Origin of the sequence: Enterobacter sp. NFIX58, assembly GCF_900110475.1 — a bacterium.
In the GTDB taxonomy this organism is placed as follows: Bacteria; Pseudomonadota; Gammaproteobacteria; order Enterobacterales; family Enterobacteriaceae; genus Enterobacter; species Enterobacter quasiroggenkampii.
Genome location: NZ_FODW01000002.1, coordinates 379,202 through 606,275, shown reverse-complemented (window position 1 = coordinate 606,275; position 227,074 = coordinate 379,202). Strand labels below are relative to the sequence as shown.

The window sequence follows — 227,074 nt, the reverse complement described above, 5'->3', positions numbered from 1 at the left end:
AAAGCGAGTGGCGAGAGGCGATTAAATTCGATAGCACCGACACGGGTTGGGTCATCATGAGTATTGGGATGGCTATCGGCGCGGGGATTGTTTTTCTCCCCGTGCAGGTCGGATTAATGGGGCTGTGGGTATTTTTGCTCTCCTCCATTATTGGTTATCCCGCCATGTATTTATTCCAGCGGTTGTTTATTAACACGCTGGCGGAATCCCCGGAATGCAAAGACTACCCGAGCGTAATTAGCGGGTATTTGGGTAAGAACTGGGGGATTTTATTAGGTGCGCTCTATTTCGTCATGCTGGTGATCTGGATGTTTGTCTATTCCACGGCCATTACCAACGACAGCGCCTCGTATTTGCACACCTTCGGCGTGACCGACGGTTTGCTCTCGGAAAATCCGTTCTACGGTTTATTTTTGATTTGCATTCTGGTCGCGATTTCTTCACGCGGTGAAAAGCTGCTGTTTAAAGTTTCAAGCCTGATGGTGCTTACCAAGCTGTTTGTCGTTGCGGCGCTGGGGCTGTCAATGATTGGCCTCTGGCATTTAGCCAACGTGGGCATGCTGCCGCCGCTGGGGCTGCTGATTAAAAACGCCATCATTACGCTGCCCTTTACCTTAACCTCCATTCTCTTTATTCAGACCCTGAGCCCGATGGTGATCTCGTATCGTTCACGTGAAAAATCGGTGGAGGTGGCGCGTCATAAGGCACTGCGGGCGATGAACATTGCCTTTGGCATCCTGTTTGTGACGGTCTTCTTCTACGCCGTCTCCTTCACCCTGGCGATGGGGCACGATGAGGCGGTCAAAGCCTACGAGCAGAATATCTCTGCCCTGGCGATTGCGGCGCAGTTCATCAGCGGCGACGGCGCGGGCTGGGTCAAAATCGTCAGCGTGATCCTCAATATCTTCGCTGTGATGACCGCGTTCTTCGGCGTTTACCTCGGCTTCCGCGAGGCTACGCAGGGTATCGTCATGAACATCCTGCGCCGCAAAATGCCGGCAGAAAGAATCAATGAAAACGCTGTCCAGCGCGGGATTATGCTGTTCGCCATTCTGCTGGCCTGGAGCGCGATAGTCCTGAACGCGCCGGTGTTGAGCTTCACCTCCATTTGCAGCCCCATCTTCGGCATGGTGGGTTGCCTGATCCCGGCATGGCTGGTCTACAAGGTACCGGCGCTGCATAAATATAAAGGCGTATCGCTGGTGATAATCATCATCACCGGACTGCTGCTTTGTGTTTCTCCTTTCCTCGCATTCTCCTGAGGGTCATTAAGGTCGTAACGATGTCTGAGCATACTCATCCTTTATGGAATCAATTTATTCGCGCGGTGCAGGAAGAAGTGAAGCCTGCCCTTGGGTGTACCGAACCCGTCTCTCTGGCACTGGCCTGTGCGATTGCCGCAGACTTTCTGCCGGGGGAGGTCACACGGATTGAGGCGTGGGTCTCGCCGAACCTGATGAAAAACGGACTGGGCGTGACGGTGCCGGGTACCGGCATGGTCGGGTTACCGATTGCGGCAGCGCTGGGCGCGATTGGCGGTAATGCGCACGCCGGACTGGAGGTATTGAAAGATGCCACCGCCGATGCACTGGTCCGCGCCAAAGCCCTGCTTGAGGCAGGGCAAGTGCAGGTAAAACTGCAGCAGCCCTGTGATGAGATCCTCTATTCCCGCGCCTGCGTTTATGCCGGGGATATCTCGGCGATGGTGACCATCGCGGGCGGGCATACCCGGGTGGTGGAAGTGGTTTGCCAGGGGGAAACGCGCTTTACGCTGGATAAGCCAGTAGCCGAGACAGGTGACGATCCGCTGGCGGTACTGTCGCACGCTACGCTGTCGCAGATCCTGGAGTTTGTCGAGCAGGTGCCATTTGAGGCCATCCGCTTCATCCTGGAAGCAGGACAACTGAACGATGCGCTCTCTCGCGAAGGGCTCAGTGGGAAGTGGGGGCTGCATATTGGCGCAACGCTTGATAAGCAGCGCTCGCGCGGATGGCTGGCGCAGGATCTGGGTTCAGACATTGTTATTCGCACCAGCGCCGCCTCGGATGCCCGGATGGGCGGCGCGACGCTGCCGGCGATGAGCAATTCGGGCTCTGGTAACCAGGGGATCACCGCCACCATGCCCGTCGTTGTTGTGGCTGAGCATCTTCAGGCCGGTGACGAACGGCTGGCGCGGGCGCTGATGCTGTCGCATCTGTCGGCGATCTATATCCATTATCAGCTTCCACGCCTGTCCGCACTGTGTGCGGCGACAACGGCGGCGATGGGCGCTGCGGCGGGAATGGCGTGGCTGATGGGTGGCCGTTACCAGACCATCGCGATGGCGATCGGCAGTATGATCGGCGACGTCAGCGGGATGATTTGCGACGGCGCGTCAAACAGCTGCGCCATGAAGGTCTCTACCAGCGTCAGTAGCGCCTGGAAAGCGGTGATGATGGCGCTGGATGAGTCGGGCGTAACGGGCAACGAGGGGATTGTCGCGCACGATGTGGAGCAGTCGATCGCGAACCTGTGCGCGCTGGCGTGCCGCTCGATGCAGGCAACGGACCGGCAGATTATTGAAATTATGGCGAGTAAGGTGTTGTGATTTAATCCAACCCGTTATCCCTCACCCTAACCCTCTCCCACTGGGAGAGGGAACCGATCGAGCGAGGGATCGTGTTTATCTTAAACCGGCAAATCAATCAGCAGCGCGCGCAGTGGCGTATCCGCCACCAGGGTGATATTCGCTTCATCACGAATAAACGCCCCGTCGCCGCAGGTGAGGGCTTCTTTCTCTTCCGTGTGCGTCACCGCATGCACCGTACCGTGAATGGACTGCAGATAGGCGCGCGGACCATGAAGCTGGAAGCTTGCCTGTTCACCTTTTTTCAGCTCGATATGATGCAGCCACACCTGCTGACGCAGCTGCAGGCTCCCTTTGCTGCCATCCGGCGATGCAATCAGCTGCTGCTTATCGCCCGTTAAATCTAACTTCTGTACCAGCGGATTTTCCCGCTCAGGGCAGGCGTCGAGCCACAGCTGCATGCGGGTCAGCGTTTTGTCTTTGCTGAGGTTATGCTCGCTGTAGCTGATGCCCGGCTGCGTGGAAATTAACAACGCTTCGCCAGCCTTTGCCTGGACATGATTGCCCTCGCTATCGCGGTATTCTGCCTCGCCTTCCAGGATCAGGTTCAGGATATCGACTTTCGGGTACGTACGCGGCTGGAAGGAGGCACCCGGGGCGAGCACTTCCTGGTTCAACACGCGCAGTGAAGCGTAACCGAGGAGTTTAGGGTCAAAGTAGTGTCCAAAGGAAAAGGTGTAGCGGGCCTGCAGCCAACCGAAATCGGCTTGTCCGCACTGTTTAGCTGTTCTTGTCGTAATCATAAACTTGACCTCTCTTTACACTAAAACAATGGTAAAGGTATGGACGCTTCATTGTTAGCCAGATATTCTGCCTGGTATGTTCAAATTTCCTGAATGAGAACGAGATGGCTAAAGAGAGAGCATTGACGCTTGAGGCGCTTCGCGTCATGGACGCGATTGACCGGCGCGGCAGTTTTGCGGCGGCGGCCAATGAACTGGGGCGCGTTCCGTCTGCGCTGAGCTACACCATGCAGAAGCTGGAAGAAGAGCTGGACGTGGTGCTGTTTGACCGCTCCGGTCATCGAACAAAATTCACCAACGTGGGCCGAATGCTGCTGGAGCGCGGCCGCGTGCTGCTGGAAGCGGCGGATAAGCTGACGACAGACGCCGAAGCGCTCGCGCGCGGCTGGGAAACGCATCTGACGTTAGTTACCGAAGCGCTGGTCCCGACCGAAGCGCTGTTCCCGCTGGTGGACCGCCTGGCGGCGAAGGCCAATACGCAGCTGTCCATCATCACCGAGGTGCTGGCAGGGGCGTGGGAGCGTCTGGAGACGGGCAGGGCGGATATCGTTATTGCACCGGACATGCACTTCCGCTCATCGTCAGAAATCAACTCGCGCAAGCTCTACAGCGTCATGAACGTCTACGTTGCCGCCCCCAACCACCCGATTCACCAGGAGCCGGAGCCGCTCTCTGAAGTCACACGCGTGAAGTATCGCGGCGTGGCGGTCGCGGATACCGCGCGCGAGCGTCCGGTGCTGACGGTGCAGCTGCTGGATAAACAGCCTCGTCTGACGGTGACCTCGCTGGAAGACAAACGGCAGGCGCTGCTGGCCGGTCTGGGCGTGGCGACGATGCCGTACCCGTTTGTGGAAAAAGATATTGCGGAAGGGCGACTGCGGGTCGTGAGCCCGGAGTACACCAGCGAAGTGGATATCATTATGGCGTGGCGTCGCGACAGCATGGGCGAAGCCAAATCGTGGTGCCTGCGTGAAATTCCAAAGCTGTTTGCGCACCACAACAAATAAGCGAGTAGGCCCGGTAAGCGAAGCGCCACCGGGCTTTTTTTATGCGCCGATCTTAGGATCCGGACCAAAGCGGTTTTCGCCCGGCGTCCCACTCTGACAGTTGAAGATCAAAATCACGATCCAGCCCACGATCGGAATCAGCAGCAGCAGTAACCACCACGCCGAACGATCGGTATCGTGCAGCCGACGGAACAGTACCGCCCATGATGGCAGCAGGACTAACAGGCCATAGATGGTGGTCAGTACGCCTTCACCACCAGCCCGCTCCCAGCCGAGAATTTTATCCACGATGCCCAGCACCATAATCAGGACGAAGTTCACCAGAACGAACATCCAGTACTCTTTGCGGCGGGCGCGGCCACCAAATCCAATGTAGTTGCGCAGTACTTTTAAATACCAGTCCATTTTCCTTGCCTCAATAATCGGTCAATCACTTGTTTTCTAAGCAATCAAAGTAAGGATAGATGGAGATTGTGAATTAAAAAAGGGCATCTGGTGATGCCCTTACTTTTTATCCAAAACGCACGTCGCGCCCGTGCGGTTCATCCAGGTCCTGCCAAGGGCCGATGGAGATAATACCCGTCGGGTTGATGGTCTTGTGGCTGCGGAAATAGTGGGTGCGAATATGGTCGAAGTCGACCGTATCCGCGATGCCCGGCATCTGGTAGATGTCGCGCAGGAAACCATACAGGTTCAGGTAGTCGCTGATGCGGTGTTTATCGCACTTAAAATGGGTGACATAGACCGGATCAAAGCGAACCAGCGTGGTCCACAGGCGAATGTCCGCTTCCGTCAGGCGATCGCCCGTCAGGTAGCGATGCTGGCCCAGAATCTGTTCCAGGCGTTCCAGTGATTCAAACACCTTCCCGACCGCTTCGTCATACGCTTCCTGGCTGGTGGCGAAACCGGCCTTATAGACACCGTTGTTGACGTTGTCGTAAATCCAGCTGTTCAGCTCATCAATCTTATCGCGCAGTTCAACCGGGTAGTAATCCCCGGCACGGGCGCCGTGGGCATCAAATGCGGTATTGAACATGCGGATGATTTCCGCAGACTCATTGCTGACAATCGTCTGGTTTTTCTTGTCCCATAGCACCGGCACGGTCACGCGACCAGTGTAATGCGGATCGGCGCGCAGATAGAGCTGGTATAGGAAATCGTGGTGATACAGTTCGTCGCCAGTTGCCGCAGGGAAATCACTGTCAAACGTCCAGCCGTTTTCCAGCATCAGCGGGTTGACGACGGAAACCGGAATGAAGGATTCGAGACCTTTCAGCTTGCGCACGATCAGCGTGCGGTGGGCCCACGGGCAGGCGAGGGAAACATAAAGATGATAACGATCTTTCTCAGCCGCGAAGCCGCCTTCGCCGCTTGGGCCCGGCGCACCGTCGGCGGTCAGCCAGTTACGGAAGGCCGAAACAGAGCGCTTAAAGCGACCTCCGGTGGATTTGGTGTCATACCAGACATCCTGCCAGACGCCGTCTACGAGTTGTCCCATTTTTTCTCCTCCGTCAGATAGCAAAAGCGAGGAGATGTCTCCTCGCTTTGTGTTTATTCAGTATAGCGTGCTTACCATTTCTTATTCAGAACGCGGTCGATGCTGTATGCGCCCGGGCCAGTAACGGCCAGCAGCAGGAAGCCACCCGCGATGGTCAGGTTTTTCATGAACATCAGAGAGTTCACGCCTTCCGCAAAGTTGCTGTGGAAGATGAACGCCGTCAGCACGGTGAAGCCTGCAGTAAACAGCGCGGTGGTGCGGGTCAGGAAGCCGAACAGGACTGCCAGGCCGCCGCCGAACTCAAGAAGAATGGTCAGTGGCAACAGGAACCCCGGAACGCCCATGGCTTCCATATATTGCTGGGTGCCTGCATAACCGGTGATTTTTCCCCAACCTGCCACGATGAACAGAATTGGCATCAGAATACGCGCTACCAGTACACCAACATCTTCTAATTTTTTCATTTTACTCTCCAGGAAACCACATCAGCGGCTGAACGTTATTTGTCTGCAATTCCGGGTAGATACCGCGTCGTTGCTGTCGATGGAGAGCATCATAAACGTGACGGTGGGCGATTGTTAGCAAGGAAAACTGTCAATCTTCTTCAAAGATATTGAGTAAGGGAGGGGAGAGGATTTTGCCGGGAGGCGCTGCGCTTACCCGGCCTACGCGTGCAAGTAGGCCGGGTAAGGCGTAGCCGCCACCCGGCGAGAAGGCTACCGCAACTGCTGCTGACGAATCGTGGCTTTCACCAGACGCCAGGCGCTCCAGGCACCAAATCCACGGCGCGCCCAGCGGATCAGCATATTTGGATGACGAACCGTCCAGATAGCCATCACGCTGCTGCCGACCAGCGCCCATGAACGCAGGCTCAGGAAGGTGTTCCAGCCCCGGTCAAACCGTCGCGTCGCGTCAATCCAGTCGCGGCGGCTCGCCGACAGATCCAGCCGTTGCTGCTGGATCTGGCTTAGCAGGTACGCTTTTCGCTTTTGACGTTCGGCTTTACCGCTCACGGCTTGTCATCCTCCAGCAGGGCGCGATCGTTAGCCAGCTCCTGACGCGTATGGCGCAGGAACGTGGATTTACGCGCTTTACGCAGCGTCCAGATACCGCCAATCAACGCGGCGACCAGCAGAACGACGGTGGTGGCAATCATCGCGTTAAGACGATACTGCGGGTCAATGGCCCAGATGATTAACACCATCAGGCTCATCAGACCAAACGCGGCGAAGAGCATGGTAAGTCCGAGCATCAGCAGCATCTGGAAGAGGTTGGCTTTCTCCTCTTCCAGCTCCACCACTGCCAGTCGGACGCGCGTTTCGGCAATCCCGACCAGCGTCGTTAAAATACGCTGGCCGATGCCGAGGACGTTGTTAGCAGGCCCTTGTGCGTGACGAGGATCTTCCATATCAACGACGCGTCAGCAGGACACCCAGTACCACACCGACTGCGGCACCAATCCCTACGCCTGTCCATGGATTATCACGCACGTATTCGTCCGCACGCGCGGCCGCTTCGCGGGTCTGTTTTGCCAGTGCATCACCGGTTTCACCCAGGCGATAGCGGCTCTCTTTCAGCGCCTGCTCCGCCTTGCTGCGTAGCTTGCTGACCTCTTCTTTTGACTTGTCAGCAGAGGAGTTCAGCACCTCTTCAAGGGTATCGGCCAGGGATTTCAGTTCAGCGCGCAGATGTTCAGACGTCGTATCTTTTGACATGATTCTCTCCTGTTGAGATTTCCGTTAACTCAATAATCGCGAGCTTCCAGCGCTTTCAGGTCGTCCTGCGCTTCTTTCAACTTCTTCTCGCGCTTAGCAATTTTTTCCGCATCCCCTTTCTCTTTCGCTTCCTGCAGGTCGCGACGGCGCTCGGCTATCTCGTCCTTCTGTTCAGCGATTTTCTTCTGGTGGTCGGCACGAAGCTTGCTGTCTGAACAGTTCGCTTTCACTTCGCTCAGCGCTTTTTTGAGACCATCAACACGGTGCTGATTGTTATGCTTTTCGGCATAACCGATCTCACGCTGAATATCCTGTTCTTTCTCCTGACAGAGAGAATTGGCGAAGGATGCTGTGCTTAAAGAAAAAAGGGCCAGAGCCAGAGTCATGCGGAATTTCATTATCGAAACCTTCCATTGTGTTGCGGCGTAAGCCGCTATCCAAAGTTATGCGGAGTACAGTCGAGGGGTGCTCCGCGTACTTAAGCATAGTAAGTAAACGGGGGATTCACCAAAGTGAGTGAAAAGATTCGGAATCCTGGTAATTATCCAAATCGATGCGACGTATCGCGAATCAGCGACAGCCAGGCTGCTGGCTGGCTGTCATCTTCCTGCTGAGCAATGATATACCCCTGCGGCAGCGTACGGTCGAGAACCACTTTTGCGGCGGCACTTTGCGCACGGGAATCAAACTTGATCAGTAAAACATCGTCCTGCGGGGTGATGCTCTTAAAACGTATCCCGTTCGCATCCAGATGATGCCAGACAGAAAAACCGTCAGGCACGCTGGCACCCTGGTTGACCGGGCGAATGGCCAGCGTGGATTCCTGGTGCGAAAGCGCGCTCCATACCAGCAGCATGGCGCTGAGCACCACCAACGTCATCACGGCACAGGCAAAACGGCGCAGGGCGAGCGGTGAGATAGCCATCGTTAGCCTCTGGCTCCGTATTTCTTTTTCCACAGCACGACCAGAGAGCCGATCAGGCCGAAGACCAGCAGCACAACGGGCAGCAGCATCAGGCAGGACATCAGTTGGTCTTCATATTTCATAAAGACCGGCGTTTTACCCAGGGCATAACCGAGCGTTGTCAGAATAAGCACCCATAACAGACCGCTCATCCAGTTAAAGAACTGGAAGCGCGCGCTGCTCAGCCCCGACAGACCGGCAATGGTCGGCAACAGGGTACGTACAAACGCGATAAAGCGACCAATCAGCAGCGCGGAAAGCCCGTGCTTATGGAAAAGGTGGTGCGCCCGCTGATGATAATGTGCAGGCAGGTGCGAGAGCCAGTTCTGGACGATCCGGGTATTACCCAGCCATCTTCCCTGTATGTAGCTCACCCAGCAGCCGAGGCTGGCCGCGACGGTCAGTAATAAAATGGTGTGCGGAAACGCCATCGCCCCTTTGGCACACAGCACGCCGACGAGCACCAGCAAACTGTCACCGGGCAGGAAGGCTGCAGGCAGCAAACCGTTCTCAAGGAACAGGATCATAAACAAGACGAAATAGAGCATGCCAATCATGGAAGGGTTGGCCAGCGTTTCAAAGTCCTGCGCCCAGAGGGCATGCAGTAGTTGGGTCAAAAGTTCCATTCAGTGTTCCTGGAAATCGGTTAACGTCACGCCTGTTATCCGGGGCAAACAGCACGGCGACATTGTTGTGATTTCATTATGGTCGCTCGCGGACACATTGCGGTGTGGCCAACACGGTTCCCTGTTAATTGGCTGGTTAGCAAGCACTAACTTACAAAATAACGAAGTGAATCCAATTGTAACAAAGCCCAACGTTCTGCGTCACAGAATTTGCAGGCGTGAGTTGATTTTGGCGTAAGCCCAGGAAGTGAGCGAGGGGATTTACAAAGGCTGACACTATATATGTTTTGCTTACCCACTGAAGCCAGAAGGCGCAGCGAGGCGCCTGCCAGCGGGAAGGTCATCTATTTTGCGGCACTGGGGGCCGTATCGAGATGAACAACGGGATTATCAGCGAAAAGATAGCGGTCAGCGTTAAATTCGAAGTCGTCACTGGTTTCATTGAACAGCATCTGCTTGGTGTTTTCCAGGTGCTGCCACATCGCCAGCTTAGCGGCATGCGGATCTTTACGAATCAGCGCCTTAAGGATTTGATCGTGATCGTCACACCAGTTGTCGACGGTTCGGGAATCGATATGGTCGTGCAGTTTTTTCCAGTACGGGTTGTGAACGCGCTGAGTCCACATTTTCTCAACGATTGCCGCCAGCGCCGTATTCTGGGTTGCCAGGGCGACCTGGACGTGGAACTGCAGATCCCACTCTGAATCGCGGAAACATTTTTCCTTACGGGCATTCTCCTGGATTTCCATCAGCTTCATGATGTCCTGCTTGGTCACCTGCGTCGCCGCAAATTCGGCAATGTTGCTTTCAATCAACTGGCGAGCCTGGAGCAGCTCAAACGGACCATAGCTGGCAAATTCCAGACTTTCGTCCGCGACGGGCGAGTGTTTCGGCAGATTGGAAATGACGTGAATGCCGGAGCCTTTGCGTACCTCAACGTAGCCTTCCACTTCCAGCATGATGATCGCTTCGCGCACCACGGTGCGGCTGACGCTTTTTTCATCCGCGATGAAGCGCTCGGCGGGCAGTTTATCACCGACAAGATAGACCCCTTGCTCGATGCGATCTTTCAGCTCCGCAGCAAGTTGTTGATATAAACGACGTGGTTCGGTGATTTCCATATGCGCTCCAGGCAGGGTACGGCAGATGATTTGTTATACCACTTTTGCGTGCCACTCTCCAGATTTGCCATTAAAAAAGCCGCTACTGAGCAGCCTTTAAATGCCCGGTGGCGCTTCGCTTGCACGGGCCTGCGGGTTTTGTAGGCCGGGTAAGCGTAGCGCCACCCGGCGGGAAAATGGTTGCTAACTCTGCGTCGCCGGTTTCCCGAGCGACTCTTTCGCCAGCTCCTCTGCCGATTTGCTCTTCAGCACCGTCCAGATCACCAGCGCGCCCAGCAGGTCGAAGATAGCCAGCACGGCGAACAGCGGGCTGAAGCCGATGGTATCTGCCAGCGCGCCGACGACCAGCGCAAACATCGTACTCGCGGTCCAGGCGGCCATCCCGGTCAGGCCGTTGGCGGTGGCCACTTCGTTACGACCAAAGACGTCAGACGAGAGCGTAATCAGCGCGCCGGACAGGGACTGGTGCGCAAAGCCACCGATACACAGCAGGGCAATCGCGACGTATGGGCTGGTGAACAGGCCGATCATGCCCGGGCCAATCATCAGCAGGGCGCCCATGGTGACTACCATCTTACGGGAAACAATCAGGTTCACCCCAAACCAGCGCTGGAACAGCGGTGGCAGGTAGCCGCCCACGATACAGCCCAGGTCAGCGAACAGCATGGGCATCCAGGCGAACATCGCGATCTCTTTCAGGTTAAAGCCGTAGACTTTAAACATGAACAGCGGGATCCACGCGTTAAAGGTCCCCCAGGCCGGTTCTGCCAGGAAGCGCGGCAGGGCGATACCCCAGAACTGACGGGTGCCCAGGATCTGCCAGACGGTCATTTTCTTGCCGTTGTTGGTCTGATGCTGTGCTTCCTGACCACCAATGATGTACTCGCGTTCTTCTTCGGAGAGTTTTTTCTGATCGCGCGGGTGCTTATAGAAAACCAGCCACGCGATTGCCCAGGCGAAGCTCAGCACGCCGGAGATGATGAAGGCCATCTGCCAGCTGTGCATCACAATAGCCCACACCACCAGCGGTGGCGCAATCATTGCCCCGATGGACGAGCCCACGTTGAAGTAGCCAACAGCGATAGAGCGCTCTTTTGCCGGGAACCACTCGGAGCTGGCTTTCAGGCCCGCCGGGATCATCGCAGCTTCTGCCGCACCGACCGCACCGCGAGCCAGCGCCAGGCCGCCCCAGCTTCCCGCCAGCGCGGTGGCTCCGCAGAACACCGCCCAGGCGATGGCGAAGAAGGCATAACCAATTTTGGTACCGAGGATATCCAGCACATAGCCTGCAACAGGCTGCATGATGGTATACGCCGCGGAATAGGCGGCAATGATGTAGGAGTATTGCTGTGTGGAGATATGCAGCTCTTCCATCAACGTCGGCGCTGCGGCTGCCACGGTGTTACGTGTCAGGTAGCCCAGCACGGTGCCTAACGTCACCAGTGCGATCATATACCAACGTAACCCTTTAATTTTACGCATCTAAAACCTCATCGTTATGTTATGTCCGCGCCAGAGCACGGCAACTTCTCAACCGTTTCCGGGAGCAGTTGTGTAACGGGAGGGGCGTAGCCGGAAGCATGTCCCGGAACGGCCCGAACCTTGCCATAAGTAAGCGTGCATAAGTCGGTATCCGTACCGTTAAACCCGATGCCTCTCACACCGGTAATGCATTCCGTCGGCTTAGCGTTTGCGACGGCGAAAAGATAACTTGTCATACAACTTTAAAAGGTGAGTGACATCACAAATGTATGATTCTTTGTAGGGACATTAATCGCTGCGCGCAAAGCCAGTAATGGCGCGGCCTGTAGAAGGGTTTACGCCTTAGAGGGTAATTTATTTGTTAGCGTTTATTGATCTCACTCACGAAAAAAGCTTCGGTGGCTGGAAATTGGTGTGATAACTTTGCAGCATATGAACATACGCTTTCTGACGCTCCCGTAATGAGGAAGACGATAATGACGCCGTTTATGACCGACGATTTTCTGTTAGATACCGAATTTGCTCGCCGCCTGTACCACGACTACGCAAAAGACCAGCCAATTTTCGACTACCACTGCCATCTGCCGCCGCAGCAGGTTGCCGAAAATTATCGTTTCAAAAACCTGTATGATATCTGGCTGAAGGGTGACCACTACAAATGGCGCGCCATGCGCACCAACGGCGTGGCGGAACGCCTGTGTACCGGTGACGCCACCGACCGCGAGAAGTTTGATGCCTGGGCGGCGACCGTCCCGCACACCATCGGTAACCCGCTCTACCACTGGACGCACCTTGAGCTGCGTCGCCCGTTTGGCATCACCGGCAAACTGCTCTCCCCAACGACCGCCGATGAAATCTGGGAGCGGTGCAATGCGCTGCTGGCTGAGGAGAACTTCTCCGCGCGCGGCATCATGAAGCAGATGAACGTGAAGATGGTAGGCACCACCGACGACCCGATCGACTCCCTGGAGCATCATGCCGTTGTCGCCAAAGACACTTCTTTTGATATCAAAGTGCTGCCAAGCTGGCGCCCGGACAAAGCCTTCAATATTGAGCAGGCTACGTTTAACGACTATGTGGCGAAGCTGGCGGAAGTGTCCGATACCGACATCCGTCGTTTCACCGATCTCCAGGCCGCGCTGACCAAACGTCTGGATCACTTCGCGGCGCACGGCTGTAAAGTCTCTGACCACGCGCTGGACGTCGTGCTGTTCGCGGAATCAAACGAGGCCGAGCTGGACAGCATTCTGGCGCGTCGCCTGTCCGGTGAATCGCTTAGCGAGCACGAAGTGGCGCAGTTCAAAACGGCGGTGCTGGTGTTCCTCGGCGCGGAATACGCGCGTCGCGGCTGGGTACAGCAGTACCACATCGGTGCGCTGCGCAATAACAACCAGCGCCAGTTCAAACTGATTGGTGCGGACGTGGGCTTTGACTCCATCAACGACCGTCCGCTGGCGGAAGAGCTGTCAAAACTGCTGAGCAAACAGAATGAGCAAAACCTGCTGCCGAAAACCATTCTCTACTGCCTGAACCCGCGCGATAACGAAGTGCTGGGCACGATGGTGGGCAACTTCCAGGGCGAAGGGATGCCGGGCAAGATGCAGTTCGGTTCCGGCTGGTGGTTCAACGATCAGAAAGACGGCATGGAGCGTCAGATGACGCAGCTGGCGCAGCTTGGTCTGTTGAGCCGCTTTGTCGGCATGCTGACCGACAGCCGCAGCTTCCTGTCCTATACCCGTCATGAATATTTCCGCCGCATTCTGTGCCAGATGATTGGCCGCTGGGTGCACGCAGGCGAAGCGCCGGCGGATATCCAGCTGCTGGGCGACATGGTGAGAAACATCTGCTTTAACAATGCGCGTGACTACTTCGGCATTGAACTGAACTAAGGCCGTTTGAGGTTGATATGCAATACATCAAAATCCATTCGCTGGATAACGTGGCCGTCGCGCTGACGGATCTCGCTGAAGGCGACGTGGTGACCGTTGATAACCAGAGCGTCACCCTGCGTCAGGCGATTGCTCGCGGTCACAAGTTTGCCGTGAAGCCTCTCGCGAAAGGGGACAACGTCATTAAGTACGGTCTTCCGATTGGGCATGCGCTGGCGGATATCGTGCCGGGTGAACATCTTCATTCCCATAATACCCGCACCAATCTGAGCGATCTGGACGAGTACAGCTATCAACCTGATTTACCTGGGGCACATGAGCAGGCGGCGGATCGTGACGTGCAGATCTACCGCCGCGCCAGCGGCGACGTGGGGATCCGCAACGAGCTGTGGATCCTCCCGACCGTCGGCTGTGTGAACGGGATTGCGCGTCAGATCCAGACGCGCTTCCTGAAAGAGACCAACAATGCCGAAGGCACCGACGGCGTGCATCTGTTCAGCCACACCTACGGCTGCTCCCAGCTGGGGGATGACCACATTAACACCCGCACCATGCTGCAAAACATGGTGCGTCACCCGAACGCGGGCGCGGTGCTGGTGATTGGCCTGGGCTGCGAGAACAACCAGGTTGATGCCTTCCGCGACACGCTGGGCGAGTTTGACCCTGAGCGTGTGCATTTTATGGTGTGTCAGCACCAGGATGACGAAGTGGAGGCGGGCGTTGAACAGCTTCACCAGCTGTATAACGTGATGCGCCATGACAAGCGCGAGCCGGGCAAGCTGAGCGAGCTGAAGTTTGGGCTGGAGTGCGGCGGGTCTGACGGCCTTTCCGGTATCACCGCCAACCCGATGCTGGGTCGCTTCTCGGACTATGTGATCGCTAACAACGGCACGACGGTGTTGACCGAGGTACCGGAGATGTTCGGCGCGGAACGTATTCTGATGAGCCACTGCCGCGACGAGGAGACGTTTGAAAAAACCGTCACCATGGTGAACGACTTCAAACAGTACTTCATTGCCCACAATCAGCCCATTTATGAGAACCCGTCTCCGGGTAACAAAGCGGGTGGGATCACCACGCTGGAAGAGAAATCCCTCGGCTGCACCCAGAAAGCGGGCGCGAGCCAGGTGGTTGACGTTCTGCGCTACGGCGAGCGCCTGAAAACGCACGGTCTGAACCTGCTGAGCGCGCCGGGTAACGATGCGGTCGCCACCAGCGCGCTGGCGGGAGCCGGCTGCCATATGGTGCTGTTCAGCACCGGTCGCGGCACGCCGTACGGCGGTTTTGTGCCGACGGTGAAAATCGCCACCAACAGCGAGCTGGCGGCGAAGAAAAAACACTGGATTGACTTTGATGCCGGGCAGCTTATCCACGGCAAGGCGATGCCGCAGCTGCTGACGGAATTCGTGGACGCGATTGTGGAATTTGCCAACGGCAGGCAGACCTGCAACGAGAAGAACGATTTCCGCGAGCTGGCGATCTTTAAGAGCGGTGTGACGCTTTAAGTACTTTGTCGGGTGGCGCTGGCGCTTACCCGACCTACTGAACCCTGTAGGCCCGGTAAGGCGTAGCCGCCACCGGGCTTTTCTTTTTAACTGCGCAGGGCGTTCTTCGCTAAACGCGCGTCTTCCGCCTGGCACACGGCGGCGGTAAACATCACGTCGGTGGAGGAGTTGATCGCGGTTTCGCAGGAATCCTGCAGCACGCCGATGATAAAGCCTACCGCAACCACCTGCATGGCGATCTCGTTCGGGATGCCGAACATATTGCATGCCAGCGGGATCAGCAGCAGGGAACCGCCCGCCACGCCGGATGCGCCGCAGGCACACAGCGAGGCTACCACGCTCAGCAGCAGCGCGGTTGGCAGATCCACCGGAATACCCAGCGTATGCACCGCGGCCAGCGTCAGCACCGTGATGGTGATGGCCGCTCCCGCCATATTGACGGTCGCACCCAGCGGAATGGATACGGAGTAGGTATCGCGGTCCAGATTCAGCTTCTCACACAGGGACATGTTGACCGGAATGTTTGCCGCCGAGCTGCGGGTGAAGAAGGCGGTCACGCCGCTTTCGCGCAGGCACATCAGCACCAGGGGGTACGGGTTACGACGTGTCTGCAGAAACACCAGCAGCGGATTAATCACCAGTGCCACGACAGCCATACAGCCAATCAGCACCAGCAGCAGCTGCGCATAGCTCCAGAGTGCGCCGAAACCGGTGGTTGCCAGCGTGGATGCCACGAGGCCAAAAATACCAATCGGCGCAAAGCGGATGACCACCGTCACGATGAAGGTCACGGCGTGAGAAAGGTCGTTAACCAGGTTTTTAGTCGTGTCGTTGCTGTGGCGCAGAGCGAAGCCCAGACCGACGGCCCATACCAGAATCCCGATGTAGTTCGCGTTAATCAGCGCATGGATCGGGTTGGCGACAATGCTCATCAGCAGGCCGTGCATCACCTCAACAATACCCGCGGGCGGCGTAATGTCGGTCGCGCCGGTGGTCAGTTGCAGCGTGGACGGGAAGATAAAGCTCACGACAACCGCCGTCAGCGCAGCCGAGAACGTCCCCAGTAGATACATCCACAGAATCGGGCGAATATTGGTTTTCTGCCCCTGCTGGTGGTTGGCGATTGAGGCCATCACCAGCGTCAAAACCAGAACCGGCGCGACCGCTTTTAGTGCGCCGACGAACAGTGTGCCGAGCAGGCCAGTGGCCTCGGCGGCAGGTTTTGAGATCAGTGCCAGCGCCACGCCGAGCACCAGTCCAACCAGTATTTGCTTAACAAGGCTGCCGCGCGACAGGCGCGCAAGCAGGCCCGATGAGGTTGTCGTCATGAGTGTTCCTTAAGTGAAATTGCGTTCCATCCCGGATGTGCTCTTAGTCACATTTATGTCCGGATGTAAGTAAATGTTTGCCTGGTCGAGTATAGGGAAAGCGTCTGCGGAGGGAAGCGTAAAATGCTGGATTTTACGTGTTGCGTCATGTTTTTTAACTATTGATTAACGAAAGTGCCGGGTGGCGTTGCGCTTACCCGGCCCACGAGGTGTCGTTGTAGGCCCGGTAAGCGCAGCGCCACCGGGCAAAACGCACTAAGCCTGCTGCTTCTTATCGTGCTGGCGGTTAACCCAGGTATTGATAATCAGCGTCACGATCAGAATGCCAAACACCACGCCGAGCGAAATGGCGATCGGGATATGGTAGAAATCGACGATCAGCATTTTGATACCGATAAACACCAGGATCACCGACAGGCCGTACTTCAGCATTGAGAAGCGCTCCGCCGCGCCTGCCAGCAGGAAGTACATGGCGCGCAGGCCGAGGATGGCGAACAGGTTAGAGGTCAGGACGATGAACGGGTCGGTGGTCACCGCAAAAATGGCCGGAATGCTGTCCACGGCGAAAATCACGTCGCTCAGCTCAACCAGGATCAGCACCAGCAGCAGCGGGGTGGCAAACAGCAGGCCGTTCTTGCGTACGAAGAAGTGCTCGCTCTCGATCTTGTCTGTCATGCGCAGATGGCCGCGGATCCACTTCACCAGCGGGCGATCGCCAATCGCAGAGCCGTCCTCTTTCGCCAGCGCCATTTTGACCCCGGTGAACAGCAGGAACGCGCCGAAGACGTACAGCAGCCATTCGAACTGGGTTATCAGCCAGCTGCCAGCGAAGATCATGATGGTACGCAGGATAATCGCGCCCAGCACGCCGTAGACCAGCACGCGGCGCTGCAGGGCCGCAGGTACGGCGAAGTAGCTGAACAGCATCAGCCAGACGAAGACGTTATCGACCGCCAGGGCTTTTTCAATCAGATAGCCTGTGAGGAAGGCGAGGGCCTGAGGATCGGCCACCGCGCGGCCTTCGGTCGAGGCCAGATACCACCAGAAGGCGGCACAGAAGAGCAGGGAGAGGGTGACCCACACCAGCGACCAGGCCGCAGCCTGTTTCATGGTCATGCCGTGCGCGCCGCGACGCCCCTGTAAAAAGAGGTCGATCGCCAGCATGATGAGCACGACAACCGCGAATCCGCCCCACAACATGGGAGTGCCGACAGAATGCATACTATTTTCCTTACACATAAAAAACAAAAACGGCCATGGTCAGAAGACGATAGCCGTTAGCTTTTTATGCATAGACCTCGCCTTCCGGCAAGGTCTCACTTACAACCACGAGGGTTGCCCGGCGACCGGATGCGGTATTGCACGCATCGTAATGACGATCCACCGACGAAGAAGTTACTCCCCTTTGCAGGTAACAAAATATGTCAGACCATTGGTTTCGTCAATGGTCTGCGCCGTTTCATTACACAGCTTTACGCGATAACTTCCGCGCTCACGCCGTCTGCCGGGAACACCACGCCGGTCTGACGGCGGATCTCCGTTTGCAGCTTCGCCGTGGTGCGGCTCACCGCAAGGCCTGGGTGATTCACTTCGTTGTCTTCCACCAGACGGGCGAAGACCTCTGCCTCATAGAGCATAGTGTTAATATGCTGAGGCTGCGTCAGCTCCTGGGCTTTGCCGCCGCGCGGCACAAAGCTCACCTTCTGGCACTCGGAGATCTTCTCGATAACCAGCGAGCCCGCTTCGCCCTGAATTTCGCTCGGCAGGACAGAGTCGCTCACCTTGGAGTGCTGCAGCGTCACGCTGAAATCACCGTAATCCAGCACCGCGACACCGTGCGCATCCACGCCGCTCTCCAGCAGGCTGGCGGTGGCCGTGACGCCGTGCGGCTCGCCCCACAGGGCCACGGCAGAGGCCAGGCAATAGAAACCGATATCCATAATCGAGCCGTTAGAGAAGGCCGGATTAAAGGTGTTCGGGTTCTCGCCGTCGAGATAGCGCTGGTAGCGCGACGAGTACTGGCAGTAGTTGATAAACGCTTTGCGCACTTTGCCCACCTTCGGCAGGGACTGCTGCAGCAGCAGGAAGTTCGGCAGGCTGGCGGTTTTGAAGGCTTCGAACAGCACCACCTGGTTTTCGCGGGCAAGCGCAATGGCGGCTTCGACTTCATCGATGTTCGACGCCAGCGGCTTCTCGCAAATCACATGCTTTTTATGGCTGAGGAACAGCTTCGTTTGCGGGAAGTGCAGGGAGTTCGGGCTGGCAATATAGACCGCGTCAATGGCGTCGCTTTGCGCCATCTCATCAAGCGAGGTGAAGAGATGCTCGACGAGGTAGTCGTTGGCAAAACTCTGCGCCTGCTCAAGGCTGCGGGAATAGACTGCGGTAAGTTTCAGTTTGCCGGTTTCGTGGGCGGCGTCGACGAACTGGCGCGTGATCCAGTTCGTTCCAATGACTGCGAAACGTATCATAAACGTTTACGTACTCCGTAGCGGGGAACCTTTAGCCACTGTAGCACGTCATCATGACAATTCGCGTGCGCTATTCCGCATTACCTTTTAACGATAAATGCGTAAGCCACAGACGGGTATCAAACTCCAGCTGGTGGTACTGCGGCTCCATGTGGCAGCACAGGGAATAGAACGCTTTGTCGTGCTCTTTCTCTTTCAGGTGTGCCAGCTCATGGACGACGATCATCCGCAGAAAGGCTTCCGGTGCATTGCGGAAAACCGTCGCGACGCGGATTTCGGCCTTCGCCTTCAGCTTACCGCCCTGCACGCGAGAGACGGCGGTGTGCAGGCCGAGCGCGTTTTTCAGCACGTGGATCTTATTGTCGTACATCACCTTGTTGATCGGCGGGGCGCTCTTCAGATACCGGTTTTTCAGATCCTGCGTATACTGCCAGAGGGCCTTATCGGTCGCGAAATCGTGGGTGCCGGGGTAGCGTTTTTCCAGCACCGCGCCCAGCTTCTGCTCGGCAATCAGGCTGCGAACCTGAGTCAGTAAATGCTCCGGATAGCCCTGGAGATAAGTAAGTTGGTTCATCAACGCCCCAAATCGACAATAAAACGGGTATACTCACGCACCCTTTTCAGGGATACGCCAAATTTTACCATTCAGGAGGGCCGATGAGCCACTTAGACAACGGTTTCCGTTCACTCAACCTTAAACGTTTCCCGGAGACGGACGACGTTAACCCGCTTCAGGCGTGGGAAGCGGCGGATGAATATCTGCTGCAGCAGTTGGATGACACTGAAATCCGCGGCCCGGTTTTGATCCTGAATGACGCGTTTGGCGCCCTGGGCTGTGCGCTGGCGGAACACACGCCGTACAGTATCGGCGACTCCTACCTGAGCGAGCTGGCGACGCGTGAAAACCTTCGCCATAACGACATCGAAGAGTCCAGCGTGAAGTTCCTCGACAGCACTGCGGACTACCCGCAGGCGCCGGGCGTGGTGCTGATCAAAGTGCCAAAAACCATGGCGCTGCTGGAGCAGCAGCTGCGCGCGCTGCGTAAGGTCGTCACGCCAGAAACCCGCATCATCGCGGGTGCCAAAGCGCGCGATATTCATACTTCGACGCTGGATCTGTTCGAGAAAGTCCTCGGGCCGACCACCACCACGCTGGCCTGGAAAAAAGCGCGCCTGATCAACTGTACGTTCGCCGCCCCTGAGCTGGCCGACGCGCCAGAAACGCTGAGCTGGACGCTGGAAGGGACCGACTGGACCATCCATAACCACGCGAACGTCTTCTCCCGCACCGGTCTGGATATCGGCGCGCGCTTCTTTATGGAACATCTGCCGGAAAATCTGGAAGGTGAGATTGTCGATCTTGGCTGCGGCAACGGCGTGATTGGCCTGACGCTGCTGGCGAAGAACCCGGAAGCCAGCGTGGTGTTCAGCGACGAATCGCCGATGGCGGTGGCCTCCAGCCGTCTGAACGTAGAAACCAACCTGCCGGACGCGCTGGACCGCTGCGAGTTTATGATCAACAACGCGCTGTCGGGGGTAGAGCCGTTCCGCTTCAACGCCGTGTTCTGTAACCCGCCGTTCCACCAGAAGCACGCCCTGACGGATAACGTCGCCTGGGAGATGTTCCACCACGCGCGCCGCTGCCTGAAAATTAACGGCGAGCTGTACATCGTGGCGAACCGCCACCTGGACTACTTCCACAAGCTGAAGAAGATTTTCGGTAACTGCGTCACCATTGCGACGAATAACAAGTTTGTGGTGCTGAAGTCGGTGAAGCTGGGACGTCGTCGTTAAGATTGTTTTGCCCGGTGGCGCTTCGCTTACCGGGCCTACAATGGCCTCGGACCCGTAAGCCGGGCAAGCGCAGCGCCGCCCGGCAATGTTCTAGATCATCAGAGCTAATTTCGTCCCCTGCGCAATCGCGCGCCGCGCATCCAGCTCCATTGCCACGTCACACCCGCCAATCAGATGCACCGTTTTACCGGCCTCGCGCAGCGGATCCGCCAGATCGCGCTTTGGCTCCTGCCCGGCACATAAAATCACATGATCCACGCGCAGCAGCTGCGGCTCGCCGCCGATCGTGACGTGCAGCCCCTCGTCGTCGATCTTCTGGTAGCTGACCGCCGGGATCATCTTCACCCCGCGTGAGAGCAGGGTAGCGCGGTGGATCCAGCCGGTGGTTTTGCCCAGCCCTTCGCCCGGCTTGCTGGCCTTACGCTGCAGCATCACGATCTGGCGCGGGCTTTTCGGCAGCTGCGGCCCTTCGGGGCGCAGGCCGCCGGACTGGCTGAGGCTGGTATCAATGCCCCATTCGACGCAAAACTCGGCAATGTTCTGGCTGGTCGCCTCGTCCGGCTGGCTCAAATACATAGCGGTATCAAAGCCGATCCCGCCGCAGCCGATAATCGCCACCTTCTCGCCAACCGGTACTTTGTCACGCAGCACGTCGAGATAGCTCAGCACTTTTGGATGATCGATACCCTCGATCGCAGGCGTGCGCGGTACGATCCCGCTCGCCAGGATCACCTCATCGAAATCAGTCAGATCCGCCGCGCCGACAAACTGGTTAAGCCGCAGCTCGACGCCCGTCAGCTCGATCATCCGGCGGTAGTAGCGCAGCGTTTCGTAGAACTCCTCTTTGCCGGGGATCTGTTTGGCGATATTAAACTGCCCGCCAATCTCCCCCAGCGCATCAAACAGCGTCACGCTGTGGCCGCGCGAGGCGGCATTGACCGCAAACGCCAGGCCCGCAGGCCCTGCGCCGACAACCGCCAGGCGTTTTTTCGCTGTCGCCGGGATCACCGGCATTTTGGTTTCGTGGCAGGCGCGCGGGTTGACGAGGCAGGAGGTCACTTTCCCGACGAAGATCTGATCCAGGCACGCCTGATTACAGCCGATGCAGGTGTTGATCTCATCCGCACGGCCGCTTTGCGCTTTGGACAGCAGCTCGGCATCGGCCAGGAACGGGCGCGCCATCGAGACCATGTCGGCATCGCCGCGTGAAATCACATCGTCCGCCACCTGCGGATCGTTAATGCGGTTGGTGGTGACCAGCGGAACAGACACTTTCCCTTTCAGCCTGCGCGTCACCCAGCTGAACGCCGCGCGCGGCACCGGCGTGGCGATGGTCGGAATGCGCGCCTCGTGCCAGCCGATGCCGGTGTTGATAATGGTGGCCCCCGCGGCTTCTATCGCCTGCGCCAGTTGCACGGTTTCGTCAAACGTGCCGCCGCCCTCCACCAGGTCGAGCATCGACAGGCGGAAGATGATAATAAAATCCGCGCCCGCGCGTTCGCGCACGGCGCGCACGACTTCTACAGCAAAGCGCATCCGGCGGGCATAGTCGCCGCCCCATTCGTCGTCGCGCTGGTTGGTGCGGGCGGCCAGAAACTCGTTAATCAGATAGCCTTCAGACCCCATCACCTCAACGCCGTCGTAGCCCGCTTCACGCGCCAGCGCCGCGCAGCGGGCGAAGTCGTCAATCAGCGCCAGGATCTCGTCGTGGCTCAGGGCATGCGGAGTGAAGCGGTTAATCGGCGCCTGAATGGCCGATGGCGCGACCAGATTCGGCTGATAGCTGTAGCGTCCGGTGTGCAGAATTTGCAGGGCGATTTTACCGCCCTCGTTGTGTACCGCGTCGGTCACAATGCGGTGGTGCGGCAGCTGTGACGCATCGTTCAGCACCGCGCCGCCCTCCATGCCGACGCCGGAAGGGGCAGGGGCCACGCCGCCGGTGACGATCAGTGCTACCCCATGGCGGGCGCGTTCGGCATAGAAGGCTGCCAGACGCTCGGCCCCGTCCGGATGCTCCTCCAGCCCGGTGTGCATCGAGCCCATCAACACGCGGTTTTTGAGTGTGGTGAACCCCAGATCGAGGGGAGCGAATAACGACGGGTAGCGGCTCATAGTCTCTTCCAGTGTAAAATTATTGTTATGTGGTCGGATGAGTTACTAATTTAGCCAGCGGCAGCGGAAAGGTAAAAGCGGGATCGAATGATTGTGATAGATCTCAAAGAACTTCCCCTCACCCTAACCCTCTCCCCGGAGGGGAGAGGGGACTGGCCGGTGCGGCCTTAAAGAATCAGCTCGATCTGGTTTTTTCCCTCTCCCCTATGGGGAGAGGGGAATGGGTTTTTACTAACCCCGGCGCCTGCCACATCGACGTCGTCAGCCCGCTGTCCACCAGCCCGAGCTGGTCTGCATATACCGCCTGCCATTTCTGTATCATGCCGTCGTACAGTTCGCGATGTACCGGGTTTGGCGTGAACTCGCGGCTCCATTTCACCAGCCGCTCGCCCGTCGAGGCCATATCGGCAAACAGCCCCGCGCCAGCACCTGCCGCGATGGCGCAGCCGAGCGCCGTCGCCTCTTTCACTTCCGGCACGCGCACCGGCAGGCCGGTGACGTCGCTTAAAATCTGACTCCACAGCGCACCTTTCGAGCCCCCGCCCGCAAAGACCAGGCTTTCAAACGTCACGCCGGAGAAGTGGGAAATCTGCGCCAGGTTACAGGCCGAGACGATCGCCGCGTTCTCCTCCAGGGCGCGGAACAGCGTCGCTTTATTGCATTTTTCCGGGTCGATGGAGAGATTAATAAACGACGGCGCGGCGTGGTACCACTGCTTAAAATGCATGGCGTCGGAGAAGATTGGCATCACCCCGTGGGAGCCCGCCGGCACCCGGCTGGCCATCTCTTCCAGCAGAGAATAGGTATCCATCCCCATCCGCTCGGCAATCAGCTTTTCCTCGGCGCAGAAGGCATCACGGAACCAGCGCATGGTCAGCCCGGTAAAGAAGCTGATCGACTCCGCCTGCGCCATGCCGGGAATCACGTGCGGGTTCACCCGAATGTTCATGCCAGGGTCGGTGCGCACCTGCGGCAGGTTCACGACCTGCTGCCAGAAGGTCCCACCCAGCACCGCCGTTTGTCCGGCGCGGACTACCCCCAGACCCAGACAGCCCAGCTGCACGTCGCCGCCGCCCATGACGACCGGCGTGCCTTCGCGCAGACCGCTTTGCTGTGCGGCCTCTCGGGTGATAGCGCCCAGCACGGTGCCGGTCTCTTTTACCGGGGAGAGAATATCGGCGCGCAGCCCGGCCATGTCCAGCAGCGCCGGACGCCAGTCGCGGGAGAAGAGATCCAGCATGCCGGTGGTGCCCGCGTTAGACGGGTCGACCGCCAGCTCGCCGGAGAGCTTCGCTGCCAGCCAGTCGCTGATCATGGTGATAGTGGCGGCGCTGCGGTAAATATCCGGACGATGGTGTGCCAGCCACAGCAGGCGCGGCATCGCGCTCAGCGCCAGCGTCTGGCCGGAGACGTCATACACTTCGGATTCAAAATGGTTGTCGTGGATCTCTTTGAGTTCCGCCACCTCGCGGCTGGCGCGGGCGTCAACGTTGGCGCAGGCCCAGATGGCCTCGCCGTTGCGGTCGTAAAGCACTATCCCTTCGCGCATGGAGCAGCAGGCGACGGACTGAATATCCGCCGCGCCCAGATTCGCGCGCGTCAGCGCCTGATGAATGCACTGGCAGGCCAGCCGCCAGTTGGTGTCGAGGTCGAACTCCATCGAGCCCGGCACGTTCTCCACGCTCAGGTGCTTCCACTCGGCCTGGCCGACGGCAATCTGGTTGCCCTGCAAATCGAAAATCACGGCGCGAACGCTGCCGGTCCCTGCATCTAACGCTAAAAGGTAACTCATGAGCTTGCCTCGCTGTTAGCGCAGGGCGGGCTCTCACTTGGCCAGAGCCAGCACCGCGCGGGCTGTCGTCTCCTCCGTCACCAGGCCATTGATACGGCGACCCTTCAGTGCGGCATAAATCGCATCGGCTTTCTCTTCCCCTCCGGCCACGCCAACGATGGTGGGCAGTTGCGCCAGCTCATCAAGCGAGACGCCGAGTAATTCTTTATGGATCTCCAGCTCCTCGACGCACTCCCCTTCGGCATTGAGGAAATAACCGAGAATATCGCCGACCGCGCCTTTGCGGGCGTACATCAGCTGTTCACCTTCGCTGATGTAGCCGGAGCGCAGGATCGTGGCATCACGGCGCTGGTTCACTGAACCAATACCCACCACCGCGACGTCGGCGGCGGTGGCCGCGAGGATCACGTCCCGCACGCTGGTTTCGCGTTTTAAGATCCCGGCCACCTCTGCGGATGACACGCGAAGCGGGGCGGGGATCATGCTGACGCTGCAGGCCGCATCCAGCTGGCCGATACCGGTCATGTACGGCCCGACGCCGCCGGACAGCGTCACGAGGCGGATCTGCTGTGAGCTGATAAATCCGCTCAGGTGCTGCAGGCTGCTCATGGTGGTTTCACCGAATCCCACCGCCAGCAGCTGGCCGGGTTCCAGTACGCCCATCAGCGACTGCGCTGCGCCAATGCCCAGCCGCACGTTCATCGGCGGCGTATTTAAGGCAGGCATCACGCGCACCAGCTTCAGGCCAAAGCGCTGCTGCAGCTCGGTTTCCAGCGCCAGACAGCCCTCGTAGCGGGAGTTGATCTGCACGCGGATCACTCCGGACTGACGGCCTTTCTCCAGCAGACGGGAGATTTTTAATCGCGGCAGCCCGAGGCGTTCGCCGATATCGTTCTGGGTCAGCCCGTCGTGGTAGTAACACCAGGCCACGCGCGCCACCAGCTCCTCTTCCGCCAGCGCCAGCCCGGCAAACCGTCCTTCTTCCGCAGTGCGTTTATCGCTCATAGTTGAACTCTTATAAAAATTTAGATCATATGTTCGTGATGGCGCGAAAGGAAAGTGTGAGCCACGCGACAAAACGGATCATTTCGATCGTTTCTGGTTTATCTGAATCTCAATCGATAAAACTGTGATCCCTGCACGGTTGTAAATATAGTTCACCGTCTACGCTTTTGAACATTATTAAATCTAAAAATCATTTGTTCAATAGCGGAGCGATGATGACCTCACTTCTCGACGCGCGGAATATCAGCAAGCAGTTCTCAGGCGTGCCGGTTCTAAAAGGCATTGATTTCACGCTGCTTGCGGGCCAGGTGCACGCGCTGATGGGCGGAAACGGCGCGGGAAAATCGACGCTGATGAAGATCATCGCCGGGGTCGAGACGCCGGACGGCGGTGAACTTTCCGTCGAGGGGCAGTCATATGCGCGGCTGACGCCCGCACAGGCGCACAGGCTCGGCATTTACCTCGTGCCGCAGGAGCCGCTGCTGTTCCCCAACCTGACGGTGCGGGAAAATATCCTGTTCCGCCTGCCGCGCGAGCGCGATCGGGAAAAGCAGCTGGCGGAGAAACTTGAGCAGCAGCAGTGCCAGCTCAACCTCGACGCCGCCGCCAGCACCCTGGAAGTGGCGGATCAGCAGATGGTGGAGATCCTGCGCGGATTAATGCGCAACGCCCGGATCCTGATCCTCGACGAACCTACGGCCTCCCTCACGCCGGGCGAAACCGAACGGCTGTTCCGCCAGATCCGCGCGCTGCAGGCACTCGGGGTCGGGATTGTGTTTATCTCGCATAAGCTGCCGGAAATTCGCGTGCTGTCGAGCCACGTCTCGGTGATGCGCGACGGCACGGTGGTGCTGAGCGGTGAAACCGCGCAGTTCGACGATAACGCCCTGATTGCCGCCATGACGCCGGTGAGCCGGGAGAAATCCCTGAGCGATACGCAAAAGCTGTGGCTGGCGCTGCCGGGCAACCGTCGCACCCAGCCGCAGGACTTTCCGGTGCTGCGGGTGGAGGATCTCACCGGAGAAGGCTTTATCGATCTGAGCCTTGAGATCTACGCCGGAGAGATCGTCGGCCTTGCAGGGCTGGTGGGATCCGGACGTACCGAGTTTGCCGAAACCCTCTACGGCCTGCGGCCGGTACGCGGGGGACGCATCTGGCTGGAGAACCAGGAGATCGCCAACGAGCCGGTGCGCTCGCGACTAAACAGAGGCCTGGTCTACCTGCCGGAAGACAGGCAGGTGTCCGGCCTGTTCCTCGACGCGCCGATCCGCTGGAACACCGTGGCGCTGAACGAGCCGTCGCTCTGGCAGCAGCGCAAGCGGGAGTCTGCGGTGGTGGAGCGCTATCACCGGGCGCTGGGGATCAAGCTCAACCATGCGGATCAAACCGTGCGCACGCTCTCCGGTGGCAACCAGCAGAAGGTGCTGCTGGCGCGCTGTCTGGAGGCCAACCCTTTACTGCTGATCGTCGATGAACCGACGCGCGGCGTGGACGTCTCGGCGCGCGCCGATATCTACCAGCTCATCAAAAGCGTGGCGGCGCAGAACGTGGCGGTACTGATGATCTCAAGCGATCTTGATGAGTTTCCGGGCCTCGCGGACCGCGTGTTGGTGATGCACCAGGGCGTGCTCAGCGGCGAGCTGCCACGCCATGCCGTCAGCCTCGATCGCATGATGGCGCTGGCGTTTGGAGGGCAAGCATGAAGATCTTACTGAAAAACCGCGAGCTAAGCGCGTTTCTCGCCATTCTGGCGCTGTTCGCCGTGCTGGTGGCGCTTAATCCCTCTTACTTCAGCCTGCAGACGCTGGGGATGATTTTCGCCAGCTCGCAGATCCTGATCCTGCTGGCCATCGGTGCGGCGCTGGTGATGCTGACCCGCAATATCGATGTCTCCGTCGGCTCCACGGTCGGGCTCTCCGCCATTGCCGTCGGCGTGGCTCTCAACAGCGGCTACAGCCTGCCCGTTTCCATTCTCTTCGCGCTCATGGTTGGCGCGCTGGCCGGGGCGTTCAACGGGTTGCTGGTGGTGGGGCTGCGCATCCCGGCGATCGTCGCCACCCTCGGCACGCTGGGGCTGTACCGTGGAGCGATGCTGCTCTGGACCGGCGGAAAGTGGATTGAGGGGTTGCCGCCGGGGTTGAAATCCCTCTCTGAGCCTGCGGCCATCGGCGTGTCGCCCCTTGGCATGGTGGTGTTGATTATCGTGGTCACCGGCGCGTGGACGCTGTCGCGCACCGCGTTCGGGCGTGATTTCTACGCGGTGGGGGATAACCTCGCCGCCGCGCGGCAGCTGGGCGTAGCGGTGAACCGCACCCGCATGATCGCCTTTACCCTCAACGGCATGCTGGCGGCCTGCGCCGGGATTGTCTTTGCCGCACAGATTGGTTTTGTGCCCAACCAGACCGGCAGCGGGCTGGAAATGAAGGCCATCGCCGCCTGCGTCCTCGGCGGCATTTCGCTGTTGGGCGGCACGGGCACGCTGATCGGCGCGTTGCTCGGTGCGTTCTTCCTCACCCAAATCGACACAGTGCTGGTGCTGTTCAGGCTTCCTGCCTGGTGGAATGACTTTATCGCCGGGCTGGTGCTGCTGGGCGTGCTGGTGCTCGACGGGCGTCTGCGCCAGGCGCTGGCGCGGCATCAGCGGGCGCTGAAGTATGGTCGCTTCCAGCCGGGTAACAGAGGGGGAAAGCACGTCACCCCCTTTCCCAAACGCAAAAAAGAGGTGGCGTAAATGAGGCTTAACTGGGAAAGCGCGCTGCTCATTTTGCTGGTGCTGGAGATCCTGCTTTTCGGCGCCATCAACCCGCGCATGCTCGACATCAACATGCTGTTGTTCAGCACCAGCGATTTTATCTGCATTGGCATCGTGGCGCTGCCGCTGACGCTGGTGATTATCAGCGGCGGGATCGACATCTCCCTCGGCTCGACCATCGGTCTGTGCGCGATTGCGCTGGGGGTGATGATGCAGGCCGGGTGGCCGATGGCGGTCGCCGTTCCACTGACGCTGCTGCTGGGACTGCTGTGCGGGCTGGTAAACGCGGCGCTGATCCACTACACCGGCATCAGCCCGCTGGTGATTACCCTCGGCACGCTCTACCTCTACGGCGGTGGGGCGCTGCTGCTCTCCGGCATGGCGGGGGCCACGGGCTACGAGGGCATCGGCGGCTTCCCGGACAGCTTTACCGCCTTCGCTAACCTCACGGTATTTGGCCTGCCGATCCCATTGGTCTTGTTCGCGGCTATCACCTTCTTCTTCTGGCTCATTACCCACCGCGGGCGCTTTGGGCGCCATCTGTTCCTGATTGGGCAGAACCCGCGCGCGGCGCGCTATGCGGCGCTGTCGGTGAACGGCATGCCCTACGTGCTGTACGGCCTGGTAGGCGTAGCCTCGGCGATTGCCGCGCTGGTAATGGTCTCCTATTTCGGCTCCGCGCGTTCGGATCTGGGGCGCGATTTACTGATGCCTGCGCTCACCGCCGCCGTGCTCGGCGGGGCCAATATCTACGGCGGGTCAGGTTCGGTTGTCGGTACGGCGCTGGCGGCGCTGCTGGTGGGGTATCTGCAGCAGGGTTTACAGATGGTCGGCATCCCCAACCAGGTGTCGAGCGCGCTGTCAGGGGCGCTGCTGGTTGTGGTGGTGATGGGGCGTTCGCTGAGTTTGCACTTGCACCGCGAATGGGTGCGATCTCTCTTTAGAAAACTATCCGGAGCGTAAGATGAAAACAAAACTGCTCGTCCTGGCAATGGCTCTCAGCTTCGCTTCGGCGCAGGCGGCGGACCGCATTGCCTTTATCCCGAAGCTGGTGGGCGTCGGCTTCTTCACCAGCGGCGGCAACGGCGCGAAAGAGGCGGGGAAAGATCTTGGCGTGGACGTCACCTACGACGGTCCGACCGAGCCGAGCGTTTCCGGCCAGGTGCAGCTCATCAATAACTTCGTCAACCAGGGCTATAACGCCATTATCGTCTCCGCCGTGTCGCCGGACGGATTGTGTCCGGCGCTGAAGCGCGCGATGCAGCGCGGCGTTAAGGTTCTGACCTGGGACTCCGACACCAAACCGGAGTGCCGCAGCATCTACATCAACCAGGGGACGCCGGAACAGCTGGGCGGCCTGCTGGTGGAAATGGCGGGCAAGCAGGTCACCAAACCGAATGCCAAAGTGGCGTTCTTCTACTCCAGCCCGACCGTCACCGACCAGAACCAGTGGGTGAAAGAGGCGAAGGCCAAAATCGAGAAAGATCATCCGCAGTGGCAGGTCGTCACCACCCAGTTTGGCTATAACGACGCCACCAAATCGTTGCAGACCGCCGAGGGGATCTTAAAAGCGTATCCGGATCTGGATGCGATCATCGCCCCGGACGCCAACGCCCTTCCTGCCGCGGCGCAGGCGGCGGAAAACCTGAAGCGGGAAGGGGTGGCGATTGTCGGCTTCAGCACGCCAAACGTGATGCGCCCGTACGTTGAGCGCGGCACGGTGAAGGCCTTTGGCCTCTGGGACGTGGTGCAACAGGGCAAAATTGCGGTCAATGTCGCCGATCGTTTGCTGAAAAAAGGCGATCTTAACGTCGGCGACAGCGTGGACGTAAAAAACATCGGGGCGCTGAAGGTCGAGCCGAACAGCGTGCAGGGCTACCAGTATGAGGCGAAGGGCAACGGCATCGTGCTGCTGCCGGAGCGGGTGGTGTTCACCAAAGAGAACATCAGCAAATACGATTTCTGACGGGGGAGCAAATGGCTGATTTAGACGATATCAAAGACGGTAAGGATTTTGGCATCGGCACGCCGCAGCAGAATGTGCCGTTCACGCTGAAGGGCTGTGGCTCGCTGGACTGGGGCATGCAGTCCCGCCTGGCACGCATCTTCAACCCGCAGAGCAACCGTACGGTGATGCTGGCCTTTGACCATGGCTACTTTCAGGGGCCGACCACCGGCCTTGAGCGTATCGATCTCTCCATTGCGCCGCTGTTTGGTGAAACCGACGTGCTGATGTGTACCCGCGGCATCCTCAGGAGCCAGGTGCCTGCTGCGACCAATAAACCGGTCGTGCTGCGCGCCTCCGGTGGTAACTCGATTCTGGGCGAGCTGTCCAATGAATGCGTGGCGGTGGCGATGGAAGATGCCCTGCGCCTGAACGTCTGCGCGGTGGCGGCGCAGGTCTATATCGGCAGCGAGTTTGAGCATCAGTCGATTAATAACATCATCAAGCTGGTGGACGCGGGGGCGCGCTACGGCATGCCGACGCTGGCGGTGACGGGCGTGGGGAAAGAGATGGCGCGGGACGCGCGCTATTTCTCGCTGGCCAGCCGCATCGCCGCCGAAATGGGGGCGCAGTTCGTCAAAACCTACTACGTGGATGAAGGCTTTGAAAAGGTGACCGCCAGCTGTCCGGTGCCGATTGTCATCGCCGGGGGCAAAAAGCTGCCGGAGCACGAGGCGCTGGAGATGTGCTGGCGGGCGATTGACCAGGGCGCGTCGGGCGTGGACATGGGGCGCAACATCTTCCAGTCCAGCGCGCCGCTCGCCATGCTGAAGGCGGTGAAAAAAGTGGTTCACGAGAACTGGAATGCCCGCGATGCGTTCCAGTTCTGGCAGGAAGAGAAACAGGGAGAAGCAAAATGAATGTGACGCTGGTGGAGATCAACATTAAGCCCGAGCGGGTAGACGAGTTTCTGGAGGTGTTTCGCGCCAACCATGAGGGAGCGATCAAGGAGCCGGGGAACCTGCGCTTTGACGTGCTGCAGGACCCACGCGTGAAAACCCGGTTCTTTATCTACGAGGCCTACAAAGACGAAGAGGCGGTGCTGGCGCATAAGCAAACGCCACACTATCTGGCGTGCGTGGATAAACTTGAGGAGCTGATGTCGGAGCCGCGCAAAAAGCGCAGCTTCGTCGGGCTGTTGCCGGAGTAACCTCGTGTCCGATGACGTGCTTTTGCGCGTCATCGGAAAGAAAAGCGTTCGGGCTATCCTTTGGCTTTCTGAATCGCCATGATTAAGGCATCAGCAGAAAGATTGCCGGACATAACGCTAATGCGCTGAATGACAGGATCTTTTTCCTGAGGTAAAACGACAAACGCTGGCATGTTGGTAAAACCGATCTGCTTCACTAGCGTCACGTTTTCCTGTAATGCTTTGTTTGCCGACCCGGCTGAAGGCAATTTTTTAAAGATAAAACGCACATCCGGATTGGCATGGATAAGCTCTTGTGTGATGTTGCAGTTCACACAGTTTTCCTCCACGAAAGCCACCACGGCGGCTTTTGCGTCAACGGGGCCGACGACGGGATCGCCGGCGGCAAGTAACCGATCGCGATGGAGCACGGCATTTTGCACCATGGCTTGCTGCTGGGCTATCTGTTGACGCTGGCGAAGGCTTTCGCCCGCCGCAACCAAAAACTCAGGATGCTCGGCAAGATAGGTCGAGACAATTTCCCCTATTTTTTCAGGGTGTGCAGCGAAATAGGCTTCTGCCGCTTTTCCTGTTTGCTCGATCTGCTGGGGCGTGGCGGGCTCTGCCTGCGTTGCGGTGGAGAAAACAAGTGCCGCAGCAAGGGGGACAGAAAGGCGACAAAGGACGGTAGGGACTTTCATACTATTATTCCGTAAAAAAGTAAGAACTGGACTACGACAAAAGTGTTTGCATTCGAACAGGCATAATGCGGCCATAGTCATTAATCGTTTGCCAGCGTACCTGGCACAGCGCGGCGTCTTTACAGCCTTCGAGCTCGCGCTTGCTAAAAGGGGCGACAACGCCGCCGTCGGGTATGTTCTTCCCCCCGAGGCTGAGCTGATAAAGCGTGATGTAATAAGGCGTTGGGTTATACACGACGACCTTACTTTTGCTTCGCGACCAGCGTAGAGCCTGATAAGCATCATCAGGATTACCGGTGAGCCCGGCGGGGCGATAAAAAAGTTTAAAGCGTGAACGCACTGCAGTCTGAACGCCTGCGGAGTGCTTGTTCGCAGAAGGAATGGCCGAAACGCTTAACGTGAACAGCGTTTCGCGATCTTCAGGTATGACGCCTCCCGTAAATATCAGGCGAACCGTGTTTTCACGTTCAGGATGCAATGAAAACAGCTGTGGCGTGGCGACAAATGCCGATTGCAACCCGGGCGGGGTATCAGAACCTGCCCAGAGGCCGCCTGGCTCGACTTTGGTGTAGATCAGGTAAGAAGCGTCAGAAGGGTTACGGACAGAAAAACTGATTGATTTCTCTCGTTCCGGATAGACAAAACGTGTTCCACCGATCGTGACCCCAGCCCTTGCCTGGGGCACGGCCATCGAGAATAAAAAGAGAAGCAGCATCGTCGCCGGGAATAAACGTTCACGCATAATTAAGAATAAATGTCGTCGTCGCATTTGCCGTCCCCGTGGTAACGGTACTGGCAGTGGCAATGTAGCGGGCGTAAAAATGCAGAATGGCGTCGCTTTGATGAGGGATAATCAAGACGTCCTGGCTTTTACTTCCGATGGAAATCAGCGATTTGTCCTGATTGTAAATACCTACACCGATGCCCGTCGCATAGCCTTCACCGCCGATGAGCGTGAGCAAATCGGGGTTTACCGTGTCGGGTGTGCCATCAAAGGTAATACTGACGGAGCCTTCTGTTCCGGCACAGTTTTCCACATTAATGGCAAACGGGTGATAATCGGCCCCCATACCCGGTTGGGTGAAGTAGAGGCTTTGAACGCTGTCCATTGGGACCGTCAGCGTCTGTGAGTCAGGCGCGATAGTGCACGTCTTTTTATGGATAACGCCAGTGATATAAATTGTACCGTCGTGCGCCAGTGTACATTCAGAAAACAATGCCACCAGAAAAAGCGCGGTGAATATCATTGTTAATTTTTTTTTCATTTCCGCATCCTACTGATAGAGCAAATCAAAATACATAATGGCCGTTGCATTCCCAGGCGTAACCGCTGGCAGAGTGGATTTATACCGTAAATTAAACGTCAGGCTATTATCGCCTTGCTTTAACGGATAGATTGCTGATTCCACATTATTTATCTTGATTGGATTCAGTTCGGCATTGAGAAGCTCTACGCCAACGCCGGTCGCCATTTCGGTGGCCGTGCCTTTACCCGTGTCGCTCAGGGCTAACAGATCGGGATTATTACTATCGGGCGTACCGCTGAACCAGACTTTTGTTCCCTGGATGGCACGTGAACAATTATTCAGGTCGATGGTAAACGCTTTTTCTGGCGACGTTGTTCCCGGTACTGGAAATTCCGATGCGTCAAAGTCGCCCAGATCAACCGTTTGTTCTTTACTGTTCACATCAACATCACAGGACTCACCAATAATGGTGCCGAATATCTGGAGGTTAATTGACGCGCCATCATCCGCATAGGTGACCGGCATTCCGGAAAACAGCATCACCAGCGGGAAAAAATAAACGATTTTCATTATTCACCCCTTACGCAAAATCGATACGTAAACATGCCAGAGCTGTGAAAACACCTTCTGCTGGAGCATTGCCTGTGGTGCTGATAGGGTAGGTTTTTAACGTTACATCGGCATGGCCCGTATCATCAGTAATAAAATCAGCGACACTGGACGTGTCGTTAGGGATCATGACGGTGCCATTTTCGTTGGTTACCACGACGCCAACATCTTTATTATCGGTTGCAAGCGCCTGACTAACGTGCGTGTCTGCTGTTGCCACCAGTCGAAGTGTGAGATGCGCGGGTGATATCACGTCCGCATTACATTCCACAGGAACGTTAAAGGTTTTTACCGGCGCGTTATACGGCTTCTCACCGACGGTCGTGAATGAAGAACTGTTTAGTTTTCCCAGATCAACAGTGATCACCTGTCCCGCATTAATGACGCAGTTTTGCGGCACGGTTACGGCGCCGTTGTACGTAATTTGATAAACAATAGTATTCAGCGGGTCAGTGTTCGTTGTTGTAACATAAACATTGAACATCACTTTATTGGGGATAATCACCGTGCCAATAAACGGTTTGACAATTTTTATTCTGAACACCAGATTGGAATCATATACTGAAAAGGGTTCGTTAAGATCTTCTTTATCGACCCTCCAGTCTTTCCCCATATGGATGTAATCCGCAGGGGGATAATAATCACCAATATCAGAGTCGGTAATGCGCATCGCGCCCGCGATATAGGTTGGATCGAGGCTCATATATTTCCACTGATCTTCTGTGAAGATAACCGGAAAGGGGCTTCGGTATGAACGATAGGTTCGAGAATCCCCGTCAGGGTGTTGCGCGCATATGGCTTCGACGCCCACATCCTGTGACTTAATCAGTTCAACAGCCTTTCCTAGCTGGTTTTCTTCTTTGGTCAACGTCGTTGACAGATCGTAATTTACAATCGTAATGCTATTTGAAAAATTATGGCAGATCACCGCCAGGCTTTTCGCTGACGTGACAAGACTCAGTAATAAAATAAAAATACGTAATTTCACCTATCGGCACTCCGCTTTTAAACGCACGAGGGACTGCTTTGTTTCAGTTAGCTTATAGATCGCAATACATTTTTTATCGCGGGTGTCGCCCCATTGCGCCGTCAGGGTGCCTGTTGAGCCCAGCCCTGACAGATAAGCTTCGCCGTTCTCGCCTACAATCGTGTCTCCCCCTTCATCACCGCGCGTGACAATGGCACCAAAGGGCACCGGTTGACCGTTATGAATTAATGAGATCATGGCACGATTGCCGGAGCGGGCTTTGAAGGTCGCGCGTACAAGGGCACCCTGGGTGGGAACAACCTGGGTAACGGCCTCGTCAATGTCCAGGTCGTCGCTCAGGGAGTTGGTATTCAGCGCCATACGGTTACGGTGGTATGCGCTGGCGTACGGCACAACGGCATAGCCTCGCCAGTCAGTGTGGATCCCGGGTCCGTCTTCAACCTTAACGTTGCTTGCGCCTGGCGCTGCGATCAGGACATTGGTATCGCCTAACGGCTGGCTCAAGGTAATGCCATTGCGGTGGGCGACAATACCGCCGCTGAGGCCATAGTTTATCTGTTGGTAATCGCCGTTATTACTGTAGTTGTACCCCAGGTTCGCATTACCGTAGGCGCTATCATATTCCGTACTGACGCTACCGCTGGCACCGGCATGCTGATTTTGATAACCCTGCTGAACGCTGTAGCTCAGGTTATTATCCTCAAGCAGCGTTCCGTTAATGCCCGCTGTGTTGGTAACCCTACCATTATCATCGGCGCTCATGCCGTAAGTGGTATAAATGCTGTTTAAACGTTTGGTCACGTCTCCACCCGGGTGGAGCCAGAGATTAAGCGGGAATGAGAGCGTTAACGAATAAATGCGATCGCTGTTGCTCATGCCTGGCGCTTTATTGTAGTTATACGTCAGGTTATAGCTCACGCCTGCTGCCGTTCCGCTATAGCCTAGCTGCAGAAGCGTGTTTTTTTCATCGGTATGCCAGTATGTTTGCTGACTGCCGTTGAGGAAAATCGACCCGGCCTGACCCAATTGCTGGGAAATATTGGCCTGTAACTTACCGCGTTTGGTGTAGTAGAGATTGTAATAATCAGTCCACACGGGCTCATGGTCTTCGGTGCCGTTATTCGGATCGTCCTGGCCGATATACCCTTTCATCTGCTTATAGGTGGTTTCATCCAGCGTATAAAAACCGGATGTTGAGTAGCGATAACCTAACAGCTGAAAGTTGGTTCCAACGTTGTTCAGCGATTTTGCATATAAAAAACGTATTGATTGCCCGCTGTGTGAGCTACCGTCGCTCAGTTCGCTTTGGGCATGGGTGAAATCGGCCGAGACAGCACCAAAGTTACCCAGGTTTACGCCGGAACCGGCGGCAAAGGCGGCGTATTTTTCCGTCAGCTGAGAACCGCCATAAACCGTAAACCCTTTGGGTAAACCCCAGATGAGCGTTCCCTGGACAAAGTTCACGTCCTCTTGCTGATCGCTGCTACTGCGATAACGGGCAGCGGTAGCGGAATATTTTACGCTACCTTCACGCTGTAAAACCGGAACCGCAGAATAGGGTACGGAGTAACTGTTGATCGTACCGTCAGATTCTTTTACCTCGACATTCAAATCGCCGCTGGATGAGGTGGGGTAAAGATCGGTAATCGCAAATGCGCCTGGCGGGACATAGCTTTGATAGATGGTGTAACCGTTTTGTTTAACCGTCACCTGCGCATTGGATTTCGCGATCCCGCGAATGGTGGGGGCAAAACCCTTCATGCTATCCGGCAGCATGTTTTCATCCGAATTGATCTGCACTCCCCGAAACGGCAGGCTATCGAAAATATCCGACGTTGTGTAATTTTCACCTATTGTGAGCTTGCTCTTCAGTGGGATAACGGCACGTTCAACGTAGGTTTTAATGTGCTGCCAGTCTGTGTAAGTCTCTGAACCGCTGCTGCTGTAGTTCCATGTGGAAAAATCCCGCAGTCGCCAGGGACCCAGGTTAAACCCGCTGTTCATTCCTAAAAAGTAGTTGTCGGTTGTCGAACCATGATCGCCGCTATTACGGCTGTGTGAACCCGTGAAGTCGTAATTCAGCAACAGGGCATTGATCCCTTCATCCCATTGTTCTGGAGGAATATAACCACGTGCGTTATTACGCAGCGCAGCTTGCGGGATGCTGATATCCAGGCGTTGCCGTTCAAAATCAAAAAGGGTGCTGGCCGCAGGGATGGCAGAAGGTAAGTCCGCACACTGGCTCTCTTTTTCGTCTTTCAAGCCTGGAAATGCATCGACATTAACGCCCATTGCATCCAGTGATTTGAGCGATAAACAGGGCGCGAGCCCCGTATCATCATCTGTGGGTTTTGACACCTTACGAATATTAAAGGTGATGTCGCGCGTGGCGATAAAATTGTCATTCAGCCAGACGTCTACGCGGTAAACTCCGGGCGCCTGACCTGAAGTACTAAAACGGGATAAATCCGCAACCGCAGCAGGATCGCTTGAGAGGAAGGCAGGGTTGAAATAATAGTTTGCATCCGCGCTAACGGATGATAAGGCACCGAGCATGGCCAGTGTGAGAGGGGCCAAACGATGAATGACAATCCTTGTCTGATACTTACGACACTTCATTTTTCCTGCCTGCTTCAACGCGCTATGTTCGTGTTTTTTCGGGAACGTTATGCTCCAGGGCATGACTGAACAGGTGTGGTAGCACCAAAATCATTAACCGTCTGGAAACTCACCTGGCTCCCGCTTCCTGCCGGGAGATCAATGACCAGACTGTTCATGGGCGAAACCATTGTGTTTGTTAATTTCGCGCTTCCGACTTTGAGTTGAACCAGAGAAACGTAATAAGGCGATGGGTTTTTGATGGTCAGTTTGCCGTTAGCCAGCGCGCAACGCAGCGACTTTGGCGCATCAATGGACGGCGTCGGTAACTTTTTAGGACGAATAAAAAGCTTAATAACGCTTTGGGTCGCAATCTGCAGCGTATTTCCCTGCAACTTGCTTTTATCGACCGCCGGGATGGCTTTACTGTTGAAAAAAAAGACGCTTTCTCTGTCCGTAGGCAGATCCGGTCCAGCGTACATTATTCGCACAGTGTTTTCTTTTTTTGGATGCATCACAAAAAGTGGGGGAGTAACAATAAAATCCTGAGATTTTGACTGGTCAGCATTTGCTACCCAGGATTGCACTAAAAAGGCATTGTTCTCGGAAGTATTCGTAACAGGCAACGAAACCTGCTTATCACCCTGCGGATAAATGATTCGCGTTGCGCCAAGGCCGATACCACCAGCGTGAGCCATAGTCAGCATTGAAGCGGCTAATAAGAAAGAATGAGTAATCAGCTGGCTGATAAAAGTTGCTGGAGTAATTCGTGTCATTTATATTTCACTTTCTTAAATATATAACTGAATACACAGGACACCGTATTTCGTTTAATCCTCTGTATTCAATACATATAAAAATGCGTGTTTACATTGAAAAAACCTCCTTCACACCGGGGCGTGAAGGAGGTTCAACAACCTTCCGTCCAGATCAGGAATAAACCATCTGGAAGGTTGCCGTAGACGCTACGTTACCCGGTGTTGCCGCGCCAGTTGCGATATAGTCAACGCTCAGTGGAATGATATTTTCACCGTTAATCAGACCGATCGCTGAAGACGTGGTTCCCAGGTCAAGTTTTTTACCGTCAGGGCCAAACAGTTGCAGAGCAACGTTCAGCGCAGACCCTGCACCCGCTGTATTCGCCATCGCACCCGGCTGAGTGGCATCCTGCTGGGCGTTGAAAATGACGGCTGCATTTTGGCTCACGGTCGTGTCGCAGTCTTCCAGCTTGATGTGGAAATCTTCTTTCTGATTGGCCAGCATTCCGCTTTCAGTCAGTTTTACGGTACGAACCTGGCTAAGAATTACGGTCTGGTCGACGGAGTCTGCAGCGACTGAACACGCTGCATTCACAACCTGACCTACGAAGTTAACGGTACCGCCACTTACCGTTACCGTTGTGCTTTCCGCTTGTGCATTCATGGTTACAGCGCTTGCCATTGTGGCCGCAACAACCATTGCTAAGACATGCTTTTTCATACAAATCCTTTTAAATAAACAGTTCTCTGTCAAGTTGAAACAAAATTGTAAATACCTGAATCAAATAATGCTGGTTTAAAAAGCCTTGATATACAGCATTATACAATAAATATGTTTCGCACATTCTCATGATGTTCCGGGGAATTATTTTATGCGCTGATAAATATTATATCAATCTGTTGATTTCTCATTTTAAATTAGAAATTCTAAATGTATTTTTAACTTTATCTTTATTAATTTTTAGTATGAATTAGTACAGTAAATACTCGCCGCGGTGAAATTTTGCGGGTTTGTATCGCTGAGATTGATAATTGGAGTGTATTATTAAGCGTTGTCTTACAGTAAAGATTAAAGATTAAATATTTAATTTCGGGCTGAAATTACACGTCAAGGGAAGAGGCTATTCATTTTCATTATGGAATACTTGATTACAAATTGAAATGATTCGCGTCGGCGCTAACGTCACCTCTTCTTGCGAAAGCTGTACGGTCCGGGAATGAAGTCAATATCTGTCAACTCTGTTCCCGGACCGTACAAAAGAAAAGAGGAATAATTATATTTCTTCCACTTTTACCCGCAGCGCCACCAGCGCTTTACGCGCCGCTTTCAGCACCTGCTCACACTGCTCAATCGTCAACGTCAGCGGGGGTTCCACGCGGATGGTTTTTGAGTTGTTGAGCGTGCCGGCCACCAGCACCCGCTGGCGGAACATCTCGCTCGCGAAGCTGTAGCCGATTTCGTTGTCAACAAACTCAATGGCCATCAGCAACCCTTTGCCGCGCGCATCCTGGATCAAATCCGGGAATTCACGGCCCAACTGGCGGAAGCCATCCAGCAGCATGTCGCCTTTTTGCTCCGCCTGCGCAGGCAGGTTTTGCTCCAGCAGCACGTTGATGGTCGCCAGCGCCGCCGCACAGGCCAGCGGGTTACCGCCAAAGGTGGTGGTATGCAGGAACGGATTGTCGAACAGCACCGAGAACACCTCTTCGGTAGCCACCGTTGCGCCAATCGGCATGACGCCGCCGCCCAACGCTTTCGCCAGGCACAGAATGTCCGGTTGAACGTTCTCGTGCTCGCAGGCAAACATCTTGCCGGTGCGCCCCATTCCGGTCTGGACTTCGTCGAGGATCAGCAGCGCGCCAAACTCATCGCACAGCTGACGCACGGCAGGCAGATAGCCCTGCGGAGGGAGGATGACGCCGCCTTCACCCTGAATCGGCTCCAGGATCATCGCCGCCACGTCATCGCCGGTTTTACGGCATTCGCTCAGTGCGGTGCGCATGGCGTGAATGTCACCGAACGGCACGTGGCGGAAGCCCGGCAGCAGTGGCATAAACGGTTTGCGGAACGTGGATTTCGCGGTCGCCGACAGTGCGCCCAGGGATTTACCGTGGAACGCGCCGCTGGTGGCGATGAAGGTGAATTTCCCGCGCGGCGACTGGTACGCTTTGGCGAGCTTAATCGCCGCTTCGACCGATTCCGTGCCGCTGTTGCTAAAGAAGCTGTATTTCAGTTTGCCGGGCGTTAAGGCCGCCAGCGTTTTCGCGAGCATGGCGCGAAGCGGGTCGAGCAGTTCCTGGCTATGGAGAGGTTGTTTCGCAAGTTGATTCTGTACGGCGGAAACCACAACTGGATTACGGTGCCCCACGTTGAAAATTCCAAAACCTCCCAGGCAATCGATAAACTCCTGTCCCTGGGTGTCGACAAGCGTGTTCAGACTTCCCGCTTGCCACTCTACGGCTCCGTAATCCCCGCCGGCGGTAACAGATTTGCGATACTCCAGAAACCCTGGATTGACATGCTCTTTAAAGTAATCGATGACCTCTCGGTTAAGTTGTTTCATCTCCTCATGATCAAGCGTTCGCTTCTCAATGAGATTCAGTGCGTGCGCGGTACAGGCAAGAGCCGAGGCGCTGGAAGGTAACCTGTTCAAAATGTGCTCCCGGGGATCGCGTATCACATGATACTGGTTTAAGTATTGCAGGGATTACGCCACTTCAGATGCCTTAACGAAAATCGGGATAAACGCCAGGTTAAAATAATGTTGCACAATATTTAATCATGCCGATAGAAGCCAAACGAGATTTAGCGGTACGGGGCAGAGAGTATAAAGAAGGGGGTAAAAGCGCCGCTGCACTAAAGAAGTGCATATGATGCGACTTAAGCGGGCATTAACGGGTCATGCTTTGTGGGTAATTTCTCTGCGAAAGTATTTGAAATCAATGGATTAAAAAAATCGTACAAAAAGTATGGTTTAAGTCAAATCTGCGATCTCCATCAAGTTTAACAACTAAAGATAAATTGTTTACCGCCGAAAAAACAATGACCCACAAAATTAACATTCAAATAACCTGCAAGGGATGCACGCCATGTCCTCTCCAACCTATGTCACCCAGAATGAATATCCTCTGGACGATGACACCACCTTAATGTCTACCACAGACATCCACAGCTACATTACCCACGCCAACGACACCTTTGTGCAGGTGAGCGGTTACCAGCTCGATGAGCTGACGGGCCAGCCGCACAATATGGTGCGCCATCCCGATATGCCAAAAGCCGCGTTTGCCGATATGTGGTACACGCTGCAGCAGGGCGAGCCGTGGAGCGGGATTGTCAAAAACCGGCGCAAAAACGGTGACCACTACTGGGTGCGTGCTAACGCGGTGCCGATGGTGCGCCGCGGGCAGGTGACGGGCTATATGTCGATTCGCACCAGAGCCACAGCGGAAGAGATCGCCGCCGTGGAGCCGCTCTACCGGGCGCTGAACGACGGGCGCTGCAAAAAACGTATTCACAAAGGGCTGGTGGTGGGAAAGGGCTGGCTGGGCAAACTGCCGGCCATGCCGCTGCGCTGGCGCGTGCGCAGCGTGATGGCGGTGCTCTTTGCCGTACTCGCCGCCACGCTGGCCGCGACCTCCGCAGGCTGGACGCCGCTCGCCGCGGCCGCGGTGGCGATGCTGCTGGGAACGCTGCTGTTTGAGCAACAGATTGTCCGCCCGATCGAGAATGTGGCGCGACAGGCGCTGAAGGTCGCCACCGGCGAGCGCAATAGCGTGCAGCACCTGAACCGCAGCGACGAGCTGGGCCTGACGCTGCGCGCGGTAGGGCAGCTTGGCCTGATGTGCCGCTGGTTGATCAATGACGTGTCGAGCCAGGTGGTGAGCGTCCGTGACGGCAGCGACAGGCTGGCGCAGGGAAATGAAGATCTGAACGATCGTACGCGTCAGACCGTCGCGAACGTGCAGCAGACCGTCGCGACAATGAACCAGATGGCCGCGTCCGTTCAGAGTAACTCCGAAACCGCCGCCGAGGTGGACAAACTCTCCGTGGCCGCGAGCAGCGCGGCCACGAAAGGGGGCAATGCGATGCAGACCGTCGTTAAAACGATGGATGACATTGCCGACAGCACGCAGCGAATTGGCTCGATTACCTCTCTGATTAACGATATCGCTTTCCAGACCAATATTCTGGCGCTGAACGCGGCGGTTGAAGCGGCAAGGGCAGGCGAGCAGGGTAAAGGGTTTGCTGTGGTCGCGGGCGAAGTCCGCCATCTTGCCAGCCGCAGCGCCAGTGCGGCTAATGATATTCGTAAACTCATTGATGCCAGCGCCAGCAAGGTGCAGTCCGGCTCTGAGCAGGTACACGCTGCGGGCCGTACGATGGATGATATCGTTGTGCAGGTGAAAAACGTGACGCAGCTTATCGCCCAGATCAGCCACGCGACCTCCGAGCAGGCAACCGGGTTATCAGAGTTAACCCGTGCGGTGGCTGAACTTGACAGCATCACGCAGAAAAACGCCGACCTGGTGGAGGAGAGCGCGCACATTTCTGCCATGGTGAAGCATCGCGCCGGACGTCTTAAGGATGCGGTGACCGTGCTCCATTGAGTCAGTCATGTTCCAAAAAAGCCGTTTATACCATAAGGAATAAACGGCTTTTTATTTTTCCCATTGTGACTATTAATGTGGTTTATTGTTAATTTAATATTAAATAACTAAAGAAAGTGCCTCAGTTATTTATTCCTGCCTAAGTCAGTTCTTCAGAATCCTGTTTCAAAAATACCCCGTTTGACGGTCTGGTAACGATCGATGAAGCAATATTAATAGCCTACACCTATGCATTGTGAGGGTTATGAAATAAAAAAACGATCAAAGTCATAAAGTTAGCCAATCCGTTACCGATAACAGCGATCGTCTGAGAAATAATCACATCGATGGAGTAAATATGTTCTTACATGACGTAAAGATCGGCACGAAATTATTTCTGGCGTTTGGGTTCTTTATTGTCCTGATGGCGATCAGCGCAAGTGTGTCTTTGCTGAGCCTGAACCGGGCAAATAATGGGATGCAATCCATTATTACCCATGACTATCCGACCACGGTAAAAGCGAACCAGTTAATCGATAACTTCCAGGAATTTATTAGCACTCAACAGCTGATGCTGCTGGACGAGCAGGGTACTTACACGGGGCAATCTCAGCAGCGCCTGAAAGAGATCAGCGAGCATATTACGGTGATTCTGGGCGAGCTGAACAACGCCTTGCAGGATCAAAAGTCTCAGCAGGTGCTGGCGGATATCCGCAGCGTGCGCCAGCAGTATCTGGATTCGCGCTATCGTATTTTGCAGGCAGTGCAGAACAACAACCGTGCGGGCGCCATTCAGGAGATGATGACCACCACCCTTGCCGTGCAGCAGGCTTATAAAGCGAAGGTGAAGGAGTTGATTGCCATTCAGAACAGCGAGATGCAGCGTGCGGGTACGCAGGTGGAAGGGGATTTCAGGTCTAACCGTCTGCTGCTGATCCTGCTCACGCTCTTTAGCGTTGCGGCAGGCAGCCTGATTGGCTGGTTTATCGTGCGCGCTATCACCCGCCCGCTCGGTGAGGCGGTGAATTTCGCAAAAGCGATTTCAGAGGGCGATCTGACGGGCAGCATCACGCCGCACGGCAAAGACGAAACGGGCTTGTTGCTGCATGCGCTGATGGAGATGAAGACGCGACTGCTGGACATTGTGCAGCAGGTGCAGACCGGCTCGGAGAATATCTCCAGCGCAGCCGCGCAGATTGTCGCCGGGAACCAGGATTTGGCCGCGCGCACGGAAGAGCAGGCAAGTTCTGTCGAACAGACCGCCGCCTCGATGGAGCAGATCACCGCGACGGTGAAAAATACCGCCTCGCATACCGGTGAAGCGACCAATCTTTCTGCCGATGCCGCCACGGTGGTCAAAAACAACGGTGAGATGATGAAGCAGGTGACCAGCAAAATGCGCCTGATTAATGAGACTTCCAACAGGATGTCCGACATTATCGACCTGATCGACGCCATTGCATTCCAGACCAACATTCTGGCGCTGAACGCGGCGGTGGAAGCGGCGCGCGCCGGTGAGCATGGCCGTGGCTTTGCGGTGGTCGCCGGTGAGGTGCGCCAGCTTGCCCAGAAGAGCGCGTCGTCTGCCAGCGAAATCCGGGAGCTGATTGAGAGCTCCACCAGCCAGACCCAGGACGGGATGAACCTGGTCGAAAAAGCGAGTGGGCTGATTAACGGCATGGTCGGCAACGTGGAGGAGATGGATGCGATCCTGCGTGAGATCCGTCAGGCCAGCCATGAGCAGACGGAGGGGATCTCGCAGATCAACAGCGCGATTGGCCTGATTGACGCCACCACCCAGCAAAACTCCGCGCTGGTGGAGGAGTCCGTCGCGGCGGCGGCATCGCTTAATGAACAGGCGATGCACCTGAAAGAGCTGGTACGCGTCTTCCGCGTGAGCGAGCACGCACCGGCTTAATCCAGCTGGGAGATCTCCAGCGCCGCGCGGTCAATCACGCCGATAATCTGCTTAAGCTGCGCGTCGCTGAGCTCTCCCTGATTTACCTTCAGGTCCAGTACCGCCTTGAAGTTATCCAGCGCCCGCTTCATCTGCGGGTTTTTGCGTAGCTGAAAGCCGACGCTGCGCGCTTTGATACGCACCTGGATCTGTTCCAGCTGTTCCTGGTTTTCATCCAGCCAGCGTTGTCCTTCAGCGGTAATCGCAATGCGCTTACGCCCGTTTTCTTCTTCCGTAATGGTGATAAATGTCTGATCCTGCAGATAATCCAGGGTGGGATAGATGACGCCCGGGCTCGGGGTGTAGTTTCCCTGCGTCAGGTTCTCGATCTCTTTGATCAGCTCGTAGCCGTGGCTTGCGCTACGGGTCAGGATATCCAGAATCACCAGCCGTAGATCGCCGTGGCCAAAAAAGCGCGGCCGACGCCCGCCGCCATCGTGTTCGTGTCGCATAATATGCCCTTCATTTTGATATATCTAAACTATATCTAAGATATATTCAGATGCAATCTAAAAGATCTTGCATTTTTCCTTATTAGTAATCATTATCATTTGAAAATTGATTTAGATATATCGTATTCACCAGAAAAGGGTCTAAAAATGGCATCTACCCGTTATCCACAGCGTGTTCGTAATGACCTGCGTTTTCGCGAACTGACGGTGCTCCGCGTTGAGCGCGTCAGCGCGGGGTTCCAGCGCATTGTGCTAGGCGGCGAGGCGCTGGAGGGCTTTAGCTCCCGCGGTTTCGACGACCATACCAAAGTCTTTTTCCCGGCACCCGGGACGACGTTTACGCCGCCGGCGGTCACCGATGAAGGCATCGACTGGGGTGACGGCGTGCGTCCGCAGGCGCGCGACTATACGCCGCTCTACGATGAGGCCCGTCATGAGCTGGCGTTGGATTTCTTCATTCATGACGGCGGCATTGCCAGCGGATGGGCGCTACAGGCGAAGGTAGGCGATAAGCTGACCATCGGCGGCCCGCGCGGTTCGCTGGTGGTGCCGGAGGATTACGCCTGGCAGCTGTACGTGTGCGACGAGTCCGGCATGCCCGCGCTGCGTCGACGCTTAGAGAGTATTGCGCAACTGCCGGTTCGCCCGGATGTGCAGGCGGTCGTGACGGTTGGGGATGAATCGTATAAGGACTATCTGGCGCACCTGAGCGCATTCAACATCACCTGGGTGGTGGGCCACAGCGAGCAGGCCGTCGCGGACCATCTGGCGACGCTGACCGTTCCGGGGGACGATTACTTTATCTGGCTGACCGGGGAAGGGAAGGTGGTGAAAAGCCTGAGCCGTCAGTTTGAAGCCGACGCCATTGACCCGCAGCTGGTGCGTGCCAGCGCATACTGGCACGCCAAATAATCAGGCTGCCGAATCCAGCTGCGCTTCGCTCACCTGATGTTCGAGCGAGGCGCGGACCTCGTGCAGCGCTTTCTCCTGCTGAGCAAAGTACGCTTCCATATTGCTCAGCGAGGAGACCAGCAGCCAGGACTCCTCTTTCTCCAGCTCCGCCAGCTCGTTCACTAAGGTGTCGATCTGCTCGCGGACCTGCGCCATTTTTTTGCGGATACGTTCCAGATCGTTCAGCCTGTCGCTGGCCATCAATGGCTCGAAGCCCTGCTGCAGGCGGGCCACCAGCGAGCGAATGGCTTTCACATCGCCGCGCTGCTTCGCCTGGTTAAGCTGCACCATCATGTTGTTGGCTTCTTCTTTCAGATCGTCCGCCACCAGATCCGGGTGGCAAAGCTTGCTCGCCTGCCGCCAGAGACGCTTGAGTTCGTTCTGGTCCTCTTGCGAAAGATGCTTACCTTTGCGCAGCCGCACTTCGGCATCGTGATGCTGTTCGCGATACTTCTCGTACTCTTCGTTGGCCTCGTCGCGAGCCTGACGCGCAGGCTCCTCTTCGCGCGTTAAGCCGCTCTCCAGCTCCTGCGCTTCGGCCAGCAGGTTGGCAATCAGATTGCTTTGCTGCTCCAGATGCTTACGTGCCTCGGCGGCCTGGACGGAGTCAGCCGGGAGATCGCGCCAGCGCTGGGTGAGCGTCGCCAGCACCTCTACCGCCTGCGCCATATAGTGCTGGCAGCGACGGTAATCCTCCTCGCGACGACGCGCTTCCGCCTGCTGACGACGCAGGTTCAGCTCCGCCAGCGTTTTACGCAGGGCGAGGATCTGCTGCATCAGCGGCCCGAGGCGGGAGAAATAGAGATCGTTGAACTCATCAAGCTGCTGCACTCGCGCGTTGCGGCGGTCAATCAGATCGCGCAGACGCTCTTCCAGCGCCTTCAGCTCCAGCTTGCTGGCCGCCACCTGCGGATCGCGCCACGGGGTCACGGCGCGCTGGCCCTGCAGCCAGGCGGTAATGGCCGCCATGGCCGCAGTGTAGTTCTTCTCCTCAAGCGCCACGACGATTGCCTGTAGCTCATCGTCAAACGCTTCATTTTTCAGGCGTGTCAGCTGGCTCTGGATGATGTCGTCATCTTCCAGTTCAATGGCATTTTTAATGATTTCTAGCCGTTTGATCGGTGTGCTCATGATGCCTTTCGCTTTGGCGCTTAAGTATTTGAGTTAAGGTTAGTTGTTGTAAAAGCTACAGGAAATAATACACACGGATGATGATCGGCGCGATGGGGGATTTCTTTAGTTTTGCAGTTTGTGAGTAAAGGAACAGGAGGGTTTGAGTTTACGGTTCCCGCTCTGCCAGTGTTACCACGCTTGAAGAGTGAGCCAACATTGGCGATTCGTTGTACAGAAAGTATTAATAAACTCTTCAAAATCCAACGGCACGCGCATTTTTATTACACTAAACCTAAATTTATTTTTTTTAGTTGACCTTTATATCTATGAGTGATTTGTTAATAGCATTCAGGGATGTTAATGCCTCGGGGTGTCTCTCTGAAAAATAAGCAAGGATATATATAAAGGTAACGGTATGCGATTTTTAAAATATATAATTATTCCAGCAATAGTGAGTCTTTCTGGCTGCAGTACTTTCTTTCCTGAGCCGAAAATGTACACGCCACCGCCGAGTAGCGAGGATGTCGCTAAGCTTCGTCTCATTGGGCCGCCGATGAGTTATGGCATCTATCAGTATGATAAATCTGGTAAAGAAACAGGTGGGTGGGTACTTAAGCACAATCGTTATTTGAACCCTTTCCTTGGGTCGACGAAAGATATTGGTCTCCCTAAAGTCACGGGGAAGAAATACGATAAAGATTATTTCGAAACGTTGATTGTGCCAGATGAAAAAACCACTATCCAGCACGCTTTATATCAGGGATGTAATGTATCGCTGACTTTCACGCCAGAAAAGAAAAAGATCTACGAAGGGCATATTAGCTATAGCGATAAAACGGGATATTGCGTGCTTTATATGAAAGAAGTCGCGCTTGATACCGTCAATGGCATTTATGTTGAAAAGGATTTTGTACAGTGAAAGCCATTAACTTTTTAGGTGTGGCGTTAGCCTGTCTCCTGAGCGCCTCATGTGCATCGAACTACGACGGAACCAAGGCGACAAGCCTGGCTCAGTATTCGGAAAAAGAGATAAAGCAGAAGCTGGTCCCAGAGGTCACGACCCGCAAAGATGTGCTGATTGCTTTTGGCGTACCAGCAAATACGGCTGACTACAATAATACGCGCCACTGGGAGTATACGTCGCAGATCATCGATCGTCGTATCTATCTCATCATTCCTCTTAATCTGGATCGCAAGCAGCACCTGTCCGTCGATTTTTCTGACAAAGGAATTCTGACTTCTTACAACTACATCGAAAAATAGCGTTTAAAATCAACCAAAAGGCTGGCGAATCTCGTCAGCCTTGGATTCAGTATCCTCAGCTTACTTCGCTATAGATCCCCACCACGCGCCCTACCGTTTTTATCTCGTCGATACCGCATTCAAAGGGAACCTTGCCGCCCGCCACGTGAAGTTTTTTCCCCGGCAGCAGCGTCAGATCGCGGATGCTGGCGGTGCCTTCAATCTCAACCAGCCACAGTCCGTCGGTTAACGACGCCTCTTTTTCGATAAAGTGCAGTTTCCCCTCCGCGCGGACGGCGATGCCGCGCGTCAGCGGTTTGCTAAAGAAAGCAGCGTCGATACTCAAAATGGAATTTTCTTCCAGCCTTCCGTCACTGAGTGTGAATGTCGCAACCGAAACGGGATCGCCCGGGGCGGGGTTTCCTGCAAACTGCGCACCCTGGCCGGTCATCAGCCAGCGGAGGCTGGCGCCAGTGTCCAGCGCACACTGAACCGCAAAGTCGTAAGAGATGGTACCGCGCGCGTAGCGGTTCTGAAGCGAGCTGGCGGCGATATTAAAGTGTCGGGCCAGCTGGATTTTCTGCGTGAAACCATATACCTGACAGATTCTATCGAGCAATTCTTCATTATTCACTTGAGAATCTAGTATCAAAATATATTCCTTTGGGTGTTTACTAATACTCATTTGGGTATTAGTATCATTACAAATTCGGGCAATCAGCGGCAGACGTTGGCAAACTGAGGCTAATGATTGCAGGCATTATCAAAATGGGAATCATGCAGCATGGCTTCCGAAATCGCAATCCTCAAACGGCGGAAAAAGCCGTGCTCTGCCCGTTTTGAACGCATTAGCGTGCATACATTTACGCGAGGGGAGATATGGCGATAGAAGCTGCCCGTGCAAGGGTTCCACTAAGCGTTGGGGCGCGTCTTAGCGGGCTTAACCACATCGCTGAACTGCGCGCCCGCTACGGGAGCGATAGCGGGAAAGAGCTGGCGCGGTTTATGGCCGACATGCGCGATAAGCGCGATCCCTTTTTTGAGGAGAACAGCAGGGCGCTGGCCGCTCTCTTTTTCCTGGCGAGATTACCCGTCGCCCGTCATGAGTGCGATATCAGCGAGCTGACCACAGAGGAGAAAAGAGCGCTAATTACCGCGATGAATCATTTTCGTGCTGTTGTGAGTTTATTTCCTGAACGGCTGACCATGCCGTTGTAACCCAACCCAAAAACGAATGGCGTCAACCCGCCGGGCACCCTGTTGCCTGAATTTAAGGAGAACGCGTAATGCGACACAGTGAAAACCGCCCTTATCCGATCGGAAGTGAAGAACTGCAACGTCTGCTGATGGAGGCAAAAAAAGAGGAACGATGCGCGCGCGCCCTTGCGGTCTCCCTGCGTCTGGAGGCGCTGGCAAGCCAGATCTACAAAACCGGCATGAGCGGAGAAGACGTTGCCGAACTGCTGTGCCACGAGGCGGCCCGCTACGAGCGTGAATCCCAGGAGCTGCACTGATGGCCGATTTTATCGATCTTGCCCAGGCGCGCGAGCAGGAAGACAGAGAGCGCCACATTAATAGCGCCCGCAGACGACCCGCATCGCCTTCACGTTTCTTCTGCGAGGAGTGCGAGGCTCCAATACCGCAGGCGCGCCGTATGGCGGTGCCCGGCGTGGCCCTGTGCGTCGCCTGTCAGGAGATCGCGGAGATGAAAAATAAACACGTCCGGGGAGGGTGAGTTGGCTACGTCATTCGCTTATCCGTGGAATGCGCCGCGGACGGCCATTGCCAGCCCTTATCTTACCCATGCCCAGCAGCAGCGTCGCGATCGCTTCTTCGCGGCGCTGCAGCAGGCAAGAATGGCCCTCTCACAGCAGCCTGACTGCGTGCGTTTTGAGGTCTGGCGCGCCGTTGACGCCCTCGAACAGCATCGGGGCAATCCCCAGGCTAACGCCTTTTTGATCCGCTTCTGCAACAGGATATTGCCCCGCCTGCGGCGGGTCTCTGAACGCTATGCCTGCGCAGGTTTGCATGACGCAGTCTCCCGAGCCGTGTTTAAAGGCCATTTCGATACCCAGCTTCTGCAGTACCTTGCCTCGCGAATGGTTGAACTGGTTGCCCGCTATAACCGTCTGCCGGATATGTCCCGCGCGGATATCGACCTGCTGGCCGCCGATATTGCCAGCTTTATTCGCGGCGAGCTGGCGAATATTAACGATGCTGATATGGGCGAATACCAGACGCTCTTCATCTGGTATCAGCGCGCCGGACTGATCGCCCGGCAGTTCAACGTGTCGCCTCCGCACTGGGAGCGGGTGTCGAAGACATTTTTCAACAAAGACGATGTTGCCGCCGCGGTGATGCGGATGTTTTCCGAGGCGTGGTGGCGCGGGCGTTTACGTCGGATCGCGGCTGCCTGGCGCGAGCATTTGCAGATTGCCCTCGGCAACGTCAGCAAAAAGAGAATGGCGTACGCGAGCAAACGCTGCGTGACCGAGTGGCGCGAGCAGAAGCGCCGCACCCGTGAATTTCTCAAGGGCATGGAGCTGGAAGATGAAGAGGGCAACCGCATTAGCCTGATTGAAAAATACGATAGTTCGGTGGCCAACCCGGCGATACGTCGCTGTGAACTCATGACCCGCATTCGCGGGTTTGAAAATATCTGCCAGGCGCTGGGCTATGTGGGCGAATTCTATACCTTAACCGCCCCCGCGCAGTATCACGCTACCGTGAAATCGGGCTACCCCAACGCGAAGTGGAACGGGGCCAGCCCGGCGGATACGCAAGGCTACCTCACCCGGGTGTGGGCGCGCATCCGCGCAAAGCTGCACCGGGAAGGTCGCCGTATCTTTGGTATCCGCGTCGCGGAACCCCATCACGACGGTACGCCCCACTGGCACATGCTGGTGTTTATGCGGCCGGAAGACGTCGAATGCGTTCGCCGGATTATAGGGGACTACGCCCGGGAGGAGGATGCCGCTGAGCTGCAGAGCGAAAGCGCCAGACAGGCTCGCTTTCACGCGGACGCGATCGATCCGCAGAAAGGCAGCGCTACCGGATATATCGCCAAATACATCTCAAAGAATATCGACGGCTATGCGCTCGATGGTGAGACCGATAACGAAAGCGGCGGCCTGCTGAAGGAGACGGCGTCCGCCGTATCGGCCTGGGCAGGGCGCTGGCACATTCGCCAGTTTCAGTTCATCGGCGGCGCGCCGGTAACGGTCTACCGCGAGCTGCGCCGACTGGCTGACGCAGAGACCGCGCGTGGTCTGAGCGTCGAGTTTGCTGCCGTCCATGAAGCTGCCGACGCTGGTGACTGGGCGGGTTACGTCACTGCACAGGGCGGCCCGTTTGTGCGTCGCGATGATTTACAGGTGCGTACGCTGTATGAGCCGGGTACCGGGTTTAACCAGTACGGCGAAGAAACGGTCCGCATCCGCGGCGTGTACGATGCCGCCGTCGGCGCGGGCAGCCCGGTTTTAACCCGGCTCACGCAGTGGAAAATTGTGCCGAAGCGGGCCCAGGAGCCTGAGGATGTATCTGCGCCTTCTCGGAGTTCTGTCAATAACTGTACGCTGAGCGATCTCTCTCAACCCCTTAACCGGCGTGCGAGACGGGCATTAACCGAGCGTATCAGGCACATCCGGCCCGGCGCAGCGGCGCCCTTTGTCTACGAGCGGGATCCGCAGAACGGGGTCCCGGAGAAGGTGATTGATGAAGTTCGGCTCGCCACCGGAATCGCCATCAGTCGCGCAGAGGCCCTGCATCTTATGGCGGGCGGCGTAAGCCGCTTTAACGACAAATGGTGCAGAGGCGCAGCTGACGGAACGCTCTTTCCGGCAGCGCGTTCTTATCAGCATAAGGCGCGGAAAATGCTTGAACGTATTGGGCATTTATCGGATCTGTTCGCTCTGAGAGCACGCTAATCTCCATCGATATCATGCACATACCGTGAAGAGTTCTGATTTTTCGCTTCACTCTTTTTATGAATACGTGCTACTGTATGTTTATACAGTATCTCGTGGTGGAGGTTGTGTGGACAGAGAGTTGAACGAGCAGGTCATGATTGAACGCGTCGAGATGATTGCTCGACTGACGACAGAAGGAACATGTCAGGAAAGAGATCGTGAGATTGCCCTGAATTTGATTGCTGAGATTGCGCGGGGAAATTTAATCAAAAACAACGCGTTTACCGTTGTTTTCTCAGCATCGCCTGTTCCGGAACGCATCAAAAAAGAGGGTAACGTTCGGGTGAACATTACGCTTGATAAAGACCAGCAGATTGGCCATGGCGTCGTCGAGGCCTTCCAGAACGAACTGACCCGCCGAATAAGGTCCCTGTTCCCGTCATCGCGGGTGACCGTGAAAATAGGATCGATGACGGGAGTAGAGCTCCAGGGGCTTGAAGGAGAAGCCGATCGCGAGATGCTGGATAATATTCTCCGGGAAGTCTGGGAAGACGAGAGCTGGCGCTAGCCCAGCGTCATTACCCGAACGCACGCCCTCATTCAGATTTTGCGCTTTCGTTGACCCACGCTTCGCTGCTTGTGGACGGTCTGTTGTGTCCGCGATTGTCCATCCGTCAGCGATAGCGAAAAGGCCGCCAGCCAGGGAAACTCTTCAGTACCTGGTAACCGGATGTTGGGAGCGTCTGATGAAGATCTATGCAATGCAGGGGGACACGCTTGATGCCGTTTGCGCCCGCTATTATGGGCGCACGGCTGGCGTCGTAGAAGCCGTTCTGAAGGCCAATCCTGGCCTCGCGGAGTCAGGCGTTATCTTGCCTCACGGCACGCCGGTAGAGATGCCGGAGGTAAATAGCGCCCCCACCAGAGAATCCGTAAATCTATGGGACTGAGCCTGGAGAAAATCACCACGTTTATCGCCTACTGGCTGGCCGTGGCGCTGGCCTGGTTCGGGGCGATGTCGCCTGAAAAGGTCGCGCTGTACGTGGGGAGTGTTTGCGCCATTTTTACCGCGCTGACGAACTACTGGTTTAAGCGAAAAACCTGGCGCTATCTCCAGTCGCTGGGCCTCGATAAGAAGAGCATTCGTGAACTCAATCATTAAGCGTTGCAGCGTCGCCGGCGTGCTGGCTCTGGCGGTGCTGATGCCCGATTTTCGTTTACTGAAAACGTCCCCTGAGGGGCTGGCGCTGATTGCCGATCTCGAAGGTTGTCGCCTCTCGCCCTATCGGTGCAGCGCTGGGGTATGGACGTCAGGCATTGGCCACACGGCAAACGTTGTGCCGACGCGGAACATTACCGAGCGTGAGGCCGCGGTAAATCTGGTTGCTGATGTGCTCAACGTTGAGCGACGGCTGACGGCGTGCGCGCCGGTGGAGATGCCGCCGCGTGTCTACGACGCGCTGGTGAGTTTTACCTTTAATGTTGGCGCAGGCGCCGCCTGCCGTTCGACTCTGGTGTCTTTTATTAAGCGTAAACAGTGGTCGCAGGCATGCGGCGAGCTTACCCGCTGGGTGTACGTCAACGGCGTCAAAAACACCGGTCTGGAAAACCGCCGTGTCCGCGAAAAGGCCTGGTGCATGAAGGGGCTGCCATGAGAGTCCTCATGCTGCTGCTGGCCGGGCTGCTGGCGATCGCGCTGTGGCTTCGTCATGACAACCAGACCCTGTCCCGTTCCTTAGCCACGGCTAACCGGGTCGCCAGCGAACAAAAAAATGCCCTCGCCACGCTCAACCATCAGCTGTCCCAGTCGCAACGGATGGCCAGAGCAAACGAAAACGCCCAGGTCAGGCTCCGTGAAGAGCTTGTTACTGCGGGCGAGGAGAGGGCAAGACGGGAAGCGACTATCGGGAGATTACTCAATGAAAATGAAGCGTTACGCCGCTGGTATACCGCTCAGCTGCCTGATGCTGTCCGCAGGCTGCACACCCGCACCGCCTGCTCCTCCGCAGCCCATTGTTTACAACGCCTGCCCGAAGGTGAGCCGCTGCCCGATGCCGGGAAGCGAACCCGCCACTAACGGCGATCTCAGCGCCGATATTCGCAGGCTTGAGTACGCCCTTATCGCCTGCGCGCTGCAGGTTGAAACCATTAAAGACTGTCAGGATAAACTCGATGCACAAACTCAAGAGCCTGCGTCAGGCATTAATTGACGCGATCCCCCAACTGAATGCCAACCCGGAGCGCCTGCAGATGTCGGTCGGCAGCGGCAATATAGACGCCCGCCTTGCCTCCTCACTCTCCTTTGAAAAACGGTATGTGCTGAACGCGAAGGTTAGCGGTTTCACGGGCGACAGCGAGGGATTTTTTGTTCCGGTACTGGCCTGGCTGCGGGAAAACCAGCCGGACATTTTTACCCTCGATGACGGACGCAAAAACGGATATACCTTCGCGATCGTCTTAAACGATGACGCTACGATGGATATCAGCATCAGCATGCAATTAACCGAGCGCATTCTTGTTTCCGAGGAACAGGGTGTTCTGCACGCGACCTATTCCCCGGAGCCGCCGCTACCGGAGCCCGTCACGCGTCCGAAGGCGTTGTACATCAACGGTGAGCTGGTCAGCCAGTGGGAGGACTAAGCTCCCCACGCTGAAGGCCGCCAGCCGCCTGCTATCTGGACCGCTTGTTGTATCATCCCGCAGAAAACCCCGTCTCGTTGCTGCCGTTCCTCCTGAACGGCATTCTCTTCTCATGAATACATTAACTTCCATGCACGGTATCGCTCGCGCGATCCGTAATCTGATTCGTATCGGTGTTGTGACCGACGTTGACCTCAACAGAGGGCTTTGTCGTGTCCAGACCGGCGGGATGAAAACCACCTGGCTGAACTGGCTAACCTGCCGTGCGGGACGTTCGCGCGTGTGGTGGGCCCCTTCCGAGGGAGAGCAGGTGCTGCTGCTGGCCATCGGCGGTGAGCTGGATACCGCCTTTGTGCTGCCCGGCATTTTCTCTGACGACCATCCGGCGCCGTCCGGGTCGCCTGACGCATTCCACGTCGCGTTCCCTGACGGCGCGGTGATCGAGTACGAACCCGGACGCGGGGCGCTGACGGTTTCAGGCATTAAAACGGCCGACATTTCCGCTTCTGAATCGCTGACCGCCACCGTGCCGGAAGTGCGGGTGATCTCAACGTCCCGCATCACGCTGGATACGCCTGAAGTGGTGTGTACCAACAAGTTAATTACCGCCTCGCTGGAAGTGCAGAAGGGCGGGGTGATGACCGGAAATATTGAGCACTCCGGCGGTAAATTGACCTCCAACGGAGTGCAGGTGGACAACCACGCGCACGGCAGTGTGCAAAGCGGCGGAAGCTGGACTAAGGGGACACAATGACGGTGCGTTACAGGGGAATGAACAGGCAGACCGGGCTAAGCCTTTCAGAGGCTGACCACATCCGGCAGAGCGTGCGCGACATTCTGGTTACGCCGATTGGCTCGCGGGTCATGCGCCGGGATTACGGCTCGCTGCTGGCGGCGATGATCGACAGGCCGCAGAGCCCGGCGCTGCGCCTGCAGATCATGGCCGCCTGTTATTCCGCCATCCAGAAATGGGAGCCGCGGATAAGCCTGACGGCCATCACTTTCGAACGTTCGGAGAACGACGGGACGTTGTATGTCGATATCACCGGCTCGCGCCCGACCTCCGGACAATCTTTTTCTATCACCATTTCACTGAGTTAAACGCTATGGCTATTGTTGATCTGAGCCAGCTCGCCGCGCCTGATGTCGTGGAGGAGGTGGATTATGAAACGCTGTTGGCAGAACGAAAGGCCACCTTTGTGTCGCTCTATCCGGAAGAGGAGCGAGAGGCGATTGCACGGACGCTGACGCTGGAATCCGAGCCGATTGTGAAGCTGCTGCAGGAGAACGCCTACCGGGAAGTTATCTGGCGCCAGCGTGTAAACGAGGCTGCACGGGCGGTCATGTTGGCCTATGCGGCAGGCCGCGACCTGGACCAGATCGGGGCAAACGCGAACCTTGCGCGTCTGACGATTACCCCTGCTGACGACACCACGTTACCGCCCACTCCGGCTGTGATGGAGTCCGATACCGACTTTCGTCTGCGCATCCAGCAGGCACCGGAAGGGCTGAGCGTGGCCGGTTCGACGGGCGCGTATCAGTTCCATGGCCGCAGTGCAGATGGTCGGGTGGCTGACATTTCCGTCATTAGCCCACAGCCCGCAAACGTCACGGTTTCCGTGCTCTCCCGGGAGAATAACGGCGTAGCGTCTGAGGAACTGCTCGCCGTTGTTCGCAATGCGCTGAACGATGAGGACGTCAGGCCCGTCGCCGACCGCGTGACCGTCCAGTCGGCCAACATTGTCGACTACAGCATTGAAGCATCGCTTTTCCTTTTTCCCGGCCCCGAAAGTGAACCAGTACTCAATGCGGCAAGAGCCCGATTACAGACCTACATCACGGCTCAGCATCGGCTGGGACGCGATATCCGCAAGTCAGCCATTTACGCTGCCCTTCACGTGGAAGGGGTGCAGCGGGTGGAACTGACCGCACCCGCGGCTGACATCGTGCTTGATGAAACTCAGGCCTCCTGGTGCAGCCACTACAGCGTAACCGTGGGGGGAAACGATGAGTAATGCCCGCCTTTTACCGGTCGGCTCATCGGCGCTTGAGGTCGCCGCGGCGCGCGCCTGTGCGGACATCGAAAATACACCGGTTCCGCTGCGCCATCTCTGGAATGCGGACACCTGTCCGGCGAATTTGCTGCCATGGCTGGCGTGGGCGTTTTCGGTTGACCGCTGGGATGAGAACTGGCCGGAGGCCACCAAACGGGAGGTGATCCGCGCCGCGTGGTTTATTCATGCCCACAAGGGAACGATAGGCGCTGTACGTCGCGTGGTGGAGCCGCTTGGCTATCTGATTAATGTTACCGAGTGGTGGCAAACCAACGATCCGCCCGGCACCTTCCGCCTTGATATCGGCGTACTGGACACGGGCATCACCGAGGAAATGTATTACGAAATGGAGAGGCTTATTGCTGATGCAAAGCCTGCCAGCCGCCACCTTATTGGCCTGAATATCATCCAGGACATACCGGGTTATCTCTATACCGGCGCCCTGAGCTATGACGGCGACATCATCACGGTTTATCCCGGATAAGTGAGAGCACAATGACAGTGAAATATAAAACGGTTATCACCAAAGCCGGTGCCGAAAAACTGGCTGCCGCGACCGTCCCGAACGGCAAGAAAGTCAATTTTACGGCGATGGCCGTGGGTGACGGTGGCGGCACATTGCCGGTTCCTGATGCCGGGCAGACGAAGCTGGTTAATGAAGTCTGGCGCCATGGGCTGAATAAAATCAGCCAGGACAAAAAGAATAAAAACTACGTCGTGGCGGAGCTGCTAATTCCTCCTGAGGTTGGCGGTTTCTGGATGCGCGAGATGGGGCTGATTGACGATACTGGGACGCTGATTGCGGTCGGAAATATGGCTGAAAGCTATAAACCCACGCTGGTGGAGGGCTCGGGTCGCGCGCAGACATTGCGAATGGTCATCATGGTAAGCGATATCGCATCCATCGAGCTGACGATTGACACCTCAACGGTGATGGCGACGCAGGATTACGTCGACGGTAAGCTCGCGGAGCACGAGCTTTCGCGGCGCCATCCGGATGCGACCCTTGCTGCGAAGGGCTTTACGCAGCTCAGCAGCGCCATTGACAGTGCTTCCGAGGTGCTCGCAGCAACGCCTAAAGCGGTAAAGGCAGCGTACGATCTGGCTAACGGGAAATACACGGCAGCGGACGCAACGACGGCGCGAAAGGGTATTGTTCAGCTCAGTAGTGCTACCGATAGTGTGTCTGAAGTGCTGGCAGCGACGCCGAAGGCAGTGAAAGTCGCTAACGACAACGCAGCTGTGGCCAATAAAAATGCCAGTGAGCGAGTCAGCAAATTCGGCGACAGTATGACCGGAACGTTGAATCAGGACGCTATAACGCAATCAACCTATAACTTAACGGCACTCTCTAACGCTACGACAGGTAATAAAAATTATCTGCGTAAAATGCGCGGCGGAGCGATGGATACTATCTGGCACGAAACCGTTCAGGGTGGCGAATATCGCCTGGCGACAGGCAGTACAGATTCGCAGGAGGAACTGGCGATTAGCACAAGTACCGGCCTGAGAGTAAGGGGTAATTTCACCTCGCAACTTGGCGGATTTTATTCGGGGGATACTAAAAAACTCTCTTTTTATTCTTCTAATACCTCTGACAAGAATGCAGCTTTGCGCCTTTGGGGTAATGTAGACCGGCCATCTGTAGTCGAACTGGGGGATGACACCGGCTACCATTTTTACTCACAGCGAAATAAAGACGGCTCGCTGTTGTTTCAGACAAACGGTGCGGGACAATTCAGCGGTTATTTACGTTCAAACGGGGAAGTGCAATCTATTTCATCCAATAGTTATCGGATTGCATATGGGGACTACGGCTGCTTCTGGCGTAATGATGGTAATAATCTTTATCTTATGCTGACCAATAAGGGCGATGCTTATGGAAATTACAATGCGCTGCGTCCTTTACGGGTGAGTTTTGAAACCGGGGCGTTGCAATCCGAAACACCTTTTACTGTGGGCAACACCATCTACGCCACAAAGGAAATTACAGCGGGTTATAGCAATTCTTTTGCATGGGCTGAGCAGTACAAAACAAAGGCACCATTTTATAATACCTATTCAACAACTGGAGCGAGTGAATACCACCCCGCGTTAAAACAGCAGGCAAGTATTACCGGGATCAATTCATGGGCTTTTTCCATGGGGTCTCTTGTCGCTGATACCGCTCTTTCATGGCATCTGCACATGAAAGGCAGTGGTGGCCAGGACGTTAACTATAAATGGGATACCAGCGGTAATTTTTCCGCGCCAGGACAAATTATACCGGGCAGCTTCGCTAATTTTGATGGCCGCTATTACACTAAAGCACAATCTGATGCAGGCTATATGGCTAAAACTAGCGCATATACAAAAGCCGAAAGCGATGCGCGTTATAATCTCAAAAATGCAGCCAGTAAGGCAGCGAGCGGTTGGGAGAAAGATAACTCTACGGGCATGATGAAGCAGTGGGGTGTGGCAACGCGTAGTGCTGATTCGACGCGTATTACCTTCCCAACGGCGTTTCCTAACGCCTGTCTCAGCGTGCAGTTAACCTTGCTATTCACCAATGGGTTCCACGACCAAAATATTTACGTGCAAAACCCTGACAGATCAGGTTTCACCTACATAGCGGGCAGTGGCGAAGTTAAAGCTTATTTTGAAGCGCGAGGCTATTAATATGAGTTATATATACTCTCCTGAGAACGGGGCTTTTTATAATGATGAGCTGGAGGCTGATTATCGTTCCGCCGAAACGTGGCCGGATAATTATGTCAGCGTGCTTGATGAAGACTATGTGTCGCTGATGGAGGGACAAGCAGACGGGAAAATAATTATTCCAGATAAAAATGGCTATCCCATATTAGCGGAACCTCCCGCACCAACCTATGAAGAGCGCGTGAGCCAGGCAACGATGCAAAAAAACGCCTTAATGAAAACGGCAAGTGACATTATCACTCCGCTTGAAGATGCAGCCGAACTCGGTATTGCTACCGACGAAGAAGCCGCCGTGCTTTTAGGCTGGAAGCGATACCGGGTCATGCTTAACCGGGTAGATGTAAGCGCCGCCCCGGACATTCAATGGCCCGAACGCCCCGCCTGACTCCCAAACCCTCCATCCGGAGGGTTTTTCGTTTGTTGTGTAATCCTTTCCCCAACCCCAATACGTCGCATCAATCACGCACTCCACAGACAATAGCCTCACCACTAAACGAAGGAGTTAACCGGATGGGCGACTATCACCACGGCGTGGAAGTTATCGAAATCAACGATGGCACCCGCACCATTTCCACCGTCTCGACGGCAATCATCGGTATGGTCTGTACGGCCAGCGATGCTGACGACAAGACATTTCCTTTAAACGAGCCCGTGCTCATTACCAACGTGCAAACTGCGATTGCGAAAGCCGGCAAGGCGGGGACGTTGTCCGCTTCTCTGCAGGCGATTGCTGACCAGTGTAAACCGGTTGTCGTTGTTGTTCGTGTGGCTGAAGGCACCGCTGAAACACCGGAAGAGGCGCGTAAACAGACCGTTTCCAACATCATCGGTACCACCGATGAAAACGGTAAATATACCGGCCTGAAGGCGCTTCTCACGGCGAAAACGGTAACCGGCGTTAAGCCACGTATTCTCGGCGTGCCGGGGCTGGATTCTCAGGAAGTGGCAACCGCGCTGGCCGCGATGTGCCAGAGCCTGCGCGCGTTCGGCTATGTCAGCGCATGGGAATGTAAAACCATTTCTGAGGCGATCGACTACCGCAAAAACTTCAGCCAGCGCGAGCTGATGGTTATCCACCCTGATTTTCTGGCATGGGATACCACCACGAACGCAACGACGACGGCCTGGGCAACCGCTCGCGCGCTTGGCCTGCGCGCCAAAATCGACCAGACCATCGGCTGGCATAAAACCCTGTCAAACGTTGGCGTCAACGGCGTCACGGGCGTAAGCGCTTCTGTCTCCTGGGATCTGCAGGAACAGGCTACCGATGCGAACCTGCTAAACCAGGCGGGCGTCACCACGCTGATTCGCAACGACGGCTTCAAATTCTGGGGTAACCGTACCTGCTCAGACGATCCGTTATTCGTCTTTGAAAACTACACCCGTACCGCGCAGGTGCTGGCCGATACCATGGCGGAAGCGCACGCGTGGGCGATGGATAAACCCATCACCCCAACGCTTATCCGCGACATCGTTTCCGGTATTAATGCCAAGTTCCGCGAGCTGAAAACCAACGGCTATATCGTCGACGGCTCCTGCTGGTATGACCCTGAGTCGAACGACGCAACCACCCTGAAAGCGGGGAAACTGTATATCGATTACGACTACACCCCTGTCCCGCCGCTGGAAAATCTGACCCTGCGCCAGCGCATCACCGATACCTATCTGGCAGACCTGTCAGATTCGGTTAATAGCTAAGGAGCTGAAGCATGGCGTTACCACGCAAACTTAAATACCTGAATATGTTCAACGATGGCCTGAGCTATATGGGCGTTGTTGAGTCAGTGACCCTACCGAAGCTTACCCGCAAGCTGGAGAAGTATCGCGGTGGCGGTATGCCGGGCTCGGTCTCTGTCGATCTCGGTCTGGACGATGATGCCCTGGCGCTGGAGTGGACCGTTGGCGGTCTGCCGGACGCCGCGCTGTGGGCGCAGTACGCCTCTCCAGGCGCGGACAGCGTGCCGCTGCGCTTTACCGGCTCTTTCCAGCGTGATGATACCGGCGAAATCTCCGCCGTCGAAATCGTCATGCGCGGCCGTCATAAAGAGTTTGATGGCGGCGAGAACAAGCAGGGCGAAAGCGGCACCACCAAGATGTCCACCGAGTGCGCGTACTACCAGCTGACCATTGATGGCAAAGAGATCATCGAGATCGACATCATCAACATGGTGCTGAAAGTCGACGGCGTCGATCGTCTGGCTGAACACCGTAAGGCCATCGGCCTGTAACCCTTTAACCGGCCGGGATAGCCGGCCGGTAAGCTAACTTTCAGAAGAGTAATGAAATGGAAAATAGCAACGAGAACGCCATGAACAACAGCTCATACATCGTCACGCTTGATAGCCCCGTTCAGCGCGGCGAGCAAAAAATTGAACAGGTGACGGTCTCCAAACCGAATGCCGGGACTCTGCGTGGGATCTCGCTGGCCTCGCTGGCGCAATCCGACGTTGATGCGCTGATCAAGGTGCTGCCGCGAATGACCTCGCCGGCTCTGACCGAGCATGAAGTTGCGCGTCTGGATGCCTGCGATCTGCTCTCTTTTGCCGGTAAGGTGATCGGTTTTTTGTCACCGGCTTCGGCTCGCTGAGATTTCCCGAAAACCTGTCGGTCGACGATCTGATGGCGGATATCGCGGTGATTTTTCACTGGCCGCCGTCAGAACTGTACTCCCTTAGCGTGACCGAACTCCTCTTATGGCGCGAAAAAGCGCTGCAGCGAAGCGGAAACCACCATGAGTAATAATGTCAGTCTTCAGGAGCTGCTTAAGGCAGTTGATCGTGCAAGCCGACCGCTTAACGCTCTTCACAACGCCAGCCAGACTCTCGCGAGCGATATCCATGATTCGCAGACGGCGCTGGGGGCGCTCGACGAGCAGGCGGGGCGCATTAACGGCTTCAGAAAAGCAAATGCCCAGCTCGCCACGACGGAGCAGTCGCTTGCTCAGGCGAAACAGCAGGCGGCGGCGCTGGCGTTGCAGTTTAAAAACACACAAAACCCTACTCAGGCACAGGCTGATGCGCTGTCCGCAGCCCGAAAATCGGCAGCCAACCTCAAGCTTGAGTACAACAGCTTACGTTACTCGGTACAGCGTCAGCGGACTGAACTCGCTCAGGCGGGAATCAACACGCGAACGCTTTCGTCGGATGAGCGTCGTTTAAAAAGTCAGATCGGCGAAAAAACGCAGCAGCTTAACCGACAGCGGGATGCGCTGGCCCGCGTCAATCAGCAGCAGGCGCAGCTGAGTACCGTTCAGAATCGCTACGAGTCAGGCAAACGCGCTGCCGCGCGGGTGCATCAGCTGGCTAATGCGGGCGTGGGCATGGCCAAAGCGGGCTTTGATCAGACGTCCCGGTTTATGGCGCCTGGCATCAGTTTTGAAAAACAGATGTCGACTATTCAGGCAAGCCTTGGTCTGGAGAAGGGCGACGCCCGGCTTGAGGCCATTCGCCAGCAGGCGCGGGAGGTCAGTGCCAGGACCGGAGTACCCGCAGATACGGTCGTCCGAGCACAAACCGAACTGGCTCGTTCAGGCTACGACGCCGATGGGGTTATTGCTGCCACTGTACCCACGGTTAACCTCAGCCTGGCGGGGAATGTCGACGCGGCTAAAGCGGCCGATATTCTCAGCAGCACGCAGGCCGCCTATAACCTGGCCGATACGGATGCGGGACGCATCGCAGATTTACTTACCCGCGGGTTTACCTCTTCGAACACCAGTCTCGTTGAGATGGCGGCGGCCGTCACCTCCGCTGCGCCCGCTGCGGATGCGACCGATATGGGTCTTGAAGAGACAATCGCGCAGCTTGGCGTTCTGACGGAAAAGGGAATGAACGGTGCCGCCGCCGGGGACGCGCTCAGCGCGATGCTGCGACAGCCACAGGCTCCGGATGCACTGCGTTCAGCCGCGGGTAACGGCGCGCTTGATAAAAAACGCCAGCAGCTGCAGGGGGCAACGGGCAGTGCCGCGCTCGTGGCTACCGTGCAGACCGACAATCTTGACGGCGATATCAGCAAATTCCAGGCCGCGTGGAGCGGGTTGAAGATTGACGTATTTGATAAAGCAGATGGCGCTTTGCGCAACCTGATAACAACCGCAACCGGCTGGCTTGGCACGGCCTCCCTGTGGGTAAATGCCAACCCTGAGCTGACGCAGACCCTTGCCAGCATTGTTGTCGGCGCGCAGGCGTTTGTTGGGGTACTGGGTGGCGTAGGCACGGTTATTGGTCCGGTTTTGACGGGCATCAATATGGTTATTACCGCGGCCGGGATGTTAGGAACGGTATTCAGCGTGGTGGGCGGTGCCGTCATGACGGTGCTGGGCGCCCTTAGCTGGCCGGTGATAGCCCTTGGCGCGGCGATTGCCGCCGGTGCTTTGCTGATTTTCAAATACTGGGAGCCCATCAGCGCCTTCTTTGGTGGGGTGATGGAAGGGCTTTCAACGGCTTTCGCACCGCTGGGTGCGCTGTTCTCACCGGTGATGGCGGTATTTGACGCTATCTCGGAGAAGCTGGGCGGTATCTGGCAATGGTTCACCGACTTGATTACGCCGATCAAGGCGACGCAGGAAACGCTGGATGGCTGTAAAAACGCTGGCGTGATTTTTGGACAGGCGCTGGGTGATGCGTTAATGGCACCGCTTAATCTCTTTAACAGCCTGAGCGGCAAGGCCAGCTGGCTGCTGGAGAAACTCGGTCTTATCAAAAACGAGTCGGGTAATCTCGATGCCGCGGCGGCAAAAGCAGACGCGACATCCTCTCCTGCGGGCAGTTCGTCCATTCCGGTGGCGGGGATCTCTGGCGTCGGCCAGGGGTATCAGCCAACCCTCGTGCCGGGAGGACGCTCTTACGTCGATCAGAGTAAAAGCGAATATCACATCACGCTGCAGGGGGGCACGGCCTCCGCAACGGATCTGACGCGTCAAATCCGGGAGACAATAGATAGCATTGAACAGGATAAAGCGAGACGGCAGCAATCCAGCTTAATGTATGGTTGAGGAGAGATAAAATGTTAATGGTGCTGGGTCTGTTTGTCTTTGAACGACGAACCTTACCCTATCAGACAATGCAGTTTACAAAGGATTACCGCTGGGCGTCCAACGATCGGATCGGGAAACCTAAAGCCTGGCAGTACCTTGGCGAAGGCGAGACATCTTTTACCCTCTCCGGACTGCTTTACCCTGAGCTCACGGGAGGGCGGCTTTCCCTCAAGGCGGTTGAGCTGATGGCGAATGAGGGGCGGGCATGGCCGTTGATAGACGGTACCGGCATCATTCACGGCATGTTTATCATTGAAAAAGTCACGCATACGCATTCGGATTTTTACAGTGACGGTACCGCCCGAAAAATTAATTTTACGCTGGAACTGAAACGCGTGGACGAATCGCTGGTGACGATGTTTGGCGATCTGAGAACCCAGGCCGAAGAGCTGGTGACGAGCGCACGTAATAGCATTGGAGGGCTGGTGGGATGATCACCGAAATGAATATCCGGGCGGGTGGGAAAATCGCCCCTGATTTTATGCTTAAGCTTGACGATCGCGATGTCACACAGAATTTCAGCCACCGTCTTATCAGTCTGAGCATGATCGACAAACGTGGGCTGGAAGCCGATCAGCTGGATATTCAACTGGATGATTCCGACGGGCTACTAGACTTGCCGGCCCGGGGGGCAAGGCTCTCCTTATGGCTGGGATGGGAGGGAACCCCGCTCGAGGAGAAAGGGGACTTTACGATTGATGCGATTCAATTCCGGGGCGCGCCGGACACGCTGACCATCCGGGGATTCAGCGCAGATTTTCGTGGAAAGCTAAACGTGCGGCGCGAACAGTCGTGGCATGACACGACGATCGGCGCGATAGTCAACACTATTGCTCAGCGTAACCAGTTAACTGCCAGCGTTTCGGCAGGTCTTTCATCGATTGCCATTTCTCATATCGATCAGTCTCAGGAGACCGACGCTGCGTTTCTCTCCCGACTGGCCGAACGTAATGGCGCCTTTGTTTCAATCAAAGCCGGGAAGGTTATTTTTATGAAGGCGGGCCATGCCGTGACGGCCAGCGGCACGCCGATTCCCTTAATGATGATTGAGCGTGGGGATGGCGATAAGCACCTTTTTTCCGTCGCTGACCGTGAAAATTATTCCGGCGTGACGGCCAAATGGCTGCAAACGCGCGACCCCAAACAACAAAATACTCAATTGAGTATTTTGCGTCAATCAGGGGGACAGCCTACAGAAGCACTGCAGCACCCGGATGCCGTCGCACCAGTAGCGGAAACAGGAGGCAAGGAGCAGAAGCCGCAAGAGAGGCTGGTGGGATCGGCGGAAAACGTATTTGAGCTCACCACGGTCTATGCCTCTGAAGAGCAGGCGCTCAGGGCCGCAGAGGCTAAGTGGCGCGCGCTTCAGCGGGGAACCGTAGAGTTTTCCATCCAGCTTGCCCTGGGACGCGCCGATCTGTACCCCGAAACGCCGGTGCTGGTAAACGGTTTTAAACGCGTCATCGACGAGCAGGCGTGGATCATCAGCGAAGTGGTGCATACCCTCAACGATAGCGGATTTACCACGCAGCTTAAGCTTGAGCTGAACGTCAGCGACGAAAAATTTACTGTTGATAGTGAGTAATGTAGTTGCTATTGGTTTTATTTTGGGTATTATTGATTCACAAAATGTGAATTAAGTGGAGGGGTACATGTTTCATTGTCCTAAGTGCAAGCATTCAGCGCATGCGCGTACCAGTCGCTATTTAAGTGAAAATACCAAAGAGCGCTATCACCAGTGCACCAATGTTGACTGCAGCTGTACGTTCGTGACGATGGAGTCCGTAGAGCGTCTGATTGCGACCCCTGGTGCCTCTGGAGGTGTCCAGGCGGCTTCGTTGAGCCAGGGTTAGCGGACTTTAAAAAACAACAAAAAAAGCCACTCAATCGAGTGGCTTAATTATTTGATTCTAAAGCTAAAATTTGGTGGCCCCTGCTGGACTTGGACCATCGACCTGGCGATTATGAATTCCAGTTTAAAAGTTTTAAAAATAATAAGTTACTGAGACTTCAATACTTTTTAACGTTGAATAGTGAAGGATATAAAGCATAGTGGATAGTTTTGCTGCCTACTTCTAACGCTTACATAAGTTGAAAAACATCCTGCTGTTGCTATGCTCATAGTTGGCTTGACATTAAGATTTTAATAAACTTTGCCGATAAACCATACAAACATTTGTATGATATGATGGGATTTTATAAAGGAAAAATGCGGAGTTAATATGTCAAGTTTGAGGGACATGGAAGAGCTTATAAGTGATATTGTTGATGTAGAGCTTAAGGAGTATATGCGCGAAGCATTAACTTGCTATATGACAGGGGCCCATCGCGCATGTGTTGTTTTATCTTTTATCGCTATATTTGAAGATCTATTAAGAAAACTAGATGGAATGGCATCCACAAACATAGCAGCAAGAGCCATTTTTACAGAGATAAATAAAAAAAGAGAAGAGCAAAAGGTTTTTGAGAATGATTTACTGAATCGCTTAAAAGCTGAGAAAATAATTACTGAGATAGATGCTGACTTCCTGACAGTACTGAAAACCCTTAGAAACAAAGCAGCGCATCCTTCCGGTCACAAACCAACAGCCGAAGAAGCAAGATATGTCTTTTCTGAAACAATTGGTAGATTCCTTTCTAAACCAATTCTTTCTACAACACAAGTTGCAGATGAAATTATATCAAAGTTAACAAATGCATATTTATTTCCTACAACAAACATACAAGATCATGTCACGGTAGTAAATGAAGGTGTAAAGAATCTTCATCACGATGGTTATTCCTATCTATTAAAAAAACTACTCCAATCACTTGATAATCCGAACGAACAGATCCAAATTAATGCTAAGAGATATCTTCTTGGATTGTCGAGTAATCCTTTGAATGATTATGTTCTCCAACAAATAAAAAAGCAGGTTTTAGAGGCGTGCAGTTCAGATGAAAATAAAACTCAATTATTAATGGAGTCAATTTCGACAAATGCAAGCTTGATAAAGGGTTTAGATGATATCTTCTATTTAAGAATAAATAAAATGTTTGAAAGTATAATTTCAACTACAAGTACAGCAGATCAACATACATATTTAAGACATCCAGTCCAAATAGTAAGAAGTATTCTGGCATTAGACAAAGTTGTATTAGATAAGTTTTTTAGGAATAGTGTTGATGATGTATTGAATAAATATAAATTCAGCCCTGTATTGATGAATGTTGTGAAGCATAAAGAATGGGCTAGAGCTAAATTAATTAGTAATATATTCGCAAAAGCTGGATCTTCAACGTTTGATGAGGCGAACTCTTTCGCTAGAAGTGCTAGTGTTTATGATAAAGATATTGCTTCATTAATGAATGAGATTGAATGTTTTGAATTGATAGTTAATGTCTGCGTTGCAGGTATTTGGGGGGCGTATGGAGCAGAAGGAATGATGAAAGGTAGGTTTAATAACATTCCAAAAATAAAGGAAAAAGCGTCCAAGGCACTTGAGGAGCAACCTGCGGATTGTGACGATGTTATTGATAGTATAAGGCCTGGATTATCTAGCAGTAGCGATTTCAAAAAGGATTTTTTTTGATTAATTGATAAAATTTAGCGATCCAGTGGGTCTCTGATTTGAATGATGGGTAAATGATGAAAATGCATGCTTATGAGTGAAACTGACTGATGTAGGTCAAAATATATTACACATTAATAATCTATTAATTTTTATGATGTTACTGTGCTTATCACATTTTTTCGAAAAGCAAATATGTAATTTTGTTACAAAGGCAACTGACTTTTTTCGCAGCATGTTTTTCATGGTTTCTTTCATTATCAACTTACTCAAGGTGCTCTAGAAATGGCATTACAAAAAAGTGATTGGAAACATGAGGACAATAAACATTATCGGGGATATCTCGATCGTATATATGTGTCAACTACAGAAGAATGGGAGGTTGGCTATTTTGTGGACGAATATCTTAAAGACCACAACAGCACAACCAGTGATAAAAACAGAGATGTAATTATGGAAAATATAGCAGCGTATCCTGGTAAGAAGCCAATTCAACGGACCGAGCTTACGAAATTCTTAGATGGAAAGATTACCTTCACTGCTGCAAAGTAACAGTAAGAAGGGGGCATGCTATTCTGTATCAATCCGCATGATCGTTTAAGGATCTCAATTGACCCAGCCCACCAGTATTGGTGGGCCTTTTCTTATGGCATGCAGGCACATGAAAACTGTTACATAAAGCGGCTAGGCGTGACGGGGCTATGAGCGCACGCTGATATGTATAATTGCCTAATCAAATGTTTTTTCAGTTGCTACATACAAATCACTGGGTATAAAATCAGCAAAATTTCGTTAACTTCTATTATCCCAAAAGTAAGAGTGATTCGATGGCTAATTTGTTAGATTGGAATACACTTCATCACAAAGTACAAGCATACTTGGATCCTGAGAATGGAATCGATAAACCTCAAAAAGCTTTTCCAATTTTGATGGTGGCAACGTTACTAAATGTATCTGATGAAGAGGCTGAAGATGCCATCACTGATGGTTCAATGGATAGAGGTGTTGATGCTGTTTATGTCGATGACCGTGATGGCAGGAATTCTATCCATATCTTTCAGTTTAAATATGCTGATACCTTTGAAAATACTAAAAAAAATTTCCCCAGCAATGAAATCGATAAATTAGTATCATTTTTTGAAGACTTATTGGATTTAAATAAATCTCTCGAGAAAACTTGCAATCCAATATTGTGGAATAAAGTTAAAGAAATTTGGGCTGCTCTTGAGAAAAGTAATCCTTCCATTGAAGTTCATTTTTGTGGTAACACAATGGAAATGCAGATTGGAGAAAAAGAAAGAGCCAATGCATCATTAAGTAAATATAAATATTTTAATGTTCACCATCATAGCTTGGACACTATTGTTAATTATTTTGTTGAAAGAAAGAATAGCGTTATTGATGAGCAGTTACAGATAGTGGATAAGGACTATTTTGACCGTACTGATGGTAGTATTCGGGGGTTAATATGCACTGTTGAAGCCTCTGAAATTGTAAGGGTTATTACAAACCCTGAAAATCCAAAGGAAGTAAGGAAAGAAATTTTTAATGATAATGTAAGAGTTTATTTAAGTCGAACAAATAAAATAAACAGACGCATAATTGAAACTGCATTATCAGATCGCAGTCCGTTATTTTGGTATTTAAATAATGGGATTACTGTAACTTGTGACTCTTTTTCTTATATAAAAGGAAAAAGGGCTCCATTGGTAGAGTTAAAAAATATACAAATCGTGAATGGTGGTCAGACATCTAATGCATTATTTGAAGCTAGTTTAAATTCCGAAGAAGGACTTGAAGATGTTTTGATATTAGTAAGGATAATTGAAACTAAATCTCAACCAGTTAGTCTGGCTATTGCTGAGTCAACGAACAGTCAAACTCCAATTAAGAGTCGAGACCTTCGTTCAAATGATGATATTCAGAAAAAATTAGAGGAAGCCTTTGAAGGCATGGGGCTTTTTTATGATAGAAAGGACGGACAGCATTCGAACCAGCCAAGAAGTGTCAGAGTTGATGCTTTGAGTGCCGGGCAGGCTCATTTAGCGTATTCGCTAGATTTACCTGAAGTAGCTAAAAAGGATAGGGGAAGAATTTTTTCAGATCTTTATGAGACTGTATTTACAGATGAGTTAATGGCTGATGATCTTCTGGCATCTATCAAAGTACTTTCAGTTATTGAAAATAAGAAAAAAATATTGCAATCATCTATCAGAAAAGAAGAGAAGTTCAATCCAACGCATATGTTTTTAATTGATGGCGCTTATCACGTTTTATTTGCTGTTGGACAAATTTGTGATGCTAAAGGCGTTGATAGATTGAATTATCAAAAAGCAATTACGTTTGTTCCTGCTGCGATAAAATACATAAGTGAAATGGTCGAAAAAGCACAGTGTGATGATGCTTCATTTTCATTTAATCGGTATTTTAAAGACGCTAAGACTAAAACTAAGATTGCTGCTTATATTCAGGGTATGGAAAAAAGTTTGTAAGTTACAGGGGCGCTAAGCCTGAGTTTTCAGGCTTAGCAAGAAATGTAAGTAGTATTTTTTTATATCAATAAGATGGTATTTATATCCAGCCTTTATATTGACTAATTTATATTATATGAATGTGCTTAAAAATTGATCGCTTTGTCACTTAGCCAAGAAATAAATTCAGTTAGACGTTTCTGTAAAGGCAATAGTTCGTAGCACACAAATACTTGTGCGGCTTTCTTCACATCCCAAAATCCTCCAGCATTGCTTGGAATAAACCCCATCATCTGTGGCGGTACATGGTGCGCTGCCATCTTGTCATTGCGGCTTACGTTCTTTATATTCAAAATCTCATCCTTTACCGCCACTTCTGACAGCGGGATGATCTGGATGCCGTCCTTTTTACCGTTTGGCGAGTACATAAATAGATTTCGGAAGTTGCATGGCCCTTTGGTACTTTTCATCGCATGACCGTCTTACAATTCGCGCGTAGTGAAGATTTCCGTGAAATCCTGAACACGCGACATGAAAAGTCCTGGCACAAGACAACGGTGGGCGAAGTAGTGAAGGATATCGCCGACAGGCTTAAATTAAAGATGGGCAGGGGCAGGGCCTGATGGGCAAGCCTGTGGATCATCTTGACCAGACGAATGAAAGTGATGCCAGCTTTTCGATTAAGCTGGCGCGGCAGTACCGGATGATAGCCTCAGTTAAGGACGGCAATCTGTTGTTTATCCGCTAGGGGCAGGGCAGAACGGCAAGCGATAAGCCGCTACCGGTTATCACCATAACCCGCTAGGCCGGTGACGGTCATCGTTTTACCCTAGCCAATCACGATGCCTGTACAGGGGGAATTGGCAGCTGGCTTCATACCCGTAAGCCAAAGAAAAAAGAGACTTCAAAGGTTAAGCGGCGTCGAAAGAAAACCACCGAGGCAAAAGAGCCGGAAGCAAAAAAGGGAGATTACCTGGTTGGAACGGTTGAAAATGTGCTGGTATTCAACCGGACCTATGCTAACCGCAGCAGTGCGGAGCGTGCAGCTAAGACGCAGTGGGAGCGCCTGTAGCGCGGGGTAGCAATCTTTTCCCTGCAGTTCGCAGAGCTAGGGCTGATCTATATACTGAAGTGCCGGTGAAGGTGAGCGGCTTTAAACAGTCAATTGGTGATGCCGAATGGACCATTACCTCGCTGACGCACAATGTCAGCGTGGATAGCGGTTCCATGACAAATTTAGAACTTGAGGTGAGAATTGATGATTTAGAAATGGAATGATTACTTCACAAAATGGAGTTATGTTGTTTCATTATTGCGATTACAGCAAAAGTGGGGGGAAGATTAAAATGATGAATTGTCCGTTGTGTGGTCAAGCCGCATATACACGCAGCAGCTTTGAAGTTTCCCGCTAAACCAAAGAGCGTTATAACCAGTGCACAAATATTGAATGTGGGCACACTTTTGTTACTCATGAAGCGTTCGTTAAGTCTGTTTATCGGCCTCAAACAATCAGTTCTGCGCCTCCGCATCCGAAGGGGTTGCATCAACAACTTTCGTACTGGTCCGCTGCTGGCGGGTTTTTTATGGAATTCCTGCTGCCATTTCGCTGCCAATAGGATTTGAATAAACAAAAAGGCCACTCGCGTGAGTGGCCTAAGTGTATGTACTGCTTAAATTTGGTGGCCCCTGCTGGACTTGAACCAGCGACCAAGCGATTATGAGTCGCCTGCTCTAACCACTGAGCTAAGGGGCCGTGGCGGTGAATTATAAAGTAACTCCCCGCAGCAATCCAGCCATTCACACCTGCCTGCTGTTTTTATAAACAACGCATAATCAATCCTTTATACTTCCATAACGATGTATCAGCGGGAGTAAAGATGATCAACGATATTCTGGCCCCTGGCCTGCGGGTGGTGTTCTGCGGAATTAACCCGGGCAAGTCCTCGGCGCACACCGGTTTTCACTTTGCCCATCCGGGCAATCGCTTCTGGAAGGTGATCTATCAGGCCGGGTTTACCGACAGGTTACTCAAGCCTGAAGAGGAGCAGCACCTGCTGGACACGCGCTGCGGCATAACCATGCTGGTCGAGCGGCCGACGGTGCAGGCAAGCGAGGTCAACCTGCATGAACTGCGCAGCGGCGGGCGGGAGCTGGTGAAGAAGATTGAAGACTACCAGCCTGCCGCGCTGGCAATCCTCGGCAAGCAGGCCTACGAGCAGGCATTTAGCCAGCGCGGGGCTAAGTGGGGTAAGCAGAGCATTATGATTGGCGTGACGCAGGTGTGGGTGTTGCCGAACCCGAGTGGGCTCAACAGGGCGACGCTGGACAAGCTGGTAGAGGCGTATCGGGAGCTGGATGAGGCGCTGATGGTGCGGGGGCTTTAAGCCTCTGCGGCCTGATGCCCTCACCCTCTCCCCACATGACTGAGGGATCCCCACAACGTTATGGCAGCACGGAACAGTCCCCTCGCCCCTCCGGGGAGAGGGTTAGGGTGAGGGGAATATACGGCCGTGGTGGTCATTCCGTTCACTTTATGTTCCTTGCTACTCTGTCACGACATGACCTGTGAACGTGCCAGGGTGGCTCAGTCGCCACCACCCTGGCGACCCGGGCTCCCGGCGGTAAATCGCCGCTTCGCGGTGCCCTCGGCTTATTCCTTCCGGCTTATCGGGTACGGGCGGAGGTAACGTACCTGTAAAGCCCGCCCTCTCGGCGCATCCATGCGCCTCGCCCCGGCCTGCAGGAAACGCCTCAGCGATTTACAGCCGGACCAGAGCATCGCTGAAAGTCTTCACTCGTTCTGAAACAAGGTTATTGCTTCTGCTTATAAATTACTGGGGAGCCCACAGTCCAAAGGGAGAGGGAATAAACAAAAAAAAAGCTCCCGATTGGGAGCTTTTTCACGGTCAGGACAGGTTAGTCGTCCAGGAAGCTACGCAGTACTTCAGAGCGGCTTGGATGACGCAGCTTACGCAGCGCCTTCGCTTCGATCTGACGGATACGTTCGCGGGTAACGTCGAACTGTTTACCCACTTCTTCCAGCGTGTGGTCGGTGTTCATATCGATACCGAAACGCATACGCAGGACTTTCGCTTCACGGGCGGTCAGGCCAGCCAGAACGTCGTGTGTTGCGGCACGCAGGCTCTCGGTGGTGGCAGAGTCCAGCGGCAGCTCGAGGGTGGTATCCTCGATGAAATCACCCAGATGCGAATCTTCATCATCACCGATTGGTGTTTCCATGGAGATTGGTTCTTTGGCGATCTTCAGCACTTTACGGATCTTGTCTTCCGGCATCAGCATGCGCTCGGCCAGCTCTTCTGGCGTCGGCTCGCGGCCCATCTCCTGCAGCATCTGGCGGGAAATACGGTTGAGCTTGTTGATGGTCTCAATCATATGCACCGGAATACGGATGGTGCGCGCCTGATCCGCGATAGAGCGGGTGATAGCCTGACGGATCCACCAGGTTGCGTAGGTGGAGAACTTGTAACCACGACGGTATTCAAACTTATCTACCGCTTTCATCAGACCGATGTTGCCTTCCTGAATCAGATCCAGGAACTGCAGACCACGGTTGGTGTATTTCTTAGCGATAGAGATAACCAGACGCAAGTTCGCTTCAACCATCTCTTTCTTCGCACGGCGGGCTTTCGCTTCACCGATGGACATGCGACGGTTGATATCTTTGACCTGCTCGATGGTCAGGCCGGTCTCTTCTTCAATCTGCTGCAGCTTCTGCAGACCACGATAGACATCGTCCTTCACGTCGTGCAGTTTTTCAGACCATGGCTTGTTCATCGCGATAGCCGCGTTGAACCAGGTTTCGCTGGTTTCGTTGCCGGTGAAGAGGGTGATGAAGTTCTTCTTCGGCATTTTGCACTGCTCAACGCACAGCTTCATGATGATACGTTCCTGGGTGCGTACGCGATCCATCATCACGCGCATGCTGTTCACCAGGTAGTCGAACTGTTTTGGCACCAGGCGGAACTGTTTAAACACTTCAGACAGCTTCAGGATCTCTTCCTGAGCGGCAGCGTGGCTGCGGCCTTTCGCTTTGATGGTGTCACGCGTCACTTCGTACTGGGTACGCAGCTCGGCAAACTTCTCGCGCGCCAGTTCCGGGTCGATGCTGTTGTCATCGTCCGCGGTGTCGTCGTCGCTCTCTTCCTCATCTTCGTCTTCGTCGTCATCCATCTCTTCCTGAGACAGCTCAGAACCGACGTGAGTGGCGGTAGGCGCCATATCTTCTTCAGCGTTCGGGTCGACAAAACCGGTGATCAGGTCAGACAGGCGCGCTTCTTCCGCTTCAACGCGATCGTACTGCTCCAGCAGATAGGTGATCGCTTCCGGGTACTCTGCAACAGAGCACTGAACCTGGTTGATCCCGTCTTCGATGCGTTTTGCGATGTCAATTTCGCCTTCGCGGGTCAACAGTTCAACGGTACCCATTTCGCGCATGTACATGCGGACCGGGTCAGTGGTACGCCCGATTTCAGATTCCACGCTGGACAGTACCTGTGCAGCAGCTTCTTCCGCATCTTCGTCAGTGTTGTTGGAGGTTTCAGCCAGCAACAGATCATCGGCATCCGGTGCTTCTTCCATCACCTGAATGCCCATGTCATTGATCATTTGGATGATGTCTTCGATTTGATCTGAATCGACGATATCTTCCGGCAGATGGTCATTGACCTCGGCATAGGTCAGATAGCCTTGCTCCTTACCACGTTGGACAAGAAGTTTCAGCTGTGACTGCGGGTTTTGCTCCATAAGACGGTATCCACACTTAATTCGTTTGATTGGTGTCGGCGATGGGGCTGCCAACCTTTAAAGCGAGGGCGTACTTATATTTTTGCCGCTGCCTCTCAGTGCGGCTGCCGGGGGCTTCCCGATCGATATTCGGCACTTAAGCCGTTAAATACTTTTGTCTTTGACTTATTTCTTCGCCAGTTCCTGGTTAATCATCCAGAGCTCCCGGCGTTCTTCGCTGCTTAAACCGTGTGTGCGCTCGCGAGCTATCAACTCTTCCTGGCGCAGCTCAAGCATCGAATCAAACATATGGTTGAGTGAGTCGGTGAACGTTTTTTCTGCAATGTCCTTATCTGCTATATCGTCCCACATCGACAATTTTTCAAGGGTAGCGGCCTCTTTTGTGCCGCGATAATGCTCTAAAAGTTGTCCGGTGGTCAGACCTGGCTGAGACAAACACGTGTTGACCAGTTCTGAAAATAAGCCAAGTCCGGGCAATTTTTCGTGGTTCAAACCCGCCAGCGACGGCACCTGTGGCGCCAGCTCGGGGTTTTGGACCAGTAACCCTATCAGTATACGCATGGTTGTGCGTTTTAGCTGAGGCGCGGGGCGAACCGTGCCGTTTTCAGCCTGTTTAGGCATTAAACGTTCAAGCTGGCTGTCATCCAGAATGCCGAGCTTGTTGCCTAGCTCCTGACGCAGGTAGATGCGCAGCGTTTCGCCGGGCACCTGACTGATTAACGGCAGCGCCAGCGTGCTGAGCTGCGCGCGCCCGTCAGGGGTACTCAAATCGACCTGCGGCATCAGGCTGTTAAACAAAAACGTGGAGAGCGGCTGAGCCTGCTCCATCCGCGCTTCAAACGCCGCTTTACCCTCTTTACGCACCAGCGTATCCGGGTCTTCACCGTCGGGCAGGAACATAAAGCGCAGCTGACGCCCGTCGGTCATATAGGGTAGCGCGGTTTCCAGCGCGCGCCAGGCGGCATCGCGTCCGGCGCGGTCTCCGTCGTAACAACAAATCACGTTGTTGGTCACGCGGAACAGCAGCTGAATGTGATCCGCTGTCGTGGACGTTCCTAACGACGCCACCGCGTAGTTGATGTCGTACTGCGCCAGCGCAACGACGTCCATATAGCCTTCGACGACCAGAAGACGCGGAGGTTCCGCGTTATCCTGCTGCGCCTCATAAAGACCGTAAAGCTGGCGGCCCTTATGGAAAATATCGGTTTCCGGGGAGTTGAGGTACTTCGGCAGGGCATCACCCAGCACGCGACCACCAAAACCAATTACCCGGCCTCGCTTGTCGCGAATTGGGAACATCACCCGTTCGCGGAAGCGGTCGTAGCTTCGTCCCTGGTCGTTGGTGACCAGCATGCCTGCATCGATGAGAGATTTACGATCTTCGCTATTGCCGCCAAAACGCTTTAACACGTTGTCCCAGCCGGGCGGGGCGTAGCCAATAGCGAAACGCGCAATGACATCGTCGCTCAGTCCGCGCTTGTTCAGATACTGACGCGCAGGCTCAGCCGCAGAGTGCTTAAGAGACTGTTGGTAAAACGAATTCAGGCCATCCATCAGTTGATACAGCGTTTGCCGTTGATGGCGCTCGATCTGACTTGGCCCACTGCCTGCTTCATACGGCACTTCAAGGTTATGCATTGCCGCCAGCTCTTCGACGGTTTCAACGAACTCGAGCTTGTCGTAGTTCATTAAAAAATCAACGGCATTACCGTGAGCACCACAGCCGAAGCAATGGTAAAACTGCTTTTCACCGTTTACGGTGAAGGAGGGGGTTTTTTCGTTATGGAACGGACAGCACGCATGGTAATTCTTGCCCTGCTTTTTCAGCTTTACCCGCGCGTCGATGAGATCGACGATGTCGGTTCTGGCGAGCAGGTCATTGATGAAAACGCGTGGGATTCTTCCGGCCATATGCCCCAAAATTTAAGCGACTTATAAACGAAAACAAGCCGCGCATTCCTTCCGGAAGCACGGCCTTACGACTATTACTCTGTCTGTCAATTGAGGGCTGAGGCCCTCAACCAATTAGTACAGACGAGTACGGCGTGCGTTTTCGCGAGCCAGTTTCTTCGCGTGACGTTTCACAGCGGAAGCTTTAGCGCGCTTACGTTCGGTCGTTGGTTTTTCATAAAACTCACGACGACGAACTTCAGCCAGAACACCTGCTTTCTCGCATGAACGTTTGAAGCGACGCAGTGCTACGTCGAACGGCTCGTTTTCACGTACTTTAATTACCGGCATGTAACTCTCACCTTTAATAAATTCGGTTTGCCGCTGGCATCAACGCCAGCTTATTTCAAAATGGTGCGGAATTTTACTGCAAATGCTGCTGCTTTGTAAAGCACCGATGCGATTTTGAAAGGGACTTTAATAAGGGTGAGGAGTATACACGAGCCTTCTTCCTGGGGCGAACAAAGTTTTACATCAACCCGCCCAGGCTCTACACTGCGCGGTATTGAAACGAGGTAAAACAAGTCATGCGTGTACTGGGTATTGAAACATCCTGCGATGAAACCGGCATCGCCATTTACGACGACGAAAAAGGGCTTCTGGCCAACCAACTGTATAGTCAGGTGAAATTGCACGCTGACTACGGCGGCGTCGTGCCTGAACTGGCCTCTCGTGACCACGTGCGTAAAACGGTTCCCCTGATTCAGGCGGCGCTGAAAGAGGCCGGGTTAAGTTCAACCGATATTGATGCCGTGGCCTATACCGCCGGTCCGGGCCTGGTCGGTGCTCTGCTGGTCGGCGCGACCGTTGGCCGTTCGCTGGCCTTCGCGTGGGACGTGCCGGCCATCCCGGTTCACCATATGGAAGGGCACCTTCTGGCGCCGATGCTGGAAGAGAATCCGCCTGAATTCCCGTTTGTGGCACTGTTGGTCTCCGGTGGACATACCCAGCTGATCAGCGTAACGGGGATTGGCAAGTACGAGCTGCTGGGCGAGTCGATCGACGACGCCGCCGGTGAAGCGTTCGATAAAACCGCCAAGCTGCTGGGACTCGATTACCCAGGCGGCCCGATGCTGTCCAAAATGGCGGCGCAGGGAACGGAAGGGCGCTTTGTCTTCCCGCGTCCGATGACCGACCGTCCGGGGCTGGACTTCAGCTTCTCCGGGTTGAAAACCTTCGCAGCCAACACGATCCGCAATAACGACGACAGCGATCAGACCCGCGCCGATATCGCCCGCGCGTTTGAAGATGCAGTGGTGGATACGCTGATGATCAAGTGCAAGCGCGCGCTGGATCAGACCGGCTTCAAGCGTCTGGTGATGGCGGGTGGCGTCAGCGCCAATCGCACGCTGCGCGCGAAGCTCGCCGAGATGATGCAAAAGCGTCGCGGAGAAGTGTTCTACGCGCGTCCGGAATTCTGCACCGATAACGGGGCGATGATCGCCTACGCCGGGATGGTGCGCCTGAACGCTGGCGCAACGTCTGACCTGAGCGTGTCCGTGCGTCCGCGCTGGCCGCTGGCGGAACTGCCTGAGGCGTGAGTTTTTTTGCCGGGCGGCACTTCGTTTGCCCGGCCTACGGTTTTGTAGGCCCGGTAAGCGCAGCGCCACCGGGCAACAAACCGCACTACACCCGCAGCATCCCTTTCTCTTCCAGAAACGCAATAATCGTCCCCAGGCCGTCCCCCGCCTTCAGGTTGGTAAAGGTCCATGGACGCTCGCCGCGCATGCGGTTGGTATCGCGCTCCATCACCTCCAGCGAGGCGCCGACGTACGGCGCGAGATCGGTTTTGTTGATCACCAGAAAATCGGATTTGGTGATCCCCGGTCCGCCCTTGCGCGGAATTTTTTCCCCTTCGGCCACGTCGATCACGTAGATGGTCAGATCCGCCAGCTCCGGGCTGAACGTCGCGCTCAGGTTGTCCCCGCCGCTTTCCACGAAGATCAGGTCCAGATTACCGAATTTCTCGCTGAGCGCTTCCACCGCCGCCAGGTTCATTGAGGCATCTTCGCGGATGGCGGTATGCGGGCAGCCGCCGGTCTCCACGCCCACAATGCGCTCCGGCGCCAGCGCGCCCGCTTCGGTCAGGATGCGTTGATCCTCTTTGGTGTAGATATCGTTGGTTACCACCGCCAGGTGATACGTGTCGCGCATCGCCTTGCAGAGCGCTTCCAGCAGCGCGGTTTTACCCGACCCTACCGGGCCACCCACGCCCACGCGCAGGGGATGTTTGTAATCAGCCATGTTGACTCCTCAGGAACGGAATAGTCGTGAATATTGGGTTTCGTGGCGCGCGGAGGCGATGGCGGACAGCGGCGTTGCTGCGCCCAGCGCGTCGTCGCGACGTAAAAAGGCCTGTTCAAGCCCGGCGGCAAAATGGTCGCTCAGTTCGATAATCAGCTGCTGCGCGGCCTGCTGCCCAAACGGCACCAGCTTGACGCCCGCCATGACCGCGCTCTCAATCCAGCTGTATCCCAGGCTCAGCGCCAGCTCGCGCACGTCAATGCCCCATCGCACGCCGAGCCACGCCATGCCGCAAAGCTGGCTTTGCCTGCACAGCGCCAGCCATTCTGCCGGGCAGTCCGGATCCCAGCTTTTAATCAGGCGCGTAAAGGCCGCCCCGCGGTTGCGTTCTTCTTCACGCAGCTCTCGCGTTTCCCGGCAGGCGAGCAGGTATGCCGTCCAGCGTTTGGCCGTTGCCAGATCGTGCCGATCGCAGGCCTGACAGAGACGGTGAAACAGCGGCAGATCGACGCAGAAAAAACTCTGCTCCATCTGCTGGATCTGCCAGCGTTTAAAGGCGTCGGCGTCCGTGACCCAGCCCGCCTCAACGGCCCACTCCAGCCCCTGCGACCAGGTAAACGACCCGACCGGCAGGCTGCTGCTGGAGAGCTGCATCAGGCGCAGCCTCTGGCGGGCGTGCTCCATCAGCTCATCAGCGCCAGCAGGGCGGACACAATCAGCCCGCCGCCAAAGGTTTTACGCAGCCCGTCGTGACGGCGCAGCAGCAATCCTGCGGCGAAACTGGCGCACAGCACCGTGGCGCTGGCGAACATAAACCCACTGGTGAAGAGCCAGAAGTTATGGCCGGACATCTCCACGCCGTGCGCCCAGCCGTGGAACATCGCCAGGGCAGGCACCGCCAGCAGCAGGCGATTTTCGGTTTTAAACATCATCACGCCGCTGACCGCCAGCGAGGCGATAATCAGCATCTCCATGCCGCTAAAGCCGCCGAGCAGGCTGCCCGCAACGGCGCCGACAAGCATCATCCCGAGGGTGGCAAACGGCAGCAGGAGCTTGCGGCCGCTCAGCGCTGAAAGCACGCCTGCACCGGTCAGCATCAGGAGATGATCGAGCCCGGTCAGCGGATGGAAAAAACCGGCCTGAAAGCTGTCGGCGCCGTGGCCGGGATGCGCGAGCGCGGGAACGGAAAAGGCCAGCAGTAACAGGGGGAGTAACTTGCGCATGATGGATCCTTAATGTGAATGGGTATGAGCGTGGCTATGGCTGTGGGCATCGCTGGCATACGCGCCCGCTTCCGGTTCAAACGGCAGGCTGGCGTAGGTTACCTCCAGCCCAAACTGGCGCAGCATGTCGTCGAGAACGTGATCGTGGTGATAGCGCAGCTCGCCGGGCATGACCTGCAGCGGCACGTGGCGGTTGCCCAGGTGGTAGCAGGCGCGGGCGAGCAGGAACGGATCGGCGCAGCGCACCACGGAGACCGACTCCGGGGCGGCGATCACTTCGATCACTTCGCTGCCGTCGTCGGTGGTCAGCAGGTCGCCCCCGCGCAGTAGCAGGCCGCGCGGCAGCATCAGCCCGGCTTCGCGGCCGTCGTTAAGCGCCACGCGGGCGCGGCTTTTCACCCGCACGTCAATCGGCAGCGTGACGCTGGCGGTAGTCTGATGCGCATGGTCCAGGCGTTGGGTCAGATAAATCATCATCACTCCTCAAAACAGGAAATAGCGTTGCGCCATCGGCAGAACGTCAGCCGGTTCGCTGGTAATCAGTTCGCCGTCGACGCGCACCTCGTAGGTTTGCGAATCAACGGTGATGTTCGGCTGCAGAGCGTTGTGGATCATGTCGGCCTTTTTCACCGTCCGGCAGCCTTTTACCACCGCCGTGGCGCTCTGCAGGTTGAGCTGCTGGGGGATACCGTTCGCGTGAGCCGCCTGCGAGACAAACGTCAGCCGCGTGGCGTGGCGCGCGGCACCCAGCGCGCCAAACATCGGGCGGTAATGGACCGGCTGCGGCGTGGGGATTGAAGCGTTGATGTCACCCATCGGCGCACAGGCGATCATCCCGCCTTTGACGATGGTGGCGGGTTTTACGCCGAAGAACGCCGGGGACCAGACCACCAGATCTGCCAGCTTGCCCGCCTCAATCGAGCCCACTTCATGGGCGATACCGTGGGTCAGCGCCGGGTTAATGGTGTATTTGGCGACGTAGCGCTTCACGCGGAAATTGTCGTTCTCGCCGGTCTCTTCCGGCAGCGCGCCGCGCTGGACCTTCATGCGGTGCGCCACCTGCCAGGTACGGATAATCACTTCCCCGACGCGGCCCATAGCCTGCGAGTCTGACGACGTGAGCGAGAACGCGCCGATGTCGTGCAGCACGTCTTCGGCGGCGATGGTCTCCCGACGAATGCGGGATTCGGCAAACGCCACGTCCTCGGCGATATCCGGGTCGAGGTGATGACAAACCATCAGCATGTCGAGATGCTCGTCGATGGTATTGACCGTGTAGGGCAGCGTCGGGTTGGTGGAGGAGGGCAGAATATTCGGGTGTGCGCAGGCGGTGATGATATCCGGCGCGTGGCCACCGCCCGCCCCTTCGGTGTGGAAGGTGTGGATGGTGCGCCCGCCAATGGCGGCCAGCGTATCTTCGACAAACCCGGACTCGTTCAGCGTGTCGCTGTGCAGCGCCACCTGAATGTCCATCTCTTCGGCCACCTCCAGCGAGCAGTTGATCGCCGCAGGCGTCGCGCCCCAGTCTTCGTGGATTTTAAGCCCGATGGCGCCCGCGGCAATCTGCTCGCGCAGGGCGTCCGGATTGGATCCGTTACCTTTGCCGAGCAGGCCGATATTCACCGGCAGCGTATCGGCGGCCTGCAGCATGCGGGCGATATACCACGGCCCTGGCGTGCAGGTGGTGGCGTTGGTGCCCGCCGCGGGTCCGGTGCCGCCGCCGATCATGGTGGTGACGCCGGAGACCAGCGCCTCCTCCGCCTGCTGCGGGCAGATCCAGTGGATGTGGGTGTCGATCCCGCCTGCGGTGACGATCTTCCCTTCGGCGGCGATGACTTCGGTTGCGGCACCAATTGGGATCGTCACGCCGGGCTGAATGTCCGGGTTTCCGGCTTTGCCGACGGCAAAAATCCGCCCGTTCTTGACGCCGATATCGGCTTTCACGATCCCCCAGTGATCGACGATCAGCGCGTTGGTCAGCACCAGATCCACGCAGTCGTCTGCGGTCATCTGCCCCTGGCCCATGCCGTCGCGGATCACCTTCCCGCCGCCGAACTTGACCTCTTCGCCGTAGATCGTGAGATCGTCTTCCACTTCAATCCACAGCTCGCTGTCGGCCAGCCGCACTTTATCGCCGGTGGTGGGGCCGAACATATCGGCATAGGCCTGGCGCGAAATCTCAGCCATGTTTCACCTCACCCATTACCTCGCCGCGAAAGCCGACAATGCGTTGCGCACCCGTGACCTGAACCAGCGTCACTTCGCGCTTCTGGCCGGGCTCAAAGCGCACGGCGGTGCCTGCCGGGATGTTCAGCCGGTAGCCCCGGGTGACCTCACGGTCAAACTTCAGCGCCGGGTTGACCTCGTAAAAGTGATAGTGCGATCCGACCTGGATCGGCCTGTCGCCGTGATTTTCGACAATCACGGTTTGGGTTTCGCGCCCGACATTGATCGCAATCGCGCCGGGCTGGATCTGGTATTCGCCTGGGATCATCACGCGCTCCTTAGACGATCGGGTTGTGGACGGTGACGAGCTTGGACCCGTCCGGGAAGGTGGCTTCCACCTGAATGTCCGGGATCATCTCCGGTACGCCCTCCATCACCTGGTCGCGGGTCAGGACGTGGCGGCCCGCCTCCATCAGCGAGGCGACGGTTTCACCATCGCGCGCGCCTTCCATGATGAAGGCGCTGATCAGCGCGACCGATTCCGGGTAATTGAGCTTTACCCCGCGCGCAAGGCGGCGTTCGGCAACCAGCGCGGCGGTGAACAGCAACAGCTTGTCTTTTTCTCTGGGGGTCAGTTCCATAACGTTTCTCTTATGTCTGCCAGATACGCGGCGAACAGGCGGTTTTGGTGGTGAGAAGCGGGCGAAGCGACTGCCAGACGTCGCGCATCACCCGCTGACAAATCAGGTTATCGTGGGAGAGAAAGCGCACCGACATGAGATCGTCTGCGAGCGTGGCGCCCGCAAACGTATCCAGCGGGGCGAGCAGCGCACGCGCCGCGTCGAGATGTTCTTCTCTGGCCGGGTAGAACAGCAGCGTGCCAATCCACGGATGCCCGGCGACGGGCGTGAGATCGCCGTCGGCAAGGTGCTGACGTTCAATCAGGCGTGGCTCGTCCTCAACCCAGACTTCAAGGCGGCTCTCCAGCGTGCCGTGGCTGAAGGCCTCATTGATTACCGGTCGTCCCAGGCAGTACAGCTCCCACGCCAGCAGCGTGCTGGAGGCCTTCAGGTGGAAGACGGAGCGCAGCGCGGCATTCGCACCGGGGAAGATAATGGTGTCCTGCGGCAGCCACTCCAGCGTGGATCCCTCATCGAGATAAAAGTGCTGATGCAGGCGAGCCTGCGGGCCGCTGCTGCGATAGAACTTGCTGGCGCCGGGCATGGTGATAAGCGCATGGCTTTTGGCGTCCAGACGCACGGTGATATCCAGCGTATCCCCGCCCACAACCCCGCCCGGCGGGTGCAGAAGATAGAGGTGGCAGGTCTCGCCTTCGGGATAAAATGGACGCTGAACGGTAAGCGGCCCGACGTGATGAGCGGAGTGCAGGAGGGTTTTCTCAGGGGTGTGACAAAACTGCAGGGCAAGCGACGCCTGCCAGCCTTTGTACGAATTATCAGTGACCTGAGCTGCTAACATGCTGCATCCATCTGCTCATCATCGGGTCGTTTCAGTATGCCCTGGCAGAAATGAAGGCTGTCATATGAGTCGCTTATGGATAGCGGTTAAGACGAAACAAAAAAGCACGCCCGGAGGACGTGCTGTCTGACAAACATCGCGATGCCGTTATTTCAGGTGCTCATGCAGCGCTGCGCCAGCCTGCTCCAGGGCAACCTTGACCGTAGGCTCTTCGCTCAGTGGATTGAGCAGGCCGTAATCGTGGATCATGCCGTTATAGCGCGTGACGGTCACCGGGACGCCAGCCGCATCCAGCTTACGTCCGAATGCTTCACCTTCATCCCGCAGAACGTCCAGCTCAGCTGTCTGAATCAGCGTCTCCGGGAAGCCTTTCAACTGCGCGGCGCTGGCGCGAAGCGGAGAGGCAAGGATATTGTTGCGATCGGCCGCGTTGGTGGTGTAGTTATCCCAGAACCATTTCATCATGTTTTTCGACAGGAAATAGCCGTTCTCGAACTGGTTATACGAGGCAGTATCAAAATTCGCATCGGTCACAGGCCAGAGCATGACGTTGTAGCGAATTTTTGGCCCATTAAATTGTTTTGCCTGCAGCGCCACGGAAGCCACCATATTGCCGCCCACGCTGTTACCGACCAGACCCAGACGGCTACCGTCCACGCCAATTTCCTGACCGTGCTCGGCTACCCATTTTGTCGCTTCAAAGGCCTGATGAATGGCCACCGGGAAATGGGCCTCAGGTGACGGCGTGTAATCAACGTAAACCGCTGCGGCACCTGACGCGCGAACCAGATCTCGGATTAAGCGTTCGTGGGTTGGGAAATCACCCAGCACCCAGCCGCCGCCGTGGAAGAACATAAATGCCGGGAGCGTGCCGGTCGCGTTTTCAGGTTTCACTATTTTCAGTTTGATCGCCTGACCATTTACCTGGATCGTTTTTTCTGAAACCTGAGCGGGCGGCAGTTTTGCGCCTTGCTGCGCGCCGATCAGTACCTGACGGGCCTCCTGCGGGGTCATTTGTTCCATTGGCTTACCCTTGCCCGAATTCAGAACATTAAGAAATGCCTGTACGCCTGCGGTCGGGGTAGGGGTATTGGTGGTGTGAGCGGACGCTGCAGCAGACGCGAACACGGAAGAAACCAGGATGGCGGCTAATGTTTTCATGGTAGTACCTCTTTAAGCGAGTGTTAGACAGTAACGTTCTTTAAGTAGTGCGCTATTAAGTTGTTGCTGCAATACTTGCGCGCAAGATACTTTTAGTCAAACTTTATTTATAATTTTTTTATAAAAATGACTAAGGGTTGAAAGAGAAATGAAAGAAAACAAGACGTTAGATGATTTACTTTGCTTCTCACTGTACTCGGTCACCAACGCGTTCGTTCGGCAATATCGTCCCTTATTGCAGGAAATGGATCTTACCTATCCGCAATTTGTTGTTTTGATGGCGCTTTATGAGAAAGACAACATTCCACTTCGCGACCTCAGCGATAAGACGTTTTTTGATTCGGGCACATTGACCCCGCTGGTGCAAAAGCTTGAGGTAAAAGGGTTTCTCAACCGTATCGCGGTTGTGGGTGACGAAAGAATGAAAAATGTCGTTCTGACGGAGAAGGCTAACGCACTGAAAAAGCAGGTGATGGCGCTGCCGGACCAGATACGCTGCAGCATGCGGATGAATGATGAAGAGCTTGAGATGCTGAAAAAACTTTCCCGAACGCTGCTGGATGATTTGTAAGAATCCTTCGGTGGGGTTAACCCACCGAAGCGAGGTCATTATCGGTAATCCTCCGCATCCACATCATACCCCGACGGCTCCCAGCGGATCGCCAGCAGCGAGGCCAGGCCGATAAACGGCGCCAGCGCAATTACCCAGAACACGGCGGTATCCAGCGAGGCGACCAGCAGCGGGAACAGGAACAGCGACAGCGTCGAGCTGCTGCGCATCAGCGTCTGGTTAAGGCCCACGCCAACGCCGCGCAGCGAGGTCGGGTAGCTCAGCGAGGCAAACGTCATGGTATGTGCGCCCGGGCCGAAGCCCTGGCCGAACAGGAAGAGCGCCAGCATCGCCACGGCAAGCACGCCTTCGGTGGCGCCTTCCGGACGACCAATCAGCCCCAGGCCCAGCAGCGCGACCAACTGGCAGGCGTAACCCGCCAGCGACATTCGCCATGCGCCGAAGCGTGGCACGTATCGTACCGCCAGCAGTCCGCCAACGAAGGCAAACAGCAGGTTAAGCGCCAGAGATATCAGGATGGTGGTCAGCATCGACTGGACAAAGAAGCTGGAGATGATCACTGGCAGACCAAACGCCACCGCGTTATAGGCGAACGAGGAGACGACGGACAGCAGCGTGGCGAGCGTGGTGCGCCGCAAGTAGATCCCGCGGAACAGGTTCAGGTAGTTTGACCATTTCGCTTTATTCACGACGGGGGCTGGCTGGCTCAGCGCATCCTGCGGCACGTGGGCATTGATGTTGTATGAGTGGCGTAAAATGGACGCTGCCTCCTTCAGGTTGCCCTGATTTGCCGCCCAGACCGGCGATTCGCTCATATAGCGGCTGCGGATGGCAATAATCACCAGCGCCGGCACGGCACCAAAGCCGAGAATCAAACGCCACAGCCAGTCGCTGTGGCTTTCCGGCAGCACGGCGTAGAAGAAAAGCACCAGCAGGTAGGAGATACTGATGGCGGCATACCAGGTGGGGCACCACATGGCGACGCTGGAGGCCTTATTGCCGGGGCCTTTCAGCCTGGCGAACTCGCTTAGAAACGCCATCGCCACGGGCAGGTCGATCCCAACGCCAAGCCCCATGACAAAGCGGGCACCCGCCAGCACATATTCGTTCGGAGCCAGCGCACAGGCAATAGCCGCTACGACGAAGAACACCATATCAGCCATAAAGACGCGATAGCGCCCGATTTTATCCGTGAGATAACCGCCGAGCAGCGCCCCGACAATGGCGCCAAAGGTAATGGCCGAGGCCACCATGCCGGTACCGGCGGGCGTCAGGTTAAATTCGCGGGTGATGTCTTTAATGCCGAAGGCCAGCGCGCCCAGATCGTAGGCATCGAGGAAAATCCCGCCCAGCGCGATACCGACCACGATACGGGCGTTGGCCCGACCCTGAGAACCGTCATTAACGAGGCGTGAGACATCCGAGGCGCTGCGCACCCACTGGATGTCGCCATCGGGGTGTTTTCCTGCCGTTGAAAGGGGAGTGGTTTCTGTGATTTCTGCCATTTTCTTCTGATGTGGTTGTGTTGTGTCATTAACAGTTACCACAGGCAGAAGGTGACCAAAATCACATTTGGCTATAAGGCATAACTAACCTTACGGGGCGTCTTTTTTCTTCCTCTTGAGCTTCGTCCAGATTTTTGTCTCCTGACGACGCCACAGCCGCTGAATATTATCGTGATGACGCAGCAGGATAAGGCAGGAGAGCATCGACACCGGGAAGGTAAACTGGGGCTTGAACCACCAGACGTAGAACGGCGCGATCAGCGCGCTGACGATGGCGCCCAACGACGAATAGCCGCTCAGCAGAATGGTCAGTAGCCAGGTCCCGGCCATCACGCCGGTTAGGTCCCAGCCGATAGGCGCAATGGCACCAAAGGCGGTCGCCACACCTTTGCCGCCTTTAAAACCGAAGAATACGGGCCAGATGTGGCCGACACAGGCAGCAATCGCAATAAGCCCCAGCCAGAACGGCGTGACGCCCAGCGCATACGCGCCCCAGACGGGCAACATCCCTTTCAGAACATCAAAAATCAAAACCGCTACGGCTGCTCCCTTGCCGCCAATTCGTAGTACGTTGGTCGCTCCCGGATTCCCGGAACCACTTTCACGCGGGTCAGGTAACCCGGCGATGCGGCAGACCAGAATGGCGCTGGAGATTGAGCCGCAAAGATAGGCGAGGAGGATCATTCCAGGCGCGATTGCACTCATAACGCTGTTCCGTTTTGAAAATGTATCTGTATTCTCAGCATCTGTGGATAATACGCATAATTCGCCGGAAGTGGTATCCGGTTTAGCCAAAAAGCAGGCAGGTCGTGATGGATATTGTATTTATAGAGCAACTTTCGGTAATCACCACTATTGGTGTTTACGACTGGGAACAGACCATCGAGCAGAAGCTGGTGTTCGATATCGAAATGGGCTGGGATAACCGCAAGTCGGCAAAAAGTGATGACGTGAATGACTGTCTGAGCTACGCCGATATCAGTGAAACGGTCATCGCCCACGTTGAAGGGCAACGTTTTGCGCTGGTCGAACGGGTGGCGGAAGAAGTCGCAGAACTGCTGCTGAAAAAATTCAACTCACCGTGGGTGCGCATCAAGCTGAGCAAACCGGGCGCGGTGGCGCGCGCCGCCAACGTTGGCGTCATCATCGAGCGTGGCACAAATCTGAAAGGCAAGATTTAACGTCATAATAGCTAAACCCTTTTAGGTTATATCTGTCTTATAGCTGTATCTTTCACGGTAGCCGTTGGGGCGACCGTTTTTTTATATTTTTTTAGGGGTTTATAGATGAGCGATATGCACTCGCTGCTGGTGGCGGCAATACTGGGTGTGGTCGAAGGATTGACGGAGTTTTTACCGGTTTCCAGTACCGGCCATATGATTATCGTTGGCCATCTGCTGGGTTTTGAAGGCGATACCGCCAAAACGTTCGAAGTGGTTATCCAGCTGGGTTCGATTCTGGCGGTGGTGGTGATGTTCTGGCGCCGTCTGTTTGGCCTGATCGGTATCCATTTTGGCCGTCCGCCGCAGCACGAAGGGATGAGTAAAGGCCGCCTGTCGCTGATCCATATTCTGCTCGGGATGGTCCCGGCAGTGGTGCTGGGGCTGGTTTTCCACGACGCCATCAAATCGCTGTTTAACCCGATTAACGTGATGTACGCGCTGGTGGTGGGCGGCTTCCTGCTGATCGCCGCGGAAGTGCTGAAGCCAAAAACGCCGCGCGCGGAAGGGCTGGACGATATGACGTATCGTCAGGCGTTTATCATTGGCTGCTTCCAGTGTCTGGCGCTGTGGCCGGGCTTCTCGCGTTCAGGCGCAACCATCTCCGGCGGGATGCTGATGGGCGTAAGCCGTTACGCCGCGTCAGAGTTCTCTTTCCTGCTGGCGGTGCCGATGATGATGGGTGCCACCGCGCTTGACCTCTATAAAAGCATCGGTTTCCTCACCACGGGCGACATTCCCATGTTCGCCGTTGGCTTCATCACCGCGTTTATCGTGGCGCTGATTGCCATCAAAACCTTCCTGCAGCTGATTAAGCGTATCTCGTTCATTCCGTTCGCGATCTATCGCTTCATCGTTGCCGCTGCGGTATACGTGGTCTTCTTCTGACCGATGGCCCTCAGTCTTTTGGCTGAGGGCAATGCTTTTCCTTCCAGTCAGAGACCGCCTGAATTCGCCGTTTCGTGAGTTCTTCGCGAATTTCCGGTCCTTTGAATCCCGCCTCGACGACGTCCTTCGTCGGCACCGCTTTCGCTACCTCCCAGGCTTTACGCAGTAAACGTCCCTGCGGGTAGTCGCACGCTTCAAACCCGGTACGCCCGCGCACGTCAGCTTCGCTGGTCAGCGCGATTTGCTCCACGCGCTGGGGTTTGCGCCAGGCGTCGATGTTATCGAAAAGCTTAACGATGGTGGCCGGTTTCAGGATGGGGAAGGTGTGGATCAGATCGTGGAATTCGGCCACCAGTTTCGCCAGATCGCGGATTTCGTTCGGCACGCGCAGACGCTGGCACAGCCCCTCGACCAGCTTCACCCCGGCCGGACCGTGCCCGTGGTGCCGTGGCCAGAGCTCTTTTGGCGTCAAGCCTTTGCCCAGGTCGTGGCACAGGGTGGAAAAACGCACGTCCACGTCAGGGCTGAGCATGGCCGCCATGCTCAGGGTCATCAGCGTGTGCACGCCGGTATCAATTTCCGGGTGCCATTTCGCCGGAGCCGGGACGCCAAACAGCGCGTCTATTTCCGGGAACAGCACCTTCAGCGCGCCACAGTCGCGCAGGACCTGGAAAAAGACCTGCGGGTTACGCGTGGTGAGGGCATTCTCCGTCTCTTTCCAGACGCGCTCTGGCGTCAGGTGTTCAAGCTCGCCCGCCTCGGTCATGGCGGTCATCAGCGCCATTGTCTCATCGGCAATACGGAAGCTGAGATGGGCGTAACGCGCGGCAAAACGCGCCACGCGCAGCACGCGGAGCGGATCTTCAGAAAACGCCGGGGAGACGTGGCGTAAAAGACGGTTGCGCAGATCGTCCTGGCCGCCATAAGCGTCAACAATCTGGCCGTGCTCGTCCTGCGCCAGCGCGTTAATGGTCAGATCGCGACGCAGGAGATCTTCCTCCAGCGTGACGTCAGGCGCGGCATAGCAGGTGAAGCCCGTATAGCCCGAACCTGATTTCCGCTCGGTACGCGCCAGGGCATACTCTTCGCGGCTTTTCGGGTGCAGGAACACGGGAAAATCGCGGCCTACCTGCTGGTAGCCCGCGTCGAGCATCTCTTCCGGGGTGGCGCCCACCACCACCCAGTCTTTATCTTTGACCGGCAGACCTAACAACGCATCGCGAACCGCACCACCGACCAAATAACTCTTCACGCCTGACACTCCCGTTTTCTCTTTTCCAGAATGATACGTAAGTCTGGCAGAGAAGACGAATTAGTTCATCCAGCGATCTTTACGCTTACGGCTTGGGATCAGGTGCGGCAGAACCAGACCCAGCACCAGACCGACGCCCAGCACGCCGCCGCCATACATAAACCACTGCATGATGATGGTGCGCTGTTTGTCATCGAGCTGCAGGTTGGCGGCATTCACTTTCTTCTGCGCGACAATCAGCTCGTTTTTCAGCTTCTGGTTCTCTTCTTTCAGCCCGTTAATCACACCGTCGCTCTGCGCCACTTTCTGCTGCATTTCGGCGGTACGCTGGTTCCAGGTTCCGTCGATGTTGTTCAGCTTGTCGGTCAGGGTTTTCACCTGATTTTCCAGATCCGGCACGCGGGTGCGCAGGCTTGGCACGGTGCTCAGCTCTTTCAGCGGGATCCAGGACGTACGGCCAGAACTGTCGCGAACCTGACCGTAGTTAGTGTCCGCGTTGGTCTGTAACAGGGTGACTTCCTCGCCGGCATTGACCGTGCCCACGAGGCGATAATTATCTCCGGGGCCACTGCGTACCCAGGTGTTCAGTTCGTCAGAAACGTAACGCTTCTCTTCAGCGTGCACGGCTGTTGCGGCGCTAAAAGCGAGTAAAGTAAGTCCAATCAGGCGTAATTTAAGCATCATTAGTCGTTATTTTCATAAATAGTGGAACGATAGTAGTGGCAACAGTGTCTCTACGCAAAGCATTCGTCAGTAATCAGAATCATCTGTGTCACGACTCTGGACATTTACGCCCGACAAATTGCTCATTGCATGGCAATTTGGCACAAAATACTATGTACTGACAAACAAATGGCGAGGAAGTTCGCCCTCATTGACGCGTCTGTGACGCCCGCAAAAGTACAAGGCTATGGCTCAGGAAATCGAATTAAAATTTATCGTCGAAAAAGACAGCGTTGACGCACTCCGCCAGCATCTGCATACGCTTTCCGGCGAACACCATGCACCGGTACAACTGCTTAATATCTATTACGAAACGCCGGACAACTGGCTGCGCCGCCACGATATGGGGCTGCGCATCCGTGGCGCGAGCGGGCGCTACGAGATGACGATGAAAATTGCCGGCCGCGTGGTCGGCGGGTTACATCAGCGTCCGGAATACAATATCGACATCAGTCAGCCAGAACTTGAGCTCGAACGCTTCCCGACGGACGTCTGGCCGGAAGGCGAGCTGCCTGCCACGCTGGCAGAACAGGTGCAGCCGCTGTTCAGCACCGATTTCTGGCGCGAGAAATGGCTGGTGACGGAAGGTAAAAGCCGCATCGAAATCGCTCTCGATCTCGGTGAGGTGAAGGCGGGGGAGTTCCAGGAACCCATTTGTGAACTGGAGCTTGAACTGCTGGAAGGGGACGCGAATGACGTGCTGAAGCTGGCGCGCAGGCTGGTCAACCAGTCCGGATTGCGTCAGGGAAGCCTGAGTAAAGCCGCGCGGGGTTACCATCTGGCGGCCGGAAATGCGCCGCGCGTCCTGAAAGAGACGACCATTTTGCGCGTTGCGCCGAAAGCCAGCGTTGAGCAGGGGCTGGAAGCCGCGCTGGAGCTGGCGCTTTCGCAGTGGCAGTACCACGAAGAGCTGTGGGTGCGAAATGTGAAAAACGCCAAATCCCACGTGCTCGCGGCGATTGCCCTGGTGCGCCATACCCTAGCGCTGTTCGGCGGTATCGTTCCTCGCAAAGCGAGCGCTCACTTACGTGATCTGCTGACGCAAACCGAAACGCTGATGCTCTCGGACGTCTCGGCGCAAACGGCGATTTACAGCCCGCAAGCCGCTTCGGCAAAACTGGCGCTGACCGAGTTCCTGGTCACGCGAGGCTGGCGCGCCTTCCTGGATGCGAAAGCTGAGGCCAAAATCGCGGAAAACTTTAAGCGTTTCGCGGACATTCATCTTTCCCGCCATGCCGCTGAACTGAAGAGCACCTTTGCGTATCCGCTCGGCGATAAGTATGGCGATCAGCTTCCCCGTCTTTCGCGCAACATCGACAGCATGCTGCTCCTTTCCGGTGCCTACGACGGGCCACAGGCGCAGGCGTGGCTGGAAAACTGGCAGGGGCTGAAGCATGCCATCGAAACCCGTCAGCATATTGAAATTGAGCATTTCCGTAATGAGGCCATTTCGCAGGAGCCGTACTGGCTGCACAGCGGAAAACGTTAACTCTGGCAAGGAACCCCTAGAATGCCGCTTTCTTCACCGTTACAGCAGCAGTGGCAGACCGTTTGCGAACGTCTGCCTGAGTCATTACCGGCGTCATCGTTAAGCGAGCAGGCAAAAAGCGTGCTCGCCTTCAGTGATTTTGTGCAGGAAAGCATCGCCGTCTACCCGGACTGGCTGGCGGAGCTTGAGAACGCACCGCCGCAGGCGGACGAGTGGCGGTACTATGCCGGCTGGCTGCAGGCCGCGCTTGAAGACGTCGCGGATGAGGCGACGCTGATGCGCGTCCTGCGTCAGTTCCGCCGTCGTGTGATGGTGCGCATTGCCTGGGCGCAGGCGCTAGAGCTGGTGAGTGAAGAGAGTACGCTGCAGCAGTTAAGCGAGCTGGCGCAGACGTTGATTGTCGCCGCGCGCGACTGGCTCTACGCCGCCTGCTGTAAAGAGTGGGGCACGCCGTGCAGCGAGGAAGGGGTTCCTCAGCCGCTGTTGATTCTGGGGATGGGCAAGCTGGGCGGTTGCGAGCTGAACTTTTCCTCCGATATCGACCTGATTTTCGCCTGGCCTGAGAACGGCTCCACGCGCGGCGGCCGTCGCGAGCTGGACAACGCCCAGTTCTTTACCCGTCTCGGTCAGCGCCTGATTAAGGCGCTGGATCAGCCGACGCAGGATGGTTTTGTCTACCGCGTGGACATGCGCCTGCGTCCGTTCGGCGATAGCGGACCGCTGGTGTTGAGCTTTGCCGCGCTGGAGGACTACTACCAGGAGCAGGGGCGCGACTGGGAGCGTTATGCGATGGTCAAAGCGCGGATCATGGGCGACAGCGATGACGCCTACGCCAACGAGCTGCGTGCCATGCTGCGCCCGTTCGTGTTCCGTCGCTATATCGACTTCAGCGTCATCCAGTCCCTGCGCAATATGAAAGGGATGATTGCCCGTGAGGTTCGCCGTCGTGGGCTGAAGGACAACATCAAGCTTGGCGCGGGTGGTATTCGCGAAATCGAATTTATCGTCCAGGTCTTCCAGCTGATTCGCGGCGGGCGCGAGCCGTCGCTACAATCCCGCTCGCTGCTCCCGACGCTGAGCGCCATCGAGCAGCTTCACCTGCTGCCGGACGGCGACGCGCAAACCCTGCGCGAGGCCTATCTGTTCCTGCGTCGTCTGGAAAACCTGCTGCAAAGCATCAACGACGAACAGACCCAGACCCTGCCGGGGGATGACCTTAACCGGGCGCGTCTGGCCTGGGGCATGCGCGTGGATGACTGGTCAACGCTGACCGAACGGCTCGATGCCCACATGGCAGGCGTGCGCCGCATCTTTAACGAACTGATTGGTGATGATGAAAGTGAATCGCAGGACGATGCGCTTTCCGAGCACTGGCGCGAGCTGTGGCAGGACGCGCTCCAGGAAGATGACACCACGCCGGTGCTGACGCATTTAACCGACGACGCGCGCCATCGCGTGGTGGCACTGATTGCCGATTTCCGTCTTGAGCTGAACAAGCGCGCCATCGGCCCGCGCGGTCGACAGGTGCTGGATCACCTGATGCCGCACCTGCTGAGCGAGGTCTGCTCGCGGGCGGATGCGCCGGTGCCGCTGTCGCGCATGATGCCGCTGCTGAGCGGAATTATCACGCGCACCACGTACCTTGAGCTCCTGAGCGAGTTTCCGGGAGCACTCAAGCACCTGATTACGCTCTGCGCCGCCTCCCCGATGGTGGCCAACAAGCTGGCGCGCTATCCGCTGCTGCTGGATGAACTGCTCGACCCGAATACCCTGTATCAACCCACGGCGACGGATGCCTACCGGGACGAGCTGCGTCAGTATCTGCTGCGCGTGCCGGAAGAGGACGAAGAGCAGCAGCTGGAGGCGCTGCGCCAGTTTAAGCAGGCCCAGATGCTGCGCGTGGCGGCGGCGGACATCGCCGGAACGCTGCCGGTAATGAAAGTGAGCGATCACTTAACCTGGCTCGCGGAGGCGATCATCGACGCGGTCGTGCAGCAGGCGTGGGTGCAGATGGTGGCCCGCTACGGCCAGCCGAAGCACCTTGCTGACCGTGAGGGGCGAGGGTTTGCTGTGGTGGGTTACGGCAAGCTCGGCGGCTGGGAGCTGGGATACAGCTCCGATCTGGATTTAATCTTCCTGCACGACTGCCCGGTTGACGTGATGACCGACGGCGAGCGCGAGATTGACGGGCGTCAGTTCTACCTGCGCCTGGCCCAGCGCATTATGCACCTGTTCAGCACCCGTACCTCGTCGGGCATTTTGTATGAAGTCGATGCGCGCCTGCGTCCGTCCGGCGCGGCGGGCATGCTGGTCACCTCAACGGAATCCTTCGCCGATTACCAGAAGAATGAAGCCTGGACGTGGGAGCATCAGGCGCTGGTGCGCGCCCGCGTAGTGTATGGCGATCCGCAGCTCAAAACGCAGTTCGATGCCATTCGTAAGGACGTCATGACCACCCCGCGCGAGGGCAGTACGCTGCAGACCGAAGTGCGCGAGATGCGCGAGAAAATGCGCGCGCACCTGGGTAATAAACACCGCGATCGCTTTGACATCAAAGCCGACGAGGGCGGGATTACCGATATTGAGTTCATTACTCAGTATCTGGTGCTGCTCCACGCGCACGACAAGCCGAAGCTGACCCGCTGGTCCGATAACGTGCGCATTCTGGAACTGCTGGCGCAAAACGACATCATGGACGAGCAGGAGGCGCAGGCCTTAACCCGCGCCTACACGACGCTGCGCGACGAGCTTCACCACCTGGCGCTGCAGGAGCAGCCGGGCCACGTGGCGCTGGACTGTTTTGTCGCAGAACGCGCTCAGGTAACGGCCAGCTGGCAGAAGTGGCTGGTGGAACCGTGCGTAACAAATCAAGTGTGATATTATCGCGCGCAAATTGTGAATCTTTCTGGAGTCAGGAATGAAAGTAACACTGCCAGAGTTTGAACGTGCTGGAGTAATGGTTGTTGGGGATGTGATGCTGGATCGCTACTGGTATGGACCGACCAGCCGCATCTCTCCGGAAGCACCGGTACCGGTGGTTAAGGTAGACACCATTGAAGAGCGTCCAGGCGGCGCGGCAAACGTGGCGATGAACATAGCCTCTCTGGGCGCGCACTCGCGTCTGGTTGGCCTGACCGGTATCGACGATGCGGCGCGCGCGCTGAGCAAGTCGCTGGCGGACGTGAACGTGAAGTGCGACTTCGTTTCGGTTCCGACCCACCCAACCATCACCAAGCTGCGCGTGCTGTCACGCAACCAGCAGCTGATCCGCCTCGACTTTGAAGAAGGGTTCGAAGGCGTTGATCCCGAACCGCTGCACGAGCGCATTAACCAGGCGCTGGGCAATATCGGCGCGCTGGTGCTGTCCGACTACGCGAAAGGCGCGCTGGCCAGCGTGCAGACGATGATCCAGCTGGCGCGTAAGGCCAGCGTACCGGTGCTGATCGACCCGAAAGGCACCGACTTTGAGCGCTATCGCGGCGCAACCTTGCTGACGCCAAACCTCTCCGAGTTTGAAGCGGTGGCGGGCAAATGCAAAACCGAGGAAGAGCTGGTTGAGCGCGGCATGAAGATCATTGCTGACTTCGAGCTCTCTGCGCTGCTGGTGACCCGCTCCGAGCAGGGGATGACGCTGCTACAACCGGGCAAGGCGCCGCTGCATATGCCAACCCAGGCGCAGGAAGTGTACGACGTGACCGGTGCCGGTGATACGGTGATCGGCGTGCTGGCGGCGACGCTGGCCGCGGGTAACTCCCTGGAAGAGGCGTGCTACTTCGCTAACGCCGCGGCGGGTGTGGTCGTCGGTAAACTCGGTACCTCAACCGTGTCCCCAATCGAGCTGGAAAACGCGGTGCGCGGCCGTGCGGACACCGGTTTCGGTGTGATGACCGAAGACGAGCTTAAAGTGGCCGTCGCCGCCGCGCGCAAGCGCGGTGAGAAAGTGGTAATGACCAACGGTGTGTTCGACATTCTGCACGCGGGCCATGTCTCCTATCTGGCGAATGCGCGCAAGCTGGGCGATCGTCTGATTGTGGCAGTGAACAGCGATGCGTCGACCAAACGTCTGAAGGGGGAAACGCGTCCGGTGAACCCGCTGGAGCAGCGTATGATCGTGCTCGGCGCGCTGGAAGCCGTGGACTGGGTGGTGTCGTTTGAAGAAGACACGCCGCAGCGCCTGATTGCCGGTATTCTGCCGGACCTGCTGGTGAAAGGCGGGGATTACAAGCCGGAGCAAATCGCAGGCAGCGAAGAAGTCTGGGCCAACGGCGGCGAGGTGATGGTGCTCAACTTTGAGGACGGGTGTTCCACCACCAACATCATCAAGAAGATCCAAAAGGATAGTCAGTAAAAAAAACGGGCCAGTTGGCCCGTTTTTTATGTCGGGTGGCGGCTGCGCCTTACCCGACCTACGCGTTCATGTAGGCCCGGTAAGGCGTAGCCGCCACCGGGCACAACAGGCCGCACTTACTCCTGGTTATCCACCGGCGGAATGGCTGGCGCAGGCTTCACTTCTTCCGGCGCATTGCGGTTTTCCAGCTCGGTCAGACGCTGTTCCAGCAGTGCCAGCTTCTCGCGGGTGCGCAGCAGAACCTGGGTCTGCACGTCAAACTCTTCGCGGCTGACTAGATCAAGGCGAACCAACTGCGCCTGCAGCGTCTGGCGGATTTTCTTCTCAACGTCATCACCAAATTCACGAATGCCTTTCGGCATGGATTCATGAACCTGACGCGCAATTTGCTCAATTTTCTTCGGGTCAATCATTGTCGTTTCCCTTGATGGAAAGGTGTCAGTGTCCATTGTAGCGCGTCATCCCCGGGGTAAACAAAATTGTTTGATGCTTATGCATTGCCCAGGATAATCAATAGCGTTATAGTTATCTCGCTTATTCTCAGGGCGGGGCGAAATTCCCCACCGGCGGTAAATCAGCTTAACGCTGAAAGCCCGCGAGCGCTTTGGGTGAATTCTCAAAGGTCAGCAGATCCGGTGTAATTCCGGGGCCGACGGTTAGAGTCCGGATGGGAGAGAGTAACGATCCAGTCGGGCATGGGCCCGCTCACGTTATCTTTTTGCCGCTTATACGGCGCTCCTAAGACTGCCCTGATTCTGGTAACCATAATGTTAATGAGGTTTTTTTACCATGAATCAGACGCTACTTTCCTCTTTTGGCACTTCAACTCAACGTGTTGAACATGCACTGGATGCACTGCGCGAAGGCCGCGGTGTGATGGTGCTTGACGATGAAAACCGTGAAAACGAAGGCGACATGATTTTCGCCGCCGAAAACATGACCGTTGAACAGATGGCGCTGACCATCCGTCACGGCAGCGGCATCGTATGCCTGTGTATTACTGAAGATCGTCGTAAGCTGCTCGAGCTGCCGATGATGGTCGAAAACAACACCAGCGCCTTTGGTACCGGATTTACCGTGACCATTGAAGCGGCGCATGGCGTGACCACCGGTGTGTCTGCGGCTGACCGTCTGACCACCGTACGTGCCGCCATTGCTGATGATGCGAAGCCCTCCGATCTGCATCGTCCAGGCCACGTCTTCCCACTGCGCGCGCAGGCGGGCGGCGTCCTGACCCGCGGCGGCCACACCGAAGCGACCATCGATCTGGTGACGCTGGCGGGCTTCAAACCTGCGGGCGTGCTGTGTGAACTGACCAACGATGACGGCACCATGGCGCGCGCGCCGGAGTGCATCACCTTTGCGCGTCTGCACAACATGCCGGTGGTCACGATTGAAGATCTGGTCGAGTACCGCCAGGCGCACGAGCGCAAAGCCAGCTGAAACTGCTGATGTGAAAAAGCCGGGGAAACCCGGCTTTTTCACATTTAGTGGTAGTTAATTTTGAACAGCACCACGGTTTCAAACGGTCCGGACTGGATCGCCGTTCCCGGCACCGGCGTCAGCTCAGCGGTATAGGTCTGTTCGTACTGCAACGTACTGCCGGTAAAATCGGCATACTCTTCGTATCGGTTAAAGGTGTAGGGCTGCGTTCCGTTAAGGATGCGTAATTTCAGGCCGTTACCGATGAGCAGGGCGGTATCTTCTTCGCTCAGCGTCTCGTTCGTATAGAACGACGAATCCATTTTAAACCCATCGGAACACTCGGCGTCCTGTATCTTGGTCGTTCTGACCGAGAACGTGCGCGTTCGCTTTCCCTGATTCATTATGTCGCGAGCGCTGAACGTACCAAAATCAATCTCCTGATTTTCCGGATAGATGCTGAAGGTCGCCCCGCAGTCGAGTACGGTGATATTGTTCAGGCCATTAATATGATACTTCAGGTTTTTCGCGTCGGACATCTGGTTGACGCCGCCCTTGCCGTCGAACTGCACCACGATATAATCCCCGAGCGTGCTGACGTAGCCGTGCGGCGGCATGACCTTGATTCTGACGTACAGACGAAAGCGCACGATGAACGTGCGTGAGGTGTGAATGTCGTTCGCATTGCCGGAACAGATGCGGTTCTCCCAGCCCATTTGCTGGATTTGGGCGGGGGTATAGATAGTGATCTGTTTGTTATCAAGGCACTGGGAGGTATCAACCCCGTTGGGTTGCCCCGTCGCATCGTAGTCAATCCCTTCATAGGTTACGCCGAGCTCGTAGTAGGGATCGGACGCCGACGGGTAGGGGTTAACCCAGGCGTAGATGTCCTCTTTTTCAAAATTACTGGTGGTGTTGTGGTCGCAGGTCACAGGGACTTTGATATCGTCAGATTCCCATATCTTTTCCCCCACCTGCGCGTTGCTGGGAATGGCAAAAGGGGAGATCGTTTTTGTCTCCTCGACGGGCCCGCCGGAAACGCCGAGATAGCAGTCAAGCGCCAGCGCCTCTCTGACGGGCAGAAGGGCGAACAGCAGCAAAAACAGACAATTAACGAGCTTGCGCATTGTTTTGACCCTTCCGCTCGCTGAGCTGACATGGCGCCTTACCCGCACAGGTAACGTCCACTTTTTTCAGCGCGCCGTAATCATCAATGTAACCCACGCTGTAGTAGCTCCCGTGGTAGTCGCCGGTAGAGGTGGACGCTGTGGCAAACGGAGCAATCATCAGGCTGTCGAAGCCCGGCAGCTGGGTTTTCGCATTTTTACTCAGCCACGCGAGGGTGATGTAATAGGGCGTGGGGTTATGCACGCTGAGCCCCGTTGCGGTGGCGGTAATTTCCATGCGCATTTCGCTTTGATCACCCGGCTTTTTGGTGATGGCTTTTGGCCGCCAGAACAGCTTAATGCGGCTCTGCATGGCCACTTGCATAACGCTGCGCGCCTCGCTGGCGCCGCTTTTGGGCGGAACTTCGCGCAGGTTGAAGTAAAACAGCGACTCTCTGTCCTTCGGCAACTGCCCAGCCGCCGCCTGCTTCACAATCCTGACCTGCGATGACGCGCCCGCTTCAATACGCTGAATGGGCGGCAGCGCCATGAAGTGGCTGTCCTCTTTGCGCCCGTTTTCGTCTTCAATCCAGGAAAGCGCCAGGTAGGGTAAGGTTTTGCTCTGGTTATCGACTTTCAGGCTGCTTGCCTTGTCCACTTCGGGAAAAACGATCCGCGTGCGGTCCAGGTTAATGGCGGCATGCGCGTTCAGTGCGGTGCCGAGCAATATCAGGCTCAGGGCCTTGAGTGGGGTGAGTTTCATCATGGTTTCTTACTGGCAAGGCAGCATGAGCTGCATACTGTTTTCAAGGTGAGAAGGTAACGAGAAGCGACACTGTTGGTTGTCTCCCCACGTGACCAGGAACTGTTGCTCAGGCTGGACGGCGCCCAGCCAGACGCGGCCCTCCTCGGCGACCATGCCGACCTGCAGGCCGTTATCCTGCAGGCGGACCAGGGCGCCGAGCGGCGGTGTCCCGGAAGGCGTTCGCAAAATGCCGGCAATATCGTTACCGGCTCGGGTCGCGATTTGTCGATAGCCGATGGCGCCTTCTGTCCAGGTGGAAGTGACCACCCGCGTATCGACGTCAACGCCGTCAGGCAAATTGTTCATGTTGACCCGCACGCTGGCCGGGGTATAGCTGGAAAACGACGGCAGAACGCCAATACCCGACGCGTTGGTTTCGTCATGCGATACGTTCAGCGGGATATGGCCCACGCCGTCAGTGCTGACCATGACGCGTGGCTCATTGCCGTAGCTGCGACGGTGCAGGGCAAACCCTTTCGCCGTCCCGGTAAACGATCCGTTCCAGCTGGCGCTCATTGAGTTGTACTCATTCGCCTTATAGCTGCCCGAGACGTTGAGATCCCCCAGCGAAGAATAGTGCTGATAGTTTCCGCTGAACTGTGCGCCCGCATCGGCTTTTTCGCTCTCGGTGCCAGCAGAAACGCCCCAGGTATTGTTCCGGTCAGAGGTATCGTACCAGGAGACGCTCTGGCTCAGGCTGTCGCCGTTGCGCAGGTCGTAGTTCAGGCGATGGTCAGGATCGAGCGGCACGCTCAGCGAGAGATAAAACTGGTTATCGTCCTCTTCATCATCTTCGTAATGGGTTCTGCTCAGCGACAGGGTCAGGCCAAGGTTTTTCCAGCGGCCAACGTCGAAGTTATAGCCTGCGGTGACGCTGCCGGTCGTGGAAGGCGAGTCGTCCCACCAGGTTTGGCGCAGCATGCTCAGATAAAGGTTTAGCGAGAGGGCCGATATGTACTGACTGGCGGTGACACTGAGGGTCTGTTTTTCCGTCTGGCTGTCGCTGTTGTCGTCATCCAGATAGCGCGCATAGCTCAGGAACTGACGGTCCGAGTAGCGGTAGCTCGCCAGCGTAAGCTGGCTACCGGTGGTGTCGAACCGTTTACTGTAGTTAAAACGGTAGCTATAGCCCGTCTGCGGATCCTCGCCCGGCAGCTGGCTGGTGGCCCGGGTGATATCAAACGAGAGCGCGCCCAGATACGCCATGTTTTGTCCCAGCCCGGCGGCCAGGGCGCGGTAGTGGTCACCATCGGCCAGCGTTCCGCCATAGAGCGAAGTTTGCGACAGCATACCCCAGGAAAACTCGCCGCTCATGAAGGTGCTGTCCTCAACGTCATGCGATGCGTCCTTTCGCGGCTTGCCTGCCGCCAGCTTGTAGCGAACCTGGCCCTGACGCGTCAGGAAGGGAACGGATTCGGCGGAGACCTGGAACGTACTCACCCGGCCATCTTCTTCCGTCACCTTCACGTCGAGCGTGCCCTGCACCGACTGGTTGAGATCCTGAATGATGAACGGGCCCGGCGGGACTTTTGTTTGATAGATGACCCTGTCGGCGAGGCTTACGGTGACCGTCGCGTTGGTTTGGGCAATACCGGAGATTTGTGGCGCATAGCCGCGCAGTGACCACGGCAGCATGCGCTCATCGCTGATAAGCGACGCGCCGGTGTAGGTGAAGGCATCGAAAATCGACGACTGGAAATCCGTCTCGCCGAGCGTCAGCTTTGCGCCCATGGTGGGGAGGGGGCGGAACATATAAACGCGCGAGAAGCGCCCGTTATGCTCTGAACCGCCGTCCGCGTGCGTCTGGTTGTATTGATAATCGCTGCGCAGCCGCCAGGCGCCGACGTTCGCGCCCGCCGTGCCGTAAGTGTTGGCATTATCTGAACTGCTACCGCTGTTGGGCTGGTAGTGGCTGGCAAAAAGATTGTAGTCCAGCAGGACGCCCGCCACGCCGTTATCCCAGGTTGACGGGGGCATCCACTCGGCAGAACGGTACTGCAGCCACGCCTGGGGAATGGACACGTTTAGCGTCTGGCTTGCTTGTTCAAAGGTAAAATGAATGTCCGGCAGCGGGGCGAAGTCTATACAGCCCTCTTTTTCAGTGAGCGATTCCCGTATTTTATCCTGCAGGCCGAACGTGTCGGCCAGTTCGGCGGGAATACAGACCTGAACTGCATCATTCACTTTTTTCCACGTTAACTGCCAGCCGTTTGCTAAGGGGGTGTCATTAATTGAAACCGTAACAAAATAACGTCCGGGGACGACGGAGGCGCGATCTTTAAACTGTGTTAAATCGACGCTGTTGCGCTGATCTTTATCGATGGCATTAATATTAAATTCGGTACCAGAGGCGACTTTCGTCATTAACAGGGCGGTAATGATGATTATGCATGTTGATTTATGTTTCATCATCCTGTTGCTCAAGGTAAATATAAAATGCCGACTGGCATAACGAGCCAGTCGGTAGATAACGAGGTAAATTCGAATTATTTATACGCCAGCACATAGTTTGCGGTGGCTTCAACCTGACCCGGCGTTGCCGTTTTGCCGCTCAGCACTTCCATCTGCGCCTTAAAGTGCAGCGTCTGGGTGGCGGAGCCTGCCAGCAGGGTAACTTCACTGGCGCTACCCAGGGTAATGTTCGCTTCCGCATTATCCAGCAGACGGACGCCCACGTTCTGCGCACCGCTGGCATACGTGTTGGTCATCAGGCTGGTATCCGTTGTATCTGTGGCGGAGCTGGTGAACGTGACGTCAACCTTGGTGATTGGGGTATCGGTTTCATCGCCTGGATCGTCCAGCTGGCAGTTTTCCAGGTTGATATCTACCGCAACGGGAGACGATTTTTTATTGGCATTAATAACGGCAGTCGTAATTTCACCCAGATCGACTTCTTTATCAACGCTATCAGGAGCAATGCTGCACGGCGCATCAATCACCACCCCTTTGAATTTGATCTTGCCTGAGCCTTGTTCTGCAGCCAATGCCGATCCAGAAATAAGCGTGGCCATTGCCACGGCTAAAAGCGCTTTTTTTCCTGTAAACATGAAAATATCCTTTTTCAGTTGAATTCATATCCTGAATATTAATCAGAATATTGCCAGGAAAGTATATCGATCTTCGGCGGGGCAATGCGATTAACCACGCTTAAAAATCATTGTAGATATAGTTAAAATATAAATACGGGTTATTGTAAGTGGATGAATTTCAAGAAGTGTAAATTATAATGCCGGATGCATTGTTTAGTGTTATTACGCACAGTAATGTTCAATAAAAAACTTGATTTTTTTATATGGAAGGAGGCGGGGCGTATATTCCGTAAAAAGTTATTCCTTTAACAAATAATAGGCGCCTCCGTTTCAGGAGGCGCCCGTCACGTCAGCCAATGCCTGCGGCCTGAAGTAAGACCAGACTTAGCCCCATCACCGACATCCCGCACAGGACGCCATAGCTTGGGTTGTTGTTTGGATCGATCTCTTTCGCCAGCGGCATCAGCTCGTCTACCGACAGCGCAACCATAATCCCCGCAACCGCGGCCATAATGGCAGCCATGACGACCGGCGAAACCAGGCTACCGAGGATGAGCCAGGCCAGCACGCCGCCGAGAATTTCCGCCATGCCGGAGATCCCGGCCCAGAAGATTGCTGTGCGCTTTGAGCCCGTAGCGGCATAGACCGGACCGGCCACCGCGAGTCCTTCAGGAATATTGTGCAACGCCACCGCCAGGGCGATGCCGAGGCCCATTTCCAGGTTGCTGCTGGCGGTGACATACGTCGCCACGCCTTCCGGAAAGTTGTGCAGGCTTATGCCGAGCGTCAGCAAAATGGCGGTGCGCTTAATGTTGCGCGGCGCGGGCGCTACGTTTTTTTGCATTAAGTCCTGAGGGTGCGCGTGGGGCAACATGCGGTCGAGCGCGAAGTATCCCAGCAGGCCAACGACAAACATGCCGTAGCCCAGCAGCGGAGACATGCCTTCCGTGCCCAGCGCTGCAGGGAGCATCTCCATCAGGGAGATGAGCAGCATGATCCCGGCAGCAAAGCCCAGCGAGAAGGCCAGCACGCGGTTTGATGGCTTTTGACCAAGCACGCCGAGGATCGCGCCGATGAACGTCGCGGCGCCCGCCAGTATGGTCAGGATCAGAGGGACTGACATGCATTGCTCCTTATGATAATGATTCTCATTAATATAAATGATTCATTTCTGGCAAAGCGAGGGGCCAACCCCGGCTTTACACATTCCTTACATTCAAATTTCCTGATGATGATCTTCACGCTTATCTGCGTTCATCTTTGCCGGATTGCGCGTAATGTAGCACCATTAAATTGACACCTTCTGTAAGGATATCATCATGACTTCTTCCCGTATGCCAGCCCTGTTTTTAGGCCACGGCAGCCCAATGAACGTTCTGGAAGACAACGTCTATACCCGCGCATGGCGTAGCCTGGGCGAGACGCTGCCGCGTCCAAAAGCGATTGTGGTGGTATCCGCGCACTGGTTCACCCGCGGCACAGGCGTGACCGCCATGGAAGCGCCAAAGACCATTCATGATTTTGGCGGCTTCCCGCAGGCGCTGTATGACACGCACTATCCGGCCCCCGGCTCGCCTGAGCTGGCACAAAGGCTGGTGGAACTGCTGGCGCCTGTTCCTGTTGCGCTGGATAAAGAAGCCTGGGGTTTTGACCACGGCTCGTGGGGCGTGTTGATTAAAATGTATCCTGATGCGGATATCCCGATGGTGCAACTGAGCATCGACAGCACCAAACCGGCCGCCTGGCATCTGGAGATGGGCCGTAAGCTGGCAACGCTTCGTGATGAAGGCATCATGCTGGTGGCAAGCGGCAACGTGGTGCACAACCTGCGTACGGCGCGCTGGCACGGTGAGAATACGCCTTACCCGTGGGCGACCGCTTTTAACGACTACGTTAAAGCGAACCTGACCTGGCAGGGTCCGGCTGAGGCACATCCGCTGGTGAACTATCTGGATCATGAGGGCGGTTCGCTCTCTAACCCGACGCCGGAGCATTTCCTGCCGCTGCTGTACGTGCTTGGCGCGTGGGATGGCCAGGAGCCGGTGACGATCCCGGTCGACGGGATTGAGATGGGAAGCCTGAGTATGCTGTCGGTGCAGGTGGGGTGAAAATATGCCGGGTGGCGGCTTCGCCTTACCCGGCCTACAGGTCGAGCGTAGGCCCGGTAAGCGCAGCGCCACCGGGCAAGTCTTACTCCACAAAAATATGCGGATAGAACCGTGACAGATCCTGCGTGATCAGCGCGCGATCTTCGCGAATGCCAATTCCGGCAGGCAGATCGTTGATGAGCCAGCTGCCAATCAGCGTATAGCTGTCGCCAAACTTCGGCAGTGGATAGAACTCCTGGACGATCATCCCTTCTTCGCCGTACGGCCCTTCAACCGCTTCCAGCGTTTTACCGTTTTCGATAATCGACACGTTCGCGCCTTCGCGGGAGAAGATCGGCTTAACGACGTATTTCTCCATCTGCGGGTAATTATCTTCCGCAAAGTACGCTGGCAGCAGGTTCGGGTGATTCGGGAACATCTCCCACAGCATCGGCAGCAGGGCCTTGTTGGAGATAATGCTTTTCCAGGCCGGTTCCAGCCAGCGTACGCCCGCGTCTTCCAGCTTGGTGGAGAACATCTCGCGCAGCATGTACTCCCACGCGTAGAGCTTGAACAGGTTGCTGATCACCTGATCCTGCATGTCCGTGAACTGACCTTTTTCACCCAGGCCGATATCCTCGATATAGAGGAACTCGGTCGCCACCTCCGCTTCGGCGGCGCAATCCTGCAGATACTGAACCGTGCCACGGTCTTCTTCCGTGTCGCGGCAGCAGGCGAGATGCAGCAGGTTAAAGCCAAACTGCTCGCGTAGCTCGGCGAAGCGCTCGATCAGCTTCTCCTGCAGGCTGTTGAACTGGTCGCTGCCTTCCGGCAGGTTGCCAGCATTGGCCTGGTCTTCCAGCCAGATCCACTGGAAGAACGCCGCTTCGTACAGGGATGTTGGGGTATCGGCGTTGTTTTCCAGCAGCTTAGGCTCGCCTTTGCCGTCCCACGCCAGATCCAGGCGAGAGTAAAGCGAAGGTTGATTCGTTTTCCACGACTGGCGGACAAAGCTCCAGGTGTGCTTTGGAATGCGGAACTTGGCCATCAGCTCGTCGCTGTCGATGACTTTTTCCACCACCTTGAGGCACATCTGGTGCAGCTCGGCCGTTACCTCTTCCAGCTTCTCAACCTGGGCCAGCGTGAGCTTGTAGTAAGCGTCTTCACACCAGTACGGCTCGCCGTACATGGTGTGGAAGTTAAAGCCGTACTCGGTGGCTTTTTCGCGCCAGTCCGGACGCTCGGTAATACTGACTCGTTCCATGATCAGCCGCCCATTGAGCGAGTAGAAGAGGAGCCTGTCGCGCTGCGCTGCATGCTGGTCTGTTTCGCCACAGACTCACCGAACCCGCCGCGGGTGATGGTGCTGGTGGTCGCAGGCTTCGGCGCCATCGCCGTTTTCGGTACCGTCACGGTGCGGCCAGGGGTGGCTGCGCCGTAGCCTTTGCCGCTGGCATCGGTATATTGACCGTAAGCCGGGCTGGCCGGGTTTTTCGAGCTAAACAGCGGCTGCTGCTGGTAGCCTGCACCGCCGCCCATCAGACGACCCATCATGTAACCGGCCATCAGCGGCATCCAGAAGCTGCCGCTGGACTGCGCCTGCGCCTGATTTTCTGGTGCAGTGCCGGCCTGAGCCGGTGCCTGCTGGCATTGACCTTCGCCAAACTCCGCTACGCAGTCTTCGCGTGAGGCATATTTCGGCGCGGTGCGTTCCGCTTCTTTCAGCGCGCTGGTGTAGGCCGTTTTACATTCGGCCGCTTTACCGGTGGCAGCAGAGCAGTCGTCCGCGTTTTGATACAGCGAAACCGTTTCATCGTTTTTTTCACAGCCTGCCAGCATAAAGACAGCGGTAACCGCCAGCGCAACAGGGGTGAGGTGACGTGCGTTCCAGCTCTTGCGGAACGACGCGTGATTGATCGTTTTTGTCCGTTTCATATTTGTCTTCCAGGACCCAGTGGCAATAACGCTCAGGATAGAGGATGAGTGGTTGAAAATGAAGCGAAGAGGGGCGGAATCAGGGGGATCTTTACGTTGGCTTACGTTCGGATGTGATTTTGCGCCGGGTGGCGCTGCGCTTACCCGGCCTACGATTCAGTAGGCCCGATAAGCGAAGCGCCATCGGGCAATGCTTAGTTACGGAACGGATTATTGCTCTTGCTGGCAGGCGCGGTAGTGCGCGCGGCAGCAGGCTGTGCAGCAGGGGTCGTGCCGTTAGCGTTGAAGTTATCAACCGCGGCAACCTGCTCCGGGTTCTCCGGCGCAACGCTGTCAGGAGAGGTGGAGACCGGCTTGCCCAGTGCGCTGTTCAGCATCTGCAGGTCTTGCTCGTTCAGCGTACCCAGAGCCTGCTTAATGTTCAGCTGGTTAATCAGGTACTGATAACGCGCGCTGGAGAGCTGCTGTTTCGCGTTGTACAGCGTGGTGGTCGCGTCGAGCACGTCAACGATAGTACGGGTACCGACCGAGTAACCGGCTTCCATCGCGTCCAGGGAGCTCTGTGCCGACACAACGGCCTGTTTGTAGGCGTTGATGCTGCTGATTGAGGCGTTCACGTTGTTGAAGGATGAACGTACGGTCTGCACCACGTTGCGGTGAGCGCTTTCCAGCTGCTCGCTCGCGCCAACAAAGTTGTACTGCGCCTGTTTCACCTGGGAGTTGACCTGACCGCCCTGATACAGCGGCAGGGAGAAGCTCAGCCCCACCTTGTTCTGGCCCATATTGCTGTCGTCATACTGGGCAGAGTTGGTCTTAGAGCCGCTGTAAGTGGTGTCAGAGATGCCGGTAGAAGCGCTCAGGCTCAGGGTTGGCAGATGGCCGTCCTGCGCCTGACGAATTTGCTCGCGGGCCAGGTCCTGGCTCAGACGCGCCTGCAGCAACGTCAGGTTGCGGTTTTCCGCCTCTTTCAGCAGGGCGTTAACGGCCTGCGGCTTATCCGTTTTGAAGCTGTCGACGTTCAGGGAGGCCAGCTCAGGATAGTAATTCCCGGTAACCTGACGCAGGGATTCCAGCGCGTTGTCGAGGTTGTTACGCGCGGTCACTTCGTTGGCCAGCACGGTGTCGTACTGTGAACGGGCGTTCTGCACATCGGTGATCGCCACCAGACCCACGTTGAAGCGCTGGGTGGTTTGATCTAACTGACGGTAAATGGCCTGTTTCTGCGCTTCGGTGTAGGAGAGCGCGTCAATGGCGCTCAGCACGTTGAAGTACGCCGTGGCCGTGTTCAGGATCAGCGTCTGCTGGTCGGTCTGATAGGTCACATCCTGGATGCCTGCGCTTTTTTCCTGCAGGGTCAGGGCACGCCATTTGGACATATCAAACAGCGTCTGTGTTAATTGCAGTGAGGCGCTGGTAGCATTGGAGTTTACGCCGTTAGCGTCGCGGAAACCGTTGCTGTAGGTATAATCTGCACCTAACCCTAACTGTGGCAGCAAGGGGCTACGCGCTTCGTTAATCTTTTCAAACGCAGCATCACGATCGGCCGCTGATTTACGTAAATCAGGGTTGCCCAGACGTGCCTGCTGGTAGACCTGTAACAGGTTTTCCGCCTGGCTCATTGCACTGAAGCCCGTCAGGCTCAGGCCGATAAGGATGGGGAGCAATTTCTTCATTTGCATTCCTTGTTGTGAAGCAGTATTAGCGCTGATCTAATTAAAAAATAATTGCCGATTCTAACAGAATCATCCACACCAAAAGGTTGGCGTTACGTGCCATCTGGCGGTAATTTGCACCAATCTACCATATAGCCTTACAAACGGCAGCCAAACAGCCTTGAAATTCACAATTTCATCACCATTGCTACCAGGACTCGACTCATGCAAAAACCAGATAAGTTGCCCGTGACTTTCGCCAAAAACGATGTAGAAATTATTGCACGAGAAACGCTTTATAGCGGTTTTTTTTCAATGGATCTTTACCGTTTCAGGCATCGCCTGTTTAACGGGGAAATGAGCGGCGAAATCAGACGCGAAATTTTTGAGCGCGGGCATGCGGCAGTCTTGCTACCCTTTGACCCAGTGCGCGACGAAGTTGTGCTGGTGGAGCAGATCCGCATCGCCGCTTATGACGTCAGTGAGAGCCCGTGGCTGCTGGAGATGGTGGCCGGGATGATCGAAGAAGGCGAGTCGGTTGAGGACGTCGCCCGGCGCGAGGCGCTGGAAGAGGCGGGGCTGGTGGTCGGCCGCACAAAGCCGGTGCTGAGCTATCTGGCAAGCCCGGGAGGCACCAGCGAACGCTTATCCATAATGGTGGGCGAAGTGGACGCCACGACCGCAGAAGGCATTCACGGTCTGGCTGATGAAAACGAAGATATTCGGGTTCATGTGGTAAGCCGGGAACAGGCTTACCAGTGGGTAGAAGAGGGGAAAATCGACAACGCAGCGTCTGTCATCGCCCTGCAATGGCTGCAGCTGCATTATCAGACATTACGAAACGAGTGGAAAAAATGAAGCGCTATACGCCTGACTTCCCAGAAATGATGCGCCTGTGCGAAACCAATTTCGCACAATTGCGCCGCCTGCTGCCGAGAAACGACGCACCCGGCGAAACGGTAAGCTATCAGGTGAGCAACGCGCAGTATCGATTAACGATAACAGAATCAACGCGCTACACTACGCTGGTGGAGATTGAGCAAACGGCTCCCAGCATTAGCTACTGGAGCCTGCCGTCGATGACGGTACGCCTCTATCACGACGCGATGGTCGCTGAAGTGTGTTCAAGCCAGCAGATCTTTCGCTTCAAGGCGCGGTATGATTACCCGAATAAAAAGTTGCATCAACGCGACGAAAAGCATCAAATTAACCAGTTTTTAGCCGACTGGCTAAGATATTGTTTAGCACATGGAGCAATGGCGATTCCGGTTTGTTAGCGTCATAAACCTACCTAAGGACACCATTTGGAAAGCCTGTTGAACCTGACTGTTGCTGGTGGGGCGCCAGTCAGGATATTACAAATCACCGATACCCACCTTTTTGCCGAAAAGCATGAAACGCTGCTGGGGGTGAACACCTGGGAGAGTTATCAGGCGGTACTGAGCGCCATTCACGCTGAAAACCGTGCATGCGATCTGATTGTCGCAACGGGCGATCTGGCGCAGGACCAATCTTCCGCGGCCTACCAGCATTTTGCTGAAGGCATCGCGAGCTTTAGCGTGCCCTGCGTCTGGCTACCAGGCAACCACGATTTCCAGCCCGCCATGTACAGTTCTCTTCAGGATGCGGGGATTTCTCCGGCGAAATGTGTTTTTGCGGGTGACCAGTGGCAGATCCTACTGTTGGACAGCCAGGTGTTTGGCGTCCCGCACGGTGAGTTAAGCGAGTTTCAGCTCGACTGGCTGGAGACCAAACTGGCTGCTGAACCTGAACGTCACACGCTGCTGTTGCTTCATCATCATCCTCTGCCGGCGGGCTGCAGCTGGCTCGATCAGCACAGTCTGCGCAACTCCGCGGCGCTGGATCGCGTGCTGGCGAAGTTCCCGCGGGTGAAAAATCTGCTGTGCGGGCATATTCACCAGGAGCAGGATCTCGACTGGAACGGGCGCCGCATGCTGGCGACGCCGTCTACCTGCGTTCAGTTTAAGCCGCACTGCGCCAACTTTACGCTGGATACGATTGCGCCAGGCTGGCGCTGGCTGGAACTGCATGCCGACGGCACGCTGACCACGGAAGTCTGCCGTTTGACCGGCGCACAATTCCGCCCGGACACCGCTTCAGAAGGCTATTGATGTCTACGCTCCTTTATCTGCACGGATTCAACAGCTCGCCGCGCTCCGCAAAAGCGACACAGTTTCGCCAGTGGCTGAGCGAGCACCACCCCGACGTTGAGATGATTATCCCTCAGCTGCCGCCTTACCCGGCAGAAGCCGCGGAGATGCTGGAATCCATTGTGCTTGCGCACGGCGGCGAAACCTTCGGTGTGGTCGGTTCATCGCTGGGCGGGTATTACGCCACCTGGCTCTCGCAATGCTTTATGCTGCCCGCCGTGGTGGTTAATCCGGCGGTACGGCCATTTGAGCTGCTGCGGGACTTTCTTGGCGAAAACGAGAACCCCTACACCGGCCAGCAATATGTGCTAGAGTCACGCCATATTTACGATCTCAAAGTTATGCAGGTCGACCCGCTCGAGGCGCCGGATCTCATCTGGCTGCTGCAGCAGACGGGAGATGAAGTGCTGGATTACCGCCAGGCAGTGGCGTATTACGCCTCCTGCCGCCAGACTATAGAAGAGGGCGGAAACCATGCTTTCACGGGCTTTGAGAATCATTTCACCCAGATTGTCGATTTTCTTGGACTGCACAGCCACTGACAATCAATGCGAATTGCTAGTTTAAATCATGACGCAAACCTATAACGCTGATGCCATTGAGGTCCTCACCGGGCTTGAGCCGGTTCGCCGCCGCCCGGGGATGTACACCGATACGACGCGCCCAAACCATCTGGGCCAGGAAGTTATTGATAACAGTGTGGACGAAGCGCTGGCGGGCCATGCCAAACGCGTTGACGTCATCCTGCACGCCGATCAGTCGCTGGAAGTCATTGACGACGGGCGCGGCATGCCGGTGGATATCCACCCGGAAGAGGGCGTCCCGGCCGTTGAGCTGATTCTCTGTCGTCTGCATGCGGGCGGTAAGTTCTCCAACAAAAACTACCAGTTCTCCGGCGGCCTGCACGGCGTGGGGATTTCCGTCGTCAACGCCCTGTCCAAACGCGTGGAAGTGAACGTCCGTCGCGATGGTCAGGTGTACAACATCGCGTTTGAAAACGGCGAGAAGGTGCAGGATCTGCAGGTTGTCGGGACGTGCGGCAAACGCAACACCGGCACCAGCGTTCACTTCTGGCCTGACGAGAGTTTCTTCGACAGCCCGCGCTTTTCCGTTTCCCGCCTGACGCACCTGCTGAAAGCCAAAGCGGTGCTGTGTCCGGGCGTGGAAATTACCTTTAAGGATAACGTCAACAACACCGAGCAGACCTGGCGCTACGAAGATGGCCTTAATGACTATCTGTGCGAAGCGGTAAACGGCCTGCCGACGCTGCCGGAAAAACCGTTCGTCGGCAATTTCACCGGCGACACCGAAGCGGTGGACTGGGCGCTGCTGTGGCTGCCGGAAGGCGGCGAGCTGCTGACCGAAAGCTACGTTAACCTGATCCCCACCATGCTCGGCGGTACCCACGTCAACGGCCTGCGTCAGGGACTGCTGGATGCGATGCGCGAATTCTGCGAATACCGCAATATCCTGCCGCGCGGCGTGAAGCTGTCGGCGGAAGATATCTGGGACCGCTGCGCTTATGTGCTCTCCGTGAAGATGCAGGATCCGCAGTTTGCCGGTCAGACCAAAGAACGCCTGTCGTCACGCCAGTGCGCGGCGTTCGTTTCCGGCGTGGTGAAAGATGCGTTTACCCTGTGGCTGAACCAGAACGTTCAGGCGGCAGAAATGCTGGCTGAAATGGCGATTTCCAGCGCCCAGCGTCGTCTGCGTGCTGCGAAGAAAGTGGTGCGTAAAAAGCTGACCAGCGGCCCTGCGCTGCCGGGCAAGCTGGCAGACTGTACCGCGCAGGATCTCAACCGTACCGAACTGTTCCTCGTGGAAGGGGACTCGGCGGGCGGGTCGGCCAAGCAGGCGCGCGATCGTGAATATCAGGCGATCATGCCGCTCAAGGGTAAGATCCTGAACACCTGGGAGGTCTCGTCTGATGAAGTGCTGGCCTCGCAGGAAGTCCACGATATCTCGGTCGCGATCGGCATCGATCCGGACAGCGACGATCTGAGCCAGCTGCGCTACGGCAAGATCTGTATCCTCGCGGATGCGGACTCCGATGGTCTGCACATCGCCACGCTGCTGTGCGCGCTGTTTGTGAAGCACTTCCGCACGCTGGTGAAAAACGGTCACGTCTACGTGGCGCTGCCGCCGCTGTACCGTATCGACCTCGGCAAAGAGGTGTACTACGCGCTGACGGAAGAAGAGAAAGCGGGCGTGCTGGAACAGCTGAAGCGTAAGAAGGGTAAGCCTAACGTGCAGCGCTTTAAAGGGCTGGGCGAGATGAACCCGATGCAGCTGCGCGAAACGACGCTGGATCCGAACACGCGCCGTCTGGTGCAGCTGACGATCAGCGACGAAGACGAACAGCAGACCAACGCTATGATGGATATGCTCCTTGCCAAGAAACGTTCGGAAGACCGTCGTAACTGGCTGCAGGAGAAAGGCGATATGGCGGATATTGAGGCCTGATGCTGAAAAAGCCCTGCGATGCAGGGCTTTTTTTTGCCCGGTGGCGCTGCGCTTACCGGGCCTACGATCGATCCCCTCGCCCCTTTGGGGAGAGGGTTAGGGTGAGGGGAACACCCCGCACTGACATCAAAACTCCATCTTCACCGTAAACTGCACTTCGCGCGGGTCGCCAATCTGGTTGCCCAGGTTGTTGGTCGCAATGGACGACGTGTAGTAGGTCTTATCAAACAGGTTCTTCACGTTCACCTGCAGCGTCACCGGATACTGCAGCTTCATTTTATACGCTGCAAATACATCCGCCACAAAATAGCCCGGCAGATAGTAATCCGCACCGTTGGTTGCGGAACGACGGCTCACGCCGTGCCCGCCGCCGCCCAGCGTCAGGGTATTCCCGGCAAACGCATTATGAATGTCGTAGGTCAGGAACAGGGAGCCGGTGTGGCGCGGCACGTTCGGCAACGGTTTGCCCGCGTAGTCCGGGTCTTCCAGCACCTTCGCGTCGGTATACCCGTAGCTGGCGATGATATTGGTGTTCTCGGTCAGCGATCCGGCAAGATCCACCTCCACGCCCTGGGAGCGCACGCGGCCCGCGGTTTTGGCGATGGTTTCACCCCCCACGCTTTCGTTGTACAGCACGTTGCGTTTGTGAATATCAAACAGCGCGATATTGGCCGTAACGCCGTCGAACAGGTCGAACTTCGCGCCCACTTCGTAGGCATTCGACGTTTCCGGCGGCAGGTCGCCGATGTAGCTCGCAATGGACGACTGCGGCATAAACGTCTGCGAGTAGTTGGCAAACAGCGAGACGGATGGCGTGAGCTTGTAAACCAGCCCCAGCTTTGGCGTCCACTGTTCGTCGCGGCTGTCGGTGTTGACGTTGAACGGACGACCTTTGCCCGCGTACTGGGTGTAATACTGATAGCGCATCCCGGCGACGGCGATCCACTTATCGGTCAGGTACAGGGCATCCTGCGCGTACGCAGAGTAGCTTTCCTGCTTGAGCGTCTGGTCGCTGTCGGACGCCGACACGGTGGTGCATTTGCCGAGATTGCCATACGTCGGGTGATAGATATTGAAATCCTTGACGTTTTTACAGCGCATCATGTCCGTGCGCAACAGATCGTAATTCTCATACGACACGCCGGTCAGGATCTCATTGTAAAAGCCCGCAATATCCACATTCCCCTGCAGATCCGCGCGGGTGCTGTGCATGCGTTGGGTCGAGCCCTGGGTCGCATCCACACGGCGGGTCAGGTTGCCGGTTTTTGCATCGTAGGCCATGACGCGGGCCTGGTTATCGCTGTATTTGTCCTGGCTGTAGCTGTAGTCGAACTTCGCGGTCCACTGGCTATTAAGACGGTATTCCGCGTTGAGCTGAGCGAGGTCGGACTGGCCGTCGGTGATGTTAAACGGTTCGTCAAAGCGGGTTTTGCGATCGACATCAACGGCCTTTTTGGTGTTGAGATCGAAGATCGTACCGCGATCGAACGGCGTCTTATAGTCGCGATGCGAATAGAGCACGGTCACGGTGGCATCGTCGCCGAACCAGGTGAGGGATGGGGCGATAAAGGTGCTGCGTTCGTTGCCAAAATTACGCCAGTAATCTTCGTCCTGATACTCACCCGTGAGGCGATACGCCAGGCGCGTGCCGTCGATCGGGCCGGTCACATCGACCTGTCCGGTGCCGCCGCCAAAGCTGGAAGAGGTGGCGGAAAGGGAACCGCCGAAGGTCTTCTCCGGGCGTTTGGTGACGACGTTAATCAGGCCGCCCGGATCGAGAATGCCGTACAGCGTGGAGGCCGGGCCTTTCAGCACCTCCACGCGCTCGGTGGCGGCGTTAAAGCTGCGCGGCAGGACGGTGCGCAGGCCGTTGGTCATGATTGACCCGTCGCGGTTCGCGCCAAACCCGCGGCGCACAAAGGCATCCTGCGTACCGCCCAGGGTATTGGTCTGCACCACGTTGCTGACGTTATAGAGCGCTTCATCCAGCGTGGTGGCGTGCTGATCCTCCAGCACGTTATCGCTGACGGTATTGACCACCTGCGGGATATCCAGCATCGGCATGTTGGTCAGCGTTGCGGTGGAGGTGTTCAGCGGCTGGTAGCCGTTGGTGGCTTCCGCCGAAGTATTTGGATCGGCGGTGACGGTAAGCGTTTCGCCGTCTTTAGCCGCGGTGGTGTCTGCTGCCTGCACCAGCGGCGCCATAAACAGCAGTGAAAAGAGCGCGCGCCCTTTTATCCCTGAGAGTGAAGGTGTGAACGTAGCCATTACATCTGTTATCCCGAAATATCCCGCGAATGCGTTCGCGGCAAACTGTGTGAGTCATTGCCCTTTACGGTCTGTCCGTTAGCCGGAAATGGCATCGGACATGTAATTGAGAATCATTCAATCATGAGGGAATGTAGTAGTAAATGAAAAAAAGAAAAAATCGACTACAGCAGTTAACCGCGTACGTAAGCGCAGCGGGTTAATATTTAACTCATTGAAATAAATGTTTTTAAAAGCCTTGATGGACTCATTTTTTCTCTGGTTTACCCCTGGTTTTTTCAGGGTGTTTCTTCGCTTGACTACTACATGGCGCGGCGTCAAACTCTCAAAAGAGAATGAGTTTTATTTTTATTTGTTGGTTTTTCATTACGTTGGCGTTCACGTGGCTCACAACACACACAAACCGGGTCTGGTTCTGGAGAACCTCTCTGCGGGCTATCAGAAAAAAATCATCGTTGATGATATCTCCCTTGCGATCCCTCAGCAGAAAATGACGGTGCTGGTCGGGGCGAACGGCTGTGGAAAATCCACGCTGTTGAGCACTATCGCGCGGCTGCTGCAGCCGCTTGGGGGAACCGCGCTGCTGGACGGTAAAGCCATTCATGAGCAGCCCACCAAAGCGGTCGCCCGTCAGCTTGGCATTCTCCCGCAGTCGCCGCTGCTGCCGGAAGGGTTAACCGTTTTTGAACTGGTCTCGCGCGGGCGTTTTCCCTGGCAAAACGTTATGCGTCAGTGGAGCGACGAGGACGAGCGGGCGGTGGAAGAGGCCCTTCGACTGACCGGCACGGCAGAGTTTGCCCATATGCCGGTGGAAAGCTTATCCGGCGGCCAGCGTCAGCGCTGCTGGATCGCCATGGCGCTGGCGCAGCAAACGCCGTATATCCTGCTTGACGAACCGACGACGTACCTCGATCTCCGCTATCAGGTGGAGATCCTGGAACTGCTGCACGCCCTGACCCGCCAGCACGGGCGTACCGTGGTGGTGGTGCTGCACGATCTCAACTTTGCCGTGAACTACGGTGATTCACTGGTCTTTTTACGCCAGGGAAAAGTCGAGGGGGTGTTACATGAAGGCGACGCTTGCACGCCGGAACTGATCAAAGCGGTGTTTGATGTGGACGTGCATATGTCCATCAACCCCCTGACCGGCAAACCGTTCTTTATGCCGTTTCGCCAGAGCCTTGAACAGCCATGATGCGCGCTTCTCTCGCCTTCCTGATTTTTACATTACTGCTGGCGCTGGGCGCGATTGTGCATCTCGGTATCGGGGCGCGGTTTATCCCTCCCCGGACGGTAGTCGAGGCAGTCGTTCACTTCGATCCGCGCAATTTCGACCATAACATCATCATCAGACTACGGTTGCTGCGCCTCTGCGCCGCAATGGTGACAGGCGCCGCGCTCGGCGTGGCGGGCGTGCTGCTGCAGTCCGTGATCCGCAACCCGCTCGGCGAGCCGCATATTCTGGGGCTCAACGCCGGGGCAGCGCTGGCGGTGGTGATCGCCAGCGCGCTTGGGCTTTCGCTGCCGTTTGGTCGCCCGCTGATTGCCGCCGTCGGTGCCGCCGCGCTGTTTCTGCTGGTGCTGATGTTCTCCTCGACCGGTCGCATCGGGCTCACGCCGATGAAGGTCACCCTGTGCGGCGTGGCGATGTCGGCGTTTGCCTCGTCGATTACCGCCGCGGTGTTAATCCTGGATGAACAGACGCTGCTCTCTCTGCGCACCTGGCTGGCAGGTGATATCGCCGGAGTCAACGCGCAGATGCTCCAGAGTGCCCTGTGGGCTGCAGCAGCCGGTTTTATTCTTGCTATCGGGCTGTCGCCCTCGCTCAACATGCTGGCGCTGGGCGACAGAATGGCGCAGGGGCTTGGCGTGTCGCTGCTGAAAACCCGCCTCCTTGCCCTGCTGGCCATCGCGCTGCTCTGCGGCGCGGCCGTCTCCCTCGCCGGACCGATTGGCTTTATCGGCCTTGTGGTGCCGCAGCTCATCCGCCGTCTGGTGTCGGTCGATTTGCGCGTGATGGTGCCGCTGTCGGCCCTGTGCGGCGCTCTGGTGTTGCTGCTGGCGGATATCGCTGCCCGCACGCTGTTTACCCCCTGGGAGCTGGCAACCGGCATCATGACGGCCCTGGTCGGCGCGCCCGTGTTCATCTTTATGGCGTCGAGGATGTTCAAATGAACCGGGCCGGACTCCGCGCGATCCGCGTTGGCCACCTGTCGGCGCTGATTCGCCCGAAAGCGCTGGCGTACCTGTCGCTTTTCGCGCTGGCGGCGCTAAGCCTGCTGGGCTTTGGCCTGACGCACGGTTCTCTGCCCATTCCAACCTCCGTCATCGGGCGTGCGCTGTTTTCGCCTGAAAGTCTGACGGCGGAGACGCGCTACGTCGTGATGGATATCCGTCTGCCGCGCCTGCTGATGGCGGTGCTGTGCGGCGCGATGCTCGGCATGGCGGGGGCGGCGATGCAGTCCATCACCCGCAACGGTCTGGCTGACCCGGGGCTTATCGGCGTGAAGGAGGGCTGTAGCGCGGCGGTACTGCTGCTGATTTTTCAGTTCCCGGCACTGAGCCTGGCCTGGCGTCCGCTGGTCGGCATGGCCGGTGGGCTGCTCACCGCGCTGCTGGTGATCGTCCTGGCGCGCGATATCTCGCGCCCGCGGTTCATCCTGATCGGCATCGGCGTGTCGTGGGCGTTTGCCGCGGCGATGGGTGTCTTTATGACCACCGCCGACGTGCGTGACGTGCAGACGGCGATGCTGTGGCTGGCGGGAAGCCTGCATGCGGCAAACTGGACGCTTGTAGGCCTGGCCGCACTCTGGGCCGCCCCCGCGTTTGCGCTGCTGCTGTTTACCGCCCGGGCCGCGGACGTGGCGTTGCTCGGCAATCAGACCGCTACGGGCCTTGGCGTGCGCACAACCCGGCTGGCGCTGCTGCGGGTTCTCGCTCCGGTGGTGCTGACGGCGGCCTGCGTCTCCTGCGTGGGCAGCATTGGCTTCGTGGGGCTGATTGCCCCGCACATGGCGCGCCTGCTGCTGCGCGGTGGGCAAACCGCGCTCCTGACGGGAAGCGCCGTGCTGGGGGCGCTGCTGGTGCTGCTGGCGGATAACGTCGGACGTCTGGCATTCCTCCCGCTGCAGCTGCCGGCGGGAATTGTGATTTCATTGATTGGCGGACCGTTTTTCCTGCTGCTGCTCTGGCAGCGTCGGGACAGATTTTAGGGGACTATGATGCGCATACTGTTTTCGATGCTGTTGCTGGTGGGGTTCGCGGTGAGCGCGGCGGAGCCGACGCAGGTATTTACCGACGATCTGGGACGCAAGGTGGTTGTGCCGGTTCATCCGAAGCGGATTGTTTCATTACACGATCTGGATATCACCATTCCGCTGATTGAGCTTGGCGTGCCGCCGGTGGTGAGCCATGGCCGCACGCGGCCGGACGGCAGCCATTTTCTGCGATCCAGCGGCATGTTGACCGGCGTCGACTTCGATAATTCCGATATCAAATTTATCGGCACGGCCGATATCGACATCGAAGCCATCGCCGCCGCAAAACCTGACCTGATCGTTACCGAGCCGACCCGCAACACCCCGGTGGAACAGCTGGCGAAAATTGCCCCGACGGTGAGCATCGATCATCTCGACGGCGGCGCGCCGGAAATCTACCGCAAGCTGGCGCAGCTCACGGGCACGCAGGCAAGGCTAAACATTCTGGAACGCCGCTATCAGGAACAAATCAAGGCGCTGAAGGCGACCATCGACACGCGCAAAATCACCGTGTCGGTGATTCAGGCTAATCAGGGGAAAATCAACGCCATGCACAGCTACCACTCGCTGGGCCGCGTGCTGCGCGACGCCGGATTCAAATTCCCGCCACTGATTGAGGCCATCCCGGACGGAGGGCGCATCGACGTCAGCGCCGAGCGCCTGCCGGAGCTGGATGCCGATTTCGTCTTCGCGACCTGGCGCGGGGATACGGGCGGTAAACCGCAGGACGAGCTGGCGGCAATGGAGGCGGTCATGCCGGGCTGGTGTCAGTTCCTGACTGCCTGCCGAACCGGGCACTACGTGCTGATCTCGCGTGAAGAGGCGATCTCGAATTCGTTCGCGTCATTAGGGCTGATGGCCGCGCAGGTGCAGTCGCAGATTGCCGGGCGTCCGCTGCCGGAGGCGTCACGGTGATCCGCAAAGAGAAAGGGCGCGTGGATGTTTATGGCGACCGCTTTCGCGCGCGAGCGCATCAGCTGACGCCGCGTCTGCTGCAGGTCGCACGCTATATCCATGACAACCGCGAGGCGGTGATGGAGCAGACCGCCATGGAGATTGCTACCGTAGTGAAAACCTCGGATGCCACGGTGGTCCGCGCCATACAGGCGCTGGGTTTCGCCGGGCTGCGCGATCTCAAGCAGACGCTGGAGCAGTGGTTTGGCCCGGTGGTTACCTCCAGCGAAAAGATGTCCACCACGGTGAACACGCTCGCCAGCGACGTCAACGCGAGCATTGATTTCGTGCTGGAGGGACATCAGCACACCTGCGAGGTGTTATCCGAGCCCCACAACCGCTACGCGATGGCGCAGGCGGTCTCACTGCTGGCACAGGCAAGACAGGTCGCCATATTTGGCATTGGCGCCTCCGGCATTCTGGCCGAGTACACCGCCAGGCTGTTCAGCCGTATGGGGTTACCCGCCACGCAGCTCAACCGTACCGGGATAGGGCTTGCCGAGCAGTTGATTGCGCTTCAGCGCGGTGACGTGCTGGTGATGATGGCGCAGAAATCCGCGCACCGGGAGGGGCAAACCACCCTGCGTGAAGCAAAGCGTCTGGGCATTCCCACCATCCTGCTGACCAACGCCCTTGATTCGCGTTTCAGTAAGGAGGCCAGCGTGGTGATCCACGTTCCGCGCGGTGGCGAAAAGGGCAAAATCCCGCTCCACGGCACGGTGCTGCTCTGTCTGGAGATGATCATTTTGTCCGTCGCTTCTACCGAGCCGCAGCGCACCATCAAGTCCATGAAGCGCATCAACGAGCTCCATCGCGGGTTAAAGCCGGGGAAGAAAAGCAGCTAAAAACAACAAAGCCCGGTGGCGCTAGCGCTTACCGGGCCTACGGTTCAGGTTTTGTAGGCCGGGTAAACGCAGTGCCACCCGGCAAATTCCAAGAACTTAAACCCCTTGCTCCAGGATGCGGATGTGGGTTTCCAGCACGTCGCCCTTCACCGCGTCGCTCCACGCTTTCATGTGCGCGGTCTGCAGATGCGCTTCAAGGTGCGCGACGGTTTCCCACTGCTCAACCATGATGATCGAGTCCGGCGCGGTCGCCTGGAAGCTGGCATCAGTGGCGGCATCCACCATCGGCGCGTAGCCGTGGCAGCCTTCTTCTTTCAGTACGGTCGGGATAATTTTCGCGAACTGATCCAGCACCGCCTGGCGGTGATGTTGACCTGGACGAGTACGGATTTCTGCGATAACGGTAAGCATGTTTACTACTCCTTTAATTCCAGGCTACCAGTTAAGCAAAAATTTTCGCGAGATGCTTGCGATATTCTGCGATATAGCTCGGGACATCAGGCATTTTAATCACGTCGTTGACGATAAAGGTCGGCAGCGGATCCATGCCCAGGAACTGATTCGCTTTGTGGAACGGCAGGTACGCGCCGTCCACGCCCACGCCTTCGAAGAACTGATCTTTCTCGGTGAAGGCTTCCAGCGGGGCGTTCCAGGTCAGTGACAGCATATATTTTTTGCCCTGAATCAGACCGCCTGAACCGTATTTTTTAGACGCGTCAGAGCGGGTGCGGCCATCGCTGGCATACAGAGAGCCATGACCTTCCGTGAACACGTCGTCCATGTATTTTTTCACGGTCCACGGCGCGCCCATCCACCAGCCTGGCATCTGCCAGATCACCACGTCAGCCCACAGGAAGTTCTGCACTTCGGCTTTCACGTCGTAGTTGCTGTCTGCGCGCACGACCTTAACATCATGCCCGGCGTCGCGCAGGAAACCGTCCGCGACCTCGGTCAGGGTGTCATTCAGCTGGCCTTTAGAGTGCGCAAATTCTTTTGCACCGTTAATAATCAGAATGTTGCTCATTTTTTGTCCTCGACGATGAGAGTATGCCGGGTATTCTACGCGCGAGGACGGAGCGGAAAAATGAGCAAAATGTGCAAAGTCTTTTGCTGGAGATGCAATAATCCGTTACCAGCTGACCTTCACCTCAAAGCCGCCTTCCGCCGCATTGCTCAGCGAGACGCGCATTCCGTGCAGCGCGGCAATGCGCCTGACGATAGAGAGTCCCAGCCCGCTGCCCGTGGCGTTCTGGCCCGGTGGACGATAAAAACGCTCGCCGATGCGCGCCAGCACCTCGGGGTCAACGCCAGGACCGTTGTCGCGCACGCTAAAGCTACGCGCGTCCAGCGTAACGTCCACCACGCTGCCGCGCGGACTGTAGCGGATGGCATTGTCCAGCAGGTTGCGCACCAGCAGGCTGAGCAGCAGGGGCTGTCCCTGACGCTTGACCTGCGGGGCATGGTTGTTGAGGCGAATATCAATCCCTGCCTGCTGCGCCGGATGCCAGATATCCAGCACCGCCGACTGCAGTAAATCGGCAAGCGTTATCGGTTCGACATCGTCCAGGTTGTCCAGCGAGTCCAGACGCGACAGCGTGAGGAGTTGGTCCACCAGCCGGGAAGCGCGGTCGATTCCCGCATGCAGCTGCGCCAGCGCTCTTTCCCGCGCCTGCGGATCGTCCTGCGAGAGCTGCGCCACGTCAGTTTGCACCTTCAGGGCCGCCAGCGGGCTGCGCAGCTCGTGGGCCGCGTCGGACGTAAATCGGCGCTCGCGCGTCATCATCTCCTGGGTACGCGCGAAGAGGTGATTCAGCGAGTCGAGCAGGGGGCGCACTTCCGTGGGGACGCCATGAAGCACAAGCGCCTCGGTCGCATCCGGCGAGCGAGAGCGCAGGGTCTGCGCCAGCTTTTTCAGCGGCCTCAGCTCCCGGCTCAGGAGGAGAATTAGCAAGAGCAGCATCACGGGCAGCGCCACCAGCCAGGGCGTGAGCTGCGAGCTGACCACGTCCAGCGCCATATCCTGGCGGTACTCCCACTCCTGACCGACCACCACGCGGTACTTCCCGTCGGGTGAGGTCAGCCACAGGAAACGCCATTCGTCGTTGTCGTCCTGGAGCTGCCCGTAAGCAAACCCGTCGCGGCGATAGTGATACGGAATATCGCGCCCGTTCTCGCCGTCGTTCAGCAGCATTTTGCCGTCGACGGCGTAAATGGCGAAAGCCAGCGCGTCGTCATCGAGACGGCCATGCTTCACTTTCTTTGGGATCTCGCGCATCCGTTCGGGGGCGCGGATCTCGTCAAGATCCATCGTCAGCAGCCGTTTGGCAAACAGCATCTGCTGCGTGTCGAAGAGCTTATCCAGCTTGTGGGTGGTCTGCTGCCAGGCCACCAGGCTGGCGGCAAACCATGCCGTCAGGGAGAGCGCTAAAAAGAGGAGCGTCAGGCGCAGCTTCAGGCTCAGGCGTTGCGTCAGCTTCATGCGTCACCCAGGGTATAGCCGATGCCGTGCACGGTGCGGATAAATTCGCTGCCAAGCTTGCGGCGCAGGTGATGAACGTGGACTTCTACCGCGTTGCTGGAGACGTCGTCATCCCAGGTATACAGTTTTTCCTCAATCGTCTTGCGAGGGAGCACGCGGCCTGCATTGCGCATCAGCAGTTCCAGCAGGGCGAACTCTTTCGGCTTCAGCGTCAGCGGTTCACCGTCCAGCGTGGCGACGAGTCGGGTCGGATCGAGCGTGACCTTGCCGTGGCGTAGCTCGCTATGCGTCTGGCCGTGGCTGCGGCGGACCAGCGCCTCAAGGCGGGCGCCCACTTCAATCAGTGCGAACGGCTTGCAGAGATAATCATCCGCGCCAAGACGCAGCCCCTCCACGCGCTGGTTAAGCGCATCCCGCGCGGTCAGGATCAATACCGGCTCGCTGCGCCCGCTTTCGCGCCACGCGCGCAGGATGTCCAGACCGTCGATTTCCGGCAGCGTCAGATCCAGCACCACGGCATCATAGGGCGCAGACGCGAGCGCGGCCTGACCGGTTTTACCGTCGGTAAACCAGTCCACGCTAAAGCCCATTTTGCTTAAACCCGCCCTGATACCGTCGCCGATTAACGTGTCGTCTTCTACCAGTAAAATGCGCATATTCCCTCCTTGATGCCGTCAGTAAACCCTCTGTAAGCACCTGCTGTACAGCGATAATAAATAAATTTCTCCCTTAAGAAGTTGTTAAGGATTACCCTGTTTAATGGACTGCGAAACCAGATTAAAGGGAGAGTTAATATGAAAAAATTCGCTGCTATTGCCGCCATCATGATGATGACCACTGCCCCCGTTTTTGCCGCGCAGGGCGGATTTAACGGCCCGTCTGCCGCACAGACCCAGACCCAAACGCAGGCAGGCGGTTTTGTCGATAATGACGCCAACCTCACCACCGCGGTGAAGGTCAAAGAGATGAAGGACGACAGCTGGGTGAAGCTGCGCGGGAACATCACCCAGCGCCTGTCCGATGACCGCTACACCTTCCGCGATGAGACCGGCACGGTGAACGTGGAAATTGACCACAAGCGCTGGAACGGCGTGACCGTCAGCCCTCAGGATAAAGTGGAAATCCAGGGCAAGGTCGATAAAGAGTGGAACGATTTTGAAATCGACGTGAAGCAGGTCATTAAGCTGAACAAATAACCCGGAAAGGGCCGCATAAGCGGCCCTTTTTCTTTGTGACTCAACTCGTCAGATAGGGTAGTATCTGCGGCAATATTGCCTGAAACCCTTCGGTTTCTGAGTTGAGGAATCACACGTAATGAGCGATATGGCAGAGCGCCTCGCGCTACATGAATTCACGGAAAACGCCTACCTGAACTACTCCATGTACGTCATCATGGACAGGGCGTTGCCGTTTATCGGGGATGGCCTGAAGCCCGTTCAGCGCCGCATCGTGTATGCGATGTCCGAACTGGGGCTGAACGCCACCGCCAAGTTCAAGAAATCCGCCCGTACCGTCGGTGACGTGCTGGGTAAATACCATCCGCACGGCGACAGCGCCTGTTATGAAGCGATGGTGCTGATGGCCCAGCCGTTCTCTTACCGCTACCCGCTGGTGGATGGTCAGGGGAACTGGGGTGCGCCGGACGATCCGAAATCCTTCGCGGCGATGCGTTATACCGAATCCCGCCTCTCTAAATATGCCGAAGTGCTGCTGGGCGAGCTGGGGCAGGGGACCGTTGACTGGGTACCGAACTTCGACGGTACGCTGCAGGAGCCGAAGATGCTGCCTGCGCGTCTGCCGAACATCCTGCTGAACGGCACCACCGGGATTGCGGTCGGTATGGCGACGGACATTCCGCCGCACAACCTGCGTGAAGTGGCGAAAGCCGCCATCACCCTGATTGAGCAGCCGAAAGCCTCACTCGACGATCTGCTGGATATCGTGCAGGGTCCGGATTTCCCGACCGAAGCCGAAATCATCACCTCGCGCGCGGAAATCCGCAAAATCTACCAGAACGGTCGCGGCTCCGTACGCATGCGTGCGGTGTGGAATAAAGAAGACGGCGCCGTGGTCATCACCGCGCTGCCGCATCAGGTTTCCGGTGCCAAAGTGCTGGAGCAGATCGCCTCCCAGATGCGCAATAAAAAGCTGCCGATGGTCGACGACCTGCGCGACGAATCGGACCACGAGAACCCGACCCGTCTGGTGATCGTGCCGCGCTCCAACCGCGTGGACATGGAGCAGGTGATGAACCACCTGTTTGCCACCACCGATCTGGAAAAAAGCTATCGCATCAACCTGAACATGATCGGCCTCGACGGGCGCCCGGCGGTGAAAAACCTGCTGGAGATCCTCACCGAATGGCTGACGTTCCGCCGCGATACGGTACGCCGTCGTCTGAACCATCGTCTCGAGAAAGTGCTTAAGCGCCTGCATATCCTTGAAGGTTTGCTGGTGGCGTTCCTCAATATCGACGAGGTGATTGAGATCATCCGTACCGAGGACGAGCCGAAGCCCGCGCTGATGTCACGCTTTGGCATCAGCGAAACCCAGGCCGAAGCGATCCTTGAGCTGAAGCTGCGCCATCTCGCCAAACTGGAAGAGATGAAGATCCGCGGCGAGCAGAACGAACTGGAAAAAGAGCGCGATCAGCTGCAGGCGATCCTCGCGTCCGAACGCAAGATGAATACCCTGCTGAAGAAAGAGCTGCAGGCCGATGCCGACGCGTTTGGCGACGACCGTCGTTCTCCGCTGCACGAGCGCGAAGAAGCGAAGGCGATGAACGAGCACGACATGCAGCCGTCCGAGCCGGTGACCATTGTCCTGTCGCAGAGCGGCTGGGTGCGCAGCGCCAAAGGCCACGATATCGACGCGCCGGGGCTCAGCTACAAAGCGGGCGACAGCTTCAAAGCGGCGGTGAAAGGCAAGAGCAACCAGCCGGTGGCGTTTATCGACTCCACCGGGCGCAGCTACGCCATTGACCCGATCACGCTGCCTTCCGCGCGTGGGCAGGGCGAGCCGCTTACAGGCAAGCTGACGCTGCCGCCGGGCGCGACGGTTGACCATATGCTGATGGAAGCCGATGACCAGAAGTTGCTGCTGGCGTCTGATGCGGGCTACGGCTTTATCTGTACCTTCAACGATCTGGTTTCCCGCAACCGTGCCGGTAAGGCGCTGATTAGCCTGCCGGACAACGCTCACGTGATGGCACCGCTGGTGATCGAGAACGAAAGCGACATGCTGCTGGCGATCACCACCGCCGGACGCATGCTTATGTTCCCGGTCAGCGATCTGCCTGAGCTGTCAAAAGGCAAGGGCAACAAGATCATCAACATCCCGTCGGCGGAGGCCGCGAAAGGCGAAGATGGCCTGGCGCACCTCTTCCTGCTGCCGCCGCAGAGCACCCTGACCATTCACGTCGGCAAGCGCAAAATCAAGCTTCGTCCGGAAGAGCTGCAGAAGGTGGTGGGTGAGCGCGGTCGCCGCGGCTCGCTGATGCGCGGTCTGCAGCGTATCGATCGCGTGGAGATAGACTCTCCTGCACGCAGCGCTGCGGGTGACAGCGAAGAGTAATGTCGTGATATCCCCCTCTGTCCGGAGGGGGAATTTCAATAAAATTTCCCGTAAAATCGTTGTTAATTCGTGCGTTGCGATTAACAATACGCGCTCGTAATAAAGTCCTTACCTGGCCACAGGTGAAGTATAATTGTCAGCTGTTAGGGCTTCAGAGGTCGCTATGCTATATATTGTTCGTCTTATTCTTACCGTTATCTACTGCATTCTGGTCTGTATTTTCGGCTCTATTTATTGCCTGTTCAGCCCGCGTAATCCGAAGCATGTCGCCACCTTTGGCCATATGTTCGGGCGCCTTGCGCCGCTGTTTGGTCTGAAAGTTGAAAAACGTCTGCCGGAAGGGGCGGAGAATTTCGGTAACGCCATCTATATCGCCAACCATCAGAACAACTACGATATGGTGACGGCCTCTAATATCGTGCTTCCACCGACCGTGACGGTGGGCAAAAAAAGCCTGCTATGGATCCCGTTTTTTGGTCAGCTGTACTGGCTTACTGGTAACCTGCTGATTGACCGTAATAACCGTGCAAAAGCGCACAGCACCATTGCAGAAGTGGTGAATCATTTTAAAAAGCGCAAAATTTCAATCTGGATGTTCCCGGAAGGGACGCGCAGCCGTGGCCGCGGCCTGCTGCCGTTTAAAACCGGTGCGTTTCATGCCGCAATTGCGGCAGGTGTTCCAATTATTCCTGTGTGCGTTTCCAATACTTCGAATAAGATTAATCTTAACCGCCTGAATAACGGGCTGGTGATTGTCGAAATGCTGCCACCCGTCGATACCAGCAAATACGGTAAAGATCAGGTGCGCGAGCTGGCCGCGCACTGCCGTGATCTGATGGCTGAGCATATTGCGCTGCTCGACAAAGAAGTCGCAGAGAGAGAAGCCGCCGGTAAGATTTAATCCGGCGTTGAAGGGAAAACGAATTCCCGCGTTGTTAGTCGTTTCAGATGGAGCTTATATGTCACTCAGTCGGCGTCAGTTTATTCAGGCTTCGGGGATCGCTCTTTGTGCGGGTGCGATGCCGCTGACAGCCAGCGCCGCCGGGCAGCAACAGCCGCTGCCTATTCCGCCACTCATTGAATCCCGTCGCGGTCAGCCGCTTTTCCTGACGCTGCAGCGCAGCCACTGGTCCTTTACCCAGGGGACGCGTGCGCCGGTCTGGGGCATTAACGGACGTTACCTTGGGCCGACCATACGCGTGTGGAATGGCGATGACGTTAAGCTCATCTACAGTAACCGTACCCCTGAAAATGTCGCCATGACCATCAGCGGCCTGCAGGTGCCTGGCCCGCTGATTGGCGGCGCGGCGCGCATGATGTCACCCAGCGCCGACTGGGCGCCCGTTCTGCCGATTCGCCAGAGTGCGGCGACCCTGTGGTATCACGCCAACACGCCTAACCGCACGGCGCAGCAGGTCTATAACGGCCTGGCCGGCATGTGGCTGGTGGAAGATGAAGTCAGCAAATCCCTGCCGATCCCGAACCACTACGGCGTGGATGACTTCCCGATTATCATCCAGGACAAACGTCTGGATAATTTCGGCACGCCGGAATACAGCGAGCCGGGCAGCGGTGGCTTCGTCGGCGATACGCTGCTGGTTAACGGCGCGCAGAGCCCGTATGTCGAAGTGTCCCGTGGCTGGGTGCGCCTGCGCTTGCTCAACGCGTCTAACTCGCGCCGCTATCAGCTGCAGATGAGCGATGGCCGTCCGCTGCACGTGATCTCCGGCGATCAGGGCTTTTTACCGGCGCCGGTGTCCGTCAAACAGCTGGCGCTCGCGCCGGGTGAGCGTCGCGAAATTCTCATTGATATGACCAACGGGGATGAAGTGTCTGTCACCTGCGGTGAAGCGGCCAGCATTGTCGACCGCATTCGCGGGTTCTTTGAACCGTCGAGCATACTTGTCTCCACCCTGGTGCTGACCCTGCGCCCAACCGGTCTGCTGCCGCTGGTGACCGATAGCCTGCCCATGCGTCTGCTGCCGCAGGAGATCATGAGCGGCTCGCCGGTGCGCAGCCGTGATATCAGCCTGGGCGACGATCCGGGCATCAACGGCGCGCTCTGGGACGTCAACCGAATTGATATCACCGCGCAGCAGGGCACCTGGGAGCGCTGGACGGTGCGTTCAGATATGCCGCAGTCGTTCCATATTGAAGGGGTGTCGTTCCTGATCCGCAACGTCAACGGCGCGATGCCTTTCCCGGAAGATCGCGGCTGGAAAGATACCGTCTGGGTGGACGGCCAGGTTGAGCTGCTGGTTTATTACGGTCAGCCTTCGTGGCCGCACTTCCCGTTCCTGTTCCACAGCCAGACGCTGGAGATGATGGACAGGGGGTCGGTTGGGCAAATGCTGGTCAACCCGGCGCCGTAAATTGCTTTTCTCCCTCTCCCTGTGGGAGAGGGTTGGGGTGAGGGCAACAGCCCGCACAATACCCCTTCATTTCCCACAATGATCCAGCGTATAATCCCCGCCCTTTTGTCTATTTTTTCTTCGGAAGCATTATGAGCGCAATTTCCCTGATCCAGCCGGATCGTGACCTCTTCTCCTGGCCCCAGTACTGGGCGGCCTGCTTTGGACCGGCGCCGTTCCTGCCGATGTCCCGGGAAGAGATGGACCAACTGGGCTGGGACAGCTGCGACATCATTCTGGTCACGGGCGATGCCTACGTTGACCACCCGAGCTTCGGCATGGCCATCTGTGGCCGTATGCTTGAAGCGCAGGGCTTCCGTGTGGGGATCATCTCCCAGCCTGACTGGAACAGCAAAGACGACTTTATGCGTCTGGGTAAACCCAACCTGTTCTTCGGCGTGACCGCAGGTAACATGGACTCGATGATCAACCGCTATACCGCCGACCGTAAGCTTCGTCATGACGACGCCTACACGCCGGATAACGTGGCGGGCAAACGTCCGGACCGCGCGACCCTCGTCTATACCCAGCGCTGCAAAGAAGCCTGGAAAGACGTGCCGGTGATCCTGGGTGGTATTGAGGCGAGCCTGCGCCGTACCGCGCACTACGATTACTGGTCTGATACCGTGCGCCGCTCGGTGCTGGTGGATTCCAAAGCCGACATGCTGATTTACGGAAACGGCGAGCGTCCGCTGGTGGAAGTGGCGCACCGTCTGTCACAGGGCGAGCCGGTGAGCAGCATCCGCGACGTGCGCAATACCGCGATCATGGTAAAAGAGGCGCTGCCGGGCTGGCGCGGCGTGGATTCCCGCATCATCGATATGCCGGGCAAAATCGACCCGATCCCACACCCGTATGGCGACGATCTGCCGTGTGCGGATAACAAACCGGTAGAGCCAAAGAAAGCGGAAGCGAAGGCTATCGTCGTGCAGCCGCCGCGCCCGAAGCCATGGGAAAAGACCTACGTGCTGCTGCCGTCCTATGAGAAGGTGAAAGCCGACAAGGTGCTCTACGCCCATGCGTCCCGTATTCTGCACCATGAAACCAACCCGGGCTGCGCCCGCGCGCTGATGCAGAAGCACGGCGAGCGCTTTATCTGGATCAACCCGCCGGCCATCCCGCTCTCCACCGAAGAGATGGACAGCGTCTTTGCGCTGCCGTACAAGCGCGTGCCGCACCCGGCGTACGGCAACGCCCGTATCCCGGCGTATGAGATGATCCGCTTCTCGATCAACATCATGCGCGGCTGCTTCGGCGGGTGCTCCTTCTGCTCCATTACCGAGCACGAGGGGCGCATCATTCAGAGCCGTTCGGAAGAGTCGATCATCAACGAGATCGAAGCCATTCGCGACACGGTGCCGGGCTTTACCGGTGTGATTTCCGATCTTGGCGGTCCAACCGCGAACATGTATATGCTGCGCTGCAAGTCGCCGCGCGCGGAGCAAACCTGCCGCCGTCTCTCCTGCGTCTATCCGAGCATTTGCGAGCACATGGATACCAACCACGAGCCAACGATTAACCTCTACCGACGCGCGCGCGATCTGAAAGGCATCAAGAAGATCCTCATCGCGTCCGGGGTACGTTATGACATTGCCGTGGAAGATCCGCGCTACATCAAAGAGCTGGCGACGCACCACGTCGGCGGCTATCTGAAGATTGCGCCGGAGCATACCGAAGAAGGCCCGCTGTCGAAGATGATGAAGCCGGGCATGGGCAGCTACGACCGCTTTAAAGAACTGTTCGACACCTACTCGAAGCAGGCGGGCAAAGAGCAGTATCTGATCCCGTACTTCATCTCAGCGCACCCCGGCACGCGTGATGAGGACATGGTCAATCTGGCGCTGTGGCTGAAGCAGCGCCGCTTCCGCCTGGATCAGGTGCAGAACTTCTATCCGTCACCGCTCGCCAACTCGACGACCATGTATTACACCGGCAAGAACCCGCTGAGTAAGATTGGCTACAAGAGTGAAGAGGTGGTGGTGCCGAAAGGGGATAAACAGCGTCGTCTGCACAAGGCGCTGCTGCGTTACCACGATCCGAAAAACTGGCCGCTGATCCGCCAGGCGCTGGAAGAGATGGGTAAAAAACACCTGATCGGCTCGCGCCGCGACTGTCTGGTACCGGCCCCGACGCTGGAGGAGATGCGCGAAGCGCGTCGCCAGAACCGCAATACGCGCCCGGCGCTGACCAAGCACACGCCGATTGTGCATCAGCGTTCGAACGGTGGAGCGGGAATGAAGAAGAACGTAAAACGTAAGATCGGTTAAACCTGTAACAAAGCCCGGTGGCGCTAGCGCTTACCGGGCCTACAGGTCAGCGCGTAGGCCGGGTAAGGCGCAGCCGCCACCCGGCTTTTTTCTGCATAAGGGTAGGAGGCCCAAAATGAAAATTAGGAAGTTAACAGGAGCGATGCTGATTGGCCTTACGTTATGCGGTTGTGTAATGCACCGCCAGACACAGCCAGAAGTGGAAGGACGTCTAATCGACAGCGCAGGTAAGCCAGTCCCGGGCGCTAAAATAACATTAGAGAGGGAGCAAACGCTTTCTGACGACAACGGTCGTTTTGCTTTTCAGAGCCAGCATGAGTGGATCTTTTTTCTGCCAATAGGTCCGATGGACTGGATTTATCACACCCCGCTCCAGATAAGCGTCAACGGAAAGGAATATCGTGCAGAAGTAGGCGGCGGTCTCGGTGGGCCACATAAACTGGAAGGGAAAGCGTACAACGTTATTTGCACATTACCTGATCTTCCCGGAGAAGCGAGATGTCAGTCCGGTTTATAAATTAAAACGAGCCCGGCGGAAGACCGGGCTCGTTTTAAGTATTATCCGCCAAACTGATCCGGGTCCGGCCCTAAACGCTTGCCCTTATCCAGCTTCGCAATCTCGCCCAGCTCATCTTTGTCCAGCCGGAAATCCCAGACGTCGAAGTTCTCGGCGATGCGCGATGGCGTGACCGATTTCGGGATCACCACCAGGCCGTTGTCCAGATGCCAGCGAATGACGATTTGCGCCGGGCTTTTGCCGTATTTATCCGCCAGTTCACGGATAATTTTTTGATCGAACACGCCCTGGCCACCCTGCGCCAGCGGACTCCAGGACTCGGTCTGGATTTTATGCGTGGCGTTCCAGGCATGAAGCTGCCGCTGCTGCAGCAGCGGGTGCAGCTCGATCTGGTTAATGACAGGCGCGACGCCCGTCTCGTCAATCAGCCGCTGCAGGTGATGAACCTGGAAGTTACAGACGCCGATACTTTTCACCAGCCCCTCTTTCTGCAGTTCAATCATCCCTTTCCAGGCATCAACGTAATGGTCGATGGCCGGAACCGGCCAGTGCATCAGATACAGGTCGACGAAATCGAGCTGGAGTTTCTCCAGGCTCTCCTGCAGGGCTTCGCGGGGACGCTTTTGATCGTCATTCCACAGTTTCGTGGTGATGAACAACTCATCGCGAGGGACACCGGCGCTGGCCAGTGCGGTACCTACGCCGTCCTCGTTTTTGTACGCGGCGGCGGTGTCAATCGACCGGTAGCCGACTTCCAGGGCTTTATGAATGGCGGAGACGACCTCGTCGTTACCGGCTTTCCATACACCTAGCCCCAACTGGGGCATCACGTTGCCGTCCTGCAGCTTGATTACGGTTTGGTTTGCCATTTTTCCTCCTTCAGGTGCGCATCGCCGGAGGGAGACTCCGGCGATGGGGTGTGCATTAAGTCTGGACGAAATGTCAAAAAACGAAAGTCGGGGGGACAAAAACGCTTAGCGTGCCGCCTCGTAAATACGACGGCTGACGTCCAGCGTGATGTCGCCGTGCTCGCCCAGATGGGTCATGCCGTGCTCTTCGAGTTTCGCCAGCAGGGCAGGGATGGAGCTACCGTCCAGGCCGTAGCCAGACAAACGCGTTGGAACGCCCAGACCTTCAAAGAAGCTGCGGGTCGCTTCGATGGCAGCATCAATGCGCGCGTCGTCAGAACCCTCGGTAATGTTCCACACGCGCTCGGCGTACTGCAGCAGCTTGGCGCGTTTGGTGTCGCGTTTTTCGTTCCACAGTGCAGGCAGCACAATGGCCAGCGTCTGCGCATGATCCAGACCGTGCATCGCCGTCAGCTCGTGGCCCAGCATATGGGTTGCCCAGTCCTGCGGCACGCCAGCGCCGATCAGGCCATTCAGTGCCTGTGTAGCCGCCCACATCACGTTGGCGCGAACGTCGTAGTTTTCCGGCTCTTTCAGCGCTTTCGGACCCTCTTCGACGAGCGTCAGCAGAATGCCTTCCGCGAAGCGATCCTGAATTTTGGCATTCACCGGATACGTGACGTACTGCTCAACGGTATGTACAAAGGCATCGACCACGCCGTTCGCCACCTGACGCGCTGGCAGGGTGTAGGTGTAAACCGGATCCAGAATGGCGAACACAGGCTGAACGTGTTCGTTCATGAAGGCCTGCTTGTCACCGGTGGTTTTACGGGAGATCACCGCGCCCTTGTTGGATTCAGAACCCGTCGCTGGCAGGGTCAGCACGGATCCCATCGGGATGGCGCTTTTGATGTCGCTGCCGCGGGTTTCCAGAATGTGCCACGGATCGATGCCGTCAGCGTAGTGCGCCGCAGCGGCGATGAATTTGGTACCGTCCAGCACGGAGCCGCCGCCGACCGCCAGCAGGAAGGTGATGTTTTCTTCGCGGGCGATTTTTACCGCATTCATCAGCGTTTCGTAGGACGGGTTTGGCTCAATGCCGCCAAACTCACGCACGTCCAGACCGTCCAGCGCGCTGTAAACCTGATCCAGCACGCCGGTTTTTTTCACGCTGCCGCCACCGTAGGTGATCAGCACGCGGGCGTCAGCAGGGATCTGTGCGCGCAGGTCAGCGATAGCGTCTTTACCAAACAGAATGCGGGTTGGGGTGTGGAGATTAAAGTTGTTCATTGCTCGTTCCCTTTAGTGGGTGAAAAACCGTGGTGCGCAGAGGGCGACCTGATGCTGCTCATTGTGGCGATCCGGGGCTACGCCCTCAATGCACATTCCTGCCGATGTCTTGCCCATTTCTACAGAGCGCTGGAGAAAGTGCGGAAAACAACGCACACTGTCAACGTCGAAAACCGCACCCGGAGTAACGCAAGATGAACCGTGAGGCTATCTGCCAGCAGCTCACTGTGCAGATTAAGAGATTGATAGATAATGAAAATCGTGCCAGCGAGCTGCTGCCAGATATTCGCCTGCTCTATGGCACGCAGCCGGGGACGCGCACGCCGGTCATGTACCAGCCGGGCATCGTTTTTCTCTTCTCAGGCCATAAAATTGGCTATATCAACGAGCGCGTGTTCCGCTACGATACCAATGAATATCTGCTTCTGACGGTACCTTTACCCTTTGAATGTGAAACCTTCGCGACAGAGGCGGTTCCGCTGGCGGGTATTCGCGTCAATGTCGACATCCTTCAGCTGCAGGAGCTGCTGATGGAGATTGGCGAAGATGAACTCTTCCAGCCTTCGATGGCCTCAAGCGGGATTAACTCGGCGACGCTGTCGGAAGAGATCCTCTGCGCCATTGAGCGTCTGCTGGATGTGATGGAGAGGCCGCTGGACGCGCGCATTCTGGGCAAGCAGATCGTCCGCGAGATTCTCTACCACGTGCTGCTGGGCCCGGGCGGTGGCGCGTTACTCGCTCTGGTGAGCCGACAGACCCACTTCAGTCTGATAAGCCGTGTGCTCAAGCGTATCGAAAGCCAGTACACGGAAAACCTCAGCGTCGACCAGCTGGCGGCGGAAGCGAACATGAGCGTCTCGGCGTTTCACCATAATTTTAAATCGGTAACCAGCACCTCGCCGCTGCAGTACCTCAAAACCTACCGGCTGCATAAGGCGCGGATGCTGATGATCCACGACGGCATGAAGGCCAGCGCGGCGGCGATGCGGGTGGGCTATGAAAGTGCCTCGCAGTTCAGTCGGGAGTTTAAGCGTTATTTCGGCGTCACGCCGGGAGAGGATGCGTCACGTATAAGAACGATGCAGGGAGTCTGACGAATACGTAGGCCGGGTAAGCGATAGCGCCACCCGGCTTTGTTGAATTATGCGCTGCAGTACTTCTTCTTAATCACCACCGCGATGGTTCCCACCAGACCCGCCACCAGCAGGAACATCGGCAGCACCATCAGGAAGGTCATCACCTGATCTTCGTGGTGTTTCACAAAGGGGATCATATTCAGCGCGTAGCCGAGCGTTGTGACCACGCCAACCCACAGCAGGGCGCTCAGCCAGTTGAAGAACTGGAAGCGGCGGTTCGACAGACCGGAAATGCCCGCCATCGTCGGCAGAAGGGTGCGAACGAACGCGAGGAAACGTCCGGCCAGCAGCGCCAGCAGGCCGTGCCGGTCAAACATGCAGGTCGCGCGCTGATGATATTTATGCGGCAGCTGCGCCAGCCAGCTTTTGACGACGCGCGTGTTCCCCAGCCAGCGGCCCTGCAGATAGCTCAGCCAGCAGCCCAGGCTGGCAGCGGAGGTCAGGATAACCATCGTTGGCGTGAAGTCCATGACGCCTTTACCGATTAATGCCCCGGCAAGTAAAAGCAGGCTGTCACCGGGTAAAAACGAGGCTGGCAGTAATCCATTTTCCAGAAACAGAGTTGCGAACATCACGAAATAGACGATACCGACGACGTGAGGATCCGCCAGCGCGGCAAAATCGTGGTGCCAGAGCGCCGCGATAATATCTTGAATAACAGCCATGGACTTTCCTGTGGAACAGCAGATATAGCGCTATTGTACTCCCTTATTCGCCCGTCGGGTTTGATCCCGGGCGCAACTCATGCAGACTTTTCCGCTTGCGGTGTCCACAAAAGCGTCCAGGGAGTACATTTTCAGCCAGCACTCTACACGATACGCTCGAACCCTGCTGCTAAATCCGCAATCAGATCGTCAACATTTTCTAAACCAATATGCAGTCGAATCAGGGTACCGCTGAAGTCCACGTCGCCACCGGGGCGCAGGGCCGCAATCTGTTCCGGCTGGTTAGCCAGGATCAGGGATTCAAAACCGCCCCACGAGTAGGCCATGCTGAAGAGGGTAAAATTATCCAGATAGCTGGCCAGCTCGTCATTATTCAGCCGTTTTTTCAGCACGAACGAGAACAACCCGCTGCTGCCTGTAAAGTCACGCTGCCAGAATTCATGGCCTTTACTGCCGGGTAGCGCGGGATGATTCACGCGCTCAACCTGCGGATGCTGCGCCAGCCATTCGGCCACCGTCAGACTGCTTTCATGGTGCTGACGCAGGCGAACGCCCAGCGTGCGAAGTCCGCGGCTGGTCATGTAGGCCGTGTCGGCATCCACCATCTGGCCCATCAGGTAGGCATTTTCACGCAGCTGATCCCAGCAGCGCGCGTTGGAGACCGCCGTGCCAATCATCCCGTCAGAGTGGCCAATCAGGTACTTCGTCGCCGCCTGAATCGAAATATCAATGTCGAAGTCCAGCGCTTTGAACAGCACGCCTGCCGCCCAGGTGTTGTCGATCATAACGATCGCCTCTGGCGCTTTACTGCGCACGGCCTTCACGATCGCCGGCACGTCGTGGACCTCCATGGTGAGCGACCCCGGTGATTCCAGGAACACAATGCGCGTGTTTGGCTGAATAAGTTCGGCAATACCTTCACCAATCAGCGGGTCGAACCAGCCGGTTGTCACGCCGAGCTTGCTGAGGATTTTGGTACAGAAGTCCTGGCTGGGTTCATAGGCGGTGTTGGTCATCAGGATATGGTCGCCCTGTTCCACAAACGCCAGAATGGTATTGGCGACCGCCGCCGCCCCGCACGGGAACAGCGCGCAGCCTGCACCGCCTTCCAGCTCGCACATCGCTTCCTGCAGAGAAAAATGGGTTAGCGTGCCGCGACGGCCATAAAACAGCCCGCCTTTTGCGCGGTTGCGCGTGGCGATTTTTTTCTCCTCAACGGTGTCAAACACCAGCGAGGAGGCGCGTTGAATCACGCTGTTAACCGATCCCTGGGTATATTTTTTGCTGCGTCCTGCCTGTACCAGCGTGGTATCAAGATGCTTCGTTGTCATGTTCGCTAACCCTGTTTTTATACGTCTGGACGTCCAGACTACCACGATTGGAAAAAACTGCACCCGCAGGCTTATCGAATAAGCAGAAAATATTAGCAAAAAACCGCATAAGAAATTTTTACTGCGTAAGCGCAAGGAAAGTGAACGAAAATTGCGGCACTATGCAAATACTAATGAGAACTACTATCAATTCGACGACGTTTTGATATTATTACGTTCAGATTTTGTGATTTGCGTCCTGGAGATACAGAGTGGGTAATAATTTGATGCAGGCGGATCTTTCCGTTTGGGGCATGTATCAGCATGCTGACATCGTGGTTAAGATTGTGATGATCGGCCTGATTCTGGCGTCCGTTGTCACCTGGGCTATCTTCTTCAGCAAGAGCGCCGAGCTGCTTTCGCAGAAGCGTCGCCTCAAGCGGGAACAGCAACAGCTGGCAGAAGCCCGCTCTCTGGATCAGGCTTCAGATATGACCTCATCCTTCCACGCGAAAAGCCTGACTACCCTGCTGGTGAATGAAGCACAGAACGAGCTGGAACTCTCCGCGGGCAGTGAAGATAACGAAGGCATCAAAGAACGTACCGGTTTCCGTCTGGAGCGTCGCGTGGCGGCCGTTGGCCGACACATGGGGCGCGGTAATGGTTATCTGGCGACCATCGGCGCGATCTCACCGTTTATCGGTCTTTTCGGTACGGTCTGGGGCATCATGAACAGCTTTATCGGTATCGCGCAGACTCAAACCACCAACCTGGCGGTTGTAGCCCCGGGTATCGCAGAAGCGCTGCTGGCGACGGCGATTGGTCTGGTCGCGGCGATTCCGGCGGTGGTTATCTACAACATCTTCGCGCGTATGATTGGCAGCTACAAAGCGACGCTCGGTGACGTTGCCGCGCAGGTACTGCTGCTGCAGAGTCGCGATCTTGACCTGAATGCCAGCGCCGTTAAGCCGGTGCACGCGGCGTCCAAACTGCGCGTGGGTTGATATTATGGCGATGCGTCTAAACGAAAATCTGGACGATAACGGCGAAATGCATGAGATCAACGTGACGCCGTTTATCGACGTCATGCTGGTTCTGCTGATTATCTTCATGGTGGCCGCGCCGCTGGCCACGGTCGACGTGAAGGTGAATCTTCCGGCCTCGTCCAGCCAGCCGCAGCCGCGTCCGGAAAAACCTGTCTATCTGTCCGTGAAGGCCGATAAATCCATGTTCCTTGGCAATGACCCGGTAACGGCCGACTCTGTCATCCCGGCGCTGGATCAGCTTACTGGCGGTAAGAAAGACACTACGGTCTTCTTCCGTGCGGACAAAACCGTGGATTATGAAACCATGATGAAGGTAATGGACACGCTGCATCAGGCGGGTTACCTGAAGATTGGGCTGGTCGGCGAAGAGAAAGCGGCCAAAAAATAGAACGAAAGCTGGCGAAAGCCAGCTTTTTTGTTTTCTGCCACGCAACATCGTTATTATTTTCTGCTGTATATCCCTATTCTTCATATTTCTTTATCAATAAAGCCAACGTTAATAATGTATTGATAGTTAAGTAAATATCAGTATTCGGCTGCGCCATTAAAATATATCTTTTGCTGAAATGGCGTCGTGGAATATCCCCACTACGCTTAAAAAAAGATAATAAAAACAGTCCTTCTTCGAAGGATCTTTTCACCTGCACAGCAAGAGACTCCCTATGGCTACGATGACATGGCTGTATCCGCACGCGCCTCAAAACGATCTGTTTTCGCTTTCTGCCATTCGACGACGCGCCGACAGGCTAATACTGGTGCTCATCTGGTCGCTGTGGGCCATCTCGCTGGGCGTGGGCTATATCAACGAAAACATCATACAGGGGGCGATTGTCGGCACCTCTCTGGCCTGTTTATCGACGCTGCTGACGATGGTGTTCCCCGGCGCGCTGTTGCTCCGCCTGAGCTCTGCGTTTGTGCTAATGGCATTTTCCGCGCTGCTGATTCATCTGGGCGAAGGTGAAACCGAATACCATTTCTCGGTTTTCGTCCTGCTTTCCGCGCTCCTTGCCTGGCGAGACTGGCGCCCGCTGGTGATGGGGGCGGCGGTCATCGCATTACATCACCTGGTGTTCAACTATCTGCAGGAAAACGACCTGTACGGCGTCGTGGTGTTCATGCACACCGGCTTTCATATGGTGGTTTTCCACGGGCTGTTTGTGGTGGTCCAGACCGCGATCCTGGTTCTGCTGGCGATTCGTATGGAGCAGGACGCCCGCTCGGCGAGCGAGGTGGCAAGGCTGGCGGGGGTGATCAATCGCGAACCGGGGTATCTCACGCTGGCCGTCGATGCGGCACCCGCAGAGTCTCCCTTTGCCCGCACGTTCAGCCTGACGCTGGGCACCATGCGCGCCACGCTTGAGCAGGTCAGCGCCAATATTGGGCAACTGCTGGAGGCATCTCGCGCGTTAGGGCAACGCAACAGCGCGCTGTCGGAACGTACCGATCACCAGGCAAGTTCGCTGGCGACGGCGGCCAGTGCGATGGAACAACTGAGGGCTGTCGCCACCCTGACCAGTGAAAAAGCCCGCCAGGTTAGGGAGGTGGCATTCAGTACCAGTAACGTGGCGGAGCAGGGAGGCCATAACGTACGGCAGGCGATTGCGGCGATGGAGCACATTCGCGAGGAGTCGCAGCGCATTTACGCCATTCTGGAGCTGATCGACGGGATTGCGTTCCAGACCAATATCCTGTCGCTCAACGCCTCGGTCGAGGCTGCCAGAGCGGGGGAACATGGCAAAGGCTTCGCAGTAGTTGCCTCGGAAGTGCGCGTGCTGGCCCAGCGCAGCGAGGGGGCTGCAAAAGACATTCGCCAACTGCTGACCGCATCGCAGGCAACCACGCTGCAGGGCGTCGAGCAGGTTGAGCAGGCCGGTATGACAATGAAGTCGATCATTGAGAGCATTGAAGGGCTCCGCTCGCTTCTGGAGGAACTGTCGCAGATGAGCGAGCAGCAGCGGGCGAGCATTACGCAGATGAACGACAGTATTGCCAGCATCGATGCCAGCGTGCAGGAGAACGTGCGTCACGTAGCGCAAACGCTGCAGGTGGCTGAAGCGCAGCGGCAGCAGACGGGGCAGTTAAAAGAGGCGATTGCCGTATTCAGATTTAATTAGCGTTGCGGTTCGGAAGGGGCGCTGGCGCCAGACGCCAGCGCGTCCTCATCAAGCGCAACGCAGGTGACGTTTGAGGTACGGTACTCACCGTCTGACAGTTTGCGCGTCAGGCGCAGAGTGGCGATTTCTCTGGCAAGCAAATACTGGTAATTGGCCTCGAGGCGACCCAGAAGCTTCTCTTTCAGCTCTGGCCGCTGTTCCATGATGGCGTTCATCACGGCACCGTAAATTTCTTCTTTGACCTGTAGCGGATAAATTTCACGGCGATTCTGCCATTTCAGCCGCACCAGCGTTGCCGGGATCGATACCAGGTCCTGGGTAATACGCGTCATCTCGTCATTTTTTGTGTTTCGCAGCGCATCGAGATTTTGCTTTAAGATAAATTCATCACTTTTCTTATCATCTAAAGTCAAATAAACGTCGTTGTTTTTAACTTCCTTCACGTTAATCCTCCCCCAGGCTATAAAAAATTGGGTTGTTTTTTTCGCGCGTAATTAAGTTAAGCCAAATTTCATTGCCCGCTTCGTTAATTTCTTTGGTCTTTTCGGCCAATATTTGACTTAGTTTCTGGGCATCTATTTCTCCTTCGGCCTGCAGATCGTTCAGCAGGTGGACGAAGGCTTCAATTTTTATGGCGCGAAATAAGCGGTCTTTAATATGGCGATCGTGCTCTTCCAGCAACATATTACGGGATTTGCCGGTGCGGGAAACACCAATTAATATATCAGGCTCGAAATCAGAGAGCTTTCTTTTCCCCTGAGTGAAACTGACCTCTTTTTCTGCTTCCGTCGGTTGCTGTTCCACAGGCGTAATGTGGTACTTAGCCGGGACGAGATAGTCGGGCAGCATTTTTAATTTCCTTTAATTTCAACAGGGTGGGGTTGGTAAAGGCGTGAGATTCGTTGACAATATCATGAGGCAAATTTAAAATCAAAAAAAATGGAGCCTACCCATGAACAGCATCTTTTTTACGGTCATCACATTACTATTACTGACCGCTGGTGTGCTTTTATTGATGCAGGAGTTCAATAAAACGAAAGTGTCGAAAGACGCCAGTGAACCGCCGCAACCGGAACTCATGACAAAAGAGGAAGGAGAAGACCATTTCTCTGTATTGATGAACTCCGTTACGCCTGTCTGGTACTGGCGGGTGAACCATGAATATATCGACTTTTTACACGCGACAATTAAACGCATGAAAATGTCGGAAATTAATGACACGCCAGGACTTTTTGAGGCACAGCGTCGCTGCAGCGACCTGAATTCAGCCGTGTATAAATATTATGACAATATCAAAAAACGCTGCCTTAACGGCGAGAAGGTCTCTTATTCCGATCTGGACGTATTAAATTTGCGTCAGTGTTTTCGTGAGTTCAGCCTGGAAGCCTACCCGGAGCTGGTGGTGCTGGTCTGGCCGGAGTATGCCCGTCCGGAAGTTAACCCCGACAACGTCTGAGTCACGAGACTGGTGAGTTATTGCAAACAGTCAGCGCCATTGGGATATACTGGGCGCTGGTTTCTTTTGCAAACAGGACTTTATGGAACGCTTTTTTGAAAACGCCATGTACGCCTCTCGCTGGATACTGGCCCCCGTCTATTTTGGCCTTTCGCTGGCGCTTATCGCGCTGACGATTAAGTTCTTTCAGGAAATCCTGCACGTTCTGCCGAACATTTTTTCTATTGCCGAGGCGGATTTGATTCTGGTTCTGCTGTCGCTGGTGGATATGACCCTGGTGGGCGGACTGCTGGTGATGGTGATGTTTTCCGGCTACGAGAATTTTGTCTCCCAGCTGGATATCGACGAGCGTAAAGAGAAGCTCAGCTGGTTGGGCAAAATGGATGCCTCGTCGCTGAAGAATAAAGTGGCCGCGTCGATTGTGGCGATCTCTTCTATCCACCTGTTACGCGTGTTTATGGACGCGAAGAACGTGCCGGATAACAAACTGATGTGGTATGTCATTATCCATCTGACGTTTGTGCTGTCTGCGTTTGTGATGGGGTATCTGGATAAGATCAGTAAGAAGTAAAGTACACCTTACCCATCACTCTAACCCTCTCCCCAAAGGGGAGAGGGAACTGCTCTTTGCGGCCTTATTTATCCGACGACGCCTGCCACAGATTCAACTCTCCATCCGCGACATGCTGGTCAATCCGCTTGAGTTCGTCCTCGGTAAAGTGCAGGTTATCCAGCGCCCGAACGTTCTCCTCAATCTGTTCCGGGCGGCTTGCGCCAATCAGCACTGACGTCACGCGCGCGTCTTTCAGCAACCAGCTCAACGCCATCTGCGCCATGGTCTGACCCCGCGCCTGCGCCATCTCACTCAGCAAACGCAGGCTGTTCAGGTTGGCTTCGGTCAGCATTTTTTCGTTCAGACCGCGGACTTTCTTGCCTTCACGCTGCATGCGAGAATCTTCAGGAATACCGTTCAGGTATTTTCCGGTCAGCAGCCCCTGCGCCAGCGGGGTAAAGGCGATACACCCGGTCCCGTTTGCTGCCAGCGCATCCAGCAAACCGGTCTTATCGACCCAGCGATTGAGCAGGTTATAGGACGGCTGGTGGATCAGCAGGGGGATCTTCCACTCGCGCAGCAGTTCGGCCATTTTTTGCGTGCGCCCGGTTGAGTAGGAGGAAATGCCCACATACAGCGCTTTCCCACTCTGCACAGCCTGTGCCAGCGCAGAGGCTGTCTCTTCCATCGGCGTGTTTTCATCCACGCGGTGGGAATAGAAAATATCCACGTATTCGACGCCCAGGCGCTTCAGGCTCTGATCTAGGCTGGCGAGCAGATATTTGCGTGACCCGCCCGAACCATATGGCCCCGGCCACATGTCGTAACCGGCCTTGGTGGAGATAACCAGCTCGTCGCGGTACGCGGCAAAGTCCTCCCGCAGCAGGCGGCCGAAATTCTCTTCCGCGCTACCCGCCGGAGGTCCGTAGTTATTGGCCAGATCGAAATGGGTGATGCCGAGGTCGAAGGCTTTGCGCAGCAGCGTCCGCTGGGCTTCAAGAGGCTGGACGTGGCCGAAGCTGTGCCACAGTCCCAGCGACAGCGCGGGCAGGCGCAGGCCGCTCTTGCCACAGTGGCGGTACTGCATGTTCTCGTAGCGGTCAGGGGCAGGGTACCAGGACATGATGTCTCCTTTTCTTATCGATAATTTTTTGAAACGTCGTTTTCATTCTGTCCTTATCAAAACACAAATCCCGGGGAGAAGCGATGGCAGAACTCCCTGCCAGCAATTTTCCCCGGGATGCGTCAGACATTGAGCCCCGCACTGCCCGGTACACGCAGGGCACCGGGCAATCAGACGACTATCAGAAGCTATAGCTCATCCCCGCCTGTACGCTGGCATCGTTATCCACATCGCCAGTACCGACATAGACGCCGGTGGTCAGGGTGAAGTTATGGGCGATGGTGGCGTTGATGCCTGCCCCAAAGATGCCCATGGTGTTGTTGTGACCGGCGGTATTGTGATAATCCGCCGCCTGAATGTCGGTGTTATCGCTGAACTCTTTCTGGAAGCGCGCGTCGATCCACGGCATCACCTTCACGTTTTTGTTCAAATCGCGAAGGGTGGTGGTGAGCCTCACGCCCGCGCCGCCGTTCCAGGAAGAGACCTGGCTGTCGGCAAAGGTGACTTCGCTGTCAGAGAAGCCGTTCGCTTTGGTTTGATCCCAGCCAAGAGTGGCGTAGGGTTGCAGCAGCGTTTCGCCTGGCAGCAACACGTTCACCCCGGTGCGGGCCTGCGCCAGATACAGACTGCCATCGGTAGAGCCGTGCAGCGCTTCCGTCATGCCGCTGGTATCGCCCGTCACGTTGTTGGCAGACAACGAGTAACGCATATCGCCGTAGCTGAAGCTGCCGTCAGCAAACAGACCCCAGGTTCGGCCGTTCAGCGCCTGCTGCCAGCCGCCATACAGGCTGTAGTAGTTACCGTAAACGCTGTCTTTGAAGCTATCCGCACCGTTGCTGGTGTCCTGCACGCGGCTGCGCGTCCATGCCAGCGCGATACCGCCGGTGACGCTGTCGCCGTTGTCCAGATGCGCCGTCCAGTCTACGCCGCCCTGCGCACCCTGAGTGATGCTTTTATAGTCGACGTCGTTGCTGAAATTACCGTTCTGATAAAGGAAATCGCCCCAGACCTGCGCACCGTCCTGCTGTTCTCCCAGCAGGTTTGCCAGATGCACCTGGTTCATGTGGTTGCTGATGTCATCCGCTACCTGATGCCCGGCCTGTTCCGCTGCATTCAGACCGGCTACCAGCCCCTGAACGTCGCTCGCAAGGTTGCCCTTCTGGCTGTTAAATTCAATATTCCAGCTCTGGCTATTATCTGCAGTCAGCTGAGCCTGAGGCACGCTGTCGGCTGCAACAATATTCAGACTGTTGTTGTAGTTATACGCGCCGCTACGGTTCTCCACGGTCTGGTCGCCGTTGGTAAACGTGGCTGCTGCATAATTCTGCGGCGCACTGCTGCCCGACGTGGTGAAGGTCCCCAGGACTATCCCCTGCTGATTTTGCGCTGACGGCGTAATGCTGTTCACCACCACGGCGTTATTTGCGCCGGTAATATTACCGAAATTCACGTAGCTGTCGGTGCTCATGGTAACCAGCGCATTGCTGCCGGTGGTGCTGGCAATCAGGGTTGAACCGTTTTGCAAACTCCAGTTGGTTGCATCGTTAATTTTATCAATGGCAATGCTGTTATCGCTGGTGGTATTTACCGTTTCAAACTGGCTTATTTGTCCGGATATGGAGCTGCCCGCATCCATTGACAGAGTATCGCTGCCGTCACCACCGTTAACATTGCCATTGACATGTGAATCATTGGTCAGCACGACCGTATCATCACCTGCACCCGTTGTAATATCACCGTTGACGGTTGCGTTGTTCTGCAGCGTAATTGTGCTATTGCCCGTATTCTGGCTGGTATTTATCTCGCCATTCACGGTGCTGTTATCCACCAGAACGGAATTTGCGGAGTTACCATCGACGGTCACATTGCCATTTACCACGCTGTTATTGGTCAGTGAAATCAGCGTGGTACCGTTTTCGTTAAAGGCCCCAATGTCGCCGGTGACCGTGCTGTTATTCAGCGCCAGCGAATCAGCCTTCGTTCCGTACATCGCGATGGCGACATCGCCAAAAGCATCCAGGTTGATGTCGCTGAAGGGCTTGTATTCGCTCAGTTTTACCGCCAGCGTGTCGATGTTCTGCGCGATTTCGCTCTGCGAGGCATCCACGGAAGCGTTAGTCAGCGTAATATTGGTATCAGATTTATCGCTACCCGCGTAAATACCACCTTTATCCATCGTGCTGTTGCTGATGGCAATATTTTGTGCACCGGCTCCGGCACTGAGAATACTGCCGTGCAGCATGCTGCCGTCCTCAACGTTGACGGTGTGGTAACCTTTATCCATGGGGTCGAGGTAAATGGCGGAACCCATCATATAGGCTTTCTTGCCCTCGTAGCTTCCGGCGTCATTTTCGCCATTCAGCGTGGCGTCATCGATGGTTACCGTCGTATTGGTGGTTGCACCGGTATTGCCCACTTCGATCATATCGACGGTGGCGCCGTTATTCACCGTAATATTAGCCGTCCCCCCGTTGCTGCCCTGAATATAATGGCCGGACATGTCGGTACCAGAAACGGTTAATGATTGGGTATCCCCTGATTCACGGCTTCCATCCATAAAGATATTATTTGCGTTGGCGTCGGCCATAATGGCATTAGTCACGCCGGGATCTTCATAGAAACTATTATCTTTATATTTCGATAAGCCGCAGGTCTGCGACGTCACGCCAGGCTGACAGGGCGTAGCGGGAGTGACGGCAGCCTGGGCACCAAATGACGTTAAAGCCACTAAGACACATTGCGAAAGCAACGTACGATTCATTAATTTGCGCATTTTAAGTTCTCTGGATGAGTCGAAAATTGTCCGGCTCTTTTTAATTGAATTTATTTAAAATAAGAACTTTCCTAGCAGCTAAGGATGTAATGAAATCTAAAGATATATATCGAGCAATAATTGACGTTTAAATAATTAAATCTAATTAATAAATTTAAATTAATTCATGTGATAAATATTTTTGAATGATTTGCATACAAATTAAAGGGTTTCTTGACCGGTCGTGCGGTTCTTTGACCTTTTTATTCGCCGGGATATTAACCCTTTCGGATTATGAGGTTAATTAACTGTTTGCCTGTTTTACATTTTGACGGCTGCTGAAATATGGAAACATGTATTGTGCAGTTAGATTTACCCCGCGGCGATTATCCTTCTCCGGCGAACGGCAGGGTAGTGAAGATTTTTATAAAATTACGCGCGAAATAGTATAACTTCGCCAGTTTCTGCCGATAACGAGGGTAAGACTCGCCTCTGGGCGAACTCACCCTCACGGCAAGGAAGACTTATGAATATGCTCCGTAATTTCACGATCCGTTTCGTCATGCTGGCGATTCTCGGGATCTTTTGTTTAATGTGGGCGGGTGTGGGGCTGTACAGCACCTGGTCCCTGTCTCGCGTTTCAGATGGCAACGAGGTGGACCGCCAGCTGGTCAAGCAGATGACGGTGCTCAGCCAGGGCAACGATCAGTATTTCCGCTTTGTGACCCGCCTGAGCCGCGCAATGGAAGTCAAAGCCGCAGGCGGCACGCCGGATCTGGCCTCTGCCCAGCAGGCGCTGGATAACATGGGCAAGAAGCTGGCCGAGATGAAAGCGATCTCTCCTGGCCCAATGGACCCTCAGGTCTCCTCCCGGGCGATCGGTGCCTGGCAGGCGCTGCTCGAACAGGGCGTGACGCCACAAATGCAGCAGGCGAAACAGGGCGCGCTGGACGGCTATCGTCAGCAGGCCAACAACGTCACCCCACCGCTGAGCCGCGCGTTCGGTGCGGCGGCCGAAGAGTTCAACAATGCTGCCGCGAAGTCGCTCGACAGTACCCGCGTGGTGGTGGACGGCCTGACCAGCATGACCCGCACGGTGATTATCATCGCCACGATCGTCGGCCTGCTGATCCTGCTCTTCACCGACCGTTACCTGGTGGCGATGCTGGTTAAACCGCTGGATCGCATTCGCCAGCAGTTCCGCCAGATTGCCCAGGGCGATCTCAGCCAGCCCATCGAGCCGTTCGGCCGCAACTGCGTGGGCCAGCTGGTGCCGCTGCTGAGCGCCATGCAGGACAGCCTGCGCGAAGCGGTCAGCACGATCCGCTCCGGCAGTGAGAATATCTGGCGCGGCGCGACGGAGATTTCCAGCGGTAACAACGATCTCTCTTCCCGTACCGAAGAGCAGGCGGCGGCGCTGGAAGAGACGGCTGCCAGCATGGAACAGCTGACCGCCACGGTAAAACTGAACGCGGAGAGTGCGCGCCAGGCAAGCCAGCTGGCCGATGTGGCCTCAACCACCGCCAGCCGCGGTGGCTCGCTGGTGGAAGAGGTGGTGACCACCATGAGCGGTATTTCGGAAAGCTCGAAGAAAATTGCTGAAATCACCAACGTCATTAACAGCATTGCCTTCCAGACTAATATTCTGGCACTCAACGCGGCGGTTGAAGCGGCGCGCGCGGGTGAACAGGGCCGAGGCTTTGCCGTCGTCGCAGGCGAAGTTCGCAACCTGGCAAGCCGCAGCGCCAATGCGGCAAAAGAGATTGAAGGGCTGATTACTGACTCCGTGTCCCGCGTCGAGCAGGGGGCGAAGCTGGTGGGCGATACCGGCACCACCATGGATGCGATTTTGCGGGACGTGACGGAAGTGACGACCATTATGAAGCAAATTGCCTCGGCCTCTGAGGAGCAGAGTAAGGGTATTTCACAGGTCGGAATTGCCATTACCCAGATGGACGGTGTTACCCAGCAAAACGCCTCGCTGGTGGAGGAGGTTTCCGCGGCGGCGGCGGCGCTTGAGCGTCAGACCGAAGATCTTCAGCGCTCGGTGCAAAAGTTCCGCCTGACGGCATAACGCAACGTGATAAGGCCGCCTTGTGCGGCCTTATATTATTAACGCCTTCCTCATTCAGCGGCGCTGAAACTGCTATTCTTTTGCTAACCCCTGACGTTCTGGGCTCTCTTCTACGAGGTGTTGCTATGAACAGATCGTTATCTTTTATCCCTTTCCTTTCTCTCATTTTTCTGACGCTTTTCTCGGTTTCCGCCAGTGCGATCCAGCAGGCGCAGGAACGGCGCGTAGCGCGTGATGTCAGGCAGGAAACCCGTGACGCGTCACGGCAGGTGAAGCAGACCTGCGTGGCGAACAATAACCAGAGTAATCACGACTGCCGCCAGGACAAGCGTCAGATGAAACAGGCCGGACGGCAAAAAGCGCGGGATATTAAGTATTAACATAACAGGTAAGGCGGCATGCAAGCGTATTTCTTGCCGCCTTTTTAAAAAACATAAGTCAATATTTTTTAAAAATTAAATTATTCACTTGTAACAATATATTTGGCATTTTCTGCACATTCCAGAACATGAAAATTAATATTGTCTTAAGATTCAGTCGACATAATGAATTATCTTCTTGATACCGGAAATAATTCAATTTATGAAAAACCGTATTATTTTATTTGCTGCTCTGGCAGGTTTTGCCGTGGTCAATACTGCGATGGCCCAGAGCGTCACGGTCGATGTCCCTGCCGGGTATAAGGTCGTGATTGTTCCGCAGTCAGCCACGGTTCCTGAGGCGGTAAGCGTTGCGCCTGCACCGGCACAAACAACATATGCCGCCCCTGCACCGGTCTATCATCCGCGTGCACGCCATGTGGCGAGCGTGGCGGAAGGGATGGTGATTGAGCATCAGTATGACGATCACCATTGATGTATTGCCCGGGTCGCACATCCGGGCCTATTTTGGAGTGGCTCTCACGCTGTTGTGTTTAATCCTGCTGTTGCAATTCGGGATATTGGGTATCCCGTTGCAGATGCCACTTCGGCGATACGCTTAAATGAAGGATTACCGTTTGGTGACAGTGATTTATAGAGTGATTCGCGAGAAATGCCTGCGCGTTTTGCAATGACAGTCATCCCGCCGGAGGCTTCTATAACATGCCGTAAAGCCAGCATGAATGTCTCATAGCCTCCGGGCTCGTCAATTTCAATGAAAGCCTGATGAAGATATACGGGCGCGAAATCCGGAGAATCTTTCAGGAGTTGTACCATTGCGTCATCATGGAGTACTGATTTAGCCATTGCGATTTCCTTTTATATCCTGCGCTTGTAGTCGTTGAGGTACTCAACGGCTCTTTCAATATCTGCACTTTGCTTTTTTTTCGTTCCAGTCAGTAGCACCAGACTCACTGCGCCATCTGCCGGATCGGAGACTTCGCTGAAATAGACACGGTAACCCGGCCCCTGGTTAATTCTGAGCTCTGAAACGCTCTCTCTGCATGGTTTACAATCACCATAGTTACCCGTTGACATTCTGGCGACACGCGTGGCAATCATGGCTTTTGCTATGGGATCTTTCACACTTCTTAGATATGCATCAAAAGGGTCATACTTGTCAGCTGTGATGTAGTGTTTAACCTTAGCCATTATTGTAGCCTGTAGTTTACGATAAGCAAATGCATTGTAATCTTCAGGCTACGACTGGCAATTGTTAACATCGCTGCGACAGAGGGGAAATGCTATTTCGGAAAGCGGCTCGCAAAAATGCGAGACTGGGTGCGGGGTTATTACTGAACAGCCATGAGGCCGGGCACGCGCTGCGACGCCCGGCGAAGTTTATTAGTGCGTCGCTTCACCAATCAGCGCGCCCGTGCCTGCGCCAACGGCTGCACCTTTCAGCACGCTCTTGCCGGTAACCGCCGCGGCGCCTGCGCCCACGGCAGCCCCTACGGCGCCGCCTTTACGCGCGGCTTTACCTTTGTCGCCGTTTTTGAACATGGCACCCGTGCCTGCGCCAACAACGGCACCGCCAACGGTCGATTTCAGATCTTTGCCCGTGGCCGCGCCAATGGCAGCGCCTGCTACCGCGCCAGCGGCGGTTTTATCGATGGCCATTCCCGAGGTGGAAAAAATGAGGGCGCTGATAACCAGCGTTGTTTTAATAACTTTCATAACAGATCCTTTGTGACTGCTGTCGGTTGATACGTTGCTTCTCACTCTGAGGTGAGAAAAACGCACAGATAGTGCCAGCAATACCGGCTCAACCTTTAGGCCAATCATGCCCTGAGCAAGGATCTCTGTTGCCGGGCGGCGTGCCGCCCGGCCAGTCGTCACGCCTGACGTTTGTCTTCTGTATTGGTCTCGAAGTCGCTCGCCGCGTGGCGTTCGTGGAGCTGCTCGTTCAGCTCGCCGCTGGTGCGGTTAACGATGCGTCCGCGCTTAACGGCATGGCGATTCGCCACGTCTTTCGCCCAGCGCTGCACGTTGGTGTACTTCTCTGCATCCAGGAACTCGGCGGCGTTGTAAACGCTGCCCAGCGCCACGCAGCCGAACCATGGCCAGATGGCGATATCCGCGATGGTGTACTCCTCACCCGCCACGTAGCGACCGCGCGCCAGCTGTTTATCCAGCACGTCGAACAGGCGCTTAGCTTCCATGGTGAAGCGGTCAATCGCGTACTCGATTTTCACCGGGGCATAGTTGTAGAAGTGGCCAAAACCGCCGCCGAGGAACGGCGCCGCGCCCTGCAGCCAGAACAGCCAGTTCAGCGTTTCGGTGCGTCCCGCCGGATCTTTCGGCAGGAAGTGGCCGAATTTCTCTGCCAGATAGAGCAGAATATTGCCGGATTCAAAGACGCGCGTTGGCGGGTTCGTGGAGTGGTCACGCAGCGCCGGTATTTTCGAGTTCGGGTTCACCTCAACGAAGCCGCTGGAGAACTGATCGCCCTCGCCGATGCGGATCAACCACGCGTCGTACTCCGCGCCCGTCACGCCCAGCGCCAGCAGCTCTTCAAGCATGATCGTCACTTTCTGGCCGTTCGGTGTGCCCAGCGAGTAGAGCTGCAGCGGGTGAGAACCGACAGGAAGATCTTTCTCATGGGTCGCGCCGGAAATGGGGCGGTTGATGTTGGCGAACGCGCCGCCGTTGTTCTTTTTCCATTCCCACACTTTGGGTGGCTGATAGGTGTTGTCTGACATGTTGGCCTGCCTTTTTTGTGATGTGTTGAGGCAGTGTAGCAGGAGATTTGTGAACCGTTTAACGTTGTGAGCGCAAGCAATTAACCGCTATTCCTTCTGCTGCTTATATATATCAAATCCGGCATAAGCTTAATCGAAAATCGCATTTTCATAACTAATGCGTTAATGGAGAAAGCTGCATATGATGCTTCAACATAAATAAAAGATGCAGTCATAAACACTTTATAAGGCAAGGAGTTAGTGAGATGCGCAAGCTTCTGTTATCGGCAGTGGTCGTTTCGATCGCGTTAGGCCTGGCGGGCTGTGATGATGCGAAAAATAAAGAGACCAATACGCCCCCTGCGGCAAAAAGCGACGCGCCAAAAGCGGGCGGTTCGCTGATTATCGGGATTACCTCCGGCGATCCGTTAGCCGTGAATCCGCTCTATGCCAGCGACCGTACCACGTTAACCATCATGCAGGCGCTCTATGCCCCGCTCTATAGCTTCAACAACGGTAAGATCGAGTGGGGCCTGGCGGAAAGCCTGACGCCCTCCGCCGACAACCTGAGCTACACCCTGACGTTAAAACCCAACCTGAAATGGCAGGACGGACAGCCGCTGACGGCGGACGACGTGGTCTTTACGTTCAATAAGCTGCTGGATGCCAAACAGCACAGCTTCTTCCGCAGCATGTTCACCTACGGCGGCAAGCCGGTACAGGTAAGCAAGGTTGACGACCGCACCGTTAAGTTCACCTTACCGCAGGTCAGCGCGGCCTTTACCGGCACACTGGTACAGATCTACCCGATCCCGCAGCACGTGTTCGCCAGCGAAGGCGACCTGGAAAAGAGCAGCAAAAACGATGCACCGGTCGGCTCCGGGCCGTTCAAATTTAAAGAGTACCGCGCCGGACAATATTACGCCCTGACCCGTTTCGATGATTACTGGAACGGCAAAGCGAAGCTTGATTCGGTCACCTACCGTTTCGCCAAAGACAGCAACGCCGCCAACCTAGCGCTGCAAAACGGTGAAATCAACCTCAAGATGGTTGACCCGCAGGATGTGAACCGCCTGAAAAATACCGGTAAGTTTGACTTCGTGGTCTATCCGGAAGGCCGCCTGGCCTATATGACGTTCAACCAGAACGTGCCGGTGATGAAGAGCAAAGAGTTGCGTCAGGCCATTGCTTACGCCATCAACAAAGACGAGCTGACCCAGACCGCCTTTACCTCGCTGGACTACGCCAAACCGGCGACCTCGTTCCTGACGCCCGATACGCTTTACAAGACGGATGACGTTGAACAGTACACATTCGATCTGCAAAAGGCCAAAGAGCGGCTTAAAGCATCCGGCGCGCCGGACAACCTCAAGCTGCGCCTGGCGTATGTGAACACCAACAAAACCCAGGAGAGCATGGCGCTCTATATTCAGCAGGCGCTGAAGGGCATTGGGGTGAGCGTGGAGCTGATGCCGCTGGATTCCAACGCCATGTCCCAGCGCAGCCTCGATATGAACAACACCGCGTGGGAGCTCAACCTGGGCGGCTACATCATGGGCTCCGAGCCGGACGGCTACAAATCGCTGTTCATGAGCAACGAAGCCTATAACTACGCGCACTACAAAAATCCGCAGTTTGATGCCCTTTGGGATAAAGGCGCCGTGGAAACTGACGCCGCGAAACGGGCTGAGATCTACAAGCAAATTCAGCAGACCGTGGCGAACGACATGACGTACTACCCGATCGCCTATACCAATGCGACCGTCGCGGTGGACAAGCGTTTTGGCGGTACCGAGGAAGCGGAGCCGAAACCGGTCTATCTGTTCCAGGATCTGTCAAAAATCTATCAGAAATAAGCGATTGCCCCGGCCGTCGGGTCGGGGCCTTGGTAAGGGCATGTCGTGAACACACTTCTCACGCGTCGGCTGCTGCAGCTGCTGCCGATGCTGTTCTTTATTTCACTGGTGGCGTTTTTGCTGGTTAAGCTCGCGCCTGGCGATCCGGTGGCGGCGTACATTACGCCGCGTATGGCTCCGGAAGATATCGAACGTATCCGTCAGAGCCTGGGGCTGGATAAGCCCCTGGTCACGCAGTACGTCCTGTGGCTGAAAAACGTCCTGCAGGGCGATCTCGGCTATTCGCTGATCTACCACCGCCCGGTGCTGGAGATGATCGGCGAACGCATTCCGGCCACGCTGGGGCTGATGGGCGCGTCGCTGCTGCTGGCGATCGTGCTGGCCATCCCGCTCGGCCTGCTGGCGGGGGCATTTAAGCACCGCTGGCTGGATCACGTGCTTAACCTGTTTGCCTATATCGGCATCTCGGTGCCGATTTTCTGGTTCGGCATCTTGCTCATTACGGTCTTTGCCGTGCAGCTTAACTGGTTCCCCAGCATGGGGATGCGCACCATCGGCATGGAAGATAATGCGCTGGACGTGCTGCGTCACGGCGTGCTGCCGTGTATTGCCCTCACGTTCTACAACCTCTCCAGCTATGTGCGCTACATCCGCTCCAACACCATCTCGCAGCTCTCGGCCGACTACGTGCAGACCCAGCTGGCTTACGGCGCCACGCGTTCCAGCATTCTGTTCCGCCACGTGCTGAAAAACGTGCTGCTGCCGGTGATCACCCTGTTCGGCCTGTCGTTTGGTGAGCTGATCGTGGGGGCCTATGTGACGGAAAGCGTCTTCTCGTGGCCGGGGATGGGGCTGCTTGGGATCCAGTCGATCGCCTCGCTGGACTATCCGCTGATCATGGCGATCATCATGCTCTCGTCGATGATGCTGATCGTCGGTAACCTGATCGCCGATCTGCTTTATCGCTTCGCCGATCCCCGCATTCGTACGCTGAGGTAACCCGGATGAGCAGACGCTGGCAGCAGGTTCGTCACCAGCTGCGCCGCAATCGTCCGGCGCAGTTCTCCCTGTTTGTGCTTTTTATTTTCGTTGTCGCCGCGCTCTGTGCGGGGTTAAGTCCGTACGATCCGGATCGGATGGCGCTCGGCGCACGCACGCTACCGCCGGATGCCGCACACTGGTTCGGCACCGACGAGTATGGACGCGACTACTTCACCCGCGCGCTGTATGGCGGCCAGATCTCCCTGATGGTCGGTTTTCTCGCCATGCTCTTTTCCACGCTTATCGGTACGGTGGTGGGAACGGTAAGCGGCTACTTTGGCGGCTGGCTGGATAACCTGATGATGCGCGCCGTGGATATCCTGATGGCCATTCCGGCTTTCTTCCTGCTGCTGGTGGTGAATGCGTACCTCAAGCCGGGCGTGGATAACATCATTCTGATCATCAGCCTGCTGACGTGGATGAACATGTCGCGGCTGGTGCGCGCAGAAACCTTATCGGTGAAAGAGCGCGAGTATGTGCTTTATGCCCGCGCGTCGGGGGAAAACCCGCTGCGCATCATCGTGCGCCACATTATTCCCGGCGTGCTGCCGACCATTATCGTGGCCGCCACGCTCAATATCGCCTCGGCCATTCTGATGGAGTCGACGCTCAGTTTCCTTGGGCTCGGCGTGCAGGCACCGGCGGCATCGTGGGGAAGCATGCTCAACAACGCTCAGTCGTATATTGGCGAAGCGTCGTGGCTGGCGATGTTCCCAGGGATTCTGATCCTGCTGACGGTGTTCAGCTTTAACGTGCTGGGCGATGTGTTCCGTACCGCCTTTGAGCCAGGAGCGAATCGCGATGAGTAACCTGTTAGCGCTTGAGAACCTGCAAACCACCTTCCGCACCCGCGAGGGCGAGGTTCACGCGGTGCGCGGCGTGAGCTTTCAGGTGCAGCCGGGAGAACTTGTCGGCATCGTCGGCGAGTCGGGCTGCGGGAAAAGCGTCACCTGTAAGTCGATCATTCAGCTTCTGGGGAACAATGGACGGATAACCGGCGGCAGCATTCGCTTCCAGAATGACGATCTGGCGCAGAAAACCCCTGCGCAGATGCGCGCCATTCGCGGCAACGAGATCGCGATGATTTTCCAGGATCCGATGACCGCCCTGAACCCGGTGCTGACCATCGGCAAACAGATGGCCGAGATCCTGATGCGCAATAAAGGGCTGACCAAAAAAGCGGCCAAAGCGGCGGCGATCGCCATGCTGGAACAGGTGGGGATTGCCGAGGCGGAACGCCGATACGACCAGTATCCCCACGAGTTTAGCGGCGGGATGCGCCAGCGGGTGATGATCGCCATTGCGCTCTCCTGCAACCCTAAGCTGCTTATTGCCGATGAGCCGACCACCGCGCTGGACGTCACCATTCAGGCGCAGATCCTGCGTCTGCTGAAAAGCCTGCAACAGCAGACCCAAACCGCGATTCTGCTGATCACCCACGATCTCGGCGTGGTGGCGCAGGTCTGCAGCCGCGTGGTGGTGATGTACGGCGGGCTGGTAATGGAAGAGGGGAGCGTGGAAGACATTTTTTATCGCCCTGCGCATCCTTACACCCAGGGGCTGCTAGCCTCGCTGCCGCGTCCGGATGAGGTTAATCAACGTTTATCGCCCATTGAAGGCGCGCCGCCTGGCCTGCTTAACCCGCCGCCGGGCTGTCCCTTCGCCGAACGCTGCCCGAAACGCATGCCCCAGTGTGAACGGCAGCCCGCTTTTTACGCCATGGGAGAGGGCCATCGCGCCGCCTGCTGGCTATGGGCCGATAAGGAGATGCAGGCATGAGTGAACAACAGGTGCCATTAGTGAGCGTGCGCGATCTGCGCAAACACTATCCGCTTAACGGCAGTTTGCTGCGTAAAGGCACGGCCGTGAAGGCGGTTGATGGCGTGAGCTTTGATATCCAGCCCGGCGAGACGTTTGGCCTGGTGGGCGAATCCGGCTGCGGGAAATCCACCCTCGGGCGCGCCATCCTGCGCCTCTTCGATATCACTGCAGGCGAAATCCACTTTGCCGGGCAGGCGATTGCCCACGCCCGCGAAAAAGAGCTCAAGCCGCTGCGTAAACGGATGCAGGCGATTTTTCAGGATCCTTACTCCTCGCTTAACCCAGGTATGACGGTGCGGCAGCTGGTGGCCGAGCCGATGCAGATCCACGGCTACAGCCGTGAAGAACAGCGCGAACGGACGGAAACGCTGCTCTACAAAGTCGGGCTGAAGCAGGAGCACCTTGAGCGGTTCCCGCATGAGTTCAGCGGCGGGCAGCGCCAGCGCATCAGTATTGCCCGCGCGTTGTCCGTGCGTCCTGAATTTGTGCTGTGCGATGAGCCGCTCTCGGCGCTGGACGTCTCGGTGCAGGCGCAGGTGGTGAATATTCTGCAGGATCTGCAGCAGGAGCTGGGGCTGACCTATCTGTTCATCGCCCACGATCTCTCGATGGTGCGTCATATCTCCAGCCGCATTGGGGTGATGTATCTCGGTAAGCTGGTGGAGGTGGCCCCGGCGAATGAACTGTATCAGCGTCCGGCGCACCCTTATACCCGCGCGCTGCTGGCGGCGGTTCCCCAGCCCGACCCGCGCATTCGCAACCTCGAAGACGCAACCCTGCGCGGCGAAATGCCCGGCCCTACGTCCGCGCTGCCGGGCTGTAAGTTCTGCAGCCGCTGCCCGCATAGCATGCCGGTTTGCCAGACACAGGAGCCAGCGATGCAGGAGATCGCGCCAGGACATTTTGCGGCATGCTGGTTGTTTAAGATGTGAGCCTTAAACGTGTCGGGTGGCGCTTCGCTTACCCGACCTACAGGGTTTATGTTTTGTCGGCCGGGTAAGGCGAATTATTTACCACGCAGGTGTATGATAAACGCTCCTCTGTCAGGTTAATTACAACGTGCAGACGACGACAACCCATAAAAAATTGCCGCCTGCCTGTTTTAGGTTGGATACATGCGTAAAGGAAAGTTAAGCAGTGATGCGCCCTTCGGGACATTGTTAGGCTATGCGCCCGGTGGCGTGGCGATTTACTCTTCAAATTACAGCAGTCTGGACCCGCGAAACTACCCGCAAGACGCGGATTTTCGCAGCTACATTGGCAATGAATACATGGGCCACAAGTGGCAGTGCGTTGAGTTTGCCCGCCGTTTCCTGTTTCTCAACTATGGCTTCGTGTTTACCGACGTCGGCATGGCGTGGGAAATCTTCTCCCTGCGCTTTTTGCGTCAGGTGGTGAACGATAACATCCTGCCCCTTCAGGCTTTTGCCAATGGCTCAAAACGCGCGCCGCGGGCCGGGGCACTGCTGATCTGGCAAAAGGGCGGCGAGTTTCACGAAACCGGCCACGTGGCGGTGATCACCCAGCTTCTGGACGATAAGGTGCGTATCGCCGAGCAGAACGTGATTCACTCTCCGCTGCCGCTCGGGCAGCAGTGGACGCGCGAGCTGCGTCTGAGCGTGGAGAACGGGTGTTATACGATCCATGACACTTTCAACGACACGGAGATCCTCGGCTGGATGATCCAGACCGACGATACGGAACACAGCATTCCCCAGCCGGAAATCGACGGCGAACTGCTGAAAATCAGCGGCGCGCGGCTGAAAAACAAACGTCAGTTCGACGGCAAGTGGCTCAACGAAAATGACGCGCTGCAGCAGGCGTATGTTCGCGCCAACGGTCACGTGATCAACAAAGATCCCTGTCAGTACTTCACCATTACCGAAAGCGCGGAACAGGAGCTGATCAAAGCCACCAACGAGCTGCACCTGATGTATCTGCACGCCACGGACAAGGTGCTGAGAGACGACAGCCTGCTGGCGCTTTTCGACATCCCGAAAATCCTCTGGCCGCGCCTGCGCCTCTCCTGGCAGTGGCGTCGTCACCATATGATCACCGGTCGTATGGATTTCTGTATGGATGAGCGCGGCATCAAGGTCTACGAGTACAACGCCGACTCCGCCTCCTGCCATACCGAGGGCGGGCTGATTCTCGAAGAGTGGGTGAAAAACGGCTATCGCGGCAACGGGCATAACCCGGCAGAAGGCCTACTGGAAGAGCTGACCGGCGCCTGGAAGCACAGCCACGCCCGGCCATTCGTGCACATCATGCAGGACAACGATGTTGAAGAGGACTATCACGCGCTCTTTATCCAGCGTTCGCTGATGCAGGCCGGGTTCGAGACTAAAATCCTCCACGGGCTGGGGGCGCTCAGCTGGGATGCCGCCGGACAGCTGATTGACGACGAAGGTCGCCACGTCAACTGCGTGTGGAAAACCTGGGCGTGGGAGACGGCGATTGAGCAGATCCGTGAGGTCAGCGAAACCGAATATGCCGCCGTGCCGATCCGCACTGGACATCCTGAAGGCGAAGTGCGCCTGATTGACGTCCTGCTGCGCCCGGAGGTGCTGGTCTTTGAACCGCTGTGGACCGTCATTCCCGGCAACAAAGCGATTCTTCCGGTGCTGTGGCAGCTGTTCCCGAATCATCGTTACCTGCTCGACACCGATTTTGAGGTCAACGATCTGCTGAAGCAGACCGGATACGCCGCCAAGCCGATTGCCGGACGCTGCGGCAGCAATATCGACCTGATTAGCGCCCAGGACGAACTGCTGGATAAATCCAGCGGCAAGTTTGTCGACCGTAAAAACATCTACCAGCAGCTGTGGTGCCTGCCAAACGTCGACGGCAAGTACATTCAGGTCTGTACCTTTACCGTGGGCGGGAACTACGGTGGGACCTGCCTGCGCGGCGATGACTCGCTGGTGGTGAAGAAAGAGAGCGATATTGAGCCGCTGATCGTGGTTAAAGATAAGTAGCTCTTACCCGCAATAAAAAAGCCCCCGCAGGACATCCTGCGGGGGCTTTTTGTTACTGTTCTTCCTCTTCCTGCCCGTTGATCTTCAGATCGATGATGCGGCCAATATGGTCATGATAGACCGTCAGCAGGTTGTACTGGCTCATCTCGGAGATGATCTGCGGTGAAACATTAAAGCTGCGGGCCAGCTCCTCCTGGTGAAAATAGCCCGGCTGACGCCGCCTCACGTGGGCCCGACGGCGATTGTACTGATACCACAAAATCAGCAGCCAGCCGTTGAGCGCGGCAAACAGCAGGTAGAGCAACACCGTATTAAAAGACGCAATAATGACGCCCCAGCGGTAGTCGCTCTCCTCGGTGAGCTGCATCCAGAGCCGGGCATACAGGAAAAACAGAAAGCCTCCCCATGCCACCAGCGTTAACGCGGCATCGAAAAGACGTGGCAACAGCCTATGTTCGGTCAGAATTAAGGTATTTTCGTTCATTAAATGCGTCCTTTTCCCCGGTCCGGACTGATCCAGCGCGCGCGGGCGCGCTGGCGTTTAAGCATGACTTTTGGAAATGCGACAAGGGTGGTGAACAGGCCGATCATCCAGTACACCATCGGGAACCAGATCACCCAGAAAAGCGAGCTGGCCACCTTCCGTTCATAGCGCCGCTCGATGTACAAACTGACGAGGAACTGCAGCAGGCACATCACGCCCAGCAGTAACCCGGTAAACTCCGGTGGAAAAAGGCTCTCCACGGTCAGCCTGGCAGGAACAGGAGCGATGTGGCTGAGAATAAATAACAGCACCGTCATCGCGTAGGCGAAGGCCCACAGCGTTGACAGGGCATACTCAAGAAACAGGGGCCACATGCGGTGATGCTCCCAGCGCACAATCCTGCGAAGGTTGACCAGAAACACCTCCGCGCCGCCCTGGGCCCAGCGCAGACGCTGTTTCCACAGGCCCTTGAGCGTTTCCGGCATCAGGATCCAGCACAGCGCCCGCGGCTCGAAAAAGATATCCCAGTGGCGCAGCTGCAGCTTCCAGCTGATGTCGATGTCTTCGGTGATCATGTCCGGGCTCCAGTACCCGACGTCCGCCAGCGCCTGTCGGCGAAAGGCGGCGATGACGCCCGAGACGGTAAAGACCCGGCCATAGATCCGCTGCGTCCGCTTGATGAGCCCGATAATCGAAGAGAACTCGCCCACCTGAATGCGGCCGATCAGCGTGGAGCGCGTGCGAATACGCGGATTCCCGGTGACCGCCCCGACGTGGGGATACTGAATCAGCGGCGCCACCAGATACGCTGCCGTATCGCGATCGAGAAGGGCATCACCGTCAATGCAGACCAGCAGATCGCCCCGGGCCGCCGCTGCCCCGGCTTTGAGCGCCAGCGCTTTCCCCTGGTTTTCCGCAAGATTAATCACCCGCAGGCGCGGCTGCTCCTGCGCCAGCGCCTGCAGCACCTGCGCGGTGTTGTCAGACGAGCCGTCGTTGATGGCGATAACCTCGATGTTTTCATACCGCTGATCCAGCGCGGCGCTAATCGTCTCCCGGGCATTTCGTTCCTCGTTGAAGCAGGGGATCAGAATGGAGATGAGCGGCTCACCGGAGAGCGTCGGGGCGGGCGTCTCTTTATCCCACGACCAGTGGCGTTCAAGCTGAAACCAGAAATAGAGCCCGCCGGTTATCCAGAGCACGGACATGAACAGCGGCCAGAAGAACACAAAATCCAGAATCAGCTCGCCGGTAAAGAGGGCGGCCACGCCTAACGGCAACCCGAATACCAGACATAAAATGGAAAAGGCGATAATGCGATCAGTCATTGTCAGGGTACCAGTACGAAGAAAATACAGGCCTGATGCGTGAGATATCAGGTTGGTTGTTGATGAAATCATCGGGGTAGTAGCCGTAGTTTTTGACGCCGTTCAGCTGGAGCACGCGCATCCACTGTGCCAGCTGGCTGTCGGAAACGGCGCGCTGCGGTTTCCGATCCCAGTCCCTGGCCTGCAGTTCAAAAATGGTTTTATCGAGCGCGCCGGGACGCGTGGCGACCATTTTCACCAGACGCGCCAGCCAGGCATCGCTCTCGTCTGCCGGGACGGACTCCATCAGCGGCATGGCCATCGGCACCGTCCAGTCATACTCCGCCAGAAAATCGTCAAGATTCTGCGCGAACCACGCTTCGCTTTCGGGCTGCAGAATGGGTAAGGCGAACATATTGCGAGCGGTTTTTATCTGCGGGCCGCGGATGTGCTTCACCGCCAGGCTCAGGGCGTGGGTAAACCCGATAAGCAGCTGGCTTTTCTCACGCGTGATGTTCTGAGCGGCGTCCTGGCCGCCATCGTCCACGTCCGTCAGCACCGCATCGTCATGGAACAAGATCCCGTTGAAGCTTGCATAGCGGGCCAGATCTTCATAGATGTCCGTCACCTGCTGGCGCACCTGCGGGTTCCTCGGAGAAAGCCGGATATAGGGCTCGGTGGCATCGCTTAACCGGCCGGTCTGACGATCCCGACGCTGCACGCGCGGCAGGGCAGGATTGAGATCGAACGAGAGCACCGGCATCCACGCGAAGACTTTCACACCCGCGCGGGTCTGTAGCTGCCAGGAGACAAAATTAAAGAGATCGGCACGGACCGGCAGCTGGCGGTTGGGAAAATAGAGCGCCTTGATCCTGCCGTCGCCCTGCGGGTCGGCAAACGCCTGCAGGAAAACATGGCTGATTTTCATGTCGTAGACCCGCTGGATCAGCCTGTTGATATTTTGGGCCTGCTGGGCCGGATCGGGATCGTAAACGTAGTCGAGATCGACGTGCATGACGCGCACGGGTTCGCGCTCCTGAACCTGGCTGACCGTACTGGCAAATGCCTTAAGCGAGGGATTGCCGGCGATCAGCAGACGGGGGATATTGCCCAGCTCCTGCACGTTCCCCAGCCCGTCCTCAAGGGTAAAGGCCAGCTGATAACCCTGCTGTCTGGCGATGGCAAGCGACGTGCCGTTGGCCGCACCATAGGGCCAGACCCAGGCGCGCGGCGCCTTGCCCGTTACCTGCGTGATTTTGTCTGTCACTTTGCGAACGTCATCGCCGATCCGCTGGCTGAACTGCCGATCGGTTTCATAGCGGCCCGTCGCTTTATCATAAAAGCGGTTGGCGATGGCCGGTTCGCGGCTGCCCTGCGGGTTAGCCGGGATGCCGTAATGCGAGGCCCAGGTGTGCGATCCGATCTCAATCAGCGGAGACCGGCTGAGCTCGCGCACCATGTCCCACGTCGCGAAGCGATCGCGGGGCGTCATCAGGCCGCCGAAGTTAACTTTTTGATTTTCCGGCGTATCCACCCAGCTGCCCACCGGCGCCCACAGCGCAGGAACGTTCCACGCCTGAAGCAGTGGCCAGACGCGGGTGTAAAAGCTGCTGTAGCCATCGTCAAAGCTGAGCAGAACGGCTTTGGGCGGCAGCGTTTTTTTCCCGTCATGGGCATCCAGAATGTCCTGCACGCTGATGACGTGATAACCGTTGTGCAGCAGCCAGCTGATCTGCTCGTTTAGCGCGCTGGTGCGCACGGAGAGGTAGCGCTGATCGGCGGCATCGTCTTCGACGTCGTGGTAGGCCAGCACCAGAAACTGGTTCTGCGGCCAGGGTTTGCTCGCCTCCAGCTGCGGCCGATCTTTGGGCGCAATAAACGAAAATGCCTGCGCGCAGACGCTCGCGCTGAGGCAGAGCCAGCCGATGAGTATCAGGCTCGCGGAAAAACGTGTGTTCATTATCATCATCCTTAAAAGCGTAAAGTCGCATCAAACGTGACGGAGAGGTTGCTCTCGCGTTTGCCGTCGTAAGGGCGCTTGTCCCAGTTCAGCATCACGCCGGTATCCATGACGTTGTTCCACTGAACGCGTTGTCCGTAACCCAGCAGAGCGATGGCGCCAGCGGACTGATTTTTCTGCCAGTAGCGGCCGCCTCCCGCCACGAACTGCTGGCTCCAGAGGGTGTCGTAATGGCGGAGCATCTCATGGTCAACGGCCAGGGCGGCCGTCACGGAAAGATCCCGCGCCGGGTTGTAATAGAGGGTGTCCCGCAGGCTGTTTTTGCTGGCAGCGATCCCCGGTTCGAGATCCAGCGTCAGGGACGGTGTCTGCCAGAGACGCTCCTTACCCGTGAGGGTGTATTCCTGTCGGCGGTTATGGTCCGAGAAGCGGCTGAGGGCGGCGTTGAACTGATATTCACGACGCTCGTTTTGATACCAGCGCACGCCACCTTCTCCCCGGTTGGCGCTGATCCCGTTGCGTAACGCCCGCAGGGGCGTGGTGCGCGACAGGCGCTCAAGGCTGCCGCTGACCTGCCAGTTATCGGTGACAAAGTACGTTGTTGAGAGGCGAGCGCCCGGCTTGTTCGCCCCGTGATAGCGGTTGCTGGAGAGCTCGGCTTCGAGCTGGAGATCGCGTGGCCGCCATTCGATACCGCCCAACAGGTGGCGGCTGGTGCCTTTGCCTTCATCGAAATTACCCTCGGCATAGCGGGTGCCGGCAAACAGCCGCCAGTTATCCGCTACGGGCGGGCCATAGAGCGTGGCGTCCCAGTTGAGGTCGTGCGTCCCGCTGACGGGGTTATCGGAGTGCAAACCCTTGCTCGCGTTGAGGCGCAGCTCGGACATATGGTGGACGGTGCGGAGCCTGTCCAGACGCCTGGCGCTGCGATCGCGCGGCGCGCGGGCGACGACGTCGTCAGCCAGTAAATCCATCTGCCGCCACTCCTGCAGATCCATGGCGACGTAAGCCTGCTGCTGCTCAAGCTCCAGATTCGAGGGCTCCAGCGCCTCCGCCATTTTCAGCGTTTGCTCCGCCGCGCGCGGCAGACCCCGCGCCTGAAGCAGCGTGGCGTAGTCAATCTGCAATCCCTGATTGCCCGGCGCCGTTGCCGCCAGACGTCGCGCAAGCTTTTCGGCTTCCGGCAGGGCATTCGTCGCCAGCAAATAGTTAAAACGGAGCGACTGACCGGTAAGCCATCGATCGTTCGGCTGAGGAGTAGGGGAGCCGAAATCGTAACGGGTCCAGGGAACGTTGCGGGTCTGGCGCTCTGCATACCGGCGGGCGGACGGATACTCTCCCGTATCCAGCCAGGCGTAGAAAAGCGCGTGCTCTTCGTCCTGCGGGTCAGATGCGTATTGCGGATAGCGTTGCAGAAGCGCGAAGGCGGCGGCAGCGTTTTTCTCCTGCAGATATGAGGAGATCACCCAGCCGATTGCCCAGCCCGGCACCGGATGCCGGGCTGCCGTCAGATCCTGATATTCGCTGATGACCCGCGGGTAATCGGCATGAGCGTAGAGCGCGCCGAGCCGGTCGATACGCGCAAGGACGATGTCTTCCGCCGCCTGTGGCTCGCCTTGCCAGCGGGAAAGCAGGGCGTCGTAACGATTCAGTGCAGATTGCGCAAGTTGCAGGCGCTCTTTTTCTGTTCTGCCTGGCACATCTGCAAGACGAACGCTTTCGGCCGCGGCATTCAGCTCAAGACGACGACGCTCCGCGGGAGACAGCGCCACCTTTTGTGAAAGCAGGAGCGCGGGAGTATTGACCCGGTTATCCGTTAGCGCGTCGATCAGCTCGCGAAGAAGCGCGTGATTTTCTGGCGCGATATTCAGCGCGCACGTGTCGGCTAAAAGCCGATCCCAGCTTTTTCCCTGGCGTAGCCAGACATACGCCAGCGTCTGAAGATGTGCCTGCGAGGGATCCTCCGCCACCAGTTGTCTGGCCTCCTGCAGGGCAATCGTATCTTTACGGGCATCGGCCAGGGTTTTGATATAGCCGATACGATAATCGTCGTTATCCGGCGCAAGGCTGCGCGCTTCTTTCCAGAGCGCCAGAGCGGGCTGCCACGCTTTCTGATTTCGCCTGGCCTGTGCGACAGCCGCAACGCCGCGGGCGGGAAGCGGCATATAAATGCTGTAGCGCTGCCAGACCTGAATAACCTCGTCATCATGGCCTGCCCAGGCTGCCACCTGTAACCAGTCCGCAACGTGTTCAGGCGTCAGGGCATGCTGCTGCTGATAACGCTGAAGATAATCGAGAAACGACGTGTAATTACCGTTACGCGCCTGTTGAATCTGTTGCTCATAAACGGATTCCGTAGCCTGAACCAGAACAGGAAAGAGTAATAACAGAAACAATAATGTTGGGGTGCGATAAAAGAATAATGTACTGAAGCTAAGTGATCTTTCCATATCTATTTGCCATTTGTTTTTCATGAATCCATTGCATAACACGGCCGCCTTTAAGCTCAGCGTAAAAGGCCATAAATGAGAACATTAAATCTGAATGCAGTGATGTTACGGGGTACTTACTTAAAGGTAATTATGGATCCTCATCTCAGTAGACTGGATGGGAGGTAATGTACACCTGATATGTTGCCGGATAAATATGCTGAAAAGCGGCTGCGTAGTTTTGAGATAATTCTGTAATGAGCCGTTTTTTGTGTTTATTTTGAATTGAGTCATTAATTGTAATGCATTGAAATATAATGATTTTATTTTTATTGTGACAGTTTTGTATATATTTTTAATGACGCATATCTGCCTCAATTAAAGTACTTTCTGGTGCATGTTTGGGAAGTTTCATGACAAAAATTCTTAATGTTTAGAGAAGTGACTTTTCTGCGATTGTTTTTTATTTATAATTAATGGCAGACATTGAATGATAGTCTACAGGAAGTCTTACTCATCAATGTGTGTATTGAGGGATGTCCAAAGCCAGAATACATTTATCGTTAATATAACAGCGCTATAAAACGAAGGCGGTCTTCTTTTCGCAGGATCGTTCTTGCTTTAATCTAAAAGGGATGGTTAGTGGCAACTTCAATAGTGTTAGTGACTCAGGATCGCTACCTTGTCAGGGGCATGCGGATATTTTTTCCGGATATTATCCTGCTCGATTCGATTGACAGAAACATATTTGATAACGGTGCAGATGAATATTCTGTATTGATTGATAGTCGTTGTCCGCTCCGTTTATATGATTACCTGATACGCCATCCGGCCAGAACGAGAAAAACGATCTGCTGCGTTATGCTTGATATGCGCCACCGCGAGGAGAATCTGCTCAGTATGAAGCTGTTTATGAATACGTCGCTTACGGCGCCGGATATGGCCTCGCTGTTTAACCTGGTGCTCAATATGAAGGGCCGTCGCCTGACCACGAAGTGGCTGCTGAATTTACGGCTGAGTACGCATGAAACGATTATGTTGCGGTTGCTGAGGGCAGGGATGTCAATGGAGGAGATTGCAGGCGAGCTGAATACGTCGGTGAAAAGCCTCTATCGCAAACGGACGGCGCTCTCAGAACGGCTGGGGGCGGAGAACTTCAACGAGGCGTGTTTGTTTATCTTCAAAAACAAACTGCTGGGCACTGGTGGGAACGATCCCTAAAGTTGTCAGGAATTCAAAAGCAAAAAACCGCCACGAGGGCGGGTTCGTTAATAAGGTGCGTGTTAACGCGCTTATCTCGATACCGGCGGATGTAAGGTGGCAAAAAATGAGCGGGTGGCGGTTGGATTTTGGGGGAGAGGAAACGCGTATTATAATGAAAAACGAATAGTATCTTCTGCTCTTTAACCCCGTTTATGAACTGCCTGAGGCTAAGCCAAGTGTTTTATCCTGAGCGGGTGATACCAGAAGGAGACTCCTGGAAGTGATTGAAAAATTTAAAAGGACGTTAGAAATGAATAAATATCTGTCTGGTCTGTGTGTTGTTTCTTTTTTTTATTTTTCTTCAATAGGTTACGCGCACTCTGCGGGTCTAAATAAAGTTCAGGTTAGTATCAAACCCAGCAGCGGTAATCTAGGATATATCCCGGTAATTTCTGATGCAGATGAAATCGAGCCTTCTGATTTCAGGGAGTCGGATCTACAGGAGATGCAGGATAGCCTGAGGAAGATGAAGTCCAACAACCGCAAAGTCGATGAGCTAACTCAGAAGGTTTCACAGCTTGAGAGAAAGAATTCTGAGCAGGAGAGTAAGATCGAGCGATTGCAAAGAAGCCTTGATGACATGAAGCGGAGCAACGACAACCTTTCAAATCAGGTCAGCAATTTATCCGGCAAAATTAAGTGATAAAAAAGAACCACCACCTGTATTAACTTACCGGGCTATTAGCGTAAGCGTGCCTGCATGAAAGCCACGCTTATCAGCGCCCAGAAATCGGCCGTAGCCATATAGCAAAAACCCAGCCATAGGCTGGGTTTTCTAAATAGTGGTGCCGGACTCGGAATCGATTCTTGTTGCTATTTAATTGATATATAAGGTTTATTTTTAATTTGGTGATTTTTGTGCCCTCATTTGTACCCTCGGTCCGTTTGCATTGATTCTGGTGACTCGAATTTGGGTTCAGGTACGAGGTGGTAGGGTTGCAGGAAAATGGCGGGCAACTATTTCGTTCATCTTATCAATCAAATCAGAGCGTTTAAAGATGATGTGCCCAGTGCCTTTCTGGAAGTAACGTATCTCAACATACTCGTCTTCGTAAACGGAAGCGTGCTGTTTGGAGATATGAGCATCGAGCCTGACGGAAAGATCGTTGCGATTCTCCGGAACAGGTTTACCATCCAGCAGATTCAGCATACGATCTAAATCTGCTAACTGCTCACGTCTGCGCCCATGACGGAAGTGAAATCCCCAACGGTCATATTGTACCAGACCATCAACGATGATCTTCTTCCCGAATTTGCAGGGGCTGTTGCTCTTGTAATCCCAGCTTAGTCCCTTAAACACGTTAATGATCCCCCGCTCGAACACCTCCGCTTTACTCTGATGTAGTTGCTCAAAGGTGCTGAGAATATTCTCTTCACTGACAGCGGGAATATCGTCCTTTTCCAGGCTGTTGTACCACTCGTCGCGTGCCTGTGCGTCCATGAGCGCCAGCATACCCGACTTATTCATCAGGTCTTTCCAGATGCTGCGATCGATATTTTGGGTGATGGCTTTTATCGCTGTTTCTGGTTTATCCATCAACCAGCAGTCGTAACGGTATTGCCGTACTCCCCATTCATTTGCTTTACCACCGCCGATGTTGCTGGTCAGTGTCGAGATATCGTCGAGTTGCTGTATCAGTGTTTCAATTTGCGCCAGCGCCGCGTTGCGTCCGGTGACGATACGTTCAATGCTGGTCGAGCAAATTACATCGGTATTGTCGGTTAACACTTCGGATTCGGTGAGAGTAAGTTCTGACATAGTTTATGTCCTTTATATAAAGCAAAACGCCAGTCGGTGAGGGCTGGCGTTTATGCGTGTGGTGAATACAGGGCTGTGATTATTCTGAGCGGATGTGTTGCAGAGACTGAGCATGTCGGAAGGAGAGACTACCAGTTGAAGGCGCTAAAACCCGGCAACAGGTCACCCGCTGCATCCAGATGTAGCATATCGATCCCGTAACGTCGTATCAGTGTGGTCACTAACCGACGGCAGCCCTTTGAAAGCCCCAATCTCTTTAGTTCCAGCACTGGGTATAAGCAAGCGTTAAGTCTGGGCAGGTAACCGTAGCCGGTGTACAGTATCCAGTCACTGTTGCCGCCGTCGTGGCGTTGAAGAGTGACCTGGTCGAGAATAGCGTTATCCTCACACGTGATATGAGCGGTACTGCACTGGATCCCATTCAGACGGGCGGTACGTGGTAGCTGATCTTCAACAACCAACTTCCCGGGGGTATCAGCAACACGAAGCGAATACCCGTTATCACTGACCACATCAATCAGCGCAGCCAGCTCAATACCATCGATATCGACGGCGATCCGGCCCCCATTAAGGGCCAGTACATTAACGGTATCGGCTTCCACCGTCAGGGACAGCTTCATTGCTGTCCCCTGCATGACTGCCCACTGATGGCGCAAGTCACCGCCTTATAGCCGGTACGTTGCATCAGGCCGGTGGCCTTTCTGGCCCGGAGTATGTCAATAGCGCTGATGAACGGAGACTGATGCTGAATGGAGAAACCGGGGCGATCAATTCGTACCAGTTCAGATTTTTCAACGAGAAAATTGAGTGCATCTGCCAGTGAAATCCCGGCGTCAATATGCTGCTGAATCACATTACTATCACCAAACTGTGTGTCGTTAAGCGAAAGGCCGTAATGCCTTTCCAGCAGATAAGTAAGAAGTTGCTGCCAGATTTCTACCGGCGACGGGTGTGACGATACCTTCCTCGTCGGGATGGTGGGTAAGGTTTGCATAACGTTGATCTCTGTTAAATAAGATGTTGATGGTTGGGGGGATTACGGTGAAGGGGGGAGGTGAGTTACGTGTTTTTCAGGTAACCCACTTACTGCCGGATGGCCTCAGGTGTGGCCTCCAGTATGAACCAGTTAATACCCTGCTCTGCGTCGTGATGGCTGGCAGCATGGCGTAATGCCGCTCTGGCCGCTTCTGTCGTAACAGAGTCATCCACATTGTCTACATCGTCTTCGTACCAGAGTGAACACAATACGAAGTCGCCATTTTGATATTGTTGCAGCAGTTCAATAACCTCACTGATTTTACAGGCGTGCGGCATGGCTATTCTCCTGCGGGTTGTGCCACAGGTGGCGTCGGATAAATCGCAAGATAAACGTACCCGCAGGAGCCGAGGGTGTCTGCCTCGCAGGTCAGTCCTTTTGCGTAGAGCGTGACGCCGTGCTGATGTCGGGGAGTGAGTTCACCGCTGGTGAGCATTAACTCAAGTTGTTTCAACAGCAGTGGAAATGCCTGGTCCAGATGGCGCAGGTCTGATTCGCTGAAGGTACCGGTAATGCTGGCGCGATCAGCCAGGTAATGCAGCCGGTTGCCCTCCTGTACCAGTCGTGCGCCAAAACACGGGACAGCTGCAGGCTTAAGTCCCCACCAGGGGGCGGCAATATCGTGATTTGCTACATTTGTTGAGCTTTGCATTTAAGTAATCCTTAACTAGGTGTTAATTCAGGGTAACGCTGCGCAGGACAACATACGGGCCGTTGCGGTCCTGGCGGCGTTCAGCGAATACGGCGAGCACACCGCAGATATCCTGCACCTCCCGTCCGGCATAGTGGCAGATGCTACCGGACCACAGGTATTTCCCTGTACAGAAGCGGAACAGCCGCGACTGCGGATGCTGGCGGTATATCGCCATCGCCTGGCGTTTGCTGATAATCTTCATCGTTGTTTTTCTCCTTAAAGCCAGCCTCGTTCGGCAAAAGACACTATATCCATCCCGCCAACCACCAGGTGGTCCAGCAGGCGAATATCGACCAGCTCCAGGGCCTGTTTCAGGCGTCCGGTAATCAGCCGGTCGGCCTGACTGGGTTCAGCCTCTCCGGAAGGATGATTGTGCGCGAGTAGCGCGGCGGCAGCGTTGTGGTGAAGTCCGGCCTTCACGACCTCCCGTGGATGGACGGTGATGCTGTTGATGGTGCCGAGAAAAAGCGTATCGCAGGCGATGAGGCGGTGCTGGTTGTCCAGCCACAGCACCATCAGCGACTCCCTCTCCTGCGTGGCCAGATGCAGGCGCAGCCAGTCGCGCACGGCATTGCTGGACGTAAATGACGCACCGGGTTCACGGAGCTGCCCTTCCAGCAGGGTTAAGGCTTCCCTGACCGTCAGCTGGTCGGCAGAGGGTAATTCACGGGCAAACAGCGGTAACTGTTGTTCCATGGCGGCTGACCTCAGTCGATGATGTGCATGATCGCACTGCATTCCGCATGGCTGAGCGCGTAGTCCCGCAGGCGGTAATAGTGCTCCGCCATGGCGTCGCATTCGGTGCGCATGGCGTGGTGGCTGTAAGTCATCAGGCAGACCGCGATCCCGGCAGCCCCGGCGCTGAGCTCACCGCCGTTACCGTTCAGGGTGTTGAATAGCGACCAGAGTTTATCGCTCTCCGCTTCCGGGGCCATAAACGCGCCGCCGTTGCTGAGCGTGTAAAACTGCCAGATACCGCCGTGGTAGTCTGTGCAGAAGCGGTCCATCCACGCGAAGACTGTCGGTTCGAGGATTATCCACTGCGGGATGCTGCCGAAGTGCCCAGGCCAGAAGCTGATGCGCTGCTCGTCCTGTACGAGTGTGGCGGTCAGCGCTGGCGAAGAACTGGCAGGTTGTGGCGGTAACGGGAGGGTATCGTTAAGGTTAATAATATCGGTCATGTTAGTTTTTCCTTGTTTATTTATCGGGTTGGAGATGTTGGTTCAGCCGGAGTGACGGGCAGGACTGCGCATAGCCGTCCTCATCACAGCGTGACGGCCAGTGGCCCTCCGGGAGGATTAAGCGGCACAGGCTGAGTTCGCCGGGACGATAAAGAAGGTGTGAGCACCAGGCGCACAGGTCGTCATCGGAGATGGAGCGGCTGCAGGGATTGTTTCCAGGGCGGTCGGATAAAGGGTGGCATGGTGGGCGTTATCAGGTAGCGGTGGCATCAGCTCAGCGCCTGCTGAAGTTCTTCTGCCATCACCCAGAGGGCGCGATTGAGCTTAACGTCGCCGTCTATGCCTTTAACCGCCCGGGTATGGCTGCGTTTGTCTTTGGCGGTACGTCCTGGCAGACCCCCTTTCAGCAGGTTCTCCTGGCAACGATTGAACACTGACCACAGGTCGTCCTGACGGTCTTCATAGCGGCGGGGCGTCAGTATCTGTGATGCCGTCACCGGCTGGTGCTCTTCACCAAAGCGATACGTCAGCGCGGCTCTGGCAAAAGCCTGCTGTGCCGGTGGGGGAAGTGGCAGTGACTGCATGGCGTCCCGCTTTTCTTCCAGCCGGTCAAATATCCCCAGCACCTCATAAGCCCCTTCAATGACCTTCTCCACCACATTGCCTTTATGCGGCACGCGCACTTCACCAAAGGTTTTGCCGCAGACAAGCCCGTTCTGGCAGACAAAGCGAAACAACCCCGGCAGCATCTGGTATGAGCTGGAGCCGTCGTGACTGTTAAGCAGGATGATTTCGGGGACATGTTTACCGTTAATCTGGCCTTCACGCCTGAGGCGCAACATGTGCTTTGTGTGGTCGCGTTTATTCAGGTCGCGCACGCGTGTCTGGCAGGCAAAGAACGGCTGGAAACCTTCCCGCTGCAGGTTATCCAGCAGGGTGATGGTCGGGATGTACGTGTAACGCTCGCTGCGGGATTCATGTTTTTCTTCGCTGAAGACGCTGGGCACGTAGTGCGCCAGTTCATCGCGGGTTAACGGGCGGTCGCGGCGCACGAGGCTGGCAGCGCCAAAACGGCTGGCTATTCGCATAGTGGAAACTCCTTAATGGAACGGTATAAAAGGCAAAAGGCCATGCTCCGAAGAGACATGGCCTGATACAGGGGAGGGCGGATGTGATAAAGAACGGCTATGGACGCCAGTTGCAGTTAGTTACCGCCAGAGGGTGAAGAAACAGAGATACAATGGCTGGCAATATAGCGATTGAGCATCACGCCAGCATTGGGCGCAAAATTCCAGTCCCGCCAGATAAGTGTGTTGTCGATGTCACGGATGACCAGGCGGAAATGGGAGCCCTGGTCGTCTTCAATGGCAATATTGATATAAACAGCGGCGACAGCTTCAGCCTGAGTGCGGGTGAATGCTCCTGACGGCAAGGTAGGTGTCTGGTAGTTTTTTATGATTTCCGTTGTCCCGGGTAAGGTGGCAGAAACGTGGTGCAGGCAATACGACCAATCGTGCGGGTGGTGGTGACATCCACCGCACCGCTGACCACACCGCCGGCCAGAGGCACCAGACGAATAAACTGACCACTGGTGCGTACACCGGCACGGGCGGCCATCAGCACCAGGGTTTTCTCCACAATCCTCCGTGTGAAGGGGCGGGTCCAGGTGTCCATCGCCTGTAACGCCACTTCCTGCAACAGCGCTTTGGCAGCGTTACCGCACAGGCACAGCCCGGCGAGTGCCCGGATACGTTCGTCAGCCAGACTGCGTTTGCCGAGGCAGGCGATAGCTGCCACCAGTCGGGTCTGGAGAAACAGTACGCTGGTGATGTTCAGCGGCAGCGTGACGGGCATCGCCACCACACCGCCCACACCGGATAAAAAGCCGGTACTGCCCGCCTTGACGCTCTCCCAGCGGATCATCGAGTGAGCGGCCTTTGTCACATCCCCCTCCGCATCGGTGAGATAGCGTTCTGCCAGGGTTTCAGCCGACTCGATCCCGGCAATCCCGCTGACGGCTTTGTCATAGAGCCAGCCCATCATTGCCTGAATATTGCGGGGATTGTGTTCCTCTGCAGGCATCTCATCGTGATACTCAACGTCAATCTCATCGTTATTTTCCATTGGTTCTCCTGCTTAAGCAGTGGATAAAAGAAAGGCCAGGGACATCGCTGTGATGAGCCTGGCCGGTGGGGTGCTGTCAGCGGCATAAAAAGAACAGGCCACGTCCCCTGGAGGGATGTGGCCTGCTGGTGTATTGTCCTGTCCTGTCCTGTCCTGTCCTGTCCTGTCGTGGCGGGGTTATTACTGTGGTTAATGATTTTTACGGTCAGTTCAGGATGAAGTGTTCACCCAGCTTTTCGTTGTCGACGTGACCGTCCTGAGGAAGCTGGCGGGTATCGAGCGTCAGACGGGTTTTGCACTCATGAGCCGAAACCAGGTCACCATTTTTGTAAACCCGGATACCCTGAAATTCTTCATGCCCCGTGTCTGTATTCAGCAGAATATAGTCATAGACACCTTTGTTAAATCGGATGTAACTGGCAGACCCCATGCCCATAGGTGTGTGATAATGGAAGGCCTTCACGCCGAACAGCCCTTCAGTTAACTCCAGCTCGGGTTTATCGTTTTTATCCGTGTAGGTGTAACGATAATCCTGCCCTGCGGCGGCAAAGACTCCCACACTTTTACCATTATTCAGGGTGCAGAACGCATTCACCGGGAAATCGACAGACTGCTGAGCTGTCTGCATCTCTGGTTCTGTTATTCCAGTGGTACTTTTCGATACACGATTTTGTGCCGCGAGGCGGCGGGCTTCGTTTGCCGCTTCTGCATCTTTTTGTGCCTGGCTACCCGGGCCATAAAGATTTTTACTGGCTCCGTCTCCATGGAACCCGCCTTTTCCGGAACCTTCAGCAACGCCCGCTTTTGGATTGTAACTGGCAGCTATTTCCGGGTCAGCTTCGCGTGAATATGCCTGCCTGGATTGTTTATGCCACTGGCCGTTTTCATCCTGCTTGTAACCCATCCTGGCCATGTCCCGTTTGTATTCTGACTGCGGATCGAAATCGGTCACCTTCTGATTAATCACTGAGCCGCACGCGCTGGCAAAATCAGCAGTACTGAAGGTAAAAGAGGAACCAAACGTGCTCATGCTGACTTTTTTGTTTTCTTTCAATGAATTAATAACTGACTGAATATCACGGGTTGCCACGGTTGTCTGCACTGCCTGGTACCGGGACTGGCTGTTGCACATCACGCTGGATGGATAAGAGGTGTTATTAATCCTGAAATTACTCCCGGCAAGTTCAGTGGTACCACGACCGCCGCACTGCGGCTTATTCTCAATAATACCAATTGTTGACGGCTTAACCCGTAGCAGAACCTGACCGTCATCGCTGAACGACTGGCAGAAGGTACCATTGATGGTCCATGCGGCAGAGGCATTAAACGCCGCCATGCTGAGCACAACAGCCAGCAAAGTTTTCTGATGTGGACAGTATTTTTTCATTCAATTTTCTCCTTTTTGATTGCTGAGTGGGAAACGAGTCTGCTTCCCGAATGGTTTTACTTCCTGAAAGTACTCATCACCTCGCTAATCAGCGGGAAACCTTCGCCCTGTCCTCTTCGTTGTCGATATCCCCTCCGGGCCGTGGAAATGGCCCGTCAAAAAACCTATGCCAGGGTGCGTGCAATCGGTAATATCATGATCGTTTTTATCGATCGATTTGATATAATTGATCTGTATAATCAATTAATAATTTTGTAAAGACAATCATGGGACAGTGATGAATCTTTGTAATGCACTGTTTTTAAGAAGGTGTATCCGGCTAAGCGTGAAGCTGGCTGAGTAAAAGTCATACAGGGGATGGAATGAAACGATGTGCAAGATGTAACAAGAGAAGGGGCGTCATCAGCCGCCTGTTTGGGCTTGATAAGGAATACTGCGACGAGTGCTTATTTGATACTGAGCAGGAAATCAGGGAAAAGCGCATTCTCCCCGTCAGGCGTCAGAAAGATGACAGCGAAGGGAAAGTGTAGCCCGATATGCAGCCTGAAATTGATGTCAGCATTATTATCCCGGTTTTCAATGCACAGACCAGCATCGGCCATCTGTTGCATGGACTCCTCAGCGAGCAAACACTCAGCATTGAGGTGATTGTTGTGGATGACGGCTCTACCGACGAAACGTCGACCATACTCAACGCCATCACTGATGAGCGGCTGATTCTTGTTCACCAGGAAAATCAGGGTGTATATGCCGCACGTAACACCGCGCTGGCGGTTCATGGCGGTGAGTGGGTGGTCTTTCTGGATGCGGATGACCGGATTGAAGAAGGTTTTCTCCGGGAGCGACTGAAGAGCGCACGGGAGAACCAGGCCGATGTTGCCCTTTTCAATGGCTGGCATACCAACAGCAGTTGCCTGCAGCGGCGACCGGTTCATCGTAAACAGCTTTATGCTCAGGCGGTCAGCGGGCATGCGTGGATACAGCATTGCGTGGCACAGAAAGAATGGCCGCATTACCTGTGGCTGCAGATGATTCGCTCATCTTACATCAGGAAGAATAATCTGCGTTTTCAGGAGGGTAAAAGTCACAAAGACATTCTCTGGACGATTAACCTTGCCGCTGCAAACGGCCTGTTTTATTTTGCTGACAGGAAGGACTATTTCTACATTACAAACCCGGTATCCATTACCCACCGTCAGGACTACTACGATATCCGTGCACACAGCTACATTGACGTTATCAGCGACATTCTCGCGCTCTCATCCCTGCCACAGCACCATCCAATCAGTACATCCCTGAGAAGGCATGCGCTGGTTGAGTGCCGTCATTTTCTCGGGCTTTACCGCCGTAAAATTACCAGCAGGCAGGCAACGCGATCGCTGTTCAGGGAGCGAATCAGCTTCCGGCAGCTGATTACGGGTGTCAGCAGTCCGAGCGATGTCTTTTTTCTGCTGAAATTCGTTGTGAAAATTTACCGGTGAGCCCCGGTATGGAATTTTGACTTACAGTGTGCAACTACAGGCCGGAATAGGGTTGTGTTCGTTGACAGGGCGAGTCATCAACAGTCACGTGTGATATGCATAAATTGATGAACGAAGTAAACCTGTCTGCTGTTTGTACTGAGTATGGAAAATTCAGGAAGAAAAGGCATCAGCAGGTTGTTCACTGAGGTAATATAGACGTGAAATTTTCTTCAATCGTGATACGACGTTATGAGCTCCGGACCACTGACATCAAGACGACAATTTCTGAACGACATTCAGGCTGAACAGCATTCGGACGCGTTGAGATCAGGTAAGGTGTGGCTGGCAACCCAGCGGATGCTGAAGCGAACAGGACGTGTTTTCGTATCGGATAAGACTGATCCGACAGCACCGGGATCTGTCTTTGATTTTAATGATGTTCGGGATTTATACCTCCTGCAACTGGCGGCTAGCTGGATAAAAAACGCTGCAGGATTTTCCTCCTGGGTTGAAATCTCTCCGGTTCATAAACGGAGCACCCTTCAATCATCCCTGGGGGCTCAGTATATGATTATCCCACGCTCTGTACGGAGAAAGGTGGATGCCTACAGACAAATAAATGCAGCGAAACATATGCCAGTGCAGGAGTTTAAAGGGAGTCTGTATGCTGCATTAAGCAGGGCGTTTGGTTCAAAAACGGCAGCAAATGAGAAACTCCGTCATCTGCCATCGACGCCGGAAGAAATCAGAAGGATAACTGACCCTGATATTAAAGTTTATGGCATGACAGGAGAAAAAATTGCCCCGTCGTTTATCCTTTTTACGCTCGAATGTAAGCGACTTGGATACAGTACAGAACATGATCTTTTATGGGACTTGTTCCGGATAATCAAAGATAAACATATGCTAAACTCGTTAGGTGACAGCCTGTTCTTTACCTTTCTGTATCCTGATGACGGGGATTTCTTTTCCTGCTTTATTCGCGAGCATCAGGAGCAGTTTCCCTCTTTGCAGGCAAAAAGGGACGCCATTAGATCATTTGTACACGCCGTTCATACTCGTTATCTTTTTACTGCCAATAAACGTAATTATCTCAAACGTAAAAAAAAGAAATGGTCAGAGTAACGTCATCAGCAATTGTCAGTCGAGCCTCCCGTTCAGCAGCAATTGTTCGATAATGGATTGTTGTGTGGCACCTCTTTCCTTCATAAGGGTATCGAGCCGTTGTTTTGCATGTTTGCTAATTTTTACGCTAATCTGTGTCCTGAGTTTATCGCTTTTACTGCCCATTTTTTTATCATACGCAGCCTTCAGATTCTTTATTAAATGATTCCTGTACTTAATGATGTCAAGCCTGTGTATATATTCTCCCGGGAATAACTCGTCAAACGCAGCGATGATCGCCATTCTTTTTTCGTTTACATTGCGTGGCTGAAACCAGGATGAGATGCCTTTCTTGCTGAAATAGGATAGCTTTCTGATGTAGTCCCATGCCCAGCAAACTACGGACTCTTTACGTGGAAGCCACGACATATCTTTTGTTTTATCAGCAATAAATAACCACTCATCCTGCATTTCAAGCATGATCTCATAAGCTGTAGCCCGGCTCGTTTTTTTCTCCATCTCCTCAAAGTATTTTTTCACAGCAACCAGACGCTCATCATGCGTTAACGGTTTGCTGCTGACTTCAAAAAACTTATAAGGAATATCGCTATCCTGCAGGTCAGCTATCTGCTTACCTAAAAACGCGCATGAAGCACTCCTGATAAACAACCAGCACCAGAATGTGATGCGTTCTGAGTCGACCCAGTCCAGCAGGCGACTTTGATCAGCCGGAATAAAACTAAGTGACTGGCTTGCTTCGGCATGAGCCTGGTTTGGTCGCTGTTGATTATTTTCAGGTCGACGCATAGATACTCTCCTCGGGATTGTTCTTTTTATCTTTCTGTTCTCAAATGTCACTATCTGGCAGCTAACATTTCTGAAAATAGCTTGTTAAAAGCTTAATTATAGTTTTGATAAATGTAAAATAATTTCTTTAAATAGTCTGCTTTAAAAAATACATGCCTGTTTCTTTAGTAATTTTATGCCCATTTCAGTATGGAAGGAGTATTCTGATGATGGAAAGGGAATACTTGTTTTATGAGAGTGACGTGGAAGGCTAGTGTCGAAAAAGAACTGACGCCGGTTGAGTAGAAGCATCAGGGAGTACTGCCTGGGTAATTTTTTACATCCGTCCACATGATATGAGTTGCATAACCGTTTACCTCCCGGTGGAAATGTAGCACGTTAAATCACCTGGTTATTCCGGGATTTGGCTCGACTTCTGATTGAGATTAGCTTTATGGTTTGCGCTAGTGAGCAGTCTGGCTAACTTGCGATTATCCGTTCTTCATTTATGCTGAAGTTAAGTGCAATTGCAGAACAGATAATTACTATAGGTAGTAATAAATTTTATGCCTGATGTGAGTTGCTAACTTGAGAGTGATTTAATCCTTCTTTTTTCCAAAAAAACACTACTATGATGCCTATTAATATACTGCTGATAACCTGATAAGGGTCGGTAATAGTAATATATATTGGTGTTTGTTATATATTGATGTCTATTAGTATCACATGTGTTATATGTTAGTATCACATTTAATCAATGAGTATCATTGGTAAGAACACTGTACCTAACTATGAAATGATGTACATCACTACCAGTTATTAATAGTGAGGACACTTAATGTTCATTTGAGATTGTTATTAGGTATTCCAGTTATTGTTTGTCTTTTAGTGTGCATTAATGCAAGGTTTAACGTTAAATGGCAACGCAACATGTTTGAGCGATAACGTAACCAGAATCTACCCCGCGTATTAACGCATTGCTTCATCCAGTTCTGACTCCTGATGTTAATTATCCTGCAATCTGATCAGTAACACCATTTCGCTGCAATAAAATCCATCTGCAACTGATTGGCAAGTCAGTCATAGCTCAATTGTGTATTTGTTATTAATATCCGTAAGAGATTACTTTATGTTTGATTCAGAATTACTTGATCATCGCCATGGCTCATTAAACGCCAAGTATCTAAAGAAAATAGAAAATGTTCTCCAGTACGCTCTCGATGAACATGCCCGGACATTAGCCGTACGTGTTGATTTACGTTTATCGCCATCATGGGGACAGGATGATACGTTAACATGTCATCCGAATTTACAGGCTGACCTTTTAAGCCGTTTTGTTTGTTCAGTAAAAGCCAAAATCCGGCATTACAGGAAAATGCTGCTGAAAGAAGGAAAGAAAGCACATGCCTGTATCCCTCGTTATTTCTGGGTAAAGGAAATTGATTCTGCTGAATTTCCGCATTACCACCTGGTGATGTTTTTTAATAAAGACCTTTTCCGGGGGCTGGGCCGGTTTGATTCGGAGGAGAATAATCTCGCCAGTATGATCCGGCAGGCATGGCTGAGTGCGCTGGATCTGAAAGGATACGATGAGTATCAGTCCCTGGTTCATTTCCCTAAAAATGGTGTTTATATCCTTGACAGTAACGCGCCTGACTTCGTTAACAACTTTAATAGCCTCGTGTTTCGTCTCAGTTATCTCGCCAAAGATAACACCAAAGTCTACAGCCCGAATGAGCGTTCAATGGGGGCCAGCCAGAAGTAGTCTCTGCCAGCCAAACAGCAGTGCCAGTATTTTTTAACCGATGAGCGTAATCCTCTGAAGGAGTTCCGGCGGGCAATGTTACCCAACCCAGCCGGTCTTCTCCTGTCACTAATCATTCAGAGGGAGAATAAACGCATGAATACCAAAACCAGCGCTGCACCTGCAACGACGTTACTGAATGCAGACGATCCACTTATCGACATGCACTTCATCACCGCTTACACAAACATGACCGACAAGTGGTTTTACAAACTGATTGCTGAGAACCAGTTCCCTAAACCCATCAAGTTGGGTCGGAGCAGTCGCTGGCGTAAAAGTGAAGTGGAAGCCTGGATGCAGGAAAGATTGGCTGAATCCCGCTCGTCCTGAATCCATGTTTTTTCAACGCTACCAGTGCCCGACCGGGTTCACCTCACCACAGCAGAACAGGAAGAACGCGAAGATGAAACTCACCGAAAATAAGCAGTATGTAACAGTGGCGGAATACCGTTCCTGTGTCACCCTGTTGCGAACGTATAACGATGCTTTGTATGGATGCTGTAATAACGATGAGCGGCGGGGTTGGCGCGCAAGGGCGCTTAACCAGCTGAGTAAAGTCACTTCATTTCAATGCCATCGGGCAAAACCTGCTGATTTTCGGCAGTTTAAATCGGCCTGTCAGCAACTTCAGCACAGTATCAACAGCGTCTCCCTGGAAGGCCAGCTAATCAACGTTGCCTGAATCCCTTTTTCGATATCATTTCAAGGTACAGATATGAAACAAAAGACTGCTAAATACGCCCTTAATGAGTTCGGTTATCTGGTTAACGTTAAAGACTTCCGATTTCCGCCAGCAGAAAAGCTCTACTGCTTCTATTGTACCCATCCGGTGGTGCTGGTGCCTGCTCAGGATGACAGTGACGCATATTTCCAGCATGCGCTCACGATGTCAGGTCGGGATGAAATTATTGCCTGTCCCACCATGGAGTCGCATCAGACTAAGCAAGCCCGCTAACCTGCGCACAAGGCAGCAATACCTCCTTTCCTGCCATTCGCACTGTCACACCTCCCTTCATCGACGAAAGAGAAATCAATGAGTCATTACCTGTCCGCCACAACTGCCGGGAATTTGGCTGATGTGGCTCACGTTCGTGCCTTTCTGCAGCAGGCCGTTGATCATTATCCGCGACTTGCCGCGTTTGGTTTTACACTGAAATTGCCATACCGCGAGAACCTTGCGGATTATCAGTCATTGATGTTGCGTTTTCATACCGAAGTCTGGCAGCGCACCGACGAGTATTCGCGTAATCATCAGCAGACTCGCCGTCATTCACCACCGACGGTCTTACGCTGGATATGGGGGGCAACCAGTACTCCGGTTTGTCGGATGGTGCTGATGATGAATCTTGACACGTTAGGAGGAGGGAATACTTCACAGCTTAACGACAACGCGTTGCAGGATATGAGCAAGATCATCTGCGATGCAGGGCAGGCGGTCAGTGGTATCCGTTATGATGCAGTGACAAATATGGTATCGCTAACCATCAGTCGGTCTGACCGTGGCTCATTCTCATCCCCATTCAATCAACTGAAAGCATGGATACAGGCCATGGACGCGCCAGTTACCATGGTCAGAACTGGAATAGCAGGTTAATACCCTGTTTATGAGGTACCCATTTTGGTATCGTTATTAAAGGCTTAAGACTGTTTACCGCAATACATCACCAAAACACCTCCTGAGCAGGCTAAAACACTGGTGACGATTGAAACAAAAAAAGCCCTGTAGGGCTTTTTGAATAACAGGCTGGGTTCATGCACTAATTGATCGCTTCAGCGTAAATACCTGGCTTTCTATTTTTTACCCGAGGATTTACTGGGCTTTAACTTATCAGTATTTCCCGGCGTATCTTTATTGTCACGGCGGCGTTGATCAAGCTCTCCTGTTGAAGGAGCTACGGGTTTCGGACCTGGTTTCAGACTCATAGTACTTTCCTTTTAAACGATTAACCACGGCAACAAAGTGATGCCGCTGCTGTATTTTTTGGGACGGCTACGCTGCATTTCAATAGTTGACATTATTTTTATTATGGTTATTCGCTTGCGCTCACGTTTCTGATAGCAGACGTTTTCTCTGTAACGACGATCAGGAGTGAGGAGGAAACAGCGCGGATGCGATCCGTTATGGCTGCTTTAAATCAGAGGCTGCTAATCTTCTGCTTTTAGGCGTGCAATCCTTGTCCTGGTCTTCCTGGGGGGATTCTGAGTAGATATACTTCCCGAATGAATAATACTCACAATACATTACCCCCGGAACAAACCGTCGCTAAACTCGCTCATTTTGCCTGGTGCGCCCTTGTCGCCTTACGTACCGCGCAGCAGGATGGCCAGGCATTGTCGCCACTCAGCACGCATGCATTTTTACTGCGCTGGTTAACGGTGGCGTATAAGCAAAAAAGGTTTCCACGTGCTATTGCATCTGATATTGAAGGGTTACTGGCGCTGGGGCGAAACAAAGGTCTTGCCGCGAGTTTATTCAGCCGTCTGGAATATCTCTGGTCTTCGTGCAGCGGACCGGTGTCTGCGCAGTCGGATTTGTACCGGCTGACGTACGCAATTGAACAGCTCAAATCGCAGGGCTGGATCAATGCCGTGGTGAGTGACGAAGACTGTGACAATGAGGCTCCTCTGCTCCAGGAATACAGCAATACGGATGCGCTGCTGGTAAGGAAGTCGGCGCTGACCGGTGGATTTTCGGTTGAGGGCAAACTGGTTGCGCCGGTTGAGTTTCTGGTGACGGGCAACCTGTCAGCATGTATGGCGGTTTTCCAGTCCCATGCACTCCCAACTGTCGTGCTGAAGCCTGACAGGATCGCCATACAGCCCTGATAGTTAATGAAACGTTCTCCGCCGGGACATAAAACCGCTTATGTTTCTGATGTGTTCTTTATGGCTATTGCCGTGTTTCCCATATGAAGCAAGGCTATGACTTTCCGCCCCTTTTATCTCTTTCTGATCGAAAACTATATCTCTAAAAATGCATGGGTATTTTAATTTTCAATATATTGATTCAGATCAATCAAAGATCATTTTATTAACAATTCTCCATTCATTTTAACTGCTGCGACATAAATGTTTGTTTTATGTGCTGGTAATAGTTCATTTTACTGGTATGTCAGTGCAATTCACCATTAACATTTAGTGGAAAATTCTTAAGAATTTTCTCTATGCCGATTAAAGATCGGTATATTTGATCTTAAGTCGATCATTATTCTATTATCGCGTGTAAATCACTTTAGTCTGAAAGTGCACGCAGCGATAAACCGAGGGATGATGAGATGGCTGATAGTTTCCAGAATGAAGTGCCAAAGGCACGTATTAATCTAAAGCTTGACCTGCATACAGGGGGAGCCAGCAAGAAAACCGAGCTCCCACTGAAATTACTGGTGGCGGGCGACTTCAGTAATGGTCAGGAGTCTGCCCCCCTGTCTGAGCGCAAAAAAGTTGATTTGAATAAAAATAATTTCGATTCAGTGTTATCCGAATATTCCCCAAACGTCAATCTGACCGTTAAAAACACGCTGGCTGATGACGGTAGCGAAGACAACATCAGCCTGACCTTCCGGAGCATGAAGGATTTCACCCCGGAGCAAGTTTCCCGGCAGATCCCTCAGCTGAAGGCAATGCTTTCCATGCGCAACCTGCTTCGTGATTTAAAAGCGAACCTGCTGGACAACCAGGCTTTCCGTAAGGAGCTTGAAAAAATTCTGCTCGACCCGGCGTTAAGCGCAGAACTCCGCTCAGAGCTGTCTGATCTGGCACCTAAACAGTCATAACGGTCACGATGATTTAACGGATTAATAAGGAAGATGCTGATGTCTGTAAAAAATGAGAATGTGGCTGGTGGCGAAAGCGTGATGCTGGAACGTCCTGCTGCAGGTGGGGTTTATGCGTCCCTGTTTGAAAAAATTAACCTGAGCCCGGTTTCTGAGCTGAGTGCGCTGGATATCTGGCAGGACGCGCAGGCGATGTCGGATGCAACGGCGGATGAACGTTTAACAGCGGGGATGCAGGTGTTCCTGGAGTGCCTGACCAAAGCAGGCTCAAAAGTTGAAAAACTCGACAAAAATCTGATTGACCACCATATCGCTGAACTGGACTACCAGATTAGCCGTCAGCTGGATGCCGTCATGCACCATGAGGACTTTCAGGCGGTAGAAAGTCTGTGGCGCGGCGTGAAATCCCTGGTCGACAAAACCGATTTCCGCCAGAACGTGCGCGTCGAACTGCTGGATATGTCCAAAGAAGACCTGCGTCAGGACTTTGAAGACAGCCCGGAAATCATCCAGAGTGGACTGTATAAACATACATATATCGATGAATATGACACCCCGGGCGGTGAGCCGATTGCCGCGCTGATTTCCGCCTACGAATTTGATGCGTCTGCGCAGGATGTCGCGCTCCTGCGCAACATTTCAAAAGTGTCTGCCGCTGCACATATGCCGTTTATCGGCTCCGCTGGCCCGAAATTCTTCCTGAAAGACAGTATGGAGGATGTGGCGGCCATCAAGGATATCGGTAACTATTTCGATCGCGCTGAATACATCAAGTGGAAATCCTTCCGCGAGACGGACGATTCCCGCTATATCGGTCTGGTGATGCCGCGCGTGCTGGGTCGCCTGCCTTATGGCCCGGACACCGTGCCTGTTCGTAGCTTCAACTATGTTGAAGAAGTGAAGGGCCCGGATCACGATAAATACCTGTGGACCAACGCTTCGTTTGCCTTTGCATCCAACATGGTTCGCAGCTTCATCAACAACGGCTGGTGTGTACAAATTCGTGGCCCGCAGGCAGGTGGTGCCGTGCAGGATCTGCCAATTCATCTGTACGATCTGGGTACAGGTAATCAGGTCAAGATCCCGTCAGAAGTGATGATCCCGGAAACCCGTGAATTTGAGTTCGCTAACCTCGGTTTCATTCCGCTGTCCTACTACAAGAACCGCGATTACTCCTGCTTCTTCTCGGCGAACTCCACACAGAAGCCGGCCCTGTATGACACCGCCGATGCGACGGCTAACAGCCGTATCAACGCGCGTCTGCCGTACATTTTCCTGCTGTCGCGTATTGCGCACTACCTGAAGCTGATTCAGCGCGAAAATATCGGCACCACCAAAGACCGTCGTCTGCTGGAGCTGGAGCTGAACACCTGGGTAAAAAGCCTGGTGACCGAAATGACCGATCCGGGCGATGAGCTGCAGGCCTCTCATCCGCTGCGTGACGCCAAAGTGGTGGTGGAAGACATTGAGGACAATCCGGGCTTCTTCCGCGTTCGCCTGTATGCGGTACCGCATTTCCAGGTCGAAGGCATGGACGTCAACCTGTCACTGGTTTCCCAGATGCCGAAAGCCAAATCGTAAGGCAAGGGGAAATCAGGGATGAAAATTCATCGTCCGTTATGGAACGAAGGGGCCTTGCTGGCCCCGCAACAGTTCCAGCAGCAGTCTGAGTGGGACGCACTTTCCCGGGCCGGTGTGGCTGCCCGTGGCAGTGCCTTTCCCTGGGGCGTCGGTCAGATAGAGCTGGATGAGGCGATGCTGGCCTCCGGTCGGGTCCAGGCGCAGTCGCTGCGTCTGTGGCTTCCGGATGACACGCTGGTTGATACCCGGTTCAGCGACCTGCCACCGGAGCCGCGGGAAATTGAGGCGCCGGCTTCTGCCGGTAATGGCCCGGTGACGGTGTATGTGGCGTTGCCGGTTATGCAGGTCGGGATTGTGAATGTGCAGTCGGACACGGTGCCGGCAGAGCGTCCGTTGCGCTATCGGGAAGCCTGGGAGACGATCGCCGACCGTTTCGGTCAGGAAGAAGAGTCGATGGCGGTGGCCCGCTTTAATCTGGCCTTCCGTTTCGGACATGAAGACAACGGTGCATGGGATACCTGCGCCGTTGCCCGACTGCTGCGCGACGGGCAGGGAGGCTGGCGTCAGGATCCGGATTTTATCCCGCCGATGGCGTTATTCTCGGCCAGCCGTGGGCTGTGTGAACGACTGGCGCTGCTAAACCGTCAGCTGCGTTCGCGCCGTCAGCGTCTGATGTCCATGCGTCGTGAAAGCAACGACAGAATGGCCGATTTTGCGGTCGCTGACGTTTCGTTGTTCTGGTTGCTGAATGCCCTGAACTCACATGCCCGTGTGCTCTCTGAATTTGAGCGTTTCCCTGACCGACACCCGGAACAGGTCTGGGCCGAGCTGGCGCGCCTTGCCGGTAGTATGCTGACCTTCTCGCTGGAGCACGACCTGGATGCCATTCCGGGGTATGACCACCGCCGGCCTGAAAACACCTTTCCGCCGTTATTTGATCTCATCAGCGAATTGCTGGAAGCGAGCCTGCCGTCACGCGTGGTGGCGGTCAGAATGGACAGGATGGATCCGGAAACCTGGAAAGCGGTGCTGCACGACATTCGTCTGCGTGACGAAGCCGATTTCTATCTGTCGGTTCGCTCTAACCAGCCAGCCTGGCAAATTGCGGAACGCTTTGCAGAAGTCTGCATTGCCGGAGCGCCTGCCAGCGTCGGTGAGGTGTCGGGTGTGGCCGTGGAAGGGATTGGCCTGATTGCGCTCAGCCGTGTGCCAGCCGCACTGCCGATTCGTCTGGAGAACCAGTACTTTGTGCTGGATATGGAGAGCGATGCCGCGCGTGAAATGCTGGATCAGGGTGTCTGCGTGTTCTACGTCCCGTCCGTGCTCGGTGAGCTGGAGCTGGAGCTGTTTGCGGTGCTGCGCTCATGAAAAAAGACGCCGATATTGATGCCCTGATGGCTGAAACCTGGCTCACCGTGGCGCAACTGCGTCACGGTGGTGAGGTCACCGATGGCCCCGCGCTTTACGCTGCCTGTAAAGGGCAGGTGGACAGCGTGCGTGAAGCACTGGAGCGCGCCGGGTATGACAGTGAAAGCATTGATCACATCACCTATGCCCAGTGCGCCCTGCTGGATGAAACCGTCCTGAACCGCAAACCGGCTCAGAAGTTGTCAGCGTTCAGGACCGGTGAGTTCGCGTCGGCAGCAACCGAAGGCGATGACACTACGCCAGTGGTCACGCTGGATGCGGCCCAGAAAGCCTGGCGTTCAGCGCCGTTACAGACGGTCTACTTTGGCACCCTGCGTGCCGGTGGTGCCCTGTACGATCGTATCGCGGAAGTATTGCGCCAGCCTGCTCCGGAGCCTGCAGTACTGACCTGCTATCAGCGCGTACTGGCGCTGGGTTTCCAGGGCCAGTACAGCCTGTCCGGTGTGGGGCAGTCCCGTCGTGATGAGGTTATCTCGGCGCTCAACGAACGCGTCCCGGCACTGGAAACCGGTGCCTCCCTGGTTGTGCACAAAACCGGACGACGTCGCTACAACCTGCTGCGATCGGTCTGGTTCTGGATAGTGGTGGCCGTCGTACTGACAGGAGTTGTGTGGCTCGGTGGTCATCTCTGGCTGCAGACGCTGCTGCATCAGCAACTGCCGGAGCTGCGCTGATGGGAGGACGTACGTTCGCCCGCGCGGCGTTTCCGGTGCTGGTCTGTCTGATTGCCGTACTGTGGCTGGTATGGGGCTTTCTGACCTGGGGTGTGGCAGGAAAATCACTGTTGACGCTGGCGGCACTGCTGGTTTCAGGGTGGGTTATCCGCCAGCGTTACCGTCGCCTGCAGCCGGCACAGCTGGTGGACGACGCCAGCGACTTTCCGCCGGAAGACCATACCGGACCGGTTGTGCTGGTCTGCGGGGATGTGGATGACAACATGTTCGCCCTGGGATCTTTTCGTCGCACGACCCAGGGCTGGTATCTCCGGGTAGCAGAGCTTTCTGAACTGATGCCACTCGCCACCCGTTTGCTGGCCCGCACGCCGGTGATGGCCGGGCAGCTTTCGGTGATGTACCGCAGCCTGCCAGACCGCCATGATGATGAGGCGCTGCTGCGGGCGTCCCTGAAAGCACTGCGGCTGCAGGTGAAGCAGCTTCGCGGACTGACCGGTTATGACGTTCCTGTGGTGCTGAATGCGGAGTTCAGTGGCCCGGAGACGCCGTGGATAGTGGTGCGGGGCAATACATCCCTGGTGTGCCCGGAAGACGAACCGGCAGTCACTCTCAGTGAGTGGCAGCGTATGGCACAGACCGCCACCGTTCAGCCGTTTCTGACCCAGGCAACCGCAATGCTTCACACGATTATGCTGGATGAACTGGGCAAATCCGACCGGCTGTGTCCCGCAATCCGTCCGTTTGCCGTCACCCTGCGTCTGGGCCAGATACAGACCGTCGCCAGTGCCCTGTGGCCACAGTGGCTGTTCCGTCTGACCCGCATTTCTCCCGCGACCTGTGCCTGTGTGCATGAACCGCGCTGGCATTTTGCCGATCCGGTGCTGCCGCTTCTGATGCCGTACACCACGCCGTTACAGGGAGGCAAAACCGGGCGTAAGGTGGTGATGGTCCTGCTGCTGTGCGCACTCGGTGCACTCGCGCTGTCCGTTCTGCATAACCAGACCCTGATCCGCCGGGTGGCCGCTGACCTGCAACGCTGGCAGGCCATCCCCATGGATCACTACGCCCCAAAAGCACAGTCACTGCATGCCCTGCAGCAGGATGCGCTGTTACTGGAACGCTGGCAGCGTCAGGGCGTGCCGCAACGTTATGGTCTGGGGCTGTATCCGGGCGAACGTCTGTGGCTTGCGGTTCAGCAGGCTATCGATACCTGGGTACCACCCCCGCCGCCACCGCAGCCGAAATCCAAACCGGTACCGAAGATTATTCGTCTCGACAGCATGTCGCTGTTCGATTCCGGCAAATCTGACCTGAAAACGGGGTCGACCAAAATGCTGGTCAATTCTCTGGTGGGGATCAAGGCCAAACCGGGCTGGCTGATTGTGGTCAGCGGGTACACCGACAACACCGGTAACCCGCAACTGAATCAGACACTCTCGCAAAAACGAGCCGAATCGGTACGTAACTGGATGCGCGATACCGGCGATGTGCCGGAGAGCTGTTTTGCGGTGCAGGGCTATGGCGAAAGCCGTCCTGTCGCAACGAATGACACGCCGGAGGGCCGTGCGCTCAATCGCCGTGTCGAAATCAGTCTGGTACCGCAGGCCGATGCCTGTCAGATACCGGGCAACACCCAGGCGTCATCGCAGGATGATGACGCATCACAACACAATGGAGAGTAATTCCATGGCAATTCCTGTTTATCTTTGGCTGAAAGACGACGGCGGCGCGGACATCAAAGGGTCCGTGGACGTTCAGGATCGTGACGGCAGCATCGAAGTTGTCGCTCAGGAGCATAACCTGTACATCCCGACCGACAACAACACCGGCAAGCTGACCGGTACCCGTATCCACACGCCGTTCCTGTTCACCAAGGAAATCGACTCCTCCAGCCCGTATCTGTACAAGGCGGTGACCACCGGTCAGACCCTCAAGTCTGCGGAATTCAAGTGGTACAAAATCAACGACGCCGGTCAGGAAGTTGAATACTTCAACACGAAGTTAGAAAACGTGAAAGTGGTGAAAGTGAACCCGGTCATGCATGACATCAAGGATCCTTCTTTCGAGAAGCATAACCACCTTGAGCAGATCGAGCTGCGTTACGAAAAAATCACCTGGACCTACAAGGACGGCAACATCATTCATTCCGATTCCTGGAACGAACGCTCCACCGCATAAGTCGCAAGCGGGCAGAGTTTCTCTGTCCGCTTTTTTTGCTTTTGCTGAACGCCTGCCTGTGCGGGCGTTCAGCAAAAAACATCATATCCCGGAAACAGACCTTATGGGCCTCGGTAACGGCCAGGGGCGGTAGCGTGCCTGAATGGTCCTCAACAGTGAGCAAGCAAACATGGAAAACCCGGCAATCCTCCTTCGACGTCTCAACCCTTACTGCGCCCGCGCGATGGAAGGGGCTGCCTCCCTGTGTCAGACCCGCGCCCATGCAGAAATCCTGCCGGAACACTGGCTGCTGAAACTGCTGGAGCAGGGCGAAGGTGACCTGACGGTGCTGGCCCGCCGCTACGAGTGGGACATGGACGCCATCTGGCAGGATTTGCTGGGCTGGCTCGATAAACAGCCGCGCTCGGTACGACACCGTCCGCAGCTGTCTGATGCCATTCAGTCTCTTCTACAGGAAGCCTGGCTGATTGCTTCTCTTAAGGGCGAGGAACAAATTCGCAGCATCCATCTGCTGATGGCGCTGGTTGAGAAACAGAAACTGGTTCGCTGTGATGGGCTGTGGCCGCTACTGACGCTGGGCCAGAGCCAGCTGGAGCGTCTGCGTCCGCTGCTCGACGCACAGTCGGACGAACGTCCGGACGTGCAGCAGGAAGCAGAGCTGGCGCAGAGCCACGGTGGAGAGGTGGAGTTTGTCGGCCGTCCGGTGGGTGCAGAACTGAAAGAGGGGGAGCTGACCCCGGCCCTGCAGAATGCGCTGGATAAATTCACCCTCGACGTCACCGCCAAAGCCAGAGAAGGCAAAATCGACCCGGTCTTTGGTCGTGATACTGAAATCCGCCAGATGGTAGACATTCTCTCGCGCCGTCGTAAGAACAACCCGATTCTGGTGGGTGAACCAGGCGTCGGCAAAACGGCGTTGGTGGAAGGTCTGGCTTTACGTATCGCTGAAGGCAACGTTCCGGAAAGCCTGAAGCCGGTTATTTTGCGCACCCTCGACCTTGGCCTGTTGCAGGCGGGGGCAGGAGTGAAAGGTGAGTTCGAACAGCGCCTGAAAAACGTCATCGATGCTGTACAACAGTCGCCTACCCCAATTTTGCTGTTTATTGACGAAGCCCACACCATCATCGGCGCGGGTAACCAGGCGGGAGGCGCAGATGCGGCCAACCTATTGAAACCTGCGCTGGCGCGTGGCGAACTTCGCACTATCGCCGCCACCACATGGTCTGAATATAAGCATTACTTCGAACGCGATGCCGCGCTGGAGCGCCGCTTCCAGATGGTGAAGGTCGACGAGCCGGATGATGACACCGCCTGCCTGATGCTGCGTGGTCTCAAATCCCGCTATGCCGAACACCATAACGTGCACATCACCGACGATGCGGTCCGTGCCGCGGTTACGCTGTCCCGTCGCTACCTGACCGGCCGCCAACTGCCGGACAAGGCTGTTGATTTGCTGGATACCGCCGCCGCGCGCGTGCGCATGAGTCTTGATACCGTGCCGGAAGCCATTGTACGCCTGAAATCCCGTCTGATAGCGCTTGGGATGGAAACACAGGACTTGCTGGAGGACATTGCCGCAGGCGCATCGTCACACGGTGACCGGCTGGCAGTCATCGACACGCTGCGTACGGAGCTTGAATCGGAGCTGAAAACGCAGGAAGCTCGTCTTGAGGTAGAGCGCCAGCTGGTCGGGGAGCTGATAGCCTGCCGTCAGGACATCAGTCGTCAGGCAGACATTCACACCCTGCAGCAACAGCTGGATTTTCTGCAGCAGGACGGTGCACTAATCCGGCCGGATGTGGACACCCGCACGGTCGCGAACGTGATTGCCGACTGGACCGGCGTGCCGCTGTCTTCCCTGATGAAAGATGAACAGACCGAACTGCTGACTCTGGAAAATGAAATCGGTAAACGTGTGGTCGGGCAGGATGCTTCCCTTAATGCTATCGCTCAGCGTCTGCGTGCGGCGAAAACCGGGCTTACGTCCGAGAACGGTCCGCAGGGCGTGTTCCTGCTGGTTGGTCCGAGTGGCGTCGGTAAGACTGAAACTGCGCTGGCGCTGGCGGATGTGCTGTACGGCGGTGAGAAGTCACTCATTACCATCAACCTGTCCGAATACCAGGAGCCACATACTGTTTCCCAGCTGAAAGGCTCGCCTCCGGGTTACGTGGGTTACGGCCAGGGCGGTATTCTCACCGAAGCCGTGCGCAAGCGCCCGTACAGTGTGGTGCTTCTCGATGAGGTGGAAAAGGCGCACCGTGACGTCATGAACCTGTTCTACCAGGTATTCGACCGCGGCTTTATGCGCGACGGCGAAGGGCGTGAAATCGACTTCCGTAATACCGTTATTCTGATGACCTCTAACCTCGGCAGCGACCACCTCATGCAACTGCTGGATGAACAGCCGGATGCCAGTGAAAGCGACCTGCATGAACTGCTACGCCCGATCCTGCGCGACCACTTCCAGCCTGCGCTGCTGGCCCGCTTCCAGACCGTGATTTATCGTCCGCTGGCAGAATCCGCCATGCGCACCATTGTGGAAATGAAGCTCGCCCAGGTGAGCAAGCGCCTGCATCGTCATTACGGCCTGACCACGCATATTGACGAGAGCCTGTATGACACACTCACTTCCGCCTGCCTGCTGCCGGATACCGGGGCGCGTAACGTCGATAGCCTGCTCAATCAGCAAATCCTGCCGGTACTGAGCCAACAGCTGCTGACTTACATGGCCGCGAAGCAGAAACCGCACAGTCTGACGCTTGGCTGGGATGAGGAGGAGGGCATCGTGCTGGAGTTTGATGCCGTGCAGAATACACAGCAGGAGATGACCGATGACTGAACGCTTAAGCAGCCTGGCACAGAAGGCAATTGATGAAATCCTGGGTCTGTCACGCTACCGGGTGGATGTGCATGAGTGCGATCATTTCCTGGATGTCCTGCGCTTTCGTGCCAGCGAATCGCTGAGTCAGCCGTGGCGTTACGAGGTCACCGTCACCTGTGCGGCGAGTATTGCCAGCAGTGAAGTGATGCTGAAACCGGCCTCCTTTACCTTTCAGACGCCGCTCTTTGATGGGTCATCAGCCGTGCCGGTGCGCACGGTTTATGGTGTGGTGGATACGTTCCGTCGGATCTCCGTATCAGGAGATGAAATCACCTATGCCCTGCGCATCGTGCCGCGTATTGCCCTGATGCAGCACACGCAACGCAGCGAGGTGTATCTGAATCTGTCAGTACCGGAAGTCGTGGAGCAGATCCTGCGCGCGCACGGGCTGGAAGGGGCCGATTTTGAGTTTCGCCTGTCGCAGCATTATCCGGTTCGTGAACTGATTACTCAGTGGCGTGAGACGGATCTTGAATTCATCCAGCGCCTGCTGGCTGAGGTGGGCATTTTCTGGCGTTTTGAAATGGACAGTCACATTGAACAGGATGTGGTGATTTTCCAGGACAGTCAGATGCAGTATCAGTTTGGCGTAAAACTCCCGGTAGTTCCGCCGTCACGCACCAGTGATAACGGCCAGGAAAGCGTCTGGGATATCAGCCCGGAAGACCGGGTGGTAACCGGCAGCGTTTCGACCCGCGATTACAACTATCGTGAAGCCCTGACACCACAGGACAGCTCCGTCACCGTGCGACAGGAAGGGGGGAGCACCACCGGTGAGGTGTATCACTACGCTGAACCATTCCTGAGTGAGGGCGATGCTGACACGCCGGAAGGCGGGGCCTGGTATGCCCGCCTGCGTCATGAGCGCTATCTCAATGGGCAGCAGACGGTAACAGGGCGTGCAAGCAGCCCGCTGCTGGCACCCGGTGAGGTGCTGGAGCCTCAGGGGAGTATCCCTGCGTCGCTGAAAGACGGCATCGTGATCACCGGTATTCAGACATCCGGTGCACGTGACAAGGGTTTTCAACTGCACTTCACGGGGATCCCATACAGTGAAACCGTCTGCTATCGTCCGGCATTAATCAACCGCCCGGTAATAGCGGGCTCTCTGCCTGCCCGGGTGGAAAGCGACGAGAAGGGTGACACCTATGCGTACCTGGACAACCAGGGGCGCTACCGGGTCAGACTCGATTTTGACCGCAGTGAGGCTGAGCAGGGATACGCGTACCTGTGGCTGCGAATGGCAAAGCCGTATGCCGGGGATACCTACGGTTTTCACTCACCGCTGCTCGATGGGACTGAAGTTTCCGTGATGTTCGACAGCGGGGATCCGGACAGGCCCTACATCGCCCACGCCCAGCATGATTCCGAACATCCGGATCACGTTACCCGCGATAACCACACGCGCAACATCTGGCGTACCGCCGGGGACAACAAATTCCGACTGGAAGACAAGCGTCAGGAAGAGCATTTCAAGCTCGCGACGCCTTACGGGAAAACGCAGCTTAACGGTGGTCATGTGGTTGACGCCCGGCGTGAGCCACGGGGTACCGGCTTTGAACTGCGTACCGATGAATACGGAGCCGTACGTGCAGGAAGAGGCATGTTCCTGACAGCGGATGCGCAGGCAAAAGGTGAGGGACAGATGCTGGACATGGCACCGGCAGTCAACCGCATCAAACAGGCCAACCGTGAAATGCAGGCATTGAACAATGCAGCCGAAGCCGCGAAAGCTCTGGTCAGTGATATTCAGGCACAGAACAACCTGTTGATGCAGAGCATTGCTGATTTGCAGGCTGCTGTCCTGCTGGCGTCTGCTCCGCAGGGGATTGCCTTCACGTCAGGGGAGCACCTGCAGCTCACCAGTACACAGAATACGATGCTGACGGCCGGGAAGCACATTGACATGGGGGCAATGAAAAACATCTCCATGAGTGCTGAGAATGAACTGGGGCTGTTTGCACACAAAGCGGGTGTGCGAATGATAGCTAACCTCGGCGACGTGGAAATGCATTCCCGGCACAACACACTGGACATGAGTGCGCAAAAAGAACTGACCATCACCAGTACTGACGATGAAATTGTTATCAGTACGCCTAAATCCCTGACGGTGAATGGCGGCGGCTCTTATCTGAAACTCAGCGACAGCGGGATTGAGCACGGCTCGAAAGGTGATCTGACCATGAAGGTGGGGGAATACCTGGTGCCCGGCAGCGGCGATGATATGCCTTTCTCCGCCCCGGATTTCAACATCACTGAGATAGCTGAAATTAAACGCGTCATCAGCAAACCACTGAGCAACTGAGGGAACAGACATGTCGGTATTACCTAAATTCAGCTGGCCTGTGCCATCCAACAATCGCGGCAGTGACTTTGCCAACCAGGAAGATCTGATGTCGCACCTGGAAGGTGAAGCGACGGGCTGGTACATGGTGGGAAGCAATGGCATGTGGCACGGGGGTATTCATATCACGAGTGCCACTACGGCGTGGTGCGCGCTGAGCGGTAAGGCGGCTTCCGAACTGCTGGATTTCCCGGTGCCTTACAAGGGTGAGCAGAGCGTTCGCTGCATGGCGGATGGTGAAGTGGTGGCGTATCGAATTTGCCGTGATTACCAGACAGTTCCCTGGGAAACGGGGCCTTTGAGTGTCTCAGGCTCCTTTGTCCTTGTGCGGCACTATATTCAGCCGGGCGAGAAAAAAGAGAACGGCCTGCATTTTTATACGCTGTATATGCATCTGGCACCTTACTCCGCTTACGTTTCCAGTGAGAACGAAACCCACTGGATTGTGAATGATAAGCTGCCTGTATTTCGCCCTGAATGGACGCCTGATGCCAGTGCTGAGAACAGAAACAAATATCGTGTAGCCACAATCCCGAAAGGTTCACGGATTGAATGGGATGCGACAGAAGCAAGCCGAAGAGCTACAGGACCTAAGGAACGCCGCTATGGACTGGTCACGTTCAGAGGATTATCCGATAAAGTGAAGGCAAAAGGTACGAAGATCAGTCTGGTGGAAGGACAACAATACTGGATCCTGACGGACAGAGATAATCTTGTCCCGTTATCAGGTGGTGCTGTGCGCCCTTCGTGGTGGGCACATCTGCTGCCGCCTTATGCTGAGCCGATGCAGTTTGACACAGTAGTCTGCCCTACACCGTATCCGATCAGTGCTGGTGACAGCATCGGCCACCTGGGATACTTTCAGGTACCGAAAGATGGCGGATATGATGTCCGTTATCAGGTACATATCGAATGCCTGAGTGCAGACGACACGTTACCCACTTTCCTGACGAACCCGGAGAAGGTGGGGGAGAGCTCGCCGCTGTATCTGAAATGCCCGTCCGGCCTGGCGTTGTTCTCGAAAGATCTGAAGACAAAAGCCATGGTCAGCAACGGGAGAGTTTCGCAGGGCGAGGCGATTCTTAAACTGGGTCAGGTGAAAACAGAAAAAGATGCACAGGAGCAGGAATACTGGTTTTTACCCTATGCGAACGGCTACGTGCCGAAAAGTAACACGTCGGTTGAAACCCTATCTCAGTACGATCTCGGTAAACTCGGATTCACAACCACTGTGGACGAGGCACCGAGCTTTGATCACCTTGATGGTACAACATCGCCCAAAGGGGTGGTTCGCAGTATTCTTAATCGACTGCTGGACGCATCAAACGCTGACACGCGGTTAACCCATCGTACTGTCCCGTACAATTATCAACGGCTTTTGAACCGGATCGACAGTAGCGTCAGTCCATATTCATCACAAGAATATCTGAGCGCTATCCATAACCCATCTTATCGCGATGTTAAAAATAAGATGATAGTGAAACACCCCAGCGAGTGGTATCACAAAAAGGAAACGTCTGTCTGGCAGTCGTTTTTGAACAAGCTGACGAGTGATGCGCCGGAGTGGAGAGAATACTGTGAAGGTTATCTTGATAAGATGGTGTGGATGCAGGATGCCAGTAAATTAAAGCTGGGTTCGTCTTTGTGGCATATGCATCCGGTGGAGTTTTTAGGGGCAATGAAAGGTGTTCCAGAACATGAAATCACAGTCGAACTGATAGAGAAACTATTGCAACATACAAATCCGTGGTTTACAGGAAAGAGAGGTGGGAAAGCTTTCGCTACTCATTTTAAGAATACCTATCCTGCGGTTTATGAGTTCGACAAGCAAACCTTTGTTAATCTTCTTAACGAGCAACTGGCTGAATACGGAATTACTGGTCCTTATCACAAGGCTCACTTTTTGTCACAATGCCTCCATGAGTCTGCACATTTAGATACAACCATTGAGTTCGGCTCTGGACATAACTATGACCCAGGGCAACATAAAGATGCGATCAAGAATGGTAATACAGTTGTTGGAGATGGGCCTCGATATAAAGGGAGGGGACTAATCCAACTAACTTGGAAGAAGAATTACCAACACTTTTCTCAATATGCCGGCATCGATTGTGTTAGCAATTCTGATTTGGTTGCATCAGTAATGGTTAATGCGATTAAAGCATCTTGTTGGTTTTGGCGGAATAATGGCGGCATTCATAAAAAACATAATGCTAAGGGCGATATTAACATACTAATCGATAATGAGAAGGATAATGTAGAGTTAGTTACTCTCGCCGTCAATGGCGGGCAAAATGGCTTAGATGAAAGAAAGTCATATTTCGAATTAATTAAAAAGGAATGGGACTTAAAATAATGACATTAAATAAAATTAGTTTGATAGCCTTGCTGAGCCTTTCAACTTTCAGTGTGTGTGCTAACTCAGCAGGAAGAGTGCCTACAACATACGATGGACTGACATTGACTGAAGCTGCGAAGGATTTTGTATCTAAAGGTTACTCGAATGTTTCCGTGAACCTTTTGAATAATTCTAAATATCTATATCTGAGTAGTGAGAGCGATGTCAATAAATGTTCAGTGGTTTTTAAGGTGAATAATGGCAGTATAGGAAATACTCCCTCTGCGGGCGCGGATGGGAAACTCTGTAATATAACGGGGAATGATGGGCGCGTAATTAGCTCCAGAAGGGACCAGGGTGTTTGGTTCAATGATGTTTATCGGGTTTCCTCTGATGATGAGTGGTTATTGCTTTTTACAGATTCTTGTGCTGATTGCCAGCAAGTAAAAAGAATACACTACAAAAATGGCGTTAAAGATTATGAGGAGTTAATGACTGGAGGTGACGATTATAAAAATAGAAAGCCATTAAATGGTTGCATCTCTGTTGATAAAGCATTTTTATATTCTGCTCCTGATGAATCAAAAAAAACGAAAGCGTATCTAATTAAAGGGGATGCTTTCTCACTTGTTGATATGTCTGAGGATGGCTTCTTTTATAAGATTAATTACAAACCAGCCAGCGGGAAGAGTAAGGTGTATTGGGTCAAATCAGATGATTTCGATCTTAAATGACCATGGGTTAAGACGCAGTGGGTATTATCTGCGTGAGGTTGTGAAAATTAATCGCTGAGTAAAAATTGGAACGGAAATGTTAAAGATTATTCGTAAAGGGGATAAAACGACCCACGGTGGTTCAGTATTAACGGCCTCAGCGACCATGAAATTTGGCGGCATTGGTGCTGCCCGTAAAGGGGATAAGGTCTCCTGCCCGGATCACGGCAATACGACCATTGTAGAGGGCAATTCCAACTATCTGGATGAGGATGGGATCCCTGTGGCATTCGAAGGCCACAAATGTGGCTGTGGATGTACGCTCATCAGCTCATTTTCCGCGGCAAAGGTTGGCTGACAATGCCGATTTATCTGGATGAAGTTCCTGATAGCGCCGATGGTATTTCACGTCCGGTGACAATACGTTGGGTGATTTTTCTGGTCGTCATCTTGCTGGCAGGTGTGGCGCTGACCCTGTGGCAATGGACCGGTGAGCGGCGCGGGATTTCATTCTGGTTTACGGCGCTGGGTCTGCCTTTTTGCCTGTGGGGCATTCTGGCTGTTTTTCGGCATATCGGGTACCGCCTTGAGCTTAATGGCGAAGCCGGCTGGAACTACGAGTGTGATGATCTTGAAGAAACCGAAATCTTGCGCGGCAGGCGCTTTGCCTGGGTTCTTGATACATGGGTTCAGACCCCGGCTGGCCGGGGGACAGGAAGTCTGAGTGCGGCAATGGCTTCAGGCACGCTGCTCCTGAAAACGGCCAAACCGCGAGCCGGTGGAGAGCCTGTCAGGCATGCCCGGATAACGGAGTTTGATGGCGATCCGGAGGCCCTGACAAAAGCCGTCGAAAAAGCGGCACTTCGCATCAGTAAAACGCTGGCCCGCCTGCCGGAGAAGCTACCGTGCTGGCTGATGTTTGAGTGTGACGCTGACCTTTCGGTGGAGAAAGAGGTCGGTCTGCTGCAGCTGGTCACCGATAAATCCGGCAGAGCGCTACGCCAGATACCAGGGAAGGGCATGGATGCGCTGGATTACTGGCTGGACCACCGTTGGGACAAACCCGCTGCACTGGTTGTTCTGACACTCTCGCTTCGACCATCACCGCAGGAAAATGATGCGGAAGCCATAGCGGCAATGGTGCTGTGTAACCGAAAGAGTCACCAGTTTCCGAATGCGGTCAGGTTGCATCGGCCGCAAAAGAGCAGCCCGGAAACACTGACTCACAACATGGAGCACGCTCTTCGCTGGGCTGAATTATCCCCAGACGAGATCAAAGGTATCTGGATCACCGGCGAAGCCGTTACTGACAGACCCGGCCTGAATCAATCCTGTGAAGACAATAAATTAACGCTCAGCCTGACGGACGGTATCAAAAATATCGACGCCACGCTCGGGTATGCCGGACAGGCATCGCCGTGGATAGCGGTGGCGCTGGCTGCAGGCAAAGTTTCGGAGCAGGGCGCGCAGCTGGTTGCTGCGCAACCGGATCCCGGATGTGACGATATCTGGCTGACATCAATGACGGCAGAAGAACGAGAAAAGGACGTTAACAGGGAATGAACAGCGATAAAAAAGACAAGACCCAAAACAACCCAAAATCCTTGCTTGGACTTGCTGTTCTGGCGCTGATATTTGTTTCCGTGATAATTGTTTTTACGCTGACAATCGGCAGTGATTTTATCGCCAGGACGTTTGGACTTGGTCCGTATCCGCTTGAATGGATCGTGACGCTCTGTGCGATCGTCAGCGTCTTCCTGTTGACCCTGCTCTGGGGGCTGGAACAACTGTTCTTCATCTCCGGAAGGAAAGGGGCAAGACGAACCTGGGGGCGCAACAAAGTCTCTCCAGCCACCCTCCCGGACGGTAACACTGCGAATACCTTTGTTGACGAAAAAGAGCGCGCAGAGAAAAGTTTCAGTGCCGAAGCCCTGATCGATCACCTGCAGCTGCGCTACCGTCGCCGCTGGAAAGCAAAAGTGCGCCTGCTGCTGGTGCAAGGTAGTGATAACGATATTGAGAAGGTGGTGCCAGGGCTGAAACGTGACCACTGGCAGGAAAGTGACGGGATTGTGCTGATCCACGGCGGCCTGTCTGATAGCGTGCCGGATGACGAGTTTCTGTCGGTGCTGAAAGCAGTTCGCCCACAGCGCCCACTCGACGGGGTAGTGCAGGTGATGAATGCTGCGGCTCTGCCAGATACTGCAAAACAGGATACGTTGACGCGCGTGCGTCAGAAAACTGATGCTCTGCTGGGCTGGCAGCTACCGGTCTGGCTGTGGGTCGTCCGTGAAGGTTCATGGGCGCATGATGGTGAAGGCGTTCCACCAACGGGAGCCCTGTTTGGCCCGGGTGTCACAGCAGATGAGACCCGTACCACGCTTGCGGCCCTGTCATCAGAGTTGCAGGCCCCCGGCGTTGCAGCGTTGCTTGAGGACTCACAGCACCACTGGCTGCTGAGCCTGTCAAAAGCCCTGCGAGGCTCGTTACGACGCTCACTGGTGCCGCTTCTGACCACGCTGATGTCGGGGCCGGCCCCTTATCGCCTCCGGGGAGTGATGTTCAGTCCGGCATTACCGGGGACCGAAACGGTGCCGCATGCCCGTCTGTCACCTCCGGTCTGGCAGGCGCTTGAGAATGACAGCCTGCAGGCGCAGGCCCGTAAAATCGGTTTCCACTGGCAGAAGGTACTGCGCCTGGTGTTGCTGGGGCTGGTTCTGCTCTGGGTGGCAGGTACACTGCTGTCCCTGTCCGTCAACCGCACCCAAATCTGGCTGGCGCAGGATACGGCCCGGATGGCCGCCGACACTAAACAGCCTCTGCCGGAACGCCTGCGTAACCAGCTGGCCTTGCAGCAGGCCATCGCCCGCCTGCAGAACCGCGAAGTGCACGGTGCGCCGTGGTATACCCGCTTTGGCCTGAACCAGGACAGCGATACGCTGAAGATGCTCTGGCAATTATACGCCCGTAACAACCAGCAACTGATGCGCGATGCGCTGGCAGACGAACTACACCGCCAGCTTAACGCCTTTGTGGAGCTACCGCCGGCAAGCGATGCGCGTACTTCCGCTACCCGGAAGACCTACGATCTGTTGAAAGGATATCTGATGCTGGCGCTTCCCGATAAAGCCGATGAAAACTGGCTTGCCGGTAATATGCTGAAAGCCTGGCCGCATCGCAGTGATGTTCCGGACAGCGTCTGGCAGACCCAGGCCCCCAAGCTGCTCGGTTTTTACGCGCGTAACCTGGCGTCACACCCGGAGTGGAAAATCACGCCAGACCGTGAACTGGTGGGGACCGTTCGCCAGATTCTGCTCAAACAGATTGGTCAGCGTAATGCTGAATCCGGGCTGTATCAGGAGATGCTGGGACGTATTGCCCGCAACTGGCCCGATCTGACGCTGACGGACATGACAGGCGATACGGATCCCTCGTCGCTGTTCTCATCAGAAGAAGTGGTGCCGGGGATGTTCACCCGTCAGGCCTGGGAAGAACAGGTGCAGGATGCGATTGATGAGGTGGTGAAAACCCGCCGCGATGAAATCGACTGGGTACTGACCGACAAAACCCATCAGACGGGCAGTGATATCTCTCCGGAGGCATTGAAACAGCGCCTGACTGAACGCTACTTCACTGATTTTGGTAATGCGTGGCTGAACATGGCCAACAGCATCCAGTGGCAGGAAGCCGGGTCGCTCTCCGAAGCCATCGCCCAACTGAACCTGCTGGCAGATGTCCGTCAGTCACCTCTGGTGGCGTTGATGAATACCCTGGCCTGGCAGGGACAGACGGGCGCTAAAGGCGAAGCACTGGCTGATTCACTGGTGGATTCGGCGAAAAAACTGGTGGGGCGTAAGAAGAACGCAAAACAGTTTATCGAACAGGCGCAGGGCCCCAAAGGCCCACTGGACGGCGTGTTTGGTCCGCTCACGGGACTGATGGCCGGCAAGGACGGTACCGGCTCGAACGGTAACCTCAGCTTCCAGTCCTGGCTTGCCCGTGTGACCCAGGTGCGGCTCAAACTCCAGCAGGTGACCAGTGCCCCCGATCCGCAGGCGATGGCGCAGATGCTGGCCCAGACCGTCTTCCAGGGAAAAGCCATCGACCTGACCGACACCCGTGACTATGGCTCTCTGGTGTCAGCAAGTCTCGGGCAGGAGTGGAGTGGCTTCGGGCAGGCGCTGTTTGTGCAGCCGCTCGATCTGGCCTGGCGTCAGGTGCTGGCCCCGGCCGCAGACAGTCTCAACGCCCGCTGGCAGAGCACCATTGTCTCGCAGTGGAACACCGCCTTTGCCGGACGCTATCCGTTTAAGGCTACCGGCAGCGATGCCTCGCTGCCGCTGCTGGCCCAGTTCCTGCGAAGCGATTCCGGGCGTATCGCGGCATTTATCAAAACCAACCTCGGCGGCATGCTGCATCAGGAAGGCAGTCACTGGGTGGTGGATCCGGCTGCCAGCCAGGGAATGAGCATCAGTCCCGCGTTTCTTACCGCCATCAATAAGCTTGCCGATATTTCGGATATCGTCTTTGCCCAGGGCGATGCCGGGGTGCATTTCGAGCTGATGGCCCGACCATCACGCGATGTGGCCCGTACCCAGTTGACGCTGGATGGTCAGAAACTGGATTACTTCAATCAGATGGAAAACTGGCAGAGCTTCACCTGGCCGGGCAATACATATTACCCCGGAGTGGATCTGAGCTGGCGCTCAGTCAATACAGAAATGCGCCTGTATGCCAGTAATCAGGGAAACTGGGGCTTTATCCGTTTGCTGGATAAGGCGCTTATCACCCCGCTCGACAGCAGCCGGACACAACTGGTGTGGATCACTCCGGACGGCAATCCGCTGAAATTCATCATGCGCAGTGAGCTCGGTGACGGGCCACTGGCACTGCTCAAACTGCAGGGTTTCAGCCTGCCGCAGACTATTTTTTCCGTGGGCGCGACTGATGGCTCACTCACCCTTTCCGGAGACGAATAAATGGCGACAGCAGAAACGCTCCTGACCCTGTGTCTTCCGGATGCGGGCCAGCGTACCACATTGCTCGCTAAGAGCCGGGAAGGCCTCTCTCTGTGGTCGCCGTGGCTGACACCACTCCCGACGGGTAATGGGGCCGGAGATGACCCGACTTATGAGGATGATTTCCAGTTGATGCGCGAGGAAATCAATAAACTCTCCGGTACCGATACCGATACGCTTTGCCGCCTGGCGGAAAGCATTCTGACCCGACATGCCCGCGATATCCGTGTGGTGACCTGGTATGCCTTTGCCCGTCTGCAGCGTGATGGCGATTCCGGGCTGACGGATGGCATCCTGCTGCTGGCAGCCATGCTGGAGCAGACGGGGCAGCACTGCCACCCACAGCGCAGCACCGCAAGACTGGCCGCACTCGACTGGCTGAACAGTGAGAAAGTGCTCGATACATTCTCGCGCTGGCCGGACGTGACGCGTGAGGATACAGCCAGAACAGCAGCCGCGCTGTGTTTGCTGGAAACAGCCCTGGAACAGCTGCCGGATGCGGAACGCCCTGACTTTGCCGGTTTGCTGCGCAGGCTGGAAACCCGCCTGGCTGGTAGCGGCGGACTGGATACACCGGTGGCTTCATCAGGACCGGACGGCTCAGGTGAAAGCACCCACAGCACACCGACGTCAGGCACTGCTGTACCGGAAACCGTGGCTGTCAAATCGGAAGTGGAACTGGTCCGTCAGCTGCGGGTGCTGTCCGGCTGGGTGGTTGAGCAGCCGCAGGGCTGGCTTGCCGCTCACAGGATGATGAAGGCCGCCCGCTGGGACCTGGTGACGCAACTTCCGGCTCTTGATGCAGCCGGGCGGACACGCCTGCTGCCGCCAAAGGCTGACTACCGCGCCCAGCTTAAACGTCTGTACCTGCAGCAGAGCTGGACTGAACTGGTTGAGCAGGTGGATGTGATGTTCGCCGAAGGCGGCAACCGCTTCTGGCTCGATTTGCAGTGGTATCTGTGGCAGGGGCTGAGCCGTGCGGGTGCCCCCTGGGAGCACTGGGCCGATTACATCCTCAGCGACCTGAAGCTGCTACTGAAACGCCTGCCAGGGCTGGAAACCCTCGCCTGGAATGATGGTACGCCGCTGGCCGATGAGGTGACACTGAACTGGATAGCCGAAAAGGTCAACGATGACATGCCCGGGTTTGCCGATTCACCTGCGGTGGCAAACGGAGGCCAGACAGATGACATATCTGCGCTGGAAGTGGAGGCGATGGAAAAAGGTGACCGCGATGGCCCGGAGGCAGCGCTGACCTGGCTTCAGAATCGTCCGGACATGGCCTCACCCCGGAGCCGCTGGTTAATTCGTTTACTCATGGCGCGGGTGGCAGAGCAGTACGGCCGCAACGAGCTTGCCCTGCACCTGCTCGGTGAGCTCACCGCCAGTGCCCCACAGCTGACCCTCAGCGACTGGGAACCCGGACTGTTGTTTGACGTGCTTGCCCGCCGTCTTCGGCTGTTGCGTCTGAAAGCTGGTCGCAGCGAGAGCGACAAAGCCCGGCTCACCCCGGAAATGGATGAACTGCTGGCTGGCTTGATTTCCATTGACCCCGCCCGGGCGATGGTGCTGTGCGGTTAGAAAAGAGGTAAACATGATGGATGTTTTGTTCTGGGTCGCTGCTAGCTTTGGTGCTGGCGTCTGGGTTGGAGTGCAGCACAGAAAAAGTCAGCGAAAATCCTTTCGGCAGTCCACATCGAAGAACCGTACTGTCCGAAGCGAAGCTCAGCCAACAACTTGTCCCCCCGCGTCGTCGCCACATCCAGCCGTAAAATACAGAAACTCTCGCTGGGAAGAGAAGGAGGACCTGTTCTGGGGAATGGTGGAAGAAGGTGTCATTCTTGAAAACAAAAAATACATGACAACCCCGACCGAAAGACAATATCTGGAAAAGCTCGAAGCGTGGTTTGGTCAATATTGTCGGATATTTTGCCAGGTGAGTCCCGGGCGCTTCCTGAAGTTACCGGAGCAGGAGGCGTTCAGTGCTGAAGAAAGAGCGCGTTTCTTTACCCAGTTTAATGCGATGTCCGTGGATTATGTTCTGGTCTCCAGAAAAAATAACAAGATTGTCTGCGTCATTGAACTGGATGATGAAAGCCATGAACTTGATGAGCGCATTGCTCGTGATAAACGGCTCGAACATCTGTTTGAAATGGCCGGTGTTCCGTTACTTCGTGTCAACGTTGACGAAATGAACGCTCAACCTCCCGTGTGGGAGCGTCGTAAGGCTGTAGAAGAAAGAATGGCCGTTTCCTGAAATTTACTGAATTGAGTACTTTCTCCCATGGATGATTTAACCCTTCGCTATTACGAAGCCGAGATGCGCTATCTGCGTGAAGCCGGTAAAGAGTTTGCCCGCGCCCACCCGGACCGTGCGGCGATGCTCAATCTGGATAAAACCGGGGCCCGTGACCCGTATGTGGAGCGCCTGTTCGAGGGCTTCGCTTTCCTGATGGGCCGCCTGCGTGAAAAGCTCGATGATGATCTGCCGGAACTGACAGAAGGGCTGGTCAGCCTGCTGTGGCCGCATTACATGCGCACCATTCCTTCTCTCTCCGTGGTGGCTTTTAGCCCGGAGTGGCAGCAGCTGCGCAAAATGGAAATGCTGGAAGAGGGCTTCTCCGTCCTGTCGCGCCCGGTCGGTCCCGATAACACGGTCTGCCAGTATCGCACCACCCGCGAGGTACCGCTGCAGCCGCTGCACCTGAGTGAGGCCCGCCTGCAGACCGAGCCGGATGGCCGTGCCGCCATTCGTCTGCGTTTCGACTGTCCGGACAAAGTGGACTGGTCGAAAGCCGGGATTGATAAGGTAGCCATTTACCTCGATGCCGACAGCCCGGTGGCCTCGGCGCTGCATCTGGCGCTGACCCGACGGGTTCACGCCATGTACGTCCGCCACAGTGAAACCCGTACCGAGCGCATTCGCTTCGACGGCTGGTGTAAACCAATGGGGTTTGACGATACCGACCGCCTGTGGCCAAAAGGGGATTCAGCATTCAGCGGTTACCAGCTGTTGCTGGAGTACTTCAGCTTCCGCCAGAAATTCATGTTTGTGGAGCTCAGGGGGCTCGAACTGACCGGCCTCAGTGCCAGAAACACCTGGTTTGAAATCGATATCGTACTCAATGATGGCTGGCCGTCAGACCTGCCGTTTGAGACGGAGAACTTTCGCCTGCACTGTGCGCCGGTGATTAACCTGTTCCCGCTGGAAGCCGACCCGCTGACGCCGGACCCGCTGCAGAACGAGTACCTGCTGCGCCCGATGCGTGTTCAGGATGGCCATACCGAGATCTACAGCGTGGACGACATCCACGGGGCGGTGAAAAACGGCAAACATCCGTATGTGCCGTTCTCCAGCTTCCGCCACCGTGGCGGCATGATGCGCTTTGATGCGCCGGAGCGATACTTTCATACCCGCGTGAAGCGCGGTCCTTCGGGACTGTATGACACCTGGCTCATTCTCGGCGGCAAGTCCTTCGAGCTGGAGCAGTTGACCCAAACCCCGGAGTCGCTTTCCATCCGTATCACCGGTACCAACGGCCAGCTGCCGCGCCGGTCGCTCGAAAGCACCCTGCTGGACCGGGTGGTAAAAGCCGGCAAGGTGCCGGTGAAGGTGATGAACCTGAAGGTCCCCACACTTCCGCTTTATCCACCTGCGAATGACCGCTTCCACTGGCGGGTCATGAGCCATCTGGGATCCAGTTTTTTAAGCATGATGGATAACCCGGAGGTACTGCGCGGCACGCTGGCACTGTATGACTGGACTGATGACGAGATGAACCGCCGTCGGCTGGAGGCGATTGTGGCCGTGAAGCACACCCTAATCCGCCGCTTCGAGCGGGGCTTTATGCTGCGCGGGGTCGACATTCAAATTACCCTGAATGCCGATAATTTTGCCGGGGAGGGCGATGTCACGCTGTTTGGTGAAATGCTGCACCGCTTCTTTGCACTCTACGCCGATGTGCACCTCTTCAATCAGCTCACACTGGTACTGCAACCGACAGGGAAACGACTGCGATGGAAAGAGAATCACAGCCAGCACATTCCGGGCTGACAGAGCGGCTTCGCGATGACATCTGGCGGGTCAATTTCTACCGCTACTGCCAGCTGCTTGAACAGGAAAACCCGGATACGCCACCGCTTGGCAGTACCGATAAGCTCAGCAATGATCCGGTGCGCTTTCGTCCGTGGCCGGGCATGGGGTTCCCGGTCAGTGAACTGAAGGCGGTTGAAATCGATGAGGATCACCCGGATCTGGTGCCGACAGTGCGCACCACCTTCCTCGGGATGTACGGGGTGGATTCCCCGTTACCGACCGCGTATCTGGATGACATTGCCCAGCGGCGGGAGGGGTATGAGGCCACCTCCGCGTTCCTCGACATCTTCAGCCACCGTATTCTGACGCAGTATTACCGTATCTGGCGCAAATACGCTTATCCGGTGACGTTTGAGGCGGGCGGTGCAGATGATATCTCGCAGTGCCTGCTGGGCTTGGTGGGGCTCGGCATTCCGGGCACGGCAGAGCAGGTGGCGACGCCTTCATCCCGTTTCCTGGCACTGCTCGGCACCATGCGGATGCCGACCCGCAATGCCGAAGGCATTCGCCAGCTGGTCAGCCTGCTGGCCCCGGAGACGAGTGCCACCATTATCAGTCCGGACCCTGTCACCGTGCCGGTGACCCATCGCAGTGGACTCGGTAAGGACAATCGCGTGTCCCTGTCGCAGCGTGCCACCCTTGGAAAAACCGGGAAAGAGGCCTGCAGCCGCATTCTGCTGATGCTCGCCACAGATAACCCCGAAGAAGCCGAAGGCTGGCTGCCGGGAGGCCAGATACATACCGACCTGATGGTCCTGCTGCGGGTGTATATGGGTTACCGCTCCGATGTGAGAGTGCGTCTCACCGTGCCTGTGACCAGTCTGCCTGAGCCGCGACTGGGTAAGACCCGGCGCGTTCAGCTTGGGCGTACCGGCGTGCTGGGGCTCAAACGCGATAAGCCCGCGAAACGCACGCACCTGACGGTCAGCCTTGGCACTTATGAAGGACTGACCTGCCGTGCGCTTCCTTCTGCACAGTCCGGTGATTACCGATTTGACTGATGTTCCATGCCCTGCCCCCCAATAATTCTGTTGTGAAGTCTGAAAAGGATCTCCGAATGACATTCGCTTCCCTGCAGCGCTGCGCGTCCTTGATGCTGCTTAGTGTTCTGCTCACCGGCTGCGGCCTGACCCAGGCTGTCTCTGACGGCACGGTCAGCGCAACCAGAGCTATCTTCTACAAAAAAATAAAAGTGCTGCACCTGGACTTCGAGCCGCGTGCCGCTATCAATGCCGATGAAAGCCAGACGCCGCTGGCCACCATGGTGCAGGTATATCAGCTTAAAGACCGCCAGAAGGTGGACGCCGCTGACTACCAGAAACTGCTGCGCGATGCGGACACCACACTTAAAGAGGACATCGTCGCCAGCAAGTCATTGCTGGTGATGCCCAACGGCAGCGTTATCCTTAACATGCCAATGGACGAGGACGCAAAATATGTTGCGGTGGTGGGGCTGTTCAATCGCCCGGATACCCATAACAACACCTGGAAGCTGGTGCTGAGCCGCGATGACCTCGACCCGGACAAGCCGCGCACCATCCAGCTCAACAGCACCGGGCTGACGCTGGTGCCGGTGAAGGAGTAAGCGCATGGACACTCTGCAGGACAACTGGCTGGCCCTGTTTGACGGGCAGACCCGCTATACGCTCGAAATAAATGACAGCCCTCTTAAACCCGATGTGCTGAACTTCCACGGCCGTGAGGCACTGAACGAACCGTTCGAATGGAAAATTGAGTTCACCACGACGCAGCAGCAGGGTATCACCCGTCAGGATGTGATGCTCAAATACGCCACCCTGTCGATGCGTTCCGGGCGTGTGGTGCAGGGCATCATTACCGGCTTTAAGCACCTGAAAGAGACCGCTGACCAGACGCATTTTGCGGTCACGCTCTCATCGCGCCTGGCGCTGCTCGCCCATACCCGCCGCTGTGAGGTGTACCAGAATGTCTCCGTACCGGAACTGGTGGAGCTGATACTGCGCGCTCACGGTCTGGAGGGCTCAGACTTTGAGTTCCGGCTGGAGCGGGCGTATCCGGTTCGCGAGCTTATTACCCAGTGGCGGGAAACCGACCTGCAGTTTATCCAGCGCATCCTGGCGGAAGACGGTATCTGGTTCCGTACCGGGGTGAACACCACCACCGGGCTGGATACGGTGACCCTTGCTGACAGTCAGCGGCAGTACCAGTTTCATGTTCAGCTTCCGTACCGGGAGCCGTCGGCGCTGCATGACGGTGCGGTTGAGGCCGTATGGGATGCGCGGGTATGGCACAACACCGTCACCGGCAGCGTGGCCACCCGTGACTACAACTACCGCACGGCCACCACGCCGATGGATGCGCGTGGCAGCGTCAGAAACGAAGCGGCCACCACAGGCGAACACTACCGTTACGCAGCTCCATACCTGGAAGCCGGCGATGACACCACCGCTGAGCCGGAGACCGAAAGCGGGGCGTTTTATGCGCGTATTCACCATGAACGTGAACTGAACAGGGCCATCCGCCTGCACCTGTTCAGTAACGCCAGCCACCTGACGCCGGGCATGGTGCTGGAGACGGGTGACAGTGATGTGCCGGAGCTGAAAGAGGGGATGGTCATCACCCTCACCACCTTCCGCGCGGCCCGTGACACCCGTCTTCATGTCTCAGTGTGGGGGATGCCTTACAGCGAGCAGTTCTGCTTCCGGCCGAAAACGGTGCCACGCCCGCTGATTGCCGGGACGCTGATGGCCCGCGTGGAGAGTGAAGAGAAGAATGCCCCGTATGCCCACCTGGATGAACAGGGCCGTTACCGGGTGAAACTGGACTTCAGCCGTGAGGATGCAGAGCAGGGCTGTCACTACCTGTGGATACGCCAGGCAAAACCATACGCAGGGGAAACGTATGGCTGGCATACGCCGCTGATTGACGGTACGGAAGTGGGCATTGCCTTTGATGGCGGAGACCCGGACCGTCCGTACATTGCCCACGCCTTTCATGACTCTGAACATGCGGACGTGGTCACCCGGGATAATCGCAGCCAGAACATCCTGCGAACCGCAGGCCGTAACGAACTGCGGATGGAAGACCAGCGTCAGGCAGAGCATATTGCGCTCAGCACCCCGTTCGGGGCCACGGCGCTGAACCAGGGCCACGTCGTGGATGCGCGGAATGAACCCCGCGGTACCGGGTTTGAGCTGCGAACCGATGAGTACGGGGTCATCCGCGTGGCGAAAGGGCTGCTGGTGACGGCGGCGGGCCAGAGCAAAGCCGAAGGCGATGTGCTGAGTATGGATGAGGCCCTGAGAGTAATTGATAGGGGTCGTCAACGGCTGGCCCAGCTGGCAGATGCCGAACGACAGGCGCTGGCGCTGGAAGCGGATGTGGCCAGCCAGATAGCTATGTTTAATGAACGACTGAAACCATTGAACGAGGTGGTTCACTTCACGGCACCGGAAGGCATGGCGTTTACCAGTGATGAACATCTGCAGCTGACCGCCGCCGACAATATCGCCATCAATGCCGGAGGGGACATCAGTACCGGTTCGTTGGGCAATACAGCGCTGCTGGCAGGACAGACCCTCGGGGTGTTTGCACAGAGCGGTAAGCTGAGTCTTATATCCGACCAGGGCCCGGTACAGGTGCAGGCACAGAACGGTGGCCTGCATATGAGCGCTGCGCAGAAACTCAGCATCAGTAGCCTGAGCGACATCCTGTTTGCGGGTAAGAAGAAGGTGACGCTGATAGGCGGTGGCAGCTACGTGAAGATAGAGGCGGGGGGCATTGAGTACGGCACGCCGCACACCTATACCCGAAACATTAAGCGTACGCTGAAACTAAAGCCTGCGAGTCAGCCTGTAGAAATGTCTGCGCTGTATCCGCCAATCGAAAACAAAATTTGTATTCCGTGCCTGCTGAAGGCTATTCAGGGGAATGATGCAATAGTGCAGGGAGCATAACTATGGACAGTTCAGAACTGATTGCAGCATTACCCGGTCGGACCGAAGAGATTATCTGCCTGCTGTTTGAAGCCGGGGCGCAACCGGAAGAGGATTTTCTGGCATTTAAAGAGCAGCATGCTCACAGGCTGCATTCTCTGTATATCCATCCTCAATTGACAGAATTTCAGAACTACGGTCCCTGGTTGCTGGAAATTGATAATGCAGAACGGCTCCCTGATTACCTTGCGTCTTTGCAAGGATGTGCCGCAGTCATTGTTTCCGCGCGCTTTGCATCTTTGTTGGCTGTGCAGTTATCCCGGGGTTGCACCATTGTGCAGCCGGATGGCTCAACTGAGCTGACACGCTTTTATGCCAGCCATGTCATGGAAGTGCTGGCTCAGCGTGCCGACTGTGACTGGCATACCTTTCTGTTTAATGGTATCACGCAGTGGTGGTTCCTTGGGGAAATGAAGTGGCAGCCTCTTGACATCATACCCTCTGAAGTAGAAATGCCGACTAATCACATTATCAGACTTGATAAAGCCACCTGGCAGCAGATTACGGATAAGCCGGAAGTAACCAGCGTGTTGAGCGAATGGCAAAAAATGCCGATCAGCAGGGCGTTTCCGCCATGTGCGCAGCGTTTGATGGTGATTAAGGCGCTGAATAAAAGTAAAGAGTCGGGTTTGTTATCCGCTGCGGATCAGAAAGTGTTCGCGCTGTATTACCTCAATGGTGGGCGGCAGGAGCTGGAGTCAGATGCACTGAGGGCTGCATTACCAAATGTGATGAATGGAACACAGTCGCTGGCAGAGGTGTTGGTTAATCTTGCGAATACACAGTACTGAAAATCTGGACAGTTCATGGTTTTTGTTCAATCAGGAAATGAATAATGGGATTTTTTAGGACTTACGACAACGTTGATAATGCTGTGAATCGAGGCTATGCCCGCTGGAAAAAATGGATCTGGGGCAGTTTGTTGGCAGTGGTTTTGGCATACGGTGGCTGGTTAATCTGGGCATCCATTTGGGGGCCACCGACGGGAGGGGTAACGCTAATTATTCACAGTGAAATTGACAGACCCATTTTGGGATTCAGTGTTAACGGAGTTGCAGGACCAAATGCGTCGGCATATAAAAAAAACCCTTATTCAGGTGGCGGAGGAGCAGCTACTTGTTGCGGCAGTATCAGCGGGAAAACAGCGGAAGTAATATGGACATTAAGCACCACACGTGCTCAGCATGATGCAGGGCTTCGCAAGGAAACTCGCCGTGTTGTAATGCCAATGCCAGAAAGAAAGTGGGGCGAAAATGATTTGCATGTTCATTTTTTACCCGGAGATAAAGTCTTGCTGGGTTGGAGCGATAATGCCTGGTCGCCTTATGAAAAGCGGCCAGAAAATATTAAATAACGGGTGAGTCAGGGAAATAAAAATGGGATTTTTTAAGACTTACGACAAAGTTGATAACGCCGTCAATCGTGGCTATGTCCGCTGGAAAAAATGGATCTGGGGCAGTTTATTGGCTGTGGTTCTGGCATACGTTGGCTGGCTAGTCTGGGCATCCATCTGGGGGCCACCGACGGGGCCAGTAACATTAATTATTCACAGTGAAATTGACAGGCCCATTCTGGGATTCAGTGTTAACGGAGTGGCAGGGCCAAATGCGTTTGCTCACGGAGGTGGTAAGGCAACCTGTTGTGGCAGTATCAGTGGGAAAACAGCGGAAGTTATATGGACATTAAGCACCACACGTGCTCAGTACGATGCGGGTCTTCGTAAAGAAACTCGTCGGGTTGTGATGCCAATGCCAGAAAGAAAGTGGGGAGAGAATGATTTGCATGTTCACTTTTTGCCCGGGGATAAGGTGTTGCTGGGCTGGAGTGATAATGCCTGGTCGCCTTATGAAAAACGTCCTGATATTCCAGATAAGACTGTAAAGCAGGGGCAAAATTGATGGATATCGAAAGTATTATTGCTGCTGCCAGTCGTGCACAGCAGGCTGATGATGCCGGGTTGGGAAATTGTTCGCGTGTTTGGCATGTCGGTTTCTTTTTTGATGGGATTCACCGAAATATAGACCAGGATGCTATAGAGGCACGTCTTAGCAACGTATCGCGCCTATTCAGGGCGTTTCCGGACGAAGAAAAAAATACCGATCAGGATAGCTATAACTCTTTGTATTTTTCGGGGCTTGGCACACCATTCAATGAAGAACTCTCTGAGAAATTGCATACCATTATGGACAGTGCACAAAGCTCTGCATTGAATGATTTAAAAGATCAGCCAAAAGAAATGGCGAAGGATGCTGGCCTGGATTATTTGAAAAGTGGTAACTGGTGGGAGGTTTTAAAGGACTCAGGGAAAAAACTGATAAGCCCTTCGGAGTGGAAATCGCTGGTGGGCGATGTAGCCAAAAACGCCGCAAAGAAATCAGGTATCGAGGCAACCCCCTGGTTGCGTGATAATCCCGTCATTGCAGATATGTTAGTTACCGGTGTCGATACGCGAATAAATTCGGCAAAATTACGTTTTGAGCGTTTCTTTGAAAGAACCAAAACCAATAGCCCTGTACCGATCAAACTAATATCTATCTCATTCTTTGGATACGATGTCGGTGCAACTCTTGCACGTAAATTCATTGATATGTTGATTAATGATATTTGTCAGAAACAGGGTGATAAACATACTTACCAGGGGATCCCCGTAGAGATTGTTTTTACAGGTTTGTTTGATTGTGCCCGTCATACTCCCGCAAGCAATAATAATGGCGTGGACTGGTTTATTTCTGCTTTCGGGGGGCCAGTAAAAGGGATTAGTGTGCTGATGGGCGATAAGTCTGTTGATCAGGAATCGGCATTGTCGGATACGGTTAAAAATGCACTGCATCTGGTCGCCGCCCATGAAAACCGGTCCTGGCGTAGCGTCTATTGTCTTGGTGGAAGTAATAATAAGCACAAGGAAGAGCTGTTACCCGGTTGCGCGGAGGATGTAGGGGGAGGCCTGAAGCCAAATGAACAAAAACCGAGTGCAGAACTTTGCCGGGTAGCCCTTCACCGGATGTACCGGGCCGCGACGATGGCTGGTGTTCCATTTCCAGATTTACAAACACTAGATCAGACGGATACTGATGTTGCTGCCTATTTTATCATGCAGGACAAGGTTAAGAACAAGTCTGTCACTCAATGGACAAAGCTGTATCAGCAAGCGGTGCCTTTTAACGCAGTCAGTATCGGAGCGCAGAACCGTCATCTGGACAGCTATATTGAGTGGCTTGGGCGGCAATACTATCAATACCGCTGTGAGTGCATGAAGTATGAAAAACAAAGAGGCGATATTTTAGCCTCCGTTGGTGCTTCTGCCGGGTTATTGGGGATTTCATCACAGGCAAAAGAAACCTCAAGACACTACCAGAATGAACTTGATGTGTTGCACAAAAATTGGGGATGGTTGGAAGATGTTCATGATGCTGCAATAAGAATGAAGAACAGTATGGAAAACAATCCAAATGATAAGCGTATCCAAATCGTGCCTGATATCTACAGGCCAGCATTGAGGCGAGCGAGACGTTTTCTTGATTATGCCCATGCTGCTTATCTTGGTCAGCCTCAGCCTTTCCCCGAAGATAATGCGCCCTCAGATATGTATGCCTGGTTTATTCATAACAGACAAGCAACTGGAAATGATGTTGGCATCTCTCAGGATTTCCTGGTGATTCGTTCACTGGAAAAACCTGATGTGTAACCTGTAACCGTCAGTGACCCTTGGGTCATACATCTTTATTTATTCTTTAACGCTTATTACTTGATATCCCTTCATTGCCAGGATACAGATGGTGTGTGGTATGAAGAAAATAATGCTTCGCATGCGTAGTGGCCTAGGCAGATTATAACTACTATTCAATTAAGGAAAGATAAAGGAACATGATTAGAGTTGAAAGCATTCAGCAATTAGAAGCATATGTTAACTTTCTAATTGAAAGAGAGCTTTGTGTCATGCCTATTGAAAATTATGGAATAACTTTTTTCTTGGATTCCCCCCTTAAAAAAACTCAAGCACAGCTAAAAAGTAAACTTGATAATCGTAATTGGGATGGTTGTTCATATCGTGATGAAGAAAGAAATTTATTGATTTTATTAAGTAGTGCAGGAACGATGACTAATTGTATTGCCACCGTGTTATCGTTGCATTCGAATTATCTTGAACAGTTTGACTCTTTATAATTAATGAAATAACTAAAGCAATGTTAATGTTGACTAGATAGAGCTTAATCGTAATATGAAGGAAGTGACCCATGAATCAAAATCCCCCCTCTCTGTGCGAGATGCTTTATGGCAATTTTGTCGGTGATCTCGACCTTCAGCAGGTCAGTGAGGAAAATCAGGTCATCCTCTCGGTACTCGATAACATGCAGCGTATCCTCAACTGTCGCGCCGGCACGCTGGCGCATCTGCCTGACTACGGCCTGCCGGATATGACCAGAGTTCTCCAGGGCATGCCGGGTACCGCCCATGAGCTCATGGGCACATTGTCTGCCGTCCTGCTCAAATATGAACCCCGCCTGAAAAAGATAGACGTCGTTTTGCTGGAGCAGAACGTACCCGGCGAGTTGCGTTATGCCATCGATGCCGAACTCAAGGGTATCGGCCTCGTGCGCTATGGCACCGAGTTTATGCCGGAGGGACGGGTAATGTTACGCCATCTTAAGCAACAGCAGTATCTTGACACCGCAACCCGTCTGTAAGGCCAGAGAACACCATGTCAGTAAAATCACAGTTTCTCGATAAATTGCAGACCAGACGGTCTGCTCCGGCTTCATCTGTCAGCAAGACTCAGGCTGATATTGCCGAGTTTCGCCTGCGAATGGCACTGCTTCAGGAGCAGATGGACGCGTGGCTGGAGGGTACCGGACTGAATGTGGAGACGGTCAGTACATCCGTTACGGACCTGTTGGTTGAGGGGAGAGTGTTTGATATTACCGCCCTCGTTCTGCGTATCGACGACCGGTCTGTAAAATTTGTGCCGGCGTTCCTTTATGGTCAGGGTGTGACCGGGTGCGTGGAGGCGACCTTCCATGATGGGAGGCATACGACTTCACTGGGACGTTTATTCATGCGGTCAGGAATGGTGAACAACTGGACCTTTATTCCGCCTGGTGTTTTATCCAGCCCAGGGCAGGGTTTTGATGAGAGCACTTTTTTTGGTTTGATTCTGGCACTCCTTCCATAGTGCAACCGGAATGAGCAATAGTTTGTTTGCCTGTCAGTCATTGCATAATTACCTGGCGAAACAGTTAATGGCTGACGGAGAACAGAGCCACAAAATAACGAAATAAATTACGGATATGGTAATGAGAAAATTAATCTTTCTACTGGTCCCAGGAATTCTTTTTACGGCACAGGCTGATGCTGCGCGTGGAAGGCAGCCCTGCTCAGGTTCAAAAGGCGGTATAGCGCACTGCACATCGGATGGACGCTTTGTCTGTAATGACGGGAGTTTAAGTCAGTCGAAACGATTCTGTTCCGGGTATGGTTCCTCAGCAACCAGCAATCCAGTAAAACCGCCCACTTCCACCCGCAAAGCTAAGGCGAAAAAAGTGACAACTGCGAAAAAGCAGGAACCGCAACGTGTTGCAGAAAACGACGAACCGGTCAGTACCCAACCCCGACAGCCCACATGCGCTCCCCTCTATATGGCCAGCAAGCCCGGATACACTCATTTACCGATTTGCTCAGGGAATCAGTATTAATTTGATATGGCAAAGATCCTCTCCCCGTTATTCATATTAAATCGTCAGGATAAAGATAAGAAAGGAAAGAAATAAAATATGGCACGAAGAAAAAAAGATGACAATGCAGCGGGTATTATCCTGGTTATTCTTGGCGTCATTGCCTGGGGTGTTTATGTTGCGGTAAGAGCATTAATTAACCTTAATGAGCGATTTATTGAATCTGTGTCGAATCCGGCCGGTATCATCGGTCTGTTCTTTGGTTTACTGATAGCCGTTGCGTTGATAATCCGGGTTTTCATTTACCGGGGCTTCCGGAAGAAAACCGCGGAGCTCGAACAGGCTGCGTCTGACCTGGCACAGAAAGAGAAAGCCTTTGAAGAAACGGTCAGTACTGAAGTGGCTCGCGGCCTGTATCTGGAAAAGAAACAGCTTTCCGGCCGGTGGGATGACTTTCACAATGCCAGAAATAAAGCCTCCCGGGCAATGCAGCGTATTGTGGACTCTGCGTATAAATTCAAAATCAAAACACTGCTTTCTGGCACCACGGTAAATAACTGGCAAAGTAAGTACGACCAGCTCAGAAAAGAGAGAGACGCTTATGCTGCTATAAGCGAGAAAATCACCTTTCTGGAACTGGAAGATAATGCCGACTGGGAAGGCGTAAAGCAGCAGTTTCTGGATAAGGTCGCCATGCTGGAAAAAGCGCAGGAAGAAAAAGAATATCAGGCGGAGCTCAAGCGTCAGATGCGGGAAGAAAAACAGCGTCAGGATGAACTGGAGCAGCAGCAGCGCGAAGCGGAAGAGGAGGAGCAACGCCTTACTGAGCAGCAGCGTTTACTGGAAGAAGCCCTGCTCGCCGCTGAAGGTGCGCACCGGGAAGAGCTGGAAAGACAGCGTCTGGATCTGGAGCAGAAAATCCAGGACGTGCATCAGCAGTATGAACGCGCCAAATCCATGGCACAGCTCACGAAACAGGGACATGTGTATGTGATTTCGAATATCGGTTCCTTCGGTGAAAACGTTTTCAAAATCGGCATGACCCGACGGCTGGAGCCTATGGAGCGTGTGAAAGAACTGAGCGGGGCAGCCGTGCCGTTTGATTTTGACGTCCACGCCATGATTTCCTGCGATGACGCTCCTGCGCTTGAAAAGACACTGCATGACCACCTGGAAAGCTACCGGATTAACCGGGTTAACCTGCGTAAGGAGTTTTTCCGGGTTGAACTCAGTAAAATTATCGATGAGGTGGAGCGTCATCACGGGCAGGTTGAATATATTGCTGACCCGGTGGCGCTACAGTATCTGCAGAGTCTCGAATATGCAGAAAGCGAAGCCGCCTAAGTAATAACTTTCAATAGCTCCTTATTCGTCAAATGGACAACCGGTCATGAATGACATCACCCCGCGTAAAATCAAAACCGGCGGCGACCCGCGCACGCTACCGGATTATGCCGCCCTGCTTGATGAACTGAGTAAGCTGACACATCCGGCTCGTCCGGATGTGAACTGGCGTTATGCCGAAAAACTCTGTCTCTCACTTTTTGAGCAGAACGGTGTGGAATTGCAAACGGCAGCCTGGTATACGCTGGCCCGTACGCAGCTGGCCGGCTTATTCGGGCTCAATGAAGGGCTGACGATACTCGAGGCCCTGATAAGCCATCAGTGGGGGGCTCTGTGGCCTCAGCCAGTCCATGCCCGCATGGAAATCCTCAGCGGTCTGAGTCAGCGTTTGCAGCAACGAATGCGCTCGCTCCCGTTAAATTACAGCGACCTCAGCCAGCTGTACCGGGCGGAGCAGTTGCTTACCGGTCTGGGAGAGGTGCTGCAGCGTCTGGAGCTAAAACATCTCAGCCAACTCGATACGTTGCGTACCCTGATGCACAACAGTGCTGTCCGGCTGGAAAACAGCGATAGTACCGGGTCGTACATTCAGCCTGGTATTGTGTTGCCTGCCACCGTGATGAATGCTTCGACAGCATCCACGAGAGACTTTGCTGATGGTCCGGATGAAGATACGCCAGACAGTGCAGTGAAGTGGGTTTACGTTGCGCAACCGGAACCTCAGTCCAATGTGGAAGTACTGTCGACAATGCCTGCTCCGGTTAAAAAGTGGAAGTCCTTCGTCGCCGGGATGTGTACCATGCTGGTGATAAGCATAGTCTCAGTGTGGGGCTGGCAGTTTCTTCACCGGCCAGACCCTCTACAGACTCAGCTTGCAGCTTCACTGGCTCCGTTCCCTTCACCTCTCACGTCTGAACAACTGGATATGTTGCGCCAGCAATCTCCGTCAGCACAAACTGTGATAGCACAGACACAACAGCAGATTGCCCGACTGGACAAGCTTCCTCCTGACTGGAATCTTGCTTACAGCCGAAAACTCACAGAACAGGCTCAGGCGCTGTGGCCGGAACAGGCTAAACCTCTGGCACAGCAGTGGCAGCAACAGATTAATATCTCAGTACTTCCTGTCGATACAATTAACGGCTGGCATGAAGGGATGACACAGCTTCAGGCACTTGCCGATAAACTGAATGCGCTAGATGGTCAGAGAGGAAAATACATTACCGTCAGTGAACTTAAATCGCAGGTCTTTGGCATGCTGACAAGCTTCCGGCAGACCGTGCCGGTGGAAGAACAGCTTCGGCATTTGAAGCTACTCCCTGAAGATTCGCTGCAGCGTCAGCAGCAGGTCCAACAGGCTGAGCAGCACCTCCGGGCTCAAATCTCTACGCTGGCGCAGGAAAAACAACGCGACTGATACTAGGAAGGTCTGACATGGTGGATAAAACGCAGCGTCACCGTAATCACTGGACACCGTGGTCGGTTGCCGAAATTACGTTTGTGGAACAACACTATGGTCAGCTGTCTGCCCGTGAAATCGGGGAACGGCTTGGCAGGTCTACCAATGGGGTGGCCCGGATTGTTCAGCTTTCAGGTCTGTCCCGTGGCGTGACTCCACCCTGGTCGGAAGAGGAGCTGGCATTGCTCCGGACCCACTATACAGAAGGTATAGAGTATGTAATGTCATTGTTACCCGGGCGTTCACGCAAGGCTATCTGCCAGCAGGCATCCCTTGCAGGGCTCACTGGTCGCAGTAGCTGGAGCCTTGAAGATAAGTCCTTTCTGGAAAAGCATTACGGCAATCTGCCAACAAAAGAAATTGCCGCCAGACTGGGCAGAAGCGTCAGTGCGGTGAGGGCTGCAGTGGTCAAATTTGGCCTTGGAACATGGAAAAACAGACCCTGGACGGAAAGCGAGCTGATGTTGATGCAGGCACATTACAGTAATGGGATTGATAAATTAAAAGCGTTGCTGCCAGCCCGTACCCGGGAGGCCATTTTTGCCCAGGCCGGAAAAATGGGGCTGACAGAGGCCCGGCTTTGGCTGCCTGATGAAGACAGCCTGTTAAGAGCCATATATCCTGAGTCTGGTGCCCGTGGGGTAAAGGAGAAGCTTCCCCACAGGACGATCCCGGCGATAAAACACAGGGTAACCAGTCTGGGGCTGAGGTCCTTCAAAAGGAAAAAACGGTTATCAAGGGTAAGACATGATGGTGGAGGATGAGGTTGCACAAAAGCTGGAGGCTGCTGGTCTCTGGCGCAGGGCTGCCAGTCGCTGGCTTGATGTGATGCAGCACCATGGGCTGACGGATCAGCAACGTGACCGGATACGTCAGCACAGAAAATATTGTTTTTCCTGCGCGAAGCCCATCAACTCCCCGGAGAAACTGGATGTGATGGAAATCGCGAGGGCTGCAAAGACTACTCAGGAGCGGATAGGACTGAGTCAGCCAGAAGGGGTCAATAAACGGTCTGATGTTAGAAATACGCATACGTCTTGAAAAGAAGTAATATCATTATGCTAACTGGCTGCTCGCTAACGATAAAAGGAGATCATGTGAGCCAAGAAGATGATGAGAAGTATCCTGCCAGCGCCATCTCCTCGTGGAGCGGCTTCGTTTATCAAGGGAAAATTGCACTATATCATTCCCTTAAACTGATTCATGATGGCGACCTGGACTTCGAGCTTCAACTGGATAGTAGTGACGACTTCGCTATTTATAAAAACGAAAAACTACACACTGCCCATCAAGTCAAAGCTAAGATAAGTAAATATCGAAGTGGTTACACCAAAGCGCTGGAACAGTCTACATTAATCGAACACGACAAAACCAAGGGGACAACGCGTTACTTCCATGTATCTGTCCCACTAGATGAGACTGGCGATTACAGAGGCACTAATGGAGAAACAGTAAAATTCTACCGCTATGGAGACAACTACTATTGTGGCCTGGGTGAAATTGAAGGACTGACCAAAGAACTCATAAAAAAATTATGTGAGAAACAGTCCATCACTGTCAGTGATAACCTTATCAATTTTAACTACTGCCTACTGTCAGAAAAAATTAATTCTAAGGCAATACACAGCCATAAATTAAATCAAGTTGACGGGATCTCAGAAGACAAAGCCGCATACGAGGGTCGTATCATGGCCAGGAGTATTTTAGAGGAACTGCTGGCTGAAAACCCCTATCAGAATAGGGATTACTATGCAGTTGAATTAAAGGCCAGGCTCCAAACCCATTTAGAAGAAAGATTGGATCAGGAGTTACCAACAATGAGCGATGCGACTTATGAGAGAGCCAGACTTCTGAGTGAGCATATTCGCAAAACGCACTTCAACGAATTAAAAACCCTATGCCAGATGATGAAACCATCCGAGCGGTTTCAAGACGTTCAGAAGAACGACATCAGGCGATACACCAAGCTGATACAGGCTATTTCGATGGAACCTATATTCAACCATCTTCCGCACTATCTTGACAGCCAAAATCGGTTCTACGTACCTACCGCTCTTGACGTGGATGAAAGCGAAGAGTGTGAATTTGATATGATCCATGAAATGAAAAACAACGGGGATCTGCTGAGACTGCTTTTTGAGTACAACCATTTAATCGCCAGTAAAGCGGAAGCTTCATTCACCTTTAATACAAAATTCACGAACTCGGATAACTTCGACAACAAGAAGACCTCTGAAAAGATTGAGAGCAATATCACTAAGTCGCTATGCATTAGCGTCATAACAAAAGACGACGCGGAGGAACGACTGAATGATAAAACAACTCATTAATGAAGCACTTGTGGCCCATGACTTTGTCTGTAAACTCGACCTGGACAACACAAGTTTTTATATTCGCGAGTCTGGATCTGCTATCAGGTTCGCAGTCCTACATAATTTTGATGATCTCCCTGATCCTGCCGAACTGAATAACAGAATCAATCATCTTGCTCCTGACGAATTTATCAGAAACCCAAGCTTTAAGAAAAACTGCGATTTGATTTGTATTTATCGTCTTGATGTTCTGGCCAGGTTTAAGGATCACGAGGAAGAAATCTTCGCAATTGAGGAAGATCCGTACTTTTATAAAAAATATGTCCTCTATTACAGTGTTGCGGAGGAGAGTGCACTTACCAATTTCACCTACGAGAAACTGGTATCTGTAATTACTGACAAAAAGGAATTTCTTGAATATAAAGAAAACCCTCTTGTTGCAACACAATACAGTTTTGCTGCGAAGACCTTTATCAAGCTTCCATTCTTAGAGCTACCTAGTCATCAAGGGAACCTTGTGTCCTTGAGGTTGCAGGCAACTGAAGCTGTAGCCGAAGCCGACCTAAACGATATATATTCGACTATCCAGCAATTCACAGATAAAAATGCTGACGATTTTATCAAGGAAATGATTCGTAATGAAATGGCAAATATCCAGGATTGAAGTCTCTAGTTTCAAAGCATTCAAACATATTTTGCTGGATCTTGGCGGGGCGTCATTACTAACTCTTGACGGCCCAAATGGTTATGGCAAAACAAGTATTTTCGATGCCATCGAGCTGTTGCTTACTGGCCAGATCAATCGAATACAAAACCTATTCAATACATTATTAACCAGAAACAAGAGAGACTATGCAGACAATCTTTTCTGGAACAGTCGTTCTGGATATAACGATCTCTGCATCAAGATTGAATTCATTAATGATGGTCGAAAACTTGTTTTAGCCAGACATTGCCCTGCAGAGATATTCAAAAAACCAGCAAACAATCGTGCAGACAAATATGGAAACTTCAGGCTTTACGAGCTACCAGAATTCGAATCATCTGAATTTACTAAGAACAATTTCCGCGATAATAGTTTCCTTGACGAAATTTTCGGAAAAAATTTCAGGGAAAACTTCTCTTTTCTTAACTATCTCGAGCAAGGCCAAAACCGGCTTTTACACACTCGGGTAGACGATCGTAAGGAGAAACTTGGAAACCTCTTTAACATCAGCGATATCGAAGCCGAGATCGAAAGCTGCAACACTATATACACTAAACTTACAAGGTACATCAACAATGCAGAACGCACGGCAAAAGCTGTATCACTTAAAGAAGAGATAGTCACCCTAAAAGACACTTTGCAGGCAGAGGCTGGGATCATTGAGTACAAGAAGCTCTCGACGACTGATGTCCAACCTGGGTGGGATAAAGAGATACTGTTCTCATCGTATTCTGCGGTAGACCATGCTGCCTACCTGGAATCAGTTCGTAAGCTTATTGCCCTTCTGCCACTCAAAGCCACGATAAAAACCAGGATTCACAACGAGACAATCGATGCAGCCATCGAGCGTAATGAGGAATCACTGAGAAACCTGGCTAGGTTCGGTTATGACCTTGGCAAGCTTGATGGGCTTGAAGCTATCAAGCAGGAGATTGATGAATTAGAGCGTTCAGCAAACATCATCAAACGCGGTGCTAAGGTCATCAAGGTCGAAGAAGCCCGATCACTACCAAACTGGAACGATGGGCGCCTTGAGTGGTTTGAGTTACAAATTGAATCCCGAAACAGACTAGCGGAAAAAAGTAGCACCAACGCGAATGTCGTAGCCGAATTGGAACATCTGAAAAAGCAACTGCTTGAGGAACATAAAAAGTCCTATCCCGACGATAAGATGTGCCCCCTCTGTGGCGCTGACTGGGAAGATCACAAATCAATGGTAGATGCCATTGAAGCAAAAACTAAGCAGATCTCTGATTCGCTAGGGCAGGACGGTAAAAACTTAGTTATCCTTATCGCTGCTATGGACGCTGAGCTGAAACTCATCAACACCCATATACAAGACCGCCTGAAACTTCTTACGCCTACCTTTGAACCAAATCTTCATGTGGCGCTGAGCAGAATTAAGCTTCGGCTCCCGGCAATTATCCAGCTACTGGAGAAGCTGCAAAGCGAAAATATTCAATTTACTTATGCATTCACGGAAATTGATGACGTAGTAGATGAACGATTTGAAAAGCTTAAGGAAATTCTAAGAAATAAAAAACAGGTTGAAGCTGATGCCTTAGCGCTGCCGGAGGACTGGCGAGAAACCATAAATCGCGCTTTCAAAGACTTACAGGACTTCTATATAGTCACGGTTGAAGATCTGAAGGACAAAGAGAAGTTCATATCGATTAAAGCTAGTGAGGCTCAAAATTCCAGGCTCCAAACCTGTATTACCGAGCTTAAAGTTATCGAAAAGGAAACTAAGGCAGCCCAAAAAGCACAAGATAAAATCGAAAAGCTCCGCAGTATACTGAAGAAGACAGAGCAAAGTTATACCGACCAGACAATTTCGGCTATTGAGTTCATATTCCACATCTACAGTGGCCGTCTGATCCAAAACTACCAGCGTGGCCTGGGCCTGTTTATCGAGAGCAGAGAAGGTACGCAATTAAGGTTCCTGACCGCCGAGAAGTCTGAGCACGATGCAGTGATGTCCATGAGTTCTGGGCAAGTGTCCGCCCTCAGCCTAGCCTTCTTCCTCTCGCTCAACAAAGTCTATTCACAGGTGCCTCTAATCCTGATTGATGACCCGTCTCAATCCCTGGATGAAGTCAACGTTGCATCCCTTACCGATCTTCTCCGTTGTGAGCTCAAGCATTGTCAGTTGGTAGTCTCCTCCCACGAGGACGATATCTCAGCTTATATGCGCTACCGGTTCGACAGAGCAGGTTTGGCAACAAGTTCGCTCAACATGCAGCTTTTGGCGAAAGAAGCTTCGTAAGCGCGACTCATGGCCATCTGGTAGAGCTGGGTGGCACCACTCCAGAGGCCTTCCGATAGGCCTCGTGGTGAGGACAGAATTTATCTACTGTCGTGGGGGCAGTCCATAAATAAACTGCCAACTATTGACCGTTTAGCCGGAGAATTGCTTACTCCAATTAGTCAAAATATCCGAACGAAGCGCATCAACGACCATCTGAACGGATTCAGGAGTAAATGGCATCAGATGTTGAGTTATGATATGTCCATCAATTACCTGAGCAAAACAAATATGCTCGCCATCAATAGCAATGCCAATGAAATCGGATTCAGGAATTTTTGTTTGTGACGCTTTTTTAACAATGTACGGTAGTAGTCTTTCTGTGGTTGCATTCAGAAACGCAGGACTACTTTTTTTTCCGTTGAAGAGCCCGGGCGCTTTATATTCAATTATGACGTGGTTGTAACTTGCATCATTACGTTCACGCTCTGCATAAATATGCAATCCCGTTGCGTCTTCTAACGCTTTATTCCAGGCAAACCGTACTTCTTCTTCACCCTTCCAGGGCTGTAGACGTTTTTCTTGAATGGCGGTGTAAGCGGATTGCTTCATGTGGTAAGGCCTGGTAGCAAAAGGAATATATGCAACCGCGCATTATGCTAGCTGTACGATTCTAAATCAAGGGGTTTTGTAGATAAAAATTCTCGATATGGCAATTAGTTAGGTGGTATTTCGCAGATATTCTTTCCCTTTAGCTGAAAGTTACTTTTACGCTTACACTCAAGTGAGTTGTACGACAACCTAGACAGACCTACGTAAGGCAATTTTTTTGGTTGTATGACGAATCAGGCGAGAGCACGTTGTTGCGTTACTCAGAAAGAAATGTCTCATTTTGTTAATAGTTGATAAAAATGGCAACCCAGCCTTCATGGCTGAGTTGGTTTAATTCATCTATATATGCTTTCGGTTGCCCATTTTTAATGGGCCGTAAAGACTGTCAATGTAGGAGGCATACCAAAGCATCTTTTTTTCGCCGACCATCCAGAT

221 protein-coding genes, 1 tRNA gene, 3 pseudogenes and 1 riboswitch (1 of these 226 only partly in view) are annotated in these 227,074 nt (G+C 55.1%); of the genes and pseudogenes, 131 read left to right on the top strand and 94 right to left on the bottom strand.

The window, feature by feature from the left end; all coding sequences use genetic code 11:
* Together BMW97_RS12560 and BMW97_RS12555 are read left to right on the top strand one after the other, a co-directional pair.
* On the top strand, positions 1-1,262 hold the 3' portion of the coding sequence (locus BMW97_RS12560) for an SLC5/6 family protein (RefSeq protein ID WP_045910069.1). Its footprint begins 70 nt before the window's first position; the window shows 1,262 of its 1,332 coding nt (coding positions 71-1,332); the start codon falls outside the window, past its left edge; the stop codon is at positions 1,260-1,262.
* Positions 1,263-1,282: 20 nt separating this feature from the next.
* Positions 1,283-2,587 carry an L-cysteine desulfidase family protein gene (locus BMW97_RS12555; protein ID WP_045910068.1) on the top strand — a complete coding sequence of 435 codons (1,305 nt, stop codon included), beginning with the start codon at positions 1,283-1,285 and terminating at the stop codon, positions 2,585-2,587.
* Positions 2,588-2,667: 80 nt separating this feature from the next.
* Here the strand turns inward: BMW97_RS12555 and BMW97_RS12550 are convergent, their stop codons facing one another.
* Positions 2,668-3,369: a pirin family protein gene (locus BMW97_RS12550; protein WP_023309295.1), complete on the bottom strand. Its 702-nt coding sequence runs from the start codon at positions 3,367-3,369 to the stop codon at positions 2,668-2,670.
* A 104-nt stretch (positions 3,370-3,473) separates the two neighbouring features.
* Between BMW97_RS12550 and BMW97_RS12545 the strand changes: the two genes are divergently transcribed.
* A complete protein-coding gene (locus BMW97_RS12545) occupies positions 3,474-4,376 on the top strand; it encodes a LysR family transcriptional regulator (protein WP_090392886.1) in 903 nt (300 codons plus the stop codon).
* A gap of 39 nt (positions 4,377-4,415) precedes the next feature.
* Here the strand turns inward: BMW97_RS12545 and BMW97_RS12540 are convergent, their stop codons facing one another.
* From BMW97_RS12540 to BMW97_RS12490, 11 genes are all read right to left on the bottom strand, one after another.
* Entirely contained in the window at positions 4,416-4,781 is a 366-nt protein-coding gene (locus BMW97_RS12540; protein ID WP_023615581.1) for a DUF805 domain-containing protein, read from the bottom strand.
* Between the two features lie 106 nt (positions 4,782-4,887).
* On the bottom strand, positions 4,888-5,874 hold the full coding sequence (locus tag BMW97_RS12535; protein ID WP_090392884.1) for a glutathione S-transferase family protein: 987 nt from the start codon (positions 5,872-5,874) through the stop codon (positions 4,888-4,890).
* Positions 5,875-5,945: 71 nt separating this feature from the next.
* On the bottom strand, positions 5,946-6,338 hold the full coding sequence (locus tag BMW97_RS12530; protein ID WP_023309292.1) for a DoxX family protein: 393 nt from the start codon (positions 6,336-6,338) through the stop codon (positions 5,946-5,948).
* A gap of 252 nt (positions 6,339-6,590) precedes the next feature.
* On the bottom strand, positions 6,591-6,887 hold the full coding sequence (locus BMW97_RS12525; protein ID WP_008503139.1) for a YqjK-like family protein: 297 nt from the start codon (positions 6,885-6,887) through the stop codon (positions 6,591-6,593).
* Positions 6,884-7,282 (bottom strand): phage holin family protein, encoded by a 399-nt coding sequence (locus tag BMW97_RS12520; protein ID WP_014885329.1) that lies wholly within the window; start codon positions 7,280-7,282, stop codon positions 6,884-6,886. The genes BMW97_RS12525 and BMW97_RS12520 overlap by 4 nt, the downstream gene beginning before the upstream one ends.
* A 1-nt stretch (position 7,283) precedes the next feature.
* Entirely contained in the window at positions 7,284-7,589 is a 306-nt protein-coding gene (locus BMW97_RS12515) for an ElaB/YgaM/YqjD family protein (RefSeq protein ID WP_008503141.1), read from the bottom strand.
* 29 nt (positions 7,590-7,618) lie between these two features.
* Entirely contained in the window at positions 7,619-7,987 is a 369-nt protein-coding gene (locus BMW97_RS12510; RefSeq protein ID WP_008503142.1) for a DUF1090 domain-containing protein, read from the bottom strand.
* 143 nt (positions 7,988-8,130) lie between these two features.
* Positions 8,131-8,514, bottom strand: a complete 384-nt coding sequence (mzrA, locus tag BMW97_RS12505; protein ID WP_045910066.1) for an EnvZ/OmpR regulon moderator MzrA — start codon at positions 8,512-8,514, stop codon at positions 8,131-8,133.
* Between the two features lie 2 nt (positions 8,515-8,516).
* A complete protein-coding gene (gene yqjA / locus BMW97_RS12500) occupies positions 8,517-9,179 on the bottom strand; it encodes a DedA family general envelope maintenance protein YqjA (protein ID WP_023309289.1) in 663 nt (220 codons plus the stop codon).
* 344 nt (positions 9,180-9,523) lie between these two features.
* A complete protein-coding gene (gene exuR, locus BMW97_RS12495) occupies positions 9,524-10,300 on the bottom strand; it encodes a transcriptional regulator ExuR (RefSeq protein ID WP_023615584.1) in 777 nt (258 codons plus the stop codon).
* 183 nt (positions 10,301-10,483) lie between these two features.
* Positions 10,484-11,782 carry an MFS transporter gene (locus tag BMW97_RS12490; RefSeq protein WP_090392883.1) on the bottom strand — a complete coding sequence of 433 codons (1,299 nt, stop codon included), beginning with the start codon at positions 11,780-11,782 and terminating at the stop codon, positions 10,484-10,486.
* Between the two features lie 476 nt (positions 11,783-12,258).
* On the opposite strand from BMW97_RS12490, the gene uxaC reads away from it, so the two are divergent.
* Both uxaC and BMW97_RS12480 read left to right on the top strand, forming a co-directional pair.
* Positions 12,259-13,671 carry a glucuronate isomerase gene (gene uxaC / locus BMW97_RS12485; protein ID WP_045910064.1) on the top strand — a complete coding sequence of 471 codons (1,413 nt, stop codon included), beginning with the start codon at positions 12,259-12,261 and terminating at the stop codon, positions 13,669-13,671.
* A gap of 17 nt (positions 13,672-13,688) precedes the next feature.
* On the top strand, positions 13,689-15,176 hold the full coding sequence (locus BMW97_RS12480; RefSeq protein WP_045910063.1) for a UxaA family hydrolase: 1,488 nt from the start codon (positions 13,689-13,691) through the stop codon (positions 15,174-15,176).
* 86 nt (positions 15,177-15,262) lie between these two features.
* Here BMW97_RS12480 and sstT read toward each other — a convergent pair whose 3' ends face one another.
* The 4 genes from sstT to BMW97_RS12460 all read right to left on the bottom strand — a co-directional run bounded on the left by sstT (position 15,263) and on the right by BMW97_RS12460 (position 19,549).
* Positions 15,263-16,504, bottom strand: coding sequence for a serine/threonine transporter SstT (gene sstT / locus BMW97_RS12475; protein ID WP_045910062.1), 1,242 nt, complete (start codon positions 16,502-16,504; stop codon positions 15,263-15,265).
* A 255-nt stretch (positions 16,505-16,759) separates the two neighbouring features.
* The gene (locus tag BMW97_RS12470) at positions 16,760-17,725 is read right to left on the bottom strand and encodes a TerC family protein (RefSeq protein WP_021242367.1); all 966 of its coding nucleotides are present in this window, start codon (positions 17,723-17,725) and stop codon (positions 16,760-16,762) included.
* A 251-nt stretch (positions 17,726-17,976) separates the two neighbouring features.
* Positions 17,977-18,975, bottom strand: a complete 999-nt coding sequence (locus tag BMW97_RS12465) for a Gfo/Idh/MocA family protein (RefSeq protein ID WP_045910061.1) — start codon at positions 18,973-18,975, stop codon at positions 17,977-17,979.
* 70 nt (positions 18,976-19,045) lie between these two features.
* Complete coding sequence (locus tag BMW97_RS12460) at positions 19,046-19,549, bottom strand: YgjP-like metallopeptidase domain-containing protein (protein ID WP_024906411.1); 504 nt, start codon at positions 19,547-19,549, stop codon at positions 19,046-19,048.
* A gap of 83 nt (positions 19,550-19,632) precedes the next feature.
* On the opposite strand from BMW97_RS12460, the gene rlmG reads away from it, so the two are divergent.
* Positions 19,633-20,769, top strand: coding sequence for a 23S rRNA (guanine(1835)-N(2))-methyltransferase RlmG (gene rlmG / locus BMW97_RS12455; RefSeq protein ID WP_045910060.1), 1,137 nt, complete (start codon positions 19,633-19,635; stop codon positions 20,767-20,769).
* Positions 20,770-20,859: 90 nt separating this feature from the next.
* On the opposite strand, the gene BMW97_RS12450 is transcribed toward rlmG, so the two are convergent.
* From BMW97_RS12450 to lsrR, 3 genes are all read right to left on the bottom strand, one after another.
* Positions 20,860-22,881, bottom strand: a complete 2,022-nt coding sequence (locus BMW97_RS12450) for an NADPH-dependent 2,4-dienoyl-CoA reductase (protein ID WP_045910059.1) — start codon at positions 22,879-22,881, stop codon at positions 20,860-20,862.
* 175 nt (positions 22,882-23,056) lie between these two features.
* Positions 23,057-24,673 (bottom strand): autoinducer-2 kinase, encoded by a 1,617-nt coding sequence (gene lsrK / locus BMW97_RS12445; protein ID WP_045910058.1) that lies wholly within the window; start codon positions 24,671-24,673, stop codon positions 23,057-23,059.
* A gap of 33 nt (positions 24,674-24,706) precedes the next feature.
* Positions 24,707-25,678: a transcriptional regulator LsrR gene (gene lsrR, locus BMW97_RS12440; protein WP_003862617.1), complete on the bottom strand. Its 972-nt coding sequence runs from the start codon at positions 25,676-25,678 to the stop codon at positions 24,707-24,709.
* A 215-nt stretch (positions 25,679-25,893) separates the two neighbouring features.
* On the opposite strand from lsrR, the gene lsrA reads away from it, so the two are divergent.
* Genes lsrA through lsrG form a run of 6 tightly spaced genes read left to right on the top strand, consistent with a single transcriptional unit; the run spans position 25,894 to position 31,585 of the window.
* The gene (gene lsrA / locus BMW97_RS12435) at positions 25,894-27,381 is read left to right on the top strand and encodes an autoinducer 2 ABC transporter ATP-binding protein LsrA (RefSeq protein ID WP_045910057.1); all 1,488 of its coding nucleotides are present in this window, start codon (positions 25,894-25,896) and stop codon (positions 27,379-27,381) included.
* Positions 27,378-28,409: an autoinducer 2 ABC transporter permease LsrC gene (gene lsrC, locus BMW97_RS12430; RefSeq protein WP_045910056.1), complete on the top strand. Its 1,032-nt coding sequence runs from the start codon at positions 27,378-27,380 to the stop codon at positions 28,407-28,409. The genes lsrA and lsrC overlap by 4 nt, the downstream gene beginning before the upstream one ends.
* Entirely contained in the window at positions 28,410-29,393 is a 984-nt protein-coding gene (gene lsrD / locus BMW97_RS12425) for an autoinducer 2 ABC transporter permease LsrD (protein ID WP_045910055.1), read from the top strand. It abuts the gene before it with no gap.
* Position 29,394: 1 nt separating this feature from the next.
* Positions 29,395-30,396 carry an autoinducer 2 ABC transporter substrate-binding protein LsrB gene (lsrB, locus tag BMW97_RS12420; protein ID WP_045910054.1) on the top strand — a complete coding sequence of 334 codons (1,002 nt, stop codon included), beginning with the start codon at positions 29,395-29,397 and terminating at the stop codon, positions 30,394-30,396.
* Positions 30,397-30,407: 11 nt separating this feature from the next.
* Positions 30,408-31,295, top strand: coding sequence for a 3-hydroxy-5-phosphonooxypentane-2,4-dione thiolase (gene lsrF, locus BMW97_RS12415; protein ID WP_032653516.1), 888 nt, complete (start codon positions 30,408-30,410; stop codon positions 31,293-31,295).
* Complete coding sequence (lsrG, locus tag BMW97_RS12410; protein ID WP_003862606.1) at positions 31,292-31,585, top strand: (4S)-4-hydroxy-5-phosphonooxypentane-2,3-dione isomerase; 294 nt, start codon at positions 31,292-31,294, stop codon at positions 31,583-31,585. The genes lsrF and lsrG overlap by 4 nt, the downstream gene beginning before the upstream one ends.
* A 53-nt stretch (positions 31,586-31,638) precedes the next feature.
* On the opposite strand, the gene BMW97_RS12405 is transcribed toward lsrG, so the two are convergent.
* From BMW97_RS12405 to ygjG, 9 genes are all read right to left on the bottom strand, one after another.
* Positions 31,639-32,265, bottom strand: a complete 627-nt coding sequence (locus BMW97_RS12405) for a hypothetical protein (protein WP_052714387.1) — start codon at positions 32,263-32,265, stop codon at positions 31,639-31,641.
* 31 nt (positions 32,266-32,296) lie between these two features.
* Positions 32,297-33,034, bottom strand: a complete 738-nt coding sequence (locus tag BMW97_RS12400; RefSeq protein WP_254783053.1) for a fimbrial biogenesis chaperone — start codon at positions 33,032-33,034, stop codon at positions 32,297-32,299.
* Entirely contained in the window at positions 33,000-33,530 is a 531-nt protein-coding gene (locus BMW97_RS12395; RefSeq protein ID WP_052714386.1) for a fimbrial protein, read from the bottom strand. Before BMW97_RS12395 ends, BMW97_RS12400 begins: the two co-directional genes overlap by 35 nt.
* Before the next feature lie 9 nt (positions 33,531-33,539).
* Positions 33,540-34,082 (bottom strand): fimbrial protein, encoded by a 543-nt coding sequence (locus BMW97_RS12390; protein WP_045910052.1) that lies wholly within the window; start codon positions 34,080-34,082, stop codon positions 33,540-33,542.
* Positions 34,083-34,092: 10 nt separating this feature from the next.
* Positions 34,093-35,109 carry a fimbrial protein gene (locus tag BMW97_RS12385; RefSeq protein WP_045910051.1) on the bottom strand — a complete coding sequence of 339 codons (1,017 nt, stop codon included), beginning with the start codon at positions 35,107-35,109 and terminating at the stop codon, positions 34,093-34,095.
* Positions 35,110-37,728: a fimbrial biogenesis usher protein gene (locus tag BMW97_RS12380; protein WP_045910050.1), complete on the bottom strand. Its 2,619-nt coding sequence runs from the start codon at positions 37,726-37,728 to the stop codon at positions 35,110-35,112.
* A 47-nt stretch (positions 37,729-37,775) separates the two neighbouring features.
* A complete protein-coding gene (locus tag BMW97_RS12375) occupies positions 37,776-38,414 on the bottom strand; it encodes a fimbria/pilus periplasmic chaperone (protein WP_254783054.1) in 639 nt (212 codons plus the stop codon).
* Positions 38,415-38,637: 223 nt separating this feature from the next.
* On the bottom strand, positions 38,638-39,186 hold the full coding sequence (locus tag BMW97_RS12370) for a fimbrial protein BcfA (protein WP_045910048.1): 549 nt from the start codon (positions 39,184-39,186) through the stop codon (positions 38,638-38,640).
* Between the two features lie 553 nt (positions 39,187-39,739).
* Positions 39,740-41,119, bottom strand: a complete 1,380-nt coding sequence (gene ygjG / locus BMW97_RS12365; protein ID WP_045910047.1) for a putrescine aminotransferase — start codon at positions 41,117-41,119, stop codon at positions 39,740-39,742.
* Positions 41,120-41,555: 436 nt separating this feature from the next.
* On the opposite strand from ygjG, the gene BMW97_RS12360 reads away from it, so the two are divergent.
* The gene (locus BMW97_RS12360) at positions 41,556-43,076 is read left to right on the top strand and encodes a methyl-accepting chemotaxis protein (RefSeq protein ID WP_045910046.1); all 1,521 of its coding nucleotides are present in this window, start codon (positions 41,556-41,558) and stop codon (positions 43,074-43,076) included.
* A gap of 337 nt (positions 43,077-43,413) precedes the next feature.
* Entirely contained in the window at positions 43,414-44,973 is a 1,560-nt protein-coding gene (locus tag BMW97_RS12355; RefSeq protein ID WP_045910045.1) for a methyl-accepting chemotaxis protein, read from the top strand.
* On the opposite strand, the gene BMW97_RS12350 is transcribed toward BMW97_RS12355, so the two are convergent.
* Entirely contained in the window at positions 44,970-45,464 is a 495-nt protein-coding gene (locus BMW97_RS12350; protein WP_045910044.1) for a PadR family transcriptional regulator, read from the bottom strand. The two genes, BMW97_RS12355 and BMW97_RS12350, sit on opposite strands and share 4 nt — an antisense overlap.
* A 147-nt stretch (positions 45,465-45,611) precedes the next feature.
* On the opposite strand from BMW97_RS12350, the gene BMW97_RS12345 reads away from it, so the two are divergent.
* Positions 45,612-46,376 carry a siderophore-interacting protein gene (locus tag BMW97_RS12345; protein ID WP_045910043.1) on the top strand — a complete coding sequence of 255 codons (765 nt, stop codon included), beginning with the start codon at positions 45,612-45,614 and terminating at the stop codon, positions 46,374-46,376.
* Here the strand turns inward: BMW97_RS12345 and BMW97_RS12340 are convergent, their stop codons facing one another.
* Positions 46,377-47,546: a coiled-coil domain-containing protein gene (locus tag BMW97_RS12340; protein ID WP_045910042.1), complete on the bottom strand. Its 1,170-nt coding sequence runs from the start codon at positions 47,544-47,546 to the stop codon at positions 46,377-46,379.
* Positions 47,547-47,943: 397 nt separating this feature from the next.
* On the opposite strand from BMW97_RS12340, the gene BMW97_RS12335 reads away from it, so the two are divergent.
* Entirely contained in the window at positions 47,944-48,447 is a 504-nt protein-coding gene (locus BMW97_RS12335; RefSeq protein WP_080347321.1) for a hypothetical protein, read from the top strand.
* The gene (locus tag BMW97_RS12330) at positions 48,444-48,791 is read left to right on the top strand and encodes an outer membrane protein assembly factor BamE (RefSeq protein WP_045910041.1); all 348 of its coding nucleotides are present in this window, start codon (positions 48,444-48,446) and stop codon (positions 48,789-48,791) included. Before BMW97_RS12335 ends, BMW97_RS12330 begins: the two co-directional genes overlap by 4 nt.
* Positions 48,792-48,846: 55 nt before the next feature.
* Here BMW97_RS12330 and BMW97_RS12325 read toward each other — a convergent pair whose 3' ends face one another.
* Positions 48,847-49,422 (bottom strand): phage repressor protein CI, encoded by a 576-nt coding sequence (locus BMW97_RS12325; protein WP_045910040.1) that lies wholly within the window; start codon positions 49,420-49,422, stop codon positions 48,847-48,849.
* A gap of 227 nt (positions 49,423-49,649) precedes the next feature.
* On the opposite strand from BMW97_RS12325, the gene BMW97_RS12320 reads away from it, so the two are divergent.
* The 28 genes from BMW97_RS12320 (at position 49,650) to BMW97_RS12185 (ending at position 71,147) form a co-directional block, all read left to right on the top strand.
* Positions 49,650-49,988 carry a DUF5347 domain-containing protein gene (locus BMW97_RS12320; RefSeq protein ID WP_023616298.1) on the top strand — a complete coding sequence of 113 codons (339 nt, stop codon included), beginning with the start codon at positions 49,650-49,652 and terminating at the stop codon, positions 49,986-49,988.
* A 68-nt stretch (positions 49,989-50,056) separates the two neighbouring features.
* Positions 50,057-50,284, top strand: a complete 228-nt coding sequence (locus BMW97_RS12315) for a DUF2732 family protein (protein WP_045910039.1) — start codon at positions 50,057-50,059, stop codon at positions 50,282-50,284.
* The gene (locus tag BMW97_RS12310; protein WP_045910038.1) at positions 50,284-50,505 is read left to right on the top strand and encodes a TraR/DksA family transcriptional regulator; all 222 of its coding nucleotides are present in this window, start codon (positions 50,284-50,286) and stop codon (positions 50,503-50,505) included. Before BMW97_RS12315 ends, BMW97_RS12310 begins: the two co-directional genes overlap by 1 nt.
* Before the next feature lies 1 nt (position 50,506).
* Positions 50,507-52,696 (top strand): replication endonuclease, encoded by a 2,190-nt coding sequence (locus tag BMW97_RS12305; RefSeq protein WP_045910037.1) that lies wholly within the window; start codon positions 50,507-50,509, stop codon positions 52,694-52,696.
* 109 nt (positions 52,697-52,805) lie between these two features.
* The gene (locus tag BMW97_RS12300; protein WP_023616189.1) at positions 52,806-53,246 is read left to right on the top strand and encodes a DinI-like family protein; all 441 of its coding nucleotides are present in this window, start codon (positions 52,806-52,808) and stop codon (positions 53,244-53,246) included.
* A 178-nt stretch (positions 53,247-53,424) separates the two neighbouring features.
* The gene (locus BMW97_RS12295; RefSeq protein ID WP_045910036.1) at positions 53,425-53,628 is read left to right on the top strand and encodes a tail protein X; all 204 of its coding nucleotides are present in this window, start codon (positions 53,425-53,427) and stop codon (positions 53,626-53,628) included.
* Positions 53,619-53,840, top strand: coding sequence for a phage holin family protein (locus BMW97_RS12290; RefSeq protein ID WP_023616187.1), 222 nt, complete (start codon positions 53,619-53,621; stop codon positions 53,838-53,840). Before BMW97_RS12295 ends, BMW97_RS12290 begins: the two co-directional genes overlap by 10 nt.
* A complete protein-coding gene (locus tag BMW97_RS12285) occupies positions 53,824-54,333 on the top strand; it encodes a lysozyme (protein WP_090392879.1) in 510 nt (169 codons plus the stop codon). The genes BMW97_RS12290 and BMW97_RS12285 overlap by 17 nt, the downstream gene beginning before the upstream one ends.
* Positions 54,330-54,755, top strand: coding sequence for an Rz-like lysis system protein LysB (gene lysB, locus BMW97_RS24335; protein ID WP_090392877.1), 426 nt, complete (start codon positions 54,330-54,332; stop codon positions 54,753-54,755). The genes BMW97_RS12285 and lysB overlap by 4 nt, the downstream gene beginning before the upstream one ends.
* Positions 54,643-54,888 (top strand): Rz1-like lysis system protein LysC, encoded by a 246-nt coding sequence (lysC, locus tag BMW97_RS24180; protein WP_229226321.1) that lies wholly within the window; start codon positions 54,643-54,645, stop codon positions 54,886-54,888. Before lysB ends, lysC begins: the two co-directional genes overlap by 113 nt.
* On the top strand, positions 54,851-55,318 hold the full coding sequence (locus BMW97_RS12270) for a phage tail protein (protein ID WP_045910033.1): 468 nt from the start codon (positions 54,851-54,853) through the stop codon (positions 55,316-55,318). Before lysC ends, BMW97_RS12270 begins: the two co-directional genes overlap by 38 nt.
* A 112-nt stretch (positions 55,319-55,430) precedes the next feature.
* Positions 55,431-56,072, top strand: coding sequence for a phage baseplate assembly protein V (locus tag BMW97_RS12265; protein WP_045910032.1), 642 nt, complete (start codon positions 55,431-55,433; stop codon positions 56,070-56,072).
* Entirely contained in the window at positions 56,069-56,419 is a 351-nt protein-coding gene (locus tag BMW97_RS12260) for a GPW/gp25 family protein (protein ID WP_045910031.1), read from the top strand. Before BMW97_RS12265 ends, BMW97_RS12260 begins: the two co-directional genes overlap by 4 nt.
* A 5-nt stretch (positions 56,420-56,424) precedes the next feature.
* On the top strand, positions 56,425-57,333 hold the full coding sequence (locus BMW97_RS12255) for a baseplate assembly protein (RefSeq protein ID WP_045910030.1): 909 nt from the start codon (positions 56,425-56,427) through the stop codon (positions 57,331-57,333).
* Positions 57,326-57,856 (top strand): phage tail protein I, encoded by a 531-nt coding sequence (locus tag BMW97_RS12250; RefSeq protein WP_023616181.1) that lies wholly within the window; start codon positions 57,326-57,328, stop codon positions 57,854-57,856. Before BMW97_RS12255 ends, BMW97_RS12250 begins: the two co-directional genes overlap by 8 nt.
* 11 nt (positions 57,857-57,867) lie before the next feature.
* Complete coding sequence (locus BMW97_RS24330; RefSeq protein WP_045910029.1) at positions 57,868-60,030, top strand: phage tail protein; 2,163 nt, start codon at positions 57,868-57,870, stop codon at positions 60,028-60,030.
* Position 60,031: 1 nt separating this feature from the next.
* Positions 60,032-60,454 (top strand): tail fiber assembly protein, encoded by a 423-nt coding sequence (locus tag BMW97_RS12240; protein WP_045910028.1) that lies wholly within the window; start codon positions 60,032-60,034, stop codon positions 60,452-60,454.
* 125 nt (positions 60,455-60,579) lie between these two features.
* Positions 60,580-61,767: a phage tail sheath protein gene (locus tag BMW97_RS12235; protein WP_023616179.1), complete on the top strand. Its 1,188-nt coding sequence runs from the start codon at positions 60,580-60,582 to the stop codon at positions 61,765-61,767.
* 11 nt (positions 61,768-61,778) lie between these two features.
* Entirely contained in the window at positions 61,779-62,297 is a 519-nt protein-coding gene (locus BMW97_RS12230) for a phage major tail tube protein (RefSeq protein WP_045910027.1), read from the top strand.
* Positions 62,298-62,353: 56 nt separating this feature from the next.
* Positions 62,354-62,656, top strand: coding sequence for a phage tail assembly protein (locus BMW97_RS12225; protein ID WP_045910026.1), 303 nt, complete (start codon positions 62,354-62,356; stop codon positions 62,654-62,656).
* 32 nt (positions 62,657-62,688) lie between these two features.
* Positions 62,689-62,808: a GpE family phage tail protein gene (locus tag BMW97_RS12220; RefSeq protein ID WP_023616176.1), complete on the top strand. Its 120-nt coding sequence runs from the start codon at positions 62,689-62,691 to the stop codon at positions 62,806-62,808.
* Complete coding sequence (locus BMW97_RS12215; protein ID WP_045910025.1) at positions 62,801-65,062, top strand: phage tail tape measure protein; 2,262 nt, start codon at positions 62,801-62,803, stop codon at positions 65,060-65,062. The genes BMW97_RS12220 and BMW97_RS12215 overlap by 8 nt, the downstream gene beginning before the upstream one ends.
* Positions 65,063-65,073: 11 nt before the next feature.
* Complete coding sequence (locus BMW97_RS12210) at positions 65,074-65,538, top strand: phage tail protein (protein ID WP_045910024.1); 465 nt, start codon at positions 65,074-65,076, stop codon at positions 65,536-65,538.
* A complete protein-coding gene (locus tag BMW97_RS12205) occupies positions 65,535-66,689 on the top strand; it encodes a phage late control D family protein (protein WP_045910023.1) in 1,155 nt (384 codons plus the stop codon). The genes BMW97_RS12210 and BMW97_RS12205 overlap by 4 nt, the downstream gene beginning before the upstream one ends.
* A gap of 67 nt (positions 66,690-66,756) precedes the next feature.
* On the top strand, positions 66,757-66,957 hold the full coding sequence (locus tag BMW97_RS12200; RefSeq protein WP_045910022.1) for an ogr/Delta-like zinc finger family protein: 201 nt from the start codon (positions 66,757-66,759) through the stop codon (positions 66,955-66,957).
* Between the two features lie 369 nt (positions 66,958-67,326).
* Complete coding sequence (locus BMW97_RS12195; RefSeq protein WP_045910021.1) at positions 67,327-68,676, top strand: DUF4145 domain-containing protein; 1,350 nt, start codon at positions 67,327-67,329, stop codon at positions 68,674-68,676.
* A 264-nt stretch (positions 68,677-68,940) separates the two neighbouring features.
* Positions 68,941-69,207: a hypothetical protein gene (locus BMW97_RS12190; RefSeq protein ID WP_045910020.1), complete on the top strand. Its 267-nt coding sequence runs from the start codon at positions 68,941-68,943 to the stop codon at positions 69,205-69,207.
* A gap of 275 nt (positions 69,208-69,482) precedes the next feature.
* The gene (locus tag BMW97_RS12185; RefSeq protein WP_045910018.1) at positions 69,483-71,147 is read left to right on the top strand and encodes an AIPR family protein; all 1,665 of its coding nucleotides are present in this window, start codon (positions 69,483-69,485) and stop codon (positions 71,145-71,147) included.
* A gap of 125 nt (positions 71,148-71,272) precedes the next feature.
* Here BMW97_RS12185 and BMW97_RS12180 read toward each other — a convergent pair.
* Positions 71,273-71,602, bottom strand: a pseudogene (locus BMW97_RS12180) (capsid portal protein); the annotation flags it as partial.
* Between BMW97_RS12180 and BMW97_RS24325 the strand changes: the two are divergent.
* Both BMW97_RS24325 and BMW97_RS12170 read left to right on the top strand, forming a co-directional pair.
* A pseudogene (locus tag BMW97_RS24325) lies at positions 71,596-72,404 on the top strand (contractile injection system protein, VgrG/Pvc8 family); the annotation flags it as partial. The pseudogenes BMW97_RS12180 and BMW97_RS24325 sit on opposite strands and share 7 nt — an antisense overlap.
* Before the next feature lie 68 nt (positions 72,405-72,472).
* A pseudogene (locus tag BMW97_RS12170) lies at positions 72,473-72,742 on the top strand (ogr/Delta-like zinc finger family protein).
* A 61-nt stretch (positions 72,743-72,803) separates the two neighbouring features.
* Here the strand turns inward: BMW97_RS12170 and BMW97_RS12165 are convergent.
* A tRNA-Ile gene (locus BMW97_RS12165) sits at positions 72,804-72,879 on the bottom strand.
* Between the two features lie 124 nt (positions 72,880-73,003).
* Between BMW97_RS12165 and mug the strand changes: the two genes are divergently transcribed.
* Positions 73,004-73,510, top strand: a complete 507-nt coding sequence (gene mug / locus BMW97_RS12160) for a G/U mismatch-specific DNA glycosylase (protein ID WP_008503183.1) — start codon at positions 73,004-73,006, stop codon at positions 73,508-73,510.
* A 532-nt stretch (positions 73,511-74,042) separates the two neighbouring features.
* Here mug and rpoD read toward each other — a convergent pair.
* The 3 genes from rpoD to rpsU form a co-directional block, all read right to left on the bottom strand.
* Positions 74,043-75,890: an RNA polymerase sigma factor RpoD gene (rpoD, locus tag BMW97_RS12155; protein WP_023333459.1), complete on the bottom strand. Its 1,848-nt coding sequence runs from the start codon at positions 75,888-75,890 to the stop codon at positions 74,043-74,045.
* 165 nt (positions 75,891-76,055) lie between these two features.
* A complete protein-coding gene (gene dnaG, locus BMW97_RS12145) occupies positions 76,056-77,801 on the bottom strand; it encodes a DNA primase (protein ID WP_003862574.1) in 1,746 nt (581 codons plus the stop codon).
* 114 nt (positions 77,802-77,915) lie between these two features.
* Positions 77,916-78,131 carry a 30S ribosomal protein S21 gene (gene rpsU / locus BMW97_RS12140; protein ID WP_001144069.1) on the bottom strand — a complete coding sequence of 72 codons (216 nt, stop codon included), beginning with the start codon at positions 78,129-78,131 and terminating at the stop codon, positions 77,916-77,918.
* A 236-nt stretch (positions 78,132-78,367) separates the two neighbouring features.
* Here rpsU and tsaD point away from each other — a divergent pair, with 236 nt between their 5' ends.
* A complete protein-coding gene (gene tsaD, locus BMW97_RS12135; RefSeq protein ID WP_045909996.1) occupies positions 78,368-79,381 on the top strand; it encodes a tRNA (adenosine(37)-N6)-threonylcarbamoyltransferase complex transferase subunit TsaD in 1,014 nt (337 codons plus the stop codon).
* A gap of 85 nt (positions 79,382-79,466) precedes the next feature.
* Here the strand turns inward: tsaD and ureG are convergent, their stop codons facing one another.
* From ureG to BMW97_RS12090, 9 genes are all read right to left on the bottom strand, one after another.
* Positions 79,467-80,084 carry an urease accessory protein UreG gene (gene ureG / locus BMW97_RS12130; protein WP_008503187.1) on the bottom strand — a complete coding sequence of 206 codons (618 nt, stop codon included), beginning with the start codon at positions 80,082-80,084 and terminating at the stop codon, positions 79,467-79,469.
* Between the two features lie 9 nt (positions 80,085-80,093).
* Positions 80,094-80,768, bottom strand: a complete 675-nt coding sequence (locus BMW97_RS12125) for an urease accessory protein UreF (RefSeq protein WP_045909995.1) — start codon at positions 80,766-80,768, stop codon at positions 80,094-80,096.
* Positions 80,768-81,307: a HupE/UreJ family protein gene (locus BMW97_RS12120; protein ID WP_023619349.1), complete on the bottom strand. Its 540-nt coding sequence runs from the start codon at positions 81,305-81,307 to the stop codon at positions 80,768-80,770. Before BMW97_RS12120 ends, BMW97_RS12125 begins: the two co-directional genes overlap by 1 nt.
* A gap of 9 nt (positions 81,308-81,316) precedes the next feature.
* Entirely contained in the window at positions 81,317-81,781 is a 465-nt protein-coding gene (ureE, locus tag BMW97_RS12115) for an urease accessory protein UreE (protein ID WP_045909994.1), read from the bottom strand.
* A 9-nt stretch (positions 81,782-81,790) separates the two neighbouring features.
* Positions 81,791-83,494 carry an urease subunit alpha gene (gene ureC / locus BMW97_RS12110; protein WP_024906477.1) on the bottom strand — a complete coding sequence of 568 codons (1,704 nt, stop codon included), beginning with the start codon at positions 83,492-83,494 and terminating at the stop codon, positions 81,791-81,793.
* The gene (locus BMW97_RS12105) at positions 83,487-83,801 is read right to left on the bottom strand and encodes an urease subunit beta (RefSeq protein ID WP_024906478.1); all 315 of its coding nucleotides are present in this window, start codon (positions 83,799-83,801) and stop codon (positions 83,487-83,489) included. Before BMW97_RS12105 ends, ureC begins: the two co-directional genes overlap by 8 nt.
* Positions 83,802-83,811: 10 nt before the next feature.
* Complete coding sequence (locus BMW97_RS12100; protein WP_003862556.1) at positions 83,812-84,114, bottom strand: urease subunit gamma; 303 nt, start codon at positions 84,112-84,114, stop codon at positions 83,812-83,814.
* Positions 84,115-84,124: 10 nt separating this feature from the next.
* Positions 84,125-84,952 (bottom strand): urease accessory protein UreD, encoded by an 828-nt coding sequence (locus tag BMW97_RS12095; protein WP_045909992.1) that lies wholly within the window; start codon positions 84,950-84,952, stop codon positions 84,125-84,127.
* Between the two features lie 147 nt (positions 84,953-85,099).
* The gene (locus BMW97_RS12090; RefSeq protein ID WP_023617354.1) at positions 85,100-86,113 is read right to left on the bottom strand and encodes an alpha/beta hydrolase; all 1,014 of its coding nucleotides are present in this window, start codon (positions 86,111-86,113) and stop codon (positions 85,100-85,102) included.
* 148 nt (positions 86,114-86,261) lie between these two features.
* Between BMW97_RS12090 and BMW97_RS12085 the strand changes: the two genes are divergently transcribed.
* Entirely contained in the window at positions 86,262-86,684 is a 423-nt protein-coding gene (locus BMW97_RS12085; RefSeq protein ID WP_045909991.1) for a MarR family winged helix-turn-helix transcriptional regulator, read from the top strand.
* Positions 86,685-86,722: 38 nt separating this feature from the next.
* On the opposite strand, the gene BMW97_RS12080 is transcribed toward BMW97_RS12085, so the two are convergent.
* Positions 86,723-88,189: an MFS transporter gene (locus BMW97_RS12080; RefSeq protein ID WP_045909990.1), complete on the bottom strand. Its 1,467-nt coding sequence runs from the start codon at positions 88,187-88,189 to the stop codon at positions 86,723-86,725.
* Positions 88,190-88,279: 90 nt separating this feature from the next.
* A complete protein-coding gene (plsY, locus tag BMW97_RS12075) occupies positions 88,280-88,894 on the bottom strand; it encodes a glycerol-3-phosphate 1-O-acyltransferase PlsY (protein ID WP_008502955.1) in 615 nt (204 codons plus the stop codon).
* Positions 88,895-89,001: 107 nt separating this feature from the next.
* On the opposite strand from plsY, the gene folB reads away from it, so the two are divergent.
* Positions 89,002-89,370 carry a bifunctional dihydroneopterin aldolase/7,8-dihydroneopterin epimerase gene (gene folB / locus BMW97_RS12070; RefSeq protein ID WP_023309215.1) on the top strand — a complete coding sequence of 123 codons (369 nt, stop codon included), beginning with the start codon at positions 89,002-89,004 and terminating at the stop codon, positions 89,368-89,370.
* A 105-nt stretch (positions 89,371-89,475) separates the two neighbouring features.
* Positions 89,476-90,297 (top strand): undecaprenyl-diphosphate phosphatase, encoded by an 822-nt coding sequence (gene bacA, locus BMW97_RS12065; RefSeq protein WP_023617357.1) that lies wholly within the window; start codon positions 89,476-89,478, stop codon positions 90,295-90,297.
* A 10-nt stretch (positions 90,298-90,307) separates the two neighbouring features.
* On the opposite strand, the gene BMW97_RS12060 is transcribed toward bacA, so the two are convergent.
* Both BMW97_RS12060 and BMW97_RS12055 read right to left on the bottom strand, forming a co-directional pair.
* Positions 90,308-91,549 carry a multifunctional CCA addition/repair protein gene (locus tag BMW97_RS12060; RefSeq protein ID WP_045910159.1) on the bottom strand — a complete coding sequence of 414 codons (1,242 nt, stop codon included), beginning with the start codon at positions 91,547-91,549 and terminating at the stop codon, positions 90,308-90,310.
* 60 nt (positions 91,550-91,609) lie between these two features.
* Positions 91,610-92,230, bottom strand: coding sequence for a TIGR04211 family SH3 domain-containing protein (locus BMW97_RS12055; protein ID WP_025912514.1), 621 nt, complete (start codon positions 92,228-92,230; stop codon positions 91,610-91,612).
* 229 nt (positions 92,231-92,459) lie between these two features.
* Here BMW97_RS12055 and BMW97_RS12045 point away from each other — a divergent pair, with 229 nt between their 5' ends.
* Genes BMW97_RS12045 through hldE form a run of 3 tightly spaced genes read left to right on the top strand, consistent with a single transcriptional unit; the run spans position 92,460 to position 98,109 of the window.
* Complete coding sequence (locus BMW97_RS12045) at positions 92,460-93,761, top strand: CYTH domain-containing protein (RefSeq protein WP_045909989.1); 1,302 nt, start codon at positions 92,460-92,462, stop codon at positions 93,759-93,761.
* A gap of 21 nt (positions 93,762-93,782) precedes the next feature.
* Complete coding sequence (gene glnE, locus BMW97_RS12040) at positions 93,783-96,638, top strand: bifunctional [glutamate--ammonia ligase]-adenylyl-L-tyrosine phosphorylase/[glutamate--ammonia-ligase] adenylyltransferase (protein ID WP_045909988.1); 2,856 nt, start codon at positions 93,783-93,785, stop codon at positions 96,636-96,638.
* Between the two features lie 40 nt (positions 96,639-96,678).
* Positions 96,679-98,109, top strand: a complete 1,431-nt coding sequence (hldE, locus tag BMW97_RS12035; protein ID WP_003862540.1) for a bifunctional D-glycero-beta-D-manno-heptose-7-phosphate kinase/D-glycero-beta-D-manno-heptose 1-phosphate adenylyltransferase HldE — start codon at positions 96,679-96,681, stop codon at positions 98,107-98,109.
* A gap of 116 nt (positions 98,110-98,225) precedes the next feature.
* On the opposite strand, the gene ubiK is transcribed toward hldE, so the two are convergent.
* On the bottom strand, positions 98,226-98,522 hold the full coding sequence (gene ubiK, locus BMW97_RS12030; protein WP_008502963.1) for a ubiquinone biosynthesis accessory factor UbiK: 297 nt from the start codon (positions 98,520-98,522) through the stop codon (positions 98,226-98,228).
* Positions 98,523-98,641: 119 nt separating this feature from the next.
* A riboswitch (FMN riboswitch) is annotated at positions 98,642-98,792 on the top strand.
* Between the two features lie 106 nt (positions 98,793-98,898).
* Between ubiK and ribB the strand changes: the two genes are divergently transcribed.
* Positions 98,899-99,552: a 3,4-dihydroxy-2-butanone-4-phosphate synthase gene (gene ribB / locus BMW97_RS12025; protein ID WP_045909987.1), complete on the top strand. Its 654-nt coding sequence runs from the start codon at positions 98,899-98,901 to the stop codon at positions 99,550-99,552.
* Positions 99,553-99,596: 44 nt separating this feature from the next.
* Here ribB and BMW97_RS12020 read toward each other — a convergent pair whose 3' ends face one another.
* The 5 genes from BMW97_RS12020 to zupT all read right to left on the bottom strand — a co-directional run bounded on the left by BMW97_RS12020 (position 99,597) and on the right by zupT (position 105,594).
* A complete protein-coding gene (locus tag BMW97_RS12020) occupies positions 99,597-100,658 on the bottom strand; it encodes a type 1 fimbrial protein (protein WP_045909986.1) in 1,062 nt (353 codons plus the stop codon).
* Positions 100,642-101,400, bottom strand: a complete 759-nt coding sequence (locus BMW97_RS12015) for a fimbrial biogenesis chaperone (protein ID WP_045909985.1) — start codon at positions 101,398-101,400, stop codon at positions 100,642-100,644. Before BMW97_RS12015 ends, BMW97_RS12020 begins: the two co-directional genes overlap by 17 nt.
* Positions 101,401-101,409: 9 nt before the next feature.
* A complete protein-coding gene (locus BMW97_RS12010; protein WP_090392875.1) occupies positions 101,410-103,854 on the bottom strand; it encodes a fimbria/pilus outer membrane usher protein in 2,445 nt (814 codons plus the stop codon).
* A gap of 74 nt (positions 103,855-103,928) precedes the next feature.
* Complete coding sequence (locus BMW97_RS12005; RefSeq protein WP_045909983.1) at positions 103,929-104,489, bottom strand: fimbrial protein; 561 nt, start codon at positions 104,487-104,489, stop codon at positions 103,929-103,931.
* 331 nt (positions 104,490-104,820) lie between these two features.
* Positions 104,821-105,594 (bottom strand): zinc transporter ZupT, encoded by a 774-nt coding sequence (zupT, locus tag BMW97_RS12000; protein WP_045909982.1) that lies wholly within the window; start codon positions 105,592-105,594, stop codon positions 104,821-104,823.
* Between the two features lie 196 nt (positions 105,595-105,790).
* Between zupT and ygiD the strand changes: the two genes are divergently transcribed.
* Positions 105,791-106,579: a 4,5-DOPA-extradiol-dioxygenase gene (gene ygiD / locus BMW97_RS11995; protein ID WP_032653440.1), complete on the top strand. Its 789-nt coding sequence runs from the start codon at positions 105,791-105,793 to the stop codon at positions 106,577-106,579.
* Between the two features lie 82 nt (positions 106,580-106,661).
* On the opposite strand, the gene BMW97_RS11990 is transcribed toward ygiD, so the two are convergent.
* The 3 genes from BMW97_RS11990 to tolC form a co-directional block, all read right to left on the bottom strand.
* Positions 106,662-107,822: a glutathionylspermidine synthase family protein gene (locus BMW97_RS11990; protein WP_090392874.1), complete on the bottom strand. Its 1,161-nt coding sequence runs from the start codon at positions 107,820-107,822 to the stop codon at positions 106,662-106,664.
* A gap of 2 nt (positions 107,823-107,824) precedes the next feature.
* A complete protein-coding gene (locus BMW97_RS11985; RefSeq protein ID WP_045909980.1) occupies positions 107,825-108,493 on the bottom strand; it encodes a DUF1190 family protein in 669 nt (222 codons plus the stop codon).
* A gap of 194 nt (positions 108,494-108,687) precedes the next feature.
* Positions 108,688-110,166: an outer membrane channel protein TolC gene (gene tolC / locus BMW97_RS11980; protein ID WP_045909979.1), complete on the bottom strand. Its 1,479-nt coding sequence runs from the start codon at positions 110,164-110,166 to the stop codon at positions 108,688-108,690.
* A 204-nt stretch (positions 110,167-110,370) separates the two neighbouring features.
* On the opposite strand from tolC, the gene nudF reads away from it, so the two are divergent.
* Genes nudF through parE form a run of 5 tightly spaced genes read left to right on the top strand, consistent with a single transcriptional unit; the run spans position 110,371 to position 114,779 of the window.
* Positions 110,371-111,003 (top strand): ADP-ribose diphosphatase, encoded by a 633-nt coding sequence (nudF, locus tag BMW97_RS11975; protein ID WP_024906492.1) that lies wholly within the window; start codon positions 110,371-110,373, stop codon positions 111,001-111,003.
* Positions 111,000-111,422 carry a DUF1249 family protein gene (locus BMW97_RS11970; protein ID WP_003862516.1) on the top strand — a complete coding sequence of 141 codons (423 nt, stop codon included), beginning with the start codon at positions 111,000-111,002 and terminating at the stop codon, positions 111,420-111,422. The genes nudF and BMW97_RS11970 overlap by 4 nt, the downstream gene beginning before the upstream one ends.
* 27 nt (positions 111,423-111,449) lie before the next feature.
* Positions 111,450-112,277 (top strand): 3',5'-cyclic-AMP phosphodiesterase, encoded by an 828-nt coding sequence (gene cpdA / locus BMW97_RS11965; RefSeq protein WP_045909978.1) that lies wholly within the window; start codon positions 111,450-111,452, stop codon positions 112,275-112,277.
* On the top strand, positions 112,277-112,858 hold the full coding sequence (gene yqiA / locus BMW97_RS11960; RefSeq protein ID WP_008502976.1) for an esterase YqiA: 582 nt from the start codon (positions 112,277-112,279) through the stop codon (positions 112,856-112,858). Before cpdA ends, yqiA begins: the two co-directional genes overlap by 1 nt.
* A 28-nt stretch (positions 112,859-112,886) precedes the next feature.
* Positions 112,887-114,779, top strand: a complete 1,893-nt coding sequence (gene parE, locus BMW97_RS11955; protein WP_014833290.1) for a DNA topoisomerase IV subunit B — start codon at positions 112,887-112,889, stop codon at positions 114,777-114,779.
* A gap of 126 nt (positions 114,780-114,905) precedes the next feature.
* Here the strand turns inward: parE and BMW97_RS11950 are convergent, their stop codons facing one another.
* Positions 114,906-117,047 (bottom strand): TonB-dependent siderophore receptor, encoded by a 2,142-nt coding sequence (locus BMW97_RS11950; protein WP_045909977.1) that lies wholly within the window; start codon positions 117,045-117,047, stop codon positions 114,906-114,908.
* A 382-nt stretch (positions 117,048-117,429) separates the two neighbouring features.
* Between BMW97_RS11950 and BMW97_RS11945 the strand changes: the two genes are divergently transcribed.
* The 5 genes from BMW97_RS11945 to BMW97_RS11925 are packed head-to-tail and all read left to right on the top strand — an operon-like array spanning position 117,430 to position 122,103.
* Positions 117,430-118,242, top strand: coding sequence for an ABC transporter ATP-binding protein (locus tag BMW97_RS11945; protein WP_045910158.1), 813 nt, complete (start codon positions 117,430-117,432; stop codon positions 118,240-118,242).
* Complete coding sequence (locus BMW97_RS11940; protein ID WP_045909976.1) at positions 118,239-119,222, top strand: FecCD family ABC transporter permease; 984 nt, start codon at positions 118,239-118,241, stop codon at positions 119,220-119,222. Before BMW97_RS11945 ends, BMW97_RS11940 begins: the two co-directional genes overlap by 4 nt.
* Entirely contained in the window at positions 119,219-120,259 is a 1,041-nt protein-coding gene (locus BMW97_RS11935; protein WP_045909975.1) for a FecCD family ABC transporter permease, read from the top strand. The genes BMW97_RS11940 and BMW97_RS11935 overlap by 4 nt, the downstream gene beginning before the upstream one ends.
* A 9-nt stretch (positions 120,260-120,268) precedes the next feature.
* Positions 120,269-121,219, top strand: coding sequence for an iron-siderophore ABC transporter substrate-binding protein (locus BMW97_RS11930; RefSeq protein ID WP_045910157.1), 951 nt, complete (start codon positions 120,269-120,271; stop codon positions 121,217-121,219).
* Entirely contained in the window at positions 121,216-122,103 is an 888-nt protein-coding gene (locus tag BMW97_RS11925) for a MurR/RpiR family transcriptional regulator (protein ID WP_045909974.1), read from the top strand. Before BMW97_RS11930 ends, BMW97_RS11925 begins: the two co-directional genes overlap by 4 nt.
* Before the next feature lie 96 nt (positions 122,104-122,199).
* Here BMW97_RS11925 and BMW97_RS11920 read toward each other — a convergent pair whose 3' ends face one another.
* The 4 genes from BMW97_RS11920 to qseB all read right to left on the bottom strand — a co-directional run bounded on the left by BMW97_RS11920 (position 122,200) and on the right by qseB (position 125,238).
* Positions 122,200-122,514, bottom strand: coding sequence for a putative quinol monooxygenase (locus BMW97_RS11920; protein WP_008502984.1), 315 nt, complete (start codon positions 122,512-122,514; stop codon positions 122,200-122,202).
* A 31-nt stretch (positions 122,515-122,545) separates the two neighbouring features.
* Entirely contained in the window at positions 122,546-123,127 is a 582-nt protein-coding gene (locus tag BMW97_RS11915; RefSeq protein ID WP_024906501.1) for an NAD(P)H-dependent oxidoreductase, read from the bottom strand.
* A 105-nt stretch (positions 123,128-123,232) separates the two neighbouring features.
* Positions 123,233-124,582 (bottom strand): quorum sensing histidine kinase QseC, encoded by a 1,350-nt coding sequence (gene qseC, locus BMW97_RS11910; RefSeq protein WP_045909973.1) that lies wholly within the window; start codon positions 124,580-124,582, stop codon positions 123,233-123,235.
* Positions 124,579-125,238 carry a quorum sensing response regulator transcription factor QseB gene (gene qseB / locus BMW97_RS11905; protein WP_023326078.1) on the bottom strand — a complete coding sequence of 220 codons (660 nt, stop codon included), beginning with the start codon at positions 125,236-125,238 and terminating at the stop codon, positions 124,579-124,581. Before qseB ends, qseC begins: the two co-directional genes overlap by 4 nt.
* A gap of 138 nt (positions 125,239-125,376) precedes the next feature.
* Between qseB and BMW97_RS11900 the strand changes: the two genes are divergently transcribed.
* From BMW97_RS11900 to BMW97_RS11875, 6 genes are all read left to right on the top strand, one after another.
* Positions 125,377-125,778, top strand: coding sequence for a YgiW/YdeI family stress tolerance OB fold protein (locus tag BMW97_RS11900; protein WP_045334456.1), 402 nt, complete (start codon positions 125,377-125,379; stop codon positions 125,776-125,778).
* Between the two features lie 118 nt (positions 125,779-125,896).
* Positions 125,897-128,155 carry a DNA topoisomerase IV subunit A gene (gene parC / locus BMW97_RS11895; protein ID WP_045909972.1) on the top strand — a complete coding sequence of 753 codons (2,259 nt, stop codon included), beginning with the start codon at positions 125,897-125,899 and terminating at the stop codon, positions 128,153-128,155.
* Positions 128,156-128,318: 163 nt separating this feature from the next.
* A complete protein-coding gene (gene plsC / locus BMW97_RS11890) occupies positions 128,319-129,056 on the top strand; it encodes a 1-acylglycerol-3-phosphate O-acyltransferase (protein ID WP_024906505.1) in 738 nt (245 codons plus the stop codon).
* Positions 129,057-129,114: 58 nt separating this feature from the next.
* Complete coding sequence (ftsP, locus tag BMW97_RS11885; RefSeq protein WP_045909971.1) at positions 129,115-130,527, top strand: cell division protein FtsP; 1,413 nt, start codon at positions 129,115-129,117, stop codon at positions 130,525-130,527.
* A 131-nt stretch (positions 130,528-130,658) separates the two neighbouring features.
* A complete protein-coding gene (locus BMW97_RS11880) occupies positions 130,659-132,833 on the top strand; it encodes a YgiQ family radical SAM protein (protein ID WP_045909970.1) in 2,175 nt (724 codons plus the stop codon).
* A gap of 115 nt (positions 132,834-132,948) precedes the next feature.
* Entirely contained in the window at positions 132,949-133,350 is a 402-nt protein-coding gene (locus BMW97_RS11875) for a transthyretin-like family protein (protein WP_045909969.1), read from the top strand.
* Between the two features lie 41 nt (positions 133,351-133,391).
* On the opposite strand, the gene dkgA is transcribed toward BMW97_RS11875, so the two are convergent.
* The gene (gene dkgA, locus BMW97_RS11870; protein ID WP_045909968.1) at positions 133,392-134,219 is read right to left on the bottom strand and encodes a 2,5-didehydrogluconate reductase DkgA; all 828 of its coding nucleotides are present in this window, start codon (positions 134,217-134,219) and stop codon (positions 133,392-133,394) included.
* Between the two features lie 105 nt (positions 134,220-134,324).
* On the bottom strand, positions 134,325-135,488 hold the full coding sequence (gene yqhD / locus BMW97_RS11865; RefSeq protein WP_045909967.1) for an alcohol dehydrogenase: 1,164 nt from the start codon (positions 135,486-135,488) through the stop codon (positions 134,325-134,327).
* Positions 135,489-135,682: 194 nt separating this feature from the next.
* On the opposite strand from yqhD, the gene BMW97_RS11860 reads away from it, so the two are divergent.
* The gene (locus BMW97_RS11860; protein ID WP_045909966.1) at positions 135,683-136,582 is read left to right on the top strand and encodes an AraC family transcriptional regulator; all 900 of its coding nucleotides are present in this window, start codon (positions 135,683-135,685) and stop codon (positions 136,580-136,582) included.
* Positions 136,583-136,629: 47 nt separating this feature from the next.
* Here BMW97_RS11860 and yghB read toward each other — a convergent pair whose 3' ends face one another.
* Positions 136,630-137,289: a DedA family general envelope maintenance protein YghB gene (gene yghB / locus BMW97_RS11855; protein ID WP_024906512.1), complete on the bottom strand. Its 660-nt coding sequence runs from the start codon at positions 137,287-137,289 to the stop codon at positions 136,630-136,632.
* A 143-nt stretch (positions 137,290-137,432) separates the two neighbouring features.
* The gene (gene metC, locus BMW97_RS11850) at positions 137,433-138,620 is read right to left on the bottom strand and encodes a cystathionine beta-lyase (protein WP_045909965.1); all 1,188 of its coding nucleotides are present in this window, start codon (positions 138,618-138,620) and stop codon (positions 137,433-137,435) included.
* A 251-nt stretch (positions 138,621-138,871) separates the two neighbouring features.
* Here metC and exbB point away from each other — a divergent pair, with 251 nt between their 5' ends.
* From exbB to BMW97_RS11830, 3 genes are all read left to right on the top strand, one after another.
* Positions 138,872-139,603 (top strand): tol-pal system-associated acyl-CoA thioesterase, encoded by a 732-nt coding sequence (gene exbB, locus BMW97_RS11840; protein WP_021242115.1) that lies wholly within the window; start codon positions 138,872-138,874, stop codon positions 139,601-139,603.
* A gap of 4 nt (positions 139,604-139,607) precedes the next feature.
* Positions 139,608-140,033 (top strand): TonB system transport protein ExbD, encoded by a 426-nt coding sequence (gene exbD / locus BMW97_RS11835; RefSeq protein WP_045909964.1) that lies wholly within the window; start codon positions 139,608-139,610, stop codon positions 140,031-140,033.
* A gap of 274 nt (positions 140,034-140,307) precedes the next feature.
* Complete coding sequence (locus BMW97_RS11830; RefSeq protein ID WP_090392872.1) at positions 140,308-141,759, top strand: methyl-accepting chemotaxis protein; 1,452 nt, start codon at positions 140,308-140,310, stop codon at positions 141,757-141,759.
* On the opposite strand, the gene BMW97_RS11825 is transcribed toward BMW97_RS11830, so the two are convergent.
* Positions 141,756-142,202, bottom strand: a complete 447-nt coding sequence (locus tag BMW97_RS11825; protein ID WP_045909962.1) for a hypothetical protein — start codon at positions 142,200-142,202, stop codon at positions 141,756-141,758. The two genes, BMW97_RS11830 and BMW97_RS11825, sit on opposite strands and share 4 nt — an antisense overlap.
* Position 142,203: 1 nt before the next feature.
* Entirely contained in the window at positions 142,204-142,608 is a 405-nt protein-coding gene (locus BMW97_RS11820; RefSeq protein ID WP_008499807.1) for a hypothetical protein, read from the bottom strand.
* A gap of 103 nt (positions 142,609-142,711) precedes the next feature.
* On the opposite strand from BMW97_RS11820, the gene BMW97_RS11815 reads away from it, so the two are divergent.
* Positions 142,712-143,215: an ESA_00282 family adhesion-associated protein gene (locus BMW97_RS11815; protein ID WP_045909961.1), complete on the top strand. Its 504-nt coding sequence runs from the start codon at positions 142,712-142,714 to the stop codon at positions 143,213-143,215.
* A gap of 82 nt (positions 143,216-143,297) precedes the next feature.
* On the top strand, positions 143,298-143,786 hold the full coding sequence (locus tag BMW97_RS11810; protein ID WP_008499805.1) for a TIGR00645 family protein: 489 nt from the start codon (positions 143,298-143,300) through the stop codon (positions 143,784-143,786).
* 64 nt (positions 143,787-143,850) lie between these two features.
* Here the strand turns inward: BMW97_RS11810 and BMW97_RS11805 are convergent, their stop codons facing one another.
* Together BMW97_RS11805 and BMW97_RS11800 are read right to left on the bottom strand one after the other, a co-directional pair.
* Positions 143,851-144,891, bottom strand: a complete 1,041-nt coding sequence (locus BMW97_RS11805; protein WP_045909960.1) for an aldo/keto reductase — start codon at positions 144,889-144,891, stop codon at positions 143,851-143,853.
* A gap of 181 nt (positions 144,892-145,072) precedes the next feature.
* Positions 145,073-147,619, bottom strand: coding sequence for an autotransporter family protein (locus BMW97_RS11800; protein ID WP_254783052.1), 2,547 nt, complete (start codon positions 147,617-147,619; stop codon positions 145,073-145,075).
* Between the two features lie 550 nt (positions 147,620-148,169).
* On the opposite strand from BMW97_RS11800, the gene BMW97_RS11795 reads away from it, so the two are divergent.
* The 3 genes from BMW97_RS11795 (at position 148,170) to BMW97_RS11785 (ending at position 150,572) form a co-directional block, all read left to right on the top strand.
* The gene (locus tag BMW97_RS11795) at positions 148,170-149,717 is read left to right on the top strand and encodes a methyl-accepting chemotaxis protein (RefSeq protein WP_045909958.1); all 1,548 of its coding nucleotides are present in this window, start codon (positions 148,170-148,172) and stop codon (positions 149,715-149,717) included.
* 125 nt (positions 149,718-149,842) lie between these two features.
* Positions 149,843-150,097 carry a hypothetical protein gene (locus BMW97_RS11790; protein WP_090392868.1) on the top strand — a complete coding sequence of 85 codons (255 nt, stop codon included), beginning with the start codon at positions 149,843-149,845 and terminating at the stop codon, positions 150,095-150,097.
* A gap of 202 nt (positions 150,098-150,299) precedes the next feature.
* On the top strand, positions 150,300-150,572 hold the full coding sequence (locus tag BMW97_RS11785) for a hypothetical protein (protein ID WP_045909956.1): 273 nt from the start codon (positions 150,300-150,302) through the stop codon (positions 150,570-150,572).
* Positions 150,573-150,616: 44 nt separating this feature from the next.
* On the opposite strand, the gene BMW97_RS11780 is transcribed toward BMW97_RS11785, so the two are convergent.
* The 4 genes from BMW97_RS11780 to yghU form a co-directional block, all read right to left on the bottom strand.
* Complete coding sequence (locus BMW97_RS11780; RefSeq protein ID WP_045909955.1) at positions 150,617-150,943, bottom strand: helix-turn-helix domain-containing transcriptional regulator; 327 nt, start codon at positions 150,941-150,943, stop codon at positions 150,617-150,619.
* 12 nt (positions 150,944-150,955) lie between these two features.
* The gene (locus BMW97_RS11775; protein WP_045909954.1) at positions 150,956-151,288 is read right to left on the bottom strand and encodes a type II toxin-antitoxin system RelE/ParE family toxin; all 333 of its coding nucleotides are present in this window, start codon (positions 151,286-151,288) and stop codon (positions 150,956-150,958) included.
* Positions 151,289-151,480: 192 nt separating this feature from the next.
* Positions 151,481-151,813 carry a glycine zipper domain-containing protein gene (locus BMW97_RS11770; protein ID WP_045909953.1) on the bottom strand — a complete coding sequence of 111 codons (333 nt, stop codon included), beginning with the start codon at positions 151,811-151,813 and terminating at the stop codon, positions 151,481-151,483.
* 158 nt (positions 151,814-151,971) lie between these two features.
* Positions 151,972-152,838, bottom strand: coding sequence for a glutathione-dependent disulfide-bond oxidoreductase (gene yghU / locus BMW97_RS11765; RefSeq protein WP_008499796.1), 867 nt, complete (start codon positions 152,836-152,838; stop codon positions 151,972-151,974).
* Positions 152,839-153,083: 245 nt separating this feature from the next.
* On the opposite strand from yghU, the gene BMW97_RS11760 reads away from it, so the two are divergent.
* From BMW97_RS11760 to gss, 6 genes are all read left to right on the top strand, one after another.
* The gene (locus BMW97_RS11760; protein WP_045909952.1) at positions 153,084-154,673 is read left to right on the top strand and encodes an ABC transporter substrate-binding protein; all 1,590 of its coding nucleotides are present in this window, start codon (positions 153,084-153,086) and stop codon (positions 154,671-154,673) included.
* Between the two features lie 45 nt (positions 154,674-154,718).
* Positions 154,719-155,672, top strand: a complete 954-nt coding sequence (locus tag BMW97_RS11755) for an ABC transporter permease (protein ID WP_080347320.1) — start codon at positions 154,719-154,721, stop codon at positions 155,670-155,672.
* Positions 155,673-155,677: 5 nt separating this feature from the next.
* Entirely contained in the window at positions 155,678-156,523 is an 846-nt protein-coding gene (locus tag BMW97_RS11750) for an ABC transporter permease (protein WP_021242100.1), read from the top strand.
* Complete coding sequence (locus tag BMW97_RS11745; RefSeq protein WP_045909951.1) at positions 156,516-157,493, top strand: ABC transporter ATP-binding protein; 978 nt, start codon at positions 156,516-156,518, stop codon at positions 157,491-157,493. Before BMW97_RS11750 ends, BMW97_RS11745 begins: the two co-directional genes overlap by 8 nt.
* Positions 157,490-158,467: an ABC transporter ATP-binding protein gene (locus BMW97_RS11740; RefSeq protein ID WP_045909950.1), complete on the top strand. Its 978-nt coding sequence runs from the start codon at positions 157,490-157,492 to the stop codon at positions 158,465-158,467. The genes BMW97_RS11745 and BMW97_RS11740 overlap by 4 nt, the downstream gene beginning before the upstream one ends.
* A 183-nt stretch (positions 158,468-158,650) precedes the next feature.
* Positions 158,651-160,513, top strand: coding sequence for a bifunctional glutathionylspermidine amidase/synthase (gene gss, locus BMW97_RS11735; protein ID WP_045909949.1), 1,863 nt, complete (start codon positions 158,651-158,653; stop codon positions 160,511-160,513).
* Between the two features lie 52 nt (positions 160,514-160,565).
* Here the strand turns inward: gss and pgaD are convergent, their stop codons facing one another.
* From pgaD to pgaA, 4 genes are read right to left on the bottom strand one after another with little or no spacing between them, the layout of a single operon-like run.
* On the bottom strand, positions 160,566-160,997 hold the full coding sequence (pgaD, locus tag BMW97_RS11730; RefSeq protein ID WP_045909948.1) for a poly-beta-1,6-N-acetyl-D-glucosamine biosynthesis protein PgaD: 432 nt from the start codon (positions 160,995-160,997) through the stop codon (positions 160,566-160,568).
* Positions 160,997-162,325, bottom strand: a complete 1,329-nt coding sequence (pgaC, locus tag BMW97_RS11725; protein ID WP_045909947.1) for a poly-beta-1,6-N-acetyl-D-glucosamine synthase — start codon at positions 162,323-162,325, stop codon at positions 160,997-160,999. Before pgaC ends, pgaD begins: the two co-directional genes overlap by 1 nt.
* Positions 162,318-164,273: a poly-beta-1,6-N-acetyl-D-glucosamine N-deacetylase PgaB gene (gene pgaB, locus BMW97_RS11720; protein ID WP_175481441.1), complete on the bottom strand. Its 1,956-nt coding sequence runs from the start codon at positions 164,271-164,273 to the stop codon at positions 162,318-162,320. The genes pgaC and pgaB overlap by 8 nt, the downstream gene beginning before the upstream one ends.
* Positions 164,274-164,275: 2 nt before the next feature.
* Positions 164,276-166,714 (bottom strand): poly-beta-1,6 N-acetyl-D-glucosamine export porin PgaA, encoded by a 2,439-nt coding sequence (gene pgaA / locus BMW97_RS11715; RefSeq protein ID WP_045910154.1) that lies wholly within the window; start codon positions 166,712-166,714, stop codon positions 164,276-164,278.
* Between the two features lie 672 nt (positions 166,715-167,386).
* Here pgaA and BMW97_RS11710 point away from each other — a divergent pair.
* Positions 167,387-167,914, top strand: coding sequence for a helix-turn-helix domain-containing protein (locus BMW97_RS11710; protein WP_045909946.1), 528 nt, complete (start codon positions 167,387-167,389; stop codon positions 167,912-167,914).
* A 262-nt stretch (positions 167,915-168,176) separates the two neighbouring features.
* Positions 168,177-168,599, top strand: coding sequence for a hypothetical protein (locus BMW97_RS11705; protein ID WP_235830444.1), 423 nt, complete (start codon positions 168,177-168,179; stop codon positions 168,597-168,599).
* A gap of 273 nt (positions 168,600-168,872) precedes the next feature.
* On the opposite strand, the gene BMW97_RS11700 is transcribed toward BMW97_RS11705, so the two are convergent.
* The 12 genes from BMW97_RS11700 to BMW97_RS24320 form a co-directional block, all read right to left on the bottom strand.
* Positions 168,873-169,715: a DUF4942 domain-containing protein gene (locus BMW97_RS11700; protein ID WP_090392864.1), complete on the bottom strand. Its 843-nt coding sequence runs from the start codon at positions 169,713-169,715 to the stop codon at positions 168,873-168,875.
* 128 nt (positions 169,716-169,843) lie between these two features.
* On the bottom strand, positions 169,844-170,335 hold the full coding sequence (locus BMW97_RS11695) for a DUF5983 family protein (protein WP_090392862.1): 492 nt from the start codon (positions 170,333-170,335) through the stop codon (positions 169,844-169,846).
* Entirely contained in the window at positions 170,332-170,709 is a 378-nt protein-coding gene (locus tag BMW97_RS11690) for a TA system toxin CbtA family protein (RefSeq protein ID WP_090392860.1), read from the bottom strand. Before BMW97_RS11690 ends, BMW97_RS11695 begins: the two co-directional genes overlap by 4 nt.
* Positions 170,710-170,798: 89 nt before the next feature.
* Positions 170,799-171,029 (bottom strand): hypothetical protein, encoded by a 231-nt coding sequence (locus BMW97_RS11685; protein ID WP_090392859.1) that lies wholly within the window; start codon positions 171,027-171,029, stop codon positions 170,799-170,801.
* A 2-nt stretch (positions 171,030-171,031) separates the two neighbouring features.
* Positions 171,032-171,403: a type IV toxin-antitoxin system YeeU family antitoxin gene (locus BMW97_RS11680; protein WP_047039993.1), complete on the bottom strand. Its 372-nt coding sequence runs from the start codon at positions 171,401-171,403 to the stop codon at positions 171,032-171,034.
* A 22-nt stretch (positions 171,404-171,425) separates the two neighbouring features.
* Positions 171,426-171,647 carry a DUF987 domain-containing protein gene (locus tag BMW97_RS11675; protein ID WP_032650221.1) on the bottom strand — a complete coding sequence of 74 codons (222 nt, stop codon included), beginning with the start codon at positions 171,645-171,647 and terminating at the stop codon, positions 171,426-171,428.
* A gap of 14 nt (positions 171,648-171,661) precedes the next feature.
* The gene (gene radC, locus BMW97_RS11670; protein ID WP_032650220.1) at positions 171,662-172,141 is read right to left on the bottom strand and encodes a RadC family protein; all 480 of its coding nucleotides are present in this window, start codon (positions 172,139-172,141) and stop codon (positions 171,662-171,664) included.
* A gap of 11 nt (positions 172,142-172,152) precedes the next feature.
* Positions 172,153-172,626, bottom strand: a complete 474-nt coding sequence (locus tag BMW97_RS11665) for an antirestriction protein (protein ID WP_090392856.1) — start codon at positions 172,624-172,626, stop codon at positions 172,153-172,155.
* Positions 172,627-172,895: 269 nt separating this feature from the next.
* Positions 172,896-173,714 carry a DUF932 domain-containing protein gene (locus BMW97_RS11660; RefSeq protein ID WP_090392854.1) on the bottom strand — a complete coding sequence of 273 codons (819 nt, stop codon included), beginning with the start codon at positions 173,712-173,714 and terminating at the stop codon, positions 172,896-172,898.
* A gap of 116 nt (positions 173,715-173,830) precedes the next feature.
* A complete protein-coding gene (locus tag BMW97_RS11655; protein ID WP_254783051.1) occupies positions 173,831-174,058 on the bottom strand; it encodes a DUF905 family protein in 228 nt (75 codons plus the stop codon).
* Between the two features lie 20 nt (positions 174,059-174,078).
* A complete protein-coding gene (locus BMW97_RS11650; protein WP_090392849.1) occupies positions 174,079-174,750 on the bottom strand; it encodes an EcsC family protein in 672 nt (223 codons plus the stop codon).
* A 205-nt stretch (positions 174,751-174,955) separates the two neighbouring features.
* Positions 174,956-176,137, bottom strand: coding sequence for a hypothetical protein (locus BMW97_RS24320; protein WP_090392847.1), 1,182 nt, complete (start codon positions 176,135-176,137; stop codon positions 174,956-174,958).
* Between the two features lie 536 nt (positions 176,138-176,673).
* Here BMW97_RS24320 and BMW97_RS11635 point away from each other — a divergent pair.
* Both BMW97_RS11635 and BMW97_RS11630 read left to right on the top strand, forming a co-directional pair.
* The gene (locus BMW97_RS11635; protein WP_090392844.1) at positions 176,674-177,618 is read left to right on the top strand and encodes a glycosyltransferase; all 945 of its coding nucleotides are present in this window, start codon (positions 176,674-176,676) and stop codon (positions 177,616-177,618) included.
* Positions 177,619-177,849: 231 nt separating this feature from the next.
* Positions 177,850-178,725: a hypothetical protein gene (locus tag BMW97_RS11630; RefSeq protein ID WP_090392842.1), complete on the top strand. Its 876-nt coding sequence runs from the start codon at positions 177,850-177,852 to the stop codon at positions 178,723-178,725.
* A 15-nt stretch (positions 178,726-178,740) separates the two neighbouring features.
* On the opposite strand, the gene BMW97_RS11625 is transcribed toward BMW97_RS11630, so the two are convergent.
* Positions 178,741-179,511, bottom strand: a complete 771-nt coding sequence (locus tag BMW97_RS11625; RefSeq protein ID WP_090392840.1) for a hypothetical protein — start codon at positions 179,509-179,511, stop codon at positions 178,741-178,743.
* Between the two features lie 1,108 nt (positions 179,512-180,619).
* On the opposite strand from BMW97_RS11625, the gene BMW97_RS11620 reads away from it, so the two are divergent.
* From BMW97_RS11620 to BMW97_RS11600, 5 genes are all read left to right on the top strand, one after another.
* Positions 180,620-181,255 (top strand): inovirus Gp2 family protein, encoded by a 636-nt coding sequence (locus tag BMW97_RS11620; protein WP_090392838.1) that lies wholly within the window; start codon positions 180,620-180,622, stop codon positions 181,253-181,255.
* A gap of 135 nt (positions 181,256-181,390) precedes the next feature.
* Entirely contained in the window at positions 181,391-181,624 is a 234-nt protein-coding gene (locus BMW97_RS11615) for a helix-turn-helix transcriptional regulator (protein WP_175481440.1), read from the top strand.
* A 73-nt stretch (positions 181,625-181,697) separates the two neighbouring features.
* On the top strand, positions 181,698-181,976 hold the full coding sequence (locus tag BMW97_RS11610) for a hypothetical protein (protein ID WP_090392914.1): 279 nt from the start codon (positions 181,698-181,700) through the stop codon (positions 181,974-181,976).
* A 33-nt stretch (positions 181,977-182,009) separates the two neighbouring features.
* Positions 182,010-182,249, top strand: a complete 240-nt coding sequence (locus BMW97_RS11605) for a DUF7828 domain-containing protein (protein WP_090392834.1) — start codon at positions 182,010-182,012, stop codon at positions 182,247-182,249.
* A 78-nt stretch (positions 182,250-182,327) separates the two neighbouring features.
* Positions 182,328-182,888, top strand: a complete 561-nt coding sequence (locus BMW97_RS11600; RefSeq protein WP_090392833.1) for a DUF3296 domain-containing protein — start codon at positions 182,328-182,330, stop codon at positions 182,886-182,888.
* Between the two features lie 197 nt (positions 182,889-183,085).
* On the opposite strand, the gene BMW97_RS24385 is transcribed toward BMW97_RS11600, so the two are convergent.
* The gene (locus tag BMW97_RS24385) at positions 183,086-183,217 is read right to left on the bottom strand and encodes a hypothetical protein (protein WP_055322472.1); all 132 of its coding nucleotides are present in this window, start codon (positions 183,215-183,217) and stop codon (positions 183,086-183,088) included.
* Between the two features lie 297 nt (positions 183,218-183,514).
* On the opposite strand from BMW97_RS24385, the gene BMW97_RS11595 reads away from it, so the two are divergent.
* The 34 genes from BMW97_RS11595 to BMW97_RS11430 all read left to right on the top strand — a co-directional run bounded on the left by BMW97_RS11595 (position 183,515) and on the right by BMW97_RS11430 (position 226,048).
* Complete coding sequence (locus BMW97_RS11595) at positions 183,515-184,120, top strand: DUF2913 family protein (RefSeq protein WP_090392831.1); 606 nt, start codon at positions 183,515-183,517, stop codon at positions 184,118-184,120.
* 449 nt (positions 184,121-184,569) lie between these two features.
* Positions 184,570-185,067, top strand: a complete 498-nt coding sequence (gene tssB / locus BMW97_RS11590) for a type VI secretion system contractile sheath small subunit (RefSeq protein WP_090392829.1) — start codon at positions 184,570-184,572, stop codon at positions 185,065-185,067.
* A 33-nt stretch (positions 185,068-185,100) separates the two neighbouring features.
* A complete protein-coding gene (gene tssC / locus BMW97_RS11585; protein ID WP_090392827.1) occupies positions 185,101-186,648 on the top strand; it encodes a type VI secretion system contractile sheath large subunit in 1,548 nt (515 codons plus the stop codon).
* A gap of 18 nt (positions 186,649-186,666) precedes the next feature.
* Entirely contained in the window at positions 186,667-188,016 is a 1,350-nt protein-coding gene (gene tssK, locus BMW97_RS11580) for a type VI secretion system baseplate subunit TssK (protein ID WP_090392825.1), read from the top strand.
* Entirely contained in the window at positions 188,013-188,750 is a 738-nt protein-coding gene (gene tssL, locus BMW97_RS11575) for a type VI secretion system protein TssL, short form (protein ID WP_090392823.1), read from the top strand. Before tssK ends, tssL begins: the two co-directional genes overlap by 4 nt.
* Positions 188,750-190,432, top strand: coding sequence for an OmpA family protein (locus BMW97_RS11570; RefSeq protein ID WP_090392821.1), 1,683 nt, complete (start codon positions 188,750-188,752; stop codon positions 190,430-190,432). The genes tssL and BMW97_RS11570 overlap by 1 nt, the downstream gene beginning before the upstream one ends.
* 4 nt (positions 190,433-190,436) lie before the next feature.
* Complete coding sequence (gene hcp, locus BMW97_RS11565) at positions 190,437-190,928, top strand: type VI secretion system effector Hcp (protein WP_090392819.1); 492 nt, start codon at positions 190,437-190,439, stop codon at positions 190,926-190,928.
* Positions 190,929-191,097: 169 nt separating this feature from the next.
* Complete coding sequence (gene tssH / locus BMW97_RS11560) at positions 191,098-193,767, top strand: type VI secretion system ATPase TssH (protein ID WP_090392912.1); 2,670 nt, start codon at positions 191,098-191,100, stop codon at positions 193,765-193,767.
* The gene (locus BMW97_RS11555; protein ID WP_090392817.1) at positions 193,760-196,114 is read left to right on the top strand and encodes a type VI secretion system Vgr family protein; all 2,355 of its coding nucleotides are present in this window, start codon (positions 193,760-193,762) and stop codon (positions 196,112-196,114) included. Before tssH ends, BMW97_RS11555 begins: the two co-directional genes overlap by 8 nt.
* A 10-nt stretch (positions 196,115-196,124) precedes the next feature.
* Positions 196,125-198,509, top strand: coding sequence for a glycoside hydrolase family 19 protein (locus BMW97_RS23890; protein ID WP_139177203.1), 2,385 nt, complete (start codon positions 196,125-196,127; stop codon positions 198,507-198,509).
* Complete coding sequence (locus tag BMW97_RS11545) at positions 198,509-199,225, top strand: hypothetical protein (RefSeq protein ID WP_090392815.1); 717 nt, start codon at positions 198,509-198,511, stop codon at positions 199,223-199,225. The genes BMW97_RS23890 and BMW97_RS11545 overlap by 1 nt, the downstream gene beginning before the upstream one ends.
* A gap of 76 nt (positions 199,226-199,301) precedes the next feature.
* Positions 199,302-199,562 (top strand): PAAR domain-containing protein, encoded by a 261-nt coding sequence (locus tag BMW97_RS11540; RefSeq protein ID WP_090392813.1) that lies wholly within the window; start codon positions 199,302-199,304, stop codon positions 199,560-199,562.
* Positions 199,563-199,564: 2 nt separating this feature from the next.
* Complete coding sequence (locus BMW97_RS11535) at positions 199,565-200,767, top strand: hypothetical protein (RefSeq protein ID WP_090392811.1); 1,203 nt, start codon at positions 199,565-199,567, stop codon at positions 200,765-200,767.
* Entirely contained in the window at positions 200,764-204,183 is a 3,420-nt protein-coding gene (locus BMW97_RS11530; protein ID WP_090392810.1) for an ImcF-related family protein, read from the top strand. The genes BMW97_RS11535 and BMW97_RS11530 overlap by 4 nt, the downstream gene beginning before the upstream one ends.
* The gene (gene tssA, locus BMW97_RS11525) at positions 204,184-205,803 is read left to right on the top strand and encodes a type VI secretion system protein TssA (protein WP_090392808.1); all 1,620 of its coding nucleotides are present in this window, start codon (positions 204,184-204,186) and stop codon (positions 205,801-205,803) included.
* Between the two features lie 13 nt (positions 205,804-205,816).
* The gene (locus BMW97_RS11520) at positions 205,817-206,479 is read left to right on the top strand and encodes a DUF2726 domain-containing protein (protein WP_254783050.1); all 663 of its coding nucleotides are present in this window, start codon (positions 205,817-205,819) and stop codon (positions 206,477-206,479) included.
* A 27-nt stretch (positions 206,480-206,506) separates the two neighbouring features.
* Positions 206,507-208,276, top strand: coding sequence for a type VI secretion system baseplate subunit TssF (gene tssF / locus BMW97_RS11515; RefSeq protein WP_090392804.1), 1,770 nt, complete (start codon positions 206,507-206,509; stop codon positions 208,274-208,276).
* On the top strand, positions 208,240-209,319 hold the full coding sequence (tssG, locus tag BMW97_RS11510; protein ID WP_090392802.1) for a type VI secretion system baseplate subunit TssG: 1,080 nt from the start codon (positions 208,240-208,242) through the stop codon (positions 209,317-209,319). Before tssF ends, tssG begins: the two co-directional genes overlap by 37 nt.
* Before the next feature lie 56 nt (positions 209,320-209,375).
* On the top strand, positions 209,376-209,903 hold the full coding sequence (tssJ, locus tag BMW97_RS11505) for a type VI secretion system lipoprotein TssJ (RefSeq protein WP_090392800.1): 528 nt from the start codon (positions 209,376-209,378) through the stop codon (positions 209,901-209,903).
* Between the two features lie 4 nt (positions 209,904-209,907).
* Entirely contained in the window at positions 209,908-212,253 is a 2,346-nt protein-coding gene (locus tag BMW97_RS11500) for a type VI secretion system Vgr family protein (protein WP_090392796.1), read from the top strand.
* A gap of 2 nt (positions 212,254-212,255) precedes the next feature.
* On the top strand, positions 212,256-213,083 hold the full coding sequence (locus BMW97_RS11495) for a DUF4123 domain-containing protein (RefSeq protein WP_090392794.1): 828 nt from the start codon (positions 212,256-212,258) through the stop codon (positions 213,081-213,083).
* A gap of 44 nt (positions 213,084-213,127) precedes the next feature.
* On the top strand, positions 213,128-213,646 hold the full coding sequence (locus BMW97_RS11490) for a DUF3304 domain-containing protein (protein WP_090392792.1): 519 nt from the start codon (positions 213,128-213,130) through the stop codon (positions 213,644-213,646).
* Positions 213,647-213,668: 22 nt separating this feature from the next.
* Positions 213,669-214,190, top strand: coding sequence for a DUF3304 domain-containing protein (locus tag BMW97_RS11485; protein WP_090392790.1), 522 nt, complete (start codon positions 213,669-213,671; stop codon positions 214,188-214,190).
* The gene (locus BMW97_RS11480) at positions 214,190-215,977 is read left to right on the top strand and encodes a phospholipase effector Tle1 domain-containing protein (protein WP_090392788.1); all 1,788 of its coding nucleotides are present in this window, start codon (positions 214,190-214,192) and stop codon (positions 215,975-215,977) included. Before BMW97_RS11485 ends, BMW97_RS11480 begins: the two co-directional genes overlap by 1 nt.
* A gap of 179 nt (positions 215,978-216,156) precedes the next feature.
* Entirely contained in the window at positions 216,157-216,456 is a 300-nt protein-coding gene (locus BMW97_RS23885) for a hypothetical protein (protein ID WP_139177201.1), read from the top strand.
* A 71-nt stretch (positions 216,457-216,527) separates the two neighbouring features.
* Complete coding sequence (gene tssE, locus BMW97_RS11475) at positions 216,528-216,977, top strand: type VI secretion system baseplate subunit TssE (RefSeq protein ID WP_063443800.1); 450 nt, start codon at positions 216,528-216,530, stop codon at positions 216,975-216,977.
* Between the two features lie 14 nt (positions 216,978-216,991).
* On the top strand, positions 216,992-217,462 hold the full coding sequence (locus tag BMW97_RS11470; protein WP_090392786.1) for a hypothetical protein: 471 nt from the start codon (positions 216,992-216,994) through the stop codon (positions 217,460-217,462).
* A gap of 598 nt (positions 217,463-218,060) precedes the next feature.
* The gene (locus tag BMW97_RS11460) at positions 218,061-219,305 is read left to right on the top strand and encodes a GIY-YIG nuclease family protein (protein ID WP_090392781.1); all 1,245 of its coding nucleotides are present in this window, start codon (positions 218,061-218,063) and stop codon (positions 219,303-219,305) included.
* Between the two features lie 46 nt (positions 219,306-219,351).
* Positions 219,352-220,722, top strand: a complete 1,371-nt coding sequence (locus BMW97_RS11455; protein ID WP_090392780.1) for a VasL domain-containing protein — start codon at positions 219,352-219,354, stop codon at positions 220,720-220,722.
* Between the two features lie 17 nt (positions 220,723-220,739).
* Positions 220,740-221,528: a hypothetical protein gene (locus BMW97_RS24315; protein WP_254783049.1), complete on the top strand. Its 789-nt coding sequence runs from the start codon at positions 220,740-220,742 to the stop codon at positions 221,526-221,528.
* A complete protein-coding gene (locus BMW97_RS11445; RefSeq protein WP_071995299.1) occupies positions 221,512-221,805 on the top strand; it encodes a PerC family transcriptional regulator in 294 nt (97 codons plus the stop codon). Before BMW97_RS24315 ends, BMW97_RS11445 begins: the two co-directional genes overlap by 17 nt.
* A gap of 56 nt (positions 221,806-221,861) precedes the next feature.
* On the top strand, positions 221,862-223,094 hold the full coding sequence (locus tag BMW97_RS11440) for an ABC-three component system protein (RefSeq protein WP_090392778.1): 1,233 nt from the start codon (positions 221,862-221,864) through the stop codon (positions 223,092-223,094).
* Positions 223,075-223,740, top strand: a complete 666-nt coding sequence (locus BMW97_RS11435) for an ABC-three component system middle component 1 (protein ID WP_090392776.1) — start codon at positions 223,075-223,077, stop codon at positions 223,738-223,740. The genes BMW97_RS11440 and BMW97_RS11435 overlap by 20 nt, the downstream gene beginning before the upstream one ends.
* Entirely contained in the window at positions 223,715-226,048 is a 2,334-nt protein-coding gene (locus BMW97_RS11430) for an AAA family ATPase (RefSeq protein ID WP_090392774.1), read from the top strand. The genes BMW97_RS11435 and BMW97_RS11430 overlap by 26 nt, the downstream gene beginning before the upstream one ends.
* Positions 226,049-226,180: 132 nt before the next feature.
* On the opposite strand, the gene BMW97_RS11425 is transcribed toward BMW97_RS11430, so the two are convergent.
* The gene (locus BMW97_RS11425; protein ID WP_254783048.1) at positions 226,181-226,639 is read right to left on the bottom strand and encodes a hypothetical protein; all 459 of its coding nucleotides are present in this window, start codon (positions 226,637-226,639) and stop codon (positions 226,181-226,183) included.
* Positions 226,640-227,074: the final 435 nt, after the last annotated feature.

What these genes read in the sequence shown, in the direction of transcription:
- BMW97_RS11535 (WP_090392811.1), top strand. Translation starts at nt 199,565, where the DNA reads ATGCCGATTTATCTGGATGAAGTTCCTGATAGCGCCGATGGTATTTCA.
- tssC (WP_090392827.1), top strand. Translation starts at nt 185,101, where the DNA reads ATGCTGATGTCTGTAAAAAATGAGAATGTGGCTGGTGGCGAAAGCGTG.
- tssH (WP_090392912.1), top strand. Translation starts at nt 191,098, where the DNA reads ATGGAAAACCCGGCAATCCTCCTTCGACGTCTCAACCCTTACTGCGCC.
- BMW97_RS12100 (WP_003862556.1), bottom strand. Translation starts at nt 84,114, where the DNA reads ATGGAACTGACCCCCAGAGAAAAAGACAAGCTGTTGCTGTTCACCGCC.
- BMW97_RS12250 (WP_023616181.1), top strand. Translation starts at nt 57,326, where the DNA reads ATGAGTAATGCCCGCCTTTTACCGGTCGGCTCATCGGCGCTTGAGGTC.
- lysC (WP_229226321.1), top strand. Translation starts at nt 54,643, where the DNA reads ATGCTGTCCGCAGGCTGCACACCCGCACCGCCTGCTCCTCCGCAGCCC.
- BMW97_RS12355 (WP_045910045.1), top strand. Translation starts at nt 43,414, where the DNA reads ATGTTCTTACATGACGTAAAGATCGGCACGAAATTATTTCTGGCGTTT.
- nudF (WP_024906492.1), top strand. Translation starts at nt 110,371, where the DNA reads ATGCAAAAACCAGATAAGTTGCCCGTGACTTTCGCCAAAAACGATGTA.
- BMW97_RS12255 (WP_045910030.1), top strand. Translation starts at nt 56,425, where the DNA reads ATGGCTATTGTTGATCTGAGCCAGCTCGCCGCGCCTGATGTCGTGGAG.
- sstT (WP_045910062.1), bottom strand. Translation starts at nt 16,504, where the DNA reads ATGACGACAACCTCATCGGGCCTGCTTGCGCGCCTGTCGCGCGGCAGC.
- BMW97_RS11495 (WP_090392794.1), top strand. Translation starts at nt 212,256, where the DNA reads ATGGACAGTTCAGAACTGATTGCAGCATTACCCGGTCGGACCGAAGAG.
- BMW97_RS11935 (WP_045909975.1), top strand. Translation starts at nt 119,219, where the DNA reads ATGAACCGGGCCGGACTCCGCGCGATCCGCGTTGGCCACCTGTCGGCG.
- BMW97_RS12240 (WP_045910028.1), top strand. Translation starts at nt 60,032, where the DNA reads ATGAGTTATATATACTCTCCTGAGAACGGGGCTTTTTATAATGATGAG.
- BMW97_RS11820 (WP_008499807.1), bottom strand. Translation starts at nt 142,608, where the DNA reads ATGCTGCCCGACTATCTCGTCCCGGCTAAGTACCACATTACGCCTGTG.
- bacA (WP_023617357.1), top strand. Translation starts at nt 89,476, where the DNA reads ATGAGCGATATGCACTCGCTGCTGGTGGCGGCAATACTGGGTGTGGTC.
- BMW97_RS11790 (WP_090392868.1), top strand. Translation starts at nt 149,843, where the DNA reads ATGAACAGATCGTTATCTTTTATCCCTTTCCTTTCTCTCATTTTTCTG.
- BMW97_RS11860 (WP_045909966.1), top strand. Translation starts at nt 135,683, where the DNA reads ATGAACCGTGAGGCTATCTGCCAGCAGCTCACTGTGCAGATTAAGAGA.
- BMW97_RS12360 (WP_045910046.1), top strand. Translation starts at nt 41,556, where the DNA reads ATGTCCTCTCCAACCTATGTCACCCAGAATGAATATCCTCTGGACGAT.
- BMW97_RS11430 (WP_090392774.1), top strand. Translation starts at nt 223,715, where the DNA reads ATGAAATGGCAAATATCCAGGATTGAAGTCTCTAGTTTCAAAGCATTC.
- plsY (WP_008502955.1), bottom strand. Translation starts at nt 88,894, where the DNA reads ATGAGTGCAATCGCGCCTGGAATGATCCTCCTCGCCTATCTTTGCGGC.
- BMW97_RS11460 (WP_090392781.1), top strand. Translation starts at nt 218,061, where the DNA reads ATGGCACGAAGAAAAAAAGATGACAATGCAGCGGGTATTATCCTGGTT.
- BMW97_RS12225 (WP_045910026.1), top strand. Translation starts at nt 62,354, where the DNA reads ATGGAAAATAGCAACGAGAACGCCATGAACAACAGCTCATACATCGTC.
- BMW97_RS11435 (WP_090392776.1), top strand. Translation starts at nt 223,075, where the DNA reads ATGATAAAACAACTCATTAATGAAGCACTTGTGGCCCATGACTTTGTC.
- parC (WP_045909972.1), top strand. Translation starts at nt 125,897, where the DNA reads ATGAGCGATATGGCAGAGCGCCTCGCGCTACATGAATTCACGGAAAAC.
- BMW97_RS11685 (WP_090392859.1), bottom strand. Translation starts at nt 171,029, where the DNA reads ATGCCGCACGCCTGTAAAATCAGTGAGGTTATTGAACTGCTGCAACAA.
- plsC (WP_024906505.1), top strand. Translation starts at nt 128,319, where the DNA reads ATGCTATATATTGTTCGTCTTATTCTTACCGTTATCTACTGCATTCTG.
- BMW97_RS11570 (WP_090392821.1), top strand. Translation starts at nt 188,750, where the DNA reads ATGGGAGGACGTACGTTCGCCCGCGCGGCGTTTCCGGTGCTGGTCTGT.
- lysB (WP_090392877.1), top strand. Translation starts at nt 54,330, where the DNA reads ATGAGAGTCCTCATGCTGCTGCTGGCCGGGCTGCTGGCGATCGCGCTG.
- tssB (WP_090392829.1), top strand. Translation starts at nt 184,570, where the DNA reads ATGGCTGATAGTTTCCAGAATGAAGTGCCAAAGGCACGTATTAATCTA.
- BMW97_RS11875 (WP_045909969.1), top strand. Translation starts at nt 132,949, where the DNA reads ATGAAAATTAGGAAGTTAACAGGAGCGATGCTGATTGGCCTTACGTTA.
- exuR (WP_023615584.1), bottom strand. Translation starts at nt 10,300, where the DNA reads ATGGAAATCACCGAACCACGTCGTTTATATCAACAACTTGCTGCGGAG.
- BMW97_RS12125 (WP_045909995.1), bottom strand. Translation starts at nt 80,768, where the DNA reads ATGGAGCACGCCCGCCAGAGGCTGCGCCTGATGCAGCTCTCCAGCAGC.
- BMW97_RS11540 (WP_090392813.1), top strand. Translation starts at nt 199,302, where the DNA reads ATGTTAAAGATTATTCGTAAAGGGGATAAAACGACCCACGGTGGTTCA.
- BMW97_RS11745 (WP_045909951.1), top strand. Translation starts at nt 156,516, where the DNA reads ATGAGTAACCTGTTAGCGCTTGAGAACCTGCAAACCACCTTCCGCACC.
- BMW97_RS12315 (WP_045910039.1), top strand. Translation starts at nt 50,057, where the DNA reads ATGCGACACAGTGAAAACCGCCCTTATCCGATCGGAAGTGAAGAACTG.
- BMW97_RS12530 (WP_023309292.1), bottom strand. Translation starts at nt 6,338, where the DNA reads ATGAAAAAATTAGAAGATGTTGGTGTACTGGTAGCGCGTATTCTGATG.
- lsrC (WP_045910056.1), top strand. Translation starts at nt 27,378, where the DNA reads ATGAAGATCTTACTGAAAAACCGCGAGCTAAGCGCGTTTCTCGCCATT.
- BMW97_RS12235 (WP_023616179.1), top strand. Translation starts at nt 60,580, where the DNA reads ATGGGCGACTATCACCACGGCGTGGAAGTTATCGAAATCAACGATGGC.
- BMW97_RS11595 (WP_090392831.1), top strand. Translation starts at nt 183,515, where the DNA reads ATGAATAATACTCACAATACATTACCCCCGGAACAAACCGTCGCTAAA.
- BMW97_RS11950 (WP_045909977.1), bottom strand. Translation starts at nt 117,047, where the DNA reads ATGGCTACGTTCACACCTTCACTCTCAGGGATAAAAGGGCGCGCGCTC.
- BMW97_RS12055 (WP_025912514.1), bottom strand. Translation starts at nt 92,230, where the DNA reads ATGCTTAAATTACGCCTGATTGGACTTACTTTACTCGCTTTTAGCGCC.
- BMW97_RS11985 (WP_045909980.1), bottom strand. Translation starts at nt 108,493, where the DNA reads ATGAAACGGACAAAAACGATCAATCACGCGTCGTTCCGCAAGAGCTGG.
- rlmG (WP_045910060.1), top strand. Translation starts at nt 19,633, where the DNA reads ATGAGCCACTTAGACAACGGTTTCCGTTCACTCAACCTTAAACGTTTC.
- tssG (WP_090392802.1), top strand. Translation starts at nt 208,240, where the DNA reads ATGGAAAGAGAATCACAGCCAGCACATTCCGGGCTGACAGAGCGGCTT.
- BMW97_RS12515 (WP_008503141.1), bottom strand. Translation starts at nt 7,589, where the DNA reads ATGTCAAAAGATACGACGTCTGAACATCTGCGCGCTGAACTGAAATCC.
- BMW97_RS11485 (WP_090392790.1), top strand. Translation starts at nt 213,669, where the DNA reads ATGGGATTTTTTAAGACTTACGACAAAGTTGATAACGCCGTCAATCGT.
- BMW97_RS24320 (WP_090392847.1), bottom strand. Translation starts at nt 176,137, where the DNA reads ATGAAAAAATACTGTCCACATCAGAAAACTTTGCTGGCTGTTGTGCTC.
- BMW97_RS12205 (WP_045910023.1), top strand. Translation starts at nt 65,535, where the DNA reads ATGATCACCGAAATGAATATCCGGGCGGGTGGGAAAATCGCCCCTGAT.
- BMW97_RS11425 (WP_254783048.1), bottom strand. Translation starts at nt 226,639, where the DNA reads ATGAAGCAATCCGCTTACACCGCCATTCAAGAAAAACGTCTACAGCCC.
- tssF (WP_090392804.1), top strand. Translation starts at nt 206,507, where the DNA reads ATGGATGATTTAACCCTTCGCTATTACGAAGCCGAGATGCGCTATCTG.
- lsrF (WP_032653516.1), top strand. Translation starts at nt 30,408, where the DNA reads ATGGCTGATTTAGACGATATCAAAGACGGTAAGGATTTTGGCATCGGC.
- tssL (WP_090392823.1), top strand. Translation starts at nt 188,013, where the DNA reads ATGAAAAAAGACGCCGATATTGATGCCCTGATGGCTGAAACCTGGCTC.
- BMW97_RS12340 (WP_045910042.1), bottom strand. Translation starts at nt 47,546, where the DNA reads ATGAGCACACCGATCAAACGGCTAGAAATCATTAAAAATGCCATTGAA.
- BMW97_RS11530 (WP_090392810.1), top strand. Translation starts at nt 200,764, where the DNA reads ATGAACAGCGATAAAAAAGACAAGACCCAAAACAACCCAAAATCCTTG.
- BMW97_RS12295 (WP_045910036.1), top strand. Translation starts at nt 53,425, where the DNA reads ATGAAGATCTATGCAATGCAGGGGGACACGCTTGATGCCGTTTGCGCC.
- BMW97_RS11500 (WP_090392796.1), top strand. Translation starts at nt 209,908, where the DNA reads ATGGACACTCTGCAGGACAACTGGCTGGCCCTGTTTGACGGGCAGACC.
- BMW97_RS11675 (WP_032650221.1), bottom strand. Translation starts at nt 171,647, where the DNA reads ATGAAGATTATCAGCAAACGCCAGGCGATGGCGATATACCGCCAGCAT.
- metC (WP_045909965.1), bottom strand. Translation starts at nt 138,620, where the DNA reads ATGACAACGAAGCATCTTGATACCACGCTGGTACAGGCAGGACGCAGC.
- BMW97_RS12400 (WP_254783053.1), bottom strand. Translation starts at nt 33,034, where the DNA reads ATGCGACGACGACATTTATTCTTAATTATGCGTGAACGTTTATTCCCG.
- BMW97_RS11680 (WP_047039993.1), bottom strand. Translation starts at nt 171,403, where the DNA reads ATGCAAAGCTCAACAAATGTAGCAAATCACGATATTGCCGCCCCCTGG.
- BMW97_RS11940 (WP_045909976.1), top strand. Translation starts at nt 118,239, where the DNA reads ATGATGCGCGCTTCTCTCGCCTTCCTGATTTTTACATTACTGCTGGCG.
- zupT (WP_045909982.1), bottom strand. Translation starts at nt 105,594, where the DNA reads ATGTCAGTCCCTCTGATCCTGACCATACTGGCGGGCGCCGCGACGTTC.
- tssE (WP_063443800.1), top strand. Translation starts at nt 216,528, where the DNA reads ATGAATCAAAATCCCCCCTCTCTGTGCGAGATGCTTTATGGCAATTTT.
- gss (WP_045909949.1), top strand. Translation starts at nt 158,651, where the DNA reads ATGCGTAAAGGAAAGTTAAGCAGTGATGCGCCCTTCGGGACATTGTTA.
- BMW97_RS12380 (WP_045910050.1), bottom strand. Translation starts at nt 37,728, where the DNA reads ATGAAGTGTCGTAAGTATCAGACAAGGATTGTCATTCATCGTTTGGCC.
- BMW97_RS11970 (WP_003862516.1), top strand. Translation starts at nt 111,000, where the DNA reads ATGAAGCGCTATACGCCTGACTTCCCAGAAATGATGCGCCTGTGCGAA.
- BMW97_RS12550 (WP_023309295.1), bottom strand. Translation starts at nt 3,369, where the DNA reads ATGATTACGACAAGAACAGCTAAACAGTGCGGACAAGCCGATTTCGGT.
- parE (WP_014833290.1), top strand. Translation starts at nt 112,887, where the DNA reads ATGACGCAAACCTATAACGCTGATGCCATTGAGGTCCTCACCGGGCTT.
- BMW97_RS12185 (WP_045910018.1), top strand. Translation starts at nt 69,483, where the DNA reads ATGGCTAATTTGTTAGATTGGAATACACTTCATCACAAAGTACAAGCA.
- BMW97_RS12375 (WP_254783054.1), bottom strand. Translation starts at nt 38,414, where the DNA reads ATGCTGACTATGGCTCACGCTGGTGGTATCGGCCTTGGCGCAACGCGA.
- BMW97_RS12080 (WP_045909990.1), bottom strand. Translation starts at nt 88,189, where the DNA reads ATGGCAGAAATCACAGAAACCACTCCCCTTTCAACGGCAGGAAAACAC.
- BMW97_RS11455 (WP_090392780.1), top strand. Translation starts at nt 219,352, where the DNA reads ATGAATGACATCACCCCGCGTAAAATCAAAACCGGCGGCGACCCGCGC.
- yqhD (WP_045909967.1), bottom strand. Translation starts at nt 135,488, where the DNA reads ATGAACAACTTTAATCTCCACACCCCAACCCGCATTCTGTTTGGTAAA.
- BMW97_RS12210 (WP_045910024.1), top strand. Translation starts at nt 65,074, where the DNA reads ATGTTAATGGTGCTGGGTCTGTTTGTCTTTGAACGACGAACCTTACCC.
- BMW97_RS12520 (WP_014885329.1), bottom strand. Translation starts at nt 7,282, where the DNA reads ATGGAAGATCCTCGTCACGCACAAGGGCCTGCTAACAACGTCCTCGGC.
- BMW97_RS12200 (WP_045910022.1), top strand. Translation starts at nt 66,757, where the DNA reads ATGTTTCATTGTCCTAAGTGCAAGCATTCAGCGCATGCGCGTACCAGT.
- BMW97_RS12015 (WP_045909985.1), bottom strand. Translation starts at nt 101,400, where the DNA reads ATGAAACTCACCCCACTCAAGGCCCTGAGCCTGATATTGCTCGGCACC.
- BMW97_RS11760 (WP_045909952.1), top strand. Translation starts at nt 153,084, where the DNA reads ATGCGCAAGCTTCTGTTATCGGCAGTGGTCGTTTCGATCGCGTTAGGC.
- BMW97_RS12470 (WP_021242367.1), bottom strand. Translation starts at nt 17,725, where the DNA reads ATGCATTCTGTCGGCACTCCCATGTTGTGGGGCGGATTCGCGGTTGTC.
- BMW97_RS12195 (WP_045910021.1), top strand. Translation starts at nt 67,327, where the DNA reads ATGTCAAGTTTGAGGGACATGGAAGAGCTTATAAGTGATATTGTTGAT.
- BMW97_RS12230 (WP_045910027.1), top strand. Translation starts at nt 61,779, where the DNA reads ATGGCGTTACCACGCAAACTTAAATACCTGAATATGTTCAACGATGGC.
- pgaD (WP_045909948.1), bottom strand. Translation starts at nt 160,997, where the DNA reads ATGAACGAAAATACCTTAATTCTGACCGAACATAGGCTGTTGCCACGT.
- BMW97_RS12390 (WP_045910052.1), bottom strand. Translation starts at nt 34,082, where the DNA reads ATGAAAATCGTTTATTTTTTCCCGCTGGTGATGCTGTTTTCCGGAATG.
- hcp (WP_090392819.1), top strand. Translation starts at nt 190,437, where the DNA reads ATGGCAATTCCTGTTTATCTTTGGCTGAAAGACGACGGCGGCGCGGAC.
- BMW97_RS11695 (WP_090392862.1), bottom strand. Translation starts at nt 170,335, where the DNA reads ATGAAGCTGTCCCTGACGGTGGAAGCCGATACCGTTAATGTACTGGCC.
- BMW97_RS12005 (WP_045909983.1), bottom strand. Translation starts at nt 104,489, where the DNA reads ATGTTTACAGGAAAAAAAGCGCTTTTAGCCGTGGCAATGGCCACGCTT.
- glnE (WP_045909988.1), top strand. Translation starts at nt 93,783, where the DNA reads ATGCCGCTTTCTTCACCGTTACAGCAGCAGTGGCAGACCGTTTGCGAA.
- BMW97_RS11650 (WP_090392849.1), bottom strand. Translation starts at nt 174,750, where the DNA reads ATGGAAAATAACGATGAGATTGACGTTGAGTATCACGATGAGATGCCT.
- BMW97_RS11665 (WP_090392856.1), bottom strand. Translation starts at nt 172,626, where the DNA reads ATGACCGATATTATTAACCTTAACGATACCCTCCCGTTACCGCCACAA.
- mzrA (WP_045910066.1), bottom strand. Translation starts at nt 8,514, where the DNA reads ATGGCTATCTCACCGCTCGCCCTGCGCCGTTTTGCCTGTGCCGTGATG.
- BMW97_RS11900 (WP_045334456.1), top strand. Translation starts at nt 125,377, where the DNA reads ATGAAAAAATTCGCTGCTATTGCCGCCATCATGATGATGACCACTGCC.
- ureC (WP_024906477.1), bottom strand. Translation starts at nt 83,494, where the DNA reads ATGGCTGAGATTTCGCGCCAGGCCTATGCCGATATGTTCGGCCCCACC.
- BMW97_RS12270 (WP_045910033.1), top strand. Translation starts at nt 54,851, where the DNA reads ATGCACAAACTCAAGAGCCTGCGTCAGGCATTAATTGACGCGATCCCC.
- BMW97_RS11710 (WP_045909946.1), top strand. Translation starts at nt 167,387, where the DNA reads ATGCGGATATTTTTTCCGGATATTATCCTGCTCGATTCGATTGACAGA.
- BMW97_RS24385 (WP_055322472.1), bottom strand. Translation starts at nt 183,217, where the DNA reads ATGAGTCTGAAACCAGGTCCGAAACCCGTAGCTCCTTCAACAGGAGAG.
- BMW97_RS11815 (WP_045909961.1), top strand. Translation starts at nt 142,712, where the DNA reads ATGAACAGCATCTTTTTTACGGTCATCACATTACTATTACTGACCGCT.
- BMW97_RS12405 (WP_052714387.1), bottom strand. Translation starts at nt 32,265, where the DNA reads ATGAAAGTCCCTACCGTCCTTTGTCGCCTTTCTGTCCCCCTTGCTGCG.
- BMW97_RS11915 (WP_024906501.1), bottom strand. Translation starts at nt 123,127, where the DNA reads ATGAGCAACATTCTGATTATTAACGGTGCAAAAGAATTTGCGCACTCT.
- BMW97_RS11690 (WP_090392860.1), bottom strand. Translation starts at nt 170,709, where the DNA reads ATGCAAACCTTACCCACCATCCCGACGAGGAAGGTATCGTCACACCCG.
- dnaG (WP_003862574.1), bottom strand. Translation starts at nt 77,801, where the DNA reads ATGGCCGGAAGAATCCCACGCGTTTTCATCAATGACCTGCTCGCCAGA.
- BMW97_RS12090 (WP_023617354.1), bottom strand. Translation starts at nt 86,113, where the DNA reads ATGAAAACATTAGCCGCCATCCTGGTTTCTTCCGTGTTCGCGTCTGCT.
- ygiD (WP_032653440.1), top strand. Translation starts at nt 105,791, where the DNA reads ATGACTTCTTCCCGTATGCCAGCCCTGTTTTTAGGCCACGGCAGCCCA.
- BMW97_RS12105 (WP_024906478.1), bottom strand. Translation starts at nt 83,801, where the DNA reads ATGATCCCAGGCGAATACCAGATCCAGCCCGGCGCGATTGCGATCAAT.
- BMW97_RS11660 (WP_090392854.1), bottom strand. Translation starts at nt 173,714, where the DNA reads ATGCGAATAGCCAGCCGTTTTGGCGCTGCCAGCCTCGTGCGCCGCGAC.
- BMW97_RS11480 (WP_090392788.1), top strand. Translation starts at nt 214,190, where the DNA reads ATGGATATCGAAAGTATTATTGCTGCTGCCAGTCGTGCACAGCAGGCT.
- lsrA (WP_045910057.1), top strand. Translation starts at nt 25,894, where the DNA reads ATGACCTCACTTCTCGACGCGCGGAATATCAGCAAGCAGTTCTCAGGC.
- lsrD (WP_045910055.1), top strand. Translation starts at nt 28,410, where the DNA reads ATGAGGCTTAACTGGGAAAGCGCGCTGCTCATTTTGCTGGTGCTGGAG.
- BMW97_RS12320 (WP_023616298.1), top strand. Translation starts at nt 49,650, where the DNA reads ATGGCGATAGAAGCTGCCCGTGCAAGGGTTCCACTAAGCGTTGGGGCG.
- BMW97_RS12535 (WP_090392884.1), bottom strand. Translation starts at nt 5,874, where the DNA reads ATGGGACAACTCGTAGACGGCGTCTGGCAGGATGTCTGGTATGACACC.
- BMW97_RS12085 (WP_045909991.1), top strand. Translation starts at nt 86,262, where the DNA reads ATGAAAGAAAACAAGACGTTAGATGATTTACTTTGCTTCTCACTGTAC.
- BMW97_RS11785 (WP_045909956.1), top strand. Translation starts at nt 150,300, where the DNA reads ATGAAAAACCGTATTATTTTATTTGCTGCTCTGGCAGGTTTTGCCGTG.
- BMW97_RS12290 (WP_023616187.1), top strand. Translation starts at nt 53,619, where the DNA reads ATGGGACTGAGCCTGGAGAAAATCACCACGTTTATCGCCTACTGGCTG.
- BMW97_RS12345 (WP_045910043.1), top strand. Translation starts at nt 45,612, where the DNA reads ATGGCATCTACCCGTTATCCACAGCGTGTTCGTAATGACCTGCGTTTT.
- BMW97_RS11775 (WP_045909954.1), bottom strand. Translation starts at nt 151,288, where the DNA reads ATGGCTAAGGTTAAACACTACATCACAGCTGACAAGTATGACCCTTTT.
- BMW97_RS11620 (WP_090392838.1), top strand. Translation starts at nt 180,620, where the DNA reads ATGTTTGATTCAGAATTACTTGATCATCGCCATGGCTCATTAAACGCC.
- ubiK (WP_008502963.1), bottom strand. Translation starts at nt 98,522, where the DNA reads ATGATTGACCCGAAGAAAATTGAGCAAATTGCGCGTCAGGTTCATGAA.
- BMW97_RS11520 (WP_254783050.1), top strand. Translation starts at nt 205,817, where the DNA reads ATGATGGATGTTTTGTTCTGGGTCGCTGCTAGCTTTGGTGCTGGCGTC.
- BMW97_RS12555 (WP_045910068.1), top strand. Translation starts at nt 1,283, where the DNA reads ATGTCTGAGCATACTCATCCTTTATGGAATCAATTTATTCGCGCGGTG.
- BMW97_RS12120 (WP_023619349.1), bottom strand. Translation starts at nt 81,307, where the DNA reads ATGCGCAAGTTACTCCCCCTGTTACTGCTGGCCTTTTCCGTTCCCGCG.
- BMW97_RS12465 (WP_045910061.1), bottom strand. Translation starts at nt 18,975, where the DNA reads ATGATACGTTTCGCAGTCATTGGAACGAACTGGATCACGCGCCAGTTC.
- BMW97_RS12265 (WP_045910032.1), top strand. Translation starts at nt 55,431, where the DNA reads ATGAATACATTAACTTCCATGCACGGTATCGCTCGCGCGATCCGTAAT.
- BMW97_RS11600 (WP_090392833.1), top strand. Translation starts at nt 182,328, where the DNA reads ATGAGTCATTACCTGTCCGCCACAACTGCCGGGAATTTGGCTGATGTG.
- BMW97_RS12215 (WP_045910025.1), top strand. Translation starts at nt 62,801, where the DNA reads ATGAGTAATAATGTCAGTCTTCAGGAGCTGCTTAAGGCAGTTGATCGT.
- BMW97_RS11930 (WP_045910157.1), top strand. Translation starts at nt 120,269, where the DNA reads ATGCGCATACTGTTTTCGATGCTGTTGCTGGTGGGGTTCGCGGTGAGC.
- rpsU (WP_001144069.1), bottom strand. Translation starts at nt 78,131, where the DNA reads ATGCCGGTAATTAAAGTACGTGAAAACGAGCCGTTCGACGTAGCACTG.
- tolC (WP_045909979.1), bottom strand. Translation starts at nt 110,166, where the DNA reads ATGAAGAAATTGCTCCCCATCCTTATCGGCCTGAGCCTGACGGGCTTC.
- BMW97_RS11805 (WP_045909960.1), bottom strand. Translation starts at nt 144,891, where the DNA reads ATGTCCTGGTACCCTGCCCCTGACCGCTACGAGAACATGCAGTACCGC.
- BMW97_RS12095 (WP_045909992.1), bottom strand. Translation starts at nt 84,952, where the DNA reads ATGTTAGCAGCTCAGGTCACTGATAATTCGTACAAAGGCTGGCAGGCG.
- BMW97_RS12450 (WP_045910059.1), bottom strand. Translation starts at nt 22,881, where the DNA reads ATGAGCCGCTACCCGTCGTTATTCGCTCCCCTCGATCTGGGGTTCACC.
- tsaD (WP_045909996.1), top strand. Translation starts at nt 78,368, where the DNA reads ATGCGTGTACTGGGTATTGAAACATCCTGCGATGAAACCGGCATCGCC.
- BMW97_RS12020 (WP_045909986.1), bottom strand. Translation starts at nt 100,658, where the DNA reads ATGCGCAAGCTCGTTAATTGTCTGTTTTTGCTGCTGTTCGCCCTTCTG.
- BMW97_RS11770 (WP_045909953.1), bottom strand. Translation starts at nt 151,813, where the DNA reads ATGAAAGTTATTAAAACAACGCTGGTTATCAGCGCCCTCATTTTTTCC.
- BMW97_RS23890 (WP_139177203.1), top strand. Translation starts at nt 196,125, where the DNA reads ATGTCGGTATTACCTAAATTCAGCTGGCCTGTGCCATCCAACAATCGC.
- ftsP (WP_045909971.1), top strand. Translation starts at nt 129,115, where the DNA reads ATGTCACTCAGTCGGCGTCAGTTTATTCAGGCTTCGGGGATCGCTCTT.
- BMW97_RS12350 (WP_045910044.1), bottom strand. Translation starts at nt 45,464, where the DNA reads ATGCGACACGAACACGATGGCGGCGGGCGTCGGCCGCGCTTTTTTGGC.
- BMW97_RS12460 (WP_024906411.1), bottom strand. Translation starts at nt 19,549, where the DNA reads ATGAACCAACTTACTTATCTCCAGGGCTATCCGGAGCATTTACTGACT.
- BMW97_RS11830 (WP_090392872.1), top strand. Translation starts at nt 140,308, where the DNA reads ATGGCTACGATGACATGGCTGTATCCGCACGCGCCTCAAAACGATCTG.
- BMW97_RS12190 (WP_045910020.1), top strand. Translation starts at nt 68,941, where the DNA reads ATGGCATTACAAAAAAGTGATTGGAAACATGAGGACAATAAACATTAT.
- BMW97_RS12220 (WP_023616176.1), top strand. Translation starts at nt 62,689, where the DNA reads ATGGCGGATATCGCGGTGATTTTTCACTGGCCGCCGTCAGAACTGTAC.
- BMW97_RS11630 (WP_090392842.1), top strand. Translation starts at nt 177,850, where the DNA reads ATGAGCTCCGGACCACTGACATCAAGACGACAATTTCTGAACGACATT.
- BMW97_RS24330 (WP_045910029.1), top strand. Translation starts at nt 57,868, where the DNA reads ATGACAGTGAAATATAAAACGGTTATCACCAAAGCCGGTGCCGAAAAA.
- lsrR (WP_003862617.1), bottom strand. Translation starts at nt 25,678, where the DNA reads ATGAGCGATAAACGCACTGCGGAAGAAGGACGGTTTGCCGGGCTGGCG.
- BMW97_RS11920 (WP_008502984.1), bottom strand. Translation starts at nt 122,514, where the DNA reads ATGCTTACCGTTATCGCAGAAATCCGTACTCGTCCAGGTCAACATCAC.
- ureE (WP_045909994.1), bottom strand. Translation starts at nt 81,781, where the DNA reads ATGATTTATCTGACCCAACGCCTGGACCATGCGCATCAGACTACCGCC.
- BMW97_RS11555 (WP_090392817.1), top strand. Translation starts at nt 193,760, where the DNA reads ATGACTGAACGCTTAAGCAGCCTGGCACAGAAGGCAATTGATGAAATC.
- BMW97_RS11810 (WP_008499805.1), top strand. Translation starts at nt 143,298, where the DNA reads ATGGAACGCTTTTTTGAAAACGCCATGTACGCCTCTCGCTGGATACTG.
- pgaC (WP_045909947.1), bottom strand. Translation starts at nt 162,325, where the DNA reads ATGACTGATCGCATTATCGCCTTTTCCATTTTATGTCTGGTATTCGGG.
- BMW97_RS11990 (WP_090392874.1), bottom strand. Translation starts at nt 107,822, where the DNA reads ATGGAACGAGTCAGTATTACCGAGCGTCCGGACTGGCGCGAAAAAGCC.
- BMW97_RS11545 (WP_090392815.1), top strand. Translation starts at nt 198,509, where the DNA reads ATGACATTAAATAAAATTAGTTTGATAGCCTTGCTGAGCCTTTCAACT.
- BMW97_RS24315 (WP_254783049.1), top strand. Translation starts at nt 220,740, where the DNA reads ATGGTGGATAAAACGCAGCGTCACCGTAATCACTGGACACCGTGGTCG.
- BMW97_RS11625 (WP_090392840.1), bottom strand. Translation starts at nt 179,511, where the DNA reads ATGCGTCGACCTGAAAATAATCAACAGCGACCAAACCAGGCTCATGCC.
- tssJ (WP_090392800.1), top strand. Translation starts at nt 209,376, where the DNA reads ATGACATTCGCTTCCCTGCAGCGCTGCGCGTCCTTGATGCTGCTTAGT.
- lsrK (WP_045910058.1), bottom strand. Translation starts at nt 24,673, where the DNA reads ATGAGTTACCTTTTAGCGTTAGATGCAGGGACCGGCAGCGTTCGCGCC.
- ureG (WP_008503187.1), bottom strand. Translation starts at nt 80,084, where the DNA reads ATGGCTGATTACAAACATCCCCTGCGCGTGGGCGTGGGTGGCCCGGTA.
- BMW97_RS12510 (WP_008503142.1), bottom strand. Translation starts at nt 7,987, where the DNA reads ATGAAATTCCGCATGACTCTGGCTCTGGCCCTTTTTTCTTTAAGCACA.
- yqiA (WP_008502976.1), top strand. Translation starts at nt 112,277, where the DNA reads ATGTCTACGCTCCTTTATCTGCACGGATTCAACAGCTCGCCGCGCTCC.
- BMW97_RS11615 (WP_175481440.1), top strand. Translation starts at nt 181,391, where the DNA reads ATGAATACCAAAACCAGCGCTGCACCTGCAACGACGTTACTGAATGCA.
- tssA (WP_090392808.1), top strand. Translation starts at nt 204,184, where the DNA reads ATGGCGACAGCAGAAACGCTCCTGACCCTGTGTCTTCCGGATGCGGGC.
- BMW97_RS12010 (WP_090392875.1), bottom strand. Translation starts at nt 103,854, where the DNA reads ATGATGAAACATAAATCAACATGCATAATCATCATTACCGCCCTGTTA.
- lsrG (WP_003862606.1), top strand. Translation starts at nt 31,292, where the DNA reads ATGAATGTGACGCTGGTGGAGATCAACATTAAGCCCGAGCGGGTAGAC.
- BMW97_RS11610 (WP_090392914.1), top strand. Translation starts at nt 181,698, where the DNA reads ATGAAACTCACCGAAAATAAGCAGTATGTAACAGTGGCGGAATACCGT.
- mug (WP_008503183.1), top strand. Translation starts at nt 73,004, where the DNA reads ATGATCAACGATATTCTGGCCCCTGGCCTGCGGGTGGTGTTCTGCGGA.
- BMW97_RS12260 (WP_045910031.1), top strand. Translation starts at nt 56,069, where the DNA reads ATGACGGTGCGTTACAGGGGAATGAACAGGCAGACCGGGCTAAGCCTT.
- BMW97_RS12045 (WP_045909989.1), top strand. Translation starts at nt 92,460, where the DNA reads ATGGCTCAGGAAATCGAATTAAAATTTATCGTCGAAAAAGACAGCGTT.
- BMW97_RS12540 (WP_023615581.1), bottom strand. Translation starts at nt 4,781, where the DNA reads ATGGACTGGTATTTAAAAGTACTGCGCAACTACATTGGATTTGGTGGC.
- BMW97_RS23885 (WP_139177201.1), top strand. Translation starts at nt 216,157, where the DNA reads ATGATTAGAGTTGAAAGCATTCAGCAATTAGAAGCATATGTTAACTTT.
- yghU (WP_008499796.1), bottom strand. Translation starts at nt 152,838, where the DNA reads ATGTCAGACAACACCTATCAGCCACCCAAAGTGTGGGAATGGAAAAAG.
- hldE (WP_003862540.1), top strand. Translation starts at nt 96,679, where the DNA reads ATGAAAGTAACACTGCCAGAGTTTGAACGTGCTGGAGTAATGGTTGTT.
- lsrB (WP_045910054.1), top strand. Translation starts at nt 29,395, where the DNA reads ATGAAAACAAAACTGCTCGTCCTGGCAATGGCTCTCAGCTTCGCTTCG.
- BMW97_RS11470 (WP_090392786.1), top strand. Translation starts at nt 216,992, where the DNA reads ATGTCAGTAAAATCACAGTTTCTCGATAAATTGCAGACCAGACGGTCT.
- BMW97_RS12490 (WP_090392883.1), bottom strand. Translation starts at nt 11,782, where the DNA reads ATGCGTAAAATTAAAGGGTTACGTTGGTATATGATCGCACTGGTGACG.
- tssK (WP_090392825.1), top strand. Translation starts at nt 186,667, where the DNA reads ATGAAAATTCATCGTCCGTTATGGAACGAAGGGGCCTTGCTGGCCCCG.
- ribB (WP_045909987.1), top strand. Translation starts at nt 98,899, where the DNA reads ATGAATCAGACGCTACTTTCCTCTTTTGGCACTTCAACTCAACGTGTT.
- radC (WP_032650220.1), bottom strand. Translation starts at nt 172,141, where the DNA reads ATGGAACAACAGTTACCGCTGTTTGCCCGTGAATTACCCTCTGCCGAC.
- uxaC (WP_045910064.1), top strand. Translation starts at nt 12,259, where the DNA reads ATGACGCCGTTTATGACCGACGATTTTCTGTTAGATACCGAATTTGCT.
- BMW97_RS12545 (WP_090392886.1), top strand. Translation starts at nt 3,474, where the DNA reads ATGGCTAAAGAGAGAGCATTGACGCTTGAGGCGCTTCGCGTCATGGAC.
- qseC (WP_045909973.1), bottom strand. Translation starts at nt 124,582, where the DNA reads ATGAAGCTGACGCAACGCCTGAGCCTGAAGCTGCGCCTGACGCTCCTC.
- BMW97_RS12335 (WP_080347321.1), top strand. Translation starts at nt 47,944, where the DNA reads ATGCGATTTTTAAAATATATAATTATTCCAGCAATAGTGAGTCTTTCT.
- BMW97_RS12310 (WP_045910038.1), top strand. Translation starts at nt 50,284, where the DNA reads ATGGCCGATTTTATCGATCTTGCCCAGGCGCGCGAGCAGGAAGACAGA.
- pgaA (WP_045910154.1), bottom strand. Translation starts at nt 166,714, where the DNA reads ATGGAAAGATCACTTAGCTTCAGTACATTATTCTTTTATCGCACCCCA.
- BMW97_RS12395 (WP_052714386.1), bottom strand. Translation starts at nt 33,530, where the DNA reads ATGAAAAAAAAATTAACAATGATATTCACCGCGCTTTTTCTGGTGGCA.
- BMW97_RS11700 (WP_090392864.1), bottom strand. Translation starts at nt 169,715, where the DNA reads ATGTCAGAACTTACTCTCACCGAATCCGAAGTGTTAACCGACAATACC.
- BMW97_RS11445 (WP_071995299.1), top strand. Translation starts at nt 221,512, where the DNA reads ATGATGGTGGAGGATGAGGTTGCACAAAAGCTGGAGGCTGCTGGTCTC.
- yghB (WP_024906512.1), bottom strand. Translation starts at nt 137,289, where the DNA reads ATGGCTGTTATTCAAGATATTATCGCGGCGCTCTGGCACCACGATTTT.
- qseB (WP_023326078.1), bottom strand. Translation starts at nt 125,238, where the DNA reads ATGCGCATTTTACTGGTAGAAGACGACACGTTAATCGGCGACGGTATC.
- BMW97_RS11740 (WP_045909950.1), top strand. Translation starts at nt 157,490, where the DNA reads ATGAGTGAACAACAGGTGCCATTAGTGAGCGTGCGCGATCTGCGCAAA.
- BMW97_RS12480 (WP_045910063.1), top strand. Translation starts at nt 13,689, where the DNA reads ATGCAATACATCAAAATCCATTCGCTGGATAACGTGGCCGTCGCGCTG.
- exbD (WP_045909964.1), top strand. Translation starts at nt 139,608, where the DNA reads ATGGCGATGCGTCTAAACGAAAATCTGGACGATAACGGCGAAATGCAT.
- BMW97_RS11635 (WP_090392844.1), top strand. Translation starts at nt 176,674, where the DNA reads ATGCAGCCTGAAATTGATGTCAGCATTATTATCCCGGTTTTCAATGCA.
- yqjA (WP_023309289.1), bottom strand. Translation starts at nt 9,179, where the DNA reads ATGGAACTTTTGACCCAACTACTGCATGCCCTCTGGGCGCAGGACTTT.
- pgaB (WP_175481441.1), bottom strand. Translation starts at nt 164,273, where the DNA reads ATGATGATAATGAACACACGTTTTTCCGCGAGCCTGATACTCATCGGC.
- BMW97_RS11780 (WP_045909955.1), bottom strand. Translation starts at nt 150,943, where the DNA reads ATGGCTAAATCAGTACTCCATGATGACGCAATGGTACAACTCCTGAAA.
- folB (WP_023309215.1), top strand. Translation starts at nt 89,002, where the DNA reads ATGGATATTGTATTTATAGAGCAACTTTCGGTAATCACCACTATTGGT.
- BMW97_RS11490 (WP_090392792.1), top strand. Translation starts at nt 213,128, where the DNA reads ATGGGATTTTTTAGGACTTACGACAACGTTGATAATGCTGTGAATCGA.
- BMW97_RS11880 (WP_045909970.1), top strand. Translation starts at nt 130,659, where the DNA reads ATGAGCGCAATTTCCCTGATCCAGCCGGATCGTGACCTCTTCTCCTGG.
- BMW97_RS11750 (WP_021242100.1), top strand. Translation starts at nt 155,678, where the DNA reads ATGAGCAGACGCTGGCAGCAGGTTCGTCACCAGCTGCGCCGCAATCGT.
- BMW97_RS12370 (WP_045910048.1), bottom strand. Translation starts at nt 39,186, where the DNA reads ATGAAAAAGCATGTCTTAGCAATGGTTGTTGCGGCCACAATGGCAAGC.
- BMW97_RS11605 (WP_090392834.1), top strand. Translation starts at nt 182,010, where the DNA reads ATGAAACAAAAGACTGCTAAATACGCCCTTAATGAGTTCGGTTATCTG.
- BMW97_RS11795 (WP_045909958.1), top strand. Translation starts at nt 148,170, where the DNA reads ATGAATATGCTCCGTAATTTCACGATCCGTTTCGTCATGCTGGCGATT.
- dkgA (WP_045909968.1), bottom strand. Translation starts at nt 134,219, where the DNA reads ATGGCAAACCAAACCGTAATCAAGCTGCAGGACGGCAACGTGATGCCC.
- rpoD (WP_023333459.1), bottom strand. Translation starts at nt 75,890, where the DNA reads ATGGAGCAAAACCCGCAGTCACAGCTGAAACTTCTTGTCCAACGTGGT.